Here is a 230686-nt window from a genome sequence, read left to right as displayed (position 1 = left end):
CCACAGAAAATGCAGGAAAAGATCGTGGAAAATGAGCTGGAATTCTACGTGGTAGATGCCACCAAAGTGGCTCATGAAGCTAAACTGGGAAAACGTACCAATACGGTGCTGCAAACCTGTTTCTTTGCCATTTCGGGCGTATTACCAAAAGATGAAGCCATTCAAAAGATCAAAGATGCCATTGTGAAATCGTACTCGCATAAGGGAGAAAAGATCGTGAAGATGAACTTTAACGCAGTTGATAAATCACTGGAATATCTTCAAAAAGTGGAATATCCTAAAAACATTACAAACGATCGTCAGCTCAGGCCTATGATGACCGGAGAAGCCGATCCGTTCGTGAAAGAAGTACTGGGCAAGATCCTTTCCGGCTATGGAGATGAACTTCCGGTAAGCGCATTTCCAATAGACGGAACTTTCCCAACAGGAACCACTCAGTATGAAAAACGCGGTATTGCCGATTTCATCCCGGTTTGGGAGGGAGAAGACCTTTGTACACAGTGTAATAAATGCGTTGCGATCTGCCCACATGCAGCGATCAGAGCGAAAGTGGTTCCGACTGCAGATCTCGTCGATGCTCCAGATTCTTTGAAAGCAGTGGCTGCAAAAGGACGTCCGTTTACCAGTGAAACCGATTCTTACATACTTCAGGTTTCTCCTGAAGACTGTACCGGTTGCGATCTGTGCGTGGCGGTTTGTCCTGCCGAAAGCAAGGAGGTAGAGAACTTCAAGGCCATTAATATGCGCAATAAACTTGAAGTCGCCGAAAAAGAGAATAAGAACTGGGATTATTTTGTGAATCTGCCTTATTACGATCGTACCGAATTACAGATCACCAATGTGAAAGGTTCGCAATTCCTTGAACCCTTATTCGAATTTTCTGGAGCCTGTTCCGGCTGTGGGGAAACACCTTATATCAAGATGCTTACCCAGCTTTATGGCGACAGGATCTTAATTGCGAACGCTACCGGTTGTTCTTCCATCTATGGAGGTAACCTTCCAACCACTCCTTATAAAAAGAATTCTCTCGGACAGGGACCTGCCTGGGCGAACTCTTTATTCGAAGATAACGCAGAATTCGGATTGGGTATGCGACTGGCTCTTACCAAGAAAGAAGAGATCGCCGTAGACCTGCTAAAATCTCTCGAAAATGAGGTTGGAAGTGAACTTGTGGAAGCCATTCTTAACAATCCTGAAGGGGATGAAATTCAGAAAAAAGAAAAGCTTGCACAAATTCAACAACTCAAAGCTATTCTCGCCAATCTCGATAGTGATGAGGCCAGGAAACTTAATGAGCTGAGTGAATATCTGCGTAAAAAAGCAGTATGGATACTCGGTGGTGACGGCTGGGCCTACGATATTGGTTACGGTGGAGTAGATCATGTGCTGGCATCGGGTGAAAATATCAATATCCTGGTGATGGATACCGAAGTTTACTCGAATACCGGCGGACAAATGTCTAAAGCCACTCCGCTGGGAGCAAGCGCGAAATTCGCGGTTTCCGGTAAACGTACATCGAAAAAGAGTCTTGCTTTACAGGCAGTTTCCTATCAAAATGTATATGTAGCCCAGGTAGCCATTGGTGCCAAGGATCTCCAAACGCTCAAGGCTATCGAAGAAGCAATGGCCTATGAGGGACCTTCCATCATCATTGCTTATTCGCATTGCGGGGAACATGGCTATGATCTTAAAGATGGCGCTTTGCATCAGGAAAAAGCGGTAGAATCTGGTTACTGGCCTTTGTTCAGGTTCAATCCTGCGCAGCCCAAAGGAAAACGCTTTAAACTGGATTCAAAACCACCGCAGATCCCGGTTAAGGACTTTATGTATATTGAGACCCGCTTTACCCGGGTGGCTAAAGAAAATGCCGAAGTGGGTGAAGCCTTACTGAAACAAGCCCAGGAAGAGGTTGAAGTGAAATGGGAACGCCTGGAACTTTTCAGAGATATGTAATTACCAATAAATCTTAATCAATTCAAATACGTTTTTAGTTATATGTTCAGAACATCATGATTCAGAGGTATAGCTAAAAACGTATTTTTTTACTCTAAAACTTAAAATTATGGAAACTAAAGTCAGAGGCTTGTTTGAAGAGGCCTTTCAAAAGTTGGAGGCTGCAGGTGAAGAGCTGTGCAGGCCCGAAGAAGATGTGGTTTCTTTTCTTGTTTGCAAGCATTCACAAGCAGCCATAGAAAATTTCTTAAAAGGATATCTTCTCAAGAATAATATCGAACCTAAAGACTACAGCAACATTAGTAGTCTGTATAATAAATGTCTGGAGCTGAACAGTAATTTCAGTGAAATTGATCTTTCTAATTTCACCTGTAAATCTTATAAACCAGACTCCAGGTCCTGCACCAGTATTTCTAAAGTGAGCGGTTGCTTTGATATCGCCGGAAATTTGAATTCATTTCTGAAAAAGGAAAAGGCTTTTATTTAAGCTGTTTTCGAAAACGTTTGCGAGCTGAAATGGTACTCCTTCTTAAGGAATTTCCTGGAAGGAGTTTTTCGCTTTATGGTTCCGAGCCTTTGAAATTTTCCTTCGGATTTGTGGTTTTAGATCTAATTCCGCTGTTTTTAATGCTGCTTCTGAGAATCTTCCTCTCCCGATCATAAATTTTGTTGAAGAAGCATAGTTTTTAACTATAAACAATCAAAATATATAAGGAAAAATTATTATATTTTTAAAGTATTAACCACTAAAATCTTTTCCACAATGGCAGATAATAAACCACACAATCATTCAGATAATCATAAGGTCTGGGAAGTTAATGAATCCAGCAAATGCCCGTTTATCGGGGGAGCCGTAAAATATACTGCAGGTACCGGCACTACTAATGAAGACTGGTGGCCAAATCAGTTAAATCTCAAAATCCTTCGTCAGCATTGTGCAAAATCCAATCCTATGGGAGAAGATTTTGATTATGCCGAAGAATTCAAAAGCCTTGATCTCAAGGGGGTGAAACAGGATCTTTTTGAGCTGATGACCAACTCACAGGACTGGTGGCCGGCAGATTTTGGCCATTACGGTCCATTTTTTATCAGAATGGCCTGGCATAGCGCGGGAACTTATCGTATTGCCGATGGTCGTGGCGGCGGAGCTTCAGGTTCACAACGTTTCGCACCGCTCAACAGTTGGCCTGACAATGCTAATTTAGACAAGGCCCGACTTCTTCTTTGGCCTGTTAAGCAGAAATATGGAAGGAAAATTTCATGGGCCGATCTAATGATCCTTGCCGGAAACTGTGCTCTGGAATCAATGGGGTTAAAAACTTTCGGTTTTGGAGGGGGCCGTGAAGATGTATGGCAGCCTGAAGAAGATATTTACTGGGGTTCTGAAGGTGAATGGCTTGGTAATAAAGAACGTTTTATGGGCGAGGAGCTGGAAAATCCGCTGGGAGCCACTCATATGGGATTAATTTATGTAAATCCGGAAGGGCCAAATGGAAATCCCGATCCTGTTGCGGCAGCGCGACATATCCGCGAGACTTTTGGGCGTATGGCCATGAACGATTACGAGACTGTCGCGTTGATCGCCGGCGGACACACCTTTGGAAAAACCCATGGTGCAGCCGATCCCGAAAAATATGTGGGAGCAGAACCTGCCGGAGCGGCCATAGAAGAGCAGGGACTGGGCTGGAAAAACTCTTTCGGTTCCGGAAATGCCGAAAATACCATTACCAGTGGTATTGAAGGAACCTGGACCAAAACTCCTACCAAATGGAGCAATAACTTTTTCGAAAATCTTTTCGGATTCGAATGGGAATGCGCGAAAGGGCCCGGTGGAGCTTATCAGTGGCACCCTAAAAATGGTGCAGGAGCCGATTTGATTCCAGACGCCCATGATCCTTCTAAAAAACATGCGCCTTTTATGCTAACCACCGATATTTCACTTAGGGAAGATCCCGATTATGAAAAAATATCCAGACATTTTTACGAAAATCCTGATGAGTTCGCCGATGCCTTTGCCCGGGCCTGGTTCAAACTGGTACACCGCGATATGGGGCCAAAAAACAGGTATTTAGGACCTGAAGTACCGGAGGAAGATCTTATCTGGCAGGATCCTATTCCGGCTGTTGATCATGAACTTGTCAATGATGGGGATATTAAAAGTTTGAAATCTAAAATACTCGATTCAGGATTAACAATTTCCCAACTCGTAACAACAGCCTGGGCTTCAGCTTCTACCTATAGAGATTCTGATAAACGCGGAGGAGCCAATGGAGCAAGAATCCGTTTTGCTCCCCAAAGACATTGGGAAGTGAACAATCCGCCACAGCTTCAAAAAGTTCTGGAAACGCTGGAAGGTATTCAGGAGGATTTCAATAAGAGCCAGTCTGGAAATAAAAAGGTTTCCATCGCCGATCTTATCGTTCTTGGTGGAGGTGCAGCTATCGAAAAAGCAGCGAAAAATGCCGGACATGATATTACAGTGCCTTTCACTCCGGGACGAGGTGACGCTTTAGAAGAACAAACCGATGTCGAAGCTTTTGAAGCTCTTGAGCCAACGGGTGATGGATTTAGAAATTATGCGAAAAAACGTAAGAATATTTCGGCCTCTCCGGAGGAAATGCTGGTTGATCGCTCTCAGCTATTATCCTTAACACCTCCCGAAATGACCGTTCTGGTTGGAGGAATGCGGGTTCTGGATACCAATTACGACGGCTCGAAACACGGAATATTTACCAAAAATCCGGGTTCTCTTACCAACGATTTCTTTGTGAATTTACTGGATATGGGGGTGAAATGGTCGGCAAAATCTGATGAGCAGCAGGTTTTTGAAGGAAAAGACCGAAAAACCGGTGATGTGAAATGGACGGGAACCAGAGTGGATCTTATTTTCGGCTCGAATTCTGAATTAAGAGCGCTTGCTGAAGTCTATGCGACCGCCGATTCCAAAGAGAAATTTTTAAAAGATTTCGTGGCAGCCTGGACAAAAGTGATGAATTTAGACCGATTTGATCTTGATTCTAAATAATCAGGCCGCATAAATTTCGAAAAAAGGTGATCTAAGCAGGTCACCTTTTTTATTTTTTTCGGTCATGGATATTCGGCAGATGTAGTAGTAAGAACAGGAATTGATTAGCTTTTGGGTTTCTATTCCAGGATTTTTTAAAAACTTTTTTACCTCATATCTGCAATTACGATGATGAGCGGTTTTTTTTTATTTAGATAACTGGTAATTAGTTACCAATACAGAAGCAGAAATATTTAGAATTCTTTCCAATTCTCTAATCATATCTACAGTCAACCTTTTCTTTTTATTCAAAATTTCTGAAACTCTACTTTTTCCACCAATTACGCCAACTAAATCTTTTTGCTTAAGATTCATTTCTTCCATCCTGATCTTTATAGCTTCAATTGGATCTGGAGCTTCAATTGGATAATGTTCATTTTCGAAATTATCGATTAACATTGATAGGATTTCTGCTTCGTCTCCTTCTTGGGAGTTCGCTGGAGCATCAAATATTACCTCAAGCCGTTCTAAAGCTTTCTCGTAATCTTGTTCGTTTTTTAAAGGTTTAATATTCATAACCCAAGTTTTTAAATGGTATCAGCATCTATTTTATCATATTCTGCATGTGTCCCAACAAATCTTATAAAAGCCCATTGTCTGTTGTAATTAAATTTTACAATTAACCTATATGAGTTTCCTTTAATGTTGAAAACGACTCTACTATCTTTTAAAATGCTGGCATTTATATAAGTTTTCTTAATGTCATTGGGAGAATTCCAATGGGAAGTTTTAGCTGTTTCATACCAGGTCTTTAGATATTGTTCTGAATCAGGATGTTTTTCCCAGAATTCTCTTAATATCTTTTTTGAAACTATTCTTTTCATTCCCGTGCATCTGAAACAAAGATAATTAAAGTTCTCTAATATAGAACTTTTAAACAGAAGTTTTATGAAAAAATATATCGAACATCTGGATAGGTTCAGCTTTCTGAAGCATTATTTTTCTTCATCCAAACGGGAGAAGTTTCAGATTTATGGTCTTTTCCGAGGATATTTTTATAAAGTTCAGGACGGCGTGCATTTTTATATCTGAAGCCGCCGGAAAGTCCTAGTTTATCTTTGGTGATGGTAGAAATAGTAATGTCGTTTTCAAAAGATCTAATCTCAGATAAAACTTCCCCGTAAGGGTCGATGATCATAGAATTCCCATTCTTTAAATGTTCACCGTCGTACCCTATAGGATTGGAAAACGCATAATAAACCCCGTTATCATAAGCCCGCGCCGGAAGCCATCTCATAAGCCATTGGCGGCCTTTGGGTCCGTCGAATTCCTGGCGAAGAGAAACAGGATCGTTTTCACGATTCTGCCAGAATTCATCAGCCACATAACCCCGGCCCGGCATGGCGGAAGGAGTGCAACCGGTGACATGAGGGGCAAAGATCAGGTCGGCGCCTAAAATACAGGTGGCACGTACATTTTCGATGACATTGTTATCGTAGCAGGTTAAAATTCCGCATTTCCAGCCTAAAAGATCAAAGACACAATAGCTATCCCCGGCCGACATGAATTTACTGATAAACGGATGCAGCTTGCGATGTTTGGCCACCAATCCGGTTTTATTTACACAGATATAAGTATTGTAAATTTTATCTTCAGAAATCTCAACCAGCCCGGCCAGGATGATAATATCTAATTCTGAAGAAATCTTTATGAGTTCATTGGTACTTTTTCCTGATGGAACCTCTTCTGCTAATTCGATCATTTCATCCCTGCTGAGGTCTTTCGTGAAAGTGTAAGCTGTAATGCTCATTTCATGGAAACTGATCACATCGGCTCCCTTAGCCTTAGCCCTTTTCGCAAGATCCCTAATAAGCGAAAGATTGTAGTTCTTATCGCCATCTTTAGGTTCAAATTGAGCGACTGCTATTTTCATCGTGTCGTTAGCTTTCATTATTGGCTTAGAACAGTTAAAATATTAATTTATCCTTGTTTCACTCAAAAAAGGTTTTGGCTGCAAATGATCCGGCGAAAGAAGCTGTTAAAGCTGTCAGTGCGGGCTTTAAGATAATTATTTTACTGATAAATAGTTTCTTCTTTTTCAGGATGTATCAAATTTTGTGCTTTTCCCGGAGAAGTAATCTTCAAACAGAAAGGTAAATAAGCCGAAAAAATGATGAAAATTCCGAGCTTTGATGAAGCGTTCTGAAATGATCCTGGCAAAAAAACTTTTCTAAAGTAGTTTACCCGAAAGGAACATGGCCGCAACTGAAAAGTAAATGATAAGCCCTGTTACATCCACCAGGGTAGCTACAAAAGGAGCGGAAGCGGTTGCAGGATCCAGGCCTAACTTCTTTAGGGCAAAAGGTATCAAAGAACCGGAAAGTGTTCCCCAAAGTACAATGAAAAGCAGGGAAACCGAGACAGACAAACCCACCCACAGCCAGAACGGGCCATAATCATAAATGCCGGTCTCCTGCCAAACGAAGATCCGAATAAAACCTATCGTGCCTAAAATAGTTCCCAGTAATAATCCTGAAAGAATTTCTTTGCGCATTACATACCACCAGTCTTTAAGTCTTAATTCCCGCAGGGCCATGGCGCGGATAATAAGTGAAGCTGCCTGCGAACCGGAATTACCACCGCTTGATATGATAAGCGGAACGAAAAGTGCCAAAACAACGGCTTTTTCTATTTCGGCGTCAAAATAACCCATGGCAGAAGCGGTTAGCATTTCACCAATAAAGAGGATGATAAGCCAGCCGGCCCTTTTTCTTACCAGTTCAAGCAGAGGAGTCTTTGTGTATGAAAGTTCCAGACCTTCCACACCACCAAATTTTTGAATGTCCTCGGTATCCCGTTCCTTGATCTTGTCCAGAATATCGTCAAAGGTCACGATCCCCACCAACGTGCCGTTATCGGTTATAATCGGCAGTGCAGACCGATCATATTTGTCGAATGTATTAAAGGCATCTTCAATGTTCAGGTTCGTTCTTATGCCAATAAAATCATAGTCCATAAGGTCAGAAATCTTTGTATCGAGTTCTGCCATTAATAATTCACCAATTCTCAAATCGTCTATAAGCTTGTTGTTTTCATCAACAACATAAATAAAGTTGAGGGTTTCGGCTTTTTTGCCAAATCTTTTGATCTGGTTCAGGACCTTTTCTACGGTCCAGTTTGAACGCGCCTGGATATAGTGCGGGGTCATTAACCTGGCGATGCTGTCTTTCTCGTACCCAATAAGATTGAGGGCGATATTGCGCTCAGATTCATTGAGGAGATTTACCAGGTGCTTGATAAGTTCATCGGGGAAATTTTCAAATAAACCCGTGCGGTCATCGGGGTTCATATTGTTGATCAGTTTGGCAAGTTCATTGTCACCAAGACCTTTTACGACTTCTTCTTTTGTTTGATCATCAAAATAGCTGAAGACTTCCGTTTTTTTGTTTCCCAACAATAAAAAAGAAATATCCCGCTCCTTTTCATCCATTTCAGCCAATTGTTCTGCGATATCAGCCGGATGTTTTTCTTTTAAATCAGTCATTTTGCTTTTTTCATGTTTACCGCCTTTCGGGATACAAAGCTCCTAAATGTTCCTTTGATTTCAGGTTAAATAGTATAATTTTTTGAGGCTTTAAAGACTTTTTTGTTACGAGCTTTTTATTTCAAGGCCCAGTACCAATTTTATAATTAGCTGCTTGGAATAAAAAAGCCTGAAAACCGCGATTTTTTATTCATTTTTGCGGATTTCAATCTTATTGTCCTGGTACATTTTATGTTCAATTACCTGTGAAGGCATGGAGATATTGTTTTTATCTAAAATTTCTTTGATATCAGCAATGGCCTTGCTTCTGATGTTATGGCCCAGGTAGCTGTCTGGTAATTTTTTGTTCGTTAAAATATCAACCCAGAAAAGTATCTGTAGATCTGTGGTGAATTCACCTAGTTCCTGCACTATAACATTCGGGGGAGGGGTTTTTAAAATTTGCCGGTTCTGTTTTAAGTAATCCAGGATCAGATTTCGGGTAAGATTTATTTCACATTCGGGTGCAATGCCAATCATAAAATTCACTCTTAGATAACCGTCTTTGGTATAGTTTATCAGCGTATTTTTTATGATCGAAGAATTGGGAATATAAATATCTTTCCCTTCCACATTTCGCAGGTGCGTTAGTCTTAGATCGATGTGTTTAACGTTTCCTTTATAGCCATCAACCTCAATAATATCACCAATTTCAAAGGGTCTTTTAAGAGCTAAAATAATTCCTGCCAGGAAATTCTCCCCAATATCCTTAAAAGCAAATCCGAAGATAATGGCGCTAATACCGGCACCGGCCATCAAATTGCTCGCGATACCTCCAAAACCGAAAAGATTTAAGGCTATAATTATCCCAACAAGATAAAAAGCCCATTTGCTGGCTTCAGCAATGAAATTAGAGATAATGCTCTGTTTCCATTTTAACTGAATCTGGCCGCCCACATATTTATAAAACAGCTTTCCCAGGATTATGAAAAATAGTAAGACGATAATACCCCCGATAATATTGGGTAACATAGCTCTTACATTTGAATAGAAATCATAAAATATATTGCTGAAATTCACTTCCATTTTAACTGAGTATTACGGCCTGTGGTATTGATCTTTTACTCCGAAACCAAATTTAGAAAAAATTAAAGCTAACAATTTTCTGTAAAATGCAGTTGCTCTTTTTACCGCCATTCTTTTTAGGAGCAATAAAAAGATGATTTAATAAAGTGAATCGATTCGTGAACTAGTCGCAGGGCTGGTTTTTTTACGGAGGTATTCTCAACGGGCCCAGACTTTCTCCTAAGGCTTGTTGTAATTAAAATTACATCATGGAAGTTAAGTTTAGAACTTTTCCAGCAGCCGCTCTTTGCGATGGACCTGCGTTGTGGATCGTAGTTTTAATGTGGTTCCTGATGGAAGAATTCCATGGTATATTCGAAATATTCGGGTTGAGAAATCCCTTCTGCATATTTCAAATTTCCTGGCTGATCATATTTTTTGAGGTAGGCTTCACTAATTTTCTGATTAATGGGGTTACTGGCATTAATTTTCTTCCCCTTTACGCGGATTACCTTATCCCCAAATTTTATTTCTCCGATTCCTGTTTTTTGAAACTCAGTAAACCAACTTCTTTCGCTTTTGTTCCAACTTCTGGCGAAAATTCTTTTATCTACCTCTACCATCCAGATTTTTAAAAAAGAGGGCCTTGTTAATCCTCCTTTTATTTCAACCAGAGTGTTGTTTGCTAAATAGGAATAAAAATCTTTTGGAAACATATCATTAATAAATTTAGTGTAAAAAAGTGTTCTGGTTTCCCAATGCAGCTGAATTATGGAAGCGGATTTATTGGCTTAATGCTTTTGGTCGTTAACAATTTTGAACTCTGCTTTTCTGGTAATAGTTGGTTTGCGCTGGCTTATATGAAATCCTTCTTTCAGGAATTGCCTGTTATTATAGATATTTCTGCAAATGTTTTTTGAAGAATTCAGCGCTATCAGCTATACTTCGCATGGGATTATGGGTGTAATTTCCTCCCTGTTCAATGTAATAGAATTCAAGGCCAGACTCTGCCGGATCAGGAAGTATGGAAGTGTAATCTATGGAACCATTTCCCAGCTCGGTATAATCTCTCGTAATTTTGTCCATATCTTTAATGTGCCACATTACGTAACGACCGGGCTGATCTTTAACCAGTTCCCTGGGACTAGAATTAGAAGAATGCATAACCCAGTACATATCCAGTTGAAGTTTGACAAGTTCTGGATCGGTTTCCCTCAAAATAATATCAAATCCGGTTTCACCATTGTGATCTAAAAATTCAAAACCGTGGTTATGATAGGCAAATCCAAGGCCTGCGGAAGTTACCTGTTCACCAATCACATTTAATTTATCTGCCATTATTTTGAAATTATCCATCGTTCGTTGTTCAGGAGCTATCCAGGGCCAGGTAATATATTTTAGATCCAGATCTTCAGCACCTCTGATACACTGGTCTACAAAGCCTTTTAATTCATCGTTTGATCTATTGAGATACGATGAAAATCCGAAATGTCCACTCGAGGCAGTAATTTGAAGTTCTTCCAGGATCTTTTTGAATTCTGATGATTTATATCCGTAGAAAGTTCCAATATCACCATCGAACCCAAATGTTTCAAAATCTTCATATCCCATACTTTTTGCAGCCTTTAGCGTAGCTACAGCATCTTTATTCATGTTCTCGTTTATGGTATATAACTGAAGCCCCATTTTAAATTTAGGTTTTTCAAACATTGAATATCCTGGCAGGGGCATCAATGCAGACGCACCTAAAATACCCATGGTTTCAATAAAATGTTTTCTATTCATAAGTGAGATTTTTAAGATCTGAAACTTTATAAAACAGGCATTTAGGTTTAGATTTTTATTTTCTGATTTCTAAAAATACACTTTTTCGTAAAAAACCGGGATTTCAAATATTTCCTTGCTCTATTTAGTCGGAAATCACTCCCCTTCGAAAAAATCTATATCTAATTCTTTTACTTCGTAAACAGATTTGATTTGAAGTCCTACATTAAATTCGTGCATCAGGTCCGTCAACTTATTACCATCTATTAATATTATTGTATGATGCGCATCGCTTGCTTTTTTAATAGCTCCTTTATCAAAATTTGAAGTTGTTACAAATACTCCTTTTTGTGTATCTCCGCTCATAGCGCCAATAAAATTTCTAATGTCTTTTTCTCTTACTTTATTGTCGCCATACCTTTTAGCTTGTATATAAATCTTGTCTAGACCCAGCTTATCTTCATTAATAATTCCATCGATCCCACCATCACCTGTTTTTGCCGTTTCAATAAAGTCGCCATATCCCATCTTTTTCAGAAGAATCAAAATGACTTTTTCAAAATAGAAAGGGTCGATAGTTTTTAGTTTAGTCAGAAGTTCATTTTTAACTTCCGTATCAATTTGCGTAAAGCCTTCATCAATTAAATCCTGGGGTGACGCATTGGTTATTTTTTCAGGAGTAGTTTTTTTTGAAGGATTTTCTTCGGTATAAAAATCAAGTAAGCCGGATGAGTTTTCGACATCTTTTAAAGTTAAGTTTCGATTAACCGATTTAAGACCTTTCTCTGTTATTCTGACCATTCCCCGTTTTGGAAATTCTATAAAGCCACCTTTTTTTAGATACGATTTACCCCAGGCTATCCTGTTTAGAATTAGAATATCACCACTTTTGGTTTTTTTCTCTAACTGTTCTTTTGTTAAATTGGAATAAAAAGAATCTATAATTTTTTTACTCATTTCACGATGGTGCATTGTATTTCCATCGGAGAGAGTTTTGAGAATTGGAATAAATGTTTCGTGAAATTTAGGAATTTCCATGTTTTAAAATAATTGGTTTTCCGGTTCTGTTATTTATGTAAATTAATTTAGTTCTTTTTCGTAAAACCAGTTATTTGCGGTGAACCGTTTTTTCTAGCTGGAGTATTCTTGTTCTAAGCAACCTTGAAATCTCCATCAGCCATTTCGATACTGAATTTTATGTTTGCTTTTAGCGCCTTGAAAACTTTGAGGATTGTTTCAATGGTAACATTTTTAGCATTCCTCTCTAATTTTGAAATTTGAGATTTTTGTACTCCAATTAATTCTCCAAGCTGTTCTTGTGTTAAATGTCTTTCTTTTCTGGCAGTTTTAATCATTTCTCCAAGAACATCTAACCGTAAATCGAATTCGTATTTTTCCCTTTCTTCAGAACCAATTTTACCAATATGTTTGTCCTTCATTTGGTCTAAAGTCATTATTCTATTTTTCTTCTTTGTTTCCATAACTTTTACTTTTCATTTAAATAATCAGTTCTGATTTTTTCTGCTTTATGAATTTCTGCCTTTGGAACTTTACTTACTTTTTTAATTATTCCGTGTGTAGAAAAAATAAAGTCTCTTTGTTGCCGCTTTTGTCCCAAAAGGCAAATAATCTATATTGAATACCTTTTTTAATTTTCCGGGAGATAAATCTAAAGTTTGTTTAAATCTACTATTTTTCTTTTACATCATTCACCCTTAGAGCTAAAAAGGAAGAAGAGGAGAACCACCGGAGGGGGAGAAGATAGGGAATAAATAAAACAACGGGCATAAAAAAAGACCACAGAGGTAGGGATGTGGTCTTTGTTGGTTTCCTAATATTTATTAGGGCAAAAAAAGGATTTTTTTGCGAACGCGGGCAATTTAAAAGAGCCACATGATAAATACCAGATTGTCTGGTTAATTAACTAATTTTTAACTCAATGCCCCATTTTTTAACTGAACTGCTCAAACAAACTCACCTCGAAATATGGGTCGGACTGCTTGAATATATTTCGGCGGCCTCCATGATCGTTTCCGATAAAGTTGGGTGTGGGTGGATGCTTAAGGCTATATCTTCGGCTGTTGCTGCCATTTCTATGGCGAGCGAAATTTCCATGATCATGTTCCCGGCATTATACCCGGCTACGGCGCCACCAAGGATCCTTCCGGTTTCCTTTTCGACGATCAGTTTGGTGATGCCGTTTGGTTGCCCAATGGCTACCGCACGGCCCGAGGCGCTCCAGGGAAATTTTAGTATTTCCACCTGCATTTCTTTTTCTTTTGCCTCTCCGCTGGTGAGTCCGCACCAGGCGATCTGCGGATTGGTAAAAACGATCGCGGGAATTGACCTTGGGTCGTAAGCCGCACCGTCATCCATCGCAATGGCTTCTGCAGCGACACGGCCTTCATGGGTAGCCTTATGAGCGAGCAAAGGCTCGCCGGTAAGATCGCCAATGGCGAAAATATTCTTTTTGCCAGTCCTTCTTTTGCTGTCGACTTCTATAAAACCGTCAGAATTGGTCTCCAGTCCGCAATTTTCGAGTTTCAGACTTTTGGTCTGCGGCTGGCGGCCAATGGCTATAAGTACCTTGTCAAATTTCTTTTCTTGGGCTTTGCCATCTTCAGGCTTCAGTTTTACCTGCACTTTTTTATCCTTTAATTCCAATTTTTCCACCTTCGTGCTGAAATACAATTCTTCAAATGGCTGTTCCTTTTCAAAGACCTTTACCAGGTCACGGTCGGCACCGGGAAGAAAGCCTGCGGTCATTTCGGCTACTGAAACCTTTGAGCCCAGGGCGGCATAAACGCTTCCCATTTCCAGGCCTATATATCCGCCGCCTATCACGAGCAGACTTTCGGGAATTTCCTTTAATTCCAGGGCGTCCGTAGAATCGAGAATATATTTATGGTCGATCTCCACACCGGGAAGTGAAATATTTTCAGATCCCGTGGCAAGGATAATATTTTCAAAACCCATTTCGGTCTTTTCGCCATCCCCGGGTTCCACCACCAGTATTTCATCGCTTTTAAAATAAGCATGGCCTTTGATATATTCCACTTTCCTGCTTTTCGAAAGCTGTCCCAGCCCCTGGGTAAGTTTCTTCACCACGCTTTCTTTCCATTTCCTGATCTTTTTCAGGTCGATCTCAGGTTCTTCGAATTTTAATCCCCATTCGGCAGCTTTTTCAGCTTCCTGTTTTACCTGTGAAAGGTGAAGCAGCGCCTTGGAAGGAATGCAACCGCGATAGAGGCATACCCCGCCGGGATTAACCTCGGGATCGATAAGGGTGACCTTTATTCCCAGATCGGCAGCGCGGAAAGCCGCGGCATAGCCTCCCGGGCCCGCCCCAATGATGATAAGTTCTTTTTTCTCTTTTTCAGCCATACCAATAATTAGTTTTGTTGTCTTTGATCACCTCTCCTTTAGAAAGGTCGGAATTCTTTTTAGAATTCCGGGTGAGGCGCAATTAAGCCCCAAGCAATGCCTGGTACGGATCTTCCAGCGCTTTGGAGATCCAGGTAATGAATTCGGCTCCTTCGGCGCCATCGATCAGGCGGTGATCATACGAGAGGCTTAGCGGAAGCATATCCCGTGGTTCCATGTTCCCGTCTATATAAACAGGTTTTTTCTGAGCTCGAGACACACCCAGGATCGCCACCTGCGGATGCGGAATGATGGGCGTGAAATTGGTGCCACCAATCCCGCCGAGGTTAGAAATGGTAAAATTACCGCCCTTCATTTCTTCCGGTTCGAGTTTGCCCGCACGAGCTTTTTCGGCGAGCTTTCCAATTTCGGAAGCGATCTCGATAATCGTCTTCTGATCAGCATTTTTGATCACCGGCACCAGCAGGCCTTTTTCGGTGTCTACGGCAAGGCCGATATTCACGTATTTTTTCAGGATCATTTCCTTATTTTCCAGGTCCAGGCTGGCATTGAACTTCGGAAATTGCCGTAATGCGGTGGCCGCAATTTTAACCAGAATCGAGGTAATCGTGATCTTCGCGCCGGCTTTTTCGGCTTTCTCGCTGAGCTTTTCCATATGCTCTTCGATTGCTGAAATATCAGCCTCGTCAAACTGAAATACATGCGGAATAGTACTCCAGGAAGCCGATACATTTTTCGCGGTCGCGCTTCTAATTCCCGACATGGGTTTGCGTTCGGTAGCGCCCCATTTGCTGAAATCGGGTAATGATAATTCGCTTTTTGAAGCCGCTTTTCCCGACCCCTCTTTGGCGAAATTCTTTACGTCTTCTTTGCTGATTCGACCGTTTTCACCGGTCCCGTCAACTTTTGAAATATCGATTCCCAGTTCGCGGGCAAACCGGCGTACTCCCGGGGAGGCGGGAACTTCTGCCGCGCTGCTTTCTTCAGAATCTTTTTCGTCGGAATCCTTATCTTTTTTCTTTTTGGACTCTTTCTCTTCAGATCCTGAATCATCTTTTTCAGACTCCTTTTTACTTTTATCTTTTTTATTCTTTTCCTCTTTTCCTTTTTCACTTTTTTCCTCGTCCTCAGATTTATCCTCTGAATTATCTTCTTTTTTGTCCTTTTTCTCTTTCCCTTTTTGACTCTTTGACTCCTTCCCTTCCTCTTCAGATTCGTCTTCATCAGAATCATCCTCTTCAGATTCGTCTTTATCAGACTTTTTTTTCTGCTCTTTTTTTTCCTTTTCCTCTTTTCCTTTTTCACTCTTTTCCTCTTCTTCTTCAGAATCTTCTTCATCAGAATCACCGGCCTCGAGTTTCAGGATCACATCGCCTACTTTCACTTCATCGCCTTCACTCACCGAAATAGATTTTACCGTCCCGGCTTCAGGACAGGGAATTTCAACCGAAGCTTTATCAGATTCCACGGTGATGATAGACTGGTCTTTTTCCACGCTGTCGCCCTCGCTTACGAGAATTTCGGTTACGGTAGCCGATTCAACTCCTTCGGCAATCTGCGGGATCTTAATTTCTTTTGCCATTTTTCAATATTTTTTCCGGATCAAGATGTTCTCGGATTTGGTTTTTTAGGTTCGATCTTTAATTTTTTCGCGGCTTTTTTCAGGTCTTTAGAATCGATCTTATCTTCAAGACATAATTCATAAAGCACGGTGTATACAATATTCGCGGCATTCACCTCGAAGAATTTTCGCAGTTCCTCGCGAGTGTCGCTTCGGCCAAAACCATCGGTACCCAGGATGCTCAATCCCTTTGGGAACCATTTTGAAACCGAAGCCGGCACCGCCTTCACATAATCGGTCGCAGCCACGAAAACTCCTTTTTCATTTTTTAAACTTTCCTGGATATAATTAGGTTCCTTATTCAGCTGGGCCTTCAGCCTGTTTTGCCTTTCGGTATCTATTGCATCGTCATACAGCGCTTTGTAGCTGGTCACGCTCCAGATATCGGTGCTTATATCATAGTCCTTTTCCAGGATCTCCTGGGCTTCGATCACCTCTTTCATGATCGCCCCGCTGCCGAAAAGATGCGCTTTGAGTTTTCCTTTTTTGTTCGATTTCAAATAGCGGTACATGCCTTTTAAAACACCTTCTTCAGCATTTTCGGGCATTTTCGGCATCGGGTAAGTGGCGTTGCCCACGGTGATATAATAAAAAATATTCTCTTTGTTAGTGTACATTCTTTTGATACCGTTTTTCACGATAATCGCAATCTCGTAGGCGAAAGCGGGATCGTAAGCCGCAATATTTGGAAAGGCCATCGCGTATAAATGACTTTGCCCGTCCTGATGCTGCAGGCCTTCGCCGGGAAGGCTGGTACGACCGGAAATCCCGCCTACCAGGAATCCCTTGGCTCCGGCATCGGCGGCAACCCAGATAAGATCGGCAGTTCGCTGAAATCCGAACATCGAATAGAAGAAATAGAAAGGGATCATATTCAGTCCCTGGTTGAGATAGGCCGTTCCCGCAGCGATAAACTCGCTGGTGCATCCTGCCTCGGTGATACCTTCTTCGAGGATCACTCCTTTTTCGGTTTCTTTATAATAAAGCAGGCTGTCTTTATCTACAGGCTCGTATTTTTGACCGCCTTCCGCATAGATCCCGGCCTGTTGGAAAAGGGCTTCCATCCCGAAGGTTCTGGATTCATCGGGAATGATAGGAGTTATAAATTTTCCAATATTCTTGTCCTTCAGGAGTTTTCCCAGGATCTGTACCAGCACGCTGGTGGTGGCCGCTTCATCTTCACCGGAACCTTCCATGAATTTTTCGAAAATCGAATTATCAGGAGCTTTAAGTTTGCCGCTTTTGTCTTTTCTAACGGGTATAAATCCGCCGAGATCCTCACGTCTATTTTTTAAATATTTGAATTCCTCACTGTTTTTTTCCGGACGAATGAAAGGGATATCTTCCAGGTCTTCATCTGAGATCGGTACATCAAAATAATCCCTGAAATGCTTCAGCCCCTGAAGATTCATTTTTTTGGTCTGGTGCGCTACATTGCTGGCCTCACCCGATTTTCCCTGTCCGTAACCCTTAATGGTCTGTGCGAGGATGATGGTGGGCATATCTTTGGTTTCCACGGCTTTTTTATAGGCGTTGTAGATCTTAACGGGATCGTGGCCGCCGCGTTTCAGTTTTTTCAGCTCTTCGTCGGAAAGGTTTTTTACCAGATCTTTCAGTTCCTCATCATCCCCAAAAAGGTGTTCCCGCATATAACTTCCTTCTTCAAAGGCGAATTTCTGAAGCATGCCGTCGGGCAGCTCATTCAGCTTTTGAATAAGTTTGTCGCTTTTGTCTTTTTCCAAAATGTGCTCCCAGTCGCTGCCCCATAGAACTTTGATCACATTCCAGCCTGCACCCCTGAAAAGCCTTTCAAGCTCCTGAATGATCTTCTGGTTTCCACGAACAGGACCATCAAGACGTTGCAGGTTACAGTCCACCACAAAAATGAGATTGTCCAGTTTATCCCTGGCAGCGATGCTAATAGCTCCGCGTGATTCCGGTTCATCCATTTCTCCATCACCGAGGAAAGCCCAAACTTTTTGATCATTTTCTTCGATTAGTCCCCGATGCTCCAGGTATTTATTGAATCGCGCCTGGTAGATTGCCTGTATTGGAGCCAGGCCCATAGAAACGGTTGGGTGGCTCCAGTATTCGGGCATGAGCCGTGGGTGAGGGTAGGAGGTAAGCGATTTTTTGCTGTAAACATCCCTTCTGAAATTCTCAAGATATTCCTCGTCAAACCGACCTTCTACAAAAGACCTTGCATAAACCCCGGGTGAAGCATGCCCCTGGAAGTAAATGGTATCGCCGGGCCCTTTGTCATTATTTCTGAAAAAATGATTGAAACCCACTTCCCAGAGATTGGCAATTGAGGCATAGGTGGAAATATGTCCGCCAATGCCGGTATTCTTTTTATTCGCCTTCGCCACCATGGCCATCGCATTCCAGCGTATTAGGGAAAGCAGTTTCTCCTCGATCTCCAGATCGCCGGGATAAGCTTCCTCTTCTTTTTCAGGAATCGTATTGATATAGGGAGTATTCAGCGGATTATGAGGTAGAACGCCCTTTTTGGATGCCTCGTCTTCAAGTAAAGCAAGAATTTCCCTTGCCCTTTCTGGAGATTCATTTTTCAAGATCCAGTGGAAGGAATCGAGCCATTCCTTATTTTCAGTCTCAAAACTGGAAGATTTTTCTTTGCCGGCCATGGGAAAAAATTAGGTAGTGAAAAGTTGAATGAGAGAAAAATAAAAGGAGCTGTCTCAAAAGCTCTGTTTTCGTCAAGCTGAACTTGTCTGCCTGCGGTAGACCGGTTTCACTTTGATTAATATCCTGAAATAAATTCAGGATGACTATTTTTCGATTTTTGACACAGCTTCCTTTAAATTATTCTACTTTAAAAGATATTTTCGCATTTACACCGTAAGAAACAATCTCGTTGTTTACCACTTTGGCGTTCATTTCCTTTACATAAATAGATTCAATATTTTTTACCGATTTAGAAGCTTCTTTCAAAGCGTTCTTTGTGGCTGCTTCAAAACTTTCATCTGAAGTCGCAAGAACTTCAATTACCTTTACAATACTCATAATTCTTTGTTTATTAGTTAAACATTCACATTCCTCTTTAAATTATAAATTAAATAGGCGCCACTCAAATGATTAACAAAAGATTAAAGAGGTCTCGCAAATTGTTGTTAAGTAAAGGCCTGTTTTGTTGAAATTATGGCTATAAAGCCTTCAGTATAAATTTGCAGGTTTTTAACTGAGGTTGCTTTTGAAAAAGCTTATCTTTTTCAAAAGCATAAATCCTTTATGGAAAACAATATTAAGATCATTCTTCCCGTGAAAATTGGCTATCCGGTGCTGGAAAAATATCTGCGGGAAAAGCTGATGGGTGAGATCATTCAGAAGAAAAAAGGCAATGGCGAGATGCGCAATTTTGCCCAAATTCTGGAGCTGTCTTTGTACAAAAGCAGCCTTGCAAATTATGATGTTGCCCTTGAACTGGAACTGCAAACACTTACTTCTCTATGGAAGAACCGCCCCGTAAAGCTTGTTTTTCATGCAAAGCTTGAGTTCGACCGCAATGTGCAGCAAATTTCTATCAGTGATTATAAAATGACGGCGAAAAGCAATAGCAAAATTGCCGATTTCCTGCTTCACGGAATTTTAAACACCTGGTTCTACGAAAAATTGAAAAAGAGAATGAATTTTGATTTTCTTCCGGAAATCGCCAGTCAGCTTGAAAAGCTCAACGAAAAACTTCTTAATCAGATTGAAACTGTGGAAGGAGTACATCTAAGTGGCTCCCTGCAAAGCATTGAAATTGAAGAGATCACAGCCCTCGAAGATCATCTGCACATTTCTTTAGACATTCTGGGTGATACTTCGGTAGAGATCAAAAAGATAAAATTCTGAAAATCTTATAATTGGCTGAAAGCTGATAATTGTCATTTTTCTCCCGTAGCTCTCCCGGTACCTTTGTGAAAGGTATTTAAGGAAAGGTATTTATGAATCTTATCGAGAAATATAATGTTGCGGGGCCTCGCTATACGAGCTACCCAACAGTTCCATTTTGGGAAGATCAGAATTTCACCCTGAACTCCTGGAAGGAGCAGCTGAAAAAGAGTTTTGCAGAAAGCAATAAAACGGAGGGAATAAGTGTATATATTCACCTTCCTTTTTGTGAAAGCCTGTGCACCTTTTGCGGATGTAATAAGAGAATTACCAAAAATCACGATGTGGAAACTCCCTATATAAATGCGGTGATCGCAGAGTGGGAGCTGTATTGTGAAATGCTTGGAGAGAAACCTATTGTAAAAGAACTGCACCTTGGCGGAGGCACGCCCACTTTCTTTTCAGTAAAAAATCTTCAATTGCTGATGAAAGGCATTTTCAAGTTTGCTGAAAGACATCCCGAAGCAGAATTCAGTTTTGAAGGCCATCCCAACAATACTACGGAACAACACTTGAAGATACTGGGAAAACTCGGTTTTACAAGGGTGAGTTTTGGCGTGCAGGATTATAATCCCGCCGTACAAAAAGCCATACATCGCATTCAGCCTTTCGAGAATGTGCGAAAGGTCACCAATTGGGCGCGTGAAGCAGGTTTTACCTCTATTGGTCACGACCTCGTTTTTGGGCTTCCTTTCCAAACTGCTGAAGATATCGTGCAAAGCATCATGCGAACCAAAGAACTTATGCCAGACCGAATTGCCTTTTACAGCTATGCGCATGTGCCATGGATAAAAGGAAATGGCCAGCGTGGTTTTAAGGAAGAAGATCTGCCTGATGCCAGTGAAAAACGACTTATGTACGAGATTGGCAAAAAAATGCTTCAGGAATCGGGATATGTTGAAATAGGCATGGACCATTTTGCCTTAAAAACCGATAGTTTATATAAAGCTTTAGAAGAAAAGAAGATCCATAGAAATTTTATGGGATATACTTCTTCCAAAACAAAGGTTATGATAGGCCTTGGTGTTTCAGCCATTAGCGACTGCTGGTACGGTTTTGCACAGAACGCCAAGGGAGTGGAAGAATATGAATCCCTTGTCTGCAACGGAATTTTACCCGTTTACCGCGGACATATTTTAAATGAAGAAGACCTGATCATCAGGAAACACATCCTCAACCTGATGTGTAAAATGGAAACGAGCTGGGAGCAGCTTCCAGATTATATTCCCGAAATAAGAGATATTAAAAACAGACTTTTGGAAATGTCTTTAGACGGGGTGGTAGAAATGGGAGATCATGGCCTAAAGATCCCACAATCGGGAAGGCCTTTTGTAAGAAACGTATGTATGGCATTCGACCTTAGGCTGCAACGGCAGAAACCAGACACCCAATTATTCTCAATGACGATTTAAATGAATTAAAAAAACAGTATTATGGAACTTACACCAGACAAAACAGTTGCTGAAGTAGTGACTGATAATATAAAAGCCTCCCATGTTTTCAAAAAATATGGTATCGACTTTTGTTGCGGAGGCGGAATAAGCATCGCTAAAGCCTGTGAGAAAAAAGGTATTGATTATGCGAAGCTGGAAGAAGATCTTAAGAATTTGGTAGCGGACAATGACCAGAAGACCAATTTCAAGAATTTTCCATTAGACACTCTCATAGATTATATCGTTGAAGTTCATCATAAATATGTTATGGCTAATATTCCATTACTGCTTCAGTATTCCGGAAAAGTAGCAAAAGTTCATGGCGATAATCATCCCGAGGTAAAAAAGGTTTATGAGCTATTTCAAAAAGTGGCCAGTGAGCTCGCCGTACATATGACAAAAGAAGAACACGTGCTCTTCCCTTTTATTAAAAAGATGGTAAAAAGTGAAAAAGAGGGAAAAGAAATGCATTTTCCTCATTTCACCACCGTGGCGAATCCTATAATTATGATGGAAGACGAGCATGAAGAAGCCGGAAACATTTTAAAGGAGATCGCCAGCCTGACCAATAACTATACTCCGCCAAAAGGAGCCTGTAATACCTTCAGGGCGCTGTATGATAAGCTTGAGGAATTTCAGGAAGATCTGCACCAGCATATTCATCTGGAAAATAATATTCTCCATCCTGAAGCAGTAAAACTGGAGAAAAGATTAAAAAATAGAAATGCTTCCAGGTAAAGATTTTGTTCCTGGAGAAGTATTTGATCATTGAAAATTCCCAAGTTCACTTTTAAGAAAACTCTGTCCTAATTCAATTTTTTCTACAAGATCCTGCACAGTGGTATTCTCCAACATACCTTTAAATTCGTTCCTAATACCTAAGAATTCACTGTGCAGGGGACAGGGGTGATCTTCAGAACACTCTCCAAAACCAAGAGCACAACCCTGATAAATGTTGTCTCCATCTATGGCTTTTACAATTTCTGAAAGTTTTTTATTATGATCGGGATCGGTGAAAAAACCTCCATGAGGACCTTTTTTGGAAAGAATAATATCTTGCTGAACAAGTTTTTGAAGGATTTTCGCCGTGAATGATTCCGGAGAATCAATAGCATCGGCAATGTCTTTTAAAGAAGCACGATTTCCGTGGTTCGATTCCTGGGCAATGAAAAGGGTAGCTTTTATTCCGTATTCACAGGCTTTTGAAAACATAGAATTTTTTTTATAAAAATACAAATACTAAATAAAAAAAGATATTTTTATCCTTTATTTATGCGATTAATTAGAAAGCACATACTCATAGCCCTGATCTATTTTTTCACGATTGCCTGTTTGGGCTTATCCCTGAGGTTGTTCGCGATTTTTGATATTCCTGCCAACTATAAGTTCCTGGTTCATACCCATTCTCATATCGCCCTGCTCGGCTGGGTTTATACCGCCCTTATGAGCCTTCTTATGTTTCTTTACTGCAGGGAAAAGATAAAATCAAGGGGATATAATTTAATTTTCTGGTTCACCCAGATAACGATAGTAGGCATGTTATTCAGTTTTCCGTTTACCGGTTATGCCTTGTTTTCCATTATTTTTTCAAGTCTCTTTTTAATAGCCTCTTATTTCTTTGCCGCCTACTTTTTCAAGAACGTATCTAAAGAAGATAAAAAAAGGGCTTCCTATAAACTTGTAAGGGCTTCTATTTGGTTCCTGATCATTTCGAGCATTGGGCCCTGGAGCCTCGGGTATGTCATGACGGCGCTCGGGAAAACCTCTCCCTGGTACCGCAATGCCATCTATTTTTTTCTGCATTTCCAGTATAATGGCTGGTTTCTTCTTGCACTAACGGGAATTTTTCTTTTTCTGCTGGAACAAAAAGGTTTTAAGCTGAAAAACAGGATTTTCAGGATTGTTTATTATTTACTTAATTCAGGAATAGTCCTTGGCCTTTTTCTTTCCGGACTATGGATGAAACCTGCGGGTATTTTCTATATTCTCGCTGCTTTAGGGGGACTCCTCCAATTAATAGCTTATTATCTCCTATTCAGGAGCGTTTCCGCGGAAAGGATCACCGAATATCTCCCTAAAAGAACATTCAATTTATTTAAGATCGCCGCACTTCTTTTAGCAGTAAAGCTTTTTGCCCAGCTCGCCGGCGCTGTACCGGTAGTCGCTAATATGGTAACTTTTAATCCCGACCTGGTCATCGCTTATCTGCACTGGATCTTTCTGGGGATCATAAGCCTTTCTATCCTGGCTGCACTTGACTACCATCAGCTTCTGACTTTTGGCAAAATAAGTTTTGCCATTTATATCGCCGGTTTTATTCTCACAGAGATACTTATAAGCTACCGCGGAATTGGTTACAGATTAGGCCTTCCGTTACCAGATAATTCGCTTTATATCGTTCTGGCCAGCATCCTTTTATTGATGGCAGTGACCAAAATCCTGGTGAGCCAGTTTTATTTATTAAAGAAAACTCCTAAGTGAGCAAAGCTGAAGAACTGTCTTTTAGCTGGTCTTCAATTTTTATTAGCTCGCGGATGATATTCTGTCCTTTATCTTTATTGTACCAAAGTTGTAGCTGAGCTTTAAAAGCTCCGTCAATTCGGCCATATCTTTTCTTATACTCCAAAACAAGTCTGGTCGCTTCTTTAGATCTTGGTCCCCAAACATCAAGAACCTCAAGATCTTCGTCAAGAATAATAAGTTTTGGAATGGAGCGGGTTCCATTGGTAAGAAACTGGTCAATAATTTCATCATTTTCATCTCTTATGATGATCTTCAGCTCTATTTTATCTGTAGCTTCAGCTATTTTATTCAAAAGGGGAATAGTTTGTGCTCCGTCGCCGCACCAGGATTCCAGGATCACCAGCCAGATTTGTTTTTGCGGAATGTTCATGAAGATCTTCGCCTCTTCTCCGGTGATATTGAGGGTTCTGTCAAGACGATTCATTCGCTGCTGGTTCATTTTTGTGAAATTTATCTTCTCTTCTGTGGGAGCGCCGGTAGTTGAGTTATTATCGGCGAGATGCTGGACGAGCCCCCGGTATTCCTGATAATTATAAGCTGTGGCCACGGCCTTTTTTAGTAGCTCTTTCATGATTTTTCATTTAAGTTTGACTTCTAAAGTTAGGGTTTATAAAGACTTCAGATTATGACGAAAATCAGAATTTGCGAGTTTTTAAAAGTCCTTTTTCCTGGAAATCCTATTGATCCAGGAGATAGGAAAGATCACCCAGCAAAGCAGTATGAAGAAAGAAATAATCATCCCCAAACTGGTTCCGAAGAATTGCTGAAAAACGGCTCCCGTATATCCAAGAAGTGCAGAAATGTCCATTTTCAGAATGACCAGAATGCGGGAGAGATCTATGGGATTGAGCATGGTGGCAACCAGTGAAAACTTGTCCAGGGGATAATCTTCAAAGATCACGAGGCTCATCAGGAAAATGCCGTCATACACCACGGCAAGGAATAACCAAAGCAAAATGGCATATCCGAAACCCTTGATCTTATTGTCATTTTTAAGAGCGATCACAAAAGCCAGCGCAGTAAAGATGAGCGAGAGAAAAGCCCCGGTGACCAACAGCAGTAAAAAATTACCGATGGCGTCACTGTTCAGGACTCCGTAAAATATAAAAGGAATGCCAAGGCCAATAATTAAGCTAAGTGCGAGCGACAATGCCACCCCAAAATATTGCCCCAGGAAGATCGAACTTCTCCTTACCGGTTGCGCAAGCAGCAATTCAGTAAATTCTTTAGAATTGTAATAATACATCACCCCGAAAATGGTGCCGATTAGCGGTACAAGGATAATGATCACATTCATTAGGGTGATGACCGCTTTTGAAAGGTCGTTATTCAAAAAAAGCAATACAAATCCCAGGAGCAGGTAGAATAGAAAATAGACATAACTCCAGCGGCTTCTGATGAGGTCGTAAAAACTGTATTTCAATATTTTAAGCATAACCAGAAGTTAAAATTTTTGCAATGGCGTGTTCAAAATCTTTTTCGTGAGTCTCTTCATTCAGCTGCGAAATACTGCCCTGGAAATAGATCTTTCCTTCCAGTAAAAAGACGATCTCCTCAGCGATCTCTTCCACAAAACTCATTATGTGCGAAGTGATAAGAATGGTTTTTCCTTTTTTTCGTTCTTCCGCGATAAGCTCTTTCAGGATAAGATGGGCGATGGGATCAAGGCCGGTGGTAGGCTCGTCAAGAATGATCAGCGGACTGTCGAACATAAAGGTGAGCACCAAATTCACCTTTTGTTTCGTTCCGCCGGAGAGATTCCCCAGTTTTTTATTCAGAAAAGGCTGTAAATGGAATTTCTGGATGAGCTTTTCGGTATCTGCCGGTTTGGAACGAAGATCAGTGATCATTCCAATAAGTTCGGAAACCTTCAAATTCCCTGGAAAATTTGCCATTTGCGGCAAATAATCGATGTTATTTCTGTAATTCCAGTTGCGTTTTACCGGTTTGCCATCCATCTCTATAGATCCCTGATCTGGGATCACCATACCCAGAATGCTTTTTATCAAAGTTGTCTTTCCCGAACCATTTGGACCCAAAACGGCAATGATACGTCCCTCGCCAATTTCGAGATCAATACCTTTCAGCACCTCATTTTTGCCAAATTTCTTCTTAAGATCTTTTATCAGTATCATGGTTAACTGGTTTAAGCAGGGGATGTTCGTCTTTTAAATTATCGGGAGTAAAAACCGGAGAAACTTTTTCAGAAAAATCAATAATATCAATAAAAAGACTTCTGAGCAGAATGATGGTTTCGGGCGTGCGGTTCACGATATACGAAAAAAGTTTTACCGGCCGATAGGGCACGTCGCCAATTCCGTTTTTGTCGAGGTCATAGCCCGTGTATTCACTCCAGTAATTATGGTCAAATTCGTTATCGTTGAGATTGCTGTTGTAAGAGATCTCAAATGAGTTGTTATAAAAATTGTTATTTCTGAAAATGTTGGTATAACAGGCTCCCCGTACTTTGACTGCCCAACCGTTATTTCTGAAATTGTTATGCAGATAATTGATGCGATTAGAACCTTCAATATTTATCCCGATGGTATTTTCTTCAAAAGTATTATAACTGATCTCTGAATCGTAGATCTCTTTTAGAAGCAGCCCAAAGGAAGCGGTTCCCCAGTTTTGGCTGAAGCGATTGCCTTTCATGGTGATAAATTTGGAAAACATCACCGCCACACCTGCGCCATTATTCTGAAAAAGATTATTTTCGTAAGTATCGTAATTTGAGAACATGAAATGCAGCCCGTAACGAATATTATTCAGGCTTCTATTGTTCTTAATGAGGATATTATCTGAAAATTCAAGATAGATCCCATCGCGTACCTGTTCTGCCGTATTTCCGGTTACCTCCACATCTTTACAGTACCACAGATGGATCCCGTTTCCAGAATTGAACTCCTCAACGGCATCGCCATGAATCTCATTATTGATAACTTTTCCATGTTTAGCTTTTTCCAGGTAAATGCCGAAAAAGAGCTTTTCCAGCTTTAAATTTTCGATAAGGAAGTTTTCACTTTGCACCACCCTGACGGCAGCAAAATCTTTGGTATAACTGGTGCCAACATTGATAATTTTGAGACCTTTCACAGTAACATCATTAGCCTGGATGCTTATGATCTCCCCTTTGTCTTCACCATCGATCACGGGATGATCAACACCAATTAAACTCAGCGGTTTGGTGATCTGGATGTTGTATTCTTTGTAGGTTCCTGCTTTTATAAAGATCGTATCATGAGGCTGGGCTTTTTCCACCGCGTTCGCAATACTTCTATATTCGCAGGTAGCACATACTTCAATAATATTGCCCCGGGAAGCGAAGCTTTCCAAAATCAGGAAAAAGAAAAGGCAGTATGTACTAAAAAGCTTCATAATTAATTAAAAGATCAGGTATTTTATCCCGGCCGAAAAAGTTAAATTTTCATTCATTTGAACGCCATTATAATTTTCATACACCGGCGCGCCTATTTCCATAGCCACCCGCCAGCTTCTCAATGTTGATTCCACCGGAAAGGAAATGTTCATGCCGCCAAAGGCCTTTACTTTTTCTCCCCCATAATTTTGCGGATTTGTAGCAGGAGACATCATGGCATTGAGTTCTTCGTCTTCTCCATCAATACCATTTTGAACCAGGCCGAGCACACGTCCCGAAAAACTGATATTGGTAGAAACTCGATAAGCTCCCCAAAAATTAAGCTGATAAAGAGCTCCCCAGTGATAAGCTTCAGAATTTTCTCCAAGAGGGAGGCTTGCAAGAAACTGACTTCCCCACGATGTGGTATCATACATTTCTTTATAGGTGAAACCTGCAATGGCATTGAAAGTTCCCTGTCCCGGTTGCATGGCGTAAGCTAATTTAGCATTGCTGGTCATGGGAGTGTCATCTCTTTCGTTTATCGATCCAACGGGAACGTTTAAACCTAAATTCAAATGAAGTGATCTTGCATTTTTTGAATAAAGCCCGTACAGGGCGCTGATCTGTAGGTCACCAAAACCCTCAGCCATTGTGGAAAAATCTGTCATCATGGACATTCCGTTATTCATCATTTGCGCGTTCATGGTCATATCGTTCCGAACGATGTTTTGCATAAGCGCAAGGGTCAGACGGCTGGAAGGAGCATACATCACACCAAGCATCAGCATTTGCATTTCCATGCTGGCGGGAGCCATGCTGTAATTTTCAAAAACTTCAGGGGAAGTTATTTTATCGTTGCCTGTTTTCATTCCATCCATTTCCATATACATATAACGGGCAGAAAGCATCCATTCCCCTTTTGGATGCAGGTGGTCGCCCATTACGCCGTTAGGGGCGAATGCATCGGGACGAAAATGGTCGTGAAAATGAACTTTTTCCGATCCGTTATTTTTTGTTTTGAAACTCTGGTAGAGCTCTTCCCAGGAATAAACTTTGTCATTTTCCTTAATTCCGAAAGTTTTAATTTCCTCTTTTGAAGAAAATGCAGCGAGGTGTGCGCCCATAGGACTTTGAATACGATTGCTTTTGATATAAATCGCCTCTTTTGCCGGAATTGGAATTTCGGGATGCAGATAATTTGTAACGCTTAATTTTTGGTAGTTCAGATCTTCGTTTTCTATGAGGTAATTAAGAAGGCATTCTATGGAACCGAAATGGATTTTCTCAGATTTGGAAATAGAGATCTCCGAAAAAAACTCGTTCTGTTTCAAGGGCATCTTACAAAAAGCACAGAATTTTGACCCTTCAGTTTGGGATGTCATCAGGCTTACGGGCAGAATAAGAAATGCCAGTATGAAAATTATTTTTTTCATTTAGGGGAATTTAGAGGTTCAAGCCGGTAAATATAAGGTTATTGGCTTTAGGTGTAGTTTTTGGAGGCTAATTTCGAACCTCCTGGGTGACATCTTCCCATTCATAAATAGTTCCGCCGAAGAGATTTTTAGTTTTTTCTGCTTCCTGTTTTGTAGTGAAAGCAGCGAGGTTTGCACCCATTGGGCTCGAGATCTCATCACTAATCAAATAATTGGCGCCGGACGCGTCTATCAGCTTTCCCGGATTATCATAATCGGATACCAGAAAAAGGCTAAAGTTTTTATCGGGATTTTCCTTTTTGAAATTTATCATGCATTCAATGGCATCAAAATTATAGGCTTTACCGGTGCTTGCAACGAGTTGGGATGCATATTTACTATCTACAATGGTCATTTTGCAATACGAACAGGCCTCATGACCATAGTTTATCTTATGTGGCTCAACCTGGCAGCTAAGCGTCAGTACCATAAGCATTATGCCATAGATATAGGCTTTCATAGCAGTTGTTTTTTATGTGATTTTTTTATTCCGAGGAAAAAAGCGACAAGAGTAAGTAACATTCCGAAGAACATTAAATAAGCTCCGGCAGCCGGATAAGAATCAACATTAAAGTTAAGCATTTTCTGGTGGCCGAATAAAGGTGGCTTATAGGTCATGGGAGTACCATCGGGATAGGTCATTTTCATGATAGCGTGCGGATTTAAATCTGTACCATATTCGGTAAGCCAGTTATTGAAATCCTGCATTCCAAGTATTCCAAGAACAGCCATTACACCAAGCCAGCCTAAAAACCAGTAAGGACTAACTTTTTTGAAAACACCCAAAATACCTATGATCACTCCTAAAGCAACCATGGAACCTATAACTATTGGGAAAACACTAAATTCCCACATCTGGTCCGGTTTTGGGATCTTTTTCATGCCAATATAATGGTTGATACCATCAATATTCTGAATATCAAATTCTTTTACACCCTTTATTCCATCAATAAAAATGTTCATTCCTAATGGATCGGGATATTGGGGAGCTCCAAGCATGATATTCCACAATGGGAATTTAAAAAGGCCAAGTAGCATCAAACAGCCAATAATCATTATTATTCCAGCTTTTTTCATTATCCTGCTTTTTAGGTTAAAACGGGAGCCGGGAAGAACGGCTCCCGTTTTTTGAATCTCTTTACTGAGATTCATTCATCAACTAACTAAATTTATTCGCCCAGCGACCAGCTGATGGGAACATTGGAGTCTTTAGGAGAAACTCTTACATATCCCTGCATTTCCTGATGAAGAGCTGAACAGAAGTCGGTACAGTAGAATGGCCAGACACCTACCTCTTTAGGTTCCCACACGAAAGTTTCAGTTTGACCTGGCATGATAAGCAATTCTGAATTATTCGCACCGATCATTGCGATACCATGAGGCACGTCATAATCCTGTTCGTGATTGGTTACGTGGAAGTAAACTTTGTCGCCTACTTTAACTCCTTCAATATTATCAGGCGTAAAATGGCTTCTGATCATTGTCATGTATATATGAACTTCATTTCCATCTCTTTCAACCCTGGCATCCCCATTAGAGATGGTAGCATATTTATGCTTGTTTTCTGAAAGTTTAAAGATCTTCCTGGAGTTTTCCCTTACAATATCGGCAGGAATACCTGCGGCATAATGAGGTTCTCCAATAGTTGGGAAATCAAGTAATAATTGCATTTTCTCCCCGGTAATATCATATAACTGTGCAGACTGGGTTACTTCAGGGCCGGTAGGCAGGTAACGGTCTTTGGTGATCTTGTTCATCGCAAGTACATATTTTCCGAAAGGATGAGCTGAGTTACCACCAGGGATCATAACGTGCCCTACTGAATAATAACAGGGTTGGCGGTCAATGACTTCCTGGGTTTCTACTTTCCATTTTACCACTTCAGAAGAAATGAAGAAAGAAGTATAAGCATTTCCTTTATCGTCAAATTCGGTATGTAATGGTCCAAGACCAGCTTGTTTTACGGTTCCGGCAAGTACATCTTCAAATCTAAGTATTGGAATTCCGTAAGCTTCTCCATCGAATTTTTTATTCTCAATGGCGTTGATCATTTTTGAGAATGAATGCACGGTAAGATCGGCGGAAAGTTTACCATTTCCTACGATATATTCGCCAGTTGGGTTGACGTCACATCCGTGAGGGGATTTAGGAGTAGGAAGCAAATAAATAGCTCCGGGAACTTCGGTTGGATCTACCACTGTCACTTCATTTTCCATAGTAGAAGTAGCAGTGTGAGTTTCATCATCATAGATATTGTGAGCATATTTTGCTGGTACTTTTTTACCTCCGCCATTATTCACATATTCTTCAATTTTCTTCCAGTTAATTGCCGCGATAAAATCCTTGTCATTTTGAGAAGCGTTTACTTCTAAAAGAGAATTAGCCTCTTCGCTGTTATAGGTTGAAAAGAAGAACCAGCCGTGAGATTTGCCTCTTCCGGGATGGGAAAGGTCATAATCGAAACCTGGCATAATGATCTGGAATTTTAGATCCATTCTTCCTGATTCGGGATCTACACTAAGAAAAGACAGGGCACCTTTGAAATTCCCTTTATAATCTTTGATAGGCATGTCCCTTTGAGGAATAGGAACAGAAAACCGGGTTCCAGCAACTACGTATTCTGTATTTTCGGTCACGAAGGATGAGCTGTGGTTCCCGGCACTGTTGGGGATCTCTATAATTTCGGTAGTTTCAAAGGTTGTAAGATCGATTTTTGCGATTCTCGGGGTGTTATTTCCGTTGATAAAAACCCAGCGGCCATCAAGTTTCCCGTTTGTTTGAGAAATATCAGGATGGTGAGCATCATCCCAGGGAATAAAACCATGGGAAGTTTCAAGCATCGGTTTTGTTTCTTCATTGTAACCCCAGGCTTTTTCAGGGTCCTGAGAAAATACAGGGATCACTTTTAGCAACCTGCCGGATGGCAATCCATAAACAGATAGCTGTCCGCTGAAGCCTCCTGAAATGAAGGCATAAAATTCATCATATTCCCCCGGAGCCACATAGACTCTTTCAGCGGCGTTCGAAGCGAGGGCCCCACTTTGGCCTTCGTTGTTCTTATCCTGTTGCTTATTGCAACTAAAAATACCCACGGTCGAGAAGAGGAGTATTAGGATTTTTATTGAGTTCTTCATAAAATTTCTGATTTGTTTTTAACTTAATTTTCTGGCAGGATTACTTTGTCAACCACGTGTACGATACCATTTCCGGCAGGTACGCTCGCGATGATCTTTGCGCCTCCAACATAAACATCTTCACCTTTGACTTCAACAGGAACATTTTGATCGCTGGCCTGTCCAAGCTTTTTAAAATGCTTCAGGAATTCTTTGTCATAATTCCCCGGAGTAACGTGATGTTTAAGGATCAGGGCGAGTTTGGCTTTATTTTCAGGTTTAAGAAGGTCTTCAACAGTTCCTGCGGGAAGCTGGGCAAAAGCCTCATCGGTGGGTGCGAAAACCATCAAGGGGCCTGCATTCACAAGTGCATTTTCAAGTTCTGCGGCATGAATGGCAGCGGTAAGTGTTTTATGGTCTGGAGAATTAACAGCTATATCAAGGACATTAGGCTTGGAAACATCATCTTTAATAAAGGCCTGGCCCTGTTTTACAGGAGCTTTTTCCTCGACTTTGGTAACAGTGGCTGATTCGTTTTGCTGATTTTCCTTACATCCGGTCAGTGCGGAAATCAGGATCAGCAGACTTAAAAAAGCGAACTTGTTTTTCATGATTGGAAGTATTAGAAGGTTAGATTATTTTAAGGTTCTGAAATACTCTAAAACAGCCCTTGCTTCATCTTCGGTCAGGTTTTGATCAGCCATGGGTGAACCATTGTACTCTACCAGCAACTGTTTTGCGATTGGATCTTTCTGTAACATTTCGGTGGGATTCAGGATCATGTTCATCACCCATTCTGGAGAACGTCTGTCTAAAATTCCAACTGGAGCCGGGCCGATGAATTTTTTAGTAGGCTTGTGACAGGCAGTGCAATTATTGCTATAGATAGTTTCACCTTTTTTGGCAAGGTCCATATCTATTTCATCAGATAATTCTACATTTTCTACCGGTCCGATACCTTTGTCGCTCATGTCTACCTGAGCTGTTGCGGGAGCTGATTTTTCTTCTTTAGGAGCAGAAGAACTCTCGTAATTACCTAACTGGATATCATCGTTATCCTTTTCTTTTTTTTCGTCATGACCTCCGCAGGCAAGAAGTGCTGTAAGGCCAATAATTCCTAAGATTCTATTCAAATAATTCATAAGGGTTAAATTTTTATAAACTCTATCCAAAAGTAGCTGGGAAGCAGAGGATAAAATATGATAATTGTCATTAAAAGGATAAAAAGGATAAAAATGTCCTCTATAATTTGAAATCTTCATCTGCACAGAAAAAGATCTTTAACTGATATGTATCATATTTGACTTAACTTAGTAGTCCTAAATTTGAAATTCCTTTTAAATTAAACCGCCACGAAATATGGATCTAAATACATTTATAGATCATACTCTCCTTACTCCCACAGCTACAGAAAAGGATATTCAGACCTTATGCGAAGAAGCAGTTTCTTTTAAGTTTTATGCCGTTTGCGTGAATACCTGCTATGTAAAATTTGCAAAAGAACAATTAGCCGGTTCTGAAGTAAAGGTCGCAGCTACGGTAGGTTTTCCTTTGGGAGCCTCTTCTTCAAAAGCTAAAATTACCGAAGCAGAGGAGGCTGTAAAGGCCGGAGCCGATGAGATTGATATGGTGATTAATCTCGGGTATGCCAAAGACGGGCATTGGGAAAAGGTGAAAAATGAAATTGCTGCCATTAAGAAGGCTATTGGAGACAGTGTTCTTAAAGTAATTATCGAAACCTGCTACCTGTCTGAACACGAGATCCGGAAAGCCTGTGAAACGGCTATGGAAGCGAATGCCGATTTTGTGAAAACCTCCACCGGGTTTGGAAGCCGCGGCGCGAGCTTTGACGATGTAAAGATCATGAAAGAGGTAGTGGGCGAAAAGTTAAAAATAAAGGCTTCAGGAGGAATACGAGATGCCGGGACCGCAAAAAAATATATAGAACTTGGAGTAAGCCGAATTGGTACTTCTTCAGGAAAAAAAATAGTTTCAGAAGCCTAAATAATAATGAGTATACATATAGAAGCCAAAAAAGGCGAGATCGCTGAAAATGTTTTGTTACCGGGTGATCCGCTCAGGGCAAAATGGATCGCCGAAAACTTTTTTGAAGATCCGAAAATATATAATAATGTGCGCGGAATGCTGGGATATACCGGCACTGTAAATGGCACCAAGATCTCTGTTCAGGGAACGGGAATGGGTGTTCCTTCTACCTTAATTTATTGCACTGAGCTTATCAAAGATTATGGGGTTAAAAATCTGATTCGGGTTGGAAGTGCCGGATCTTTTCAAAAGGAGATCAAACTTTACGATATTGTGATCGCGATGACGGCTTCTACCACTTCGGCTATTAACCGCGCCGTTTTTGCCGATGCCGGTTATTCTCCCACGGTGAGTTATGAGCTTTTTAGAAAGGCGATCACTTTTTCAGAAGAAAATAATATAAAATTCCATGCGGGAAATGTCTTAACTTCTGATCAATTCTATGAAGATGAAGCGGAATTCTATACAAAATGGGCAGAATACGGGGTTCTTTGTGCTGAAATGGAAACAGCAGGGCTTTACACGGTGGCCTCTAAATATGGAGTAAACGCATTGAGTGTTCTCACTATTTCAGATTCCCTTGTAACCAAAGAAAGCACTACCTCGAAAGAAAGGGAAACAAGCTTCAGGAAAATGATCGAAATTGCCCTTGGCGCATTAAAATATTAGATCTTAATGGTTAGCACCGGAATTTTGGCATTATTAGCCACATTTTCGCCAATGCTTCCGTAGAAAAAATGAGCCAGACCTTTCCTGCCGTGGGTAGGAATTACGATGAGGTCGATATCTCTCTCTTCACAGTAATGATAGATCCCGCTTTCCAGGGTATAATCTGAATAAAAATCCACCTCGGTAAAAATATCAGCATCAGCAATTCCCGCATCCATAAGAAAATTTGAAGCCATGGCTTCCATTTCACGATTGCTCAGAAAACGTTCAGGGATATTTACAAAAAGAGGTCTGGGATGTACGTTGAAAGGTTCCAGAAATTTTCGTGTTTTCTGGAAGGAGTTGAGGTAATCGTCCTTGAGATCACAGGCGAAAATGGCATTTTTGATCTTAAAATCCGGAATATGGTTCTTAATTACCAGAACGGGAATTTCAGAAGAACGAACTACTTTTTCAGTATTTGATCCTACAAAAATATCTTTCATTCCGCTTAAGCCATGGGAACCCATAACGATCAAACCTGCATCTCGGGAAGTGGCTATTTCATCAAGTTCGCTGAAATTTTTATCATTATGAACAACATCAATTACCGTAATTCCCTTCAAATAGGGTTTGTCAAGGAATTTTGTGAATCGTTCTTTGGTTATTTGCATGTAGCTTAGCGCGTTGAAAACTTCACGCTCTTCATCCCGGGTTAGTAAAGGTTCGCTTAACCCCATCATGTGAACTACAATTATTTCACACTTCAGATCTCTGGCGATCTGTGCCGCAACTTTGAGAGCATATTCAGAATATTTCGAAAAATCTACCGGGACTAAAATACGTTTCATAACAGCCTATGTTTTATAACAATTAAAAGTAGTTAAATTCTTTTCTAAAAAAAATGACCGGTATCATGTGGTATAATAAAGATTTAAAAAATTCTTATTTAGCTAAACCTTAAGAAAAATCCAGGGAATGTTTTCTTATTTTAAAAGAAAAAAATGAAAAGGACCGGAATAATTTTACTCTCCATATCGACTTTAATACTGGTAAGCCTGGTAGTACTTTCATCGGCTAATGTGGCATTCCCCATTGTCTTTTACCTTACCGTGATAGGACAGGTGATTTTTATGCTTAGTGTGTTTAAAATCCTTACCGATAAGTATCACACTGAAAAAACTTTTGACGACTGGTACGAAGACTCACCTCGCCAATGAAGAATTTTCCAGTTTTCATTCAGACTTAATGTAAAAATATTCTTAAAAATTTTTACCTTAGTTCCCGTTTAAAAAACGAGACAACACCTTAAATAAACAGGTTTGGATAAATCATTTTTGGATAATTCCAATCTTTTCAATGTTCTTTTTCAGGCAGCTTCTGAGGGGATCATAGTGGTAAATTCGAAACAAATTATCGTTACTGCGAATGCCGCAGCCGAAAGCATGTTTGGTTATGAAACAGGCGAGCTTCCCGGTAAACACCTTGATATTTTAATTCCCAAAGAATATCATAAAAATCACCACCATCACTTTAATAATTTTATAGACCATAGCGAAAAAAGGCAAATGGGCCACGGGCGTGATCTGCATGGCGTAACAAAAGACGGAAGACGTTTTCCCGTTGAGGCCGGATTGAATCCCTTCAGGATGGATGGCGAAGATTACGTGATGTCGCTGGTTATTGATATTAGTGTTAGAAAAGAAACTCAGCGGCAGATAAGGGAACTGAATAATGAGCTGGAAGAAAAGATTAAAGTTCGTACTTCAGAACTACGGCAGAGTGTTCGAGATCTTCAGAAGTTAAACCTGGATCTGGAAGAGGAGATAAGCAAAAGAAAGGAAGCCGAAAAACGCATTAAAAATGCCCTGCAAAAAGAAAAGGAACTCAACGAGCTAAAAACGAAATTCCTTTCACTGGTTTCTCATGAATTCAAGACTCCGCTTAGCGGCATTCTTACATCGGCAACCCTTATAGAAAAATACCGAAAAGAAGACCAGCAGGAGAAAAGGGAGAAACACCTGGGAACCATTCGCAATAAAGTGCATTACCTGAACAATATTCTCAACGATTTCTTGTCTATTGAACGCCTGGATAGCGGAAAAGGACAATATAAATACACTTCTTTCAGCCTTAAAAGGCTCATAAATGAAGTGGTATATAACGCGAATATTACCCTTAAAACGGGTCAGGAAATAATTTATCCCAAAGATATCGAAGATGTAATGCTGCACCAGGATGAGAAAATCCTGGAACTTATTCTTTCTAATTTACTGAGCAATGCGGTGAAATATTCACCGGAGGATACCGTAATTAAATTCAATACAGCCTTTACAGGCGATAAAATTCTTTTTGAAGTGGAAGATCAGGGCCGCGGAATACCAGAGAAAGATCAGAAGCATATCTTTGAAAGATATTTCAGGGCAGAAAATGCGCTGTTGGACCAGGGTACTGGTATTGGCCTGAATATCGCCAAAACCCATCTTGAAAATATGGGAGGAAGTATAAGTTTTGAAAGCGAAGAAAATAAAGGCACCAGGTTTAAGGTAGAAGTACCGGTTTATATGGGCTGATAAGAATAAAAAGGATAAAAGATGAAAAAAGTTTTGCTTATAGAAGATGATGTAACGGTAAGAGAAAATACGGCTGAATTACTGGAACTTTCAGATTATGAGGTGGTCACTGCCTCTAATGGTAAGGCTGGTATAGATAAAGCCAGGCAATATAAGCCCGATATCATCATTTGCGACATAATGATGCCTGAAGTTGATGGTTATGGCGTGCTGGAAAATTTAAGCAAAGATCCGGAAACAGCAAATATCCCTTTTATATTTCTATCCGCGAAAACCGAACACAAAGACATTCGTAAAGGAATGGACCTCGGAGCCGATGATTATCTCACCAAACCCTTTGAAGAAGAAGATCTCTTAAGTGCCATAGAGAGTCGCCTTGCAAAAATGGCCATTCTTAATTCCTTTAAAAGGAAGGAAGCACCTAAGAAAACAGAAGGAAACCTAAATAATCTTCAGGAGCTTCGTGATGTTTTCAGCGGTTATAAATTACAGGAATACAAGAAAGGCGAAATGATCTATGAAAGGGGAAAACAGTCAAATTTCTTCTACCTGGTACGAAGAGGAGTTGTGAAAGCCCATAGAATGGACAGGCAGGGAAAAGAATTGATCACGCAACTCTACAAACAGGATGATTTTTTCGGAAATCCGGGCAGTGATCCGCAAAGTTCCTACGAAGATTATGCTACCGCCATGGAAAACACACAGCTTTATGCTGTTTCCCGTGAGGAATTCCAGAAGATATTATCTAACAACCCAAAAGTCACCCTTCAGCTGGTCGAAGTTCTAAATAATAATCTTTCTGAACTTAAACAACAGCTAATGGATATGGCGTATGGTTCCGTGCGAAAAAAAGCGGCAAATACCATTCTTCTTTTTGCCGAAAGAATTGAAAAGCACCCTTTGAAAAGTATTCGTATTTCCCGGGCCGATCTTGCCGGAGTTGCCGGGATGGCTCCTGAAAGTCTCATCAGAACTCTTTCCGAATTTAAAAAAGAGGGACTCATTGAGATTGAAGGAAGGAACATTAAACTTATTGATTCTGAAGCACTTAAGAATGTGCGCTAATATTTTTTTCAGACTATAACTCCAAGAACTGACATTCGTCATTTTTCCCGTTGAGGTGTTCCCTTAATTTCGCTTTATTAAGTGAACACCAATGAATGTATTGCTCCTAACTGATTTCTCGAAAGTATCGGAAAATGCTGGAAAGTATGCTGTAGACTTCCTTCAGGATCTTTCAGTAAACTTTTATCTGCTTAACATTCAGGACTTCAACTTCAAAAAAACCAACAGCGGAAAGCTTGAAAATCAACTGCTGCATACCTGGGAAAAGCTCCAGGATGGCATTGCTTCCCTGGAAGAATATTCTCGTAATGAAAATCATCATTTCAGCTATGTTCTTTCTTCAGAAAATCTTATAACCGCAGTGAGAAAGGCGCTGGATGAAAAAAAGATTGATCTTATTTTCATCGGGATGGCCAGTCATGAAGTGCATCACCACCCTATTCTGGGAGACCATGCTTACGAGGTGATCCGAAAGATTAGATGCAACATCATGGCAGTTCCCGGGGAAAGTAAATATGAGAAAGCCGATAAACTTGTGCTGCCGGTAGATTACAGCGTGCTGTCTGGTAAAAAGGTACATCAGCTTCTTGAAAGTAAAAAATATATCAGCGCTACACAGATCACCCTGATCGAACTCGATGAAAAACATGCCGGGAATAACGCCCTGGCTATAAAGGAAGAAGTGGCGTCTGAAATGAAAAATGCTAATGTCCAGGCCCTGCAGATGGCAGAAAGCGAGATCTTTACCGAAGGTCTTCTTTCTGAAATCCAGGACCGTTTTGACATGATTGTCGTTCTGGGAAAAAATCTTAGCGTATGTGACCGTCTGCTTCATGCCAGGCATGGAGTTTTTGCCACTACCGCGAATTCGCTTCCTATTCTCGTTATCCATCAATAGTTTTCGTATATGGAAAAATGCTATCACTGCGGAGAAGACTGTATAGATATTCTTGAATTTTCAGGAAGGCATTTTTGCTGTAACGGATGCAAAATGGTCTATGAGATCCTGGAAACCAATGACCTTTCTTATTATTATGAACTTCAGGAAAGGCCAGGTATTTCTCAAAAAAGGAAAAAAGTAGATTTTTCTTTTCTTGATAATGAGGAGATCGTGGAAAAGCTGCTGGATTTCGACGAGGCGGGAAAACAAATTGCAAGCCTGCATATTCCAACTATTCATTGCAGTTCCTGTATCTGGATCCTGGAAAACCTGAACAGGCTTCATTCGGGAATTCAGAGCTCAACGGTAGATTTTCCCAGAAAGAAAGTCCGCGTAAGTTTTTCCAAAGAAAAGGTCACTTTAAAAGAGGTCGTCGCGCTGATGGCCGGTATAGGTTATGAACCCTCGATTTCACTTGAGAATTACGAAAAACCTGAAAAACAAATCGATCGTTCCCTGATCTTTAAATTGGGAGTGGCGGGATTTGCTTTCGGTAATATAATGTTCCTTTCTTTTCCCGAATATTTTGAGGTAAAGGAATTCTGGCTGGACCAGTTCAAATACCTTTTTCGCTGGCTCATGTTCGCATTTTCACTACCAGTGGTTTTTTATTCGGCAAACTCTTATTTTATCTCTGCCTATAAAGGACTCCGATCCCGAATTCTAAATATAGATGTGCCTATTGCTCTGGGAATATTTGTGCTCTTTTTTCGTAGTTTTTTTGAAATAATCACCGATACCGGAACGGGATTTTTTGACAGTCTCAGTGGCCTCGTTTTCTTTCTTCTTTTAGGGAAATATTTTCAGCAGAAAACCTATTCTTACCTCTCTTTCGAAAGGGATTATCGCTCTTATTTTCCTATTGCCGTAACAAGAATATCAAAATTTGAAGGTAAAGATATTGAAGAACAAATCCCGGTTTATAAGATCGAAAAAGGCGACAGGATCTTAATAAGGAATGAAGAACTGGTTCCCATGGATGCTGTGCTTCTCAGTGGAGCTGCAACTATAGATTACAGCTTTGTGACCGGAGAGGCAGAACCTATAGATCGCGTGGCGGGAGATAAATTGTTCGCAGGCGGAAGGCAAAAAGGAGGTCTTATAGAGGTCGAAGCCCTTAAACCGGTTAAACAAAGTTACCTCACCGAGTTATGGAGTGATGAAGTTTTCAGGAAAAATAAAAATAAAGGCTACCATTCGATAACCGATAAAATAAGTAAATATTTCACGCTTGCAGTTATTGGTATTGCCTTAATAGCGGGGGTTTTCTGGTTAATTGCAGATCCTTCCAAAGCGGGAAATGCCTTTACGGCGGTTCTCATTATTGCCTGCCCCTGTGCCATCGCGCTGGCTGCTCCCTTTACTCTTGGAAATATCCTGAGGATCTTCGGAAGAAAAGGTTTTTACCTTAAAGAAGCTGAAGTGATCGAGCAGCTGGCTGAAATAGACGCTGTAGTTTTTGATAAAACCGGTACCATCACCAATACTTCAAAACAGGAAGTGAATTATGCCGGTATGGCTTTAAATGAAGAAGAGTTGCAACTTCTTACGGGAAGTCTTCGGGCCTCCGGTCATCCGCTCAGCCGTTCATTGTATAACATCCTGAAAAAAAATGGCATCAAGGTCCCGGAACAATTTGAAGAAGTAGCCGGCCAGGGAATTGCTATAAAAGACGGGGCAAGGTCAATGAAAATCGGTTCTGCCAATTTTGTGGATTATAAAGTTTCTAATTTGGCAGAAGCCGAAAAAACTTCGGTTCATATTAGTAGTGATAGCGATTATAAAGGTTGCTTCACTTTCAGGAATTCTTACCGCGAAGGAACGGGTGAGATCTTCAGGGAACTTTCAAAAGATAAAGAATTGTATATCCTTTCCGGCGATAATGAAGGAGAAAGACAACAGCTGGAACAGCTTTTACCTTCGGGAACTCAAATGTTCTTCGATCAAAGGCCTGGAGATAAGTTGGAATTCATAAAAAATCTTCAGAAAAAGGGGCTGAAGGTAATGATGGTTGGCGATGGGTTGAATGATGCCGGTGCTCTGGCTCAGAGCAATGTTGGAGTAGCCGTTTCAGAAGACATCAATATCTTTTCCCCTGCCTGTGATGCTATTATGGATGTAAGTATTTTTAGAAAACTTCCGGAATTGCTCAAAATCTCAAAAAAAGCTGTGGGTGTTATCTATATCAGTTTTTTACTCTCATTTCTTTACAATTTAATTGGGCTTGGATTTGCGGTTACCGGCAATTTAAAGCCTGTCTATGCAGCGATCCTTATGCCGCTAAGTTCGGTAAGTATCGTGGCCTTTACCACTTTTTGCTCTTACTGGCTCGGTAAGCGCCTCAATTTTAAAAAAACTGAAAGCTGATAATTGTCATTTTTTACCCGCTTTCATAAAAATATTTTTACGCCCAGATTCGAATAATCATGAATATCATTTATCTCTTACTTGCTGTTAGTCTTGTTGTTGCGCTGATCTTTTTTGTGGCCTTCATCTTTTCGGTGAAGAGCGGTCAGTATGACGATGTCTATACACCTTCGGTAAGAATGTTATTTGATGATGAGGTAAAAACCAAAAAAAAGGAAACATCAAAAAAGAGTAATCAATAAATAAACTATGGAAGTACAGCAATTTTACTACGATAATAAGATCGTAAAGAAATTTATCGTGGCGACCCTTTTCTGGGGTGTTATTGGGATGAGCGTGGGTTTGCTGCTCGCCTTCTTATTTTTATTTCCGGAGCTTACCAGTGGAATCTCCTGGCTAAGTTTTGGTCGGTTAAGACCTTTACATACCAATGCGGTCATTTTTGCCTTTGTTGGAAATGCCATTTTCGCCGGAGTTTATTATTCTACCCAGCGTTTGCTTAAAGCGCGAATGTTTAGCGACGCCCTGAGCAACATCAATTTTTGGGGTTGGCAGCTCATTATTGTTGGTGCTGCGATCACCCTGCCGCTTGGTTTTACGTCTTCAAAAGAATATGCCGAGCTTGAATGGCCTTTTGATATCGCTATTGCGCTGGTTTGGGTAGCATTCGGAATTAACCTTATTGGTACCATGATCAAGAGAAGGCAACGACACCTTTATGTGGCGATCTGGTTCTATCTGGCCACCTTCGTTACCGTGGCTGTGCTTCATATTTTTAATAATATAGAATTACCGGTAGATTTTCTAAAAAGTTATTCGGTATACGCAGGAGTTCAGGATGCACTGGTGCAATGGTGGTACGGGCATAACGCGGTAGCCTTTTTCCTTACTACGCCTTTCCTGGGATTGATGTACTATTTTGTTCCGAAAGCGGCAAACAGGCCGGTATATTCTTATCGATTATCTATTGTTCACTTCTGGTCCCTGATCTTTATTTATATCTGGGCAGGACCACACCATCTTCTATATACATCACTCCCTGAATGGGCGCAAAACCTTGGAGTTGCTTTTTCAGTGATGTTGTTATTCCCTTCCTGGGGTGGGATGATCAATGGTTTGCTAACCCTTCGCGGAGCATGGGATAAAGTTAGGGTTGATCCTGTTTTGAAATTCATGGTAGTGGCGATCACGGGTTATGGTATGGCAACTTTTGAAGGCCCTATGCTTTCCCTTAAAAACGTGAATGCCATCGCTCACTTTAGTGACTGGATCATTGCCCACGTGCATGTTGGTGCACTGGCATGGAACGGATTCCTCACCTTTGGAATGGTGTATTGGCTCGTTCCCCGATTATTCAAAACTAAACTTTGGTCAACAAAACTTGCCAACGCGCATTTCTGGATTGGAACTTTGGGGATCATAATGTATACCCTGCCGATGTATGTCGCTGGATTTGTTCAGGCTTCTATGTGGAAACAGTTTAATCCCGATGGAACCCTAACCTATGGAAACTTTCTAGAGACCGTTCAGCAGATCATGCCAATGTACTGGATGCGCGCCATAGGAGGAAGTTTGTACATTTTCGGAACTTTTATCCTTCTTTATAATATTATAAAAACCGTAAAACAGGGCAGCCCGGTAGAAGATGAGCTGGCCGAAGCAGAAGCCCTGCAAAAGGTTACTAAAAAACGTACCAGGGGAGAAGCATGGCATACCTGGCTTGAAAGACGTCCTGTAAAACTTACCATTTACGCCACTATTGCAATTCTTATAGGAGGTATGGTGCAGATCATTCCCTCGTTGATGGTTGATGAATATGTGCCGGTGATTTCGAGTGTTAAACCATATACGCCCCTTGAACTTGAAGGCAGGGATCTTTATATCAGGGAAGGTTGTGTGAGTTGTCATTCACAAATGATCCGTCCTTTCCGGAGTGAAGTTGAACGTTATGGAGAATACTCAAAAGCGGGCGAATACGTATATGACCATCCGTTTTTATGGGGAAGTAAACGTACGGGCCCCGATCTTCACCGGGTAGGTAAGAAATATTCCGATAACTGGCACCTTAACCATATGTATGATCCCCGAAGTACTTCAGCAGGTTCTATCATGCCTTCCTATCAATGGCTTATAAAGAATAAACTGGATAAGTCTAATACTGAAGATAAAATGAGGGCCATGCAAAATCTTGGTGTGCCTTATACCGATGAAGAGATCGCGAAGGCACAGGAAGCGATGGAAGCCCAGGGCGCAAAAATCGAAGAGAGTTTATACTCCGATCCCGATTTTGCATCTACTTATGAAGCCGACAAAAAAATTGCCCGCGAAAATGGAGAGGAATTTACCGAAATGAAAGACCGTGAGATCGTGGCTCTTATTGCTTATCTGCAAAGATTGGGAACCGATATCAAAGCTGAAGATCTTTCAAATGTCACTAACTAAAAAAATACAACATCATGCTTAAATATGTAAAAGGACCTTTGGAAAGTATAGATGGCGTTGCCATTTATCCAATCATTTCCCTGCTCATTTTCTTCATCTTTTTTGCAGCGCTGTTTTTTTGGGTAGTGACAGCAAGAAAAGAATATATAAATGAAGTTAGCCAGCTTCCTCTGGAAAAAGAGGAAGCCGATCAGGAAAACAGCCTTGACCTAACCATTAATTAAATTAACCGATGAAATTATTTTTTTCCATATTAAGAATTACAGGGCTTACCGCACTCGCAGTTGTTCTTATAGACCTTACGCTGGACGTGGGTGACCAATCGCCCTACCAGGCCTATCCTGTTTTATGGCTCATTCTTGCTGTAATAGTGTTTATAGCTATTGCTATTGAAGTTTCTGTAGCATCTTTAAGAAGCCTTCTGTATAGGTCGCTGACCCCTGAAGCCAAGGAAAGCTATGACGCTTTTATGGCTGCCAAAGAAGAGAAGCGCAGCAACTGGCTTAAAAAAACCTATAGAAAGCTCATAGACCGCAAACCGGTTGAAAAGGAAGATGAGATCGTTCTGGATCATAATTATGACGGAATACGCGAACTTGACAATAACCTTCCGCCGTGGTGGTTGTATGGCTTTTATGCCAGTATCATTTTCGCTTTTGTGTATCTGGCGAGATACCACATTTTTAACGGCACTACGCAGATAGAAGAATTTAACCAGGAAATGGCTGAAGCTAAAGCTGCAGTAGAGGAATACAAAAAGAATGCTGATGATCTTATCGACATGAATACTGTGGAACGGCTTACCGGTGAAGCAGATCTTAAAGCCGGACAGTCGATTTTCGAAACAAAATGTTTCGCCTGTCATAAAATGGACGGTGGAGGAGGAATAGGTCCTAACCTTACCGATGACTACTGGATCAATGGTGGCGGAATTAAGAATGTTTTTCATACTATTTCTGAAGGAGGCCGTGCCGGTAAAGGTATGGTAGCCTGGAAAACTGAATTAACACCAAAAGAGCGTGCCCAGGTAGCAAGTTATGTGCTTAGTCTTCATGGCACTGAACCTGCCAGCCCGAAGGAACCTCAGGGAGAGTTATGGGTAGATCCCGATGCACCTAAACAGGAACAGCCAGATAAACAAACAGATTCTATAAAAGCAAATACCGGTATTAAAGCAATACAAACCATAGAATAAAAAAGTAAGTGGACGAAAATTTCAGAAATAGTATCTCAACGGTAGACAGTAAAGGGAAACGTTCATGGGTGTATCCTCGCAAACCATCGGGGAAACTCTATGAATACAGGAAAATTGTGAGTTATTTACTACTGGCATTTCTGTTCATATCTCCTTTTATAAAAGTAAACGGGAAGCAGTTCTTAATGTTTAACGTGCTCGAACGCCGTTTTAATATTTTCGGGGCAAGTTTCTGGCCACAGGATTTTTATCTATTTGTGATAATAATGCTGATAGGTGTGGTTTTCATTCTTCTTTTTACCGTAGCCTTCGGAAGAATATTCTGTGGCTGGATATGCCCTCAAACAATTTTTCTGGAAATGGTCTTTCGTAGAATCGAATTCTGGATCGAAGGAGACCGTGGAAAACAGATCAAGCTGGATAAACAGAACTGGAATGCGGAAAAAATCAGGAAAAAAGGATTGAAATGGACGGTCTTTTTCCTGGTTTCTTTCCTCATAGCCAATGTTTTTTTGGCTTACCTTATTGGGAGTGAGAGGTTGCTGCTTTATATCAAAGAAGGTCCGCAGGCGCATTTCAGTACTTTGTTTTCCCTCCTTATCTTCACCTCTGTTTTTTATTTTGTTTTTGCCTGGTTTCGCGAGCAGGTATGTATTATAGCCTGTCCCTACGGTCGTTTACAGGGAGTTCTTTTAGACACCAAATCTATAGTTGTTGCCTACGACCACAAACGCGGAGAAAAGGAAAAAGGAAGAGCGAAATTTAAGAAAAATGAAGATCGCGCTGCTTCGGGGAAAGGTGATTGTATTGATTGTATGCAATGTGTGCAGGTTTGCCCTACAGGGATCGATATTCGAAATGGGACTCAGCTGGAGTGCGTGAATTGTACCGCCTGTATCGATGCGTGTGACCACATGATGGAAGCTGTAGATCTTCCAAAAGGCCTCATTCGATATGCCAGCGAGGAGAATATTCAGAAAAAAGCACCTTTCCGGTTTACACCAAGAATGAAAGGCTATACTACGGTTCTGGGAATTCTAATTTCAGTTTTTGTTGGCTTACTTTTTCTTAGAAGTGATCTCGAAGCAGATATTCTGCGACTTCCCGGACAATTATACGAGCATAAAGCCGGCAATGTGATCAGCAATGTTTACACTTTTAAGCTTATCAATAAAACCAACCTGGAATATAACGATGTGCATTTCAAGCTTCTTTCACCTAAAGGTGATATAGAGATCGTGAAAAATGACCAAATTCATGTTCCTGCCAATGGGCTTTCAGAAGGAACTCTTTTCATAAATATCAACAGGTCGCTTTTGAAGGATGAAAAAGATGAAGTTAAAATTGGTGTTTATAATAAAAATCAGTTGATCGAAACTACCCGCACCACCTTTATGGGACCGCGGAGTTATAATTAAAAATATCTGAAGATGAAAATAAAAATAAATTGGGGAACCGGCATCGTACTGGGAATGACAGGATTTATAGGATTTATTATGTTCTTCGTGGTGCAGATGCTGGGGAGTAAGGATTTTGATCATGACCTGGTAACTGAAGATTACTATGGAGCAGAACTTCATTATCAGCAGGATATCAATGCGGAAGAAAACGCTTTCGGGCTTTCCGAAAAAGTGAAGGTGGAAAGATCTGATAACGGATGGCTCATTACTTTTCCGAAAGAAGTAAAAGCTGAAGATATTGTTGGGAAGGTTACTTTATATCGTCCTTCTGACAAAAAACTGGATTTTACGGTTTCACTCACGAAAATGCAGGCGAACCAGGTTTTGGTTCAGGCAGATAAATTACTGGCCGGACGCTGGAATATGAACATAGCCTGGACCAGTAATAATAAAGATTACCTGGTACGAAAAGAATTATCCTGGTAATGTATTTTACAGCACTCATATTTGGTCTTCTGGGAAGTTTTCACTGCATGGGAATGTGCGGTCCAATAGCTTTTCTCTTGCCCGTAGACCGGAATAATAATTTTAAAAAAGGTTTACAGATCTTTCTTTACCACGCCGGAAGGATCTTTTCTTACACTCTTATTGGCGCCATTTTCGGATTATTGGGAAAGAGCATTTCCCTTTTCGGACTTCAACAGAAATTATCGATCATCATTGGCCTGGTCATGCTTTCCCTGATCTTTATTCCGGCAGGAAAAAAAGGGCTTGACCGCCTTATGAATCCGGCTTTTAAAGGAATTTCAAAGATTAAATCACAGATAGGAGCTGAGCTGAAAAAAAAGCGTCCGGATACTTTTTTTAGCATTGGTTTTCTAAATGGATTGCTGCCTTGCGGACTGGTATATATGGCCGTTCTGGGAGCGACTGCCGTACAGGGAATGCTGGAAGGAGCAGCCTATATGGCAATTTTTGGTTTAGGAACCATTCCCCTTATGACTGCTGTGGTATGGGCCGGCAATTTTGTATCGGTAAAAATGCGGAACAATATGAAAAAGGCCATTCCTGTAATGATCGCTATAATGGGAGTATTATTTATTATTCGAGGAATGGGATTAGGAATTCCCTATATGTCACCTAAACAGGCCACCAAAATGAAAACTTCTATAGAATGTCACCCGGTAAGTTTTGCTTCTGAAAATAATAAATAGAAGAAATCCCGTAATATTTACCAATTTTCATTTTTACATTGGAATTTAAACTAAGCTGATTTACTTTTATAGATGTAATTGCCTGAAAAGGTAATTCGAAGGCTAACTTATTATGCGTTTGTATAATGGTTAGCCTTTTTTGCATTTTTGACTTGCTAAAAAACCTCCATTTCGCGAGCCTTGCAAAGAAACTGCTCCTCCTAAAGAATTTAAAAATCTCTGAAAACTATAATAAAATAAGCTTGTTCAAGAAATTTCATTCTCCCGATCACTTGTTAATATCATCTTAATAAATCTCCCTCAAAACTTTATGAAACAGGGATTTATCACTTTGATAATTCCTAAATTATCCTTGTTTACATAATTAAAAATTTAGGATTTGGGGCATTTTAAATTGAAGATTCTGTATTCCCTTATGTTCATGTGGGGAATTGCCGGTACGGTTACCGGGCAGGATGTACGGTCGGTTCAGCGGATAAAATCTGTAGAACCTTTTGAAAGGGCAGAAAAAGTTTCCATTCAGCAGGATTTAGATCAAAATCTTTGGATCACCACACCGCTAAAGGTGATCAGGTACAATTCTGCCGAAATGCAGATCTACAATCGTTTTAAGGGAGTTCCCAAAGAACTTGGGCAGGAACTTTTAACTACTTACACCGATTCTTTTGATCATATCTGGCTAGCCGGGGAGAAAGGCCTGGCAGTCTATAATCTGCAGCAGGACGCTTTTGACTTTGTAAGCAATAGTACCGGGAAAATCTATAAAATGTTTGAAGATGATCGTAAGCAGTTGTGGATCGCTGCCGAAAATGGAATTTTTAAGCTGGATATTTCATCTAAAGAAAAAGATTTCTCGCTCTCGCGATTTATCTCTGAAAATACAATGGCTTCCTCGATCGTCAGCTACGGAAATTTAATAGCGGTTGCCGGACCCAACGGAGTGATCACCATTAACCTGGAATCAGGAAAATTTGATAAAAAAGATCTCGGTTATTATCAGAACCTTGAAATAACCACTGTTCTTGCCCTGGATGATAAACTTGTGATCGGGACGAAAGATCATGGCCTTTATACTTCAGATTTCCAGTTCAGCAAAATAAACCGGGTTTATACTCTTCCTTATGCAGCTTCACAGGCAGAAATCACTTCGCTTCAAAAATTTGGTGATCAGGTTATAGTGGCTACCAATGGAGCTGGGATCGTACGTTTGGGTAAGGATATGGATTTGATCTCGGGTCCTTCTCCCGCATATCCTGAAAATATCTATACCACCTATCTTGACATGCAGAATCTTTTATGGATGGTCTCCAATAAAGGACTCTTTCTTCAGAATTTTACCACCTTTGGAGTGAAACGACTGGTACATAATCCTTCGAAATATTCAAGCCTCGCCGATGATTTTGTAACTGCACTGGTAAAAGATTCCAATGGCAACATTTGGGTGGGCAGTGGTGAAGGTCTGAGTATTTGGAACTCAGCCAACGAAAGCTGGAGGCATATTAAAAACCTCAATTTCGAAAAAACTTTTAAAGCGCCAGATAATGTTACCAATCTGGCTTCTGTGAACGAACATGTATGGGTGGCAACTTCAAATGACGGGGTGTATAAAGTGAATATAAACACCTTGTTAAGAGCGCATTATTCCATTGACGCCCTGTATAAAACTCCCATAAAATCTGCCCAGTCATTGTTTGTCGATTCAAAAGAGAATGTCTGGATTGGTGGAGACGACGGTTTTCTTACCGAGATCCTGGCAAATTCACAAATAAAGACTTTTCCTATAAAAAATGTGATGGCCATGGCTGAACTTGGTCCTAAAGACCTTATAGTGGCGACGAAAAGTCGTATTCATTCTTTAAATCCTTATTCTGGTCGCATCACCGATCTTACAAAACTTAATGCAGGAGGAGAACTTACCTATTATGATATCAATGATCTTGAGATTACCAATAAAGGTATTGGCCTTATCGCGACCGATGGCGAAGGTCTGTTGCTATATGATTTTGATTCGGAAACCTATGAAAAACTGAATAAAGACAAAGGACTTCCTTCAAACAACGTGGTTGCCGTGAAATGGACGAACAATGACGAGTATTGGATTTCTACTGATAAGGGACTCGCTTTCTATGATGATGCAACCAAAAACCTCAAGGTTTTTACTGAACTGAACGGATTAACAAGTACAGAGCTTACTACCGGTTTTTCAGAACTTGAGGATGGAAGCTATGTTTTGGGAAGTGTCAAAGGTTTGAATGTTTTCAAACCGCGCAGCATGCTTGCCCAATCTGAATTTAAACCTGATTTGAAACTGCAGAATCTGGAAGTGGCTTCGAAAGATAATAAGAAGAAAGAATTCTCTCTGGCAGGTAAAAATGACATTGAACTTTCAAATCGGGATAACTTCAGGATAAGTTTTAAGGGAATTTCGAATCTTAATCCGCAAGACCTTCAGTATTCATGGAAGCTTCAGGGTTTTGATGATGAATGGAGTGAACCTTCGTCGGTGAAAACGGTAAATTATGCCAGCCTTCCTGCAGGGAGCTATGATTTTATGGTAAAAAGCAGGCTGGGCGATGCAGCCTGGAGTGATCCGAAAACTTTGAAAATTGATGTTCAGGAAGCCGGGGCGACCATCAGTTCAGTTTACCTGTTCATGGGAATTGGAATCATAGCGATGATCCTCATATTCGCTGTGGTTTTTATAAAAAGATCCAGGTCTGCAGAACGTGCGGCAAGAGCGGAACTTAGGAATAAGCTTAAAAAAGAGTTTGGAAAACCCATAGAAAACGCTGTACAGTCACTGAACAAGATTTCTGAAACGGCTTCAGAAGAACAAACCGAAGACCTGCAGCGTTATGCGGCAAGATTTGATGAGCTTTTTCAGCAAATCCTTAATTTTAATTATGAAGAATCTGTCTATGAAATTTCCAGGATCGATATGCATCAGCATATCCCGGCACTTTTAGGCGAAATCGAACCTTTGTTTGAAAATAAATCCCTGGAGATCAGTTTAAATGACCAGTGGGGAGAAAATGTGTTCTATTATAACCGGGAATACCTCGATAAGATCCTTTTCAGTCTGGTTTCAAGCAGTGCCTGTTATTTTCATAAATCAGGAAAGGTCATTGTAAATCTTATCGAAACCAGTGTTGGAGACCTTAAGCTGCAGATTACAGATAACGGACTCGGAATACCGCCTTCGCACCTTAGAATTCTCGAAAAGAAAACTGCTCCTCCTAAAAGCAGGAAATTCAGGAACGATAACGGGCTGAATTTTATCCTTCAGGCAAGAGAGCTTATTCAGCAGAGTGGTGGAAGCTTTAATTTTGAATCTGAAAAGAATGAAGGTTCAACTTTTACCGCTATTCTGAAGAATAGAAAACAGGATTACAGAAAGGTGCCTGAAAGAGCCGCGAAAGTTTTAATGGCTCAAAAACAGAAAACAAATCCGAAAACTGTTTTTCCAGCAGAACTGACAAATTTCAGTGAAAGCAAGATCCTTATTATCGAAAATGACAAGGAAACCAAGGAACTGCTGATGCGGAATATTGGCAAATATTGCCAGATCTACCAGGCATCCACAGCCGAAGAGGGAATAGAGAAGGCTGGAATGATCTTTCCCGATATAATTATTTCGGCTACCGTTTTACCCGATATGAATGCTTTCCAGCTAACCAAAATGTTGAAAAGGAATATCGGCCTTAATCACATCAGTATTTTTATGGTTGCAGATGAAGATGTGACCTTTGCGCAGGAACAGCTGGAAGGTCTTTCTGAAGTCATCAGGAAACCAATAGATATCAACTTGATGCTGACCAGGATCACGGAAATACTGAAATGGCAGCGAAATATCAGAAACAGCTACGTGAGATCGCATATTGAAGATATTCCCGGGGAGTACAGGAGTGAAAGTGATGAGCGTTTTATAGCTAATCTTGCAGATAATATCATTCAGAATATTAAGAACGAAACCTATACCGTTCATGACCTAAGCGCATCAGTGGGCATATCCAGCAATACACTGTTTATGAAGCTTAAGAGCCTTGTGGATCTTTCACCACAGGATTTCATGGAGTTCACCCGCCTTAATTACGCACGGGAACTGATGGAAAAAGGAGAGTTCAATATTATGGAGATTGCTTATAAATCTGGATTCTCCAGTCCTAAACTATTTTACAGTTCCTTTAAAAAATTCTTCGGATATACCCCCGCGGGTACCGTAGAAAAACCAGATTAAATTTACCCCAACAAAAAAGCGGCGGTTTGAAAACATCCAAACCGCCGCTTTTTCTATTTTCCTTCAACAAGATCAGCCTACTAGGTGCAGTTCACTGAATTCTTTTGATATGATAAAGCTTTTATCTTCGTCGTTATACTCCAGATCTGCAGGTTTTACTTCTTCATTGTCAAAAAAGATCTGTTTAACCTCAAAAGGAAGTCCAAATACCTTCAGCTTGAAATTCTTATAGGGTGCTGAATATTTTCCATTTTTATGCTGGCGCAGGATCATTTCATCTTCCTTACCTGTAAATTTAAAGGTACGGTGACTGAACATTCCCTGGCGATATTCGTATCCATCATGGGAATCTTCATAGAATTCTGAATTTTCTTTTCCTATTTTATAGTAGACGTCCAGCTGAACTTCTTCTATTTTCTTCTCATCTACATATTGCTGAACCGGATATTTTGGAATAATAGCTCCTTCCTTGATAAACACGGGAATAGTTTCTAAAGGAGCCTCAACCCACATTTCGCGTCCGCCGGTGACCACATTATTATTCCAGAGGTTATACCATTTTCCTTTCGGGATGTACATTCTTCTTCCCTGTACGTTTGGTTCCTGAACAGGACACACCAAAATCTGGTTTCCGAAAATAAATTCATCGGCTCGATGATGGGTTTGAACATCTTCCTGATCATAATAAACCAATGGTTTAAGAATAGGGATTCCTTCCTGGACATAATGGAAAAAAGCGGTGTAGAGGTAGGGCAGAAGCTGATATCGCAACTCCACATATTTTTTGGTGATTCCCAATACTTCGTCTCCGAAGAACCAGGGTTCCTGTTCGCCGTGATCTCCAGACGAATGAACCCTACAGAAAGGATGGAAAATACCCAATTGGATCCACCGTGCGAAAAGTTCTCCTGAGGGTTGCTCAGCGAATCCGCCAATGTCTGATCCTGCAAAACTCATCCCGCTCATGCAAAGTCTTTGAATCTGCACGTTTGCTAGCCAAAGATGCTCCCAGCTTGCCACATTATCTCCGGTCCAGGTAGAAGTATAACGTTGTCCACCGGCATAATTTGCCCGGGTAATTATAAATGGACGTTTAGGGAAATTGAATTTTTTCACTCCTTCATAAGTTCCCCTTGCCATTTGCATACCATAAACGTTATGCGCTTTACGATGGCTGCACGGATGCCCGTCATAATCATGACGCACGTCAAGAGGGAAGGTTTTTCCGGGAACTTCCATGACTGCGGGTTCGTTCATATCATTCCAGATACCTTTTACACCTATTTCGCCAATGAGCTCACGATAAAGTCCGCTCCACCATTCCCTAACCTCGGGATTAGTAAAATCGGGGAAATAACATTCTCCCGGCCATACTTTTCCACGCATTTTTGGACCATCGGCACGCCGACAGAAATAATCTTTTTCCAGCGCTTCTTTAAATACCGGATAATTAAGATCTATTTTTATTCCCGGGTCGATTATAGCCACGGTTTTAAAACCGTCATTTTCGAGCTCCTTAACCATTCGTTTTGGGTCTGGAAAATAATCTTTATTCCAGGTGAAACACCTGAAACCTTCCATATAATCTATATCTAAATAAAGGGCGTCACAGGGAAAATTCAGTTCCCTGAATTTTGCCGCGATCTCTCTTACTTTACTTTCCGGATAATAACTCCATTTAGATTGATGATATCCCAAAGCCCACATTGGCGGAAGCTCCGGTTTCCCGGTAAGATCGGTGTAGGTGGTGAGTACATCGGCCATCTGCGGACCGTAAATGAAATAATAGTTCATTTCGCCACCATCGGCCCAGAAACTGGTAACATTCCTTCGTTCCTGGCAAAAATCAAAATGAGTTTTAAAGGTGTTGTCAAAGAAGATTCCGTAGCAAATATTGCTGTGCAGTCCCATATAAAACGGCACTGCCTTGTACAATTCCACGGTGTCCTTTCCGTAGGCATACTGGTCAGTATTCCAGAGGCTCAGACGTTTTCCTTTTAAATTAAAATTGGTAGGTTTATCGCCAAGACCAAAATAGTTTTCCTGGTCTTTTGATGATTTGCTCATTTTCACAAAGCTTCCTCCAAATTCGAAAGTCTCTTCCCAGTGAAATCCTAATTCATCTTCAAGTATTTTCCTGCCGTCAAGCTCATACATTCCTACCCGCAGATCGTCTTTTGCGACGCGGCATATAAATTTTTCAGTTATTATTTCTACATGTGATTCATTGTCATCAACAGTAAGTTTATTGAATCCCTGAGGATTGTCTTCATCTATTGCGTAGGAAAAGTCATGCTCGAAAATACCATTGGTAGAATATCGAAAACGAAGCATATTATCGCGAAGAACCGTGACCTGCAATCGTACCCCGTTCTTAGATATAAAATTTATGGTGTCCTGGTCGTGTTCATATGAAATTAATCCTGCGGGGAATAAATTCCCCTTCTGTTCAAGCTCTGTATTGGTAATCATAGGTCTACATTCAAAAATTGTGGATACAAAAGAAACTTATTCAAATGAAAAAAATACAAAAATCGATTATAAAATTTTGAAAACTACCGTACCTAAGGGTGGTATTGTGATACTGGCGGAAAAATCTTTTCCATGAATGGCGGTTTCTTCTATTTTGAGCTGCTTATTGCTAACTCCTGATCCTCCGAATTCTCTTTTATCAGAGCTGAAAATCTCTTTTAGCTTACCTTCACGCGGCATTCCTACGCGATAATTCTCAAGAACGCTTGGAGTAAAGTTGCAGACTATGATTAGGTCATCCTTACGATCTTCTCCTTTTCTGATATAACTTAAGACAGAATTTTCTGAATCATCATAAGCGATCCATTCAAAGCCTTCTGCCACAAACTGTTTTTCATAAAGGGCAGGTTCTTTTCTATATAACTTATTTAATCCGGTTAATAAACTTTTTATTCCTTTATGATAATCATATTGCAGCAAGTGCCAGTCAAGGCTGGTATTGTAATTCCACTCTTCATATTGGCCAATTTCAGCACCCATGAAAAGTAATTTGGCGCCGGGGTGGGTAAACATATAAGAATAGAGAAGCCTTAGATTAGCAAACCGCTGCCATTCGTCGCCGGGCATACGCCCCAAAAGGGAATGTTTGCCGTAAACTACCTCGTCATGACTTAAAGGAAGCACGAAATTCTCGGTGAAGGTATAGGTCATACTAAAAGTGATATCATTCTGATGATATCTGCGGTAAATAGGATCTTTTTTGAAATATTCGAGGGTGTCGTGCATCCAGCCCATCATCCATTTCATTCCGAAGCCAAGGCCACCTAAATCAACAGGTCTAGAGACCATAGGGAAAGAAGTGGATTCTTCGGCGATGGTTTGTACACCTTCAAAACTTTTGTAGACTTCCTGATTCAATTCTCTTACAAAACTTATCGCTTCCAGGTTTTCGCGTCCGCCATGTTCATTTGGTTCCCATTCTCCATCTTCCCGGGAATAATCAAGATAAAGCATAGAGGCCACGGCATCCACACGCAAGCCATCAGCATGATATTTATCGAGCCAGAAAATGGCATTGCTAATTAAAAAAGAACGCACTTCATTTCTTCCGTAGTTAAAGATCAGGCTTTTCCAGTCGGGATGATAACCTCTTCGGGGATCGGGATGTTCATATAAATGAGAGCCGTCGAAAAGCCCCAGACCATGCTTGTCTTCAGGAAAATGCGAAGGGACCCAATCCAGGATCACCCCGATTCCAGCGGCATGAAAAGCGTCCACCAGGTGCATGAATTCCTGCGGATCACCAAATCTGGAAGTGGGGGCAAAATACCCTGTTAACTGATATCCCCAGGAAGGATCATAAGGATATTCCATAATTGGCATAAACTCCACATGGGTAAATCCGCACTCTTTGACGTAATTTACAAGTTCATCGGCCATTTCGGTATAGGTAAGGGAACGGTTTTCATCCATATTTTTTCGCCAGGAACCTAAATGCAGTTCATAGATGGAATAAGGACTTTCCAGGGAATTCTTATCCTTCCTGGAACCTATATGCTTTTTATCTTTCCATTTATAGTCAAGATCCCAGACTATAGAAGCCGTATTAGGCGGACGTTCACATTTTAATGCATAGGGATCGGCCTTTTCCAGGGTCATGTCATTGACATTAGACTGAATTTTATATTTGTATTTGTCCCCTTTTTTAACACCGGGAATAAAACCTTCCCAAATTCCGCTGCCATCCCACCGTACATTAAGAGGATGTTCGCCTTCCAGCCAGTAATTAAAATCTCCAATCACTGAAACATTTTTTGCCGAAGGAGCCCAGACGGCAAAATAAACTCCTTTTTCACCATCTACTTCGGTTATATGGGCACCAAATTTCTCGTAAAGCCTAAAATGTTTTCCAGCCCTGAATAGGGAAATATCAAAATCTGAAAAAAAAGAATGTACCTGTACGTCTTTCTTCATAATATATTTTTATTTTTTCTTGTGTTTTAAAATACTGGCTATTCCTCTTAAAGGGATAATAGTCCAACGTGGGCGTGAATTTAGTTCATATCCCAGTTCATATACTGCTTTTTCCAGCAAACAATAATCCAGTAAAAATTCAATTTCCTGTTTATAACCAATATTGAGGTTGTTTTCCTGAACCGTTTTTACGTAGGTTTCCATAAAAACGGCGATCATATATTTGTATAAAATCTCTCCTGCGGCAAAAAGTTCTTCCTGGCAGGGGGAGAGTTTATCGCTATTATTGAAAATAGTTGAATAAATGGCGTAATGAAAGGAGCGAAACATGCCTGCAACATCTTTAAGAGGAGGTTGTTTCACTTTCCTGTCCTGAATGGTACTCTCGGGCTCCCCCTCAAAATCTAGCAGGTAAAAATCGTCGTGATCGACCAAAACCTGTCCTAGGTGATAATCACCGTGGATTCTCGTACGTTCACTCTTCATTTTTGTCCAGTTGAAATTGAGAAAATGTTCCCTGATCTCTTTTTTGCGATCCAGAAAATCTTTTGCCAGCTCCAGGGCTTCCCCTTCTAATTTGTGCATGTTATTTTCTATGGTGTTCACCCTGTTCTGGAACATATAAATGAGCCTGTTTTTAAGCCAGACAGCGTAATCGCCATTATATTTTGTAGGAGTGAAAGCGGTATCTTGCATGTCACTTCCCAGGGCTATATGCATTTCGGCAGTTCTAAGCGCCAGTTTTGATACTTTAAGAAAAAGATTGAGCCCGGCAAAATCAATAATTTCGGGAGGAATGGAATGAATTGGCTGCCTTTGATAAAGAGAAATATCGGGTAAGCTGGAAGCTTTGATTTTCTTGCTCTCTAAACCTGAAAATACCTTTTTAAGCTCCTGCAGCATATATTTCCATGCGTCACCTTCATTTTCAATAAGCATTTGCATGAGGCCCAGGGTGATGGTTTCACCGTTTTCAAAAGAAAGATTGACGCTTCCAACGTATCCCGGAATATGCCTGAACTTGCTTTTTTCGGTTAAAAAACGAATGATCTCATAATCGGGATTTGTACTGGTGTAAATTCTGCGGAAGAACTTCATTACATACTCATCATTATAAATAATGGAAGTATTGCTTTGCTCGCCGCCCATGAACTTTGAAGATTTATACTTTTGAGGCTGAACAGTTTCAGAGCGGTGAAAAACAGTTTTCTCATCAGGATTGTCGGCAGAATAAGCCATTATTTTATCAAAAACCAGCTTCCTGAAATCTTCAATATGAATGGCGTCAATAAGATAGCCATCCTGCCCGTTAAAGCTCGCCGGAGCTATCGTGGAAGTTTGTTCTTTTATGTCTTTTTGGGCGGTAATGAAGCTCAAAGGGATAAAATAGTTCTGAAAAAAAGCTTCACTAAAATTCACTTCTATGAGCACCCCGTAATAAATATTCTTTGATGAGGCTACCTTGAAAGAATCTACCACTTCAATATATTTCAAAGTGCTTGATTTACCCGCGTACCACCGCTGCTTCAGAATATAATTTTCAAGAATTTCCGTGCTGAAGGTTTTCACAAAATTTTCATCTTCAAATGCGAGTTTCCAATCGCATTTAAATTTATACTCACTCTCTTTCATGTTTGATACGGCCTCTTCTGACATTTCTATGAGTTTTTATGAATTGTAAATAAATGAAACGGCATTGCGGGATGTAATTCTATATAACACCATTCCTTGTCCCAATTATAGGAGTTTCCGGTAATTTGATCTTCCACCCTGATGTTTTCACCGTGATGTAAACCCATTTCGTGACGCGGCACCCTTACGGTTCCCTGCTTTTGATAATAAGGATCTAAACTAACAACCATTAGGGTTTCATTTTCACGCTCCTCGTCCCATTTATAATAGGCCATTAATCCATCGTCATGAATATCACAAAACTGAATGTTATTGGTTTGTTGAAGGGAAGTATTGGTTTTCCTGGCTTTATTGATCTTTGCGATTATCCGCATTAGCTTATTTTCTGCCTTCCAGTCCCAATGGCTTACCTGGTATTTTTCTGAATTTAAATATTCTTCTCTTCCCGGAATAGCATCTGAAACCTGGAATTCATAGACCGGGCCATAGATACCCGTATTGGAACTTAAAGTGGCAGCCAAAAAATACCTGATCATAAACATAGATTCATTAGCTCCCTGCAAATGATACGGGTTGATATCTGGCGTATTTGGCCAGAAATTGGGCCTGAAATATTCTTTTAATTCTGATTTTGTAAGTTCATTCACGTATTCGGTGAGTTCATGCTTGTTCGTGCGCCAGGTGAAATAAGTATAAGACTGGGTAAAGCCCTGTTTGGCAAGCTGACTCATAATTTTTGGCCTGGTAAAAGCTTCTGAAAGAAAAAGAATATCAGGATGTTTCTTTTTGATCTCATTTATCAGCCAGCCCCAGAAATAAAAAGGTTTTGTATGCGGATTATCTACCCGGAAGATTCGTATCCCTGCTTCTTCGATCCAGTATAACATCACATCGAGAAACTCCTGCCACATTTTTTTCCATTCTGAAGATTCAAAATAGATTGGCAAAATGTCCTGGTATTTTTTAGGCGGATTTTCGGCATATTGAATAGTCCCGTCAGGACGCCATTTAAACCATTTTGGATGCTCTTTTACGTAAGGATGGTCTGGAGCCGTTTGCAAGGCATAATCCATCGCAACCTCAATACCCATTTCCTGGGCTTTTTTAACAAGATGCCTGAAATCATCAATATCACCCAACTCGGGATGAATAGATTTATGACCACCTTTTTCTGAACCTATTCCCCAGGGAGAACCCACATCATCTTCTTTGGCGCGGGTCGCATTGTTCTTCCCCTTGCGGTTTTCCTCCCCGATGGGATGTATCGGCGGAAAATATAGAGTGTCAAAACCCATCTCTGAAATTCGTGGCAGCAGCTCTTCGCAATCTTTAAAAGTACCATGTTTTCCTTCTTCGGAAGATGCTGAACGCGGAAAAAACTCATACCAGGTACTAAATCTTGCTTTTTCGCGATCGACATAGACTTGATAATTTTTAGATTCATTGGGCACTGCCTTATGAGGATATTTTACTAAAAGCTGATGCAGCTCTTCATGAAGGCAAATAGATGCAGCTTCTTCATATCGATTTTCATCAGTAAAGGCTTCAATGGCTTTTTTGATAAAGCCGGCTTCTGAGGTCGTGCAAGTTTTTAAGAGTGGTTTCAGCAAATCTGCACCTTCAAGTAATTCAGAATTCACCTTTTGTCCCGCCTCTATTTTTTTAATAATACCATGCCTCCAGGTAAGACCATGATCAACCCAGGCTTCGATATGATAATCGTAATAACCCTGTTTTTCAACCTTGAAATTTCCTTCCCACTGGTCGTTGAAGGTGGGGTGGAGACGACTTTCCTGAAAACTGCGGGAATTTTTCGGTTTAAAATGAATAGATGCCTGAACTATATCATGGCCATCTCCAAAAATATCGGCACTAACCGAAACCTTTTCATTAACGACTCTTTTTATGGGGTATTCCCCACAGTTAACTGCGGGCTTAATATTTTCAATAATTACTCTACTCTTATTCACTCTTACTCTGCTTTTTTAATTGGTATTTTACTGATTTACAATCTGAAATCACCTAAAGTTAAGAAAGAGAACATGAATCAAATAAGGTTTTAGATAATGTTTAGAAATAATTAAAGAAACTTTTCAATTATTGGTTCATAATTAGGCAATACTCACTTTTACTCCGGAATCCTTAAGCCGTTTTAAAGTTTTTGAAGAGATCTTATCATCCGTGATAATTTCATGAACCTGGTCCAAATCACAGATTTTCCCCAGGCTCCTTTTTCCGAATTTGGTAGAATCAGCCAGAATAATCACTTTTTGTGCTGCTTTTATCATTTTTCTATTCAAAATCGCTTCTTCCAGGCTGGTAGTGGTACACCCATTTTCGGTATCTATGGCATCCACCCCAAGGAATAACTGGTGACAGGTGATATTTTTTAGAATTTCTTCAGCATAATAACCGGTAACAGAAGCAGAGGAATGTCGAAGCGGCCCCCCAAGCTGAATGATTTCAATCTCTTCATATTTTGTGAGTTCCAGCGCAACATACAGCGAAGACGTAATGACGCTGAGTTTTTCTTTTGGAACAATTGCTTTTGCCAAATTTTGAACGGTGGTTCCCGAGCCAATTATAATGGTATCGTTGGGCTGGATCAATGATGCTGCTTTAGTGGCTATGCGCGATTTTTCTTCGGTGTAAAGTTTTTCCTTTTCAATCACCGGTTTTTCAGCTATATAAGGATTTTCGAGAGAGGCGCCCCCGTGGGTACGAAACAGAAGGCCTTTCTGTTCTAGAAGCCGTAGATCTTTACGAATGGTAACAGCTGAAACGTCCAGTATCTCGCACAGATCCTGCACTTCTATATACTTATCCTTTTTTAGCTTTTCCAAAATTTGTTGGTGTCGGAGCATATGAAGAATTTAATTTCAAAGATATCAAATATTTTGCTATACGAAATAAAAAGAAATTAAACGAATGATAAAAATTGCGATAAACGAAAATAAAAGAAGAAAAATTTCTACTTTTAGATTATTACGAAATAAAAGGAAATATTTTGAAACATTATCAATTCGCAAGAAAACGACTTATTCGTGAGCTTTCCGAAGAGAATCAATGGGATGTTCTTATTATAGGTGGGGGTGCTACCGGGCTGGGAATTGCGGTAGACGCCGCAACTCGTGGGTATAGAACCTTACTATTGGAACAGGTTGATTTTGCAAAGGGAACCTCAAGCCGCAGTACAAAATTAGTGCATGGAGGCATACGATATCTGGCTCAGGGGAATGTGGAGCTGGTAAGGGAAGCCCTAAACGAACGGGGACTCCTGGCACAAAATGCTCCTCATCTGGTAAAAAAGCAAAAATTCGTTATTCCTAATTATGCGTGGTGGGAAGGATTATATTACAATTTTGGCCTTAAAACCTATGATTTTCTTGCAGGAAAATTGAGTATGGGAAAATCTGCAAGCATCAGCTTAAAAAAAATTATAAATAGGTTTCCAACCCTCATCCAGGAGGACCTTAGAGGAGGAGTGGAATACATGGATGGCCAGTTTGATGATGCCAGGCTGGCTATTAACCTTGCACAAACCTGCATTGAAAACGATGGTTATTGCCTTAATCATTTCAAGGTTATTAATATTCTGAAGGATAAAGAAGATATGGTAAATGGGGTTGAGGCCATAGAAGAGGAAACCGGGAAATCGTATCGCTTTCATTCCCGACTTGTTATAAATGCTACAGGGGTTTTTGTAGATTACATAAGAAATATGGCAAATCCGACAGCTAAAAAAATTATTAGAGCGAGCCAGGGAGTGCATTTGGTGTTTGATAAAGAATTTTTTCCTGGTAAACATGCGCTTATGATTCCTAAAACCGATGATGGGCGTGTTCTTTTTGCTGTTCCGTGGAAGGATAAAGTGCTTGTGGGAACAACCGATACCCTTCTTGAAAAACCAAGTCTGGAGCCGGTTGCCCTTGAAGAAGAGATTGATTTTATTTTGAATAACTTCAATAAATATCTCATCCGGAAGGTGAGCCGAAAAGATGTTAAAAGTATTTTCGCAGGTTTGAGGCCACTGGCGGCTTCTGGAGATGATGAAAGAAAAACCAAGGAGATTTCCCGCGGCCATAAAATCATGCTTTCGGGAAATGGACTTTTGAGCATTACCGGTGGAAAATGGACCACCTATCGAAAAATGGCTGAAGATACCCTCGATTATGCTATTGAACATAAATTCCTGCCCTTTCGTGAGTGCGTGACCGAAAACTTTTTAATTCATGGAGCAACTTCACAGAAAACAAAGGATAGTCACCTTCAACTTTACGGAAGTGATAAAACCTTGATTTTTGATCTTATTAATGAGCGGCCAGAACTGGGAGTAAGACTGGATGAAGAGCTACCGTTTTTAAAGGCCGAGGTTGTTTGGGCGGTTCAATATGAAATGGCCAGGACTCTTGAAGATGTGCTTGCTCGAAGGGTAAGAGCCTTGTTCCTGGATTCCGCAGCGGCAATAAGAATGGCTCCTGAAGTAGCAAAAATAATGGCTTGGGAGTTAGGAAGGGACAAGGATTGGATAGAAAACCAGCTTTTGGAGTTTAAGGAAGTTGCGAAGCACTATATGCTAAAAAAAGAGAAAACCGCTTAAATATGGAAAAATTCATACTTGCCCTGGATCAGGGGACAACCAGCTCGAGAGCTATTCTTTTTAATAAAAAAGGAGCTATAGTTTCGGTGGCTCAAAAGGAATTCAAACAAATATTTCCCCGGCCGGGTTGGGTAGAACATGATCCTATGGAGATCTGGTCTTCGCAGGCGTCGGTTGCCGCACAGGTAGTTACTCAGTCAGGTCTTTCCGGAAATGATGTGGCGGCAATGGGAATTACCAATCAGCGGGAAACCTGTGTGGTATGGAATAAGAACACAGGGAAGCCGGTTTATAATGCCATTGTCTGGCAGGATAAACGAACCCTGGAGTATTGTGAAGCTTTAAAAGAGGAAGGAAAAGAAAAAATTATCCGTGAAAAAACAGGCCTGGTAATAGATTCATACTTTTCGGCTACCAAAGTAAAATGGATCCTTGAAAATGTTGACGGAGCCAGAGAAATGGCAGCAAAGGGAGAACTCGCAATGGGCACAATAGATTCGTGGCTCATATGGAACTTTACCAAAAGGCAACTCCATATCACCGATGTTACCAATGCTTCCCGTACCATGCTTTATAATATCCATACCTTAGGCTGGGACAACGAATTGTTGGAAATTTTTGATATCCCTGAATCCATGCTTCCTGAGGTAAAAGATTCAAGCGAAGTTTACGGCTATTTAGAAACAGCCATGTTTTCGGCTAAAATTCCCATTGCAGGTATTGCTGGTGACCAAATGGCGGCTTTGTTCGGGCAACTTTGCCTGGAGAAAGGGATGGTTAAGAACACCTATGGAACCGGATGTTTTATGCTGATGAACATCGGCGAGAAACCTGTGCTTTCCGAAAATAATCTACTCACTTCTGTAGCCTGGAAAATTGGTGATGAGGTAAAATATGCGCTGGAAGGGAGTATTTTTGTTGGTGGTGCGGTTGTTCAATGGTTGCGAGACGGTCTTGGAGTTATAAAAAGATCGGAAGATGTTGAGAAATTAGCAGAGAGCATCGAAAGCACCGAAGGTGTCTATTTTGTCCCCTCATTTGCAGGATTGGGAGCGCCGCATTGGAACCAGAAAGCTAAAGGAACTATTTTTGGATTAACACGCGGTTCAACCGATGCGCATATTGCCCGGGCCTCTCTGGAAGCCATCGCGTATCAGTCTATGGACATTATGAAATCTATGGAAGCTGACGCGGGGCTGAAAATTTCTGAATTGAGGGTAGATGGTGGAGCAACCGTGAATAATTTGCTTATGCAGTTCCAGAGCGACGTATTAAACACCACGACGGTCAGACCCGAAATTACCGAAACCACAGCCCTTGGTGCCGCTTATCTTGCCGGTCTGGCTGTAGGATTCTGGAAAAATATCGAAGAATTAATCGATATTTGGAAAGAAGAAAGAAAGTTCGAACCACAGGAAAACAGGGAAAAAATTGAAACTGGAATAAAAGGCTGGTATAAAGCAGTAAACGCCGTAGAGTATTGGACTCGAAATTAATAAAGATATGACACCATTCATAGCCGAAATTTTAGGTACAGGTTTACTTATTCTCATTGGGAATTCTAATGTTGCCAATGATATTTTAAAAGACACCAAAGGTTATGGCGGGGGCTGGGTAAGTATTACCACCGCCTGGGGACTTGCGGTTTTTGCCGGAGTAGTAGTGGCCGGACCTTACAGCGGCGCACATTTGAACCCGGCAGTGACCGTTGGCCTTGCTATAGGAGGAGTCTTTCCCTGGGAGCTGGTTCCAGAATATATACTCGCGGAATTTATTGGAGCCATGTTAGGATCATTCCTGGTGTATCATATGTATAAGGATCATTTTGACAGGACGCCCGATCCGGGATTAAAACGAGCCGTGTTCTGCACCGAACCTGCTATTTTCAATATTCCTCGTAACCTTCTTACGGAGGTAACCGGAACTTTTGTATTGTTAACCGCTGTTTTTTATTTCACCGATGCGAGATTGGATGATGCAAATAATACTACGGTTGGCCTGGGTTCCATTGGTGCTATTCCTGTAGCATTTATCGTATGGGGAATAGGTTTGGGACTAGGTGGAACTACCGGCTATGCCATTAATCCTGCCCGGGATTTGGGTCCGAGAATTGTACATTTTTTACTTCCCATTAAAGATAAAACCGATAGTAACTGGAATTATTCCTGGATCCCTGTTGTTGGACCACTTGTTGGAGCTGCAATCGCCGCATTTTTCTTTCTGATCCTTTCAGAATAAGATACAGAGCTTTCTAAAATAAAAAAACCGGTCGTGAAACCGGTTTTATTGCTATGCTTTTGGAAGGTTTTTCAACTGGTCGGGGGTGGTTGGTGGAGGTACTGCATTATTCACTGCAGGAATTGTTTGCAAATACTTAAACATAGACTCCAGGTCTTCATCTGTGAGCTTGGCAAAATTAAACCATGGCATGGGAGGCAACAGATCTCTTCCAGATTTTTGACCTTTGTATTTTCCTTCACGAATAGCCGTGATAAATTGTTCTTTCGTCCAGCTTCCCAATCCCGTATCATCGGGAGTTAGGTTTGCTGCATAAGAAATCCCCCAGGGTCCTACTGTTGCGGTAAAATTGGGAGAAAACATTGACCATCCTTTTTTGATTGCGTCCATGTTCATTTGAGAAATTTTAGCATCCGCGGGATGGCCTGCCAGGAACATATCCGGCATATCTTCTGGACCTCGTTCGCCCATTCGCTTTGGAGTATGGCAATCGGTACAGCCAATAGAAGCAATAAGGTATTCACCTCTTTTAATACTATCTGCCAATGTCATTGCTGCTTTTTCTTCTTTTTTTTCTTTCACTTCTTCATATTTGTGATTGTTGCATGAAGTAATAAGAAGAAGCCCGGAAAATAAAATAAAGATGCAGGCAAGATTTCCAATCACCTTCATCTTTTCAATGTTTAGTTGTAAAATCATTTAATTTGGATTTAGTTAGTTAAAGAGCATCTAATTTATCTTAACTTTTTGAATTGCAGGGAATTATTCGCTGAATTTCAAGAAAACACCTATGAAAAAACTCTTTGAGCCCAATTCATGTCAGAATATTACTTTTGAAATATGAAGATTGATAACCTGGAACAGGGATTTTTTGGAATAGGAATTCAAAATGGCAAGACACCTGAGAATCTGGGTGTACTATGGAGATCGGCTCAAAATATGGGAGCCAGTTTTATTTTTACCATAGGGAATCGTTATGCAAAGCAGGCCAGTGACACCCATAAAGCTGTTGGCGCCATGCCTTATTTCCATTACGATACTTTTGAGGATTTTTACCTTCACCTTCCCAAAGGGGCGATGCTCGTGGGGGTTGAACATGATGAAAAGGCAGAACCTCTGGAAACTTTTGTGCATCCGCGACGCTGCGTCTATCTTTTAGGAGCTGAAGATCATGGGCTCTCTAATGAAGCTATCAAAAAGTCACATTTCCTGGTAAAGTTTAAATCCAGGTTAAGCCTGAATGTTTCAGTGGCCGGAAGTATCGTGATGTATGACAGAAGTTCAAAAAGTGAGTTTTCTACCTGATGCTTTTTTTAATGAGAGGATTTAGCTGATGCCGGCTTTTGGAACATGTTTTTTTCCCTGATCATTTTAGCCGTTAGTTTAGGAACCATTTTCTCCCATTCCGGATTTCCTTCCACAATCAGGTCATAAACTTTACGGGGATGGATCTTTAGGGCTTCTTTGTTGTAATCGGTAATGTCAACAACCCTGTTGTTATCAACAAAGAACTTATACAGTTCCCGCATTCTTGGGTGAACCTTCAAATTCTTACTGGTGGTAATTTCGCCGGTCTCTTCATTTATCATGGGGTAGAGATAAACTTTAAGGCTTTTGAAGAAAAGTTTTCCAAAAGCTTCCAGAATTCCGCCACTGAGTTGCCGGTAATATTTTTCATTGAAAATGTCTTCCAAATTATCTACTCCCATGACGAGGCCTAATTTGGCTTTGGTGTATTGGGAAAAATACTCAACTACTTTATAGTATTCCTGAAAATTCGATATCATCACCGTATGTCCTGAAGCACATAAAAGGTCTGCCCGATCCAGAAAATCTTTTTCATCAATTTCACCTTCAGCTTTAAGATTGTTCAGGGTCATTTCAAAAATGATTACCGTATTTTCCTTATCAACATCTTTTTCCTGGAGAAAAAGCTTCCTGGAAGTCCGGAACATATCCAGGTTTAGATTGGTAACAGGCCTAAAGCTCCCCCGAAGGGTAAGGAGATTCTTTTTATAAAGGACGTTGGCCGGGAGAATATTATTTCCTTTTTCAGAAAACATAACGGCATCAGTAATATTATTTTTAACCAGATGAAGGCTCATTAACCGGTTGTCAACTTCCTTAAAAATAGGACCGGTAAAATTAATTGAATCAATCTCAATCTTCCCCGTGTCCAAATGGTCATATAAATGCTGCATGACCAGTTTTGGATCATCGCTCTGGTAGTAAGCGGCGTAGATGAGGTTTACTCCCATTGCGCCAAGGCTGATTTGCTGGTGGGCGGCGCTGTTCTCGTGTAACTGAACATGCAGGATGATCTCGCTGTATTCCTGTCTGGGTTCTCGCTGAAACCGAATACCCAGCCAGCCATGGCCCTTGTATTTTTTAGCCCAGTCTATGGTTGCCACGGTATTGGCAAAGCTGAAGAACATTTTATTGGGATGCTTGATCCGGGAAATCCTTTTTTCTATAAGCTTGGTCTCATATTGCAGCATGCTTTTTAACCGATACTCGGTTACATACCGGTGTTGGGGATCCAGACCATAAATGGCATCACTAAAATCCTTATCGTAAGCGCTTAAGGTCTTTGCAATGGTTCCTTTGGGATTTTTTGCCCTGAAAAAATGCCTAACGGTTTCCTGCCCGGCCCCAATCTCGGCGAAAGTTCCGTAGATATTTTCGTTTAGATTTAGCCGGGTGCACTTGTTTTCAATGGAAATGACATTTTCAAATGGTTCATCATTTTCGAAAAGTGCAGACATGACCTATGAGTTTTTCGGTTGCTGAAAGTTAGGAATATTAAATAAGCCTGCGGTAAATTTTAAGTAATGTTTAAAATTTAAAAATACCAGCTTCTCCTGGCGGGAAATTTTTTTCCTGGATGATTTTATTCAGGCAAAACTCCCAGAATAAAATCCCGCATTTTTAAAGAAGTTATTTTCTATTTCATGAATTTTTTAGCTACTGATGAAAACCAGGAGAGACGAAAAATAATCTTTATCTTTAGAACGAAAAAATTGACAAAAATGAAGAATTTCTACTTTTCGGTTATCTGTATCTTATTCCTGAGTTTTGTTCATGCTCAAAAAAATCCTTTTGATCTTTACAAAGATCACGATGCTATATTGGTAAAAGATGTTGATGCGTCTGCAAATTTCTACGGAAATATTCTCGGATTAAAAGAAATTCCCAACGGCGGCCTGCCAGATCATATACGCTGGTTTGAACTGGGGGATGGCGTGCAGGTGCATTTGATTGAAAGCGATGAATTGCCGCTAAAGAACAAAGGAGTTCACCTCGCAATGCATACCGCCAAACTTCCCGAACTTATGAAATTCCTGAAATCACATGAAATTCATTTCGAGAACTGGAATGGGGAAGAAGGAATCACCAATATCAGGCCTGATGGCGTCAAACAGATTTACTTTCAGGATCCCGACGGATACTGGATCGAAGTCAACGATAATATGTTTTAAATCCTGTCAGTCGCGACCTTATAAGTTGGATCTTCAAGAATATTCACTTCAATAATCTCTTCGGCATTGTCGAGCAGTCTGCGACAATCCCGGCTAAGGTGTCGCAAATGCAGTTTTTTACCCTGTTTGAGATATCGCTCGGTCAATTTATTTAGGGCTTCGATCCCTGACATATCTACCACGCGGCTTTCGGAAAAATCGATGATCACTTCGTCGGGATCATTAAGTATGTCAAATTTGCTGTTGAAGGTTGAAACCGATCCGAAGAAAAGCGGACCGTAAATTTCGTAATGTTTAATTCCGTTTTCGTCGATGCTTTTTCGGGCCCGAATGCGTTTGGCATTGTCCCAGGCAAATACAAGCGCCGAAATGATCACCCCAATTAATACGGCCAGTGCGAGATTGTGAAGAATTACGGTAACCACGGTAACCAGAACCATCACAATAACATCAGATTTCGGCATTTTATTGAATGTTTTTAAACTCGCCCACTCAAAGGTTCCAATGGCTACCATGACCATTACCCCTGTTAAGGCAGCCATTGGTAGTTTTTCAATGAGATCGGCTCCGAACATGATAAAAACGAGCAGCATGATCGCGGCGGTAATTCCTGAAAGCCTTGCCCGCGCGCCTGATGATATGTTGATCAAACTCTGGCCAAGCATGGCACAGCCGCCCATTCCGGAAAGAAATCCTGAAAACATATTAGCCGTTCCCTGGGCGATACATTCTTTATTTCCGCGACCACGGGTTTCGGTGATCTCATCAATAATATTAAGGGTTAGCAGGCTTTCAATAAGACCCACTCCTGCCATAATAAGCGCGTAAGGAAATATCAGCTTTAAAGTTTCAAAGTTTAAAGGGATTTCCGGAATATGAAAAGGCGGGAATCCTCCTTTTATGGAAGCTATATCCCCAACACTTTTGGTATCGATTCCGAAGAAGACTACAATGCCAAAAATGGTCAAAATGGCCGCAAGAGAAGCCGGAAAAACTTTAGTGATTTTTGGCAATCCCCAGATGATAAACATGGTGATTAGAACCAGGCCAAGGAAGATATACATTGGCGGGCCGGTCATCCATACCACTTCGCCGGCGTCATTTACTGTTTTGAACTGAGCCAGCTGGGACATGAAAATAATGATCGCGAGGCCATTAACGAAACCAAAGATCACCGAATTTGGCACCAGCCTTATAAGTTTTCCAAGGCGAAAAATCCCAGCCAGCATTTGAATGATTCCCGCTAGAACAACGGTCGCAAAAACATATTCGGGTCCATGGGTAATTGAGAGTCCTACAATAACTACAGCTACCGCACCGGTAGCGCCGGATATCATTCCGGGTCTCCCTCCAAGAATCGCGGTCACCAGCCCCATTACGAAAGCCGCATAAAGACCTGTGAGGGGCGATAGTTTGGCGATCATCGCAAACGCGACGGCTTCAGGAATTAAAGCCAGTGCCACGGTAAGGCCGGCAAGAATTTCAGTTTTATAATTTACTTTTTGAGAAAAATCGAAAAGATTGAAAATTTTTGTCATTATTGCTTTTTTTGGGAGTTGAAAAAAACTGATTATGAAACTTTTACTCCATAAAAATTCATAATTCTCCCATAATTTTTGAGCCGGCAAAAATAGTCAATTTTTTTGGTTAGAAAAGTGCACGAGGGAATATCTCCATTCTTTTATGGATCTCTTATTTTTGAGCTTCCAAAATTGAGAATATGAAAACCAATTAATGGGTGACAAGGTCTTTTTATACAAGGTTTTTGGGTCTAACCGAATGATACATATCCGGAAATTCCCTTTTTGTGAGTACCAGCTGCCAGAGGTTTAGTCTTTTAGCACGAAAAGATGCCGCCGAAGAGCATAAATAAAATTCCCACATTTTGAAAAACATTCGGTTATAAGAAGCTTTCAGTTTTGGCCAGGCTTCCCTGAAATTTTCATACCAGGCCATTAAAGTTTTGTCGTAATAGAGTCCGAAATTATGCCAGTCTTCCAAAAGGAGCGTGCCCTCCAGAGCTTTACCAATTTGCATAATAGACGGAATAAGGCCTTCCGGGAAAATATATTTGTTGATCCAGGGATCGGTATTGTATTTGGTTTCATTGCCACCTATGAAATGCAGTAGGCATAAGCCGTCATCTTTCAAATTTTTCTTTACTATTTCCATAAACGGCCGATAATTCTTATGGCCAACATGTTCTAACATTCCAACGGAGACGATTTTATCAAATTTCTCATCGATTTCCCTGTAATCCTGGAGTCTGATTTCAACGGGAAGATCTCTGCATCGCTCCATAGCAAGCTTTTTTTGTTTTTCAGAAATAGTAATTCCTACTACTTCAACTTCATAATTTTTAGCCGCGTAATAGGCAAACCCTCCCCAGCCGCAGCCAATATCTAAAACCCTTTCCCCGGGCTTTAGTTTTAATTTGCGGCAAATCAGTTCCAGTTTATTTTCCTGTGCCTGAGAAAGCCGATTGGTTTTCTGCCAGTACCCGCAGGAGTAGATCATCAATGGGTCGAGCATTTCTTTATAAAGCTCGTTCCCAATATCATAATGATGGGAAATGGATTTTTTGGATTTCTTCAGAGATTGCATATTGAACAACCTCGACTTTAGAATTAGCCCTTTTAGTTTGAAATTTTTTCGGATCTTTTTTTCGAGGTCAGCATTAAAAAGCCTGTAAATAAATTCGTCCAGTTGCTTACAGTCCCACCAGCCTTCCATATACGATTCCCCCAGGCCTACCGAGCCATCCTTTAAGATGCGCTTGTAAAAATTTTCATTTTTAACCCTGATGTCCCAATTTTGGTTTCCGTTGATTTTAATTCCTGCGGGAGCCAGAAGGTCCTGAACAGCTTTCTGATATTTGTTTTTCATAGCTAAAACTGAATTCTGAAATTAAAACAATTAAAGATGAATGGCATTTTAGCCGCGGCTATGCTATTTTAAAATTAATTCATTTTCAGCATAATGTAAAATTTGAAGCGGCTTTTGTGGGCGAGGCGGTTTTAACTTCCTATTTTTGTATTCTTCAATTCAACTAAAAAATTTATGGCACATAAGGCTGGTTTTGTAAACATTGTCGGGAATCCAAATGTGGGAAAATCTACCCTCATGAATGCCTTTGTTGGCGAGCGACTTTCCATAATTACTTCAAAGGCGCAGACTACCAGGCATCGCATCCTTGGGATTGTGAATGGCGAGGATTTTCAGGCTATTCTTAGCGATACACCGGGAATTATTAAGCCGGCTTATGAACTTCAGCAATCCATGATGGATTTTGTTAAATCGGCTTTTGAAGACGCCGATATACTGGTTTATATGGTTGAAGTGGGTGAAAAAGCTTTAAAAGATCAGGATTTTCTTAAACGTATTACTGGTTCTCAGGTTCCCGTTTTATTATTGCTGAACAAAATTGACAAATCAAACCAGGAGCAACTGGAAGAGCAGGTACAATACTGGCAGGAACAGGTCCCAAATGCCGAAATTCATCCTATTTCTGCCCTGGAAGGCTTTAATATTCCGCAGGTTTTTGACAGGATTATTGAGCTGCTTCCTGAATCGCCTCCATTTTATCCGAAAGATTCACTAACCGATAAGCCTGAACGTTTTTTTGTTAACGAGATCATCAGGGAGAAGATATTAATGCATTATAAAAAGGAAATTCCTTATAGCGTCGAGATCGATACCAATGAATTTTATGAAGAAGAGGAGATTATCAGGATGCGAAGTATTATAATGGTAGAACGAGAAACGCAGAAGGGGATCATCATTGGGCATAAGGGAACGGCCCTGAAAAGAGTAGGAGTGGAGGCACGGCAGGATCTCGAGAAATTCTTTGGCAAACAGGTGCACCTGGAACTTTATGTAAAAGTGAATAAGAACTGGCGAAGTGATAAGAATCAATTGCGCCGTTTTGGCTATACCGATAATTAATTAAGTTCTGATAGATTTCAGTATATTTTATTGGCTGAAAACCATTACTTTTGCACACTGAAAAAACAGAAGTATGGGCAATATTGTCGCGATCGTAGGAAGACCGAATGTAGGAAAATCAACTTTTTTTAACCGACTCATTCAGAGGAGGGAAGCTATTGTTGATGCTGTGAGTGGGGTAACCCGTGACCGTCATTATGGAAAATCAGATTGGAATGGGAAGAAATTCTCACTGATCGATACCGGCGGTTATGTGAAGGGCAGCGATGATATTTTTGAGGAAGAGATCGATAAACAGGTAGAACTTGCGATTGATGAAGCCGATGCGATCATTTTTATGGTCGATGTTGAAAGTGGGGTGACTCCCATGGATGAAGAGGTGGCCGTGCTTTTGAGAAAAGTTGATAAACCCGTACTCTTAGCCGTTAATAAAGTTGATAATAACAAGCGTCTTGAAAATGCTGTGGAATTCTATTCCCTGGGGTTAGGAGATTATTTCCCTATTGCCAGTACCAATGGCAGCGGCACAGGAGATCTTCTGGATGCGCTGATAGAGGCCCTGCCTGAAAATCAGGAGGAAGAAGAATCTGAATTGCCAAGATTTGCTGTTGTAGGCCGTCCTAATGCCGGAAAGTCTTCGTTTATAAATGCACTAATTGGCGAGGAACGTTATATTGTCACCGACATCGCGGGAACAACTCGCGATTCTATGGATACGAGGTATAACCGCTTCGGATTTGAATTCAACCTGGTAGATACTGCCGGAATTCGCAGAAAATCGAAGGTCAAGGAAAATCTTGAATTCTATTCGGTGATGCGTTCGGTTCGTGCCATTGAAAATTGCGATGTTTGCCTCGTGGTACTTGACGCGACCCGTGGGTTTGATGGTCAGGTTCAGAACATTTTCTGGCTGGCGCATCGCAATAACAAAGGCATTGTGATTCTTGTAAATAAATGGGATCTTGTAGAGAAAGAAACCAATACCATGAAAGAGTATGAGGCACAAATTCGAAGGGAGATCGAGCCTTTTACAGATGTGCCTATTCTTTTTATTTCGGTGCTTACCAAACAGCGTGTTTTTAAAGCGATCGAAACTGCGGTTAAGGTTTTTGAAAACCGAAGCCGTAAGATCAAAACCAGGGAGTTTAACGATATCATGCTTCCTATAATTGAAGGAAATCCGCCGCCTGCTTACAAAGGGAAATATGTAAAGATCAAATTCTGCACGCAACTGCCAACTCCATATCCGCAATTTGCTTTTTTCTGCAATCTGCCGCAATATGTGCGAGAGCCATACCGCAGGTTTTTAGAGAATAAACTTCGAAGTAAATTCGATTTCACCGGGGTTCCGATCAGCATCTTCTTCAGAAAAAAATAATTATTCCTGTTAAACCATTGAAAGAAAAACGGGTCTTAAGTATAAACCCGTACAATAAATAACTACAATTATAGTTTCAAAACTAAATATATAGTTATATTTGAATTTTTATTTAATTTCTTTTGATGAATTATAAATTACTTTCCCTGTTCTTTTTTATTACCGCTATTGGATTTTCCCAGGATTTCGAAATCACCGGTAAAATTGTAGATTCTTCTAAAATTCCTTTGCAATCGGCTACGGTATATGCTGAAAAAGTAAAAGACAGCAGCCTGGTGACCTACACCATTACCGAAAAGGATGGAAGTTTCCTCTTAAAAGGAACAACTGATGCCGATAAGGTGAATTTTTATGTGAGTTATACCGGTTTTGTTCCTTATAAAAAAGTGATCGAAATTGAGCCGAAAAAAAACCTGGGCAATATTCAGCTTCAGGTGATGGATAATGCACTTGAAGAGGTAAATATCGTTTCCAGCAGGCCACCCATTACCGTAAAAAAAGATACGCTGGAGTTTAATGCCGAATCCTTCAATACCCGGCAGGATGCGAATCTTGAAGACCTCATGAAAAAGCTCCCCGGCGTTGAAGTCGATACCGATGGGAATATTACAGTAAACGGGAAACCTGTGTCCCGAATTCTGGTAAACGGAAAGGAATTTTTTGGGAATGATCCTAAAATTGCCACTAAAAACCTTCCGAAGGAGATCATCAGCAAAGTACAGGTAACCGATACCAAAACCAAAAGCGAAGAATTTACCGGAAAAGCTGGAAATCCAGACGATAAAACAATCAATATCCAACTAAAGGAAGACAAGAACAAAGGTTATTTCGCGCGGGCTACTGCGGGTGGGGGATCCGATGAACGCTATGAGCTAAGCGGGATAGGAAACATCTTTAAAGACAAAATGAGACTGAGTGTACTGGCGAGTTCGAATAACATCAATAGTTCCGGTTTTAGTTTCGATGAGGTCTTCGACATGATGGGGCGCAATGCCCGCTCCATTAATTTTAACAGCAATGGCTCTTTTGGTATTAATGGTGTGTCCTACGGCAATTCTGGAGGTATCACCAAATCTGAAACTGCCGGTATCAACTATACCAACGAGTGGGAAAACGATATTGAGTTTAATGGAGATTATTTCTTCGGAAGGAACGATACGGAAACAAGAACAAAAATAGAGCGGGAGAATATTCTGCCAGATTCCCGTTATTTTGTTAATTCTCTTCGTGAAAGTAATCTCCAGAATGACAGTCATCGCGCCAGTGCCCGGTTCGAAATAGAATTCGATACCCTAACCAGGCTTTCTATTAGTCCGCGTTTTAATGCCAATCTGGGAACTTCTATTCGAAACAGGGAAGAAGAGACACTGGATGCCGGAAAGGAGCTTCAGAATTCTACTGTGACCCGTGAAATGGAAGATCTTGAAAGCCTGAATTTTTCTAATAATATTGATTTTATTCGCCGATTTGGTGCACGGGGCTCCTACCTGCAATTTGAATTCAATACTTCCCTTAACCGGCAGAAAAATGACAATTTTTACTACTCAGAAAGCTTGTTCGTGAATGACGCGGGGCAAAATCAGGAATTCCAGGATCAATACATAAATGAAGACAGGAAAGAAAATACTATCGAGACTGAGATCGCCAAAAGAAGCGTCCTCGCCGATAAGCTGTTCCTGGATGTGAAATATGAGCTGGCAACCTCAAAATCTACAAATACCCGCAATGTATATGAAACTGAAAATGGGGCTTATACCAAATTCAATGAATTCCTTAGCAACAGTTTCCAGGTGCACAGTTATATTCATACGCCTAATGCAGGGCTCAATTATGAGGGAGAAAAATGGCGGGTACATTCTGAAATTGGTCTTTTAAGCACCACCTTGAAAACCGATAATTTCATGGAGGATGTCACTTTTGATAATACCTATAACAATGTGTATGTAGATGCCAGCGTTCGTTATAATCCTGAACGTTCAAGAGGAATTTATTTAGGCTACAGCACATCAGCTGATGTTCCTTCCATAAGACAATTACAGCCGGTTGAAGACCGAACGAATCCGCTAAACATAGTGGTTGGAAATCCTGAATTGGAACCGGCTTTTAACCAGCGTTTCAGATTTAATTACCGCAATTTTGATTTTGCCACCCGAAGTGGGATCTTCAGTTATTTAAATCTTAATTTCACCGATAACCGGGTTGTGGCGGTAAGCCAGGTAAATGAAGATTTTGTTCGCAGGACCACTTATTCCAATGTTGATGGAGTGATCAATGCCAATTTGGGCGGATCTTATTCGAAATCTTCAAAAAAAGATGCTCGTGAATTTCGGTACCGCCTGAGCTTTAATGGCGGCTATAATCGCAATGTCGGGTTTATCAATGCTGTCAAATATAATTCAGATCAGTTTAGTGTAAGTCCCGGGATACAATTTACCTACGCTATTGAAGATGTTTTCGAGATCACCCCGGGTTATCGTTTTGATTATAATGACATCAGTTATGATATAAACAGGGAAAGGGATCAAAGTTATGCCAATCAGACACTCTCTTTGGAAGCAACTTCTTACTGGCCCAAAAATGTGGTTTTCGGGCACGATATCTCTTTCAACAAATACGGAAATGTTTCACCGGGATTTGATAATACCGCCTTTCTTTGGAATGTAAGCCTGGGATATCAGTTTCTAAAAGACAAAGCCACACTTAAGGTGAAGGTTTACGACCTTCTCGACCAGAATGTAGATACGCGCCGTATAGTAGGTGATGACTATATTCAGGACGTCAACAATTTAATTCTAAAAAGGTATGCCATGCTGAGCTTTACCTATAAGATTAGCAGTTTTGGCGGAGGACAGGCACCGCAAAAAAGAGGCGGTGCGAGATTTATAAGAATGTAATCTCGCGGAAACCCTAATTCTTAATTCAATGAAATCACACCACCAGTAAGGCATTTCGCAATAAGTTCGGCTGTATTGCTACAGCCGGTCTTTTTTAGAATATTACGCCTGTGGGTACGAATAGTATGTCCCGAAAGGTTCAGGAAATCTGCTATCTCCCGGGCACTGAAGCCTTCTGCAAGCATAGTGGTGACTTCTTTTTCCCGTTCGGTTAACAAATCCTGAATATTATTACCCCCAAACTCTGATGCATTTGGATTAAAAATACCTTCAGAGGTGTCAATATTGTAGTATGATTTTCCATTTTCAAAATGAATAAATGAGATATCAGTAGTGCTGTTGATCTTTAAATGGGAGACATCGCTGTGAAGACAAAAAACATGTTGAAGCTTACCTTCCTCGGTTGAAGAAAGAATAGTTGCCTGGTGGAGCATGGTTCTCACAAGGCCTTTTAAGTCACGTAATTTGTAAGAATATATGAGTTTATAATCACGAACTTCAGAAGGATTTAGAAACCGGTTGTAAAAATCTTTAATAACCGCTTCTTTTTTAGCTATTCCCGGCATTTCTTCGGCTAGAGCGGTATTCAAAAGGTCACTCATCGAAATTTGTGAAAGTTCTTTATTGACAAATTTTTGTACTGAAGGGGAAATCTCATCCAGTGTAAGATTGTGTAAATTAAGAATGTAATAATAAGAATGCCCTGGGGACAAAAGGCTTGCAATGTGCTTAAATTCGGGGGAGGTTTTATAAGGTTTATAATTTTCCAGATTTTCAGAATACTCTTTTTTCCAGTAGGTTAAGATTTTATCTAAATCTCTATTCATTAAAATTCCAATTTAACTTAAAGATAATGAAAATAATGCGAACTCTTAGTAAAATTAGGCGTTTTGAGGGAATTCAGAAGTGGCGATAAACGTTCAAGTAGAGATAAAATAAAAATACCCCGAAGAAGACCGCTCGAGGTATTTTACTTTTCTGATATAGCTTACGAAAAAATTTTAGTCCCTACACCAAAAATTAATCCGAATCCAAACATCAGTTATCAAATTTAACTGAAGCCCGGCAGATAGCCAATACCGCATTTGCGGTATTTTAGCTATAATTTTGGGAGGTTTTTAACCTCTTTTTTGTCTGCTGCTATGATGCTAATCGCATATCCGCCACCTTCTACCGATGCTTGTGAAAGTTTGGATTTATTAGTTACCCGATATTTTTTAATAGTATAAGCCTGCGGATTTGTTTTATAATCGGCGTCTTTTGCGTCGGCGTAAACAGTCGCTAAATAGACCTTGTCGGGATCGAGAAAATCAAAACTGATCTTGCTGGTTCTGGTCCTTTTTCCATTTACATTCCCAACAAACCAGTCGTCGCTGTTTTTTTCTTTTCGGGCCACGGTAATGTAATCTCCGGGTTCAGCTTCCAGATAGATGCTTTTGTCCCATTCCACCGGCACGTCTTTTATAAATTGAAAAGCATCCGGGAAACGCATATAATTCTCGGGTAGGTCGGCTGCCATTTGCAGCGGACTATACATCGTGACATATAATGCAAGTTGATTCGCGATCGTACTGTTCACATGAGATTCGTTATCGGGATTAAGCTTGCTCAGGTCCATTTCAAAAATTCCCGGAGTGTAATCCATAGGTCCTCCAAGGAGCCGGGTAAAAGGAAGGACCGTCACATGGTTGGGTTTTGAGCCGCCAAAAGATTGGTATTCGGTTCCCCGCGCCGATTCGTTGGCGATCAAATTAGGCCAGGTTCGTGCCAGGCCTGTGGGTCTTACCGCTTCATGCGCATTGACCATAATATGATAATCGGCTGCTTTTTTTAACGCGTACAGGTAATGATTTACCATCCACTGGTTATAATGGTTCTGGCCTTTTGGAAGAATATCTCCCACATAGCCGCTTTTTACGGCATCATAGCCATACTTTTTCATAAACTGATAAGCTGTGTCGAGGTGGCGCTCATAATTTCTGACGGAAGAAGAGGTTTCGTGGTGCATGATCATTTCCACACCTTTGCTTTCAGCATACTTCTGAATTTCCTCCACGTCAAAATCGGGATATGGAGTTACAAAATCGAAAACATATTCCTTGGAATGTCCAAACCAGTCTTCCCAGCCAATGTTCCAGCCTTCCACCAGGACGCCGTCAAAACCATTTTCCGCGGCAAAATCGATGTATTTTTTTACATTTTCAGTAGTGGCACCGTGAGTTCCGTTAGGTTTGGCTGCTTCATAATTGGTTTCCCCAAGCTTCACCGCCTCAAATTCATCGGTATAGGCCCAGGTACTTTTCCCGGTGATCATTTCCCACCAGACTCCCACATATTTCATAGGTTTTATCCAGGAAGTATCTTCAATTTTAGAAGGGTCGTTGAGGTTATAGGTCATTTTTGAAGCAAGAATATCCCGGGCATCGTCGCTTACCATAATGGTTCGCCAGGGAGTGACCGAAGGGGCGATCATAAAAACTTTGTCCCCATTCACATCGGGAGTCAACCAGGCTTCAAAAACCATATTTTTATCATCCAGGTTCAAATGCATGGTCGAGTATTCCTTCAGCGCCGCTTCATGAAGATTGATGTAGATTCCGTCATCGGTTTTCATCATCAGTGAGGTTTGTACTCCAGTTGGCGAAAAAGAGGTCTGTGAAAGGTTTCCGGTGATCGATTTTTCCATTAATCCCCGAATTTCAGAAAGTTTTGATTCGGTATAATCATATTCCTGAGTGTCATAATCGCCCGGGATCCACCAGGCGGTATGATCTCCGGTCATGGCAAATTCCGTTTTTTCGTCTTCGATCACGAAATGTCCCAGGCTATCCTGTTGAGGGAATTCATACCGAAAACCGAGGCCATCATTAAAAAGCCGAAAACGGATAAGCATTTTTCTTCCGGTCTCTTCCTGATTAAGGGTAACGGCAAGTTCATTATAATGATTCCTGATTTCCTTTTCTTCGCCCCAAACCGGTTTCCAGGTATTATCATAACTGGAAGTGGTGGTGTCGATAATGGCAAAGCCGTCAATAAGATCTTCACCTTCCTTTAGATCAAAACCGAGCGCACTTGGTTTTATTACCGGTTCATTTTTATAGGAAAGCTGATAAAAAGGTTTTCCTTTTTCATTCAGCGAAAACTTCATCTCGAAATTACCATCAGGTGATTCCAGACTTTGTGATAGCACCAATTGTGGAGCGCCAAGTATAAGAAAGCAGATAAAAAGTAGTTTCTTCATCATTATAGAATTGAACTTTTTGAAAATAAGAAATGTAAAGATATGGAAGCTTTCCATTTTGTACGAATCCTTTAGAAGGAGTTTCATTTAACTGAGCAAAAAATTAAAATTTTTATACCATAAAAATCTATTGCAACTTGGCCCAGGGAGATATAAAAAAGTTAGGAGAAGTTTCAAAAATTCCTTGAAAACGACGTGGTATGTTTAACTTTGGAAAAACAAATCAAAAGAGATATGAAAAATATTTCTAAGAAACATCTAAAGGAAATCTGTAAAACCTGGATGTGGCTTATTATAGTGAGTCTTAGTCTTTTCTCCTGTAAAAATAAAAGTAAAGAGGAAAAAGTATCCTTCCAGGAAACTTCAAAAATAGAAATCCAGGGGCATCGTGGAGAAAGAGGGCATTTTCCTGAAAATTCCCTGCCTGCCTTTATCAATGCTATAAAAGATAGCGCCGATGTTCTGGAAATGGATGTCGTGATCACCAAAGATCAAAAAGTAGTGGTTTCCCATGAACCATACTTGGCTTCCACCTATGTGCTTCAGCCTAATGGAGATTCAATTTCTCTGAAAGAAGAAAGGAATTTCAATATTCATGAAATGAGTTATGACAGTGTGAAAAAGTTTGATGCAGGTTCTAAAGGGAATTCAAATTTTCCCGATCAGCATAAAATGAAAACCTACAAGCCGCTATTATCAGAAGTTATCGATAGTGTAGAAAGTTTTGTTCGGCATAATGATCTGGAAGCTTTGGATTATAATATTGAAATTAAATCGGTACCTGAAGAATACGGTGTATATCAGCCTAAAACGGTATCTGAATTTGTAGACCTGGTAATGAAGGTAATGAAGGATCATCCAATAAAGGGAGATTTTAATATTCAGTCTTTTGATCCCGCCGTTCTTCAGGATGTTCATGATAGATATCCTAACGTAAAACTTTCCTATCTCGTCTATAAACCAGGAATAGAGAAAAATTTACAGGCGCTCGATTTCGTGCCAGAGATTTATAGTCCGTCTTATACCTTAATTGAAAGTGAGGAATTTATAGACAGCATTAAGAGGTATGATATGGAATTGATCCCATGGACGGTTAATGATACAGCTGATATAAATAAAATGATCAGATTGAAAGTTGATGGTATCATCAGTGATTATCCCGACAGGGTATTCGGACTTCTAAAACAAAAAAAGCTGCCGGAATAGGCAGCTTTTAAAAACGGGGTTTTAAAAATTACTACATTGGCAGGAGTACAGTATCGATCACATGAATAATTCCATTTGAAGCCGAAATATCGGCAGCTATAATTGTTGCCGTGTTTCCAATAGCGGTAATTTTTGCATTTGAATCTACACTAAAACTTTCTCCTAGGAGGGTATCAATATAGCGCATGTTCTTTTTAGGTACTACACTGTTTGAGGCTCTTCTGCCGTCAGTAACATGGTATAAAAGTACGTTAAGAACCAGATCGGCCGGAAGTTCTCGGATGCTTGAAATATTCAATGCCTCATAAAGTTTTGCGAAGGCTTCATCAGTCGGAGCAAAAACAGTGTATTGATCGGTACCATTTAAAAACAGGTCAACCAGGCCGGCATTTAATTCTTCATCAACATACTTAAGTGCATCTACTAGTTGAGTAAATCCGCCATTATCAATAGCGATTTGAGCGATTGGGTCTTCTCCTTTTTTAGGAGCCGGAGCTTTACTATCAGCATCTGTGCTATTCGAATTTTTTGCGGCGAGATCGAGTGTTTTAAAAATAGACATTTCGGTATTCATGTCTTGTTGATCGGCGCTTTCAGTGCTACAGGAAGCTGTAAAAATCAAAATGCTCATAACAGAGAGCGGGAGCAGTGTTTTTTTTAGAAATTTCATAATAAATTAATTTTCAGTTATTTATAGCTAAATGTATTTCTTTTTATTTTTTGTTTATAGTTATTGAGTAAAAATTAAACAAAAAATTATCTTTTGTTGAAGTAAAGAAGAAGAAATAACTTATTCTTTTCTATATCTGTTTCCATTAAGAAATCTATTATTTTTCGCTTTTGAAATTATATAGAATGAAAAGTAATGTTCTTGAAAAGGCGTGGATGGTACCCTAAACAAAAAAACCCGCAACATCGTTACGGGTTTCTTGGGTGGTGCCTCCAGGAATCGAACCAGGGACACAAGGATTTTCAGTCCTTTGCTCTACCAACTGAGCTAAGGCACCAGTTGCTTTTGAAAGCGGTGGCAAATATAATTTCATTTTTAGTAACTGACAAAACTATTTTTAAAAAAATGCTTTTGTAAATTTGGCATCCGAAGCCTTAAAAATATGAACCTGGTTATAGATGTAGGTAATACGGCCGTAAAAATGGCTGTTTTTCAAAATGATAAGCTTTTGAAGAAAGAAGTGTTCCCTGCAGATCAATTTTCGAAAAAATTTTTCCAAATCAAAGATTCTTACCCTCAAATAAAGGAAGCGATCATTTCTTCGGTCTCTCATGAAAATTCAGAGATGCTCCGCATGATAAGGGAATCTTTTCCACTTCTTGAATTTGATCAAAATGTAAGCTTACCTTTTGAAAATAAATATACGACTCCCAATACACTCGGCAAAGATCGTCTTGCCCTTGTCGCTGCAGCGGTGAAATTATATCCTGCTAAAAATGTGCTGATCATTGATTCGGGAACCTGTATTACCTATGACATAAAAACTTCTGAAGAAGTTTACCTTGGCGGAGCAATAGCTCCAGGCCTGACAATGAGATTTAAGAGTTTGCACAAGTTTACGGCTAATTTGCCGTTAATAACACCGAAGCCGGAGAATCCGCTGATTGGTAATTCAACCGCAACCAGCATTTTATCCGGAATTATTAATGGTCTGGAAATGGAATTAAAGGGTATGCTCGATGCTTATCGATCTGAATTTGAAGATTTAACAATAATTTTCACAGGTGGAGATAGTGAATTTTTGTCTTTACCATTAAAAAATAGCATATTTGCCAACTCAAATTTTTTGTTGGAAGGACTCAATTTCATTCTAGAATTTAACAAAACTCAATGATAAAACGATTTATAGTAATCGTAGCCTTTTTTTCCGCTCTATTTGCCGAAGCTCAGGAAAACGTTTCTTCACCATATTCTTACTACGGCATTGGTATTACCAATTTTAAAGGTACGGTCGCCAATCGCTCTATGGGAGGTTTGAATATTTATAATGACAGTATTCACATCAATCTTATGAATCCGGCTGCTTACGGCAGGCTCAGGCTAACCAATTACGCGATCGGTGCCAGCCATGACCGAATCAGCCTAAAATCTGATGTTGCCAGCGATAATGCCAAGATCAGCTCTTTAGATTACCTGGCGCTTGGACTGCCTTTGGGCGATGGTCTTGGAATTGGTGTAGGTCTTATTCCCTATACTTCGGTAGGTTATCGAATTGTAGATTTTCAGGATAATACCGCCAGTCGATTATATGGGAGGGGAGGTATGAATAAGGTATTTCTTTCGGCCGGTTATCAAATAAACAATCATTTTAGCCTGGGCGTGGATGCCAGTTACAACTTTGGGAATTTCCAGAATCGGCGTACTGTTGTCAGGGATGGAATTCAGCTGGGAACCCGTGATATTAATCGATCTGATATAAAAGGTTTTAATTTCAATTTTGGAGCCGAATACCGAACGGATATTAGCGAAGATCTTGAACTCTCTTTTTCCGGAACTTATTCTCCTGCGATCGATCTTAATTCAGACAATTTCAGGGAAGTTTCCACGATCTCTTTCCTGAATGGAAGTGAAATTGTTGTGGATAAACAGGAAATTGACGTAGAGAATAGTAACTTTACTTATCCGTCAAGATTAATAATAGGCGGCGGTATAGGCAAAAGGAATAATTGGTTCATAGGTGCTGAGTATGTCAATGTGGGTGCTTCTTCCTACCAGGATAGTTTCAGCTTTAGGAATGATGGAGGGCAATTTGAAGATGCTTCCCAATTTAAGATTGGTGGCTTCTATATACCCGAATTTGACTCTTATACCAGTTATTTTAAACGGGTTGTATACAGGGCAGGTTTTCGCTATGAAGGTACCGGTTTGATTGTCAATGACACCTCTATTAAAGAGTTTGGCATATCTTTTGGTTTAGGACTACCAGTTGGATTAAGTTCGAGAGATCCTTTCTCCAACATAAACCTTGGATTTGAGCTTGGCCAAAGAGGTACCAAAGATGCGGGCTTAATCGAGGAGAATTATTTAAAGCTGTCTATAGGCTTGTCTTTAAATGATAAATGGTTCACAAAACGTAAATTTAATTAACCACAATAAACAAGAAAATGAAAAAGAGATTTCTAGCACTATTTGCTGTTGCCCTGTTAGGTTCAGGGGCTGTGAGTGCGCAATCTGACGATTGCGTTACTATGGCTGCTCTGGCTTACGACGATGCTAAGGCTAAAAATTATGAAGCGGCTTACCCCGCTTTATTAAAAGTAAAAGAAAAATGTCCAAAGTACAGTCTTGCTACCTATCAATATCTTGAAAGAGCTTTGGAATACAAAATAGATAAGGCTTCAGGTGATCAGAAAAAAGAATTTATTCAGCAATTGATCGATACCTGGAAACAAAGACTTGAACTTTATCCTGATAAAACCGAAAAGGGAAAAGTTTATTCTGACATTGCCCTGCCTAAATTCGATAACAATATCGGCAGTAAAGAAGAGCAATATAAGGCTTTCGACAAGGCTTTTACTGAAGATAAAGAGAATTTCACCAGCCCAAAAGGACTTTATGCCTACTTCGATTTGATGGTAGATATGCAGGATGCGGGGAAAAGAAACCTTCAGGATGTATTCGATATTTACGACCGTGTAATAGATAAGATCGAAGAAGAGGAAAACGACGCGGCTGAAGACCTTGCTCCCCTTTTGAAAAAGCAGGAAAACAACGAAAAACTTACCAGTAAAGAGGAAAAGCAAATCAAATACGCTGAAATTAACCTTTCTAACTATGCGAAAGTAAAAGAAGCGCTTAACGCAAAACTTGGTGCAAGAGCCGATTGCGATAACCTGATCCCTCTTTATAAAAAGGATTTCGAAGAAAAGAAAACAGATATTGCATGGTTAAAAAATGCCAACGCGAGACTATCTGCTAAAGATTGTACTGAAGATCCATTATTCGTCAAGGTTTCTGAAGCATTATACAAACTGGAACCTTCTGCTTCTGCAGCTTATTCACTAGGTCAGACCGCTGAAGCAAATGGTAATTACTCCAAAGCACTTCAGTATTATAATGAAGCAGCGAACCTTGAAACCAATCCTTCAGATAAGGCTAAGATCTACTATAGAATTGCAAATAACTATAAAGACAAAGGAAACTTCTCCCAGGCAAGGAACTTTTACAAAAAAGCTGTAAATGCAAAACCTTCCCTAGGTAGTGCGTGGCTTCAAATCGCCAGCATGTATGCTCAGAGCGCTAACAATTGTGGTGACGACGCTTTCACCAAACGTGCCGTGTACTGGCTGGCTGCCGATTATGCCGCGAGAGCTGCAAGGGTAGACCCTTCAATTTCTGGCAATGCAAATCAGGCTGCTGCTGCCTATAGAGGTAGAGCGCCTCAAAAATCTGATGTATTCCAGTCTTCATACAATCCTGGAGACGCGATTCAGATTGGTTGCTGGATAGGGGAGACTGTCCGCATCCCTAATCAATAAGATGAACATTACATATAGTAATATTATTTCAGGCATTGTCACGCTCATCGGCGTGACAATGCTTTTTTCATGTGAGGGTAATTTAAGGGAAGTGCGCGCTCTCGATCTTGAAGAAGATGCGCCACAGGCAATAGCCGAAGGTATAAATTTGAAATTTACCGATTCAGGCAGGCTGGTGGCTACTTTAAAAAGTCCTAAAATGCTGGATTATACCAATAAGTCTTTTCCTTATCGCGAATTTCCCCAGGGTGTGGAAGTAGAGTTTTTTGATGAACAGGATAAAAGTAATCGGGTTACTGCCGATTATGGTATCGTTTATGAAAAAACCAACCTTATAGATCTGCAGGGTAATGTAAAGATCATAACCGCCGATAGTACCCGTCTTGAGGCGAGCCAGTTATTTTGGGATCAAAACCAGAACTGGGTCTTTACCGATAAGCATAATACCATTCGTTTTCCTAACGGAGCGCTCAACGAGGGGGAAGGTTTTGATTCTAACCAAAATTTCGGTAATTTCCGTTCAAGAACGAATACCGGAGTCCAAATAATTGAAGAAACTAATGATGAGTAAATTTTTCAGGTATTTCGAATACGCCTATCTTTTTTTTGCCGCTTTTTTCATTTTCGAAGCTGTAAGAATTTGGAACACTGAAAGGAACAGAGCTTATTTGTTCCTGTTTTTCGTGTTGATCGCGGTTTTTATGTTCTTTTTTAAGAGGCGTTTTCGGCATAAATTCGAAGACCGTAACAAATAACCCGCATGGAGGTTGAGATACTTATTATTATTGCCTGTCTTCTTCTTTCAGCATTTTTTTCGGGAATGGAGATCGCTTATGTTTCTTCCAACAAGATCTTCATCGAAATTGAAAAACGACAGAATGATTTTCTCGCCAATATCTTAACACGCCTTACCAGGAAACCTTCCAAGTTCATCGCGACCATGCTGGTGGGAAATAATATCGCACTGGTAGTGTATGGTTTTTATATGGGAGACCTCCTAATGGCCTGGGTCGAATCATTACGGCCTTTGCACAGTGATCTGCTCAACTATATTTTTACAGATTTAAGCCTTTTCACCCAAACGCTCATTTCCACCCTTATCATCCTGCTTACTGCGGAATTTCTACCAAAAGTTTTCTTCCAGATCTATGCGAATACCATGCTGAAATTCTTTGCGGTACCCGCTTACCTGTTTTATATCGTTTTTAGTTTTATTTCATCTTTTGTGATCTGGATATCCGATCTTATTCTGAAAAGGTTTTTTAAAACCGAAGGTGATGAAGTGCAGCTTGCTTTCAGCAAAGTGGAGCTGGGAAATTTTATCACCGAACAAATGGAAACGGTAGAAGAAGATGAAGAGGTTGACAGTGAAATTCAGATTTTTCAGAATGCACTGGAATTTTCTGATATCAAAGCACGCGAGGTAATGATCCCAAGAACTGAGATTATCGCTGTAGACCAGAATCAGGATCCCAAAGATCTGATAAAAACTTTTACTGAAACCGGTCTTTCCAAGCTGCTGGTTTATAATGAAACCATCGATGATATTATCGGGTACGTCCATTCTTTTGAACTCTTTAAAAATCCTTCATCGATAAAATCGATCCTGCTTCCCGTAATTTTTGTTCCGGAGACTATGTGGGTGAAAGATGTATTGAACATTCTTATTAAAAAAAGGAAAAGTATTGCGGTGGTGATCGACGAGTACGGTGGAACGAGTGGGATGATGACCGTAGAAGATATCGTGGAAGAATTATTTGGAGAAATTGAAGATGAACATGATTCGGCTGTACTTATCGAAGAGGAACTGGCAAAAAATCATTATAAATTTTCCGCTAGGCTCGAGGTAGATTACCTCAATGAAACCTATAAGCTTGATTTGCCTGAAGGTGAAAACTACGAAACCCTCGGCGGTTTTGTGGTCAATCATACCGAAGAAATTCCGCAGGAAGGAGAGCTGATACATATTGAGGATTTTGAAATAAAAATTCTCGAAACCTCCAATACGAAAATCGAATTGGTAGAGCTGAAAATCAAACCTGAAGATTGAAAATTTAAAGTTAATATTTTGCTAATTTTAAATTTTATTATTAGTCTAAAAGCCTTATTTTCGCCCCCTGTATTTTGATAAATTTTAAATTCAAATGGCTGTATTAAATAAAATCAGACAAAGGTCTGTTTTTCTTATTATCATAATCGCGCTGGCACTTTTTTCTTTTGTACTTGCCGATTTGATCAAGAATGGAGGTTTTAACTCCAAAAGCTCACAAAATGTTATTGCTACCGTAAATGGTACTGATATAGGCAGAGAAGAATTTGCCCGCGAAGTAGAAAACCTCCAACGCAATATGGGAGGACAAATGAGTACCACGCAAGCTGTAAACCGTGTGTGGGATCAGAAACTTCGAGAGGTGATCCTTCAAAATCAAATTGAAGATCTTGGAATTAGAGCTGGAGAAGCGCAGATCATAAATATCTTAAGTGCCCAGATGGCTGGAGATCCACGTTTTACCAATGAAGCCGGAATGGTTGATGAAAACAGGATTAAAGAGTATATGGCTACGCTTAAAAGTACCTCGCCTCAGGCATATGAGCAGTTAACCAAAAATATAGCTAAAAGCGCTCGTATAAACACCTATTATAACATGATAAGTGCAGGGGTTGGTGCAACAGTCCTTGAAGGGGAGCAGGCTTACAGGTTCAGAAATGATAATATCAGCCTCGAATTTGTAAAAATTCCTTACTCCAGTATTCCTGATGAAAAAGTTGAAATTTCTAAATCGGAAATAAAAAATTATATCAAGGAGCATCCTGCCAAATTTAAAACTGAGGCTTCACGAAGTATACAATATGTGGTGTTCAATGAAGAGGCTTCACCTGAAGATAAAGCAGAGGCTAAACAGGAGCTAACTAACCTTCGCAATCAACGGGTAGAATACAATGCAGCTATTGGAGCAAATGATACACTTCCAGGTTTTAACGATACCGATGATTATGCTGAATTCATAGACAATAACTCAGATCTTCCCTTTGATAATTCCTTTAAATTCCGAAATGATCTTAAAGGGAAATATGCCGATTCAATATTCAAATTAAAGGAAGGTGAGACTTTTGGTCCTTACGAAGAGAATGGCTACTGGAAAATCTCCAAAGTTATTGAAGCGAAGAAAATCCCTGATTCTGTAAAAGCAAGTCATATTCTTATAGCCTACCAGGGCTCCGCTCCTCAGGCTACCAGGACCAAAGCCCAGGCAAAAGAGCTGGCTGACAGCATCGCGGGAGTGGTGAAAAAAGACAAATCTAAATTTGCCGATCTTGCTGCAGAATATTCAGCAGATACTTCAAATAAAGACAATGCTGGTGATCTTGGATATTTTACTCCGGGAATGATGATCCCGGCCTTTAATGATTTCGTTTTCCAAAATTCTGAAGGAGACATAGGAGTGGTGGAAACGCAATATGGATATCACGTGATATACATCGAAGATCAAACCGAACCTGCACCCGCGGTAAGAGTTGCTACTCTGGCCCGTGAGATCACTCCGTCAGAAGGTACTATGAACAAGTTGTTCAATGAGGTTACCAAATTTGAAATGTCGGCGAACGAAAATAATTTTAACGAAGTTGCCAAAGAAGGTAATTATGATGTGAAAACCGTTCGCGATATGAAGGCGCTGGATGAAAATATTCCCGGTGTGGGATCTGAAAGACGTATCGTTCAATGGACTTTTAATGAAGATACTGAAGCTGGAGACATAAAGCGCTTTGACACTTCGAACGGATATGTGGTTGCTCAGTTAATTTCTAAAAATGACGCGGGACTAATGAGTGTGGAAGAAGCTTCTTCTATTGTAACTCCTATCCTTCGAAAAGAAAAGAAAGCTGAAATGATCAAAAACAACATCAAAGGCAATACTCTTCAGGAAATTGCTTCCAACCATAACGTACAGGTTGAGCAGGCAGATGCTGTTAACCTGAATACGCCTACACTGCCAGGAGCTGGCAAGGAACCAAAGGTTGTAGGTACTGTTTTTGGCCTGAAAGAAGGAGAAGTTGCCGAGCCTATCGCTGGTGAGAAAGGTGTTTTTGTGGCAAAATTGCTGAGCAGGTTTAAGGCTCCTGAGATGGAAAACTATACTTCCTACGCTCAACAGGAAACAATGGAAAGAAGAGCTCAGGCCACTTCCCGGGTTTTTGATGCCCTTAAAAAGAAAGCCGATATTGAAGATAAAAGAGCGAAGTTCTACTAGAACAGGTCTCTAAAAAAAACATAATGAGCCTCACCTTTTGGTGGGGCTTTTTTTATTTAATCAGTTCCGTATAATCAAAAATGGTAGAATAGCCTTTTCTGCGGAAATATTCCTTTTCTTTTTCGTTGCCGATCGCAAGGATGAAATCACCGCCCCAGCCTCCAAGGCTTTTCAAAGTGCCCGGAAAATCGGGAAACAATTGATTCTTTATTTTAGGAAGCTTGATCGCCTGCGAGATCAGGCTTTCATGTGCTTCTAAAAGCAGCCTGAACTGCTCCAGGTTTTCCGATTCTAAAAGCTGCGTGGTAATTCCTGATATTTTTTTTACCAGTTCGGCATTTTGGTCTTTAGACTGTTTGCGATAATGGGCGATCGCTTCCCGACTGTTCTGTTTTCTATTGAGGTAAACAAAAAAAAGGTGCTCAACGAATTCTGGTGCAAAGTGTGTTTTAAAGCTTTCCGGCCCATGTTCGGTGATTTGGAAAAGTACCGGCTGGTCATTTGATGCCGCCGCAATATCATAACCGCTGCCCCCAAAGGTTCTTTCCAGGAGTAGATAATGATCGATATTTAACCACTGCGCGAGGTTGTTTATGAGCGTTGAAGAGGTCCCGAGACCCCATTTTCGGTTAAAATCCAGCCGATTTGTGATCTTATATCCTTTGCCTGAAAATGCATTCTTATTAAGCTTAAATGCTGCATTCAATATTTGTTCGAGTCTTTCGTCTATGGCTTTTCCTTCCGGATCATCAGGTGAAAATTCATCTTTTTTTACCGATTTAATTCTATCGGCTTCAATGCTGAAATGAGATTCAAACCATAACTTTCCATTTTCATCAAAATTATGCCATGCTATTTTTCCTTCCGCGGCAGATTCTACGATCATAGTTTGTCCTTTCTTAGATGGCAATGCCAAAGCCAGAGCTCCATCTAATACCGCGTACTCACCCGTTAGCAGAATTTTTCCGTTGCTTCTGAAGATCTGCATCAGGAACGAAGTTTTTCGAGTTGTTCCACTACGCTGCTGTGGGTAATAGTATGATGTGTGAAAAATTCTATCATGATCTTCTTTTCTTCATCGGTTGCTTTATACTGGTTGAGAATGTTCATGAGGTGCATTTTCATATGTCCCTGTTGAATTCCGGTAGTGACCAAAGAACGCAGGGCGGCGAAATTTTGTGCCAGACCGGCCACCGCAGTAATCTTCATCAATTCTTGGGCAGAAGGTTTCTGAAGAATATCCAGGGCCAGTTTAACCAGGGGATGAAGGCCTGTGAGGCCGCCCACTGTTCCTAAAGCCAGGGGAAGTTCGGTCCAGAATTTAAAGGTACCGTCAACAATTTCGGCATGAGAGAGGCTTCTGTATTTTCCGGTTCGGGAGGCATAGGCATGTACTCCTGCTTCCACCGCCCTGAAGTCGTTTCCTGTAGCCAGGACCACTGCATCGACGCCGTTCATAAGTCCTTTGTTGTGCGTTACTGCGCGATAAGGTTCTATTTCAGCGATTTTGACCGCCTGTATAAATTTTTCAGCAAATTCTTCTCCGGTCATTTCGGTATTCTCGGTAAGCTCTTCAACCTTGCAGGACACCTCGGCTCTCACCAGGCATTCCGGAACGTAATTCGATAGAATACTCATGATTATTTTCAGGTTCTTTTCTTCCGCAGAAAAAGTATCTTCTTTAGAGGCTTCTTCAGCCAAAACTTCGGCAAATTTTTCAAGACAGGAATTTATGAAATTTGCGCCCATGGAATCGCGGGTGTCAAAGGTCACAAATAGCTGATAATAATGCTCCATTTCAGAAGTCTTGTCCTTCAGCTCGATGTTTAAAATTCCGCCACCGCGCTTTTCCATATTTTGAGTAATATGCTGCACCGCTTCATGAAAAAGAGGTTTGATCCTGCTAAAAAAGGCCTTTAGCTTTTCAATATTTCCGGTAAAAAGAAAATGAACCTGACCTATCTTTTGGGTGCCGAGGATTTCAGCTTTGAATCCGCCACGCTCGCTCCAGAATTTGGCTGCCTTACTCGCTGCTGCCACTACTGAGCTTTCTTCGATCACCATTGGTAGGGTATGGTAAGAACCATTAATAAGAAAATTTGGCGCCAGTCCTAATGGCAAATAAAAATTGGTAACAGTATTCTCTATGAATTCATCATGCAGTTTTTGCAGTTTTTCATCTTCATTCCAGTACTGTTTCAATACTTTCACAGCACCCGCATCATTCTGAAGGTAATTTTCTGCAAGCCAGCTTATTTTTTCATTCTTGCTTAATCTCGAAAAGCCGATAACCGGTTTAGCCATTTTTTAATATTTCAGAAGCCCAAAGATACAATTCCTATTTTTCTGATTCTTTAGCCTCAAATGAATACTTCTTATTTCGGATAAATTATTTTAACAGTTTGTTAGTATTTTAATGCCTACAATGATATTTTTTTGATGAAATTTTAGTAAACTTGGCCTTCATTAATTATTTCTTAAATAAATGAAGTTCGACGAAATACTTATTGTATCTGTACATGCAATATTTTTATTTCTCATCATTTCAGGTCTTCCAATAATCTTTCAAAAGAAACCTGGTTTGGATTACTCAGGATTAAATTTTCATTTTATTTTCAATTCCATTTCCATTACTGCCACTTTTTTGGGAACGGGCAGGATCAACTTCATTTTTAATAGCACAAAAAAACAAAACATTCAATGGCAACAAGCGAGGTTAGGGTAAAACAAAAAGAGCTTTTCGGGCATCCGGTAGGGCTTTATATTCTCTTTTTTACAGAAATGTGGGAGCGGTTTTCTTATTATGGAATGCGTGCTATTCTTGTTCTGTATCTGGTAAGTGAAACAACAAATGATAATGCCGGCCTGGGCTGGTCTCAAGACGACGCGCTGGCGCTATATGGTTGGTACACGATGTTAGTTTATGTGGCTTCCATCCCCGGTGGGATAATCGCAGATAAGCTTTTGGGCCAGAAACGGGCCGTACTGATAGGGGGCATAGTACTGGTAGCCGGGCATGGGATTCTTGCAGTCGAAGAAATGTGGGCTTTTTATACCGGTTTAACGCTCATTATTACTGGCGTAGGATTCCTTAAACCAAATATCAGTACCATGGTTGGGGGATTATATAAAGAAGGAGATATTAGAAGGGATAAAGGATTCACTATTTTCTATATCGGGATTAACCTTGGAGCTTTTCTTTCCAGTCTTATCGTAGGATACGTGGGGGAAAATATTGGATGGCATTATGGATTTGGTCTGGCCGGTATTGCGATGGCACTTGGACTTATCAACTATGTTGCAGGACAAAAACACCTGGCGAATGTGGGGAACCTTCTTTCTAAAGTCGAAATGGATGAAGGCGCTTCACTCGGAAAATTATTTAAAGATCTTTTCCAGTCTCCACCGCAGTTAATCGTTTCTGCAATCCTTCTGGCGGCTTCTTTTTACGGGATGTTCGCAATGGGAATTGCTTACGGGTTACTTTTTATTTTTCTAACAGTAGTGATCGCTATGATGATGATGGTTTATAAAGATTTAACCACCAAAGTGATGAAGGACAGGTATGTGGTCATGTTGCTGTCTTTTATTCTCGTCATCGTTTTCTGGGGTGCTTTTGAACAGGCCGGGGGACTTATGAATATCTACGCCCTCGACAATACAGATAGAACCCTGCCTTTCACACTTCCTTTGATCGGAAATGAAGTTCCTGCCTCCTGGTTCCAGTCTTTAAACGCGATGTTCATTATTATTTTCGGACTCATCGTGGCTAATTACTGGGCTAAAAGAAAACTAAAGAATAAAGAGGCTTCTTCTATCTTTAAAATGGCAATTGGAGTTATTATCATGGGGCTGGGGTTTGTTTTTATGGTGTTTGCAGCGCTTCAATTTCAGGAAAAGGGATCTTCTGCAATGTACTGGCTGGTTCTGGCTTATCTTTTCCATACTATTGGTGAACTTTGTTCTTCTCCTGTTGCACTTTCGTTTATCACCAAACTGGCGCCCGTGCGCTATGCCTCTTTGATGATGGGGGTTTATTTTGCCGCCACAGGTCTTGGAAATAAAGTAGCAGGAATTGTTGGAGAAGCGGCTTCACAAGCCGGAGATATAGCAATTTTTTCAGGAATTACAATTTTCACTGTTTGTTTCGCTACTTTAGTGTTAATAATGCTTAAACCCTTAAAACGTTTGACTCATGGAGCCGAAGATAATGAGAGGGAAATGCTGGAGCAGGAGACCTACGAAATTTCAGATACTGAAAGAGAATAAACTTAAAAACTAGCTGTCATGGATATCACATTATGGATCATGATTATTGGATGGGTTTTTGTGCTCATCTGGGTTCCTTTTATAATTTATACCAATAAAGACACTCATCCAAAGGCCCTTTTTGTACTTTTTTTCGCCGAAATGTGGGAACGGTTCTCCTATTACGGAATGCGGGCGCTGCTCGTTCTTTACATGACCAAGGTTTTATTCATGGATCTGGCCCAAAACGTTGCGGAGACCCAGGCCTATGGGATTTATGGTTCCTATACTGCCATGGTTTATTTGTTCCCCGTGATTGGTGGTCTTGTGGCCGATCAATTACTCGGCTTTAAAAAGACCATTATCTGGGGTGGTATTCTCATGGCCCTTGGGCATTTTACCCTTGCCTTGCAGGGATTTGAGTCACTTGAAGGAAATATGCCGTTTTTCTTTGCGGCACTGGCTTTAATTATCGTGGGGAATGGCTTCTTTAAGCCTAATATCAGCTCTTTCCTTGGAACCTTTTATGATCCTAATGATGCTCGTAAAGATGGTGCTTTTTCTATCTTCTATATGGGTGTGAATATCGGTGCTTTTCTTTCAACGCTTACCTGTGGGTATGTGGGACAGGAAATAAACTGGCATTATGGTTTTGGTCTTGCGGGAATAGGAATGACGCTGGGGCTTATCGTTTTTTATATTTTCACTCGAAAAAGTAAGGATTTCGAAGGGAAGGGATTGCCGCCTGAGGAAGTGCGCAGTGGCGAGAAGAAGTTCATTGGAATGAAACCTGAAATAGGCGTTTATGTGCTTTCAATTATTGCTATTCCTGTTTGTGCTTATATGCTGGACCTCGATGAAGTCATGGCAGGTGCCCTGATTATCATTTCACTGGGAATTGTCGCGTACCTTGTTTATGAGGCACTAACTGCCAAAGATAAAGTTGTGGGGCAACGCCTGCTGGTAGTTGTGGTGCTGTTTTTCTTCCATGCCGTTTTTTGGGCCCTTTTCGAGCAGGCCGGAGGAAGCTTAACCATTTTTACCGATAAGAACGTGGATCGGTTAATAGGTTCCACCGAAATTCCTGCATCTATTTTCCAAAGTCTGAACCCTTTATATATTATGCTCCTGGCGCCTGTATTTTCCTGGTTATGGCTTAAATTGAGCAAAGCTGGAAAAGAGCCCAGTACCCCAATGAAGTTTGTACTTGGTCTAACGCAGCTAGCTTTAGGTTTTGCGGTAATTGTAATAGGTGCTAAATTCTTTGCCTCTGGTGAAGGCCTGGTTCCCGTAATTTTCCTGGCTCTGATGTATTTACTTCATACTACTGGTGAATTATCGCTTTCGCCCATCGGCCTGTCGATGGTAACAAAATTATCCCCGGCGAAAATTGTTGGTTTTGTAATGGGAGCCTGGTTCTTATCTATTGCTCTGGCCAATAAAATGGCCGGAATTATAGGGACTCTTACCACCAATGAAGAGGTAACAGATGATACACCAGTATCAGTCACCTTGTCTTTCTTTTCAAACACCTATTTTATATGGGGGGTTTGTGTCGTGGGTGGTGCCGCCTTGCTGTTATTATTGCTGGTACCCTTGCTCCGCAAATGGATGAACGGAATTCATTAATTTTAGGAATGCTTTTTGTTTAGTTTATTGAAAATTACTGAAAATGAAAAAAATATTTCTCCTTATTTGTCTGCTCTCAATAGGATTTCTGAATGCTCAGAAAGTAGATTGGATGAGTATGAATGAAGCTTTGGAGGCCCAGAAAAAAGAACCTAAAAAGATCCTTGTTGATGCTTATACAAATTGGTGCGGCCCCTGTAAAATGCTTGAAAAAAATACATTTTCTAATGAAAAGGTCGCCAATTACATCAACGAAAATTTTTACGCGGTGAAATTTAATGCGGAAGGGAATGAAACTATAAAATACAAGGATACTATTTTTAAAAATAACAATTTCGATCCAGCCAGGGAGAATTCCCGCAATGGAGTTCATGATTTTGCGAGAGCGATGGGCGTAACTGCCTATCCAACTATTGTTTTCTTTGATGAAGAAGGCAATTTTATAGCTCCAATCAAAGGCTATATGTCACCGGGCCAGATCGAGATATTTTTGAAAGTATTCGCGAGCGATGATTATAAAAAAATGAAAAGTGATGAAGCCTGGAAAAAATATCAGGAAGAATTCAAAGGTACTTTTTCGGGATAGCGATTAAGGATTTTTTAGAATATAGGCTCCCTTTTCACCAGTATAGTGGAAAGGGATTTTTTTATCCCGACAACTGGTTTTCCATTTTTTTAGGAGCCATGGCGCATTTGAAGCATCGGCAATAATTTTCTCAGGATGGACAGTTGAAATTAGTCGGTCGAGGTTAATTTTTGGGGAATCTTTTAAAATTAGGATTTCAGGAGAAAAGCCCGGAATGTTATAAATTCCACTACTATCAAGGCTTAAAACGGTTTTTCCTGAAACTTCAATGATGGAAAAAGGATCTTCAAACTTCAGATTTTTGATCCTCCTTTCTCTCAGATAATCTTTTAGCAGAATTCCTTCAGGCTTTTGAGCGCCAAAAACCACCAAATTTTCATTTTCTTTTTTAGCGATTACGGAGGTCCCGGATTTTTGAAATACGATCAATTCTTCCGAAGGGATCATTTTAATTCCAACAATGCTTATCACCTGGAAAATCAAAATGGCTGTAAGCAGAAAAACGAGGTTTTTGAAAGTTCTTCTGTGCAATAGAAATAAAAATGCTATCAGAACCACAAAATAGACCAGCATTTGAAACAGGGAAAATCTGAGGTCGCTAAAAACAAGATTTTCGTAACCGGCGATGGTTTTTACAAATCTGTTCATTAAAGACAGCAGTTGGCTAAATCCTTCCGCCAGAAAATCCGGCAGAATATTGAAGATTGCAAGTACTATTACGAGTAATCCAACACCAAGAATTATGGCTAATAGAGGTAAAATAAAGAGGTTGGTTAGAAGGAAAAGCCCCGGAAACTGGTGAAAATAAAATAAAGAAAGCGGGAAAATTCCAATTTGTGCCGATAGGCTCACTGCAGTAAGTTTCCAGAAATAATCTACCCATTGATTCCTTATTTCAATAGTTTTATAAATGAACGGATAAAAGATCACGATGGCCGTGACCGCCAAATAGCTAAGTTGAAATCCTACCTGAAAAAGGTAAAAAGGATTGATCAGGAGGAGGAAAAAAAGGGAGACAAAAATACTGTTGAGCGTACTTGTTTTACGGTTTAGCTGCATGCCTACCGCTATAAAACTAAACATACTTACCGCCCTGACAACCGATGGGCTAAGTCCTGTAAGCATGGCAAAAAACCATAGCAGAATAATGAGGACAATGGTTTTAATGATTTTTCCATAGCGGAATTTTTCCATTGGTTTTAGTATAAAATTGAACAGCCAGAGGAGAATACCAATGTGCAAACCTGAAATTGCCAGAATATGGATCGCTCCTGCGGCCGCATAATCTTTGTACATCACATTGCTGATATTCCTGCGTTCGCCCAGGAGCAAAGCTTCAAAAATAGCCAGTTCAGAAGCAGAGAAACTCGATCTTTCAAGACTGCTCATGATAGAATGCCTTATTTTTCCCGCCGGTCTTAAAATGGAAAATGAAGGTTGTGGAAGTATTTTTAGTTGGCTGCCGGAAAGATTTAGCTGCCGTTCAATCCTCATTCGCCTTAAATAATCTTTATAACTGAACTGGAACGGGTTTAAAGGCGGTTTTATCTTTTGTGGTTCAAAAGGCAGCAACAGGTAGGTTCCCGGTTCCAGGGTTCTTGCGGGTAGGGAATCGGTAAGATTCAGAAGGATTCGGCCGGAAACTTTTTTAACTGAATTCTCAAAAACCAGTTCTTCCGATTCCAGGACATAGCGCCTGGAAAATCCGGTGGATTTAAGAATTTCAGTTACCTGGGCTTTTAAAAGGGGAGAATTTCCCTCATCTTCATATCGAAGATAATGATTTTGCTGATTTTCAGGTTTTGAGAAATGCGCACTGCTGAAGCCAATGCTGAAAATTAATAAAAAGGCGGCGATTCCAGGAAGGCTTCCGTAAAAGAGCTGTTTTCGGGTATAAAAATAAACGGCGGCAAAAGAGACTAGTCCGAAACCGGTTAAACAGAAACTGAAAGTATTAGTTGCAGCAGTGTAAAATCCTGCGAGCAGGCCTGAAATAAGGTAAAGGCAGAGCCTGAGAAAAATAAATCGGAAACTCTTCAATTGCAGTGAATTAGCTTCCGAATGTATAAAAAAATCAAATGATCCTGCGGGCCATTACAAAATTATTTTTCCAGTATGCTTCTGATAATAAAGAAATTATCACTCCCGCTGATGTAGTGGAATGGATAAAATATATTTCCCCGTTTTTCACCTTTACCACCAGGCCCACATGATTAATTACATTTCGGTTTTTACTGGTTTGAAAAAACAAAAGATCTCCCGGGCTTACTTCTTTTAGAAACAATCGTTCACCCTGCAAAGACATTGCTCGAGCAGTTCTGGGGATGGATATATCCTCCTGAAGAAAACTCACGTACACCAATCCGGAGCAATCCATTCCCCTTTTAGAGGTGCCGCCATACCTGTAGCGCGTTCCTTCAAATTTCTGGGCATTCTTTACAACTTTTGATGCGATTTCAGTGCTGATATCACCTCTTTTAGGTTCGGTGGAATAACGGCTTTCTTCTTTGGTGGTGATAACGGCATGTTTTGCCCCACAGGAAGTTAAAATTATTGCGGTTAGGAATAAAAATGGGAATAAAAGTATTCTCAGTTTCATCGGTTTTTAGAGGCTAAAACTTTGTTGTAGATAAGATTGGCAGTTTTTTTACTTGCACCCTGCCCGCCAAGTTTCTGTTCCAGTTCATAATAATCCCTGAAGATTCTCTGGCGAACGGTATCGTCTAGAATTTTTTTCAGTTCACTTGTAAGGTTTTTGGTGTTGAGATCGTTCTGGATAAGTTCTTTCACGACTTCCCTTTTCATTATAAGGTTCACCAGGGAAATATAATCGAGATTGATAATTTGTTTGGCGATGTGATAAGAAATAAAATTTCCCTTATAGCAAACTACCTCCGGCACTTTAAAAAGCGCGGTTTCCAGAGTAGCGGTGCCTGAAGTTACAAGAGCAGCGTGAGCTAAAGTCAGGACGTCATAAGTTTTGTTCATGACCAAGTTCACATTCGATTTTTTGATGAACTGATGGTAAAAATTTATATCCTGGCTTGGTGCCCCGGCAATAATGAACTGATATTCCCTGAAATCTTCGGTTATACTGAGCATTATCTTCAACATCTTTTCGATCTCCTGCTTCCTGCTTCCAGGTAACAGGGCGATGATCGGGCGATCATCCAGGTCATGTTCATTTTTGAACTTCTCAATATCGAGTGGCGGCCGGTTTTCAATGGCATCGAGCAAAGGATGGCCTACAAAATGTACCGGAAAATTGTGTTTTTGGCTATAAAATTCTTCTTCAAAAGGAAGGATTACATACATATAATCTACATCCCTGCGTATTTTTTTGATACGGTTTTCTTTCCATGCCCAGATCTGAGGTGAGATATAATAGTGAGTCTGGAAGCCTTCTTTTCGGGCCCATTCCGCGATACGCATATTAAAACCTGGATAATCGATGAAAATTATCGCGTCAGGTTTATAATTTAAAATGTCTTCTTTACAGAAACTTATATTCTTGAGTATGGTAGGCAAATTCATCAATACTTCGGCAAAGCCCATAAAGGCAAGTTCCCTGTAATGTTTAACAGGATTTCCTCCCTGTGCCGTCATAAGATCACCACCCCAAAACCTGAAATCGGCATTTTTATCGGTTTCTTTTAATGCCTTCATCAGGTTGGAAGCATGTAAATCTCCTGAAGCTTCGCCGGCAATGAGGTAATATTTCATTTTATATGAATTTATAGATTGCCACCCCAATAGCAACAGCCACAGTGGCCATTAAAACCCCTCGGGCGTGATAATTCTGTTTTTTCTTCAGAAACACGAAAAAAGGAATAAAATTAAAGACTGCCCCAAGAGCTATTATTTTTCCGAGATATCCGTTAGCGATGGCATCCTGAAGGGTGGCGTCCATTCCTACTTTCGAAAAAATAGAAACATACAGAAGAACACCCGCGATATTTGCAGCAATTCCTGTTAAGAATCCGGTAAATATATTTTGCTTAATCATCAAGAGTCCAATTTTTAAGATCCTTTATAAAATGATGGGCCGTAAGGTCAAATTGGACGGGAACAACGGAAACATAACCATCCCGCAAGGCCCTTTCATCGGTATCTTCACCTTCATCCTTATTGATGAATTTTCCCGTAAGCCAGTAATATTCTCTTCCCTGAGGGCTGGTTCTTTTGTCAAATTCTTCCTCCCAGTGTGCATCGGCCTGCCGGCAAACTTTAATGCCCCTGATCTCCTCTTCCTTTAGTTTAGGGAAATTGACATTCAGGACCACTCCTTTTGGCAAACCGTTTTTCAGCACATTGTTTGTAATGGTTTTTATGTATTTCCTGGTTGGTTCAAAATCGGCATTCATTGAATAATCAAGTAAGGAAAAACCAATGGCCGGAATTCCTTCGATCCCTGCTTCTACTGCAGCGCTCATGGTTCCCGAATAGATCACATTAATAGAAGAATTTGAACCGTGGTTAATGCCGCTGACACAAAGGTCGGGTTTGCGATGAAGGATCTCCTGTGTCGCGATCTTAACACAATCTGCAGGTGTTCCCGAACAGCTGTATTCTTTATGATTGAAATTTTCTTTTATACTTACCTGTTCACAAAAGAGTGTATCACTAACAGTGATCGCATGTCCCATCCCGCTTTGGGGACTGTCAGGTGCAACCACAATAACGTCTCCCAGTTCTTTCATTACTTCAATAAGCGTCCTGATGCCCGGGGCGGTGATACCATCATCATTGGTGACGAGAATAAGCGGTTTTTCCTTTTTCATGCAGACTATTTTTTGATAGGGCTAAAATAACAATTTAAGAAGGAAAGCTTATATTAGTGGCTTAACAAAAAATTGACATCAAAAACTGTCATTCTTGGCATAGTTTTTACTATAATTACGTTAACCACACGATGACGAAATTAAAAAGAGTTATGAAAAAGAATTTAAAAATTTTGGCGGTAATACTCCTTATGGCTGCCGCGGCCTGTAGTTTTACTACCAAAAACTTCGATGATCCTAATAAAGATAAGCTCTTGCTGGATCTTATTACCTATGTGATCAACCAGGGCCATTACGCGCCAAAAGATATTAATGATAATTTTTCGGAAAAAGTTTATAATCATTTCCTCGAATCTTTAGATCCTTCTAAGCGATTCTTTTACGCAAAGGATATTGCGGAATTTGATAAATATAAAGACCAGCTGGACGATGAGATCAAGAACAAAGAGATCAACTTCTTTGATCTTGCCTATAACCTTTTGAACCAGCGAATGGAAGAGAATAAATCCCTTTATAAGGAGATCCTTTCCAGGCCTTTTGATTTTTCAGAAGAAGAAGAAATAAATACCGATTATGATAAGCAGGAATATGTTTCTTCAAAGGAAGAAATGAGGGAAAGATGGAAAAAACAACTAAAGTTTAACACCCTTATTAATTTTTACGATCTTAAGCAGGACGAGAAGGCAAAAAAAGAGAAAGATCCTTCTTATGAAATGAAATCTGATGCCGAACTTGAAAAACAGGCCAGAGAATCTACAATGTCTAATCTCGACAACTTCTATGACTTTACAAATGATCTTGAAAGAGATGATTATTTTTCGGTTTACATCAATTCTATAGTCGAAGAATTTGATCCACATACCTATTATTTCGCACCTCAGGATAAAGACCGTTTTGATATTGCCATGTCTGGTAAATTAGAAGGAATAGGAGCAAGATTGATCAAAGACGGTGACGACATTACCATTACCGATGTTATTTCCGGAGGGCCTGCCTGGAGAAGTGATGAAATTGATCAGGGCGATGTGATCCTTAAAGTAAAGCAGGAAGATGAAAATGAGGCTGTGAGCGTGGTAGGAATGAGACTTGATGATGCCGTAGACCTTATAAAAGGGCCTAAAGGCACTAAAGTGACACTTACACTCCGTAAAAAGCTGATGGGAAACATCGAAGATGTTACCTTAACCCGTGATGTAATCGAAATTGAAGAAACTTACGCCAAATCTTCTATGGTGGAGAAGAATGGAAGAAAATTCGGAGTGATCAATCTTCCCAAGTTCTATTTTGATATGGACGATTATGAAAGCCGAAATGCAGCTTCAGATATTAAAAAAGATATTATACGCCTGAAGCAGGAAGGCATGGAAGGCCTTGTACTCGACCTTAGAAATAACGGTGGAGGATCTTTGAAAACCGTGGTGGATATTGCCGGTTTATTTATTAAAGATGGGCCAGTTGTCCAGGTAAAATCAAACGGACAGAAAAAAGAGGTGCTTAAAGATGAAGACCCTCAGATAGTATGGGATGGACCCCTGGTAATTCTTGTGAATGAATTATCTGCTTCGGCTTCTGAAATTCTTGCGGCAGCCATGCAGGATTATAAAAGAGCCATTATTATAGGAAGCAAACAAACCTATGGAAAAGGAACCGTTCAAAATGTAATCGACCTAAACAGATGGCTGAGAAATAACGATCTCGGCGATATGGGAGCACTTAAGATCACCACGCAGAAGTTCTATCGAGTGAATGGTGGTTCCACACAGCTTGAAGGTGTGAAAAGTGATGTAGTGGTACCAGATAGATACAGTTATGTAGATGTGGGTGAAAAAGATCAGGAGAATCCGCTGCCATGGGATAAAATCGATCCTGCAGATTACAGCGTTTGGAATGGCTATGTAGATTATGAGGAAGCCATAAAAGCAAGTAAAGAACGAATGAGCGAGAATCCGCAGTTGAAACTTATCGATGAGAATGCAAAATGGATCAAAGAGCAGAGCCAGGAAAATGTATATCCTTTAAACTATGACAGATATGCTACCGAAGCTGCAAAAGACAAGGCAGTAGCTAAACAATTTGATGCTCTGAAAAATTACGAGACTAATCTTACTTATACTTCTCTTCCTTATGAAAAAGAACAATTCGCAACCGATACTGTTCTAAAGGAAAAAAGGGAAAGATGGCACGAGAGCCTCAGTAAAGATGTGTATATGGAAGAAGCGATCAATGTGCTTGAAGATATAAAACTCAATAATATCTCCCGAAGCAAAGTTGCCGATGCCAATGGGAAACAAAAGGTTAAAGACTAAAGTTTCAAAATATAATTTAAAGCCTCCGCGATAGTGGGGGCTTTTTTATTCAAGAAGATGAAGAGAAAATATATTTATCCTATTATCATCCTGATCATCGCGGCTATAATTCTGCTGATGGATCAATGTTCTTAAAAGGAAAGCCTTTCAGAATCTAACTTAATAAAGATAAAGAGAAGAACCGTGAATCCCCAGAGTGCAGAGCCCCCGTAGCTGAAAAATGGAAGTGGAATTCCTACCGTGGGGAATATGCCTACCACCATTCCAATATTCACGAGAAAATGAATAAAAAGTATCCCTATCACCGAATAACCGTACACCCGGTTAAATTGTGAGCGTTGCCGCTCTGCAAGTTGCAGCAGGCGAAGCAGTAGGAAAACAAAAAGAATGATCACTGCGGCACTCCCCGCAAAACCCCATTCTTCTCCTACCGTGCTGAAAATATAATCGGTATGTTGTTCGGGAACAAAATGGCCTTTTGTTTGTGTGCCTTCGGTCCAGCCTTTACCCAGCCACCCGCCACTACCAATTGCAATTTCGCTCTGGTTGGTATTATAGCCAATTCCGCGTGAATCTACCTCCTTTCCCAAAACAATATTAAAACGGTCGCGATGCCGCTGTTCAAAGACATTATTGAAAATATAGTTTACCGAAAAACTTAATCCTATAGTGAAAATGGCAAACAGAGTGATAAGGATCCTTCCCGGCCTCTTTTTTCTTTTTCTGAAAAAGATAAGCACAGCGATCCCTAAAACTCCCAGGCTTACCCAAAGCGGACCTACAACAAGCGTAAGTATAAAAACCGCTACTGCCGATAAACCCGTGACCAAATAAAAACCCGAAAGGCCTTCGCGGTAAAGCGGAAAGAAAAAAGCAGCATATACAAGCGCGCTGCCTGGATCTGGTTGCGGAATGATGATCAGGGCCGGCAGCGCGATGATGATAAATGCTTTAACCTGGTGGCTCAAACGCCTTATGTTGGTTTGAATGTCACTCAGATATTTTGCCAGCGCGAGTGAAGTGGCAAATTTGGCAAATTCAGAAGGTTGTATGCTCAAACCTCCAAAAGAATACCAGGAGGTAGCTCCCGAGATCGTTTTTCCGAAGAGAAATAAGCCCGCTAAAGAGAGCAGGGAAATAATATAAATGACGCTGGCAAAGCGCTGGTAAAATTTCGCCTCGATAGAAAGAACGATGACGATTATTAGGAAACTTAGCAGGATCCATAAGGCCTGTTTCCCGTATACCTGGTCAAGGTCGAAATAAGATCCGGTATTATTGCCGAGGGCGGCAGAGTAAATATTGGCCCAGCCAAAACCAACAAGAAGTAAATAAATTAAAATGCTAATCCAGTCAAATCCTGCGCTGCTTTTGGCCATTTACTGATTGATTACGAAAGGTTTTCCGCTTAGCGGTTTTGCATATTCTTCTTCCAGGCTGTGGCTTAAAATCCAGTTTTCCATGTCGGTCCTGCTGATTGTTCCTTTTAGGTATTTTTCTATCATAAGGCTGGCGATTCGCCCGGCATAACGGCTTCCCCAATAACCATTTTCTACAAAAACCGCTATGGCAATTTTAGGATTATCTACCGGGGCAAAAGCCACAAAAATAGAATGGTCTGTAAGCTGGACCCTTTTCCCGCCTATTTTGGTATAATTTTCAGCGGTTCCGGTTTTCCCTGCAATCTCGATGCCCGGTACCTGAAGGCTTGAGGCCGTTCCGGTTTTATATACCTGGTGCATTCCTTCCACAACGGGATCAAAATTCCTGGAATCTATGGTAGTAAAATTTTTAGTGGTGAATTTTTCATTATCAATATCCTTCCCGTTTATTTTTTTCAGAATATGAGGGATTTTGTACCAGCCTTTATTTCCGATAGTTGCTGCCATATTGGCAAGCTGGATAGGAGTCATTAAAACTTCCCCCTGGCCAATGGCGTTTGAGAGGGTAGCAGTTGCATACCATTTATAGGTTGGATAATTATAGATTTGATTGTAATAATCTGCATCGGGGATTTTTCCCGGGCGGCCTGTATTGAGATCAGATCCCAGATAATCACCAAGTCCAAAACTTTTCAAATGTGCATTCCAGGCATCAATTCCCTGTTGAGGGGTGGGATATTTTTCGATGATCCTTCTGTAAACATTCGCAAAATATGAGTTACAGGACATTGAAATTCCGTCGATCATAGCAAGTGGACTACGATGGGAGTGACAGCCAAGTTTTCTTCCCCTTCCGTAACTATATCCGTGGTTACAGCTAAATTTATCAGAGGTATCCACCACTCCTTCCTGCAGGCCGATAAGGGCATTGAGTGTTTTGAACGGCGAGCCGGGAGGATATTCTGCGAGCAAACCACGATCGTAAAGAGGTTTTGCAATAGAATCGTAATAAAGTTTGGTAAAATTCTTCGAGCGCTGTCTTCCCACCAAATCTGCAGGATCATAACTTGGCGCGGTTATAAGAGCCAGTATCTCGCCGCTTTCAGGTTCAATTGCAACAATTCCACCGCGTTTGTGCTCCATTAACTTACTTCCGTATTCCTGCAGTTTTGAATCTATGGTGATGGTGATATCCTTTCCTTTTTCCGGTAAGGTATCGTAGATCCCATCTTTATAAGGCCCCAGATCTCTATTGAAACGATCTTTCTGAATGTATTTCACCCCTTTGACTCCGCGTAAAATATCTTCGTAAGTTTTTTCTACTCCGGCGCGGCCAATAAGGTCTCCCGAAATATAATAGGGATCAGTTTTGATAATATGCTGGTTAACTTCGGCAATATATCCCAGTACATTTGCGCTGTGATGTACCTGATAGTCACGCAAAGAACGCTTTTGAATATAAAAACCTTCATATTTCCTCATTTTCTCCTGAAGGACCGCATATTCACTCTTGGTAAGCTGAGGGATCACCACTGACGGAAGCATAGGTGAATAAATCCTGGCCTTGTCAAGTTTTTTTTCGAGGTTTTCCTTGGTGAGATTCAGAATACTGCAAAATTCGGTAGTGTCAAACGGCTTCAGGTTACGTGGTATAACCATGACATCGTATGAAGGCTGGTTAGAAACCATCAGGTTTCCCTCCCGATCGTAAATATATCCCCGCTGCGGATAATCATATACTACTTTTATCGCATTGTCACGTGAACGAATTGCCAGGGAAGTATCTACAACCTGAAGGTAGAAAAGCCTTCCTATAAATAGTAATCCGGTGGTTAAGATGGTGATGTAGAGCAGTATTTTTCTCATCGATATTTTTTACTGAACAATGTGAGGCTGAGAAACACCAATATGATCGTGAATATACTCGAAAATAACGTCTTTTTCAATATCAATATTATATGTGTTAGACTAAACATTTCCAATGAAAACAACACAAAATGATGTATTAAGACCATAAGGGCCACGTAACTTAATTTAGCTCCGATAGGTGCGTTGGAAAGTCGGATATTCTGATGATCATAACTTATGCCAAAGGAGAATCGAAGCAAATAAGGCCTTATGAAAGCCGCTACAAGGCAGGCAGCCGCATTGATGCCGCCGCTATCTTCAAAAATATCAATGCTTAAACCGAGTAAGAATGCCAGGAAAAGAAACAGGCTTTGATTTCCTGTAAACGGATAAAGAAGGATAAACAAAACGTATAGATATGGGTTTATATATCCTGCAAAATTGATGTTGTTGAGAATTAAAACCTGAAGAAAGATCAGGATAACAAAGCGGCCGATATTTGAAAGCAATGTACTATTCATTATTATCCTTTTCCAAAGCTTTTATTTCGTCCTTATTCAAATTTTCAATCACGTACACATAGCCTATATTCGTCATGTCGTTGAACAATTTCACATCAATAGTGTAATAGCTCTGCGTCTGGTCAAGCTTAAAATCGGTTATTTTACCAATGGGCAGTCCCTGAGGGAAAATTAATGAACGACCTCCCGTTATGATCGTATCGCCTTTTTGCAGTGGAGCCTGCCTTGGTACATCGATAAGCTGTACCACATTGGGATCTTTTCCATTCCAGATAAGGCTTCCAAAATGATCGGTTTTTTTAAGCTGTGCGTTAATCCTGGAACGGCTGTTTAAGATTGAGATCACCCGGGAATAATGATCGTTTACGCGATCAACGATGCCAACTATGCCCTGGCTGGTAATGACGCCATATTCAGGTTCAATGCCCGATTTTTCACCGCGATTCAGGGTGAGGTAATTATCAACTTTTGCAAAATTATTATTGATCACCCTTGCAGTGCGAAACATATAATCTCCCTGGAAAGAAGTGCTGTCAAGTTGTTTTTCTACGGAAATACTGTCGTTGATATTCGAAATAATATTTCGCAATTTGTTATTCTCTTCCAGAAGCCGCTCATTATATTCGTCGAGATGCAAATAGGCGTTGAGATTATTAGCCCAGGAATAAACACCTCCGGTCACAACATTTGCAGAGCTTATAAATCTGCTTTTCTGGAATGAGTGGTTCTGAATGGTAAGAAATAAGGATACAGCAAAGAGGAACAGGAATAGTATGTTATTCTTATTCCTAATAAGAAAATTGAAAATCTGCTGCATAAGTTAAACTTCTCCTACTTGATCAAAATCCCTTTGTAACGGCTGAGGTTTTTTAGGGTAATTCCGGTGCCACGAACCACTGCCCTCAACGGATCTTCGGCTATATAAACCGGAAGATCGGTCTTCTGGGACAAACGTTTATCCAAACCTCTGAGCATAGAACCACCTCCGGCAAGATAGATACCTGTATTATAAATATCGGCTGCAAGTTCCGGTGGAGTTTGAGAAAGTGTTTCCATCACCGCATCTTCGATTCGCAATATAGATTTATCAAGAGCTTTAGCGATTTCACGGTAAGAGATATTCACCTGTTTTGGTTTTCCGGTAAGTAAATCCCTACCCTGAACGCTCATTTCTTCCGGCGGCACCTCAAGATCTTCAGTGGCCGCACCAATCTGGATTTTTATTTTTTCCGCAGTACGCTCCCCAACATAAAGGTTATGCTGTGTACGCATATAATAAACGATGTCGTTGGTAAAAACATCTCCCGCGATTTTAATCGATTTATCGCAAACGATACCTCCAAGGGCGATCACGGCGATTTCGGTAGTGCCGCCACCTATATCCACGATCATATTTCCCTTAGGCTGCATGATATCAACACCAATACCAATTGCTGCAGCCATAGGTTCGTGAATAAGATAGACTTCCTTACCGTTCACCCTCTCTGCGCTTTCTTTTACGGCACGCATCTCTACCTCGGTAATTCCGGAAGGGATACAAATCACCATACGAAGGGCGGGAGTAAAAAGTTTCTTTTTAAGAGCAGGAATTTCTTTAATGAACATAGTGAGCATTTTCTCACTGGCATCAAAATCGGCAATCACACCGTCTTTTAGCGGCCTGATTGTTTTGATATTCTCATGAGTTTTACCCTGCATCATCGCGGCTTCCTTACCCACGGCAGTTATTTTTCCCGAAGTACGGTCCCGGGCTACAATTGAAGGACTGTCTACAACAACCTTGTCATTGTGTATAATAAGTGTGTTCGCGGTTCCTAAGTCTATCGCAATTTCTTCAATGAGAAAATCAAAAAATCCCATAGCGTATTATAAGTGTTGAGGTTTGGTAAATGTAATAAAATTAATGTTTAAAATGGCGTGTTCCTGTCATCACCATGGCGATATTATTTTCGTTGCAATAATCTATGCTTAACTGATCTTTAATCGAACCTCCTGGCTGAATGACCGCAGTAATTCCTTCATTTCCGGCTATTTCTACACAATCGGGGAATGGAAAAAAAGCGTCACTGGCCATCACGGCTCCCTGTAAATCAAATTTAAAGGAACGGGCCTTTTCAATGCTTTGTTTTAATGCGTCTACTCTCGAGGTTTGCCCTGTTCCGCTAGCGCAAAGCTGTTTGTTTTTTGCCAGTACGATCGTGTTGGATTTGGTATGTTTGCAGATCTTTGACGCAAATATCATGTCAGATAACTCATTATCTGAAGGTTTATTTTTGGTCACCTGTTCGAGGTCTTCAAGCGCATCGGTTTTTAGGTCTTTATCCTGAACCAAAACTCCATTGAGACAGGTTCTTACCTGATCTTTAGGTAACTCAATATCTTTTAAAATAAGAATTATCCTGTTCTTTTTTCCTTTTAAAATTTCCAGCGCTTCTGCGGAATAGGAGGGGGCAATCACCACTTCACAAAAAAGTTTGTGGATTTCTTCGGCAGTTGCTGCATCAATTTCCACATTACTGATCAAAATTCCTCCAAAAGCTGAAACCGGATCACCTGCCAGCGCATCTACATAAGCCTGTTTAATAGTGTCGCGCTGAGCGAGTCCGCAGGCATTGTTATGTTTCAGAATAGCGAAAGTTGGCGCCTCTCCTTTGAATTCGTTCATCAAATTCACGGCGGCATCGACATCCAGAAGGTTGTTATATGAAAGTTCTTTTCCGTGAAGCTGGTCGAACATCGCGTCAAAATCACCAAAGAAAGTTCCCTTTTGATGTGGATTTTCGCCATATCGCAATTCCTTTCCTTTTAGTTCACTCTGTTTGAAAACAGGTAATTTGATGTCCTTATTGAAATAATTAAAGATCGCAGTGTCGTAGTGTGACGAAATATTGAATGCTTTCGCGGCAAATTTCTTACGGTCCGCGAGGCTCGTTTTTCCTCCTTTTTCATTCAGAAGATCCAGAAATTCTTCATAGTCATCAACCGAGGAAACGCAGGTCACATCTTTAAAATTCTTGGCTGCGGCACGAATCAGTGAAATCCCCCCGATATCTATCTTCTCGATAATCTCCTGTTCAGAAGCTCCTGAAGCTACTGTTTTTTCAAAAGGGTACAAGTCCACAATCACAATGTCTATTTGCGGAATTTCATACTGCTCCAATTCCTTCACATCACCTTCATTTTCCTGACGGTTAAGAATTCCGCCGAAAACTTTCGGGTGAAGCGTTTTTACCCTTCCGCCAAGTATAGACGGGTAAGAGGTAACATCTTCAACAGGTATCACATCGATACCCAGGTCTTTGATGAATTTTTCGGTTCCGCCGGTTGAGTAAATAGTAATGTTTAGTTCGTCGAGTTTTTTTACAATAGGTTCAAGACCATCTTTACTAAAAACTGAAATTAAAGCAGATTTTGCTTCTTTTAATTGACTCATTGTGTTGTGTTTGTTAAAGGGGCAAAAGTAACCAATTCAGGTAAAAATCTGAAAGTGATTCCGGTGAATTATAAATAAATTTTGTAACATATTTTTAAGCGCTGCGTCCTATCTTTGAACGACTATAAAACCACCTGTTTCAATATGCTTATTTACCTGCGTGTCATAAAGGAGAGCTTTAATTTTGCCATCAGTGCTCTTAGGAATAACAGGTTACGTACGTTTCTTTCCCTGCTTGGTGTTACCATTGGAATTTTTTCAATTATCGCCGTGTTGGCTGCAGTCGATTCTCTTCAGAAAGAAATTAAAGGAAGCATTAGTGCTCTAGATAACAGTACCGTTATTGTGATGCGTTTTTCATTTGGACCTACCGATATTCCACGATGGAAAAGAGAGCAGTTCCCAGATGTTACTTTTGAGGAATACCAGTATTTAAAGAAGACTTTACCTGAGGCAGAAGCGGTAAGCTTTTCTTTGGGAGTGCCCAGCGCTTCTTTAAAATATAACGATGTTCTTACTAATGGTGTTGATATTGGAGCCGTTACTCCTGAATACTATGATATTGAAGCCTTCGAATTTGAAGAAGGACGGTTTTTTACGGAATCGGAAGGCGATACCGGTTCTGCTGTAATCGTGTTGGGGAATGAAGTTGCTAAGAATTTATTTGGTGAAAATACCAATCCGCTTGGGAAGGAAGTGCGACTTTATGGAAGAAGGGTTACCGTGATTGGGGTATTAAAAAAACAAGGACAATCTCTTTTTGGAAATTCCCGTGATGGGCAGGCTTTTGTTCCTGCAAAATTTGCACGACGAATTTATGGAGTGACGAAAGGGATGGTTTTTCCACAAATGATTTTAAAACCTAAAGATGGTGTCGATAACGATGCGTTTATCGCGAAAATCAAACAAAATCTTCGTCGTTTCAGAGGGCTTAAGCCCGATGAGATTGATACTTTCTTCGTCGCCCAGCTTCAGGGGTTTAGTGATTTTATTGATAATATCACCGGAAAACTGAATATAATAGGACTAATAATTAGCGGATTTTCCCTTCTGGTTGGTGGCTTTGGTATTGCCAATATCATGTTTGTGAGTGTGAAAGAGCGAACCAATTTGATAGGTATTCAGAAATCCCTTGGAGCAAAAAACAGATTTATTCTTTCGCAATTCCTATTTGAAGCGATCATACTTTCAGTAATTGGAGGCCTGGTAGGACTTTTTCTCGTCTGGATAGTTTCTATCGTCGCATCTCAGTTTACCGGAGACTTTGAATTTGTTCTTTCTCCTGTTAACATCTTGATAGGTACAATAGTCTCGGCAGTAATTGGGCTTATTTCAGGAATTGTTCCTGCTATTTCGGCTTCCCGTCTCGATCCTGTCGAAGCGATTAGAACCGGAATGTAATTATATCCTGGGAGGATTAACCTTTTTCAGCAGCATTTCTTGTTTTGTTGAATCGGGGGACACGCAACATTACCATAACTGCAAAAAACACAACAATCCCCTTCTTTAGGTTTTAAAACCGTTTTGCAATTCTCACATTCATAAAAAAACTGACAGGCCTCTGTAGGCATTGTTTCTTCTTTTTCATATCCACAAACAGGGCATGTAATCGTAGATTTTAAAATAACCTTCATTTTATGTTGGGTTGTTGATATGGATCGAAAGAACTTTTTATTCTTTTTCCAAATTGGAGCTAAGCATTTTTAAGAAAAAAGCATAAGACTTTCTTAAATTCTTTTCTCAAGATTTAAAGTTAGTTAAATATCTTATTATCAGGCATTGGCTTCGTTATATTTGGAAAAATAATGACGACGCGATGGGTGACAAGATTGAAAAAAATTACCTTAATTCAATACTTCAGTTTGTAGGATTTTTAGTGTTCCTAATCCTGCTGATTCTTCTACAGGTTTAAACTAAACATGATTTATTAGAAGGCTTCCGGGATTTAAAGAATTTCGGCAACTCTTTCATTTACCCATTCAAGAAAAACTTCGTCTTCATGTGAGAAAGGATCTTCGGTATGACTATCGATGTCTATCTGACCTATATTCTCTCCATTTTTAAATAACGGAACAACAATTTCAGCCTTAACGTGTATACTGCAGGCAATGTAATTGTTTTGAGCCTTTACATCGGGAACCACGAAATTTTTATTAGAAACAGCCACTTGTCCGCAGATGCCTTTGCCAAACGGAATGATCTCGTGATCGGTAGGTTCGCCGGCATATTTTCCTAATTTCAATTCTTCCTTATCACCATTTTTGAAATAGAATCCAACCCAGTCATAATAAGGAACCGAGGTTTGAAGAAGGTCGCAAACCTTTTGTATACGTTCATCAGCGGTTAAACTGTCTTTTCCTAAAATTTCTTCTATCTGTGGTCTTAGTTGATGAAAGGTCATAATTAACAATCTTTAGTGCAAAAGTATTTAAAAATTGGCTCTAGAGAGGCTTCTAAATCCATAAATTTGTTAAAAACACGTCTGCAATTTGCTTCAACTTTTCAAGAAATATCAGCTTGTATTACGCTTTATTTTCGTGTTTCTTGGCAGTTATCTTATTCTTTTTAGCATTTATAACGGCTACCTTCTTCTTTTTGAAGGCCCGCACCCGGTTCCCGATCCTTTAACTCGTTTAGTCGCCGAACAAAGTGGGGAGGTGCTTGGCAGTCTTGGTTACAATGAAAACGTGGTTATGCATCCTTCCGGGCTTTCCATGAAACTGATGATCGATGATTATTTTGTAGCCGGAATCGTTGAAGGCTGCAATTCGGCAAGTGTCATTATTCTCTTTGTCTCCTTCGTTCTCGCTTTCTTCGGAAAACCAACTAAAACCCTGCTTTATATTTTTGCGGGTGCCGTCATCATTTACTGCATTAATATTCTTCGGATCGTCATTCTGGCGATCGGTTTGTATGAATATCCGCAGTATTCTGGCTATCTTCATTCCATCTTTTTTCCGCTGGCTATTTACGGAACAGTCTTTATTCTGTGGGTCATCTGGGTTAGAATCTATTCGCGATGGAAAAGAAAGTAAAGAGAAGATACAGGATCGTTCAGATTGGAGCGCTGGTTTTATGTCTTGCGGCTATCCGACTCTTCGAGGACGGGCTTTTTTACGATCCGTTGATCCGTTTTTTTAAATCTGATTACCTCCTTGGCGAAATTCCCGAATACCATCTGGGAAAATTATTGCTTAACCTTTTTATCAGGTTTATGCTGAATACGCTTATTTCCCTTGCGATTATCTATCTGGCCTTTCGCGATATTCAGATCCTTCGATTTTCTGCGCTTTTGTATGCAATTCTTCTGGTAGCTGGTTTTATTGTTTTCACCTTTTTATTGATCAATATTGAGCATGAGCATTACCTCGCATTATTTTACGTAAGGCGTTTTCTTATACATCCGCTTTTTATCCTGATCCTTTTACCCGCTTTTTATTACTACAGGTTGCGTAGCTATAAATGATTACTTCAGTTTTTCCTTGTTTTTCTGAAGCCAATCTTCAAAAGTCATCAGGTCGGGATTGAGTTTTCGAGTGTGCTCGATATCTCGAACTTTTCCGAATTCATGGGCGAAATCGGCATTAAACTTAAACATATTTCCCAGATCATCAGCGCCTGGAAAATCAAACGAACGATAAACCGAAGCCGGTATCGCATTATATTTTACCTTTTTGCCTAGAACCTTCGAAAATTTATCGGCCATTTCCTGTCCGGTTAGTTTTTCACCTGCGATTCCCACGGTTTTTCCCTGATAGGTTTTCCCGGCTTTAAAGATTCCGTAAGCCGCTTTTCCAATATCTTCGGCAGCAATGCCCGGTAACTTTTTATCTCCTAAAGGTAGCGTAATGGCCAATTCGCCATTTTCATCTTTCTGCGGCCCCATTCCGAAGTTGATGAAGTTGTCCCAGTAAAAGGAGGTGAGGAGTAGCGTATAAGGAACACCACTATTCACAAAGAGTTTGTCTGATTCCCCCTTAGCATCAAAATGTGGAACTTTATAATGCTCCATTAAAGTGGGCATCCTGTCGTCATCAAGAGGAATGAATTTACGGGTGTCTTCCAGGGTCGACCAGATAACATGTTTGAGATCTGCCTTTTTAGCAGCTTCTGCCATATTTTTGGCATGTGCTTTTTCCTTTTCAGGGGAAAAATGTTCCCAGAAAAAAGTGACGCAATACGCGCCATAAGCCCCCTGGAAGGCCTCGATTAAACTTTTTTCATCGGCAACATCGGCCTCTACAATTTCGGCGCCGAGCTTTTCCAGTTCCTTTGCTTTGTCTGAAGTCGCGTTCCGGGTAATGGCTCTCACCCTGAATTCACCGTTTTGATCGTTCAGAATAGCATGAACGAGTCCGCTACCCTGGGAGCCTGTTGCTCCCACAACTGCAATGATTTTTTTCTTCTCCATAATAAATATTTTGTAAGTGATTTAAAATTAATCATTTACAGGTTTAATTATGAAGAATTTCCTGGTTATTTTACTGTTTAACTCCCTGAAAATGTAGTTCGTAAGATTGATCCTGGTGATTTATCTCGAAAAGACATTCAAAAGAATGATCAGCCATTCCAAATTTTCCAAAATGTTCGTCGCCTTCTGAGTGCTCATTTTCCAGATGATACCTCCATTCCGTTTCGCCCATCATATTAGAAGGCATATTTTCATGGGACATAGCGTGGCCATACTCATGTTCAAAATCATCTCCGCTAAGGCAGAGCATATAATCTTCATTATTTGCATAATAGTTAAGCCTGACGATGGTATCTAAAGACTCGCTATAGCAGTGTATTTCTACGAGGTGATCTTCAACGATCTGGACATCTGCCTGAGCTTCTACTGGGCTTATTGCCTGTGCGTCTATAGCACTTAAGTAGCCAACATAGCTGCCTTCGATGGACTGGTCAATAGCTTCTTCCTTTGAACATGAAATTAATAGTGGTATGAGAAAGCTCAATAACCAGAATGTTTTGAAATTTTTCATAATGATTTGGTATTTATATAATCCTGCTATTTGAGAAGGTCTTTTTTGGTTGCTTCGTATTCTTCCCTGCTTATTTCTCCATTTGCATATCTCTTCTGAAGAATCTCAAGTGGCGTTTCTCTTTTGGTTTCCGGTTTTTTTCGGGAAATGGCAACAATAAACCAAACCACCACGGCGATCCAGAATAACCACCATATAAAATGCATTCCGTAAAAGTTTCCATCTGAATAGTGCATGATTTTATATTTTAAGATTTGTATTCCGGCTTTAAAGCAGCTGAATGTAGAATAGCTTTAGCTTCTAAACTATGAGCAAAATCATGTTTGTCTTAATCTGCTAAAGTTTTTGAAAAGTATTTTAGAGAAGTGAAATTTTTTCCGAAAAATTTAAAAGTGCCGTTGAGAATCAATGTGTAATTTTGGTTCCAGATACCAGCCAAAATGCTGTTTTCTGAAAATTTCAAAAATATTCTTTATTTTTGCTTGCAATGAAAAAAGCTTTTCTAAATAGAGTTTCTGTCCTGATGGCCTTCCTGGTATTGCTGTCAACCTTCTCCTTTACGGTGCAGAAACACTATTGTGGCGATTTTCTTGTAGACGCTGCTGTTTTCTCAAAAGCTAAATCCTGTGGTATGGATTCTATGCAGGCCGGGAAGTTTTCAGATCACCCTGATATGAAAAAGGATGGCTGCAGCGACAAACAGTTCGCTGTTAAAGGGCAAAAAGACCTGAAACATGGTTTTTCTACACCCGATATGCCGCAACAGGCTTTTATAGCAAGCTTTGTTTTTACTTATTTCAATCTGTTTCTGCCTGAAAAGAAACAGATCGTACCTTTCGACGACTACTCTCCGCCACTCATAGTTAGTGATATACAGCTGGAAGACCAGGTTTTCCTTATTTGATTATTTAAACAATTTGCCGGTTTGATTGCAGGACCTCCTGTAGTCATAGTTCTATGTTGAATTTTCAACAAGTATTGCAATTGTTTAATAATCATTTCCATGCTTAATAAAATTATCAGGTTCTTTTTAGAGAACAAACTTATCACCGTATTAACCCTGTTCATCTTTATTGTCTGGGGAATTGTGACCGCTCCCTTCAATTGGGACACAGGTATCATTCCGCGGGATAGAGTACCGGTTGATGCGATTCCCGACCTCGGTGAAAACCAGCAGATCGTGTTCACCGAATGGATGGGCCGCTCCCCGCAGGATGTGGAAGATCAGATCACCTATCCGCTTACCACGGCTCTTTTAGGAGTGCCCGGCGTGAAAACCATTCGTAGTAATTCAATTTTTGGCCTTTCGGTGATCTATATCATTTTCGAAGAAGATGTTGAATTTTACTGGAGTCGTTCGCGGGTTCTTGAAAAACTCAATTCTTTGCCTCAGGGAACCATTCCCGATGCGGTACAACCAGCATTGGGGCCAGATGCTACTGCTCTTGGTCAGGTTTACTGGTATACTCTTGAAGGAAGGAACCCCAAAACAGGCGAACCTAATGGCGGCTGGGATCCTCAGGAATTGCGATCCATTCAGGATTTCTATGTGGGTTACGGCCTCACGGCTGCCGGAGGGGTATCTGAAGTCTCTCCAATTGGCGGATTCGTAAAGGAATACCAGGTTGATATCGATCCCGATGCCATGAAGGCCAATAATGTGAATGTCGCCCAGATCATGAAGGCGGTAAAACAAAGTAACCTTGATATTGGTGCCCGTACTATCGAGTTTAACAAAGCTGAATATATTGTTAGGAGTCTGGGATATATTAAAGACCTCGATGATCTCCGCGAGTCGGTGGTTGCTGTGAAAGACAACACGCCTATTCGTATCAAGGATGTGGCCCGCGTCTCTTATGGTCCAGCGACCCGTCGTGGCGGTCTGGATAAATCAGGTTCTGAAGCTGTAGGTGGAGTGGTGGTTGCCCGTTATGGCTCCAACCCCATGCAGGTGATCGAAAATGTGAAAAAGAAGATCGAGGAGATCTCACCCGGACTTCCTTCCAAAACTCTTAAAGACGGCACGGTTTCAAAAGTGACCATTGTACCTTTCTACGACCGTTCCGGACTTATCAATGAAACCCTGGGAACACTGGAGTCTGCCTTGAGTCATGAGGTGCTTATCAGTATTTTGGTGGTGCTCATCCTGGTTATGAACTTAAGGGCGTCCATTATCATCTCGAGTTTACTACCGGTGGGAGTGCTCATGACCTTTATCGTGATGCGTTACGCCGGGATTCCTGCAAACGTGGTGGCCCTTTCAGGGATCGCTATCGCTATTGGAGTGATGGTGGATGTGGGGATCATCTTCACGGAAAATATCATACGGCATCTCGAAATGCCAAATAATATAGGCGCCAGGGGTAAACGTCTGCTTGAGTTGGTCTATGAAAGTACGGTGGAAGTAGCTTCCGCGGTGATGACCGCTCTGGCGACCACGGTGATCAGTTTCCTTCCGGTATTTGCCATGCAGGCTGCTGAAGGAAAACTGTTCCGTCCGTTGGCTTTTACTAAGACTTTCGCCCTTCTGGCGGCATTGCTCCTGGGACTTATTATTATCCCTTCCTTCGCTTACTGGATCTTTTCGGTGAAATTCGGAAAGAAAAAGTCACAGAAAATATGGAATATCGCCCTGATCGTGATCGGACTTTATATCATGATCTTCCACGTGGTATGGGCAGGACTGGTGTTCATTGCTATCGCCGCCAATAATTTGGCAAAAGATTATCTAAAACCCGAGCATAAAAAATACTCCGGCTGGATCACGCTGGGAATTGCGGTAGTGACCGTAACTTATTTTCTGGCCATCGAATGGCTGCCATTAGGTGCGGCTCACAGCGGTGTTTTGAACTTCATTTTTGTGGTCTTCGTGCTTGCGCTTATTCTTGGCACGCTTCTGCTGGTAGTGCACTATTATTCGCCAATTTTAAGATGGTGTCTTGCCAATAAGTGGAAATTCCTGGCAATCCCTATCGTGGTCTTCTTTATCGGGATGATGTCCTGGAAAGGCTTTGACGGGATCTTCGGATTTGTCGCTGATGGTGGAAATGCGGTCGGAATTCAGCTTAGGCAAACTTCTTTCTGGCAATCGGCCAGTAAGAGATTCCCGGGTCTGGGAGAAGAATTTATGCCTCCTTTAGATGAAGGTTCTTTCTTATTGATGCCTACCACAATGCCGCACTCCGGAGTGGAAGAAAACAGGGAAGTGATTAGTCTTCTCGACCAGCGGGTAAATTCGATCCCTGAAGTGAAAATGGTAGTAGGTAAATGGGGACGTGCGAAATCAGCCCTTGATCCAGCGCCAATTTCGATGTATGAAAATATCATTCAGTATGTGCCGGAATATGCGCTTGATGAAGACGGTCATCGCCAAAGATTCAAAGTGAACGATGATGAGGAATTTATGCTGAAAGGCGGCGGTACATTTGCTCCCGGCAAGGATAATTTGGCCGGTTTTGACACCGAAAAGCTCATTCCCGATGCTGATGGTGAATACTTCAGGCAATGGCGACCAGAGATCAAAAATACCGATGATATCTGGAATGAAATTGTGCAGACTACCCAGAACATCCCGGGGCTTACCTCGGCACCAAAACTTCAGCCTATACAAACCCGCCTCATCATGCTTCAAACCGGGATGAGAGCGCCTATGGGATTGAAGGTTTTTGGTCCTGATCTTGAAACTATCGAACGGGTTGGGCTTGATCTTGAAAAAGTGCTGCAGGAAGTGCCTTCAGTGAAATCTTCTTCGGTCTTTGCCGACAGGGTGGTAGGAAAACCTTACCTCGAGATCGATATTGACCGCAAGGCGATCGCCCGTTACGGCCTTTCGATCGAAGACATGCAAATGTTTATTGGTAGTGCCGTAGGTGGGAATACACTCACTACAACTGTGGAAGGTCGCGAAAGATATCCGGTGAGGGTTCGTTATGCCCGGGAATACCGCGATAACCCCGAAGATGTCAAGGACATTCTTATTCCAACTCCAGTGGGAACACAGGTGCCTTTGGAAGAACTTGCCGATATTACTTATCGTCAGGGGCCGCAGTCCATTAAGAGTGAGGATACGTTCCTCGACAGTTACGTGATATTCGATAAAAACGATGGCTATTCTGAAGTTAAAGTTGTCGAGCAGGCCAAGCGTTTTATCCAGGCGAAGATCGACAGCGGAGAACTGAACATTCCGCCTTCGGTGAACTTTAAATTTGCCGGAAACTACGAAAACCAGATCAGGGCTACCAAAAGGCTTTCGATCGTGATCCCGATCTCATTAATAATGATTTTGCTCATTCTGTACTTCCAGTTTGGAAATCTTCAGACCACCTTTATGGTCTTTTCTGGAGTATTTGTAGCCTTTTCAGGTGGTTTTATCATGCTGTGGCTTTACGGCCAGGAATGGTTCCTCAACTTCTCGGTTTTCGGGGAGAATATGCGGGATATCTTCCAGATGGGCACGGTGAACCTGAGTGTCGCGGTCTGGGTCGGCTTTATAGCCCTCTTCGGAATTGCTACCGATGACGGGGTGATTATGGGAACGTACCTAAAGCAGGTCTTCGATAAGGAACGCCCTGACAGTATTTCCGAAATACGGACTTCGGTGCTTCATGCGGGACAGCAACGGGTTAGGCCGGCCATGATGACCGCCTCTGTTGCAGTGATCGCGCTTTTACCGGTGCTAACATCAACAGGAAAAGGAGCCGATATCATGATCCCTATGGCGATCCCGAGTTTTGGCGGAATGCTGATACAGGTGATGACGATGTTCATAGTTCCTGTGCTTTACAGCATGTGGCAGGAAAAGAAATGGAAAAAGTCGAACAACAATCCAAGAATCGATGAAACTAAATAATAAAAATATCAGAAACAGCCTTTTAAAGCTTATGCTGCTTGCGGTCGGATTAGTGTCCGGTAATGTGGTCTTTGCCCAGGAGCCCGTGCAGGAATATATGAAACTGGCCGGGGAGAATAACCCTGAACTCAAGGCTACTTTCAACGAATATATGGCGGCCATGGAACAGGTGCCACAGGTAGGTGCTTTACCCGATCCAACCCTGGCTTTCGGGATCTTTCTTCAGCCCGTTGAAACAAGGCTTGGAGCACAACGCTTTAATACCTCGGTTTCTCAGATGTTTCCCTGGTTTGGGACTCTAAGTGCCAAGAAAGATGTCGCTACTCAAATGGCAAAGGCTAAATATGAAGCTTTTGAAGATGTGAAATTGCAACTGTACCGAGATGTGGGAACCACCTACGATGAACTGTATTATCTTGACAAAGCGATCGATATTACCCGCGAAAACCTGGACATTCTTGCTTCTTTTAAGGAACTCGCCCGCGTGAATTTTGAAGGTGGAAGGACCGGGTTTGTAAGTGTTCTCAGGGTAGAAATGGAAGAACAGGAATTAAGGGATAAGCTTAGTTTACTGGAAGATAAAAAGCTTCCGCTTAAAGCAAAATTCGCCAGCCTGTTGAATACCGATCTTCCCGATTCCATTGCCTTTCCCGATACCCTGCAGGTGAAAACTGTCATGTATGAAAAGGAAACCCTGGTAGACTCTGTTCTGGTTAACAGTCCGAGGCTTAAAAAACTGGAGCATGAGGTAGAGGCGATGGCTAACCAGGAAGAAGTAGCTAAAAAAATGGGACTGCCAAGTTTTAACCTGGGAGTGAACTATATCAATATCGCCCCGCGAACAGATATGGACCTTCCCGATAATGGTAAGGATGCGCTGGTATTTCCACAGGTCGGGATCAGTATTCCTCTTTACAGCGGAAAATATAAGGCTATGCGTCGCGAAGCTTCCCTGAAAAAAGAAGCTGCAAGCCTGCGTAAAGAAGATATGACCAATAGTCTTAAGACCACTGTTGAAAGTTTATATCAGCAATATCGGGACGCGATGAGACGGGTTGAGCTTAATGCGAATCTTTCAGATATCTCTACCCGCTCCCGGGATCTTTTGCAAACCCAGTTCACCAATGGGGAAATGGATTTTGAGGAAATTCTTCGAATGGAAAGAAAGGTGCTTAATTATCGTCTTGAAGAAGCCAGGGCTCGCGTAGACCTCAACAATATAGTTTATAGTATTAATTATTTAATGGGTAAATAAAATGAAAAGTATAGAATCAAATAAACGAAATATCATCGCAGGGGTCGCGCTGCTTCTGTTCGGAATGATATTAGGCTCGCTTTTCTTTGGAGGCAGCGATGAGGCACCAAAGGAAGAAACCGCCGTGGCCACTCATGACCACGAAAGCGAAGAAACCCTTTGGACCTGCTCTATGCACCCGCAGATCAGGGAAACCGAACCCGGGAATTGTCCAATTTGCGGAATGGAACTCATTCCCTTAAAAGACTCCAACAGGGGTAGTGGCGCCGTAGGTAATTTCCAGACTGAAATGACCGAGGCTGCCGTGCAGCTTGGAAATATACAGACTTCTGTGGTGACCCGCCAGGCCCCAGAAAAGACCATTTACATGCCTGGTAAAGTAGAGGCAGACGAACGTTTGGTAGAATCGGTTACTTCCCGTTTCCCAGGTCGTGTTGAAAAGCTGTATGTGAATTTCACCGGTCAGGAAGTGGCAAGAGGCCAGAGACTGGCTTCGGTATATTCGCCAGCCCTGGTGACCGCACAGAAAGAATTGTTTGAAGCTGCCAAGTTCAAGGAATCGAACCCAAGTTTTTATTCGGCGGCAGTCAATAAATTAAAGTTATGGGACCTTACCGAAAGCCAGATCAACAACATTCTGGAAAGTCGTGATCCTGTCTACTATTTTGACATCCGTTCCAAACAATCGGGAACCGTGTTGGAGAAAAAAGTGGAAGTTGGTGATTATCTCAAAGAAGGTCAGGCTCTTTTCCAGGTATCTAATCTGAATAAGGTATGGGTACTATTTGATGCCTATGAAAATGACCTTGCCTGGGTAAAAGAAGGCGATAAGATCAAATTCACTGTAAAATCGGTTCCGGGAAGAACCTTTGAAAGCAAGGTAACTTTCATCGATCCTGTGATCAATCCTGGTACCCGTGTAGCTCAAGTTAGAACCGAACTGCAGAATCCCGACGGACTTTTAAAACCTGGAATGTTTACCCAGGGAATCGTGCAGGCAGATATCTCGAATATGAAGAATGCGCTCACCATCCCGAAATCGGCTGTTCTCTGGACCGGCAAAAGAGCCGTGGTCTATGTGAAAAAACCCGAGACCGAAAAACCTGTTTTCGAGTTCAGGGAAATAGAACTTGGTCCTGAAGCCGGAGATTATTACCTGGTGAACAGTGGCCTGGAAGAAGGTGAAGAGGTGGTGACCAACGGGGCCTTCAAAATTGATGCTGCCGCACAGCTTCAGGGTAAGGCCAGCATGATGAGTCCGGAAGGAAATTCAGGAGCAGGCTCCATGCCAGGAATGGATATGGGGGAGAAGAAGGTTCAGAGTACCCAAACTGAGACCAAAGAATTCCTGGATGAAGATGAAACCTATGATTTTAAGAAACAGGCTTCTGCTGATTTCAGGAAACAACTGGATAAAGTTTTATCTGCTTACCTCGATCTTAAGGAAGCTCTCGCCCAGGATAAAGACGTGAAGGACGACAGTTCCAAACTCCTGGCTGCGGTAGAGGCTGCCGATGAAAATTCATTGGAGGGAAAAGCACAGGCATTCTGGCAGGAGAAAAAGAAGTTTCTGATCAAACACGCGAAACTTTCTATGCAGGCGAAAGATCTTGCTGCAGCCCGTGAAAATTTTATCTACATCTCCCAGGCACTGATCAAAACGGCTGAAGCCTATGGTCCCGGAAAGATGAAGCTGTATGTGGATTTTTGCCCAATGGCCAATAGTAACAAAGGGGCCTACTGGATGAGCCTTTCCGAAGAGATCAAAAATCCTTACTACGGGCAGGCTATGTCGACCTGCGGAGAAGTTAAATCTGTAATTAAATAAAAGAATAAGGCGAATATGCCTTTATGTTAAACCTTAAATATTAGAAAAATGAAAAAGATCATCACAGTACTCTCAATAGCTTTATTAAGTACGGGAGCGTTTGCACAACATCATGACCATAATTCTTCCGAAAAGGGAGAAATGCAATCCAAACCTATGTTCAAAGACCAGGCTTTAGGAAATGCGTATTCAAATTATATCGATGTCAAAGAGGCGTTGTTTGCTTCAAATGTTGAAGATGCTTCTAAAGCCTCAGCAGAACTTGACAAATCCCTGGCCGGGGTAGATAACTCTGAAGCTGCCAGGACAGCGGCCTCTAAAGTACAGTCAGCCGGAGATCTAAAGGCTCAACGAAAAGCCTTTGCCGATTTGAGCCTTGAAATGAGCAAACTGATTAAAGGAGGAAAGCTCTCCATGGGCGCAGTATATATGGAGTTCTGCCCAATGGCGAACAACAGCGAAGGAGCCTACTGGCTTTCTAATGAAAAGAACATCCGTAATCCGTTCATGGGCGCTAAAATGCCCGGCTGCGGAATGGTAAAGGAAACTATTGAATAGTAATAAAGTCCTGCATTCTATGGGTGGAATGATCTCCCCCAAGGTCATTCCGCCCATCGGCAGGCACAAAAACTATGAAAGCCAAAATTAAAATTCTCGGAGTGCTTCTGCTAAGTTTTGTAATGTTTACAAGCTGTAATCAAAGCGCTGAAAAAAAGAAACCGATTGCTGAAACCACTGTCTTGCCGGCTGACAAAACTATTAAGGTCGGGGAGCAGGTGTCTTCGGAGCTGGTTTGTATGGTAAATGATGCCTATATGGGCAAACCTCAGATCCCGGTTGAAGTTAATGGTAAGATGTATTACGGATGTTGTAATATGTGCGTGGAAGCCTTGAATAACAAAGAGAGTGCAAGGCAGACTACCGATCTGGCTACAGGAAAAAAAGTAGACAAATCCCAGGCTTTTATAGTGCTGTTGAATCAGCAAGGGAAGGTGGCTTATTTTGAATCGGAAGAGACCTATAAAGGTTTTCTCAAAACAGGAAAATAATCGGTTTGACTGATGGTTTTACTGTTAATGTTGTGTTATGCATGACTTGGTATTTATTTCAGGAAAGTATCTTTTGGTAATATTTCTAAAAAATCTTCTGAAATGAACAACCAGAATTCACATTTTGGATAGTCATGCTGTATTTAAGATAAAAAATAACAGACTTTAATTCAGAAGTCAAATGAGAGAAGTAAAAGCATTTATTCGGGAAGAGAGAACCGTTGAGGTAGTTGAAGGTTTACGAAAGGCTGGTTTCAGAAGCCTCACTGTCTCTCCCGCAGAGGGTACAGGTAAGTTTACAGGAAAAAAAGCTATGCCTTCACTGCAATTCCCGGTTACCCATAGCAAAATGACCAATTTGCAGATCGTATGCCGAAAGGAAGATGTTGAAGAGATTGTGAAGATTATTCATAAACATGGCAGCCGAGATAAGCAGGGGGAAGGATTGATCTATATTTCTGAAGTCCTTGAACTTTATAAAGTCAGGACCGGAAAGAAAAGCAGGGAGGATATATAAAGCCTTCCGGAATATATTGAACTATGCAACCAAAAGAGAAATGAAAGAGATAATGTTTAGAAGAATACTATTACTGGTTATAATATTAAGTGGAGCAGTGGCTTTTGCACAGAGGCCCGCTTCGGTAGAAGGGAACGTGGACAATTTACCCATTCACGAATACAACCTGGTGATCGATAAAGAAACGGTGAACTTCACCGGCAAAGATGTGGAAGCGATGACCATAAATGGCCAGATTCCCGGTCCCACGCTCGAATTTACCGAAGGTGAATACGCAAAAATTCATGTGACCAATAAAATGGATGTGGAAACTTCGGTTCACTGGCACGGGCTGTTGCTTCCAAACTTTTATGATGGAGTGCCGTATTTAAGCACGCCACCCATTGAACCCGGGGAAACCTTTACCTACGAGTTTGCGCTAAAACAGGCTGGAACCTACTGGTATCATTCTCATACTGGTCTTCAGGAACAAAAAGGGGTTTATGGATCGATTCAGATCAATCCTAAGGAAAAAAGTTTTGATTATGATAAAGACCTGGTTTTAGTTTTATCAGACTGGATGGATGAAAATCCCCGACAGCAGCTGCGAAATTTGAAGCGCGGTAATGAGTGGTACCTGATCAAAAAAGGTCAGGTGCAAAGTCTTAACAAAGTTTTGAAGAAGCATGCTCTGGGGGCAAAGCTTAAAATGTCATGGCAGCGAATGCCCGATATGGCCATTTCAGATAACATGTATGATATGTTCCTTATCAACGGAAAAAACAAAAAGGATTATCCCGATTTTAAACCGGGTGAAAAAGTAAGGCTTCGTTTTGTCAACGCTTCTGCCGCTACCTATTTCTGGCTGACTTTTGGTGGGGAAGACCCGATGCTGGTGTCTGCCGATGGGCAGAATGTGGTTCCGGTGAAAAAGAACAAGACCCTTATCGCAGTAGCTGAAACTTATGATTTTATTGTGACCATTCCGGAAAGCGGGAAACTTGAAGTAAGGGCGACTGCTCAGGATGGATCGGGCCATGCTTCGGCGTATATTGGAAACGGAGAAATTCTGGAAGCTCCAAAAGTTCCGAAGCCTGATCTGATAGAAAATATGAAACGCATGATGGCCATGGATATGAAAATGGGTGCCCCGGCTTCCAAATTCAGGCCACATAAGAACGATTCCATAGAAGTGATGAAAAAATACGGTATGGACATGGGCGAAATGAAAATGAGTGGCGATAGGCAGATGGATATGAATGGCAAAGAAGACCATAAAATGGATATGGAGAAAGGGGAGATGAATATGAAAAAGGATTCGTCGCAAATGCACATGGAAAAAGGAAAAATGGCCATGAAAAAAGATTCTTCCGGAATGAAAATGCAAATGGACGGCATGAAAATGAAAATGGGGTATGTAATTCCCGATTCGCTGGTGATTGGGGATAATATGAAGACAGCCGGAAATCCTAAATTCAATTACGATTATCTGAGAGCGCCACATAAAACGACTCTGGACCCCAATAAGCCTACCCGCGAACTGCTCTTTAACCTTACCGGAAATATGAACCGGTATGTGTGGAGTATCAATGGAGTGCCACTTTCTGAAACCGATAAGATCAAGATCAACCAGGGAGAAAAGGTGAGGATCACTTTAAATAACCTTACCATGATGCACCACCCCATGCACCTACACGGGCACTTTTTCAGGGTGTTGAACAAGAACGGAGAATATTCTCCGCTGAAGCACACTGTGGATGTCGCGCCTATGCAGAAAACGGTCATAGAATTTGATGCCAATGAGTATGGAGACTGGTTCTTCCACTGCCATATCCTGTATCACCTGAACAGTGGTATGGCCAGGGTCTTCAGTTATAAAGGTGCCCGGGATGAAAGGTTAAAAGAATATCCTTTAACCAAACTGACAACAGAGACGGACCAGATGTTTACCTGGGGTGAAGCCACTGCAGCCAGTCATATGAGTGAATTTTACCTCACTTCAACCAATATCAGGAACCAGTTTACCCTAAGAGGTGAATACGGATGGAATAAAAACCTCGAAGCCGAAATTAGCTATGAACGTTATCTGAATGATTATTTTAGGGTTTTTGGAGGTGTGAATGTTGAAAATGAGATGGAAGACAGCCTGGACGATATTGAGACCACCGGTGTGGTTGGTATTCGCTATCTATTACCGTTGCTTATTAATTCTGACCTGCGAATCGATAGTAAATTACGGCCCCAAATTGGTCTTGATGCTGAGGTAATGGTATTTCCGAGAATTGCGGTTTTTGGTGAATATGAGTACCAGATGGACTTTGGTTGGGTGAACGATCTTCCTTCCGGAAGCAATTATGAAAGTGAAACAACCTGGCAGGTAGGATTGGAATATGTGCTTGGCAAGAACTTTAAACTGATGGGAAGTTACGACAACCGTTTTGGAGCGGGAGGCGGTCTTTCCGTACTATTCTAGGTCAATGCCGATGATTAAGCTTAGAAAATTGTTTAAATTGTAGAGAATATCGAAGAAATCTAATAAAAGAAGAAACTCTTCTTATTGAATACTAACTTAAAATTATTCTCATTATGAAAAAAAACCTTTTTTTTCTAAGCTTTCTTTTGTTTGGAATTTTTGTTCTGAATGCACAAAAGAATAGTGTGCAATCATCAGCTGAACCCGTAAGCATTCATAAAGTCATACAGGATGACCAACCTGCTTCAGGTTCGGCTGATACTTCAAGTAGTAATCAGGATGTACAGGCCTCTTTTGACCAGTTCCCGAATTTGCACCCGTTGGTAGTACATTTCCCTATCGTGTTGCTGCTTCTGGCGGCTTTGCTTCAGATCATTCAGCTTTTTGTAATGAACAGGAATATGGATTGGGTAATTTTTCTGGCCGTGGGTTGCGCATTCATTGGCGCTTTTGCAGCGGGAGAGCTATTCCATCCTCATGCTCATGAGCTTAGTGAAATGGCTAAAAAAGTTATGGGACAGCATGATAAATTCGCCGAGTGGACTATTTATTCCAGTGCAGCAGCAGCTGTTCTTAAGCTTATAAGCGTCTTTTTTGTCAAACAAAAACGTGGTTTTGAGATTGCCGTTGCGGTTGTTTTATTGTTTTCTGCCTATTCGGTAGCAGAGGCTGGACATTATGGAGCCCAGCTGGTATATATTGAAGGTGTTGGACCTCAAGGGTCTCACGTTGAAGGCGAAGAGCAGGGACATTAAGGATATATAAATTATAAAACTGAAGAGCGAACTTTATGGAAGAATTTTTGGATCAATGGGGCAAAGCCTCCTTTACGGCCATTGGCTTTTTCTGGAAATCTGGATGGGCCTTTGTATTAGGGTACGGCATTAGCGCTATGATTCAGGCTTTTGTTCCAAAGGTTAATCTCACCCGTTATATGGGGAAACTGAATGTGAAAAGTGTATCGGTTTCCACCGCTTTCGGGGCCATAAGTTCTTCCTGCTCTTTCGCGGCACTGGCCACAGCAAGGAGCCTCTTTCTTAAGGGAGCTCACTTTATTACCGCAGTAGCTTTTATGTTTGCCTCCACGAACCTGGTTATTGAACTGGGTATCCTTATATTCATTTTTTTAGGTCCGGAATATGTCGTGGCTGAAATCATAGGTGGACTTATTCTTATTGCTGTAAGCTCCATACTTATTAAACTTACTTATCCTAAAAAATGGATAAATCAGGCACGTGAAAAAGTAGAGCAGGAAGCTGAAGGGGAAGAGGAAGATTTTGACTGGAGAAAGCGGATCAAGTCTAAGAAAGGCTGGTACATGGTGAGTAATAAGTTCGTTATGGAGTGGGGTATGGCCTGGGAAGATATTCTTATAGGTTTTACCATAGCCGGCTTCGTAGCAGTTTTTGTGCCTAATAGTTTCTGGGAAACCATTTTCCTCCAGGACCTTATACAGAATGCTCAAAGCCCGAGCTTTTTGATCCGTCTTGAAAATGCCGCTGTGGCCCCTTTTGTGGCGGCAATGACATTTATAGGCTCTATGGGAAATATACCACTGGCTACGGTGCTGGCTGGTTCGGGCGTGGCTTTTGCCGGAGTGATGGGCTTTATTTATTCAGATTTAATGGTGCCACCACTGGTAGACATGAACCGAAAATATTACGGTATCAAAGTAGCCTTGTACATCGCGGTAATTATGTATGTGAGCATTGTTTTTACCGCCCTGTTACTGAATTATGGTTTTGAACTGGTTGGTTTTATTCCTGAATCGACCAGGAAAATGGCGGCAGGTGATGCCTTTAAGATCGATTATACCTTCTGGTTTAATTTGTTTTTTATTGTTCTAAGTATCATACTGGTATATTTCTATATAAAAAAGAGAAAAAAAGAAGGTGACTGGAATGGGATTCTGTCAAAAAATTTTAGTTTTAAAAGAATTGTGGTATATATATTCAGTCTTATGGTTTTTTCTGGATTGATTATACATTTTATAAAAAATTAGAGGCTTATCGGTGTAAATTTTGAATACAATTTTATTTTTGCGCCGATAAATTGAAAATCTGATGATTGTAAAAAGAAAAACCGCCATGAATCTTCGAAAAATCCACCGCTATCTGGGGATTTTTATCGGGATTCAGTTTGTATTATGGACCGTGGGCGGACTTTATTTCAGCTGGACCGATATCGATGAGATTCACGGTGACCAGTTCAAAAAAATTCCGGCACAACAGGCGGGTTTTAATAACCTGAAGGGAATTTCAGCTTTATTGCCAGATTATAAAGTTAATTCGGTAAGCCTGAAAGAGATATCAGGTGAACCCTACTACTTTGTAAACCATGAATTACTGATCAATGCCGAAACGGGTGAGAAATTAGACGAGATTTCTGAGGCGGACGCGTTGAATATCGCCGGCAGACACATGAAAGATGAACTTCAGGTGAAATCGGTTGAAAAGATCAGCGAAGTGGGCGATCATCATGAATATAGGGGAGGTTCATTACCTGCTTATGTGATCAGTTATGAGCAGCCGGGAAACCTCAAGGCCTATGTAAGTGCCGGTGAAGGTGATTTTCAGGCGGTACGCTATCGTGACTGGCGCTGGTTCGATTTTCTGTGGATGATGCATACCATGGATTATCAGGGCCGTGATGATATTAATAATCTGGTACTAAGATCATTTTCGGTGCTAGGCTTGTTTACGGTACTTAGTGGTTTTGTGCTATGGTTTATTTCATCGCCAACCATGATCAAAGCTTTTAAAAAGAGAAAATAAAGTATAACTTAAATAGTAATTATGAGACGTACATTTAGAAATGCAGCAATGTTTGGTTTGATCTTAGGAATGCTGGGAACGGTATCCTGCAGACAAACCAATGATGAAGATAAAGATGCTTCTGAACCGATGCAGAATGAAATGCATGAAGGAGATATGCATGAAGAGATGAATAACAGCAATATGGATGAAGATGCCCATGTGGAAGATCAGATGTTGAACATGTCTGATGAAGATACTGTTGGAGCAGAATTTAATAATGACCAGGCTTCACAGGCGTATAAAGACTATATCGGGATTATGGAAGCTATGGTAAATAGCGATCCGGAAGCGGCAAAAGAATCGGCGAACGACCTTCAGGACGTTTATGCAGAAGATTCTGAAAATGCGAAAATCAGCCAGCTTGCTTCCAGGCTTGCTTCTACCGATGATATCAATAAGCAACGTGAAATATTTTCAGAAATTAGCGCAGCCATGGAGCCGGTGCTAAAGAACAACATCAAATCAGGAAAGATTTTCAAACAATATTGTCCAATGGCTTTTGAAGGTAAAGGAGATTACTGGTACAGTAACAGGAAAGCGATTCGCAACCCGTTCTTCGGGGAAAAAATGATGAATTGTGGCCGGACTGAAGAAACTATTCAATAATAAACATTTCAGGGCCGTTTTTTGCGGCCCTTTTTTATAGGTATGAAAGTTCAGATTAAAAATATGGTTTGTCAGCGCTGTATCCTCTCGGTAGAAGCGATATTGAGAGGTATGGGAGTTCCTTATAAAGAAGTGAGGCTAGGGGAAGTCATATTGGAACGTGAACTTTCTCAAGATGAAAATGAGGTCCTGGAAAGGGAGCTTTCGGCCATAGGTTTTGAGATGATCGAAGAAAAACAGGACAGGCTGATCAATCGCATCAAATCGATTATTATCGAAGAAGTTTATGCTGATACCCCCTCCAATTTAAAACTTTCAGAGCTGCTTTCCGAAAAGATACATTACGACTACAGCCATATCACTCATCTATTTTCTGAAGCGGAAGGAAAAAGTATTCTGAGCTTTTACAATCTTATTCGTATAGAAAGGGCCAAGGAACTTTTGGAATATGATGAATTTTCAATTGCCGAAATAGCAGATATTCTTGGATTTTCAACTCCCGCATATCTTTCTACTTCCTTCAAAAAACTTACTGGTCATACACCCTCAGAATACAAATCTTTAAAAGCAAAAGGGCGAAACACGCTCGACTCCATTTAAAAACTAAAAACTTATGAATATTGTCTGGTGCATACTGGGATGCCTTCTTTTCTTTAGTATAATAATGGACATTATTCAAACCACACTTTCCATGCAGGGAGGTGGTTGGCTTACTGGCCGAATCTCTCATTATTTCTGGAAAGCTGCGCTAAAGATATCAGGCAATAACGGTAGATCCAGGATTCTGGACCATGTTGGATATTTCCTGCTGGTCATCATCCTTACAACATGGGTGATGGTACTCTGGCTCAGTCTTTTTCTTTTGCTGAATTTTTCGGCTGAAACCGTGTTGAATTCCACCACCAAAATGCCAGCCGATATTTGGGAGAAGATTTATTACGCGGGTTATACAATTTCAACCCTTGGGGTGGGTGATTATATTGCCGGTACAAATCTGTGGCGCATTGTCACTAACATTTATTCGTTCACAGGTATTATATTTCTCACCATGTCGGTCACCTATTTTATCCCGATGATCTCAGCAGTTATCGAACAGCGAAAATTGGGGATTAAACTAAGCTCGCTTGGTGACAGCCCACAGCAAATTATTTTAAATCACTGGAACGGAAAGGATTTTAGCCAGTTTACTTCACAGGTGATGGACATTGCCGATTCGCTAATTCAGTACAGCCAGCATCACAGGGCCTATCCTATTATTCATTATTTTCACAACAGTAAAGAGAAGAATACCATTATTCTTCAGTTAGCGAAACTTTTTGAAACGCTAATTCTGATGAAATATGCCTTAAAGGAAGACGTGAAACCTTCTCTCAGAGATCTTAAACCTCTCGAAATTGCCTTTGAAAATTATACTGAAGTGATTTTTGAAGTCACCTATCTTACCCGGAAAGAAGATCAGGTGGAATTTCCTCAAACCTTAGATTTGAAAGAACAGAATATGATGTTTTCAGAAGGGGATTTTTCTGAACTTACAAAGGAGGATGCAGAAATACGTCGCGTTTTTAAAATGCTGGTTCACCAGGATGGCTGGAAATGGAATGATATTGAAAACCAATAATCTTCAAATTCAAGATTGTTGCCTCTCGTACCCGGCTACAGATTTATAATAATCTTAATAAACTTTCTTATTAACATCTTTAAATTTATTTAGGTAAGTTGAAGATTTTCAGCTTGCAAACACAACCAACCTAAATAGATTATGGGAGATCATAGTGAGAAATCCGCCGAAACGCCCGGGATGGGAAGTAGAGGTGTAACCCGCCCAATGGCCGAAAAAGAAATTAAAGACCACAACAAGGGTCATGGCGAAGGAGGTATGGATAAGGAACAGCGTATGCAGATGCTCAAAATGCATCATAAGCAAACGCTTTGGGTTTACTGGCTTATCATTCTACTTGGTTTCTGGCTCGTCATTGCTCCCCTGACCTTCGATTACGGAAATAGTATCGCTCAACCTTCCGGCGGAAGAAGCCTTTGGTTAAGCGATGCCATGCGGGTAAATATCATGTACTGGAATGATATTATCTGCGGATTTTTACTGATGATCTTTGGCTGGCGTTCACTTACTCCCAACCGCCCAATAAGCATGTGGGTCGCCTGTTTTGTGGGGATTTGGCTGAATTTTGCCCCAGTAATATTCTGGGCACCTAATGCCTTCATTTACAATAATGATACACTCGTAGGAGTGCTGATCATTGCGCTGACGATCCTCATTCCCGGCATGCCAAATATGATCACCTATATGAAAATGGGTTCTTCCGTGCCGCCGGGATGGTCTTACAATCCGTCAAGCTGGCCTCAACGCTGGATCATGATCGTGCTTGGTTTCCTGGGCTGGGTAGTTTCAAGATACCTGGGATCTTTCCAGCTTGGATATAACGGTTTTGCCTGGGATCCGTTTTTTGGAGAAAGCACCATCAAAGTACTGAATTCAAAAATGTCGCATTCCCTGCCTGTTTCTGACGGCGCTTTCGGAGCTTTGGCTTACACTTTCGAGTTCCTGATGGGATGGATGGGAAGTCCTACGCGCTGGCGAACCATGCCCTGGATGGTCACCTTCTTCGGAATTCTGGTGATCCCGCTAGGACTGGTACATATCTTTTTGGTGATCTCGCAGCCAATCGTTGTGGGTGAATGGTGCACCTTTTGTTTACTGGCAGCAGGAATTATGTTGCCTATGATCCCATTGGAATTTGACGAGGTGATCGCCATGGGACAGCATATGGTGCAGGCCAGGAGAAGAGGTGATAATATGTGGCACGTGTTCTGGAAAGGCGGTAAGGCTTTTGAAGAAAATGAAGATACCCGCAGCGCCGATTTAATGGATCTTCCCAACAAGCCCATGGCTGTTTTTAAGTCGTCGGTTTGGGGAGTGAGTGTACCATGGACGCTTCTGATCTCCACAATTTTAGGAATAACCGCGATGTTTATGCCTGCTGCTTTCGGCATCAGTATTGAAAGCATGCCGGCCCATATCTTTCATCTTACTGGTGCTTTGATCACCGTAGTTTCGGTGATAAGCATGGGCGAAATTGTGCGTTTGGGCAGGTACATCAATATTCTTCTGGGCCTCGGTTTAGCGGTCGCTCCCTGGTTTACTTCCGCTTCTGAAATCACGCTGAACATCATCGGGGTTGGAATTGGCCTGGTAGTTATTTTGCTTGCATTTCCACGAGGGGTTATCAAAGAAAAATATGGCCTCTGGGATAAATATGTAAAATAAAAATTGAAAGCTTTTTCAAAGATCCTGTAATTCTTTCGGAATGTCTTCCTGTAACTTTGTTAAGTCAATAAAAGGCATTAAAAATGAAACATACTTATAAAATCACCGGGATGACCTGTAATGGCTGTCGCTCGCATGTGGAAGAAACCCTGAATAAAGTCAAAGGAGTTGAAAAGGCGCATGTTGATCTCAAAAAAGCTGAGGCTGTAATTGAAATGAAGAAACACATCAAAATTTCAGAATTCCAGGATGCCCTTGCCCAGGACGGTGGTAATTATCAAATTCATTTACCTGAAAAAAGTCCGAAAGGAGATAAAATGACCCACACCTACCGGGTGGAAGGAATGACCTGCAATGGCTGTCGGTCTCACGTTGAAAAAGCATTGAGTGGAGTTAAAGGTGTTATCCAAGCTTCTGTAAATCTTGAAAAAGGGGAAGCTGAGATTATAATGGATCATCATATTGAGTTGGAAACCTTCGAAAAAGCGCTTCAGGAAAGTGGTGGTAATTATCATATTATGATGCCGGAAGATCATTCTAAAGAAGAAAAACCCATGACCCATACCTACGAAATTGTGGGGATGACCTGCCTGGGTTGCCAGTCTAATATTGAAAAAGAATTAAACGCCGTTGATGGTGTGATCGAGGCAAGAGTGAATCTTGAAAAGGCCAAAGCTGTAATCAGCATGAAGCGGCATATTAATATTGAGGAGTTTCAGAAAGTGCTGGAAGATATGGATGGCCATTACCAGATCCATCTTCCGGGAAAAGCACACAAACACCATTCTTCAGAAAACAAGAAAAAGAAAGCAAAAGGTCAGGGAACCGGGGTGTGGTATTGCCCTATGCATTGCGAGGGTGATAAAACTTATGATCAGCCAGGCGATTGTCCCGTCTGCGGAATGGATCTTGTGGAAGAAGTGAGTGCTGCACCAAAAGCGACTCAGTACACCTGCCCCATGCATCCCGAAGTTGTTAAGGATGAACCGGGAAGCTGCCCTATTTGTGGAATGGATCTGGTACCCAAAGAACCTGAAGTCTCCTCGGAAAATAAATCCTATAAGAAACTACTGAAAAAGTTCTGGATTGCGGTGGCTTTTACGCTTCCGATCTTCCTGATCGCGATGTCTGATATGCTTCCCAATAATCCAATTTATGAGGTTGCGAGTCTGCAAACCTGGAACTGGATACAATTTGTTTTATCATTGCCCGTCGTTTTTTACGCTACCTGGATGTTCTTTGAACGAGCCTGGCGCTCGGTGAAAACATGGAACCTGAACATGTTTACCCTTATCGGTATCGGTTCGGGAGTGGCCTGGGTTTTTAGTGTTTTCGGACTCCTTTTTCCTGATTTTTTCCCCGCTCAGTTCAAGACCGAAGCAGGAACCGTACATGTTTATTTTGAAGCGGCAACGGTGATTTTAACCCTGGTTTTACTGGGACAGGTGCTGGAGGCGCGTGCCCATTCCAGAACCAGTTCAGCAATTAAGGAGTTGCTAAAATTAGCTCCGAATACTGCCGTAAGGGTGAAGGATGGAAAAGAAGAAACTATTTCTATTGATAAAATAGAGGAGGGGGATATTTTAAGGGTAAAACCCGGTGAAAAGATCCCGGTAGACGGAACTATCAAAACAGGTAAATCGAGCATAGATGAATCTATGATCACGGGAGAACCCATTCCCGTCGATAAAGCCGAAGGAGATAAGGTGAGTTCTGGAACCATCAACGGAAATCAGAGTTTTACCATGACCGCAGAAAAGGTGGGAAATGAAACCCTGCTTTCACAGATCATCAAAATGGTAAATGAGGCCAGTCGTTCCCGGGCTCCCATTCAGAAACTTGCCGACCGGATTTCGGCTTATTTTGTACCTGTCGTGGTCCTCATTTCGGTTATCACCTTTTTTGTCTGGGCGATTTATGGCCCTGAACCCGCCTATGTATATGCGCTGGTGAATGCCATTGCGGTTTTGATTATCGCCTGTCCCTGCGCTCTTGGACTCGCCACTCCAATGTCGGTTATGGTAGGAGTAGGTAAGGGAGCAAAGAATGGTGTTTTGATCAAGAATGCCCGCGCATTGGAACAGATGAATAAAATAGATACGCTCATTATCGATAAAACCGGAACCATCACTGAAGGCAAACCTTCCGTAGAAAAAGTAGTTGCGGTTGGCGATTTTTCAGAAGAAGAACTAACGGCTTTTTTAGCCTCTGTAAATGCGCAAAGTGAGCATCCGCTGGCGGTAGCCACCGTTAATTATGCAAAAGACAAAAATATTAGTTATGAAGAGGCTTCCAATTTTAACTCGATAACCGGAAAAGGCGTGGAAGCCAGTCTTGATGGAAAGAAATTAGCCCTGGGGAATGAGGGTCTTATGGAGAAAGAAAAGGTCGTAATTTCCGAAGACCTGAAAAATAGGGTGATAGAAGAACAGAAAAAAGGAAAAACAGTTTCTTATCTGGCGGTCGACGGGAAAATTGTCGGTTTTTTAACCATTACCGATGCGATCAAAAAAACGAGTCGGGAAGCACTAAAAGAACTTCAGGAAGACGGAGTAAAAGTGATCATGCTTACCGGTGATAATGAGAGGACCGCGGCGGCAGTGGCCAAAGAATTAAATCTATCCGATTTCAAAGCAGGAATGGTGCCCGAAGATAAGATGGAAGAGGTTAAAAAACTTCAAAAGGAAGGAAGAAAGGTAGCGGTCGCCGGTGATGGGATCAATGATGCTCCCGCGCTGGCACAGGCCGATATTGGGATCGCCATGGGAACCGGAACCGATGTAGCCATAGAAAGCGCAGAAATCACGCTTGTAAAAGGCGATTTAAAAGGAGTTCTAAAAGCCAGAAAACTCAGTGAAAAGGTGATGAAAAACATTAAGGAGAACCTTTTCTTTGCGCTGGTATATAACACTATTGGTGTACCCGTAGCTGCGGGGGTGCTTTATCCATTTTTCGGAATCCTGCTTTCACCGATGATCGCGGCACTGGCCATGAGCTTCAGCTCGGTTTCGGTAATAAGTAACGCGCTGAGGTTACGCGGAGCGAAACTGACGAAAAGTGTAAAATGATTTTAAAATTCTGTAGAAAAAACAAAGAGGACTTTAAAAAAAGTCCTCTTGCCAACTACAAACAAACAATCTATCAATTTACCAGTCTTTTCCTTTTTCAGCAGATCTTCTTCCCATCCTTCGTTTTTCCTGTAATGCCTGGAATTTTTGATATTGCTCGGCGGTAAGAATTTGTTTTAATTCTTCCTGAAATTCTTTGTTTTCCTCCATACGGTCTTCACGCATTTCAGAGCGATCCTCTTTCATTTTATCGCGCATTTCCTCTCTCTTCTCCTTGCGCTGCTCTATGCGTTTTAAATACAGCTTTTCAAGATTTGCCTTTTGCTCTTCCTTCAGGTCAAGTTGCAGTGAAATGCGTTGAGCCATTAAAGCGGCCATTTCCTGAGATGATCTTTCCTCCCTCATTTGTTCCCGGTTCTGGGCAAAAAGTCCGATTCCCGAAAATATCATCAACACAATCAACAACTTCTTCATAATTTCTGATTTGTTCCTTTGACTTATTAAAATTAAGAAGGTTTAAACAGATTGCAATTAATTTTGAATAAATTAACGCTTGTTGTATTGAAATTCAGAGGAATAAGCTCCAGGGTAGAAATGATATTAAACAAAAAAAGCTGTCTCAAATTAATGCGACAGCTTCTTCTTTGAATTTAATGCGATTAAGCTTTAGGGTTCAGGATAAGATCAATTCTTTTAAGAATATCCTGAAGATGATATCTTGTAAGAGTATCTCCAGAACTATAAAGAGAGTTTCTTATTTGTCTTTGCAATGAGGTAAGTTCACCGCGAACAACCGGACGAATATCACTTTGCGCAACATTTACATCGGTTTGAGCAACTCCCCATTCCCGATATCTCGGAGGAAGTTCCTTCTGGTCCTCAGTCATCAAATATTCCATACGATCTATATAAGCTCTCTGGAGATTTCTGCGGTAACGGTCTATTTTTTTGCCGCTGTAAACTTCACTCCAAATGCCTTTTCTAAGATCATTCATCATATCCAGGAGGGAATAAGCCTCTTTTCCGTTGATCTCTTCGTTTTCCATAAGACGCTGCATTCTTCCGAAATCCATGATGTTATTCAGCGCACGTTGTTGCATGCTTCTGATCCTTTCGATATTTCCGTCATATTCAACTTTATTGAAAATATCCTGGTTGATAAGCCATTCAGGAGTATCGAATAATTGCTTCTGAAGAAATGCCATGGCACGCTCCTGTTTCTTCTTCGGAACATGAGTGTACACGGCGCCTTCCTGGTCGTAGGTTTTATAATTTTCATAAATTCCGCCGATGTTCGCAGCAACATGGCCCATGTATCGGTTGAACTGAGAAAGAACCTGGCCATAAAGATCATCAAGATCTTCATAATCTTTCCCTTCTTCTGAAGTCCAGTTGATAAGATTAGGAACAATACGCTTCAGGTTTTTAATACCGTATTCACTTGCAAGCATGGCGTCATCACCAAGATCTTCTGTTTGAGAGCTCGGGTCAATAACACCACCAGTTTGTTGTTTTCCGAAGCGGTAAACAGGATCACCAGCATGTTCTAAGATCCATTTGTCAAGAATTGGCTTTTCTTCCTTAGGAGTTTTTCCGGGAATTGGTCGGTAGCCCCAACGAATGGCATATTTATCATATGGGCCGATATTCGGCATTAAAGCCACGTCTCCATCTTCGGGCTGGGCGATGTAATTGAAACGCGCATAATCCATGATAGAAGGTGCGGTTCCATATTTTTTAGTGAATTCAGGATCGCGCAGGTCTTCAACGGCATAAGCCGGGCTGCTTCCCATATTATGCGGAAGTCCCAGGGTATGTCCAACCTCGTGAGAAGAAACAAACCTGATTAAACGTCCCATCACTTCATCCTTAAATTTGACATTTTTCGCATCGTCATTGATAGCCGCAGTTTGCACAAAGAACCAGTTTCTAAGAAGCGTCATCACGTTATGATACCAGTTGATATCAGATTCTAGGATCTCCCCAGAACGCGGGTCGCTCACATGGGGACCGTTGGCATTTGGAATAGGGGAAGCCAGGTAACGAACTACTGAATAACGCACATCTTCAGGGCTCCAGTCCGGATCTTCCTCGGGAGTAGGAGCGTCTTTAGCGATAATCGCATTTTTGAAACCTGCAGCTTCAAAGGCTTTCTGCCAGTCTTCAATTCCCTGCTTGATATAAGGCCTCCATTTTTCCGGAGTGGCTCTGTCTATATAATATACGATTTGTTTTTTTGGCTCTACCAGTTCGCCATTTTTGAATTTCTCCATGTCTTCGGGCTTCACCTCAAGTCTCCAACGATCAAGATAGCGAAGGGTTTCACTTTTTTGAGCATCAAGTCCGTAATCGGTTTGTCCGGTAGTGAACCAGCCAACACGCTGATCGTAGTAGCGGCGGTCCATAGGAACCTTTGGAAGCAGGATCATGGAATTGCTGAATTCCAAAGAAATTGAACCAGTACTGGCGTTTGATGGTGGATCACCAGCATTGTAAGTCTTTACGTGGCGTATTTCTATATTTCGCGGGTAACTTCTAATCGTATCGATGTATGAACGGCTTTCATCCAATCTTGAAATCTTATATCTTTTACGGCTATCATCCTGTAATCCAAGAGCCTGAACGTCTTTGGTGTAAAGATCGGTCACATCGATCACCGTATTTGAATGAATGGAATCTTTTCTTACCGTTTTAACATCGAAAGATTGAATGATAGGTTCAAAATTGGAGTTTACAACTGCCTCATGAATTGGCAGTGAATCGGCTGCATAGATATTATAAGACACGACCCGAAGAAGTACCTTATCGCCTTTTTTCTGCCATCGGTTGACCTGAGTATTCTCTTTACCGCCCCCAAAGCCAATTCCCGATGCGGTTTTGGCGATACGGGTTACGGTGAGCATTTCCCGATTAAACAGGCTGTCGGGAATTTCATAATAGTACTTGTTATCTACTTTGTGTACCGTAAAAAGGCCTTCATCGCTTTTTGCGTCTTTAGTGATGACCTTACTGTAAGGTTTTAGACCATCTTTGTCTTTTTTGGAATCATCACCTGCTGAAGCTGTAGCCGTGGTCTTTTTAGAATCGGGATTAAAAACGGCGCAGCCCGAAACCGATAGGGAAAGGGCCAGCAGCAGAAGCCGAAGGCTCTGTTTTCTGATCATAAATAGTTTTTTTAATTAATATGAATTGTTTTGAGGCGGTACTTATCGAAATGAAAAAGACTACCAAATCTTTGGACGAAAGAAACCGCAAAAGGTTTAAAATTAAGTTAAAAATGCAGAATTTAATAAAGCTTAAACTGTGTTTTTCCGCTTTTCTTCAGAATATGAAGGAAATAAAAAAGTTAAAAGATGGATGAAGTAGTAAAATTAGTTTCAAAAAAAGCAGGAATAACTGAAGATCAGGCAAGAATTGCCGTTCAGGTAGTCGCAAATGTTTTAAAAGACCGGATGCCTGAAGGATTGGCAAGCCAGGTGGATGTTTATCTGAAAGGAAACGGAGGCAAAAATGATTTAGGTGATATTGGTGGAAAACTGGGAGGAATGTTCGGAAAGAAATAAAAAAAAGAGGCTGTCTAAAAAGATCTTTTTTCGTCAAGCTTAAACCTGCCTGCCTGCGGTAGGCAGGTTTAAGCTTCTAATTGATTTTAATTTTTAAACCCTGAAATGAAAATTAGGATGACGTTTTATAGACTTTTCAGACTGCCCTTTTTAATATAGATTGGTTTAAGAAATTTTGATATGCATAGAATCTCCTTCCTTAAAAACCTCAATGATTTTATTATTTCTAAGTGATTTCAAGGCCTTATCCCATTTTTTGTTACTCAAACCAGATTTTTCTTTTATTTCATCGAGGTCATAGATCTCTCCGTTCTTTATCTGATTGAAAACCGCTTTTTCTTCTTCGGTAAGTTCAACGGCTTTTTTCTCGGGTTTCATTTGGGGGAAGAAAAGTACTTCCTGAATAGATTGTTTATTGGTTAGGAACATGATCAAACGGTCCATTCCGATCCCTAATCCGGAAGTGGGAGGCATTCCGTATTCCAGGGCACGAAGAAAATCATTATCTATAAACATCGCCTCGTCATCTCCTTTTTCTGAAAGCTTCAGCTGTTCCTCGAAACGTTCTCTCTGATCGATCGGGTCGTTAAGTTCTGAATACGCGTTGGCTATCTCTTTTCCGCAGACCATCAACTCAAAGCGCTCGGTCAATTCCGGATTTTCTCGATGTTCCTTGCAAAGCGGACTCATTTCTTTTGGATAATCGGTGATGAAGGTAGGTTGAATAAAATTACCTTCACATTTTTCACCGAAGATCTCATCAATCAGCTTACCTTTCCCCATGGTTTCATCGACTTCGATCCCCATTTCCTGAGCGGCTTTATAAAGTTCTTTTTCCGATTTTCCCGTTATATCAAAACCAGTAAATTTTTTGATGGCATCGGTCATGGTAAGCCTTTTATAAGGGGTTTTGAAATCTATGCTATGCTCTCCAAACTGAGATTTTGTAGTTCCGTTTACAGCAATCGCGCAATGTTCCAGAAGATTTTCGGTGAACTCCATCATCCAGTTGTAATCTTTATAGGCCACGTAGATTTCCATGGCAGTGAACTCCGGATTATGGGTGCGGTCCATTCCTTCATTTCTAAAATTCTTAGAAAATTCATAAACGCCATCGAAACCGCCAACAATTAGCCTTTTTAAATAAAGCTCATTGGCGATTCGCAAATATAGAGGAATATCCAGGGCGTTGTGATGTGTTATGAATGGCCTCGCCGCTGCACCCCCGGGAATAGATTGCAGAATAGGCGTTTCTACTTCAAAATACCCTTTTTCATTAAAGAATTCCCGCATCGCATTGAAAAGCTTTGTGCGTTTAACGAAAATCTCTTTCACTTTAGGGTTTACCGCAAGATCGGCATACCGCTGGCGGTAACGCTGTTCGGGATCGTTAAATCCATCATGTACATTTCCTTCTTTATCGGTTTTGGGAAGCGGAAGGGGTCGCAAAGATTTGCTAAGAAGATGAAAATCTTTCACCATTACGGTCATTTCACCCACCTGGGTTTTGAAAAGTTCGCCTTCAATTCCGATGAAATCCCCAATATCCAGCAGTTTTTTATAAACGTCGTTATATTTCCATTTATCGTCACCGGGACAAATTTCATCACGATTGAAGTAAACCTGGATCCTTCCGGTAGAATCCTGTAATTCAGCAAAAGAAGCCTTACCCTGGATTCGGCGCGACATCAGCCTTCCAGCGATAACCACCTTTTTATCTTCTTCAAAATTATTCTTTATATCTTTCGTGGTATGATCAACCGGAAAAAGTGCCGCGGGGTAGGGATCGATCCCTGCTTTGCGAATCGCCGATAACTTTTCACGTCTAATCTGTTCCTGTTCTGATAATTGCTGCATAAATCAAATTTTAGGGCATTCAGTAAAAATGCGGGTGCAAATATAAACACTATCGGCCTGTAAAACAACGGCTGTCAAAGCCCGATTTTTAATTTTATCTTTGCATATAAATAGTACAAAAAATGAGCATCTGGAGGGTAATTTTATCCGTTTTATTTCCACCCCTGGCTGTATTTGACAAAGGTTGCGGGTCGGTTTTGATCGTTCTTATTCTAACTTTGCTGGGATGGGTGCCGGGAGTAATTGCCGCATTAATCATTTTAAACAACCCTAAATCCTGATATGAACAAGAAGGTAGAAGTGAGATATCTTGGAAAAAAAGATTATAAAGAAACCTGGGATTATCAGGAAGAATTATTTAAAAAAACACTTGATCTGAAAATTAAAAATCGCCGGGAAAATTCTGCTATTCCTACTGAAAACTATTTTCTCTTTGTGGAGCATCCGCATGTGTATACCCTGGGAAAAAGTGGTGATATTGAAAATTTGCTGATCTCAGAAAAGGAACTGGAAGAGAAAAATGCCAGTTTTTATAAAATAAACAGGGGTGGTGATATTACCTATCACGGTCCCGGGCAGATCGTAGGTTACCCTATCCTAGATCTGGATAACTTCTTTACGGATATTCACAAGTACCTCCGCCTTCTGGAAGAAACAATTATCCAAACCCTTGCCGAATATGGATTTAAAGCTGAACGTAGTGAAGGTGAAACCGGCGTGTGGCTGGATGTGGGAACACCTTTTGCACGAAAGATCTGTGCGATGGGAGTTCGGGCAAGCAGATGGGTGACCATGCATGGTTTTGCTCTAAATGTGAATACCGATCTCGGGTATTTCGATAATATCATTCCCTGTGGAATAAAGGGAAAGGCGGTGACCTCATTGAACGTTGAATTGGGAAAGGAAGAAATTGATCTGAAAGAGGTTGAAGAAAAAATTCTGAAACATTTTAAAATCCTCTTTAAGGCGGAGATTGAAATAAGTAAAAAGTAGTTATTCGTAATTTTTCCTCAACAATTGCTAAATAAATTACGGAAAATGTTGGTTTATAGCATTTTAGTAAAATTTTGTTTGTTAAAATCAATCTTTCATATCAAAATACCCTCCTGATTTCATAGAATTTTTAGATTTTTGTGAAAAATTTAAAAATTCGAAATATGAAGAAACAATTACAATTGCTCTTTGTTCTCTTATTGTTACTTGGTACCCAGGCAGGTTTTGCCCAAACTAAAGTGGTAACCGGAACAGTAAACGATACCGATGGTTTACCTCTTCCCGGGGTAAATGTTATTGTGCAGAACACCAACAGGGGAACACAAACCGATTTCGACGGGAATTACAGTATTGAAGTTTCTGAAGGTGAAGTGCTTGTATTTAGCTATGTTGGATATAGTAAAGAAACGGTTCCAGTAGGTGCTGATGATACCATCAATATAATTTTACAGGAAGATGCTTCACAGCTGGAAGAGGTTGTGGTTGTAGGATATGGAACGCAGAGTAAAAGAAATCTTACCGATAATGTTGCGAAACTGACTTCGGAAGATATCGATGAAGTGCCGGTTCCCAGTATCCAGAGCACCATTGCCGGGAAGGCAGCCGGTGTGCAAATCTCTCCCACCAACGGTAAAGTTGAAGGTGGTGTAAATATTAGAATACGAGGTATTGCCAGTATTGGAGCGGGCTCTGAGCCATTATATGTTCTTGATGGAGTGCCATTGATCAATAATAATGAATCAAACAATGGAGCGCCAACAAACCCTTTGCTGACTCTAAGTTCAAATGAGATTGCCTCTATTGATATCCTTAAAGATGCTTCGGCCGCTGCGGTTTACGGTTCCAGAGGTGCGAATGGTGTTGTTATTATCACCACCAAGAAAGGAGCCAACAAAAAAGCTTCTTTCTCCATGAATTATTCTTATGGAATGAGTGAACCAACTCATACCAGGGACTGGTTGAATGCCGAACAATATATCGAGCTTTTTACAGAAGCGGCTACAAATAGCGGCTATCTTGATTATGCTGAAGGAAGATTTGACCGCTTATCGGCTGGTACCGATTGGAGAAACGGGGAAATTGATACCGATTGGCAGGATCTGGCATTCCAGGACGGACATGTTCAGGATGCAAATCTTTCTGTTTCTGGGGGAAATGAAAAAACCACTTATTTTTTCTCCGGAGCCTACAACGATACCAAAGGTATTGTGCGCGGGAATAATCTTGAAAGAATTAATGGACGGGTGAATGTAAACCATAATTTCAGCGACAGGTTCAAAATAGGAATGAATATGGCTTTTTCCAGAACCGATATAGACAGGATTGCTGATGATAACGCCTTTACTACTCCTTTGCAGGCAATAGCTCAGGCACCAATTTCTCCGGCCTATTTGGAGAATGGGGAGCCAAACCCCAATACCTTATATGCAAATTTCCTTTTAGAAGATAAATATGCATATTATAAAACCATAATCAGGAGAGTTACTGGTCGTGCTTTTGCCGAATATCAATTTACAGATTTTTTAAGATTTAACACCGATTTCGGATATGATCTTTATTATCAAACAGAAGATAATTTTAGAGGAAAAAAGACTCCTTTTCAGTCTACCAACGGATCAGCTTATGCTTCAAGCGTGGGAACCGAATCTTATGTAAGTAGTAATTATTTTACTTTTTCAAGAGTCTTGAATGATATTCATGACGTTGAAGTTGTTGCAGGTATGGAATATAACCAGTCTAATAGGCGCTTTCAGGATGTTACAGGAGTTCAATTCCCATCTGATGATTTCCAAACAGTAAGCAGTGCTGCCGAGATAACCGGAGGTTCAGGTGCTGAATCTTCAAATCGTTTTCTTTCTTATTTTGCCAGGTTGCAATATTCCCTAATGGATAAATACCTGTTTAAAGCCAGTGTGCGACGTGATGGATCATCAAGATTTGGAAAGGATGTGCGTTATGGAACATTCCCTGCAATTTCTGCTGGATGGATTTTAAGTGAAGAAGATTTCTTAAATGATTCTGATGTACTTTCTTTCCTGAAACTCCGTGCAAGTTATGGTGAAACAGGTAATGCCAATATTGGTAATTATGCTTCTCTCGGACTTTTTGGAGCTATTTCTTATAACCAAAAACCTGGTATAGCTCCCGTTCAGGCACCTAATCCGGAATTAACCTGGGAAAGCGTAAAACAAACCGATATTGGTCTTGAATATGGTTTCCTGGATAGCAGGATTTCAGGAGAACTGGATTATTATATTAAAAGGTCTGATGGCCTGATCTTTAATGAACCTCTTCCTGGAACTTCAGGATATACCAGTGTTACCCGTAATATTGGACTTCTTGAAAACAAGGGATTTGAATTTGTCCTGAATACACGAAATATTCAAACAGATAAACTTACCTGGAACACCAATTTCAATATTTCTAAAAACCATAATGAAATTAAAGAACTACCTGATGGAGAAGATGTAGTTTCAGGGGAGAACATCCTTAGAGAAGGAGAACCTTTATCTGCATTTTATTTAATTGAGTATGCCGGCGTGGATCCTGATAATGGAGATGCACTTTATTACGTTGATGGAAAAGGTAGTGCTACCACAAATGATCCTAATGAAGCTAGTAGGGTAATTGCTGGTAAACCATACGCCGACTGGATTGCTGGTTTGACCAACACTGTCTATTATTCAGGATTGGATTTTACTTTCACTTTTGTAGGAGAGTGGGGAGCCAGTATCTATAATGGAGGTGGAGTATATCAATCTGCCAATGCAGACTGGTTTGATAATCAAACTGTTGACCAGTTAAGAAGATGGCAGGAGCCAGGAGATATTACTGATATTCCGCAAGCAAGATTAGCCGGTGGAAATGGTACTGCTACGTCGACAAGGTATTTGCAGAATTCAGATTTTATTCGCCTAAGGAACCTTACGCTTGGTTATTCCTTACCTGAAGATTTCACCGATCAAATGGGAATCGAAAAATTCCGTGTTTATTTTACCGGAATAAACCTTCTGACTTTTACTAATTATGATGGTTATGATCCTGAATCAACCAGTGATGCCGGATTCGGGCCTGGAGTGACCTTCTATTCTGCTCCAGCTGTAAAAACAATGTCTTTAGGCGTTAATATTAACTTCTAAAAAAGAAATTTTATGAAAAAAATATATAGTTTATTGTGTTTTCTGGCCATCCTTCTCCTGTTAGGGGCATGTTCAGATAGATTAGATGTAGAGCCCCGGCAGCAGATACCTACAGATGTGGCTATCTCAACAGGAGAAAATGTTGAGAATATCCTTACCGGGGTATATGATGAAAGCTCTCAGGAAGAGTCATATGGCGGGTATATGCAAATCATGGCCGACCTGTATGGTTTTACCGATCAGGCAACCTGGTACGGTACTTACCAGGAACCAAAAGAGATTTATAATAAAAGTATTTTTACAGATAATTCATTCGTAAGAGATTTGTGGTTGAATGGTTATGCAGCTATTAACCAGGCAAATCTTGTGCTGGAAAATGCAGATCTCGTAGATGAAGATAGCAGGGACCGCGTTAAGGGAGAAGCCTATTTTCTGCGTGCTTTGAATTATTTCGATCTCAACCGGTTTTTCTCTTCGCCTGATCATACTTTGGGTGTGCCGTTAACTTTGGATGGGATAATTGATATTGATCAGAACCTCGAAATAGCAAGAGCACCTGCAGATCAGGTATATCAGCAGGTAATTTCAGATCTTCAGAAGGCAATTGAACTACTTCCTGAAAGCAATGGAGCTCGCGCCGATAAATATTCGGCTGAAGCCTTACTTGCCAGGGTGCAGCTGCATATTGGACATTATGAAGCAGCCAGGGATGCAGCCGATGATGTAATCGAATATAGCGGGCGCTCGTTAACAAATACTTTTGCCGACGCCTTTAACAATGACACCAATTCAAGTGAAGATTTATTTGCGTTCCAGGTGAACTCCCAGGATGGCGATAATGTACTTGTGGTTCATTACGCGAGTACTGAATTTGGCGGTCGTGGAGGTGATATTGCCGTAAATGACGCTTACTTGAATATGTTTGGAGATTCAGACGACAGAGGGCAGTTCTTCTATATCGGCGATTATGGTGATGTACTGACTTCAAAATATACCAATGAATATGCTAACATTTCTTTGATCAGGCTTGCAGAAATGTATCTGATCAGAGCTGAAGCAAATCAAAGACTGGATACTGAAGAAGGAGCGACTCCTCTTGAGGACATCAACACGCTTCGTGCCCGTGCGAATGCCGATCTTCTAACTGAAGTAACTCTTGACGATATACTTAAAGAAAGACAACTTGAAATGATGTTTGAAGGTTTCCTTATCTGGGATTATACCAGAACAGGGCGTCCTGTGGGTGAAATTCCTGCAGATTCTCCCCGATTGTCATTTCCTATTCCATTGAGGGAAATGGATGCCAATTCGCTGCTGGTTCAAAATCCAGGCTATGGAAGTTAATCTTTCCTGATGAATTTATTTGTAAGAAGGCCGTCGTTTTGACGGTCTTTTTTTTTGCTAAAAATCATAGATGATTATTTCATTTTTATCCCCCTTTACCATGAGCTCAAGATTATCGTCAGTATCGGCATTGGCGATGTCTACAGGAGAAGTGCCAAACACAGGAAAACCTTTCAGCAGTTCTGCATTGGAGTTAAAAAGAAAAACTTTTTGGGTTTGGGTATCGGTGATGGCGATATATGTTTTCCCGTTAACCGAAAATAATTGGGGCCGCGTATAAAGCCCGTAATCAAGTTCGAGGCTTTTCTCATTTATATGCAAAAGATTGTCGGTAAGGTAAACAAGATTGTTATCATTTGCCACCATTTGAAGGTTTTCAGATTGTTCGGCAGCTTGATGATTTACATTGCCTTTTTCATCGATTTTCACAAGATCTCCTGAAGTTACTGAACTAATAAACTGTTGGTTGTGACCGTACCATTCATTTTCTGAAAAATCAAACTTTTCTTTTATGGGAATACGAACATTACCCTGCCTGCTCAAAATTTTTAAAATTCCGAAGCTTTCCAATATCAGAATATAATCCTTAGTGCCAAGACGAATATGTTTTGGAGGAAGGATGATCTCACTTTCCGCTTTTTCAAAATCAAAGCCCCTGATAGCTTTTCCCTTTGGCCCGATCAAATATAAATTTTCACCCTGAACCAGTGCAAACCTGTAGTTTCTGTTCGAATCATAATCAAAAACAGCCAGAGGTTGGGTGAGTTCATTTTTGAATTTTATGGGGAAAGGTTTTACCGTATTTCCATTTCGGTCTAAAATATCAAGTTGAAATGTCGTGGAAAAAGCTAATTGCTGATAGCCGTTCTTAAAAAGGTCGACCTGATGAATAGCTCCATTAATTCTGCTGTCCAGTTGCTTTTTCCAATAGAGATTTCCGTGGTTTGAAAACAGGTATAGCGAATTTTGATCATCCTGTACGGCAATATCCATTTGGTCTGTAAGGTGATTTTTAAAGAAATAAGGACGGATTGCCAGTGGATTATCGGTTTTTATGCTCAGCGTTTGCCGCACTCCCTCTTCAGAATTTTGTGAAGCAGCAGTAGAGAGGATAGCATGAATATGGGAAAAATCCTTTTCGTTGATTAACTGAAGACCCGCCAGTGAATACTTATTAAAGCTGAAATTTGAACCAGTTTCATTCTTTTCTTTGGAAGTATGGAGAGCCGAGAGGTTGTCCAGAAAGAAAAGCGAGCCCTGAGAGGATAGAGACTGGGAAAATTCCTTGAAATATTTCTTTTCACTTAATACTGCAGAATTCTCAAAGGCTGAAATTATATCTTTTAGAACGGTTTCTTTTTCTGAAAACAGTATAAAATGGTTAATGAATGTATAATAATCAACATTTTCTGCCGAAATAAAAGCGGGTAAATCTTCTTTTAAAAAGTCACGGTCTTTTAATTTATACAGTTCCTTATTCCGATATTTTTCTATTAGCTCTCCGAATCCTGCCATCTTTTCTGCAGCGGTTTCAGCTTCTGAAGTATTCAGAATTAAAGCTTTGCCTGAAGGAATGCTTACAACAGAAATAGCGCTGGTAACATTAAAAATATCAAATTTTGGAGCCTTTTTATTATAGGTGCTGGTAAAGAAGCTTGAAAAATCATCAGGGATCAGGCCAATAGATTCCCAATCCCGAACAGGCAGCTCGCGAATTGCGGATGTTGGAGAATTAAGGCTGAGGCCGTTTGCTTTAATTGTTTTCTCATTAATATCAAGATCAGTAAGTGTCCATGCTCCCGGATTTTCGGGAATTTTATAATTAAAATGGGCCAAAAAGCCTTTGGTTGTACTTTCGAGTGCTGAATTTTTAAAAATTAATGAAGTTTTATCGGGATCTGCAGCCTGGACTATTTTGGTAAAATTAGTGTCGGTCAATACTCTTTTTTCTTCCAGCACCTGTTGAAGAATCGCGGGAGAATTGCTTAAAAAGATGAAGTTGTCCTCTTCCTTAGTGTAGAAATTGAGCCCTTCAAGTTCATATTTTAAGTAGGAAAATCCATTTTTTGAAATGCTTTCTATTTGTTTGGATTTTAATTTTTCGATTTTGAAAAGAGAAGAATCCTTTTTGGTTGAAAATAGAAAAGGTTTTTCCTTTTTACCAATATCCCAAAGGCTCAAAATGCTTTCGGAGGAAGGCTTCACAAATTTTAAGAACCAAAACTCCTTCTGAATATCCTGTTTTAACTCAAAGTCATTTGAAGATAAAAATTCATTTTTCCGAAGTTGTTCCTGAAAATGAAGTATATCAGGACTTATAATGATGGATTCTGCTTTTTCAGGGATTCTTTCTTCCAGTCGAAAGGTATCGGTAGATTTCCTGGAGCATGATAAAATAAGCAATGCAACAAGAGGGATGAGCTGCTTTTTCATTGATCGGAAATTTGCCGTAAAAGTACGAAACTTAAAAGTCCATTATCAGCTGTTCAGGTAAAAGCCTGAAACTCTTTCTATGGTAGGGGCAGGGACCATATTCCCGAATAGCCCTGCGATGTTCGGCTGTAGGATATCCTTTGTTTTTCTTCCAGTTGTACATGGGGAATTCGTCATGGATTCTTTGCATGTACTCATCGCGATATGTTTTTGCCAAGATAGAAGCTGCTGCGATTTCCTTGAATTTTCCGTCACCTTTTATGATGCACTCATGCGGGATCTTTCGGAAAGGTTTGAACCTGTTGCCATCAACAATGATACAATCTGGATTTATGCTAATTTGCTCCAGAGCTTTATGCATCGCCAGTATAGAAGCATTGAGAATATTTATCTTATCAATTTCCTCCATGAAAACATGAGCCACCGCAAAGCATACGGCCTCTTTTTCAATAATCTTTTTTAGCAGTTTACGGTTAGCAGAATTTACCTGTTTGGAATCATTAAGTATTTCATTTTTAAAGGAATTAGGTAAAATTATGGCCGCAGCCGTTACAGGCCCGGCGAGACAGCCGCGACCGGCTTCATCGGTTCCGGCGATTGTTAATTTTAAATTGTAAGATTGCAACATTGGGTGCAATTTTAATAAAATTTTTAGACTCGGAAAACCAGAATTGTGTAATACCTTCAATTCTTGTGTCGATATTGCTCATAGAACATAAGTTAAAAAAAGCTTCTGTTTGGATTATTAAGAAATTATTATGATTTTTGGCGCTGGCTAATTCAAATTTAACGAATAATGAAAAAAAGATTAAATGGATTTCTAACACTTTTATTAGTGTTGGTGGTGCAAATTGCGTTTGCACAGGAAAGAACAATCACCGGGACGGTAGTTGGAGAAAATGGTCTCCCATTACTTGGAGTGAATGTTTTAGTTAAAGGTACGGAGGTTGGTACGCAGACGGATTTTGATGGAATGTACAAAATTGAAGCTTCCCAAGGAGATGTTTTGGTTTTTTCTTTTATTGGAATGGAAAGAACTGAAAAAACCGTTGGGGCTGAAAATATCATTAATGTTACCATGGTTCCGGATGCACAATCTCTTCAAGAAGTTATTGTAGTAGGATACGGTGAACAAACAAGAAAATCACTAACTACTGCAGTAGCTAAAGTAGATGGTGAACAAATAAAAAGTATCGCTACTCCAACAATATCCGGTGCTTTGCAGGGTTCAGCAAATGGTTTGCAGGTAAATCAAAACTCTGGAGCACCAGGTGGAGGTTTTTCAGTACGTGTTCGGGGAGCTAGTTCTATAAGTGGATCTAATGAGCCGCTTTATGTTGTAGATGGAGTGCCGATTTTGTCAGGTAGTATTGGAGAAAATGACTTTTTTGGAGGTCAAAACAACGATGTTCTGGCAAACATCAATTTCTCGGATATTGAATCGATCCAGGTTTTAAAAGATGCTTCTTCTGCTGCCATTTATGGTGCTAGAGGTGCTAATGGGGTGGTTCTGATTACCACCAAAAGAGGAAAAGCTGGAAAGACCTCTGTAGAGATTAATTCCTATGCAGGTTTCCAGGAGCCTATCAACAAGTATGAACTTTTCACTGCCGGGCAGTATTACGAGTTTGGAGACAGAGCTTTTGAAAGTGCTTTTGGTGTACCAGGTATGCTTTCTAAAGGTATGATTCTGGGAGAGAATATTCTTGAAAGAGAAGGTGCTGCTAGCTTGGAAGATCTGTATGCTATGGATTTTGGAGATAATTATATTGACGCAGTTTACCGTAATAGTGCAGTTTTGGTGAGACAGACCGATGTTACAATAAGCGGAGGATCTGATAGAGCGCGTTTCTATACCAACTTCACAGATTTTAATCAGGAGGGTGCCATAAAATCGCAATTGTTCAAAAGAAGGTCATTGTCTTTTAATGCTAACTTCAAGGCCAATGAAAAATTAGATTTGGATGCCGGAGTTAGTATTACCCAATCTTTCAATAGAAGGGTGAACGGCGATAATAACATTTATGGAGTTCTTTCTACGGCGGTGCTTGAGAGGCCAGGTGAGGATCTTTTTAATGAAGATGGAACCTATAATACTAGTTCGTTTATATTTTCCAATCCTTTACAAAATGCCTTGGTAGATAAATCAACCTCTGAAAACTTGAGGATCTTCTCTAATTTAGGGTTACGCTATGAAATTTACAAGGATTTAAGTTTCTATTCTAAGGCCTCCTTAGAGCGTCTTGACTATAATGAATTAGTTTTTAATCCTGCTACTACCAGGAGAGGCCAAGGATCTAATGGCTATTCATACAAAGGGGTATATCAAATAAACCGCTGGAATGTCACTAATACTTTGAATTATAGTAAAGATGTTGGGAACTTTGATTTCACCGGGTTATTAGGTTTTTCATTCGAAGGAACTAATACAGAAACTACACAGGTGGATGGGAATCAAATTCCTGCTGGTTTAGAGCTTCCAGGTAATGCCGCTGTGCCTACCACAGCCTATAATGCCATCGATGAAAATAAATTGTTTTCTTACTTTGGACGAGCAGGCGTGTCTTATTTAGACAAAATATTTTTTGAAGGAACCTTAAGAGCAGATGCCTCTTCAGTTTTTGGTGCCGGTCAGCAAATAGGATATTTCCCGGCTGTTTCTGGAGCGTATATCATTTCCGATGAAGATTTCTTCAAGAATAAAACTTTAACAAATTGGAAACTACGTGCTTCTTGGGGACAAACCGGAAACTCTACCGGTTTAGGTAATTATGGATCAAGAGGTTTGGCCTATGTACGATCTTATGAGGGTAATCCTGGGCTTGGTGTTGGACAATTGGCAGCTCCTGATCTTTCATGGGAAACTACTACGCAGGTGAATGTGGGAACAGATATCACCTTATTTGATAGGATAGATCTTACCTACGATTATTATGTAAAGACAACTGATGACCTACTTTTAAGCCGTCCTTTGAGAAACTCCTCTGGATTTACGTCAGTAGCAGCTAATGTTGGTAAAGTGGAAAACAGAGGTCATGAGATATCTTTAAATGCGCGAATTTTTCAAGGTGATTTTAATTGGACCACTCAGTTTCAGGCGGCATATAATAAGAACGAAATTCTTTCTTTAGAGAAAGATGCTGCCGGGGAATTCATTCCAATCGACAGAGGATTTGCTACAAGGCTTGCCGTAGGTCAATCTCTAAGTGCATTTTATGGTTTACAGGCTGATGGTATTTATAGAGAAGGCGATGATATACCAGAAGCTTTGGCTGCAAGAGGTATTGGCCCTGGGGATGTCAAGTATATTGATATCAATGGTGATGGCAACATTAACGCTAACGACAGAACCTTTATTGGTAATGCTCTTCCTAAATGGACTGGAAATTTTAGAAATACATTTAGATGGAACAATTTTGATCTGTCTGCAAACCTTCAGTTTGAGTATGACAAGGATATATATAACAACAGTTTAGGTTTTGCTGGTGCTTCAGGTTCATACCTATTTAATAAATTCGCTTCTCAATTAGATTATTATACTGAAGATAATCAAGATGCGACATTACCCGCACCTCGCTACGGAAGTAGACAATCCTATAATAACCAGGATTCTGATAGGTTCATTGAAGATGCTTCTTACGTGCGTTTGAAAGAAGTTGTTTTGGGTTATACTCTGAATCCTGAAATCAACGGTACTCCTATCTCATTACGAATTTATATAGGAGGAGATAATCTTTGGACGGAGACTGATTATACCGGCCTTGATCCTGAAGTTAATGCCTTTGGTAGTGATAATGCAGCGAGAGGGACTGACTTCTTTACGCAAGGTTTGAACAAAGTGTATAAAGTTGGTGTCAATCTTAAATTTTAAACGAAAAAAGATGAAAAAAATAAAAAATATTATTTTACTCTTTGCAATAGCTATAGGTCTTAGCTCATGTGCAGATAATTTTATAGAAACTGAACCTACTACGGCTGTAAGCCCGGAAGCTCTTATTACTGATATTCCTTCAGCGCGAGGTGCTGTAAATGGCTTGTATGACCGTTTACAGCAAACTTATGTGACCGGTGGTTATAATGCCTTTTTGACAGGGCTTTTCGCAGATGAACTTTCTCATGTCGGATCATTTCCTTCATTAGCAGAATTTGCAAGTAATGATATAGATTTGAATAATATTGAAAATACTAGATATTGGACAGACCATTTTGAAACTATCAATGCAGCAAATATAATTATTGATAAATTGCAAGAAGTCGATATTGACAGTGAGGTTTCGGCAGAATTAACTGCACAGGCAAAAGCTGTGAGAGCTTTTATGTACTATAGACTAGTAAAAGTGTACGGTGGAGTTCCATTAGCTTTGACAGGAAATCTTTCTGCAACAGATATTGACAAAAATCCACTTGCTAGATCCTCAGAATCTGAGGTGTACGACCAAATTATGCAGGACCTTAGTGATGCATTGGCAGATATTCGACCAAGCGGAAGTCTTTACTTTTTCAATGAAAACTCTGTGAGGGTTTTAAAAGCTTTGGTAGAAATGGAGCTGGAAAAATATCCGGAAGCTGAGGCTACTTTAGCGCCGGTGATTGGAGAATACACACTTGCAAATAGTTACGCCGATCTTTTTGGGGGTAATGCAAATACTCAAGAAGGTATCTTTGCTATTAATTTTGCTGACTTTGATGGAAATTCATACGCCTTCTACTACTTGGAATCGGGAGGACGTTATGAGGTAGCTCCAAGTGGAGATCTTTTGGCGGCTTTTGAAGAGGGAGATAATAGGACAAGTCAAATCATCGGGGAAGATCCGCAGATCTTCAAATTCAAAGATCCTGGGAGTGGGAGTGATGATGTTTATATTTTTAGATATTCACATGTTTTGTTAATGCAAGCCGAATTATTAGCACGCAAAGGTGATGCGACAGCATCTGATTATATAAATATGGTAAGAAATCGTGCTGGATTGGGGGATGTAAATTTAGATTCTAGCAATTTTATTGATCTAATAGCACATGAGAGATTTGTTGAATTTTATGGAGAGGATACAGATCGTTTGTTTACCTTAACTAGACTGGGGATTGCAGATGAGGAAATTTCCTCTAAGGATAATAATACTTTTATTCCTGAAAGAAATAATCTTTGGCCGATTCCGCAGCAAGAGATTGAAAGAAATTCGGCAATTTCAATTGAAGACCAAAACCCTGGTTATTAATTATAATAATTCTGAAATAGAAAGCCACCCGTCAACGCGGGTGGCTTTTTGTTTTTTAGAAACTTCCTTTATCTTGAACTAATTATTCTATTTTTGCCGAAGAGCATATTTTGATGAAAAAGATTTTATTTGTTTTCTTCTTTTTAATGACGGCCATGCTTTGGTCTCAACGTACTGGCCAGAAGGAGCGTCCTGAAAGTCTTCGTAAGATGGATACGGCAAAGGAAAAAAAGGCCCCCATCAATCTCTACAAGATCATCACCTCTGAGAATGATACCACTTATGTTGATACGACCTTAACCATCCTTAAGGACTATAAATTTAACTACCTTAGAAAAGACAATTTCGAATTATTACCCTTTTCAAATACTGGACAAACCTATAATAGCCTTAGTTATCAAAAAGATTACGAAGAGACTTTTCCCAAATTTGGCGCCAGGGCCCGGCATTTTAATTTCATGGAGGCTGAAGATATAAATTATTATTATGTCCCTACCCCCTTTACCGAGCTATACTTCAAAACGGTGCCTGAACAGGGACAGCAACTGGATGCTTTTTTTACCGTAAATACCACTCCAAACCTTAATTTCAGTATTGCTTATAAAGGAACTCGTGCTCTCGGGAAATATCAGCATATTCTAACCAGTACAGGGAATTTACGAATGACCATTAATTATAGTTCAGATAGTAACAGGTATTATGCCAAGGCTCATTTTGTTTCTCAGGACCTTCTAAATGAGGAAAATGGAGGGCTCACCGAACAGGCTATTCAGCAATATATTAATAAAGAACCTGAATTTGAAGATCGTTCAGTACTGGCAGTGAATTTTGAAAATGCTGAAAGTACCCTTTTTGGCAAAAGATTTTACATTGACCATGAGTTCGTGCTGAATAATCCTTTAGACTCCATCAACCGGCTTAGCATTGGGCATATTCTGAACTATAATTATGAAAAGTTCGTTTTTACCCAGAGTGCCGCAGAAAAAGGAATTTTTGGCGAGTCTTTTGAATCGAGCAATCTCAATGATAAAACTCGAATGGAAAAGCTGCTGAATGAACTTAGCCTTAATTATTCCAATCGAACACTGGGAAAATTGTCGTTTATGGCGGGGTATACCGGCTATAAATATGGTTATAATTCGGTTTATATCAAGCCGGGAGACACTATAGGAAATAAACTTACAGGAGATATTATACACATTGGCGGTAATTTCAAAAAACAAATTGGCGGTTTTGGTCTTGAAGCGAGTGCACAACTTCATGTAACTGGGGATTTTCCGGGAAATTTTCTGGAAGCTTCGGCTTTTTACGAATATGACCGAAATAATTATTTGAGGTTTGGAATTAATCAAAATAGTCGAAAACCCAATTTTAATTTCCTTCTTTATCAGAGTGATTATATCAACTATAACTGGCAAAATAGTTTTAATAATGAGATCGCTCAGCGCCTTTTTGGGGATTTCCATTCTGAAAAATTCGGAAATCTTTTCGGTAGTTTATCTCAAATTCAGAATTATACCTATTTTACCGAAAATGACCTGGGAAATGTAAAACCTTTTCAGGCTGACGGGCAGGTTCGTTATCTTAAAATAAAAGCTGAAAAAGGCCTCGATTTTGGCGTTTTTGGGATTTATAATACGCTTATGTATCAGAATGTGCTGCAGGGGACTGATGTTTTGAATCTTCCGGAGATCGTTACGCGTAATTCCATTTATTATAAAGATTACTGGTTCAATAAGGCCCTTTATTTACAAACAGGTTTTACATTCAAGTATTTTAGTAAATATCAAATGGATGCTTATAATCCTGTTTTAGCAGAATTTTATGTGCAAAATGAACAGGAGCTTGGAGGTTACCCCGTTGTTGACTTCTTTTTCAATGCAAAAATTGATCAGGCGAGAATATTTTTCAAGCTGCAGCATTTAAATGATCTCATCCAGGGTAATAATAATTTTACCGCTCCAGGTTACCCGTATACCGATTTTCTGATTCGTTTTGGGTTAGTATGGGACTTTTTTCTTTAGAAAATCATCATTTAAATTGCTGAAATTTCTCCTTTTTAGCTTGATATGCTATTAAAGCATTATCCGGACATTCTGTTTTATTGTTTTTCTTCAAAGTTTTACTGAAAAATATAGAATTAAGATAAAAATCTGAAAAAAGATGTTTGCCTATTGTACAATCTAAAATCGGGTGTATATTTGCACCCGCTTTCTCAGGGAAGCTTAGTTCATTGAAGGGGTAGTTTGATTATAGAAGCGGGGAAAGTTAGCGATTTTTCATAAGGTAAAAAGGTGCTAAGATTTTTTTAAAAAATAAAGTTTAAAAAGTTTTGGTTGGAAAAGAAAAGTCGTTGTATATTTGCACCCGCTTTGAAAAACAAGCGACGTTCTAAAAGAGAGATAAAGAAAACAAAAACCACCCGGATGGGGGGAGAAGGGGTTCGAGTCCTCGGGTTTTGGCAAGACAGTGATCAATTAACAATGATCAATAAGCAATGAGAAGTTGTGATAATTGTTAACTGTTAATTGATAATTGGTTCATTGACATATTGAATTGACAGGGATTACATTATAAAGATGTAATCAAGTATATAAGAATTAAGACAAAAAGACGTCAACTGAGCAATTTCTACTAGTAGTTGTTAAGAGATATAAGAATTAACGATGAAGAGTTTGATCCTGGCTCAGGATGAACGCTAGCGGCAGGCCTAACACATGCAAGTCGAACGGTAACAGGGATTAGCCTAGCTAATTTGCTGACGAGTGGCGCACGGGTGCGTAACGCGTATACAATCTACCTTCAAACGGGGGATAGCCCATGGAAACGTGGATTAATACCCCATGGTATTATCGGTTCACCTGGACTGGTAATTAAACATTTATGGTTTGAAGATGAGTATGCGTCCTATTAGCTAGATGGTAAGGTAACGGCTTACCATGGCGACGATAGGTAGGGGTCCTGAGAGGGAGATCCCCCACACTGGTACTGAGACACGGACCAGACTCCTACGGGAGGCAGCAGTGAGGAATATTGGACAATGGAGGCAACTCTGATCCAGCCATGCCGCGTGCAGGAAGACTGCCCTATGGGTTGTAAACTGCTTTTATACGGGAAGAATCACTCTCACGTGTTGAGGGCATGACGGTACCGTATGAATAAGGATCGGCTAACTCCGTGCCAGCAGCCGCGGTAATACGGAGGATCCAAGCGTTATCCGGAATCATTGGGTTTAAAGGGTCCGTAGGCGGGACAATAAGTCAGTGGTGAAAGTCTTCCGCTTAACGGGAGAATTGCCATTGATACTGTTGTTCTTGAGTTGTTATGAAGTGGTTGGAATGTGTAGTGTAGCGGTGAAATGCATAGATATTACACAGAACACCTATTGCGAAGGCAGATCACTAATAACCAACTGACGCTGATGGACGAAAGCGTAGGTAGCGAACAGGATTAGATACCCTGGTAGTCTACGCCGTAAACGATGGTCACTAGCTGTCCGGCCTAATTGAGGGCTGGGTGGCCAAGCGAAAGTGATAAGTGACCCACCTGGGGAGTACGTTCGCAAGAATGAAACTCAAAGGAATTGACGGGGGCCCGCACAAGCGGTGGAGCATGTGGTTTAATTCGATGATACGCGAGGAACCTTACCAGGGCTTAAATGCAGTCTGACAGGTCTGGAAACAGATTTTTCTTCGGACAGATTGCAAGGTGCTGCATGGTTGTCGTCAGCTCGTGCCGTGAGGTGTCAGGTTAAGTCCTATAACGAGCGCAACCCCTTTCGTTAGTTGCCAGCGAGTGAAGTCGGGAACTCTAACGAGACTGCCGGTGCAAACCGAGAGGAAGGTGGGGATGACGTCAAATCATCACGGCCCTTACGTCCTGGGCCACACACGTGCTACAATGGTAGGGACAGAGGGCAGCTACCCCGTGAGGGGATGCGAATCTTGAAACCCTATCACAGTTCGGATCGCAGTCTGCAACTCGACTGCGTGAAGCTGGAATCGCTAGTAATCGCACATCAGCCATGGTGCGGTGAATACGTTCCCGGGCCTTGTACACACCGCCCGTCAAGCCATGGAAGCCGGGGGTACCTGAAGTCGGTCACCGCAAGGAGCCGCCTAGGGTAAGACTGGTAACTGGGGCTAAGTCGTAACAAGGTAGCCGTACCGGAAGGTGCGGCTGGAACACCTCCTTTCTAGAGCAACGCACGCTTATACGTGCTAGCGCAATTACTGGAAACAAAGGAAGTGTAAAGAAGGCCTCTTTGGTCTTGATTCTTATCTGTCAATTTGATTAAAAATAGCGATAAGCCAAAAGCAGTAAGCTATAAGCCAAAAGAGGCTTAGGGCTGAGAGCTTAACGCTTAAAGCTGTTAAGGACAGTCTCATAGCTCAGCTGGTTAGAGCGCTACACTGATAATGTAGAGGTCGGCAGTTCGAGTCTGCCTGAGACTACTCGTAGAGTAGGCGCAGGGAGCGAGAAGTTTACCCTGAGCGAAGTCGAAGGGAGTCTGCCTGAGACTACTCGTAGAGTAGGCGCAGGGAGCGGGAAGTTTACCCTGAGCGAAGTCGAAGGGAGTCTGCCTGAGACTACTAATCGCGCACAGCGCGATAGTTATGAGTTAAAAGTTCTGAGTTCAGAGTTTTTGCTCAAAGGCAACTAAGTTCATAAAAAAGTATTGAAAGGAAATTCTAGAAGCTAAGAATTCTAATTCTAAATTCTGAATTCTAAATTCGGAATTCAAATGGGGGATTAGCTCAGCTGGCTAGAGCGCCTGCCTTGCACGCAGGAGGTCATCGGTTCGACTCCGATATTCTCCACCTACGCTCACCGAAGTGAGCTTCGGTGGACTAAGGTCCACAGAAGGTTACGAAGGCGAGCCTCGCATAGAGCGATCTATCGAGTAAACGTTCATTGACATATTGAAGAAACAAAGAATACGAGAACACAAATAGATAGAACTATTTTAAGTAAGTAATACATTAAAAATTCCGGGCTATAGGCGCGAGCCATTGGTCCGGGACGAGCATTAGAAGCAAAACGCATACAAGCTAGATAAGGGCGTATGGGGGATGCCTAGGCTCTCAGAGGCGAAGAAGGACGTGATAAGCTGCGAAAAGTCGTGGGGATTGGCACATACAAATTGATCCGCGAATATCCGAATGGGGCAACCCACTATACTGAAGGTATAGTACCCGACTTGTCGGGGGCAAACCCGGGGAACTGAAACATCTAAGTACCCGGAGGAAGAGAAAACAACAGTGATTGCGCTAGTAGCGGCGAGCGAACGCGCAAAAGCCCAAACCAATGAGTTTACGGACTTATTGGGGTAGTAGGACTGCGATATGGGTTGTATAAGGAACTAGAATCATCTGGAAAGATGAGCCATAGACGGTGACAGCCCGGTATAGAGAACTTGATACAATCTTAGCAGTATCCTGAGTAGTGCGGGGCACGAGAAACCCTGTATGAATCTGGCGGGACCATCCGCTAAGGCTAAATACTCCTGAGAGACCGATAGTGAACCAGTACCGTGAGGGAAAGGTGAAAAGAACCCTGAACAAGGGAGTGAAAAAGAACCTGAAACCATACGCTTACAAGCGGTCGGAGTCCGCCAATGGCGGATGACGGCGTGCCTTTTGCATAATGAGCCTACGAGTTAACGTTTCCAGCAAGGTTAAGCACTTAAGGTGTGGAGCCGTAGCGAAAGCGAGTCTGAATAGGGCGAGATTCATCCTTAGGGGATGAAAGCGCACTTGTGCGCTTAGTTGGTAGTGTTAGACGCGAAACCGTGTGATCTACCCTTGGGCAGGTTGAAGCTGTGGTAACACATAGTGGAGGACCGAACCCGTTGACGTTGAAAAGTCTTGGGATGACCTGAGGGTAGGGGTGAAAGGCCAATCAAACTCGGAAATAGCTCGTACTCCCCGAAATGCATTTAGGTGCAGCGATATAGTTAGTTTTATAGAGGTAGAGCTACTGATTGGATGCGGGGGCTTCACCGCCTACCAATTCCTGACAAACTCCGAATGCTATAAAATGATGCATATCAGTGAGGGCATGGGTGCTAAGGTCCATGTCCGAGAGGGAAAGAACCCAGACCATCAGCTAAGGTCCCCAAATGTATGTTAAGTTGAAGAAACGCGGTTGAACTGCCCAGACAGCTAGGATGTTGGCTTGGAAGCAGCCATTCATTTAAAGAGTGCGTAACAGCTCACTAGTCGAGCGGTTCGGCATGGATAATAATCGGGCATAAACATACTACCGAAGCTATGGATTTCATACAAAGGTATGGAGTGGTAGGGGAGCATTGTAATGGGGTTGAAGGTGAACTGCGAGGTTTGCTGGACTAATTACAAAAGAAAATGTAGGCATAAGTAACGATAATGCAGGCGAGAAACCTGCACACCGAAAGACCAAGGTTTCCTCAGCTATGCTAATCAGCTGAGGGTTAGTCGGGTCCTAAGGCGAACCCGAAGGGGGTAGTCGATGGACAAGCAGTTAATATTCTGCTACTTGCCCCACGTTAAAAGCGGACGGAGGCGTAAAGTTGGTGCGTACTGACGGAATAGTACGTTGAAGCCAGTGGTAACACGGCGATAGTACACCAAAGCTACGGCGGCGGTGATAATCCAGCGGCGCGACTTCCAAGAAAAGCGAGTGGAGGCAACCCGTACCGTAAACCGACACAGGTAGTTGGGAAGAGAATTCTAAGGTGCTCGAGAGATTCATGGCTAAGGAACTAGGCAAAATTGGCCCGTAACTTCGGGAGAAGGGTCGCCCCGAGCAATCGGGGCCGCAGTGAAAAGATCCAGGCGACTGTTTATCAAAAACACAGGGCTCTGCTAAATCGAAAGATGACGTATAGGGCCTGACACCTGCCCGGTGCTGGAAGGTTAAGGGGAGACGTCATCCGCCATTGGCGGAGAAGCGTTCAACTGAAGCCCCAGTAAACGGCGGCCGTAACTATAACGGTCCTAAGGTAGCGAAATTCCTTGTCGGGTAAGTTCCGACCTGCACGAATGGTGCAACGATCTGGATACTGTCTCAGCCATGAGCTCGGTGAAATTGTAGTATCGGTGAAGATGCCGATTACCCGCTACGGGACGAAAAGACCCCGTGCACCTTTACTATAGCTTAGTATTGACTTTGAACAAGTGATGTGTAGGATAGGTAGGAGACTTTGAAGCAGCCTCGCCAGGGGTTGTGGAGTCGTTGTTGAAATACTACCCTTTACTTGTTTAGAGCCTAACCCCGAGAACTTGGGGGACAGTGCTTGGTGGGTAGTTTGACTGGGGTGGTCGCCTCCAAAAGAGTAACGGAGGCTTCTAAAGGTTCCCTCAGCACGCTTGGTAACCGTGCGTAGAGTGCAATGGCAAAAGGGAGCTTGACTGAGAGACATACAGGTCGATCAGGTACGAAAGTAGAGCATAGTGATCCGGTGGCACCGCATGGAAGGGCCATCGCTCAAAGGATAAAAGGTACGCCGGGGATAACAGGCTGATCTCCCCCAAGAGCTCACATCGACGGGGGGGTTTGGCACCTCGATGTCGGCTCGTCACATCCTGGGGCTGGAGAAGGTCCCAAGGGTTGGGCTGTTCGCCCATTAAAGTGGCACGCGAGCTGGGTTCAGAACGTCGTGAGACAGTTCGGTCTCTATCTGTAGTGGGCGTTAGAAATTTGAGTGGACCTGACTCTAGTACGAGAGGACCGAGTTGGACCAACCTCTGGTGTACCAGTTGTTCCGCCAGGAGCACTGCTGGGTAGCTACGTTGGGAAGGGATAAGCGCTGAAAGCATATAAGCGCGAAACCCACCACAAGATGAGATTTCTTTAAAGGACCGTGGGAGACTACCACGTTGATAGGCCACAGGTGTAAGAGCAGTAATGTTTGTAGCCGAGTGGTACTAATACTCCGTAAAGCTTGATGCGCAAGGCCCCTTCTAAAGGAGGGGCCGGTAATGCTTTTAGCATGTAAAGCTGCTGTGTTTTAAGTGTTTTTTGTTTCTTTAAGTATGTCAAGATATTGGTCCGCAAAGCGGACAGTTAAAAAGTGAAAGAGTGAATAAGTTAAAAGAGCTTTTCTTTACAACTTTAGAACCTTTGAAACTTTCTAACTCAAAATTTAAGGTGGCTATAGCAACGGGGCTCACCTCTTCCCATTCCGAACAGAGAAGTTAAGCCCGTTAGCGCCGATGGTACTGCTTCTTGTGGGAGAGTAGGTCGCCGCCTTGTTCTTGAAACCCTTCATCTTAAACGGTGAAGGGTTTTTTTATGCTTAAAAATTACTTCCAGACCTACAACGCCTTCGCTGATATTGATCGCGCCAGTGTATCCCTGCCTCCCCAGTGGACAGCTCGGGGTCGAAGACTGAAATCTTCAATTAATGATAAAAAAATCATCTATTAAGAATTAGGGTAAAATAAAAAATTGTATCTTGAGCTAATACTTTTTATAAAAAATTACTTAACATACATATTTATGAAAAAAATTATCTTTCTTTTGCTTTTCAGTACGGGATTGTTCGCTCAAAATATTCCAACGCGCTGGGATGAATTAACAGCCAGCGACTGGCCTAAGGCGCTTGAAAAATCAAACCGAACTATTATTCTTCCTATAGGAATATTGGAAAAGCATGGGCCGCATGCCCCAATAGGGTCAGATTTGATAAGGGCCAGGCAATGGGCCAAACGAGCTGCCGAAATTGAATATGCGGTCATTTTCCCAGATTATTTTTACGGCCAGGTTAATGAGGCAAAACATATTCAGGGTACCTTTTCACTACCAAGCGACCTTACTATGGAACTTTTAGAAGCAACCTGTAAGGAAATCGCAAGAAACGGATTTAATAAGATCCTTATAGTTAATACCCATGGTGGAAATCCTTCCATGCTCAGGTATTTTGTACAAAATCAAATGGAAAGTCAGCGGGATTATGCAGTTTATTTTTTCGATCCGGGAGCAGATCCTGAATATGAAAAGAAACTTGCTGAGCTAAGAAAATCTGACGCTTCCCAGGATATGCATGCTGGAGAAAGGGAAACTTCTGAGCTATTGTATCTGAGGCCTGAGCTGGTACAGTTAGACCGCGCAACCAGCGAGTCTGGAGCAGATCAAAAACGTTTAAAAGAGATACCTGATGTCTATAGAGGTATTTGGTGGTACGCTTCTTTTCCGAATCATTATGCGGGAAGGGGCGAGACAGGAACGAAAGAACTGGGTAAATTAGTTACCGATCATGCTGTTAATTCAATAGCCACCGCTTTAAAAGCTATAAAAGAAGATACTACAACCCTGGAGCTTCAAAAGAAGTATTTTGAGGATGTCAAAAAAGCTGCTGATAAATAATTAAATTTCAGACAAATACTTTTCATATTAATCAAGGAAACCCTTCAACGTTGAAGGGTTTTTTTATGCGGTGAAAGAGCGCTTCAGATCAATTTTTGGGCGGTATCATGAATATTTGTGAGTAATTTCTGCATTTTTTAATATTTCTTTAAGAACACCATCCCCCGTTCTTTCGTTATACTTGTACCGAAATCTAAATTCTTTCCAATCCTAACTCCATTATTAATTTAAAATAGTAACTAATTTTTACATTAAAAGTAATTAAGTATGGTAGTAAAGAATCTTTTTAAAATTTGTTTTTTATCGGTGGTGGTCCTGTTATCTTCATGTTCAAAGGAAGATGATTCAGTAGATAATCCCGATAATGCAACAGGAAATTCAACGGCAGTTTATCTTACCGATGCCCCCGTGGACGATGCTAATGTAGAAGCGGTTTTTATTACCGTTTCTGAAGTTAAGGTCAACGGTAAGGCAGTAGATAATTTTGAGAAAACCACTCTTGAAATTAGTAGTTTAACCAATGGTAAAACTGAGCTGTTAGGCCAATTAAACCTGGATGCCGGAATGACAAACGATATCACTCTGGTTCTATCAGGAAGCGATGCTTCCGGAAATTCTCTGGGTAATTATGTGGTCCTTAATGGTGGTTCCAAAGAAGAGATTGCTGGAGACATGGAAATTAATTTAAATGATAATGCTGCAGTTATTCAGGATACCGAAAATGAGATCGTACTGGATTTTGACCTGCGTAAAAGTTTAAAAGCCAATAATGGTGATTATTCTTTAGTGTCTGAAAGCAAGCTCGAGAATAACATTAGCGCGGTAAATACCCTGAACGCCGGAGCTGTTAAAGGGCAGGTAGACAATACCTCTGAAGCCAATGGCGATGTAGTGGTGGCCTATGCTTATAAAAAAGGTGAATTCAATAGTTCTGAAAAAGATGCGAACGGCGACGGCATTCGTTTTTCGAATGCTGCAAGTAGTGCTGTAGTATCTGAATCATCGGGTAATTTCGAAATTCATTTTCTGGAAGAAGGCGATTATGAATTACATTTTGCTTCCTATTCCGATTCAGATTCTGATGGCAATTTAGAATTTAAGGGAATGGTTTCTGCCAGTACGGCAAGCAGCCTTGATCTTTCCGGATTTACGGTTACTGCCGGTTCTGAAGTGAACCTGGAAATTTCTTTTACCGGATTATTAGGATTATAAGTATTAAAATTGGAAATAAAAAAGAGGCTGTTTTTTTTAGACAGCCTCTTTCTTTTTTTATGCACTGGGAAGATCACCCGGTCCTTTTACGGGTAATTTGGAAGATCCCATTAAGAATTTATCCACATGATGAGCAGCTTCCCGCCCTTCAGAAATAGCCCATACAATAAGAGATTGTCCTCTTCTCATATCGCCGGCTACAAATATATTGCGGACATTCGTTTGGTAATTTGAACCTCCTTTGATGTTAGTTCTAGGGTCCAATTCCAAACCCAATTGTTCACTAAGGGTTTTTTCCGGACCTGTAAAACCAAGGGACAACAAAACCAGCTCACAGGGCCATTCTTTTTCAGATCCCTCAATTTCTTTTATTTCCGGTCTCTGGCCTGGCCTTCTAATCCATTCTATCTCGACGGTCTTTAATCCTTTTAAATTGCCATTTTCATCCTTAACAAATTCTTTGGTTTGGATACTCCAGTTACGATTCACCCCTTCCTCGTGAGAAGAAGTTGTTTTTAATGTAAAGGGCCAGTATGGCCAGGGATTTTCAGCAGTTCTGTCTTTAGGTGGAACGGGAAGGATCTCAAAATTGGTAACCGATTTGGCACCTTCTCTATTTGAAGTTCCCACACAATCTGAACCAGTATCACCACCACCTATTACGATCACATTCTTGCCTTTTGCACTTAATCTTTCTTCCCTTTCGTGCAGGCCGTCCACCACTTCATTATTATGCTTTAAAAATTCCATTGCCTGAACCACTCCTTCGGCATCTGAGCCGGGAATTGGCAAATCGCGTCTTTTTGTAGCTCCACCGCAAAGAACAACTGCATCGAATTTTTCCAGTTTTTTCACTGTGTAATTTTTTCCCACTTCCACATTCGTCTCAAATTCAATTCCTTCGGCTTTCATTATTTCCAGCCGGCGGTCAATGACCTTTTTCTCCATTTTAAAATCGGGAATTCCATAGCGAAGCAAACCTCCAATTTTTGCATCCCTTTCAAAAACGGTCACCGAGTGACCAGCACGATTTAATTGCTGGGCTGCGGCTAGTCCTGCGGGACCTGAACCTATTACTGCAACTTTTTTACCGGTTCTATGTTCAGGCGGGTCAGGTTGGATCCAGCCTTCTTTAAAACCTCTTTCCACGATATATTTCTCGATCATTTCAATTGAAACGGGAGGTTCTATAATTCCTAAAACACAGGCCGATTCACATGGAGCGGGGCACAATCTGCCGGTAAACTCCGGAAAATTATTGGTGGCTTGAAGTATTTTAAGTGCCTTTTGCCATTCATTTCGGTAAATGGCATCATTAAAATCGGGAATTAAATTTCCCACGGGGCAGCCGCTATGGCAAAACGGAATTCCGCAATCCATACACCGGCCTCCCTGCCGTTTCAATTCATCGGTATCAAGTTCTTTGGTAAATTCCTTATAATTCTTTACGCGTTCTTCTACCTTTTCTTTGGGTTCTTCCGCGCGTTCGTATGCTAAAAATCCTCTTAATTCACCCATTTTATTATGCTGTTTTTAAATCTACCTGTTCTTTTTTCTTTCTTTCTTCTTCCAGTTTTTGTAAGGCTTTCTTATACTCAACAGGCATTACTTTTATGAAAGCTTTTGTATTCTTTTCCCAATTCTCAAGAATAGACGCTGCCACTTCGCTTTGAGTGTAGCGATAATGGTTTTCGATAAGGCCCAGCAATTCTTCCAGATCTTCGGAAGAAGGCATTTCTAAATCGATCATTTCCATATTGAAATTATTCTTGTCCAGGGTATTTTCCGGATTGTAGATATAAGCTACTCCACCACTCATTCCAGCAGCGAAATTCCTTCCTATTTTTCCCAGGATTACGGCAATTCCACCGGTCATATATTCGCAACCGTGATCGCCAATTCCTTCAATGACAGCTTTCGCCCCCGAATTTCTTACACAAAAACGTTCGCCTCCAATTCCGTTGATGTAGGCTTCACCAGCCGTCGCACCATATAGCGCCACATTTCCTATAATGATATTCTCATTAGATTTGAAGGTGGCGTTTCTTGGTTTTCTTATGGAAAGCACCGCTCCTGAAAGTCCTTTTCCGAAGTAATCGTTAGAATTTCCTTCGATGTTCAGATTCAGTCCAAAAGCCGAAAAAGCTCCGAAACTTTGTCCTGCCGAACCATGGAAATTCAGCGTAAGCGTATTTGGAGGAAGTCCTTTTGCACCGTGGATCTTCGAAATTTCGTTACTGATGATCGCGCCGGTAGTTCGGTTCGTGTTACTGATAGGGAATTCCAGCGTAACGGGCTCTTTCCTGTAGATCGCTGGATGCGCCTGTCTTAAAATTTCAAAATCAAGCACTCCTTCCAGGTTATGCAGCTGTTTCTCGGTATTGATCATTGGAACCCCTTCTTTAATATTAGGTTTATAAAGGATGTTCGAAAGATCAATTCCATTGGCTTTATAATGTTTAATTGCCCGGTTCATGTCAAGTTTCTGGCTTTGTCCCACCATTTCGCTAAGGCTTCGGAAGCCCAGCTGCGCCATGATCTCCCGTAGTTCCTGTGCGATGAAATACATAAAATTGATCACATTTTCAGGTGTTCCTTTGAAATTCTTACGAAGTTCAGGATCCTGAGTTGCGATTCCCACGGGGCAGGTGTTCAGGTGGCAGGCACGCATCATGATACAACCCGAAGCTACAAGCGGAGCTGTGGAAAAACCGAATTCTTCAGCACCAAGGAGTGCAGCAATTGCAACATCCCGTCCGGTTTTTAATTGTCCGTCACACTCCACAACAATTCGGCTTCTAAGATTATTGAGTAAAAGCGTTTGCTGTACTTCGGCAATACCAAGTTCCCAGGGAAGCCCGGCGTGACGTAATGAGGTTAAAGGAGAAGCTCCCGTACCGCCGTCATAACCCGAAATCAGCACCACATCGGCCTTTGCTTTGGCAACTCCCGCGGCAATAGTTCCAACGCCCACTTTAGAAACCAGTTTTACGTTAATGCGGGCCTCGCGATTGGCATTTTTCAAATCGAAAATTAGCTGAGCGAGATCTTCAATAGAATAAATATCATGATGTGGAGGTGGTGAAATCAGTCCCACATAAGGAGTGGAATTTCTTGTTTTGGCAATATCCGGATTTACTTTTGGGCCTGGAAGTTGTCCGCCTTCACCGGGCTTGGCTCCCTGTGCCATTTTTATCTGTATTTCCCGGGCATTAGATAAATAATCAATGCTCACGCCAAAACGTCCTGAAGCGACCTGCTTAATAGCTGAATTTCGCCAGTTCCCGTTAATATCTTTTTGAAAACGTCCCGGATCTTCACCACCTTCACCCGAATTGCTTTTTCCTTTGATTCGGTTCATGGCGATAGCAAGATTTTCATGAGCTTCCTTGCTGATGGACCCAAAAGACATCGCCCCGGTTTTAAACCTTTTTACAATTTCGGTCCATGGTTCAACTTCTTCTATAGGAATTGGATTTAGCTCCTTGAATTTGAACATTCCGCGGAGGGTCATTAGGTTCTCATTCTGCTCATTGATGATTTTTGAATATTCCTGATAAGTGGTATAGCTATTTTGCTTCACCGCCTGCTGAAGTTTGGCCACACTTGCCGGATTGAAGACATGGCGCTCGCCGTTTCTTCTCCAGCGGTAATCTCCTCCCATTTCCAGATCGAGATCGCTATGCGTTTCAGGTGGAAAGAAAGCATGTTTATAACGCTGCTGAATTTCCTTTTCTACTTCATACAGGCCGATTCCTTCAATTCTTGTGGGCGTATTACAGAAATATTTATCGACGAATTTCTTATTAAGACCAAGAATTTCGAAGATTTGCGAACCACGGTAAGAAAGCAGGGTGGAAATACCAATTTTGTTCATGATCTTCACGATACCCTTTCCGATGGCGACATTGAAATTCTCCACGGCCACATCGGCATCTTTCACGGGAATCTGCTTGTCTTTTACCAGCTGACGAATTACTTCATTCACCATATAAGGGTTGATCGCGCTGGCACCATAGCCGAAAAGCGCTGCAAAATGGTGCGGTTCACGAGGTTCGGCTGATTCGATCACTATTCCGAAAGAAGAACGGCGATTATAGTCTTTTACCCTGTGATGTACGAAAGAGCAGGCCAGGAGCGAAGGAATAGGAGCCAGTTTAGGGTTCACATTCCTGTCAGACAAAATGATCACATTACATCCATCATCAACGGCGTCATTTATTTCATGGATCATCTCCTCCAGTCGGTCTTCCAGGCCATTCATTCCTTTTTCAGCTTCATATAGAATGGAAATAGATTTTGCTTTAAACCCGGGCTGATCTATATATTTGATTTTATCCAGGTCTTCATTGGAAATTACCGGATTCTGAATTTTTAATTTTTTCGCCTGTTCGGGAACGATATCAAATAGATTGATGTCTTCACCAACAGGAAGGCTGATGTCGGTCACGATCTCTTCCCTGATACCGTCCAGTGGCGGATTGGTAACCTGTGCGAATAATTGTTTGAAATAGTTAAACAACAATTGCGGTTTATGAGAAAGTACCGCCAGCGGAATATCGGTTCCCATAGATCCAATCGCTTCTTTTCCATTGGAAGCCATAGGAGAAATAATGGTAGAGATATCTTCATAGGTGTAACCGAAGAGTTTCAGGCGGGTTATATAAGGAATGTCTTCTACGGGTGTTTTGTTCCCAGTGTATGGCACATTTGCCAGGGGAAGAAGATTTTTATCAAGCCACTCGCGATAAGGTTTTTCTGAAACGATCTTTTCTTTCACTTCTTCATCTTCGATGATGCGGCCTTCGATCATATCTACCAGGAACATCCTTCCTGGTTCCAGCCTACCGTGCTTCAGAACATTTTCAGGTTCGATGTCCAGAACACCGGTTTCAGAAGACATTACCACATAGCCATCTTTTGTTACAGTATAACGTGAGGGCCTGAGACCGTTTCGGTCCAGTAATGCTCCAATATAATTACCGTCGGTAAAAGGAATCGAAGCCGGGCCGTCCCAGGGTTCCATGATACAGGCATTATACTCATAAAAGGCTCTTTTCTGGTCGTCCATAGACGGATTCTTTTCCCAGGCTTCCGGCACCATCATCATAATCGCTTCGGGCAGCGATCTGCCTGTCTGAAGCAAGAGCTCCAGCGCCATGTCCATAGAAGCAGAATCAGATTTTCCTTCCATGGTAATAGGTACAATTTTTTTAATATCCTCACCAAAGACCTCGCTTTCAAAAAGTTCTTCTCGGGCACGCATTCTGCTAAGGTTTCCTCTCAGGGTATTGATCTCACCGTTATGACACATATAGCGGAAAGGCTGTGCCAGGTCCCAGGTAGGGAAGGTATTGGTCGAAAACCGCTGGTGTACCAGGGCCAGTTTGGTGATCACATCAGGATCATTGAGATCTTTATAATACTCATTGATATCCTGGGGCATCAAGAGTCCTTTATATATTATGGTATTAGTAGAAAGGCTTGAAAAATAGAAATATTCGCTTTCTGAAAGCCCTGAATTTTCAATTTTATGCTCTGCGATCTTGCGGGCGGTATAGAGCTTTGCGTTAAAATGTTTGTCGTCAAGTTTTTCAGGCCGGCCTACAAATACCTGCTGAATGGCAGGTTCGATACGGCTCGCCATCTTCCCGAGGCAGGAGTGGTTAACGGGTACTTTTCTCCAGCCTAAAATTTCAAGCTGCTGATTTTTAATTTCTTCTTCAAAAGCCGATTTACAAATTTCGGCCTGGTTTTTATTTTTTGGAAGAAATACCATTCCTACCGCGTAGGAACGGAATTCCGGCAGTTCGAAATTACAGACTTTTTTAAAGAAATCATGCGGTACTTCAATTAAAATTCCCGCGCCGTCCCCGGTTTTTCCATCGGCACTTACCGCGCCACGGTGTTCCAGTCTTACCAGAATATCGATGGCTTTATGGATAATCTGGTTTGTTCTTTTCCCGTTTAAATTACAAATAAAGCCTGCACCACAGTTATCATGCTCAAATTGAGGGGAGTAGAGTCCCTGTTCTTTCATTCTCATAATTATACCTTCTAAATTATTCTCATAAAAGTAATTAAAAGAGAAAGAACATAAAAAAGATAAAATAGCTTTAAATCAATATTTTAGGCATTAGTAATTTATAAGTCTTTTTATGCGAAAATGCTAAAATAAAGCAGCTATTTTGAAAAATGCATAATGTTAAAACAGGCCGCAGAATTAACTACGGGTTTTCCCGTAATTTTGGTCTGGACCAATAATTTTCTCGATATTTACGAAATAATGTGTTAATTTTAGTCTGCTGATTAATAGTAAATTATAACCAATCAAAGAAAAATTTCACACTGATTTCTATTACGGCTGAGTTTTACCCCCAACCACACTTTACTTCTGGCTATTGATTTAGGCTTTAATCGGCCAATTTTATTTTTTTATTCCCCCTGGAACACCGTTTTGCCCTTTAGGCTCTTTACTGGCATTTAGTAGTCCAGCTTTTTACCCTACATAATTTTATTGTTTTACCAGGTTTCGGCCTGAACGCCCAATTCTATCATAATTCATTTTCCTCCTTAGGGTTTTTGGTTGAACCTTAAAACTTTGAATTATGAAAAAAATTACGATTTTGAAAAAACCTGAAGTAATACAGGGTATTATTGCCTTCTTTACTTTTCTTCTTGTTTTTAATTTACAGGCTCAAACGAGCACCACTTTTGATCTGCCAACTAATTGTGTTGCCGATGATTTGGAACCGGTGGGGGCTTATTTGAGTGATTTACCCGTCTGTATAGATTGCCAAACACAGCAAGTGTGGCCAGCATCTTTAACACTTAAATTAAATAATAAAACCGGTTCTACTAGGACAGCCTTTGCATTTTGGGCAATCTTAGAAATTACAGGTGAAGAAGGAGTTGAAAACTTTTATATCTCAGGTTGTACAGGACCTGTCGAAGGAAAAGGAATATCTGAAATCACAGTAGACGACTTAACTTTTTATAATTCTAGTGGTGTTCTCCTACCCGATAAAAGTCTGGAGTATCAATGTGGAACATCATTAAAAATAAAAGATATGATCATGGCATGGACTCCCGCTTCGGATGTTCCAGATAATCAGTGTCCTATAACTCCAGAGTCCATTGAGTCAAAATGTAGAGGAGTAGCCGAACTAAAAGTTGATACCCCTCTAGGAGGAGTGGTAGATAGCGTTACACCTGTTACTTGTAATGGAGATGGTGATGGAAGTATTTCTATTACCGCAAGCGGAGGAAAAGCCCCTTATACATTTGCCTGGACAATGGAAGAAGATGCTCTTTTCTCTTCCTCATCAGAAGATCTTTCCAATCTTTCCGGTGGTACTTATAATTGTATAATTACAGACGCCAACAATTGTACCTTTCAATTACAAGATATTTTGGTCGGAGAACCTTTAGCTGTAAGTGTAACTACCAGCAGTACAAACGTGAGCTGTAATGGAGAAAATGATGGTGCCATTACTGTAACTGGCGGCACTTATGATAATTTGGAATTATGGAAATTAACCACAGAGCCAGATACTTATACCAAGGTTTCTTCCCCCACTTTTAGTAGTGGTGTATATAGTGGTTTAATGCCCGGTAAATATAAAGTAAAAGGACTCGCTGCTGATGGTAATGGCACTGCTGATGCCTGTAGTGCATTTAGTACTCCTGAGACTATTAGTGAGCCTGCTGCTGTAAGTGTAACTACCAGCAGTACAAACGTGAGCTGTAATGGAGAAAATGATGGTACCATTACTGTAACTGGCGGCACTTATGATAATTTGGAATTATGGAAATTAACCACAGAGCCAGATACTTATACCAAGGTTTCTTCCCCCACTTTTAGTAGTGGTGTATATAGTGGTTTAATGCCCGGTAAATATAAAGTAAAAGGACTCGCTGCTGATGGTAATGGCACTGCTGATGCCTGTAGTGCATTTAGTACTCCTGAGACTATTAGTGAGCCTGCTGCTGTAAGTGTAACTACCAGCAGTACAAACGTGAGCTGTAATGGAGAAAATGATGGTACCATTACTGTAACTGGCGGCACTTATGATAATTTGGAATTATGGAAATTAACCACAGAGCCAGATACTTATACCAAGGTTTCTTCCCCCACTTTTAGTAGTGGTGTATATAGTGGTTTAATGCCCGGTAAATATAAAGTAAAAGGACTCGCTGCTGATGGTAATGGCACTGCTGATGCCTGTAGTGCATTTAGTACTCCTGAGACTATTAGTGAGCCTGCTGCTGTAAGTGTAACTACCAGCAGTACAAACGTGAGCTGTAATGGAGAAAATGATGGTACCATTACTGTAACTGGCGGCACTTATGATAATTTGGAATTATGGAAATTAACCACAGAGCCAGATACTTATACCAAGGTTTCTTCCCCCACTTTTAGTAGTGGTGTATATAGTGGTTTAATGCCCGGTAAATATAAAGTAAAAGGACTCGCTGCTGATGGTAATGGCACTACTGATGCCTGTAGTGCATTTAGTACTCCTGAGACTATTAGTGAGCCTGCTGCTGTAAGTGTAACTACCAGCAGTACAAACGTGAGCTGTAATGGAGAAAATGATGGTACCATTACTGTAACTGGCGGCACTTATGATAATTTGGAATTATGGAAATTAACCACAGAGCCAGATACTTATACCAAGGTTTCTTCCCCCACTTTTAGTAGTGGTGTATATAGTGGTTTAATGCCCGGTAAATATAAAGTAAAAGGACTCGCTGCTGATGGTAATGGCACTGCTGATGCCTGTAGTGCATTTAGTACTCCTGAGACTATTAGTGAGCCTGCTGCTGTAAGTGTAACTACCAGCAGTACAAACGTGAGCTGTAATGGAGAAAATGATGGTACCATTACTGTAACTGGCGGCACTTATGATAATTTGGAATTATGGAAATTAACCACAGAGCCAGATACTTATACCAAGGTTTCTTCCCCCACTTTTAGTAGTGGTGTATATAGTGGTTTAATGCCCGGTAAATATAAAGTAAAAGGACTCGCTGCTGATGGTAATGGCACTGCTGATGCCTGTAGTGCATTTAGTACTCCTGAGACTATTAGTGAGCCTGCTGCTGTAAGTGTAACTACCAGCAGTACAAACGTGAGCTGTAATGGAGAAAATGATGGTACCATTACTGTAACTGGCGGCACTTATGATAATTTGGAATTATGGAAATTAACCACAGAGCCAGATACTTATACCAAGGTTTCTTCCCCCACTTTTAGTAGTGGTGTATATAGTGGTTTAATGCCCGGTAAATATAAAGTAAAAGGACTCGCTGCTGATGGTAATGGCACTACTGATGCCTGTAGTGCATTTAGTACTCCTGAGACTATTACTGAACCAGCCAAAGTCAAAATACCAAATATTAATACCCAACAATCTGATTGTATAGGAGGTATTGCAACTACAAAACTGTCTTATGATGATACCAGCATTACTGAGTTCTATTATAGATATAAAGATGCTACAGATGAGAACGCAGAGTGGACAAGTTGGTTACAGTACACCACAACTTCTGATCCTATTTCTTTAGGTGTTGGGTCATATACCTTCCAGGTTAAATATACTGTTGATGGATGTTTAAGTGATGAGTTTCCTGTAAATATCGGTATCCCTCAAGATGCTGAGCTTACTGTAACTACTCACGGGACAACAGTAGACTGTTCTACAGGCACTGGAAGTATTATAGTTGATAATATAAGTGATTTAACAGGGGTTAAATTCACCCTTTATAGAATAATTGATACTGAAAATAGTGAAATCGTTCAACCTTATCAAGATGTAGATTATCCTACAAATGGATTCACAGGATTAACACCTGGAAATTATTTTGTGAGTGCTGTGAGCACCTTTGGATGTCCGGGTAATGATCTTGTTACTCTCGAAGTTCCTCAGTGTCTAACCTGTGAAACCGCATTCGCAAAAGATGAATATTTATCTAACTGCTTTTTAGATGATCCAGTATTAAATAGCGAAAGATGGGGTTGGACCAATCTTTATGAAAAAGGTCAAAGTTATACCTTGAATCTTTATGAAGGTGCAGATCATTGTGATGCAACAACAGATAGGAAGGTTGGACAGGTTGAAGTAATTCCAAATGGAGATCTTATTGATGTAACTTTTACCGTTAACGATAACCATATTATGAGTTCAGTTCATTTATATGTGGGTTGTGATCCTTATCCAAGTAAGAAACAGAAAGGACAATATGAATACACGGTAGCACCAGGCCAATATAATTTTAATGCTAAGGGTGATATTGGTTATAGAAAAACTTATTCTATAAAGGGAATTGAAATCACTCAAGATACATATTATTTGATTGCTCATATTGATGTATGTACCAGCGAGACTCAAGGTTATATTGAGGAGTTAAGAGCCGCTGATGATGGAACTGGAAGTACCACTTATAATGGCAGACAAGCTGAAATGGCTAGTTGCGATGTTACAGGAACAAATGGAAGAAATTCTAAAACTTCTGCTCAGCTAACTCTAAGCTCAACTAGTACTCAATCATTAACCGAAACTTCAGAGCCAATATTCAAAGTTGCACCGGTACCATTTAGTGACCAGTTGAATATCGGATACATTTTCGATTATACTTCTGATGTTACTATTGAGGTATTTGATATGAATGGTAGGCTATTGAAAACTTATCGCGATAAAGCGGTGAATTCAGATAGTATGTCCACTTTCAATGTTACCTTTAGAACATTCACTGGTCAGCAGTTCATTTTACGAATGACCACAGACCGTGAAGTTTATTCGGCACAGGTCATAGCGAAATAGTTATTAACCAACCAAAAATGAGAAGAGCAGCCAAATTTGGCTGCTCTTTTTTTATAATTTTCTCTGAAATATTAATCTTTAAGAATACTTCTGGAAATCACGATCTTTTGTATTTCAGAAGTTCCTTCGTAGATCTGCGTGATCTTGGCATCTCTCATTAACCTTTCCACATGGTATTCTTTTACGTAACCATTTCCGCCGTGAACCTGGACTGCTTCTACAGTCACATCCATCGCGGTTTGTGAAGCGTGTAGTTTTGCCATCGCGCCTGAAAGGTCATAGCTGTTGCCCTGGTCTTTATCCCAGGCGGCTTTCATTACCAGGTGCCGTGCGGCTTCGATTTGAGTATGCATGTCGGCAAGTTTAAAGGCGATGGCCTGGTGGTTACAAATTTCTGTCCCGAAAGCTTTTCGCTGTTTTGAATATTCTTTGGCAAGTTCATAAGCCCCGGAAGCGATTCCAAGCGCCTGAGCGGCGATCCCTATTCTTCCGCCGGAAAGTGTTTTCATCGCGAATTTAAATCCGAAACCATCTTCACCAATCCTGTTTTCTTTTGGCACTTTTACATCATTGAAATTGAGGGAATGCGTATCGCTTCCTCGAATGCCGAGCTTCTGTTCTTTTGGTCCTATTTCAAATCCGTCCCATTCTTTTTCAACAATAAAGGCATTGATCCCTTTGTGTTTTTTTTCTTTATGTGTTTGTGCGATAACCAGGTAGAAATCGGCAGAATTCCCATTGGTTATCCAGTTTTTTGTTCCGTTTAATAGATAGTGGTCACCTTTATCGATTGCGGTGGTTTTTTGGGAAGTAGCGTCACTTCCGGCTTCAGGTTCCGAAAGACAAAAAGCACCCAGTTTCTCACCCGTAGTTAGCTTGGAGAGATATTTTTTCTTTTGTTCTTCAGTTCCAAAAGTATCCAGACCCCAACATACCAGGGAGTTATTGACCGACATGATCACTGAGGCCGAAGCATCAATTTTTGAAATTTCTTCCATGGCCAGAACGTAAGAGATCGTATCCATTCCGCCACCGCCGTACTCAGGAGAAGCCATCATTCCTAAAAAGCCCAGTTCTCCCATTTTCTTCACCTGTTCGGCAGGAAACTTTTGCTTTTCATCTCGTTCGATGACGCCGGGAAGCAACTCTGTCTTTGCAAAATCACGGGCTGCGTCTCTTATCATTATATGTTCTTCGGTAAGTGTAAAATCCATGCGAAAGAAATTTATAAAAAAATGATTTTTGGACGCCAAAGATAGCCTTTTGATACCTATTTTTCAATTGATATTGATTAATTTTACGAATATGAAAAAAACTACCTATAGATTAATAGGCGTCATGTCGGGTACTTCCCTTGACGGTGTGGATATGGTTTTTACCGAGATAAGTTTTTTAGATAGCGTAGACTATGAAATAAAATTAGCGCAGACTTTTCCATATCCGGAAGAATGGGTTTCCAGGCTCAATGATGCCATTCATCTTGACCAGGCGGCGCTTAATGAACTTGATAATGAATACACTGCTTACCTGGCAGAAATCATTAAAAAATTTATTGATCAAAATCAGCTTGATCTTATCGATGCTGTTTGTAGCCACGGGCATACGGTAAAACATTTGCCAAAAAAGGGAATTACCTTTCAAATTGGAAATTTGCCGAAACTTGCCAGACTAACCGGGATCCCGGTGGTATGTGATTTTCGGGTTCAGGATGTGGAGCTTGGCGGCCAGGGCGCTCCTTTGGTGCCTATGGGGGATCGGCTTTTATTTGGCGAATACAAATACTGTATCAATCTTGGCGGATTTGCGAATGTTTCACAAGAAGATGAGGAAAATCGAAAAGCTTATGATATCTGCCCGGTAAATACCGTTCTCAATTATTTTAGCAGAAAAGAGGGTAAGCAATTCGATAAAAACGGGCAGATGGCGAGAATGGGAAAACTGGATGCTGATCTACTCGAAAAACTGAATGCGCTTAAATTTTACAGTCTTCAACCTCCCAAATCCCTGGGAATAGAATGGGTGAATGCCGAAATTCTTCCCATGCTGGAAAATTCAGGGCTCGATAATTTTTCAATTTTAAAAACCTACACCGTTCATGTGGCTATACAAATAGCCAATGTACTCGATGATAACAGCGAATCTGCTGTACTTCTAACCGGGGGAGGAGTTTACAATTCATATTTAATTGAGGAGCTACGTAAATTTTCTGCCTGTGATTTTGTGGTTCCCGGAAACCAGCTGGTTGAATTTAAAGAAGCACTGATTTTTGCACTTTTGGGTGCTTTGAAATTGAGGGGCGAAATAAATATTCTGAGATCGGTCACCGGAGCCCGTATTGACCATTCATCCGGTCGCATTTTTAAGCCCTGAAAATATTGAGAATTTAGAATTTTACCCCTGACCGATTTTTTATCTTTGCACCAAAATTAATTTACATGAAAGACTTACTTACGATATATGAAAATAAAGAACCTGAAATCGTATTTAACTGGAAAGATTCTGAAACCGAAGCCGAAGGCTGGACGGTAATAAATTCCCTTCGCGGCGGTGCTGCCGGCGGTGGTACCCGTATGCGAAAAGGCCTTGATATGAACGAAGTTCTTTCTTTGGCCAAAACCATGGAAGTGAAATTTACCGTTTCCGGTCCGCCTATTGGTGGTGCCAAATCGGGAATTAATTTTGATCCTTCCGATCCTCGAAAAAAAGGCGTTCTGGAACGCTGGTATAAAGCTGTTTCTCCACTTTTGAAAAGCTATTACGGAACCGGCGGCGATCTTAATATTGATGAAATAAATGAAGTGATCCCAATTACTGAAGATTGTGGTGTTTGGCATCCTCAGGAAGGGGTTTTTACGGGACATTTTAAACCAACTGAAGCTGATAAGATCAATAGAATTGGACAATTGCGCCAGGGAGTGATCAAAGTTCTTGAAAACACGAACTATTCCCCAGATATCAGGAGAAAATATACCGTGGCTGATATGATCACCGGCTATGGAGTTGCTGAAGCGGCACATCATTATTATTCCATTTATGGAGGTGATATAAAAGGAAAGAGAGCGATTGTTCAGGGCTTTGGAAATGTTGGTTCTGCCGCGGCCTATTACCTGGCTCAGCTTGGAGTAAAAGTAATTGGAATAATAGACAGGGTTGGAGGCCTTATCAAAGAAGAGGGCTTCAGTTTTGAGGAAATCAGGGAATTGTTTCTGAATAAAAAAGGAAATACCCTCAATCATGATAATTTAATTCCTTTTGAAGAGATCAACGAAAAGATATGGAAGCTGGATGCAGAAATATTTGCTCCCTGCGCGGCTTCAAGGCTGATTTCCAAAGACCAGATTTCCAGCCTTATTGAAAGAAAACTGGAGGTGATCTCCTGTGGTGCCAATGTTCCTTTTGCCGATAAAGAGATCTTCTTCGGCCCGATAATGGAATATACCGATGAAAAAGTTAGCCTGATCCCAGATTTTATTTCCAACTGTGGGATGGCCCGTGTATTTGCCTACTTTATGGAAAGAAGAGTGCAAATGACCGATGAAGCTATCTTTAATGATACTTCTTCTATTATCAAAGAAGCCATTCAAAATACCTATAATAACAACCCTTCAAGAACAGACATAAGCCGTACTGCTTTTGAAATAGCCTTAAAACAGCTGATATAAATGATAAGCAATGATAAGCTTTATAATAATTCTTTTTGTTCTTGGATATTTGTTGATTACCCTGGAACATCCGTTAAGGCTGGACAAATCTGTTTCAGCCTTACTTATGGCCACCCTTATGTGGGCCATGCTCTCTTATGGTTTTAACCAGGGATGGTTTTCCATTATCGATACTCACGGAGAAATTTTTAATATCGCCAAGGGGAATTTAGAGGTGCAGCAGGAAGGTTTCAATAGGAACCTGATGCATCATTTTAGCAAGATCAGTGAGATTTTGTTTTTTTTAATAGGGGCAATGACAATTGTTGAAATTATTGACCTTCATCGTGGATTCGCCATCATTAAAAAAAGAATTACTACCACAAATAAAGTCAGACTGCTTTGGATTTTAGGCATCCTGGCTTTTCTTTTATCAGCCATTATTGATAATCTTACCACCACCATAATTCTGATAACTTTGCTTAGGAAGCTCGTTCCTAAAAGTAAATTCAGGGTATGGTTTGCTGCCCTTATTGTGATCGCAGCGAATGCCGGAGGGGCCTGGTCCCCAATTGGAGATGTCACCACCACTATGTTATGGATCAATAATAAGGTAACTACGGCAGGACTTTCAGAATATGTTATCCTTCCTTCCATCATCTGTTTTGCGTTGCCTTTTGCTTTTGCCAGCAAGCTAAAAGCTTTTAAAGGAGAAACAGTTTTAAAGAAAAAAATTGATGATCCGGGTTCAGAAAGGATTTTAAGTAGTAAAACGATGTTGTTAACAGGGCTCGGCGGCATTTTATTTGTTCCTGTCTTTAAATGGATCACAGGGCTTCCTCCATATATTGGGATGCTTTTCAGCCTGGGTGTGGTTTGGCTGGTATCAGAATATGTGAAACCGGTCAAGAATATTACAAAAGTTGAAAAACACCAGTATTCTACTCATAAAGCACTTTCAAAGATCGAGTTTTCCAGTATTTTGTTTTTCCTCGGAATTTTACTAGCGGTTGCAGGCCTGGAAAGCCTTGTTTTTGGTTCTATTGATGGGCAGTCAGTAGGAACTTTATTGTATGCCGCGCATCGTTTATCAGCGGCCATCCCAAGTATGAATGCCGTGATCATACTTATTGGCGGACTTTCTTCTGTTATCGATAATGTTCCGTTAGTTGCGGCCTCTATGGCGATGTACGATCTTCCTTTAGATAGTTATATCTGGCATTTCATCGCATACTGTTCCGGTACGGGAGGAAGTTTATTGATCATTGGTTCTGCTGCCGGGGTAGCGGCAATGGGAATGGAAAAAATAGATTTTATGTGGTATCTTAAAAATATTGCACCGCTTGCATTGATAGGTTTTATTTCAGGTGCGATAGGTTTTATTTTATTGGAATATATCTAACTTAATATCCCGTTAATAATTTAATTTTTATTCCTGCTTCTAAGGTTGTGAGAAAATAAAGGCTCGTCTATATTTACAATTAAAATCGAATTCTCACGTTACAATTAAAAACCTAGAGATACCTATGCTATATTTTATTCAGCAGGACGGCCTTGCTGATGCTGCACAAGCTGCAGAGCCGGTCGTAGAGGAAAAAACACTTTCGTTGTTTGACCTGATGTTTAGTGGAAGCCTTGGAGGCCAGATCATTATTGTAATTCTTTTTATTTTGTTATTTGCGGCGGTCTATATTTATTTTGAAAGGCTCTTCGCCATCAAAGCTGCAAGTAAAATAGATAAGAATTTCATGCTTCAGATTAAAGATAGTGTATTAAGTGGAAATATTGAATCTGCGAAGATACGTTGCCAGCAAAGCGATTCACCGGTTGGAAGACTTACAGAAAAAGGAATTTCCCGTATCGGGAGTCCGCTGGAAGATATCAATACAGCCATAGAAAATGCCGGAAGGCTTGAGGTCTATAAGCTGGAAAAAAATGTGAGTATCCTGGCGACCATTGCCGGTGCCGCGCCTATGATCGGGTTTCTCGGTACTGTAATTGGTATGGTGCTTGCTTTTCATGAATTGGCAACAAGTAGCGGCCAGGCGCAAATGGGAGCACTTGCTGAAGGAATTTACACCGCCATGACTACCACGGTTGCCGGTTTGATAGTAGGTATTATCGCGTATATTGGGTATAATCACCTGGTGGTTAAAACCGATAAAGTGGTGCATCAAATGGAAGCAACAGCAGTTGATTTCCTTGATCTTTTAAACGAGCCGGCTTAATATGAATCTAAGAGGAAGAAATAAAATAAGTCCGGAATTCAGTATGAGTTCGATGACCGATGTGGTTTTTCTGCTTCTCATCTTCTTTATGCTGACTTCCCCGGTAATTACCCCGGAGGCGCTGGATCTTATCCTTCCGAAGGCAAAGGGTAAAACCACCAATAAGCAAACGCTTTCGGTGAGCATTACCAAAGACCTGCAGGTGTATATAAACAGCGACCGGGTGAGTAATAGTTCACTGGAAGGAGAATTGAAGCAAAGGCTGGCCGGAAAAGAAAACCCCACCATTATCCTGAGGGTTGAAGAAGGAGTGCCTATAGAAAAGGCCGTGCGCGTTATGGATATCGCGAATAGAAATAGTTATAAAATCGTACTCGCAGTAAAACCTGAATAAATGGCAATGCTGGAAACTAAACATGAGAAGAAATCATTCACGATCACCGTTATCCTGCACGTGATCCTGATCCTTCTTTTGATTTTTTTCGGCCTTACTTATCTCGACCCGCCACCCGAAAGTGGGATCGCGGTGAATTTTGGAACTTCTGAAGTGGGCTCGGGAACAGAGCAGCCAAAAGAGCCGGTAAAATCTGCTCCAAAACAAAATGCCGCACAGCCGGTAAAATCTGAACCGGTGATCGAAAAGGAAGTGGTTACTCAGGATAAAGAGGAAGCTCCAGTGATCGAAAAAAAGAAAAAGGAACAACCTGTTGAAACCAAACAACCCGAAAAACCTAAAGAAGAACCTAAACCCGTTAAAAAACCGGAACCCACACCCGATAAATCTACCAACGACGCTCTTAGCAGTATTTTAAACGGTCCGGAAAAAGACGGTAAAGCAACAGGAGGTGAAGGAAATGATAACCAGGCGGGAGATAAAGGAAGTCCTGATGGTGATCCCAATGCCAGCTCCTATTACGGTCAGGGAGCCGGTCTTGATGGTGACGGCAATTACAGGCTTGGAGGAAGAAAAGCGCTGAATAAAGAAAAATTTGTGCAGGATTGTAATGAATCGGGAATTGTGGTGGTGCGTATAGAAGTGAACCGCCAGGGACAGGTTATTTCGGCCATTCCCGGAGTAAAAGGAACCACAAATAATGCCCCCTGTTTAACCGATCCTGCGAAAAGAGCTGCACTTGTCACTCGCTTCAATAGTGACGCGAATGCTCCATCCAGGCAGGTAGGAACTATTATCTACAATTTTAAACTCACCGAATAAGTGAAAACTTATAAAGAAACTGTTGAATGGATGTTTCAGCAGTTACCCATGTTCCAGCGCGTGGGAAAACAGGCTTTTAAAAAAGACCTTTCCAATACTTTAAAACTTGCCGATTTTCTGGAGCATCCGGAAACCGGGTTTAAAAGCATTCATGTGGCTGGAACCAACGGTAAAGGTTCGGTAAGTCATATGCTGGCTTCGATCTTTCAGGCTGCAGGCTATAAAACCGGACTTTATACCTCTCCGCATTTGAAGGATTTCCGCGAACGAATAAAGATCAACGGGATGGTGGTACCGCAGAAAGAAGTGATCCAATTTATTGACGAAAACCAAAATTTCCTCGCCTTTAACCGCCTGAGTTTTTTCGAAATGACAGTAGGGATGGCATTTCAGTACTTTTCCAAAGAAAAAGTAGATATGGCTATTATTGAAGTAGGAATGGGAGGCAGGCTGGATTCCACAAATATAATTCATCCCGAACTATCAGTCATTACGAATATTGGCCTGGATCATACGGCCTACCTGGGCGAAACGCTGGCTGAAATTGCTTCGGAAAAAGCCGGGATAATAAAAAAGAATGTTCCGGTGATCATAGGGGAAGAACAGGAGGAAACCACGCCGGTTTTCAGAAAAAAGGCGGAAGATATGGAATCAGAAATCATTTTTGCTTCTAAAACAAAAACTCCAACCTATCATACCGATCTGAAAGGAGGCTACCAGCGAATGAATCTGAAAACTGTAATGGCAGCTATAAAACTTATGAGAGAAAAAGGATGGGATCTTCCGGAAGAAGCGGTAATAAATGGCCTTAATAATGTAAAACTTCATACCGGGTTCCAGGGAAGGTGGGACATCATCAGGGAAAAACCAAAAGTCATTTGTGATACTGCACATAACGCTGAAGGCTTAAAACTTGTCATGAAACAGCTCCGAAAGGAAGAATTTCAACATCTGCATATAGTTTTGGGGGTAGTTAATGATAAGGATCTTTCCAAAGTCTTACCTCTTTTTCCTAAAGATGCAAATTATTACTTTTGTAAACCTGAGGTGCCGCGGGGATTGGATGCCGATATTCTCAAAAAGGAAGCTGAAAAATATGAATTGTCGGGAAAAATTTATAAATCTGTTCAATTGGCTTTCTTTGCAGCTGAAGAAGAGGCACTGGATGAGGATATAATTTTTGTTGGCGGAAGTAATTTTACTGTAGCTGAAGTGGTGTAAATTCAAAAAATAAATTTAAATTTAACAGGAATACGCGCCAATTTCCCCTTATCTATTTCTTTCCTACTCTTGCCAGGCTTCCCAAAACTTCATGAGTTGACTTTTTAGCTATGTATTATTAACTAAAAATATCAACTAAAAATGAAAACAATTGAAAAACTTTTGATTGCCCTGGCGCTCACGCTGTGGATAAATGTAAACACCTTTGCCCAGGACCAGGCTGCAACCGATGACGGACCTGTATTTGTTACCATGACTACCATGCACTGGAATCCCGATCCTGAAACTGATTTTTCAGACTGGTTGAAAACCGAGAAGGAGTATTTTGAGAAGGTTACCAGTAAGAATGATCTTATTTTAGATTCTGGACTTTATACCCATTATTTTACGCCAGATAACTCGGAGCTGATGCGGGTAAATGTTTATCGTAGTTGGGATGATATTGAAAAGGCTCAGGAAGAAAATAACCGACTATTAAAAGAGGCGTGGCCAGATGAGAAGGCAAGACAGGCATTTTTAAAGAAACAAGGTAGCTATTATAGCCCACAGCATAGTGATGAAATTTATGTTTCGCTTCCCTATTATATGCCTGCTTCAAAATCGGATAAGCCTATGATTTATTATATGAAGAAAAGCGATCTATCAATGAATCCTGAAGGAAATCCAGAGAATTTTAAGGAGTACTACGATAAAGTTACCAGCAAAAATTCAAAGTTGAAAGGATATTATACCATGCGTCATCGCTGGGGATCCAATAGCCGTGATCTGGTTGAGGTTTTTGTATTTGATAAATTGGGTGATATTGAAGATGCATTTGCTGAAGAAGGAGAACTTATGGCGCAGGCCTGGCCAGATGAAGCAAAAAGAGAGGCTTTTGACAAGGAATTGGGAAAACTTTTTACCGGTAAACATGCCGATTATATCTATCGAAGTATTCCGGAACTACAGAAAAACTGATCCCAGTTTAGTGTCTTTGAACCAGTTGAAAAAACTTTCATGAGAAGTATTATTTTTTCCAAATTACGCCAGGCAAAAAGCAAAAAAATTAATGAATATTTTTCTCAGATTTGTTTTGCGTAATTGAAAATCTAATCTATATTTGCATCCGCAATCATGAAAGGGCGCGTAGCTCAGTTGGTTCAGAGCACTTGGTTTACACCCAAGGGGTCAGGGGTTCGAATCCCTTCGCGCCCACTTTTTAGAGATTGAATTAATACAAAACCTTGCCTATCTTATTGATTTGCAAGGTTTTGTGGTTTTTTGACCTTCATTTAATTTGATATGATTTGAATTAAAATGGTCTGTTATTCGGTCAACAAAATTTTTTTCAAAAAAGTGTTGACCGATATAGCTGTAACATTCTGTAGATCAAATAGTTGAAATTTGACTTTCGTCTAATTTTTTTGTTTCATTTAAAGACGACAACTATGAAATCTAGGTCAACATTTTCTGTCCTGTTCTGGATAAACACTTCCAGAACCTCATTGGAGCAGTCAAAGCTCTATGCCCGTATTACCTTAAATGGTAAAAGAGTCAATTTAAGTTTAAAGCACGAAATCCCCGCAAACGACTGGGATAAAAAGAGGTCGAAGGTCAAAGGCCGAACCCCGGAAGCTCAGGAGATAAATGAGTATATCCAACATGTTCGTGCAGAGCTTTACTCTAGTTATAGAGAATTAATGAAGGCAGATGCTGAGGTAACTGCAGAAGCGGTTAAAGCTCATTTTTTAGGTGAAGAGGAAGATCAAAAATCTCTTCAGGATCTTTTTGACTATCATAACCTGCATCACAATCATAATTTGAGTGCTGCAACAATGAGTCACTATAGAACAACTCAAAACTATTTGTTGGAGTACATATATAAAATCAACGGTAAGGAGGATATTCATCTAAATAAACTCGATTTCAATTTTGTCACCGGGTTTGAAACTTTTTTGCGTACCTACCACCCAAAGCATTATCACGGAACCATGAGTAACAACGGTGCGATGAAACACCTTCAAAGGTTCCGAAAAATGATCAGGATTGCTCTAAACCTGGGGTGGATCTCCAATAATCCCCTTAAAGGGTATAAAATAAAAATGGAAAAAAAAGAACGCGAATTTTTAACTGCACCTGAATTGGCATCCATTGAAAATTATGCAACATCTGTGGAACGGCTTGAAATAGTAAAAGACCTTTTTGTTTTTAGCTGTTATACAGGCCTTTCTTATTGTGATTTAATAGTATTAAATAATTCACATCTTGCAACTATTGATGATAAAAAATGGATCCTCACAAAACGAGCTAAAACTGATACTGCCGTTCGGCTTCCTTTATTAAAAGCCCCTGTTGACATCCTGGAAAAATATCGGGACCATCCCAGAAGAGGTGAGGATAATTTGCTGCCTCGCTTATCAAATCAGAAGCTGAATAGTTATTTAAAAGAACTTGCAGATAAATGTAAGATTAATAAGCACCTGACATTTCATATGGCGAGACATACCTTCGCTACTACAGTTACTCTTACAAATGGAGTCCCAATAGAAACCGTGTCGAAAATTTTAGGACATACCAGGTTGGCGACCACTCAAATATATGCGCGTGTACTGGATCAAAAGATCAGCCAGGATATGGAATTGCTTCAGCGCAAATTGGATATAGAACACTAATTTTTTTGTAAAAGAGATTTAAAAAGAGTTTTATCTTCGGATAAATTGGAATTGCAGAATGTTGTTTACAAGCAGTTGATTGATAAGGAAGTTAATGATCAGGGAATATCCTCTTAAAGAAAAACTTATAGCGCGGGGGGTGTTTATAGCTCATGAATAGTTATAAATCCAAGAAGAATAATTAAACTGATTAAAGAAAGGTATAATACACTATTTTTTAAATTCCATAGAAAGTAATTCCTTTTTAAAAATTTCTTTTCCAGGAGTTCTAATTCGATGAATTTCTCGAATCCGAATTGTCTTGCGATTTTACCTTTATCGGTTAAAAAAACCCGGTTGATGTTATCGATGTAAATTAGATTGTGTTTAACTAGTTTTTGAACCATATAAAGGTCATACTTTTGGAATAGTTCTTCCAGGGAAATACCATTTTTAAAGTGTTTTGCATCTGAAGACGAAAATAAACACATTTTTTGTAGGGTTATACATACAGATTAATAGTCAAATATACGTTTAAAAACATTTTTAATGCCTTAAAAATAAATAAACATTTGTTAAATACGTGTTTTTGGTGCAAATGGCCTTTAATTTTTAACAACTTGTTTAAAGGTTTTTGATTAGCGGGATTTTCTCCTCTGCTAGCAAACATCTTCTATTTTTTTAATTATTTGACATTGATTTTAATTTGAAGGACCACTCTAATGTGACATCTATTTTCGCAACTTACAGCCATATACTACTCCATAAGAAAACCAAAGCCATTTTAAAAAAGAAGACGGTATTTAGGGAAGTTGGGATAATCTTTGTACTTCCAAAAAAGTGTTCTTTAATGGCTTTTAATTACTAGCGGTATTACGCTATAGTAAACTAAAGAAAGTAAATGGACATTTGGGAGGACTTCTTGACCTGAACGATTCTCTGTATTAATTATGTGGATATTTTAATTACTTTGAAGTTATAGATTATGAGAAATTCATGGACTACTTCAAATGGATGAAAAGAGAATTTTTCAGGTAATAAGGACAAAATTCTGGTAAAGTAAATTGAGTATAAAGGTATCTGGCATTTTTTAAATCTTTCGTTTTAAATTCCCTAAGTTCTCTATTTACAGTATTTATTAAGGAGTTTTTTTTCTTCGCCGTTGGCTTTTGCTTTGATGGCTATACGCTTTAAAACAGGAAAAATAAGCGATAAAAAGCCGGGTATATTCATATCGCTCATACATACAACAATAGCTGTATGTTTTATACTTTTAGGAATTCCCTTTTTGTTGGTATGTCCGTCTTCCGCTAATCCATATAGTATTCTTAGTGAATTCTCAAAGCCTGTATGGCCGGGTTTAATTTTTACGTTGAATTTAATTTCTTGTCCATTAGGATTAAAGAAACTATGGAGGGATTTGGGTTGAACGGTATGAGTCTCTCCTGGTTTTAAAATTTTAGTTTCGTTTTTCCCTAATTTTAACCCAAGATCCCCATCAATGGCAGTAAAGGTTTCAGCATAGCTCTTGTGGTAGTGAAGTGGAGTTCCTCCACCCGGCATCAAAGTGAATTCCATGTCACTAACTTTCCCCTCTGATTCTTCAGATGTCTGCAAAAATGTGGCTGTGTCTTTTATTACGGGATTTATAATTTTTCGTTTCATTTTATTCAGTTGTAGCTTGCCTTTAGACGTAGTAATATTTTAATTGGTACAATGTAAGAAAATATTTTTTTGAGATGAGCAGTTTAACTGACTTTGCATTCAAAATCAGAAAGGTACAGGGATTGAATTGATTAATAATGTAAGATACCGATGAGTGAATTTCATTATATCCAGTACATTCTTAGCCGCATTCCATAAGGAGGACAAATGCTTTCAGGCCCCTATTGGAAACTGAGGTCACCCGAATCTCCAACCACTCCGAATATTTACCAATAGATGGGTAACCAAATGACCCGCAGGATTTCCTGGATTCTATTTCTCTATGCACCTGGCGAGAGATGAATATCTTGATAGAGCCTTATTATTCAAACTTAGAATAAATTATTAGGGATAAAAATATATCGCATAATCTTCGCCAGTAGGCATCAGACATTATAAATGCCTGGGATACATTAAAAGAGGAATCTTATTCTTAAAGGGTAATTTGTTTAAAATTATTCATCAAGAGAGGTTTAAGATTAAGATAAAAATTTTATAGGTCGCTCAGTTACTTCCACTATTCTTTTCCTAATCACAAAATCTCCAAAGTGCTCTTTTTGATTCCGCTCCCTTGCGTATGCTGCAATGATAGGTTCCAGTTCTTGCAATATGTCCTCTTCAGAAAGCATTTCTTTGTACAAAGTATTTAAACGATCACCGTTATGGCTTGCTCCCAAGTACATGTTATATCTACCAACTGCACGACCTATAAAGGCTATTTCTCCCAAAGAGGATCTGGCACAATTATTAGGGCAGCCGGTCATTCGAATATTGATTTCATTCTCTTCCAGACCATTTTTCCTCATAATTTCATCCAGCTTATCAATTAAGGAAGGCAAATAACGTTCAGCTTCGGCGAAAGCTAATCCACAGGTATTTAAGGCGACACAGGCCATGGAATTTTTGCGCAGCCCGGTTAGCTTTGGATTATTGAAAACCCCTCGTTCAACTAGAATGGCTTCAATGGATTTTTTATCTTTATCTTCTACATTAGCTATAATCAGGTTCTGGTTTCCGGTAAGTCGAAAATCTCCTTTCAGTATTTGGGCTATTTCTCTCAATGCTTTTTTGAGCTGGTAACCTTCCTCATCTTTGATCCTGCCATGTTCTACAAATAAGGTGTAAAACCATTTGCCATTTGTTCCTTTAACCCATCCGTATTTATCCCCATTGGTGATAAATTTAAAGCTCCGTGGGCTTTCAATTTCCCAACCTAGGCGGCTATGCAATTCGTTTACCAACCAGTTCAACCCCCTTTTATCGATAGTATATTTGAACCTGGCATTTTTCCTGTCCTCCCGGTTACCAAAATCTCTCTGGATGGTAATGATTGTTTCGGCAACTTCAATAATTTTATCTTTTTGGACAAAACCTATTACATCTGCCAGCCGCGGATATGTAGTTTTTTCACCAAAAGTGCTTCCAAGTCCACCGCCTACACAAACATTAAATCCCTTTAGCTCGTTATTTTCTTCAATGGCAATAAATCCTAAATCATTGGCAAATACATCAATATCATTATTGGGCGGAATAGCTATGGCAATTTTAAACTTCCGGGGTAGGTAATGTTTATGATATAAAGGCTCCCTATCAGGTCTTCCAGCCACTTTTTCCTTATCCAGCCAGATTTCATGATAAGCGGAAGTTTTAGGCAGAAAGGCTTCGCTAATTTGACCAGCCATTTCATAAACTTCCTCATGGATGGGCGATTGATAGGGATTAGGGTTACACATAACGTTCCTGTTAACATCACCGCAGGTCGCAATAGTGGTTAACAAGGCTTCGTTTATAACCTTAATTGTTGGTTTAAGACTGCGTTTTAAGATTCCATGGAACTGAAACGACTGTCTTGTGGTAAGTTTCATGGTGCCATTACCATACTTTTCTGAAAGTTCATCCAAAGCAAGCCATTGTTCGGAAGTGGTAATTCCTCCCGCAGCCCTCACTCTAACCATAAATTGATATAGAGGTTCCAATTTCTGGTGTTTACGCTCACTTTCAAGATCCCGGTCATATTGCTGATAGGATCCATGGTATTTAATTAGCTTTATATCATCGGGCTCGAGGGCTCCCGTCAGGGGATTTTGTAAGCTTTCCCTGATGGTACCCCTTAAGAAATCACTTTTATCTTTTATGAATTCATCTTCTGATAAATCCGGATTATTCAATCGCTCTTCCATAATTACTCAATTCTTTTCTGTTAAATAAGTTTTCTTCTGTAAGTGCAAATCAGGTTTGATTATTATTAACCGAATTCAACCCTGTGGGAATTATCAACCGGAAAAAACTTCTGTTGTAAATAGCAGTGCAGACTTTCTGGTTAGGCTAAATGAAAGCTGTCTAATAAACATCTGACTGATAGCGTTTTGATATTTGAAGATACTTTATATATTCTTCCGCTTTTTCAGGTGTTACTCCTCCCTGTTGCTGGATAATTTGCTTTAAAGCTATATCCACGTCCTTGGCCATTTTTTTAGCATCGCCACAAACGTAAAAATGAGCTCCATTTTCCAGCCACTCATAAAGCTCTTTCCCCTTTTCCATCATCCTGTGCTGCACATAATATCTTTGCTCCTGATCCCGGGAAAAAGCCACATCTGCTTTTGTTAGCACACCTTCTTTAAGATATTGCTGCCATTCGGTTTGATAAAGAAAATCGGTAGTGAAATTGCGATCTCCGAAAAACAGCCAGGACGGACCTTTTTTCTCTGAGACCTCGCGATGTTGCATAAAAGCACGAAAAGGGGCAACTCCTGTGCCAGGACCGACCATAATAACCGGGGCCTCAGGATCGGTAGGGAGTTTAAACCGACTGTTTTTATCTACAAAAACTTTTACTTTATCATCCACCTGAAGCCTGTCCGCAAGGGTCGCAGAACAATGTCCTTCTTTTTCCCTGCCAAAGGCAGAATAACGCACGACCGATACAAGCAGGTGCACTTCATCTTCCACAGCATCCTGCGAGGAGGCTATGGAATACATACGAGGCGTGTTTTTTCTTAAAACAGAAAGCAGTTCGTTAGGCTCAAATTTATGCGGCTCCTCTTCCAGTAAATCCAGAAAATCACGTCCCGCCAGATATTCAAGAATTTTCATATTATCTGAAAGAACCTCCTTTAGCTTTCTACTTCCCGTTAATTCCTCATATTTCGATAAGTTTATCCTCGAAAGTGGGGTAAGCTCATAATCATAAGTGAGAGCTTCCATCAGGCTTTTTTCACCCTTATGGCTTTTCACCATTTCATTACCGGAAAGATTTGTAACACTCAAAACCTTTTCTATAAGCGAAGGCGGATTGGCTCCAAAAACTCCCAAAGCATCACCCGGTTCATATTGCAAGCCGGAACCCTCGAGATCCAGCTCCAAGTGTATGGTTTCTTTAGATGATCCTCGCCCATTCAGTCTTACCTTTTCCAGAATGGTTGCCTCAAATGGATTTTTTCTGGAGTATTTTTGTTCCTTTACCCCGGCAGCAGTATTATTCTTTACTTTAACACTAGATCCTGAATCGGAAAACTTTATAAGCGCCTGGAGAAAAGACTGTTGCCATGCTTCGGCCTCTTCTTCATAATCTACATCACAATCCTGTCGGGAGCTAATACGTTGAGCACCAAGTTTTTCTAATGCAATATCAAAATCCTTCCCTGTCTGGCAAAAATCAACATAGCTGGTGTCGCCCAAGGCCAGAACCGAAAATCGCACATGGGAAAGATCAGGTGCTTTTTTGCTGTGCAGAAAATTATAAAGATCTTCAGCCTGTATGGGAGGTTCTCCCAAACCGTGAGTGCTTACAATAACCGCAAGATTGGTGATTTTCTTTAGGTTTCGAGGTTTAAACGATGCCATATCAGAAACTTCCGTTTCTATGCCCTTCTCTTTCGCTATTGAAGCCAGGTTAAATGCTAAAGCCTCACTATTTCCCGTGTGACTACCAAATAAAATGTTCAACTTTTCAGGCTCGCTTACAAAGGCAGTATTTCTAGACGCAGCCGGTTCTTGTTGATCAGCCGTTGCTATTGTTGCAGGAGAAACCTGACCAATACCTGAAAAATATCCACTTAGCCACTGAAGCTGTCCTGAATCTAACCCCGACAGCGCTTCATTTAATTTTTCCGCCTGCTTATCGTTGAAGGGTCCTCTTTCCAATCCGTTTTTTATATCCATGGCCACAAATTTTTCTTTTCTATGTATGAGTAGGGGGCTACACAGGGTTTAATAATCATCAACACTAACAGCAAGTACTTTTATCTCTCTCAGTAAAATCTCAATTTAAGGGAGCTGTATGGCCAAATTCAGCTGTACACCTGCGGTATAATCAGCAGGATTAAAATAAATCATGCCCCAACTGTTAACTAGCTATTGATGAAAATCTATTTACCCTTTCGTAGTTTGCGCTTTAAAATTCGATGCATCATCTCCAAATTTTAAGCTCATCTTCTTTAGTTCCTCAGTGTAAAATTAATATCGATTCCTGACTAAAAGTAAATTACAATTTTTGCTTTCGTTATTAAGTCCAAAAATAACTTTGATGAAACTAAAATACCAATTGCAATTATTAATATTGGATAACCAGAAGTTATGAGGGAGTGGAGGCCTTGAATGACTGAAAAAAGCTCGTGAGCGTATAACTAACTTAAATACAAAGGGAAATAATCTTAATTCGAATTCTTCTAGAAAAGTGATAGGCTGTTAATCCTGTTTTTATTTATGAATCTTTATTATCAAAAATTATGGTTCCTGATCAAAAATTCGATTATTAACGAAGGGAGACCACCTTCTGGTCCCTGCGGGGTAATGAAGTAGAAATCCCGATGAATCGGTAACTTTTTAATCTCAATTATTTTCAGAAGCCCACTTTTAAGCTCTTTTAGGATGGCATGTAAAGACACAAAGGCCATGCAATCAGAATGCTGCAGGTAAGATTTAATAGCTTCAGTGCTTCCCAGTTGCATTTCGACCTGAAGTTCTCCCAGGCTTATTCCTTTTTGTTTCAAGGCATCAGCAGTTACTTCTAAAGTTCCCGAGCCTGGTTCTCTCAACAGCAGGGGAATCTTTTTAAGATCTTCAGGCATTATTTCATCTTTTTTAGCCAGAGGGTTTTTACTACTACACACCATTACAATTTCGTCTTTCAGAAATGGTGTATAATGAATTTCCCGGCGTTTGGATTTACCTTCAATAACCCCAACTTCAATTTTTTTATCAAGCAGGGCCTGCTCAATTTGCTCAGAATTTCCACTGAGAAGTTCTACTTTTACCTCCTGGTGAACCTTGTGAAAACGGGCAAGAAGAGGGGGTAAAATATATTGTGTAATAGATGTACTGGATCCTATATGAAGAATACCTTTAAAGGTTTGATTGAGCTGATTTAGGTCAAATTCTATCTGTCTGTAAATTTCTTTTATCTCTTCGGTATGTTTCAGTAGTACCTCTCCTGCAGGAGAAAGCTGTACTTTATTTCCTCTCCTGTCGAAAAGTGCAAGATCAAACTGGTTTTCCAGCTCTTTGATATGTTTGGTCACTGCAGGCTGCGTAATATGTAACTCTTCGGCAGCTTTCGTGAAACTTAATCTTCTGGCAACAGTATTGAATACTTTTAGGCGAAAATCGAACATATACAATAATACTCATAAATGCCATTACCGGCTAATTGTAAAAGGTTTTTATGAAGGTTATTCGGCCTTCTGAACATACTAATTTCCGGATATTAATTTGAAAGAGACTCTTTTTGGTCTTCCGATTTGTAAAGTGTTTTTGCTTAATGAGCGAGATCATATCCTATGGGACGGTATGGGGAAAATTTTCCGATTTTAATAATATCTTGCCATTACCTTGTAGTTAAGAAATGGCTTTCTTTGATTTATGGAATCAAAATCATTTTCTCACAAATATTATGTTAAACAGTAAACAGTGATGACACTGGCAAAAAATTCGTTCCGGTATCACCTAAATTACTTCAGGAACTAAAAATATGAGCTTATTATCGATTTCCCATTAGCCACAAAGGAGTTCACTCTTGGAATTTTCCAGATTTAAAACCTTAACTTTTCAAAAAATCAACAAGATTTATCTAATTTCTGAACAAGTACCTGGCCCAACTGATCCATTTTAAAAAATTACCAAATTAGGCATCTGTTTCGTTCCCTCCCTTTAACAAAAGAAAGAGAGAGAAAGCTCCTATAGACATGACAAGATCTCTTACTGCGATATCAAAATATTCTCCAGAAATAAGAAGGTTTAAGATAATTCCAAGAAGCCAAAGACTTACAACAAGCGATCCGATTTTTGGTTTTAATAGTACCAGAATTCCGGCGATTATCTCGATGATACCCACCCCATACATAAAAGAGTATTCTGAGAATGGTAATATCTGTTTTATAGCTGGAGCCAGATACTTGTGCCATTCGGTGAGAAGGTTAGCAAATTTATCCAGACCTGCGATAATTGGAACCAGTCCATAGGTCCATTTAAGAAGTGTAACTACGTGGTTTACTTTATTGTTGAGTTCCATTTAAATGAGTTTAAAAATGCCGCTTTAAAGAATAGAGTTCATGAACCTTCAAAAGGTTACAAATTCAAAAGGGGAAATGGAGAAGATTCAAAAATTGAGCCTTGAGCGCACTTATTTTTTACCCTTTCCCGAAGGAGCTAGCTTTAAGAAATTCCATTTCTAAACCTGGGAAGTTTTCAGGTGTCGATATTTTTTCAATAAACTATTTTTAGGTTAACTTTTTATCTTTAAGACTAAGAAAGTATTGAAATTTAATGTGCTATCAAAAATCCCTCAATCAGTCGGAAGGCAATTTAACCCGGTATATGGACCGCCCGCCTTATACTTCAGGTGAGTTAAACCGTATTTTCTGACCGACCGCTTTTCTAATAGCAATATCAAAATTATTGCCCCGTATGAACCAACAAATTGGTTTTCTGCAGACCCTGATCTTAAGGAGGTTTTTAAGGGTTGAGTGAAACTTTAACAATATAATAATTAATTATAGCACAGAGTCAAAGTGATTTGGTATATATTTAATTTAGGTATGGAGGATAAAAGTACACTTAAGGCATAGTATCGCCCAACGATAATGCAAAGGCCGAACTGTACCCCTAAACACTCAATTAAACTTCAGAAAAAATCCGTTCCCCCCAGGAATGGGTTAAATGAGGGAAATTCAGGTAACAGCGAATTTCCCTTTTTTGTTTATAATTATAAATGGGAAGAATCACTATTTTGAAAATTTTCGGACTAAAAAATAAGTTAGGGATTTTCAACACGCCTTAAAGGTTAAGATTTGGATGAGTTTTAAACTGGACCTATTGGGCTCTTAGAAAAGTATAAAACCTGCGAAAATTATAGAAGACATAATTAATTCTATAAATAGATATTCAAAAAGATATTTGGTCACTTACAATGGCTTTCATATATCAGTTAAAAGTTAGGAAACTATAATAAATGATTTTAGGATGATACATGCCGTTAAAATTGCAAATCTCTTTAAGATTAAGACATATGCAACATGGGCATATTAGATAATGAGCCGAATAAAGAGCCTATTCGGTTCATTTTTTTATTATATTTGAGCCGATTATTTATTCTATTCGGCTCATGCAATATAATTGGCAGCAAAAAGACTGGCCCAATTTTAAATATTCTACCAATGAAGTAGAGAAGAACCTATATGCTTTTTCCGAAAGAGCCGGTAGGTTGAGTGGAGCCATGGAAGTTCTGCCAGAAGAGCTCCAATTTGAATCTATCGTTGATTTATTAGTGGCAGAGGCTTTGAAGACCTCAGAGATAGAAGGAGAATACTTAAGTAGAAAAGATATAATGTCTTCCATTCGGAATAATCTTGGACTTAATATTAAGCGAGTACAGGTGAAAGATCAGCGGGTCCAGGGGATTTCCCAGATGATGGTAGATGCACAAAAAAATTTTCAAAAGCCGTTATCAAAAAGGGTTTTGTTCAATTGGCATACCATGTTAATGAAAGGTAGTTCAGGTTTGAACGCGGGAGCCTGGAGAGAACACTCTGAACCAATGCAGGTTATTTCAGGTGCTATGGGAAGAGAAATTGTTCATTATGAGGCTCCACCTTCTTCCAAGGTGCCGAATGCGATGGCACAATTTATTGATTGGTTTAATAATACTTCCCCGGGTTCGAATGAAGAAATAAAGCAACCTGTAATTCGTGCTGCGCTGGCACATCTCTATTTTGAAAGTATACACCCCTTCGAAGATGGTAATGGAAGGATAGGGCGCGCAATCTCAGAGAAAGCATTATCTCAATATCTTTATCGTCCGGTATTACTTAGTTTATCTCAGGCAATAGAAGCAAAAAAGAAAGATTATTATCAGGCTTTGAAAACTGCCCAAAGATCTAATGAGATCACGCCCTGGATAAATTATTTTGTAAAAACAACTCTTGAGGCTCAACTGGATGCTGAACAGCTTATCAACTTTTCAGTGAAGAAAGCTAAATTTTTCGATAGGTTCGAGGGTAAGTTTAATGAGCGGCAGCTTAAAACCATAAAAAGAATGCTGGAAGAAGGACACCAGGGTTTTGAAGGGGGGATGAATGCCAGAAAATATATTTCCCTTAATAAAACCTCCAAATCTACTGCTACCCGTGATCTTCAGGACCTCTTGGATATGGGTGCATTCATAAAAAAAGGAGGAGGAAGGAGCACTAGCTATGAGCTTAATCTATAAATAGACAGGTAGAAATTATGGTCTTAAATGCAGTTTCATTCATTGCCAGTTTTTATTTTGATATTTAAACTGGAATGATGTTCTTTAAAAGTTCAGCCTTATTCTTTTAAAACCGGCTCCTCTTCCAAATCCAGGATCATAGAATGGATTTCGATGCTTTTCAATATTATATAGTGTTGGGATTTTTTACCTTTTATTTTAAGAGTTGATGAACTCAACCTTTGCTATGATAACTATTACTTTTCTATTCAGTATATTGTTTATTCTTTTTGGAGTACAAGAAATTCTTTTTTTCAAAAAAGTAAGAAGTGTGAATACGAACCATAACCGTTGCCAAAGTTACTGGAATATCCAATTAATTATTGAAAATAGGAAATTATGAAAATTAGACTTATAGCAATTTCTTTATCGTTTTTAATTTTGGCCTGTAGCGAAGGTGAGAATTGTACAAACAGAGAATTGAATATAACCAGTTTAGAAAATGAATATGGTTGTACAAATACTAAAAATTCAGACATAGAAATTTCAGAAGGTTATAAGATTATTAGAAACCAGACGGAATTTGAAGCACTTAATTTTGGGAATTGTGATCCTGAAATTGATTTTTCTAAATATGATCTCATAATTGGTAAATATCAACTCACAACTGGCAATAATTCTATTGATTATGATCTCGTTGAAAATTGTCAAACAAAAAATCTGATATTAAAAATCGCGTTTAATCAAAATGAAACTGCAGAAGCTCCCAATGTTACCTATCATGCTCTAATTCCCAAATTAGAAATTGGTCAAAGTATTTCTATTGAATATGCAGTACAGTAAAATTTGCAACAAGAATGCTATCTCAAATGCCAGGTTTTTCAAAAAAGAATTAGATTGGGCCACAAAGAACAAAACCGTTAAGCAACAAATCTGCGTCTCTGCTCCCGCAATTGCGATGCCCATTATGTAGTGAATAATTTTTTATTATGAGTGAACAATCTACCTACCCGGGATGGTTAAGAATCCTGTTTTTAATTTTTCCATATATTTTTATAGTTGGAATTTTCCAAATGGTTGGAGGAACTTTAGTTGGTTTCTCATATACTGATTTAGAAATTGATAAAACACCCTTTCAAAGATTAATTATACAACTTTTTTCATTTTTGGGAACAAGTTCGATTGTATGGATATTCTTAAAATTTATAGATAAAGAAAAGTTTATCGACATTGGATTTAGAGTTAAAAATAACTTCAAAAGGTTCTGGGCAGGTTTTTTAATTGGAGCTATAATTATGCTTTTTGGATTCGGATTGTTAGAAGTTTTAGGTGAAATAAAAATTCAAAATATCAATTTCGATTTTAATCAAATTTTGATTTCATTTTTTGTATTTATTCTGGTATCCCTTACAGAAGAAATATTATTTCGAGGTTATATATTAAGAAATCTTATGTACTCATTTAACAAGTATGTTGCACTAATTATATCAGCAATTTTATTCTCATTAATGCACGCATTAAATCCGAATATTGATTTCATGGGGTTTTCAAATATATTTCTAGCAGGCATATTATTAGGAATTACCTATATACATACAAAAACCTATGGTTTCCAATTGCGCTTCATTTAAGCTGGAATTTTTTTCAGACAATTTTAGGTTTCAATGTAAGCGGCCAGAATACTTATTCTGTAATAAAACTTAGTATTGATAATGAAAGTCTCTTAAATGGAGGAGCTTTTGGATTTGAAGGTTCCATATTATCTATCATTTCAATGATAATTACCATTATTGCCATTACTATATATTATCGTAGAAAACTACTCACCCCAGCGGTTCATCGCAAATAATGGGGTATTGAATAAAAATTGTAATTTTAAAAAACCCATTAGAAAACAGTCAAGCCTACAAATTTGGCCCCTACTCCGTGAAATTTGTCTGTTATACGCAGCCGTTAGCACCATTTATACGCAACCTTTTGCAAAAAACTACATCTTATAGGAAATAGGAAAATTCTAAAAAAATGAAAAAACTAATATTTCTTTTCCTGCTATATTTTGTGTTTTACAATAATTATGCTCAAGAATCGAATACAAAAACAAGATTAGGATTAGATCTTTTTTTGGAAAATACTATCAGCTCCGAAAGAATTCAAACTGGAGAAAATGTGGGATATTTTGCAGATTATGATAAAACCAACTTTCAAATTGGCCTACAGGTTGAAAGATATTTAAATAATAAGATAACATTGAATTCCGGTCTCAATTATTCTAACCGAGATTTCACCGGAACATATTTTTGTCAGGTTTGTGATTTTAGCTTACCTCCTGAACCTGAAGAAATAAAATTTCAATTTTTAGAAATTCCGTTAAGTCTTAAATACTATTTTTTCCGAAATAATTTTCGTCCCTTTATAGATTTGGGACTAATAAACCAGTTTGCCATCAAAAATGAAATTACAGAAAAAAAATATGTGATCCTGGGAAAAACAGGTGTAGGATTAGATTATAATTTTAATTCTAATGCATCAATTCAGGTCCTCTTTAACTATAATAGAGCTATAACTAAAATGTTTGAAGAATCTGATTTCAAACCGGAAGTTTTATCAATAGGTATAGGATTTAGGAGACGTTTATAATTTTTAGGGTTTAAATATAGCGTTGTAGCAATTCCTCTTCCAGAACTTGCCAGCTTTTATATTGAAATCTAAACTTGAATGATGTTGTTCCTTAAAAGTTCAGCCTTATTCTTTTAAAACCGGCTCCTCTTCCAAATCCAGGATCATAGAATGGATTTCGATGTTGAACCATTCTTTAAATAATTTATAAGTCCTTTGTGCGGGCCATTCATCTTCGTTTGTACACCAGTCATTTAATTCATTGGTGAAAATAGATTCGAAATTTTTGGAGACCCATTTTTCCACATCTTCATTACTGGCCATTTCCCGTACCAGGTAGAGATTATTTTCTTCCATCGAAGTAACAGGGGCCTCGTCTTTAAAAACTTCATTAAGCCACTTAAAGAAAGGTTTTCTGGGCTTTACAAGAATTGCATTGCGGTTGATCGATTCGTAATAATAGGGGATAGGTTCCATAAGTTGTCTAAAATTTGCGAACGGTAAATGATAGCTATAATAAACATATGCAATTAAACACTTAAAAAATTTCTCAAGAATTAATTATTGCTATTTTTCTTAAAATTTTCTGCCGGTTTAGAGTTGCTAAATGGATATTTGATAGGAAGAATGATTTTTTTTTATTATCTATGTATATACCTCTGCAGCCCTACACTCCGGGGAAAATTTAAATTGCCGAAAAGATGATGATGAAAAAAGCGACCCGTTAAGGCCGCTTTGAATGTTTTCACAACGGAATAATCCTTATTGTGAATTGCTTCAGAATTGTAAAACGAATATAACAAAATTTTTTAAATGAAAAGAATTTTAGGTTTGGACCTTGGAACCACCTCCATAGGATGGGCGTTAATCAATGAGGCTGAAAACGATCAAGAGAAATCTTCAATTATTAAAACTGGCGTTCGTGTCGTTCCACTTTCTACAGATGAACAACAAAGCTTCGAAAAAGGACAAAGCATTACCATTAATGCCGATCGTACCTTAAAAAGAGGAATGCGCAGAAACCTTCACCGGTATAAAATGCGTCGAGCAGCCGTTATCGAAATATTAAAGAGGATCAATTTCATCACAGAAGATACGCCCCTTGCCGAAACAGAAAATAATTCTACTTTTTCGACCTACGAAGCCAGGGCAAAAGCTCCGAAAGAAAAAATTTCTAAAGAAGACTTTGCCCGTGTCCTATTAATGATAAACAAAAAAAGAGGATACAAAAGCAGTAGAAAAGCTAACAATGAAGAAGAAGGGCAGTTAATTGATGGAATGGCGGTTGCCAAAACACTTTATCATCAAAACTTAACTCCAGGACAATATTCTTTTCTGCTTTTAAAAGAAGGCAAAAAGATTTTACCTGATTATTATCGTTCAGACCTACAGGATGAGTTTGACAAAATCTGGAAATTTCAAAAACAGTTTTATAATGAAATTTTAACAGATAAACACAAGGAAGAAATAAAAGGAAAAAATAAAAATGCTACTTCAAATTATTTTGAAAAGGTCCTGGGAATTGCAAGAGCTGAAAATAACGGATCTGATAAAAAGCTTCAGCATTACGAATGGCGAACTAAAGCCGTTTCAGAACAAATCGACATTACAGAAATAGCATTTATTCTCACTGAAATTAATAACCAAATCAATCAGTCCAGCGGCTACCTTGGTGCGATAAGTGACCGCAGTAAGGAACTCTTCTTTAATGATCTTACCGTTGGACAATATTTATATCATCAACTTAAAGAAAACCCGCACGCTTCTTTAAAAAATCTGGTATTCTATCGCCAGGATTATATGGATGAATTTGATGCTATCTGGAAAGAACAGGCCAAGCATAATCCCGAATTAACTGAAAAAGTACGTCAAGAATTACGGGACATAACCATTTTTTTCCAACGCCGTTTAAAATCTCAAAAAGGTCTAATTAATATTTGCGAATTTGAAGGAGTGGAACGTATAGTCAAAATTGATGGAGAAATGAAGAAAAAACTGGTCGGGCCGCGTGTGGCTCCCAAATCTTCTCCTGTATTTCAAAGATTTAAGATTTGGCAAAACATCAACGCCATTCGAGTGACCAGAAAAAATAATGACTTGCAGGTTTATGAATTGGATGAAGATACAAAGCATTTACTTTTTGAAGAACTGACCTGGGTCGATAAAATGACCGATAAGCAATTTTTAAAATGGCTTTTTAAAGATTCTGAAAATAATCCAAAAGACTGGAAACTTAACTTTAAACATCTTGAAGGCAACCGAACCAATGCAGCCTTATTGGAAGTTTATAAAAAGATCGTAAAAATTGAAGGTTATGAACTTAATTTTAAAAAGCCTTCTTCAGAAATTATTCAAAATATAAAAGCCTGTTTTAAAACTATCGGAATTGATGAGCATCTTTTGGATTTTAATAGTGAACTGAGCGGAAACGATTTTGTTAAACAGACATCTTATGAACTTTGGCATTTGCTCTATTCTTATGAAGATGATAAATCTCTAACCGGTACAGATTCTTTATTAAAAAAGCTTCAGGAAAAATTTGGATTTCAGGAAGCCCAGGCTCGTTTACTGGCTTCAATAACTTTTCAAAAAGATTACGGAAGCCTTAGTGTCCGGGCAATGAGGAAAATACTTCCTCATTTAAGGGACGGAGCTTTGTATGATGAAGCCTGCTCAAAAGCCGGATATAATCATTCCAATTCCATTACAAAAGCTGAGAATGCTGATCGGGAATTAAAATCGGAGTTAGAAATACTTAAAAAGAATAGCCTACGCAATCCGGTAGTTGAGAAGATTTTAAACCAGATGATCAATGTGGTAAATGCAATCTTAAATGATTCAAATCTTGGACGACCTGATGAAATTCGTATTGAACTGGCGCGTGAGTTAAAAAAGACAGCTCAGCAGCGCAGCGAAATGACCAAACAAATAAGTAAAGTCACTAAGGAATATGAAGCAATAAGAACTTTACTTAAAAAAGAATTTGGACTCCCTTATGTAAGCCGTAAAGATTTAATTAAATACAGGTTGTATAAAGAATTAAAAGCAACCGGTTATAAAACGCTGTATTCAGGTACATATGTAAAACCTGAAGAACTTTTCACCAATAAATTTGATGTGGAACATATCATTCCACAGGCACTATTATTTGATGATTCCTTTTCAAATAAGACTCTTGAACTACGGGATGTTAATCTGGAAAAAGGTAACGAAACCGCCTACGACTATTGCGAACGCAAAGGTTGGCTGGAAGGTTTTAAGCAGCGAGTAGAAGAGGTTTATGCTGCCGGTGATATTAAATATATGAATCGGAAAAAGCTTCTGATGACCAGGAAAGAAATACCTGAAGGGTTTTTAAATCGCGACTTGGGAAATGCAGCTTATATCGCCCGAAAATCTGCACAAATCCTATTGGAAATCACAAGAAATGTGGCGTTAACCTCAGGAACCATTACCTCAAAACTTCGGGAAGACTGGGAATTGATTGATGTTCTTAAAGAACTGAACTTTGAGAAATATAAAGCATTAGGGCTTACCTATACCATACAAAATCGTCACGGGAAAGAACTGACACGTATTGCAGAATGGACAAAAAGGAATGACCATCGCCATCACGCTATGGATGCAATTACTGTTGCATTTACCCGCCCGGCATTTATTCAATATCTAAACAATATGAATTCGGAGAGTATAAAAAATGGTTCCTTTTATGGCATTAAAGAAAAGTATACTTATCGGAGCAAAGAAGGAGGAAGACGTTTTGTAAAGCCTTTTGAAACTATTCGAGAAGAGGCTAAGAGACATTTAGAATCTATACTGATTTCTCATAAGGCAAAAAATAAAGTCGTTACTAAAAACAAGAATAAGATCAGGGTTAAAGGAAAAGGCCATTTTAGGACCAAAACAGAACTTACTCCAAGGGGACAATTACATAAAGAAACTATTTACGGGAGTGCCAAAAAATATGACACAAAATTTGAAAAAATAGGAGGAAGTTTTGATCTGGATAAAATTTCTACGGTTGCTAAGAAAAAATATCGGGAAGCATTACAACAACGTTTGGCAGAATTTGAGAATGATCCTAAGAAAGCCTTTACGGGAAAAAATAGTTTAGCAAAAAATCCTATATCACTTAACGGTAACGGAGCTGTATTACCTGAAAAAGTAAAAACAGTTCGACTGGAGAATCAATATACCATTCGAAAAGAATTAACTCCTGATATAAAAATTGATAAAGTGATGGATATAGGAGTACAAAGGATTCTTCAAAAGCGACTAGATGACTTTGAAGGAAAGGCTAAAGAGGCCTTCTCAAACCTTGATGAAAATCCAGTCTGGTTAAATGAAGGCAAGAAAATTCCTTTAAAAAGGGTTACCATTTCAGGAATAAATAACGCGGAGGCATTACACAATGCAAAAGATCATTTAGGCAATGAAATTAAAGATGATAGAGGGAATACTATTCCGGTTGATTATGTAAGTACTGGAAATAATCATCATGTGGCCATTTATCAGGATGAAAAGGGAAATCTGCAGGAAGAAGTTGTGTCATTCTATGAAGCGGTAATTCGCAAAAACCAGAGCCTTCCTATTATCCAAAAGGAACATCCAAAAGGATGGAAATTTTTGTTTACGATGAAGCAGAATGAAATGTTTGTTTTTCCTTCAGAAGACTTCAATCCTGATGAAATTGATCTAATGGATCCCAATAATAAAACTGAAATAAGCAGGCATTTATTCAGGGTACAGAAATTTACTATCCGGGATTATTTCTTTAGACATCACCTTGAGACAAATGTGGAGCTAAAAAAAGAATTAAAAGATGTGACTTGGATAAGAACAGGATTATCTGGTATAGAAGGAATTATCAAAGTAAGATTAAATCATTTAGGCGATATTGTTCAGGTAAGAGAATACTAAAGTTTAAAATTATGATCAAGCGCACCCTCTTTTTCGGCAATCCGGCTTACCTCAGCACTAAAAATGAGCAACTGGTTATCTCCTTTCCGGAGGAGGAAAAAGAGGATAAGACCGTGCCGATAGAAGATGTGGGAATGCTTGTGTTGGAAAATCCGCAGATCACTCTTACCAATGGTTTGCTCACAAAGCTTATTCAGAACAAAGCGGCAGTCGTGAATTGCGATAAGCAACACCTCCCCTCCTCTTTGCTGCAACCGCTGAATGGGCATACGGAGCAAACCGAAAGAATAAGACACCAATTAAGTGCTAGCCTTCCACTCAAAAAAAATTTATGGCAACAAACTGTTAGTGCTAAAATTGAAAACCAGGCAAGACATTTGTACCGCAGAGGAAAGAATCACCGGAAATTGGAGCGCTGGAGCCGGGAAGTAAAAAGCGGAGATACGGAAAACCATGAAGCTGTAGCTGCCGCTCATTACTGGCAGAACCTGTTTGAGATAGAAGATTTCAACAGGTATCAGAAAGGAATTCCGCCCAACAACCTGCTAAACTATGGCTATGCGATCTTAAGAGCAGTGACGGCACGCGCCCTTATCAGTAGTGGAATGCTGCCAGGAGTGGGCATCTTTCACCGAAATAAATACAATGCTTTTTGTCTGGCCGACGATATTATGGAACCCTACCGGCCGTTCGTAGATGACCTGGTTTATGAAATAGTGGCTACAGGCGAAGATATTAAAACCCTGAATATGTTTTTAAAGACACAGCTTCTACAGATCCCGGTTTTAGATGTAATGATAGATGGAAAACTGAGCCCCCTGATGGTTGCGATGAGCCGGACTACCAATTCGTTGTATGAATGTTTTTCAGGATTAAGTAGAAAAATACTGTATCCGGTGTATGAATAGGACTCGACTCATTTCGATCTGACAAAGTTACTATGGATTACCGATTTTCAAGATTAAATCAATACAGAAGCATGTGGGTACTCGTATTTTTTGACCTTCCTACTGAAACCAGGAAAGAACGAAAGGCGGCAAACAGGTTTAGAAAAGATCTTCTGGATGATGGTTTTGGAATGTTTCAATTCTCTATCTACCTTCGATTTTGTGCCAGTAGGGAAAATGCTGAAGTTCATATTAAAAGGACAAAGAGAGCCTTACCTAAAAAAGGGAAAGTTGGCATTATGCAGATAACTGATAAACAATTTGGGATGATCGAACTTTTTCAGGGACAAGAAGAAGCTGAAACTGAACAACCTACCCAACAGCTTGAACTATTTTAGAATCATAAAAGACGGCTCGGGCCAAATCAAAACCTACTTTTACCATTTCATTTTAAAATCCTAACATACAGGTTAAAAATCAGGATACCAGACGTTTACGCCGGGTACCCTGTGAATCCTGATTAAAAATACAATTCTGAAAGCAATTCACAACTTAATTACATTAATAGCATCTTCGGGAATTCCTGTGAATCCTGATTAAAAATACAATTCTGAAAGCAATTCACAACATTTCTCTATTCATCTTTAATTCTTTTTTACCTGTGAATCCTGATTAAAAATACAATTCTGAAAGCAATTCACAACTAATTATGGGTGTAGTCGCTTCCATAGTAACCTGTGAATCCTGATTAAAAATACAATTCTGAAAGCAATTCACAACTTTCTGGAAGTCATTTATTTCCAGTTTCCGCCTGTGAATCCTGATTAAAAATACAATTCTGAAAGCAATTCACAACTATAATCTGGGCCGGGGGCGGGAATCATACCTGTGAATCCTGATTAAAAATACAATTCTGAAAGCAATTCACAACTTTCCGGCGTTCATAGTTCGCGCCCGTTCTCCTGTGAATCCTGATTAAAAATACAATTCTGAAAGCAATTCACAACTCCTTTTCTGGGATAAGCTCAAACCTGTTACCTGTGAATCCTGATTAAAAATACAATTCTGAAAGCAATTCACAACGGAAAGGCCTTCCAGCACCATCTTTTTCTCCCTGTGAATCCTGATTAAAAATACAATTCTGAAAGCAATTCACAACTGAGGCTTTTGAACCCTATACTTTACTTTTCCTGTGAATCCTGATTAAAAATACAATTCTGAAAGCAATTCACAACTAGGTTTGAACAAGATCATCATGTATGAAGCCTGTGAATCCTGATTAAAAATACAATTCTGAAAGCAATTCACAACTGGAATATACCGAGTATAAGGCTTCCCGTGCCTGTGAATCCTGATTAAAAATACAATTCTGAAAGCAATTCACAACAGGTTTCTACTTCGGCCAAAAATTTACTAACCTGTGAATCCTGATTAAAAATACAATTCTGAAAGCAATTCACAACTCAAAAACGGTTGTCCCGTCTTTTTCTAAACCTGTGAATCCTGATTAAAAATACAATTCTGAAAGCAATTCACAACGGCAGCAGCTCGAAATAGTATTGAAAAAATCCTGTGAATCCTGATTAAAAATACAATTCTGAAAGCAATTCACAACACAACAACTAGCATTACTGCAAACTCTTTTCCTGTGAATCCTGATTAAAAATACAATTCTGAAAGCAATTCACAACATAAATCTTTTCCTCAATGCCATTTTCAGACCTGTGAATCCTGATTAAAAATACAATTCTGAAAGCAATTCACAACACCAAAACAGATAGCCTTATGAATAGACACCTGTGAATCCTGATTAAAAATACAATTCTGAAAGCAATTCACAACTTAGGCAGGTTGTTTGTTTTCTTTTATAAGCCTGTGAATCCTGATTAAAAATACAATTCTGAAAGCAATTCACAACGGGTCGGCGGCTGGTAATTCCCTAACATTCCTGTGAATCCTGATTAAAAATACAATTCTGAAAGCAATTCACAACAGGCCATAAGAGGCGATATGTCGCAGGATGCCTGTGAATCCTGATTAAAAATACAATTCTGAAAGCAATTCACAACCGCCATCCTGTATGGCTTTGAATACGGTATCCTGTGAATCCTGATTAAAAATACAATTCTGAAAGCAATTCACAACAGTTCTAATTATGATTGATGCCGGGTTAAGCCTGTGAATCCTGATTAAAAATACAATTCTGAAAGCAATTCACAACCTTTTTTCCTGCCTTTCTGTTACCTGGTGACCTGTGAATCCTGATTAAAAATACAATTCTGAAAGCAATTCACAACATGAAATGAATAATATATGTTGGGACTTACCTGTGAATCCTGATTAAAAATACAATTCTGAAAGCAATTCACAACTGAAAAGGCATCTATCCTATAGGTACCACACCTGTGAATCCTGATTAAAAATACAATTCTGAAAGCAATTCACAACCGTCAATGTTTGAAAGCTTCGATATTTCAACCTGTGAATCCTGATTAAAAATACAATTCTGAAAGCAATTCACAACTTAACAGGCTGACTAAGTAAATCCCTTTGACCTGTGAATCCTGATTAAAAATACAATTCTGAAAGCAATTCACAACTTAGGTGACAGCAGATTCCACCGTTGCTTTCCTGTGAATCCTGATTAAAAATACAATTCTGAAAGCAATTCACAACTGGATAGGTGATGGCAAGCAGCAGGAAAAACCTGTGAATCCTGATTAAAAATACAATTCTGAAAGCAATTCACAACTCGGTGAGGGTCGCACCGTCAAAATGCTCTCCTGTGAATCCTGATTAAAAATACAATTCTGAAAGCAATTCACAACTTACATACTTTGCACCGGCCATAGAAGTGTCCTGTGAATCCTGATTAAAAATACAATTCTGAAAGCAATTCACAACCTGGCTGAAGCGAGGAATTTTTTAAGTGATCCTGTGAATCCTGATTAAAAATACAATTCTGAAAGCAATTCACAACTTCCAATACACCCGTTTGTCCAAGTCCGTACCTGTGAATCCTGATTAAAAATACAATTCTGAAAGCAATTCACAACTAGTTAATAGATGTTATTTGATCTTGGATTCCTGTGAATCCTGATTAAAAATACAATTCTGAAAGCAATTCACAACTTTACCGTTCGGCTACCGTTAATATGAAGGCCTGTGAATCCTGATTAAAAATACAATTCTGAAAGCAATTCACAACTTCGATATTATCGATGGTAAAGTTCACACCCTGTGAATCCTGATTAAAAATACAATTCTGAAAGCAATTCACAACCTGAAAGTTTGGTACCTACAAATTTGAAACCTGTGAATCCTGATTAAAAATACAATTCTGAAAGCAATTCACAACTAATGACTTAGACACTATGTATGCAGATCACCTGTGAATCCTGATTAAAAATACAATTCTGAAAGCAATTCACAACTATTGAAAGAGCAGAACGTTTTTTATCTGCCTGTGAATCCTGATTAAAAATACAATTCTGAAAGCAATTCACAACCCAATTAGCCATAGAACAATTAAGCCTTGCCCTGTGAATCCTGATTAAAAATACAATTCTGAAAGCAATTCACAACTAGTAGGTAAGAGAAGAATTGAAACCAAAACCTGTGAATCCTGATTAAAAATACAATTCTGAAAGCAATTCACAACAGCCCTGGAACTGATGGCCGAAAATTTCTCCTGTGAATCCTGATTAAAAATACAATTCTGAAAGCAATTCACAACGGATTGCCGATAATATGAATGTGGAGAGCCCTGTGAATCCTGATTAAAAATACAATTCTGAAAGCAATTCACAACGGTATTTTCATTAGGGTAAAACCACGCTGACCTGTGAATCCTGATTAAAAATACAATTCTGAAAGCAATTCACAACAATCGTCTGTAGGGTTAACAGGAGTAGGGGCCTGTGAATCCTGATTAAAAATACAATTCTGAAAGCAATTCACAACGACCTTTCGGCATTGTCTTTTAAAAATTGCCCTGTGAATCCTGATTAAAAATACAATTCTGAAAGCAATTCACAACTAAGCTTTACGTTACCATTCTTTTTGGCTTCCTGTGAATCCTGATTAAAAATACAATTCTGAAAGCAATTCACAACACATCAACAGCTACCCCTATTAAAGCAAAACCTGTGAATCCTGATTAAAAATACAATTCTGAAAGCAATTCACAACTATCGGCCTGTATTTCTTCCTGGGTTCTGTCCTGTGAATCCTGATTAAAAATACAATTCTGAAAGCAATTCACAACGGCTTTTGACTGCGGGAGCGCGAACTGATCCCTGTGAATCCTGATTAAAAATACAATTCTGAAAGCAATTCACAACATGTTTCGAGCAGGTCTTTATTGTACTTCACCTGTGAATCCTGATTAAAAATACAATTCTGAAAGCAATTCACAACTGTAGTTGTCAGTTCTTTCAAAAACATTTCCCTGTGAATCCTGATTAAAAATACAATTCTGAAAGCAATTCACAACAAACTGAACATAACGCCACCGTTACGCTTCCCTGTGAATCCTGATTAAAAATACAATTCTGAAAGCAATTCACAACTATCGGTTGCCTTTTCTCTTTTAATACCTCCCTGTGAATCCTGATTAAAAATACAATTCTGAAAGCAATTCACAACAAGAGCAACGATTAGCATTAAGACAGGTAGCCTGTGAATCCTGATTAAAAATACAATTCTGAAAGCAATTCACAACCAGGAAGAAGGGAATAATATCTCATTCTTTCCTGTGAATCCTGATTAAAAATACAATTCTGAAAGCAATTCACAACAAAGCTTGTCATATACTTCGTTATTCTTCTCCTGTGAATCCTGATTAAAAATACAATTCTGAAAGCAATTCACAACTTTTCGGCTTGTGGTGTTGTAGTTTCCATACCTGTGAATCCTGATTAAAAATACAATTCTGAAAGCAATTCACAACCCAAACCTTACGACTTTATGACAAGCAGTACCTGAAGATCCTGATCCATTACAATTTGTGACATTTGAAAAATGAAAATCCCAACAGATCAGGATTGAATTAATTAAAAAACAGCTATCCATATTAAATAAATTCGGATTTATTAAAAGAAATAATCCAGCTAACCATACTTGTGCCAACGGCTCATCTCATATTTCGGGTGATTGTAGAAAAAGCGTAATTTTAGAAACCAGGAAAAAATGGTCAAGTCGACAAGTCCGCGTCCCACTCCCGCAACTTGCGAACCGCCAACGGTTGAGAATTACAAAGAACCTAGATAATTTTTTTGGAATATTGGTAACTCAATGATAAAATCCTGATTTTGAAACACAAATAAGGTTATCCCAAAATTCTTTAAAAAATTAAAATAAAAGAATAGAGTTTAAATTGACGCAACTTTTGGGACTTATTCGCATCTTTTAAAAAAGAGAGTATGGAACTAAAAAAATTAATTTTCATCGGAATTTTAATAATTGCTGCTTCGTGTAGCAAGGAAGAAGACAATAATAACGAACGTTTATTGGGAATTTATACTGAGACTTTACCATTTTCCGAAACTCATACTTTAAATTTTATTGATAATAACAGGTTAATTTTAAATGCTAGAAATTCGACAGAAGAAGAATTTATCTACGTATTGAGAGATAATATTATAGAACTTACTCCAACTCGTGATTTATCTCAACAATGGGATTTACAAATTAATATTATAAGCAGTAAGAAATTTGAGATACAAAATATCTTTTATGCAAGCATACCTGAAGATCCTGATCCATTAAAATTTGTGACCTTTGAAAAATGAAAATCCTAACAGATCAGGATTGATTTAATTAAATAATAGCTATCCAATTTAAATAAATTCAGATTTATTAAAAGTAATAATACAACTAACCATATTTCTGCCAACAGCTCATCTCAAATTACGGGTAATTGTAGAAAAAGTGTAATTTTAGATACCAGGAAAGAAAATGGGTAAGCCGACTAATCTTGGCTCCTACTCCGCAACTTGTAACCGCGAACCATTATAAGCAAGTGCTCCTGAACTGATATCTTTACAAATTTTAATTAAATGGCTAAAATTTCAAAATCCCAAAAACAAATTACCACGCTTACAAATAATTAAATTCCTCGAATTTTAATTTATATGAAGAAAATTATCTCATTATTACTTTTGGTAACATCCTTAAGTTTAAATGCGCAAATAACTAAAAATAACTGGCTTGTAGGAGGTGGTATTTCTTTTTCTTATTCAAAAAGTAAACCAGAAGGTGCAGTTGATTCGGAGGCATTTAATATTAACTTATCACCTGATATAGGTTATTTCATTTGGGATAAATTCGCATTTGGTAGTAGGTTGGATTTCGACCTTAATCATTACAAATCAGATAATGGAAATTCAAATTTTAAAAGGCTCTTGGTATCACCTTTTTTAAGGTTTTATTTTTTAGATGAAGAAAAAATGGTAAACCCTTTTATAGAGGGTTCTTATCGTTTTAGTTTAATTAATGAAAATAATTCACAAGAATTTTCGGCTAAAGGTGGGATTGCTATATTTCTAAATAATAGTGTAGCTTATGAAATATTCCTTAACTACTTAAATTCTACGACTCAAAATCAATATATTGGAAGCCATACCCTTTTATTAGGAATTGGAATCCAGGTCCATCTAAAGAAGAACTAAAAACTTATAGTAAGAAATTTTATTGTAACTCGAATTTTGTATTCTTAAAAACTAAGGTTGACATAGATGTCGCACCAGCTTATAACATCGTTTACCGCAAATGGCGGGTTTTAGAGAAAAGAACTAAATTATTTCCATGACAAATAAAATCGGTTAGCCGACAAATCCGCGTCCCATTACTCTGCCAACTGGCGAGGCGGTTCCAACCAATAACTCCCAATGAAATTATTTAAACTAAATCTAAAATATATTTTGAATAACTTAATCCCGGAATTTCTTTAACAAAATCATTATGAAATTTAAAAAAAAACTAACCTGGTTTTTTTCTGCTGCCGCAATTTCATTGGCAGTGCTGGGACTTTATGCTTTCAAAGCTGCTCATAATCCCGACAAAGGATACGTTGTAACTCAAAGTCGGTGGAAAAACCTTAAAGTTCTTCCGCAGGATATTACAAAAGACAGCCTCATGGGGCTTATGAAGAATTATGAAACCTCCCTTAGTGTACACTGCAATTATTGTCATACACCAAGTAAAGAAGATCCCACCAAATTAGATTTTCCCAGTGATGAAAAACTCGAGAAGGTAATTGCACGTGGAATGATTAAAATGACCAATGAGGTAAACGCCAATTATTTTCAACCCTACTTTCCCGATCCAAAACCCAAACAGGTGCAGGTGGTAAACTGTGTATTGTGCCATCGCGGCGCACCTAATCCTGAAAAATATTTGTCGCAAATGGGAAAAATGTATAAGACCTATGATCCTGATAGGGACAATAGAAAAGAGAAAGAACAGGAAAAGGAGAGAAAAAAAAGCGAATAAATCCTTAAAGTGGCACCATCACTCCGAAATAGCCAAACTCAATATGCTCTGGTTTTCACCATTGGAGATTTTGGAACAACCGGCAGGAGGTAGGCCGTCGTTTTGCTTTTTATGCCTTTTATAGATTTTTTGTAGAAATAGAATAAGATGTGGAGAGCAACAAGATTGTATGAAAAAGAAGTTTTATTACTGGTGATATTTTAGATAAATACAGTGATCCAAATTCTGATTTAATCTAAATTAACCTCAAAATTAAATAATTCTTTCGGATGAATTTCTAATCCTTTCGCCAGCTCAAAGACGGTAGGTAATTGTATTTTTACTTGCCCTTTTTCAATTTTAGCTATTTTGCTATGTTCCACATCACACCTTTTTGCCAATCCCCTTAAACTGAGTTTTTTTTCCTTAGTTCTATAATATTTAACCTTTTTCCCAAAGGCCACTAAATTTCTATCTAAATTGTTCCCTACCATTGTAATAACATGAAAGGGAAAGTTTGATAAAATTTGAAAAAATAATGTAGCCTAAATGAACTACAATTAAAATCTTTTCTTATATTTGATTTTAGAATATTAAATTTGCGATTCTTCTTTAGATAATATTAGAAGCATTCGCTTAGAGTCTCGCCAATTAAAACTGGTAATTTTAGCAACGAGATGATAGGTGAAATGCTCACGACCCGGGCGTGGGCTTACTTATTGTTGCACGGTATACCAGTACCTTATTGGCATAAGTATAGTTTCGCGCCCATTTTTTATGCGCTTACTTTTCTTCTCAAAGCTTATGTTTCTTCACCAAAGATTTCGCATTAGCATTATTCCCTACATAATAGGCCAGGGTGGCCGGCACTTTTTTAAGTGTAGTTTCTAATTCCTGTTTGCGGGAACAGGTCAAATCACAACAATCCCGTGGGTTGCCAATGCAAATCCCTACTGTATTGGTAGTTTGGGTGGGAAGCTTTTCATCGCAATAAGGGAAGATGAAGGCTGGGATTTTTGTAGGAACCAGGATGCTTTTTTTGCTCCAAATAGTTTGAATTAGTCAGTTAAAAAAATGCTTATGAAGCCCATAAGGGGCATTTAAAAAAGAAAGATGAACACTCGTTTGTGCGGGTAAAAGCAAAAAGCCTTCCCTCGAGATTGGCGTCGTACAGGGAAGGCCTAAGCTTAAATAAAACTAATGTTTCATTTTAACCAGTGTAAAATTATGAAAAATTTTTACAGGAGGGCCATGTTAATCATCATGTTCCTACTTGCCATGGGATTTTTGGTGTTTTTAGCCATGATCCAGGCAAAGGCGGCAACGCCTAAATTTTATAAATCTGCATTTCAGCAAGAGGTAACCGGGCAGGTTACCGGCCCAACAGGAGAACCACTCCTGGGAGTTACCGTACTCGTAAAGAATAAACAATACGGTACTACCACCAATAAAGAAGGTATCTATAAACTACAGGCAGCGGCCAGCGATACCCTCGTTTTTTCATCTATTGGTTTTAAAAAACTTGAAGTCCCCTTACAGGGAAGGACCAGTGTAGATGTACAATTACAGGAAGATATCGCCTCTCTTGGTGAGGTAGAGATTAATGCAGGATACTATAACACCACTAAAAGAGAAAGTACTGGAAGTATTTCACGAGTTACTGCAGAGGAAATTGAGAATCAGCCGGTGGTGAGTCCGCTACAGGCTTTGCAGGGAAGGATGCCGGGCGTAGAAGTCACTTCTGGTGGATTTCAACCCGGTGCCGCCTCCACTATACGAATAAGGGGTATTAATAGTCTCCGGGAGGAGGGTAATTATCCCCTATATATCATTGATGGGGTCCCCTTTAACTCCACGCCCGTAGAGACTAATTCAAGCCTTTCTTACGTAGGAATAGACCCTCTAAATAACCTTGACATTAACAATATTCAAAGTATTGAAATCCTAAAAGATGCAGATGCTACCGCCATTTACGGTTCTCGGGGGGCTAATGGAGTAGTGCTTATTACTACGAAAAAAGGTACGCTTGGCACAGGTTTGCAGGCAAAGGTTTATTATGGTGCAGCTACTGTTCCAGGTAGATTGGATTTACTAAACACTCCAGAATATATTCAGGTAAGGCAGAGAGCTTTTGAAAATGATTCTATTCAACCAACAGCTTCCAATGCTCCTGACCTTATTTTATGGGATCAGGAAAATTACACAGATTGGCAGGATTTCCTTTACGGCAGTACTGCTGAGACTTCTAATACCAGTCTTAGTTTTACCGGTGGGGATGAAAGAACTTCATTCCGCTTTGGCGGCTCTTATTTTACCCAGGGCTCAATCTATCCGGCCGATTATGATTATAAAAAAATAACGGGCAATATCCATATGAACCATAGTTCCAGTGAGAATAAGTTCCAATTGGGTGTTACTTTGAATTACGGGGTTGATAGTAATGATTTGGTGGGAAGCTTGGGATACGATAATTCAACACTTTTTCTCCCTCCTAATGCTCCCGAAGTTTTTAATGAAGATGGTAGCTTGAATTGGGAAGACTGGGGAGCTGCAGGATTAAAAAATCCTCTGGAAGGTAATTTCAATACTAATAATAAAGAAACAAAAAATTTGATTTCAAATGTTTCTCTTTCCTACGAAGTTTTTCCCGGTTTGGAGCTAAAAAGCAGTTTAGGATATACGATATATACATCAGACGAATTAAGAAAACAACCTAAGCGCTCATACAATCCTGCGGATGCCATAACCCATAAATCGTTTCATTTACGCTCCGATCGTAAATCATGGATAATCGAACCTCAGATAAATTATGAGAATTCCTTTAATAAATTCCATTTGAAAACACTTTTGGGAGCTACATTCCAGGAAAATACTAGCTTTCACGAGAGTTTCCTGGCAGAAGGCTATGCTTCGGAAGCACTCATTGGGAATATTGGAGCGGCAGAAAAAATTACTAATGGAAATCGCTCTAACACCGAATATCATTATGATGCTGTTTTTTCAAGAGTAGGGGTTGACTGGGACCAGAAATACTTTTTAAACCTTACCGGAAGGCGTGATGGATCATCTCGTTTTGGGCCCAATAATCGTTTTGCCAATTTTGGTGCTGTCGGTGCAGCCTGGATCTTTGGTGATGAAGGATTTATGCAAAAGACATTTCCCTTTCTAAGTTTTGGAAAATTGCGAGGAAGCTATGGTTCCACGGGTAATGACCAAATTGGGGATTATGGATATTTAGATGCATATGAGGCAACAAGAGGGCCTGGTGGCTTATACCCTTCAGGTTTAGCCAATCCGAATTATTCTTGGGAAGTAAACAAGAAATTGGAATTTGCCCTGGAAATGGGATTTTGGAATGAAAGGGTAAGTTTCAGTCTTAGCCGTTACAAAAATAGATCTTCAAACCAGCTGGTAGGTTACCCACTTCCATATCTAACCGGTTTTACCTCAGTTCAGGCTAATTTGCCTGCAACGGTTGAGAATACCGGTTGGGAACTTTCATTACATGCAATTCCTATGGAACAACAAAAATTTAGGTGGGAAACCTCTTTAAATTTAAGTTTTCCGAAAAACAAATTGGTCAGTTATCCTGGAATAGAGGAATCTAGTTATGCGAACACTTACCGCGTGGGGGAACCTTTAAATATTGAGTTACTATATGAGTATACAGGTCTGGACCCTCAAACCGGATTTTACACAGTCAGGGATGTTAATGATGATGGGAGGTATGATTATAAAGATCGTATTGTCATCAAAGACCGGAACCGCCAATTTTATGGCGGGATAATTAATAATTTCCGGTTAGGGGGCTTTTCATTCAATTTCCTCTGGGAATTTGTTAAGCAGGAAGGAATAATTCCCAAATTTTCATATGGAAACAGAGGGAATGCCCTGGGTTATGCACTGTCGGCTTTAAAAGAGGAAGGGCCATTCCAACGAATATCACAAACCTATGCATCCCAGCAAGCCCATACTTATGCTTATAATTCTACATTTCCTTATAGAAATTCCTCTTATTGGAGGTTGAAAACACTCACTCTGGCGTATAATTTTCCACAAAATTTTACTTCGAAAATAGGGATGAAAAATTGCAGTCTATTTCTTCATGGTCAAAACCTATGGACGATAACTTCTTATGAAGGGATGGATGCAGAAAATCCCTATTCAGTAGGAATCGGAAATCTCAGAAGTGTTACAGCGGGTATAGAAGTTAATTTTTAAAAAATGAAGATTATGAAATCAATTAAATATCACCTTATCTTATTAGTAATTCCATTATTCCTTATCTCATGTGAAGATTTTTTGGAAGTAAAACCGCCTGATAGTAAACTGGTAGGGAAAGAAGTTTTCAGTAGTGATGCTACAGCAATTAGTGCTATGGAGGGAATTTATAATGAATTGTTTCAATCCGCCTTTTCCAACGGTTATAGCAGTAGTGTTACTGTACTTTCTGGCCTCTCTGCTGACCGTATCCACAATATTAATACTGGAAATGACAGTAGGATGCAATTCGAACAAAATGAAATATTGCCTGATAATACCAATAATCTTTATATCTGGGCCAGTGCTTATAACATCATTTATATGACAAACGCTCTTTTGGAGGGCCTAGAAAATTCTAATGAAATAACTCCCGATCTGAGTCTTCAATTAGAAGGGGAAGCAAGATTTATTCGGGCCTTCACCTATTTCTATCTGGTAAATTTATATGGTGATGTTCCCTTAATTCTTACTACCGATTATAATGTCAACCGTTTGGCTTCACGTATACCTATATCAGAAGTGCAGGATAATATTATAGAGGATCTTGGATTTTCAGTTGATGTATTAAATCCGGAATACCGGGATGGGGAGCGAACCCATGTGAATAAATTCGCAGCCATAGCTTTATTAGCAAGGGTTTATCTCTATTTGGAGGATTGGGAAAAGGCAGAAATGATGAGCACTAAAGTAATAGAGGAAGCCTCCATGTATGGTTTAACTGATTTAAATGAAGTTTTTCTGGCGAATAGTAAAGAAGCTATATGGCAAATTTCTCCAATTGGAGGCGGGGGGTATGCCTCTAATACCTACGAAGGAAATTTCTTTATCATCCATCCTATTTTTTCCTTTCTTGCCGCGGTAAAATTAGACGAAAATTTTGTGGAAAATTTTCATGCAAATGACGGGAGGCTTTTAAATTGGATCGGCTATAATGAGGCAAAACAGGCTCATTTTGCCTATAAGTATAAAATTTGGAGCAGTACTGAATTTCCGATTGAGGAATATTCTATGGTTCTTCGTTTGGCGGAGCTGTATTTAATTCGGGCAGAAGCCAGGGCCGAAAAAGGTGATATTGCTGGATCTATGCAGGATTTGGATACCATTAGAGATAGAGCAGGAATAGATCTTATAGCCGATACACAACCAGAAATTACACAAGATGACTTGTTGATGGAAATTCTGGCGGAACGGAGTAAAGAATTATTTGCTGAATGGGGGCATAGGTGGTTAGACTTGAAACGAACCGGGAAAGCCCAAGAAGTGTTGGGTTCAAATAACCCATATTGGGAATCTACTGATGTGTTATACCCCATTCCTGAAGAAGAAAGGAAAAAGAATCCGAACCTAAGTCAAAATCCTGGCTATTGATGAATCCCTTGCAAAGACATTACGTGTACCTTTTAAGCTTACTATGTTTAATAAGCTTTGGTTCCAGAGGTCAGAGTAAGAATGAAAAGCAAGAATGTTTTTCTTTTGCTTCAGACTCAATCTTTCGGCATGGAACATTGAAAAATGGATTTACCTATTATCTATTAAAAAACGATGATCCCAAGCAGGAGATACAAATGGAATTGGTAGTTAAGGCAGGTCGCACTCATGAAAATGAAGATCAGCTAGAGTATGCCCATCTTATAGAGCATTTATCAGCAGGAAAAACAAGGAATTTTCCGGATGTTCATAAATTTATCAAGGAAGTAGGGGGGTATAGTAATGCGGTGACATCCGCTCGCTTTACCAATTATTATGCAAGAATACCAGCCGGAACCAAAAAGGCGATAGATAGAAGTTTGCTTCTTCTTAAAGATTGGGCACAGGGGAATGAGTGGAGCCCAAAAGATATAGAAAAACAAAGTGCTGCAATCATGGGAGAAGGTAGGACTTTTGATTTCTATCAAAAATGGATAGGTGAAAAAATGAAAGAAAAAGTGCTGGAGGGCACCGGTTACAAATTCTATCCCAATTCTAAACGATTCAAAAATCTTGAAGAATTTAAACTAAACGCGTTTAACCAATATTATAAAACATGGTACCGCCCGGATTTGGAGGCTGCAATTATTGTTGGAAATATTGAGTTGGACAGCACGCAAAAGAAAATTGAACAATTATTTTCCAATTTGCGAACTCCTGAAAAACGGGTAAATGCTGACTATTATTTAGTGAAAAATAAGATTCGTTTAGACGGTAAAAACCATTTTTATACTGTAATTGATAGTACTGACCGGAAATCAATGGTTAAGATCATTCATTCTTGGCGAAATTTTGATAAGCCGGAATCTATTGAAGATTATCGAATGATGTTATTGCAATCTCTTTACACAATGATGATAAATTCCAGAGGAATACAGTTAATGCAACAATTTACACCTCCCTTTTCGGGTTTTGCTGCTAAATATGGAGTAAACCTATTACCTGACCGGCAGCTCGCTGCTTTTTCAATGGAAATTTCATTAGGGGCAGAGGATTCCAAGAGTCAAAAGACCCAGTTTCAAGAAGGAGTAATCGCATGGAAGCAGATGAACATGGAATTTACTGATGAGGAATTAGCTATGGCGAAAAAGAGGGTTCTGAGTATTTACAAAAATGATGAGCTCAGGGATAATGCCTCTAAAGCCACTAGATTAAAAGAATATTTTGTTTACAACAAGTGTTTTCCCAATACAGAGGAAGAGGTAAGTGTGGTATTATCCGTATTGCAAAAGATACAACTCTCAGACTTGGCTGATTTTGCTAAAACAAAAGGGAATATTGCAAAAAACACCAATTTCATCTTTTTTAAATCAGGGAAGGAAGAGGTGCCGAACCATGAGACCATCCAACAATGGATAGATGAAGTTGATACGATGTCGATAAATCCTTGGGAAAGAAAGATGTCAATCAAGACCCTTAAAAATCAGACTAAAGTATTTCAGTCTGAGGTAGCTGATTTACCAAACATAGAGGAAAATATGATTGGGGTATCATCTTTCCATCTTCCAAATGGAGTTAAAATATTACTTAAACCAACTAAACCTCGTCAAACCTTTTTTAAAAATAAAGTGTATATAAGTGCCTTTCGCTCCAATCAGGTTCCCCTGGAAAACAGGAAAGAGTATCTAACCGCGATTGTAGCACCAGAAGTTTTGGAATATTTAGGTGTAGGAGGATATAATAAATTTCAGATTGACCGTTTTAAGCGGGAAAAAGAAATAAAACTCCGCTTTGAAATGGACTATAAAAGTCAACAGATTTACGCTGAATCAAGTGTTCATGATTTACCTGACCTATTGGATTTATTTTATCTCTATTTGAAGAAACCGGGGAAGGATCAAAAAGGTTTTGAATTATGGAAGGTCAAAAAGAAAGAACAACTGAAAGGTAAAGACATAAGGGGGTCGAAGGAATTCTTAATGGAAAAGTTTAAGCATGTTTGGTATCCACAGTTGCCGGAGTTGGAAATAGAAGATTTGGATGATTTAAAATTAGATCAAATTTTAAGTAATTTGGATAAATGGTATTCAGGAATAGATAATTTCACTTTTATAGTTACTGGTGACTTCGATAAAGAAAAAGTTTCCGCATTACTGGCAAATACTTTATCTACTTTCCCTACTGACGAAAATCATTCTATCAGTATAAAAGATCCTTTTAAATTCCCTTTGCAAAAAATCGAAAAAAATCTTGAGTATAAGAATATTAATCAAGTTTTTACAAGCTTATATTTTCCGATTAAAGTGTCTCACAATCTAAAAACACAATTAGAGCTTCGAATTCTATCATACGCGTTACATAAGAAAATTTATGATCGTCTTCGTGATGGTTGTTATTCACCTTATGCTCGTGGAGCCTGGATGGATTACAAGAATAATATTTATGCATTTCAAATACATTTTGATAGTAATTTAGGAAATGAAAAAAGGATGAGGACCGCCGCTCTTGAAGAGTTCCGAAAGTTAAGAGATCAAGGTGTGGATGAGCAATGGTTTAAAACTACGGTTTCAAATGAGCTTTTATTCTATGAAGGACGCTTTGAAAGTTTTGGATATTTTAATTTTTGGCCTGAATATTTACAAAATAAAGAGGAAAATAAAGAGAATTCAATCCCGGAAGTTTTGGAATATGGAACCTTATTGGAATATTTTATAAATCTCGAAGATATTAATGAAGCGGCCAAAAAATATTTAAAAGATGACTGTTTTCAACAATTTACAGGATATCCTGAAGGTTATTGCAACTAAAATAAAAAACATCACTTCAGGCGTAAACCTGGAGTGATGTTCTTTACTAACCAATAACTTTGGAGAAGAAAAATTAAATCTCTTTTTTAATGGGCTATGGGTTAATAAGGGTCGCATCCTCTGAACCGCTTTGTTTCGGTTGTGTATCGTTCATTTCGTCATATACCGGATACTCTGTACCGCCTTCTTCGAATTTTACTTTACACGTAAATCCCTCGCCTTGACATTCCTGTTCGGCAATAGGTTGCCGAACACCTCCTACCTCAATGAAATCCTTAGGTTGTTGGATAGGAGAAACTTTTGAATTTCCTGTGTTAAAAGCCATTGCTATAGTGCCAAGAAGGACTAAAACAGGTAAAAAAATCTTTTTAGTTTTCATAATTAAAAATTTAAATTAAACAATTGCCTATTATTTATCCAGTCAGGCTTTTACTGGATCATTGCAATAATATTTTTATGAGTTGTGAATTTTAAGATGAACTTATGAGGTAAAGGTCTTAAAAGAATTTTGCTTTTGGCGGTTAACCTGTTGATCAAGAGGGCATTATTTAGGATTTCTATGTACGTCTGAAGGCGAGTAACCAAACCTCTTTTTAAATGACCTGGAGAAATGTGATGGGCTAACAAAACCACATTCCTGGGCTATGGCGCTTATAGGTCTTTCTGTTTCGGTTAATAATAAATGTGCTTTTTCCAATCGTTTTTCCTGAAGGAATTTATAGATACTCGTGCCATAATAGTGTTTGAAGCCTTTTTTTATTTTGCTTTCACTCACTCTGAAGATTGTGGCTAGTCCCTCCATGCCGGGAAATTTTTGATCGATGTTTTCTAGAAGGTATGTATGAATTTTCTCAATCAGTTCCCTGTTAGCCTGGAGTAAAATGGACCTGTTTCTTGTAGGATATTTAATTTTCTTCGAATGAACCCTTTTACGGTACTTTTCTAGTCTATCGTTTTGATAAACGATCTTATAGGCATTGATTAAAATCTCATTTTCTCCTACTCTATCGTTTTTGAGGTGGAGTTCAGCCTGGGTTTTAAAAAGTAAACCTTTTCCGTTTAGAAAATCCAATTTAAGTTTTTTTTTAGCAAAGTTTTTATTTAAAGTTTTGAATAGTTTTTCAAGCTTCAAAAAAGACTTCTCGGAAATAATGGCCTTTAAATTTTTAGGTTCGTGTTCCAATTCCAGATATTTTAGGGATTGGCTCGAAATATACTTAATGTCAAGATTCAGGTTAATAAATAGGGTGATGAGGTTTACCTGAGGATAACTTTTTTCTGAATGTGTATGATGAAAAAGAGTGTTAAGCTCTTCGTTCATTATATTGAGAAGTTTTATCAATGGTTCTAGAAATCCTGAATTAGCAGGATTTAATTGGAGGGTGAAATTGCCTTTAATAACTTCGATAATGAAGTCGCATAGCTCCTCAAGTTTGTTATGATTCCATTGCCCGTTCATAACATCTTTTTATTAAAATTAATCTTATTATTTCGTCAGCTTTATTTGAATTGCTTTAGAAATGCAATCGCTTCGGCCTCCGAAACAAACCTGCGGGTAGGGACGCTGGGCTTACTTGTTTGTAGAAAGATATCACTTAATTTTTCTGAGAATAGCTCTTTAACCAATAGGGCCACGGCGATAGCAAGATAAGACCCTTCTTCAGCCAAATAATCCCGAGCAGGTTTCTCTACGCTTTGTAACCGCCGCATATCACATAAAATGGGAAATTATTTTTCATTTTGAAACCTGATTCGATCCCTGACAATTATTTCTGCGGCTTTAAGATCTATATGGATATTGGGCTTATAGGTAAAGAAAAGAATTCCGTCCCTGCTCCAAAATTCTGCATATTTATTAATCAGTCCCATACCAGCACCTATTTTGAACTAATTTAATAAAAAAATAACGTCAAGGGATGTCAAAAACAGTCAAGTGATATTCAACGCGGGTAAAAATTGATCAATAGGTCTGGTTTTCTTTTCAAATTTGACTCTGAGGGTTAAGTAGTTGCCCAATAGGTTTTAAAAATCCTCAATAATAGGATTGAAAAAAATTGTTTTATAGCTTTTACTATAATTTTTAAAAATAGTGAGTTATGGCTAAATTAAAGCACAATAATTTTCTTGACACTGTTGTAGAAGTTATGACCAATGCCAAGGAAGAAGGAGCCCTGCATCTTTATGCAGAGGGAAAAAAGTTTAACGGCCGTTATATTGAAACAAAGGGTAAAAAACTTTTCCATTTCGGAACCACGGGATATCTTGGATTGGAGCAGGATGCGAGGCTAAAAGCTGCGGCTATAGAGGCTATAGAAAGGTATGGAACTCAGTTCCCTCTTTCCAAATCTTATATTTCTCACCCTTTGTACGCTGAGCTGGAAGAAAAGGTTGCAATGATTTACGGAAGGCCGGTTATAATCACTAAAAACAGTACTCTGGGACATATGGCGGTAATACCCTCAGTAGTTAAAGATGGGGATGGAGTAGTTCTTGACCACCAGGTGCATTGGAGCGTTCAAAACGCTGTTCAACCATTGAAGTTGAGGTCCGTACCCGTAGAGATGATCAGGCATAGCCGGTTGGATATGCTGGAGGATAAAATTAAGAAGTTACGGGATAAATGTCGCCGAATATGGTATATGGCTGATGGTATATATTCGATGTACGGGGATTACGCACCTTTGGAGGAGCTAACAGCTCTAACTCAAAAATATGAGCAGCTTCGATTATATTTTGATGATGTGCATGGGATGAGCTGGAAGGGTAAAAATGGAAGCGGCTATGTTATGAGTGTGCTTAAGGATCTACCAGAACAGGTGATTTTATTCGGTACCTTAAGTAAAACTTTTGGTGCAAGCGGAGCTGTTATGGTAACCTCCAATGAAAAGATTTTTAATAAGGTGAAAAATTTTGGAGGTCCTCTCACCTTTTCTGCTCAATTGGAGCCTGCTTCTGTGGGGGCTGCTATTGCCTCTGCTAATATTCACCTTTCCGATGAAATATATGATTTACAGGAAGAGCTGGCCGATAAAACTTCCTATTTTAATGAATGTCTTAATAAAACTGAACTACCGCTAATAGCAGAAAATGACTCCCCTGTCTTTTATATAGGTACGGGTATGCCAATTACCGGTTTTAACCTGGTGAACCGTTTGATCAACCGGGGCTATTACGTGAACACAGGAATATTTCCTGCAGTTCCGGTAAAAAACACAGGACTACGAATTACTATTTCACGTCATAATCGGGAAGAAGAGATTCGAGGTTTAACAGAAGTCTTAAATGAGGAATTCTACCTGGCTCTTAAAGACACCAACACAGATCTGGACCGGGTGAATTTTGCCTTCGGTAGAAACTTGAATTTGACCAAAAAAGATAGTACAACGAAAAAAGAATTTCAATGCGAGGTCTACTCTGGTATTCATGAAATGGAAGAGAGGACCTGGAATTGTACCATCGGCCAAAACGGTTTAATAGATTGGCAAGGTATGAAGTTTCTGGAGGCAGTATTCAGTGGGAATAAACTTCCCGAACATAACTATGAGTTTTATTATTTTCAGGTGAAAGATAAAGAAGGAAAACTGGTACTGCTGAGTTTCGCTACTTATGGTCTATGGAAAGAAGACATGCTCGCACCGGTTTCTGTCTCAAAGGAGTTGGAGGAGAAACGGAAAGAAGATCCTTATTATCACACCAGTTACACCTTAAGCCTTGGATCATTTTTAACCGAAGGGGATCATTTGTTTCTAGACCGAAACCATCCTAAATGGAAAAAAGCTTTAGAAGAATTCCTAAAGGAAATGGAACTTCTGGAGAAAAAGCTACAACCGGAAACCGTCCTGCTGAGAGATTTTGATCCCGCAGATAAAGACATTAGTGACATTTTCCATAATCGTGGATTCGTGAAAGTAGATATGCCGGATTCCTGCAGGTACGATAATTTCGATTGGACCACGATTGAAGATTATGCGATGAGCCTGAGTAGTCGATCGCGACGCCACTTAAAAAAGGAAATTCTGGAATTTCAGGATTTTTTCGAAATTCAAATCAATGCTAGGGTCACAAGTGCCCAATTGAAAAAATATTTCGACCTGTACAAGGAAGTAAAGGACAATAACCCGGCTCTTAACACTTTCGAGTATCCTTTTAAACTGTTTGAAACAATGAACCAGGATCCAAACTGGGAATTTATTCAAGTCGTATTAAAAGAAAACCAGGAGGTCATCGGGGTTATGTTCTGTTATAAAAACAGCACGGGAAGCTATGTTCCAGATTTGATTGGAATGGACTATCGTTATAGCAGGGACTTTAATGTATATCGCCAATTACTATTTCAAACTATTTTACGAGCAAAAGAGTTGAGAGTTCAGAAAATTGATTTTGGATTAACAGCGGCTTTTGAAAAGCGTAAAGTAGGCGCTACCGTTATGGCAAAATGTGCGTATCTGCAGGCGCGAGATAATTTTGCCCTTGAATCTTTAGACTGGCTTCGAAAGGATTAAAATATAATGCCCCAAGCTCCATAACACCTATCATTGAAAAAGGCCCAACAACGTTATTACCTGTTTTCCTTAAATGCAAAAGGGATGTGTGAGGAATTGCTTGATAATTTTACAACGAAACTCGAGCTCATTAACAAATCGGGACAATCCATATTAGAGAGAGCAGAGAAGGGGATATTGTTGTGTAATACAACTTTGACAAAGCTTCAGAACTTTGTAGAAAAGGAGGATTTTGAGGATAAGGCTGTCGAAATTGAATTTTTTAAAAATATCAAGCCTTACCCCATGAGCTACCTCATTTATTTTACCGAGGTAAGAAGTTGCGAGCTTGATATTCCTAAAGTCGGGGTAAAACCTAAAGTTCGCTATCTGGAAAAGGAAATCAAAAAGATCAATAAATTTTTTACCCGTAATAATGATTTTGTGCATTATATGGAGCAGGATCATACCTATCTGGATCACCAGTTCTTTACCAGGAATTATAGAAATAATTTTCCCTTTACCCCAACCATCAATTATTATCAATACCCGGAGTTTTCGACCTCCCACGATATGTTATGGGCAAAGGTACAGGCCATGTACCGGTTTATTCATTATATCAGGGAGCGCTTACAAGAGATCCAGCCCGGCCATGAAACCCTTCAACTACAAAAATCCCATAAGCTGCTCATGTGGTCGGGTTCCAAAACCGCTCTTGTAGAACTAATTTATGCGCTCTATGCCAGTGGAGACATCAACCATGGTACTGTAGACTTAAGCAACATTATCTCTTCTTTTGAAGACTTCTTTAATATTCGTCTTCAAAATTCTTATAAGACCTGGTCTGAGATAAAAGCCAGGAAAGGCGAGCGAATAAAATACCTTCCACAACTCATGCTTTACCTTGAGCAAAAAATGCAACGGGATGATGAATGAAATATTTAACTTACCGTAGGTTTTATAAGGTCTATTATTATATCTATCGAGCTTTTATTAATAGGTTTTTCAAAAATAGCCTTTACTTGCGAATATTTTTTTGCCTTTACCTTTTCACTATCAATTGTGGAGGAACTAACAACAATAATTTTCAGAGCACTGAATGCCGGAGACTTTTCGATTTCTTTTAAGAAGGTCCATCCATCCATAACAGGCATATTTAAATCTAGTAGGATAAGAAAATTTGCGGTTTCCTTAAATCGAATATAATTTAGAACTTCCTTTCCATTATTAAAGGTTCTTTCTACTGAGACATTATTTTTTTCCAGTAATTTTCCATGGATAAACTGAATTATTTTATCATCGTCTACAATGAGGACTCTATATATATTTGGCATAATTATCCTCCTTCAATTTCAACTAACCGAAAATTTAAAGTGTCGATAATATCTCCCTCCACAGAGTTTTCGATTAAAAAAGGGATTTTATCATTGCAATAAAAACCTATTTTTTTTAATTGTGAGGGTAGTGGTTGGACGCTGTAATGTCCTGAAGGCAGACCCAGAAAATTGAAATATCCATCGGGTGCAGACAGGAGGGTCTTAATGATTTCCCCCTTCCTGTTATAAATGGCGATTTTTATTCCGCCAATACCTTTTGCTGTGTTATCCATAACATATCCAGAAATTTCACCCACAACTTTAATAGGTATTTGCACATTCTTGACCTGGTTTGGGTTTAAAACAATTTCCAAGGAATGGATTTCACTTATCCAGGCAATATTTTCTAACTGTGCTGTTTCCACTTTGAAATTATAAGTTTTATAAGGTTCCAGGTGGGAATAAATGATTTCTTTGTTCTTTTTATCTTTTGGGGTACCATCTAACGAAATAATCTCTAAACCGTCGAGGATCGGTTCAAGAGGATCTTTCATGGAATTATTATTAATATCCAAAAAGGCGGAAAACTTTACCGATCCCTGACCAAGCGATGATCTTGAAGAAATTTTATAATAATCATTCATAACATCAATCTGGGCGCTTCCGGAAATGGATTCTGAAAAAGAAATATTCCTGTTTTCAAAAGAGCTATTTATGCCTATTCGTGAAAAATTGGTGTTCAGTGAAAATCCCAGATTTAAGGAAAACTGGTTATATTTAAAATTTTGGTTATAGGAAGCAATAATAAAGGCTTCATTGAATAATTTTTTTCTTAATTCACCTCTTAAAAAATTTACTTCACCATCCCTTAAATCAACCTGAATTTGAGGTGAGAATAAAAAATTCGCTGGAAAATGTATAAAGGTTTGTAATTTACTGTAAAATTGGCTATTGCCAAATGAGCTAATGAAGGCTTCGGTAGAGAGGCTATAGTTCATACCCAAACTTCTTCCGGTTAGTTGCCATAAAGCATTGATAAAGTTATTTTCTCTTAAAAAATTTTGGCGGAAAGAAAGCCTTGAAATACCCGAAAAAAGTGCACCCTTAACCGGCATAAAAATTTCGGCAACTCTTTCCTCGAGATATCCAAAGGGTATCGCCTGCTGTCCTGGCCTGTACTTTTTATATTTTAGATCAATCCTGAAATCGGAAGCTGATCTGTAATTAAGATTTCCGAAAAATCCCACCTTGTGCATGTATTCTGTTGAAAGAATGATATTATTTGGCAGTCTCACCGAAGCATTAACAAAAGGAATAAACGGATCTTCTTTTAAGGAAGAGAGATATTCGATCCCCGAACCTATGGTGATATCTCTGGACAAACCATATTGGGTGCGAAGATTGGCGATAATATTTTTTTGTCCATCTTCAATCATACCTGAAGAGAGGGAATATTGAAAATCACCGGCAGGCATAAAATTATAAGGGATTGTCAATATTTTTGATGCGGTATCTTCTTCTCCGAAGGGACCAAAATACTTTAAGGTAATTTCGGTACTTCCATAAAAAACAGGTACCTTAAAAGAAAAGAATCCCGATTCATCGGCACGAGTATAATCAACCATGGTGTTATTGATATATAGCTCAACAATCCAGTTGGGTTGGGTATAATCACTTATTGTATAGGTTCCAAGGCTCTTTTTTCGCGTGGCAGGGATATTGGAAATTTGAAATCCCACCACCGGGTTAAACAGTGAAGCTGTAGAATTGGGGACTATTTTACCTAAC

At 40.0% G+C, this 230686-nt stretch carries 171 protein-coding genes, 4 tRNA genes, 3 rRNA genes, 1 pseudogene and 1 CRISPR repeat array (2 of these 180 only partly in view); of the genes and pseudogenes, 102 read left to right on the top strand and 77 right to left on the bottom strand.

The window, feature by feature from the left end; all coding sequences use genetic code 11:
- The 3 genes from nifJ to katG all read left to right on the top strand — a co-directional run.
- Nucleotides 1–1953, top strand: the 3' portion of a protein-coding gene (gene nifJ, locus C7S20_RS03460; RefSeq protein ID WP_107011165.1) for a pyruvate:ferredoxin (flavodoxin) oxidoreductase. The gene continues 1578 nt to the left of window position 1, outside the view; 1953 of the gene's 3531 nt are visible here — the last part of the coding sequence; its start codon lies off the left edge, out of view; the stop codon is at nt 1951–1953.
- Between the two features lie 109 nt (nt 1954–2062).
- On the top strand, nt 2063–2440 hold the full coding sequence (locus C7S20_RS03455) for a HEPN domain-containing protein (protein ID WP_107011164.1): 378 nt from the start codon (nt 2063–2065) through the stop codon (nt 2438–2440).
- A gap of 276 nt (nt 2441–2716) precedes the next feature.
- Nucleotides 2717–4978: a catalase/peroxidase HPI gene (gene katG / locus C7S20_RS03450; RefSeq protein ID WP_107011163.1), complete on the top strand. Its 2262-nt coding sequence runs from the start codon at nt 2717–2719 to the stop codon at nt 4976–4978.
- Between the two features lie 186 nt (nt 4979–5164).
- On the opposite strand, the gene C7S20_RS03445 is transcribed toward katG, so the two are convergent.
- The 13 genes from C7S20_RS03445 to C7S20_RS03380 form a co-directional block, all read right to left on the bottom strand.
- Nucleotides 5165–5533 (bottom strand): helix-turn-helix domain-containing protein, encoded by a 369-nt coding sequence (locus C7S20_RS03445; protein ID WP_107011162.1) that lies wholly within the window; start codon nt 5531–5533, stop codon nt 5165–5167.
- 11 nt (nt 5534–5544) lie between these two features.
- A complete protein-coding gene (locus C7S20_RS03440) occupies nt 5545–5841 on the bottom strand; it encodes a type II toxin-antitoxin system HigB family toxin (protein WP_107011161.1) in 297 nt (98 codons plus the stop codon).
- A 95-nt stretch (nt 5842–5936) separates the two neighbouring features.
- Nucleotides 5937–6908: a nitrilase family protein gene (locus C7S20_RS03435; RefSeq protein WP_341476516.1), complete on the bottom strand. Its 972-nt coding sequence runs from the start codon at nt 6906–6908 to the stop codon at nt 5937–5939.
- Between the two features lie 279 nt (nt 6909–7187).
- Nucleotides 7188–8501, bottom strand: a complete 1314-nt coding sequence (mgtE, locus tag C7S20_RS03430; protein WP_107011160.1) for a magnesium transporter — start codon at nt 8499–8501, stop codon at nt 7188–7190.
- A 186-nt stretch (nt 8502–8687) separates the two neighbouring features.
- Nucleotides 8688–9512 (bottom strand): mechanosensitive ion channel family protein, encoded by an 825-nt coding sequence (locus C7S20_RS03425; protein WP_159039862.1) that lies wholly within the window; start codon nt 9510–9512, stop codon nt 8688–8690.
- Nucleotides 9513–9883: 371 nt separating this feature from the next.
- Nucleotides 9884–10261 carry a DUF2255 family protein gene (locus C7S20_RS03420; protein WP_107011158.1) on the bottom strand — a complete coding sequence of 126 codons (378 nt, stop codon included), beginning with the start codon at nt 10259–10261 and terminating at the stop codon, nt 9884–9886.
- A 175-nt stretch (nt 10262–10436) separates the two neighbouring features.
- Nucleotides 10437–11330 carry a sugar phosphate isomerase/epimerase family protein gene (locus C7S20_RS03415; RefSeq protein ID WP_227009091.1) on the bottom strand — a complete coding sequence of 298 codons (894 nt, stop codon included), beginning with the start codon at nt 11328–11330 and terminating at the stop codon, nt 10437–10439.
- Nucleotides 11331–11465: 135 nt separating this feature from the next.
- Nucleotides 11466–12347 carry a restriction endonuclease gene (locus tag C7S20_RS03410; RefSeq protein ID WP_107011157.1) on the bottom strand — a complete coding sequence of 294 codons (882 nt, stop codon included), beginning with the start codon at nt 12345–12347 and terminating at the stop codon, nt 11466–11468.
- Nucleotides 12348–12460: 113 nt separating this feature from the next.
- Complete coding sequence (locus C7S20_RS03405) at nt 12461–12790, bottom strand: helix-turn-helix domain-containing protein (RefSeq protein WP_107011156.1); 330 nt, start codon at nt 12788–12790, stop codon at nt 12461–12463.
- A 493-nt stretch (nt 12791–13283) separates the two neighbouring features.
- The gene (gene lpdA, locus C7S20_RS03395; protein ID WP_107011155.1) at nt 13284–14693 is read right to left on the bottom strand and encodes a dihydrolipoyl dehydrogenase; all 1410 of its coding nucleotides are present in this window, start codon (nt 14691–14693) and stop codon (nt 13284–13286) included.
- An 82-nt stretch (nt 14694–14775) separates the two neighbouring features.
- Nucleotides 14776–16275: a 2-oxo acid dehydrogenase subunit E2 gene (locus C7S20_RS03390; RefSeq protein ID WP_107011154.1), complete on the bottom strand. Its 1500-nt coding sequence runs from the start codon at nt 16273–16275 to the stop codon at nt 14776–14778.
- 20 nt (nt 16276–16295) lie between these two features.
- Entirely contained in the window at nt 16296–18959 is a 2664-nt protein-coding gene (aceE, locus tag C7S20_RS03385; protein ID WP_107011153.1) for a pyruvate dehydrogenase (acetyl-transferring), homodimeric type, read from the bottom strand.
- A gap of 178 nt (nt 18960–19137) precedes the next feature.
- The gene (locus tag C7S20_RS03380; protein WP_107011152.1) at nt 19138–19338 is read right to left on the bottom strand and encodes a dodecin family protein; all 201 of its coding nucleotides are present in this window, start codon (nt 19336–19338) and stop codon (nt 19138–19140) included.
- Between the two features lie 225 nt (nt 19339–19563).
- Here C7S20_RS03380 and C7S20_RS03375 point away from each other — a divergent pair, with 225 nt between their 5' ends.
- The 3 genes from C7S20_RS03375 (at nt 19564) to ric (ending at nt 22379) form a co-directional block, all read left to right on the top strand.
- On the top strand, nt 19564–20169 hold the full coding sequence (locus C7S20_RS03375) for a DUF4403 family protein (RefSeq protein WP_107011151.1): 606 nt from the start codon (nt 19564–19566) through the stop codon (nt 20167–20169).
- Nucleotides 20170–20261: 92 nt separating this feature from the next.
- Nucleotides 20262–21620: an oxygen-independent coproporphyrinogen III oxidase gene (hemN, locus tag C7S20_RS03370; RefSeq protein ID WP_107011150.1), complete on the top strand. Its 1359-nt coding sequence runs from the start codon at nt 20262–20264 to the stop codon at nt 21618–21620.
- 21 nt (nt 21621–21641) lie between these two features.
- Complete coding sequence (ric, locus tag C7S20_RS03365) at nt 21642–22379, top strand: iron-sulfur cluster repair di-iron protein (protein ID WP_107011149.1); 738 nt, start codon at nt 21642–21644, stop codon at nt 22377–22379.
- A gap of 27 nt (nt 22380–22406) precedes the next feature.
- Here the strand turns inward: ric and C7S20_RS03360 are convergent, their stop codons facing one another.
- Entirely contained in the window at nt 22407–22853 is a 447-nt protein-coding gene (locus C7S20_RS03360; RefSeq protein ID WP_107014080.1) for an RrF2 family transcriptional regulator, read from the bottom strand.
- A 60-nt stretch (nt 22854–22913) separates the two neighbouring features.
- Between C7S20_RS03360 and C7S20_RS03355 the strand changes: the two genes are divergently transcribed.
- On the top strand, nt 22914–24122 hold the full coding sequence (locus tag C7S20_RS03355) for a hypothetical protein (RefSeq protein ID WP_159039861.1): 1209 nt from the start codon (nt 22914–22916) through the stop codon (nt 24120–24122).
- Here the strand turns inward: C7S20_RS03355 and C7S20_RS03350 are convergent.
- The 10 genes from C7S20_RS03350 to C7S20_RS03305 all read right to left on the bottom strand — a co-directional run bounded on the left by C7S20_RS03350 (nt 24115) and on the right by C7S20_RS03305 (nt 33249).
- Nucleotides 24115–24735: a thioredoxin family protein gene (locus C7S20_RS03350; RefSeq protein WP_107011147.1), complete on the bottom strand. Its 621-nt coding sequence runs from the start codon at nt 24733–24735 to the stop codon at nt 24115–24117. The two genes, C7S20_RS03355 and C7S20_RS03350, sit on opposite strands and share 8 nt — an antisense overlap.
- Nucleotides 24736–24816: 81 nt before the next feature.
- Nucleotides 24817–25599, bottom strand: coding sequence for an ABC transporter permease (locus C7S20_RS03345; protein WP_107011146.1), 783 nt, complete (start codon nt 25597–25599; stop codon nt 24817–24819).
- Nucleotides 25592–26299, bottom strand: coding sequence for an ABC transporter ATP-binding protein (locus C7S20_RS03340; protein WP_107011145.1), 708 nt, complete (start codon nt 26297–26299; stop codon nt 25592–25594). Before C7S20_RS03340 ends, C7S20_RS03345 begins: the two co-directional genes overlap by 8 nt.
- A complete protein-coding gene (locus C7S20_RS03335) occupies nt 26277–27539 on the bottom strand; it encodes a nitrous oxide reductase family maturation protein NosD (RefSeq protein WP_107011144.1) in 1263 nt (420 codons plus the stop codon). The genes C7S20_RS03340 and C7S20_RS03335 overlap by 23 nt, the downstream gene beginning before the upstream one ends.
- Before the next feature lie 6 nt (nt 27540–27545).
- Nucleotides 27546–28955 carry a nitrous oxide reductase accessory protein NosL gene (locus C7S20_RS03330; protein ID WP_107011143.1) on the bottom strand — a complete coding sequence of 470 codons (1410 nt, stop codon included), beginning with the start codon at nt 28953–28955 and terminating at the stop codon, nt 27546–27548.
- 67 nt (nt 28956–29022) lie between these two features.
- The gene (locus C7S20_RS03325) at nt 29023–29454 is read right to left on the bottom strand and encodes a nitrous oxide reductase accessory protein NosL (protein WP_107011142.1); all 432 of its coding nucleotides are present in this window, start codon (nt 29452–29454) and stop codon (nt 29023–29025) included.
- A complete protein-coding gene (locus C7S20_RS03320) occupies nt 29451–30071 on the bottom strand; it encodes a hypothetical protein (RefSeq protein ID WP_107014079.1) in 621 nt (206 codons plus the stop codon). The genes C7S20_RS03325 and C7S20_RS03320 overlap by 4 nt, the downstream gene beginning before the upstream one ends.
- Before the next feature lie 92 nt (nt 30072–30163).
- Entirely contained in the window at nt 30164–32128 is a 1965-nt protein-coding gene (gene nosZ / locus C7S20_RS03315) for a Sec-dependent nitrous-oxide reductase (protein WP_107011141.1), read from the bottom strand.
- 23 nt (nt 32129–32151) lie between these two features.
- Nucleotides 32152–32718, bottom strand: coding sequence for a fasciclin domain-containing protein (locus C7S20_RS03310; protein WP_107011140.1), 567 nt, complete (start codon nt 32716–32718; stop codon nt 32152–32154).
- 24 nt (nt 32719–32742) lie between these two features.
- Entirely contained in the window at nt 32743–33249 is a 507-nt protein-coding gene (locus tag C7S20_RS03305; protein WP_107014078.1) for a c-type cytochrome, read from the bottom strand.
- 217 nt (nt 33250–33466) lie between these two features.
- Here C7S20_RS03305 and deoC point away from each other — a divergent pair, with 217 nt between their 5' ends.
- Nucleotides 33467–34111 (top strand): deoxyribose-phosphate aldolase, encoded by a 645-nt coding sequence (deoC, locus tag C7S20_RS03300; RefSeq protein WP_107011139.1) that lies wholly within the window; start codon nt 33467–33469, stop codon nt 34109–34111.
- A 6-nt stretch (nt 34112–34117) separates the two neighbouring features.
- A complete protein-coding gene (gene deoD / locus C7S20_RS03295; RefSeq protein WP_107011138.1) occupies nt 34118–34822 on the top strand; it encodes a purine-nucleoside phosphorylase in 705 nt (234 codons plus the stop codon).
- Here the strand turns inward: deoD and C7S20_RS03290 are convergent.
- Complete coding sequence (locus C7S20_RS03290; protein ID WP_107011137.1) at nt 34819–35652, bottom strand: universal stress protein; 834 nt, start codon at nt 35650–35652, stop codon at nt 34819–34821. The two genes, deoD and C7S20_RS03290, sit on opposite strands and share 4 nt — an antisense overlap.
- A 153-nt stretch (nt 35653–35805) precedes the next feature.
- Here C7S20_RS03290 and C7S20_RS03285 point away from each other — a divergent pair, with 153 nt between their 5' ends.
- The 13 genes from C7S20_RS03285 (at nt 35806) to C7S20_RS03225 (ending at nt 52234) form a co-directional block, all read left to right on the top strand.
- Complete coding sequence (locus C7S20_RS03285) at nt 35806–36021, top strand: hypothetical protein (protein WP_107011136.1); 216 nt, start codon at nt 35806–35808, stop codon at nt 36019–36021.
- Between the two features lie 102 nt (nt 36022–36123).
- Complete coding sequence (locus C7S20_RS03280) at nt 36124–37374, top strand: PAS domain-containing sensor histidine kinase (protein ID WP_107011135.1); 1251 nt, start codon at nt 36124–36126, stop codon at nt 37372–37374.
- Nucleotides 37375–37395: 21 nt separating this feature from the next.
- Nucleotides 37396–38439 carry a response regulator gene (locus C7S20_RS03275; protein ID WP_107011134.1) on the top strand — a complete coding sequence of 348 codons (1044 nt, stop codon included), beginning with the start codon at nt 37396–37398 and terminating at the stop codon, nt 38437–38439.
- 91 nt (nt 38440–38530) lie between these two features.
- Complete coding sequence (locus tag C7S20_RS03270; RefSeq protein WP_107011133.1) at nt 38531–39337, top strand: universal stress protein; 807 nt, start codon at nt 38531–38533, stop codon at nt 39335–39337.
- Nucleotides 39338–39346: 9 nt separating this feature from the next.
- Entirely contained in the window at nt 39347–41746 is a 2400-nt protein-coding gene (locus tag C7S20_RS03265; RefSeq protein WP_107011132.1) for a heavy metal translocating P-type ATPase, read from the top strand.
- A 59-nt stretch (nt 41747–41805) separates the two neighbouring features.
- Nucleotides 41806–41988 (top strand): cbb3-type cytochrome oxidase assembly protein CcoS, encoded by a 183-nt coding sequence (ccoS, locus tag C7S20_RS03260; RefSeq protein ID WP_107011131.1) that lies wholly within the window; start codon nt 41806–41808, stop codon nt 41986–41988.
- Nucleotides 41989–41995: 7 nt separating this feature from the next.
- On the top strand, nt 41996–44188 hold the full coding sequence (ccoN, locus tag C7S20_RS03255; RefSeq protein WP_107011130.1) for a cytochrome-c oxidase, cbb3-type subunit I: 2193 nt from the start codon (nt 41996–41998) through the stop codon (nt 44186–44188).
- A 14-nt stretch (nt 44189–44202) separates the two neighbouring features.
- Entirely contained in the window at nt 44203–44412 is a 210-nt protein-coding gene (locus tag C7S20_RS03250; RefSeq protein ID WP_107011129.1) for a CcoQ/FixQ family Cbb3-type cytochrome c oxidase assembly chaperone, read from the top strand.
- Nucleotides 44413–44420: 8 nt separating this feature from the next.
- Nucleotides 44421–45383 carry a cbb3-type cytochrome c oxidase N-terminal domain-containing protein gene (locus tag C7S20_RS03245; protein ID WP_107011128.1) on the top strand — a complete coding sequence of 321 codons (963 nt, stop codon included), beginning with the start codon at nt 44421–44423 and terminating at the stop codon, nt 45381–45383.
- An 8-nt stretch (nt 45384–45391) separates the two neighbouring features.
- Nucleotides 45392–46801: a cytochrome c oxidase accessory protein CcoG gene (ccoG, locus tag C7S20_RS03240; RefSeq protein ID WP_107011127.1), complete on the top strand. Its 1410-nt coding sequence runs from the start codon at nt 45392–45394 to the stop codon at nt 46799–46801.
- A 12-nt stretch (nt 46802–46813) separates the two neighbouring features.
- Entirely contained in the window at nt 46814–47269 is a 456-nt protein-coding gene (locus tag C7S20_RS03235; RefSeq protein ID WP_227009090.1) for a FixH family protein, read from the top strand.
- Complete coding sequence (locus C7S20_RS03230; RefSeq protein ID WP_107011126.1) at nt 47269–47997, top strand: sulfite exporter TauE/SafE family protein; 729 nt, start codon at nt 47269–47271, stop codon at nt 47995–47997. The genes C7S20_RS03235 and C7S20_RS03230 overlap by 1 nt, the downstream gene beginning before the upstream one ends.
- A 379-nt stretch (nt 47998–48376) precedes the next feature.
- Nucleotides 48377–52234 carry a hybrid sensor histidine kinase/response regulator transcription factor gene (locus tag C7S20_RS03225; RefSeq protein ID WP_159039860.1) on the top strand — a complete coding sequence of 1286 codons (3858 nt, stop codon included), beginning with the start codon at nt 48377–48379 and terminating at the stop codon, nt 52232–52234.
- Nucleotides 52235–52306: 72 nt separating this feature from the next.
- On the opposite strand, the gene C7S20_RS03220 is transcribed toward C7S20_RS03225, so the two are convergent.
- The 5 genes from C7S20_RS03220 to C7S20_RS03200 form a co-directional block, all read right to left on the bottom strand.
- Nucleotides 52307–54706 (bottom strand): glycoside hydrolase family 31 protein, encoded by a 2400-nt coding sequence (locus tag C7S20_RS03220; protein ID WP_107011124.1) that lies wholly within the window; start codon nt 54704–54706, stop codon nt 52307–52309.
- 66 nt (nt 54707–54772) lie between these two features.
- Nucleotides 54773–56680, bottom strand: coding sequence for a 1,4-alpha-glucan branching protein GlgB (gene glgB / locus C7S20_RS03215; protein ID WP_107011123.1), 1908 nt, complete (start codon nt 56678–56680; stop codon nt 54773–54775).
- A 9-nt stretch (nt 56681–56689) separates the two neighbouring features.
- Nucleotides 56690–58336, bottom strand: a complete 1647-nt coding sequence (locus C7S20_RS03210) for a maltokinase N-terminal cap-like domain-containing protein (protein ID WP_107011122.1) — start codon at nt 58334–58336, stop codon at nt 56690–56692.
- 2 nt (nt 58337–58338) lie between these two features.
- Entirely contained in the window at nt 58339–60282 is a 1944-nt protein-coding gene (locus C7S20_RS03205; protein ID WP_107011121.1) for an alpha-1,4-glucan--maltose-1-phosphate maltosyltransferase, read from the bottom strand.
- A 141-nt stretch (nt 60283–60423) separates the two neighbouring features.
- Nucleotides 60424–61176 (bottom strand): DeoR/GlpR family DNA-binding transcription regulator, encoded by a 753-nt coding sequence (locus C7S20_RS03200; RefSeq protein ID WP_107011120.1) that lies wholly within the window; start codon nt 61174–61176, stop codon nt 60424–60426.
- 143 nt (nt 61177–61319) lie between these two features.
- On the opposite strand from C7S20_RS03200, the gene C7S20_RS03195 reads away from it, so the two are divergent.
- Genes C7S20_RS03195 through C7S20_RS03185 form a run of 3 tightly spaced genes read left to right on the top strand, consistent with a single transcriptional unit; the run spans nt 61320 to nt 65150 of the window.
- Entirely contained in the window at nt 61320–62912 is a 1593-nt protein-coding gene (locus tag C7S20_RS03195; protein ID WP_341476515.1) for a glycerol-3-phosphate dehydrogenase/oxidase, read from the top strand.
- A gap of 2 nt (nt 62913–62914) precedes the next feature.
- Nucleotides 62915–64408 (top strand): glycerol kinase GlpK, encoded by a 1494-nt coding sequence (glpK, locus tag C7S20_RS03190; protein WP_107011118.1) that lies wholly within the window; start codon nt 62915–62917, stop codon nt 64406–64408.
- Between the two features lie 7 nt (nt 64409–64415).
- Entirely contained in the window at nt 64416–65150 is a 735-nt protein-coding gene (locus tag C7S20_RS03185) for an MIP/aquaporin family protein (protein ID WP_107011117.1), read from the top strand.
- Nucleotides 65151–65201: 51 nt separating this feature from the next.
- Here C7S20_RS03185 and C7S20_RS03180 read toward each other — a convergent pair whose 3' ends face one another.
- Nucleotides 65202–65849 carry a c-type cytochrome gene (locus tag C7S20_RS03180; protein ID WP_159039859.1) on the bottom strand — a complete coding sequence of 216 codons (648 nt, stop codon included), beginning with the start codon at nt 65847–65849 and terminating at the stop codon, nt 65202–65204.
- Nucleotides 65850–65990: 141 nt separating this feature from the next.
- Between C7S20_RS03180 and C7S20_RS03175 the strand changes: the two genes are divergently transcribed.
- On the top strand, nt 65991–66455 hold the full coding sequence (locus C7S20_RS03175; RefSeq protein ID WP_107011115.1) for an RNA methyltransferase: 465 nt from the start codon (nt 65991–65993) through the stop codon (nt 66453–66455).
- A gap of 8 nt (nt 66456–66463) precedes the next feature.
- Here the strand turns inward: C7S20_RS03175 and C7S20_RS03170 are convergent, their stop codons facing one another.
- Nucleotides 66464–67915, bottom strand: coding sequence for a nicotinate-nucleotide adenylyltransferase (locus tag C7S20_RS03170; protein ID WP_107011114.1), 1452 nt, complete (start codon nt 67913–67915; stop codon nt 66464–66466).
- Nucleotides 67916–68179: 264 nt separating this feature from the next.
- On the opposite strand from C7S20_RS03170, the gene C7S20_RS03165 reads away from it, so the two are divergent.
- Nucleotides 68180–68629: a VOC family protein gene (locus tag C7S20_RS03165; protein ID WP_107014076.1), complete on the top strand. Its 450-nt coding sequence runs from the start codon at nt 68180–68182 to the stop codon at nt 68627–68629.
- On the opposite strand, the gene C7S20_RS03160 is transcribed toward C7S20_RS03165, so the two are convergent.
- On the bottom strand, nt 68626–70167 hold the full coding sequence (locus tag C7S20_RS03160) for a SulP family inorganic anion transporter (RefSeq protein WP_107014075.1): 1542 nt from the start codon (nt 70165–70167) through the stop codon (nt 68626–68628). The two genes, C7S20_RS03165 and C7S20_RS03160, sit on opposite strands and share 4 nt — an antisense overlap.
- Nucleotides 70168–70381: 214 nt before the next feature.
- Nucleotides 70382–71515, bottom strand: a complete 1134-nt coding sequence (cfa, locus tag C7S20_RS03155) for a cyclopropane fatty acyl phospholipid synthase (protein ID WP_107011113.1) — start codon at nt 71513–71515, stop codon at nt 70382–70384.
- A gap of 174 nt (nt 71516–71689) precedes the next feature.
- Here cfa and era point away from each other — a divergent pair, with 174 nt between their 5' ends.
- From era to C7S20_RS03140, 3 genes are all read left to right on the top strand, one after another.
- Complete coding sequence (gene era, locus C7S20_RS03150) at nt 71690–72574, top strand: GTPase Era (protein WP_107011112.1); 885 nt, start codon at nt 71690–71692, stop codon at nt 72572–72574.
- 73 nt (nt 72575–72647) lie between these two features.
- On the top strand, nt 72648–73952 hold the full coding sequence (der, locus tag C7S20_RS03145) for a ribosome biogenesis GTPase Der (RefSeq protein WP_107011111.1): 1305 nt from the start codon (nt 72648–72650) through the stop codon (nt 73950–73952).
- Between the two features lie 125 nt (nt 73953–74077).
- Nucleotides 74078–76846, top strand: a complete 2769-nt coding sequence (locus tag C7S20_RS03140; protein WP_107011110.1) for an outer membrane beta-barrel protein — start codon at nt 74078–74080, stop codon at nt 76844–76846.
- A 20-nt stretch (nt 76847–76866) separates the two neighbouring features.
- On the opposite strand, the gene C7S20_RS03135 is transcribed toward C7S20_RS03140, so the two are convergent.
- Both C7S20_RS03135 and C7S20_RS03130 read right to left on the bottom strand, forming a co-directional pair.
- Nucleotides 76867–77673, bottom strand: coding sequence for a helix-turn-helix transcriptional regulator (locus C7S20_RS03135; protein WP_107011109.1), 807 nt, complete (start codon nt 77671–77673; stop codon nt 76867–76869).
- Between the two features lie 272 nt (nt 77674–77945).
- Entirely contained in the window at nt 77946–80087 is a 2142-nt protein-coding gene (locus tag C7S20_RS03130) for a glycoside hydrolase family 97 protein (RefSeq protein WP_107014074.1), read from the bottom strand.
- Between the two features lie 234 nt (nt 80088–80321).
- Between C7S20_RS03130 and C7S20_RS03125 the strand changes: the two genes are divergently transcribed.
- Complete coding sequence (locus C7S20_RS03125) at nt 80322–81293, top strand: glycerophosphodiester phosphodiesterase family protein (RefSeq protein ID WP_107011108.1); 972 nt, start codon at nt 80322–80324, stop codon at nt 81291–81293.
- Between the two features lie 31 nt (nt 81294–81324).
- Here C7S20_RS03125 and C7S20_RS03120 read toward each other — a convergent pair whose 3' ends face one another.
- Nucleotides 81325–81963: a fasciclin domain-containing protein gene (locus C7S20_RS03120; RefSeq protein WP_107011107.1), complete on the bottom strand. Its 639-nt coding sequence runs from the start codon at nt 81961–81963 to the stop codon at nt 81325–81327.
- A 264-nt stretch (nt 81964–82227) separates the two neighbouring features.
- Nucleotides 82228–82300: transfer RNA gene (locus C7S20_RS03115), tRNA-Phe, on the bottom strand.
- A 105-nt stretch (nt 82301–82405) separates the two neighbouring features.
- Between C7S20_RS03115 and C7S20_RS03110 the strand changes: the two genes are divergently transcribed.
- From C7S20_RS03110 to C7S20_RS03080, 7 genes are all read left to right on the top strand, one after another.
- Nucleotides 82406–83137 carry a type III pantothenate kinase gene (locus C7S20_RS03110; protein WP_107011106.1) on the top strand — a complete coding sequence of 244 codons (732 nt, stop codon included), beginning with the start codon at nt 82406–82408 and terminating at the stop codon, nt 83135–83137.
- Entirely contained in the window at nt 83134–84390 is a 1257-nt protein-coding gene (gene bamG, locus C7S20_RS03105) for a BamG family beta-barrel-assembly machinery protein (protein WP_107011105.1), read from the top strand. The genes C7S20_RS03110 and bamG overlap by 4 nt, the downstream gene beginning before the upstream one ends.
- Nucleotides 84391–84407: 17 nt before the next feature.
- A complete protein-coding gene (locus C7S20_RS03100; RefSeq protein ID WP_107011104.1) occupies nt 84408–85781 on the top strand; it encodes a tetratricopeptide repeat protein in 1374 nt (457 codons plus the stop codon).
- Between the two features lies 1 nt (nt 85782).
- The gene (gene lptC / locus C7S20_RS03095; protein ID WP_107011103.1) at nt 85783–86352 is read left to right on the top strand and encodes an LPS export ABC transporter periplasmic protein LptC; all 570 of its coding nucleotides are present in this window, start codon (nt 85783–85785) and stop codon (nt 86350–86352) included.
- Entirely contained in the window at nt 86345–86536 is a 192-nt protein-coding gene (locus tag C7S20_RS19715; protein WP_107011102.1) for a hypothetical protein, read from the top strand. Before lptC ends, C7S20_RS19715 begins: the two co-directional genes overlap by 8 nt.
- A gap of 5 nt (nt 86537–86541) precedes the next feature.
- Nucleotides 86542–87831, top strand: coding sequence for a hemolysin family protein (locus C7S20_RS03085; RefSeq protein WP_107011101.1), 1290 nt, complete (start codon nt 86542–86544; stop codon nt 87829–87831).
- Nucleotides 87832–87925: 94 nt separating this feature from the next.
- On the top strand, nt 87926–90031 hold the full coding sequence (locus tag C7S20_RS03080) for a peptidylprolyl isomerase (RefSeq protein WP_107011100.1): 2106 nt from the start codon (nt 87926–87928) through the stop codon (nt 90029–90031).
- 52 nt (nt 90032–90083) lie between these two features.
- On the opposite strand, the gene C7S20_RS03075 is transcribed toward C7S20_RS03080, so the two are convergent.
- Nucleotides 90084–91019, bottom strand: coding sequence for a GYDIA family GHMP kinase (locus C7S20_RS03075; protein WP_107011099.1), 936 nt, complete (start codon nt 91017–91019; stop codon nt 90084–90086).
- The gene (locus C7S20_RS03070) at nt 91019–92335 is read right to left on the bottom strand and encodes a hydroxymethylglutaryl-CoA reductase, degradative (RefSeq protein ID WP_107011098.1); all 1317 of its coding nucleotides are present in this window, start codon (nt 92333–92335) and stop codon (nt 91019–91021) included. Before C7S20_RS03070 ends, C7S20_RS03075 begins: the two co-directional genes overlap by 1 nt.
- 396 nt (nt 92336–92731) lie before the next feature.
- Here C7S20_RS03070 and C7S20_RS03065 point away from each other — a divergent pair, with 396 nt between their 5' ends.
- Genes C7S20_RS03065 through C7S20_RS03055 form a run of 3 tightly spaced genes read left to right on the top strand, consistent with a single transcriptional unit; the run spans nt 92732 to nt 96494 of the window.
- Nucleotides 92732–94300 carry a peptide MFS transporter gene (locus tag C7S20_RS03065; RefSeq protein WP_107011097.1) on the top strand — a complete coding sequence of 523 codons (1569 nt, stop codon included), beginning with the start codon at nt 92732–92734 and terminating at the stop codon, nt 94298–94300.
- A gap of 18 nt (nt 94301–94318) precedes the next feature.
- The gene (locus tag C7S20_RS03060; RefSeq protein ID WP_107011096.1) at nt 94319–95908 is read left to right on the top strand and encodes a peptide MFS transporter; all 1590 of its coding nucleotides are present in this window, start codon (nt 94319–94321) and stop codon (nt 95906–95908) included.
- 43 nt (nt 95909–95951) lie between these two features.
- The gene (locus C7S20_RS03055; RefSeq protein ID WP_107011095.1) at nt 95952–96494 is read left to right on the top strand and encodes a thioredoxin family protein; all 543 of its coding nucleotides are present in this window, start codon (nt 95952–95954) and stop codon (nt 96492–96494) included.
- Between the two features lie 3 nt (nt 96495–96497).
- Here the strand turns inward: C7S20_RS03055 and C7S20_RS03050 are convergent, their stop codons facing one another.
- From C7S20_RS03050 to surE, 5 genes are read right to left on the bottom strand one after another with little or no spacing between them, the layout of a single operon-like run.
- Entirely contained in the window at nt 96498–98534 is a 2037-nt protein-coding gene (locus C7S20_RS03050; protein WP_107011094.1) for a ComEC/Rec2 family competence protein, read from the bottom strand.
- 34 nt (nt 98535–98568) lie between these two features.
- The gene (locus C7S20_RS03045; RefSeq protein ID WP_107011093.1) at nt 98569–99093 is read right to left on the bottom strand and encodes a C40 family peptidase; all 525 of its coding nucleotides are present in this window, start codon (nt 99091–99093) and stop codon (nt 98569–98571) included.
- The gene (gene lpxB / locus C7S20_RS03040) at nt 99090–100217 is read right to left on the bottom strand and encodes a lipid-A-disaccharide synthase (protein WP_107011092.1); all 1128 of its coding nucleotides are present in this window, start codon (nt 100215–100217) and stop codon (nt 99090–99092) included. The genes C7S20_RS03045 and lpxB overlap by 4 nt, the downstream gene beginning before the upstream one ends.
- A gap of 1 nt (nt 100218) precedes the next feature.
- Complete coding sequence (locus tag C7S20_RS03035) at nt 100219–100500, bottom strand: hypothetical protein (protein ID WP_107011091.1); 282 nt, start codon at nt 100498–100500, stop codon at nt 100219–100221.
- Nucleotides 100493–101275, bottom strand: a complete 783-nt coding sequence (gene surE, locus C7S20_RS03030; RefSeq protein WP_107011090.1) for a 5'/3'-nucleotidase SurE — start codon at nt 101273–101275, stop codon at nt 100493–100495. The genes C7S20_RS03035 and surE overlap by 8 nt, the downstream gene beginning before the upstream one ends.
- A gap of 152 nt (nt 101276–101427) precedes the next feature.
- On the opposite strand from surE, the gene C7S20_RS03025 reads away from it, so the two are divergent.
- Nucleotides 101428–103581: a carboxy terminal-processing peptidase gene (locus tag C7S20_RS03025; RefSeq protein WP_193510789.1), complete on the top strand. Its 2154-nt coding sequence runs from the start codon at nt 101428–101430 to the stop codon at nt 103579–103581.
- Nucleotides 103582–103712: 131 nt separating this feature from the next.
- Here C7S20_RS03025 and rodA read toward each other — a convergent pair whose 3' ends face one another.
- Genes rodA through purH form a run of 6 tightly spaced genes read right to left on the bottom strand, consistent with a single transcriptional unit; the run spans nt 103713 to nt 110765 of the window.
- Nucleotides 103713–104960, bottom strand: coding sequence for a rod shape-determining protein RodA (gene rodA, locus C7S20_RS03020; protein ID WP_107011088.1), 1248 nt, complete (start codon nt 104958–104960; stop codon nt 103713–103715).
- Nucleotides 104961–106829, bottom strand: a complete 1869-nt coding sequence (locus C7S20_RS03015) for a peptidoglycan D,D-transpeptidase FtsI family protein (RefSeq protein ID WP_107011087.1) — start codon at nt 106827–106829, stop codon at nt 104961–104963.
- Nucleotides 106826–107332, bottom strand: coding sequence for a rod shape-determining protein MreD (locus tag C7S20_RS03010; RefSeq protein WP_107011086.1), 507 nt, complete (start codon nt 107330–107332; stop codon nt 106826–106828). The genes C7S20_RS03015 and C7S20_RS03010 overlap by 4 nt, the downstream gene beginning before the upstream one ends.
- Complete coding sequence (gene mreC, locus C7S20_RS03005) at nt 107325–108149, bottom strand: rod shape-determining protein MreC (RefSeq protein WP_107011085.1); 825 nt, start codon at nt 108147–108149, stop codon at nt 107325–107327. Before mreC ends, C7S20_RS03010 begins: the two co-directional genes overlap by 8 nt.
- Nucleotides 108150–108163: 14 nt before the next feature.
- On the bottom strand, nt 108164–109192 hold the full coding sequence (locus C7S20_RS03000) for a rod shape-determining protein (protein WP_107011084.1): 1029 nt from the start codon (nt 109190–109192) through the stop codon (nt 108164–108166).
- Between the two features lie 40 nt (nt 109193–109232).
- Complete coding sequence (purH, locus tag C7S20_RS02995; RefSeq protein ID WP_107011083.1) at nt 109233–110765, bottom strand: bifunctional phosphoribosylaminoimidazolecarboxamide formyltransferase/IMP cyclohydrolase; 1533 nt, start codon at nt 110763–110765, stop codon at nt 109233–109235.
- 144 nt (nt 110766–110909) lie between these two features.
- Here purH and C7S20_RS02990 point away from each other — a divergent pair, with 144 nt between their 5' ends.
- Nucleotides 110910–112166: an ABC transporter permease gene (locus C7S20_RS02990; RefSeq protein ID WP_107014073.1), complete on the top strand. Its 1257-nt coding sequence runs from the start codon at nt 110910–110912 to the stop codon at nt 112164–112166.
- Between the two features lie 26 nt (nt 112167–112192).
- Here C7S20_RS02990 and C7S20_RS19710 read toward each other — a convergent pair whose 3' ends face one another.
- Both C7S20_RS19710 and C7S20_RS02980 read right to left on the bottom strand, forming a co-directional pair.
- Nucleotides 112193–112399 carry a GDCCVxC domain-containing (seleno)protein gene (locus C7S20_RS19710; RefSeq protein ID WP_107011082.1) on the bottom strand — a complete coding sequence of 69 codons (207 nt, stop codon included), beginning with the start codon at nt 112397–112399 and terminating at the stop codon, nt 112193–112195.
- A 311-nt stretch (nt 112400–112710) separates the two neighbouring features.
- A complete protein-coding gene (locus C7S20_RS02980) occupies nt 112711–113166 on the bottom strand; it encodes a GAF domain-containing protein (protein ID WP_107011081.1) in 456 nt (151 codons plus the stop codon).
- An 88-nt stretch (nt 113167–113254) separates the two neighbouring features.
- On the opposite strand from C7S20_RS02980, the gene xrtF reads away from it, so the two are divergent.
- Nucleotides 113255–113800 carry an exosortase family protein XrtF gene (gene xrtF / locus C7S20_RS02975; protein WP_107011080.1) on the top strand — a complete coding sequence of 182 codons (546 nt, stop codon included), beginning with the start codon at nt 113255–113257 and terminating at the stop codon, nt 113798–113800.
- Nucleotides 113785–114231, top strand: coding sequence for an exosortase F system-associated membrane protein (locus C7S20_RS02970; protein ID WP_107011079.1), 447 nt, complete (start codon nt 113785–113787; stop codon nt 114229–114231). The genes xrtF and C7S20_RS02970 overlap by 16 nt, the downstream gene beginning before the upstream one ends.
- Here the strand turns inward: C7S20_RS02970 and C7S20_RS02965 are convergent, their stop codons facing one another.
- The 3 genes from C7S20_RS02965 to C7S20_RS02955 all read right to left on the bottom strand — a co-directional run bounded on the left by C7S20_RS02965 (nt 114232) and on the right by C7S20_RS02955 (nt 115983).
- Entirely contained in the window at nt 114232–115176 is a 945-nt protein-coding gene (locus tag C7S20_RS02965; RefSeq protein ID WP_107011078.1) for an NmrA/HSCARG family protein, read from the bottom strand. It lies immediately after the preceding gene.
- A 70-nt stretch (nt 115177–115246) separates the two neighbouring features.
- On the bottom strand, nt 115247–115747 hold the full coding sequence (locus C7S20_RS02960) for a hypothetical protein (protein WP_107011077.1): 501 nt from the start codon (nt 115745–115747) through the stop codon (nt 115247–115249).
- Between the two features lie 26 nt (nt 115748–115773).
- Entirely contained in the window at nt 115774–115983 is a 210-nt protein-coding gene (locus tag C7S20_RS02955) for an SHOCT domain-containing protein (protein WP_107011076.1), read from the bottom strand.
- Nucleotides 115984–116234: 251 nt separating this feature from the next.
- On the opposite strand from C7S20_RS02955, the gene C7S20_RS02950 reads away from it, so the two are divergent.
- From C7S20_RS02950 to C7S20_RS02875, 16 genes are all read left to right on the top strand, one after another.
- Entirely contained in the window at nt 116235–116651 is a 417-nt protein-coding gene (locus C7S20_RS02950; RefSeq protein ID WP_107011075.1) for an HYC_CC_PP family protein, read from the top strand.
- 99 nt (nt 116652–116750) lie between these two features.
- The gene (locus tag C7S20_RS02945) at nt 116751–120596 is read left to right on the top strand and encodes an efflux RND transporter permease subunit (protein WP_107011074.1); all 3846 of its coding nucleotides are present in this window, start codon (nt 116751–116753) and stop codon (nt 120594–120596) included.
- Nucleotides 120583–121851, top strand: coding sequence for a TolC family protein (locus C7S20_RS02940; protein ID WP_107011073.1), 1269 nt, complete (start codon nt 120583–120585; stop codon nt 121849–121851). The genes C7S20_RS02945 and C7S20_RS02940 overlap by 14 nt, the downstream gene beginning before the upstream one ends.
- Nucleotide 121852: 1 nt before the next feature.
- A complete protein-coding gene (locus C7S20_RS02935; protein ID WP_107011072.1) occupies nt 121853–123679 on the top strand; it encodes an efflux RND transporter periplasmic adaptor subunit in 1827 nt (608 codons plus the stop codon).
- Between the two features lie 48 nt (nt 123680–123727).
- The gene (locus C7S20_RS02930; protein WP_227009089.1) at nt 123728–124237 is read left to right on the top strand and encodes a DUF3347 domain-containing protein; all 510 of its coding nucleotides are present in this window, start codon (nt 123728–123730) and stop codon (nt 124235–124237) included.
- Nucleotides 124238–124311: 74 nt separating this feature from the next.
- Nucleotides 124312–124728: a hypothetical protein gene (locus tag C7S20_RS02925; RefSeq protein ID WP_107011071.1), complete on the top strand. Its 417-nt coding sequence runs from the start codon at nt 124312–124314 to the stop codon at nt 124726–124728.
- Between the two features lie 181 nt (nt 124729–124909).
- Nucleotides 124910–125245 carry a P-II family nitrogen regulator gene (locus C7S20_RS02920; protein WP_107011070.1) on the top strand — a complete coding sequence of 112 codons (336 nt, stop codon included), beginning with the start codon at nt 124910–124912 and terminating at the stop codon, nt 125243–125245.
- A 40-nt stretch (nt 125246–125285) separates the two neighbouring features.
- Complete coding sequence (locus C7S20_RS02915; RefSeq protein ID WP_227009088.1) at nt 125286–127697, top strand: multicopper oxidase domain-containing protein; 2412 nt, start codon at nt 125286–125288, stop codon at nt 127695–127697.
- Nucleotides 127698–127810: 113 nt separating this feature from the next.
- Nucleotides 127811–128452 (top strand): DUF2231 domain-containing protein, encoded by a 642-nt coding sequence (locus C7S20_RS02910; RefSeq protein ID WP_107011069.1) that lies wholly within the window; start codon nt 127811–127813, stop codon nt 128450–128452.
- A gap of 35 nt (nt 128453–128487) precedes the next feature.
- Complete coding sequence (locus tag C7S20_RS02905; protein WP_107011068.1) at nt 128488–129699, top strand: permease; 1212 nt, start codon at nt 128488–128490, stop codon at nt 129697–129699.
- A 64-nt stretch (nt 129700–129763) separates the two neighbouring features.
- Nucleotides 129764–130471, top strand: a complete 708-nt coding sequence (locus C7S20_RS02900; RefSeq protein WP_107014070.1) for a PepSY domain-containing protein — start codon at nt 129764–129766, stop codon at nt 130469–130471.
- Between the two features lie 21 nt (nt 130472–130492).
- Entirely contained in the window at nt 130493–131119 is a 627-nt protein-coding gene (locus tag C7S20_RS02895; protein WP_107011067.1) for a DUF3347 domain-containing protein, read from the top strand.
- A gap of 42 nt (nt 131120–131161) precedes the next feature.
- The gene (locus C7S20_RS02890; protein ID WP_107011066.1) at nt 131162–131719 is read left to right on the top strand and encodes a helix-turn-helix transcriptional regulator; all 558 of its coding nucleotides are present in this window, start codon (nt 131162–131164) and stop codon (nt 131717–131719) included.
- 13 nt (nt 131720–131732) lie between these two features.
- A complete protein-coding gene (locus C7S20_RS02885) occupies nt 131733–132737 on the top strand; it encodes a potassium channel family protein (RefSeq protein WP_107011065.1) in 1005 nt (334 codons plus the stop codon).
- Between the two features lie 141 nt (nt 132738–132878).
- Complete coding sequence (locus tag C7S20_RS02880; protein WP_107011064.1) at nt 132879–134402, top strand: vitamin K epoxide reductase family protein; 1524 nt, start codon at nt 132879–132881, stop codon at nt 134400–134402.
- Nucleotides 134403–134485: 83 nt separating this feature from the next.
- Complete coding sequence (locus C7S20_RS02875) at nt 134486–137470, top strand: heavy metal translocating P-type ATPase (RefSeq protein ID WP_107011063.1); 2985 nt, start codon at nt 134486–134488, stop codon at nt 137468–137470.
- Between the two features lie 78 nt (nt 137471–137548).
- Here the strand turns inward: C7S20_RS02875 and C7S20_RS02870 are convergent, their stop codons facing one another.
- Entirely contained in the window at nt 137549–137944 is a 396-nt protein-coding gene (locus C7S20_RS02870; RefSeq protein ID WP_107011062.1) for a hypothetical protein, read from the bottom strand.
- Nucleotides 137945–138129: 185 nt separating this feature from the next.
- Nucleotides 138130–140634, bottom strand: coding sequence for a zinc-dependent metalloprotease (locus tag C7S20_RS02865; protein ID WP_107011061.1), 2505 nt, complete (start codon nt 140632–140634; stop codon nt 138130–138132).
- 189 nt (nt 140635–140823) lie between these two features.
- Between C7S20_RS02865 and C7S20_RS02860 the strand changes: the two genes are divergently transcribed.
- Nucleotides 140824–141033: a DUF2267 domain-containing protein gene (locus C7S20_RS02860; RefSeq protein ID WP_107011060.1), complete on the top strand. Its 210-nt coding sequence runs from the start codon at nt 140824–140826 to the stop codon at nt 141031–141033.
- Between the two features lie 165 nt (nt 141034–141198).
- Here C7S20_RS02860 and lysS read toward each other — a convergent pair whose 3' ends face one another.
- Nucleotides 141199–142890, bottom strand: coding sequence for a lysine--tRNA ligase (gene lysS, locus C7S20_RS02855; RefSeq protein WP_107011059.1), 1692 nt, complete (start codon nt 142888–142890; stop codon nt 141199–141201).
- A 122-nt stretch (nt 142891–143012) separates the two neighbouring features.
- On the opposite strand from lysS, the gene C7S20_RS02850 reads away from it, so the two are divergent.
- From C7S20_RS02850 to C7S20_RS02835, 4 genes are all read left to right on the top strand, one after another.
- A complete protein-coding gene (locus tag C7S20_RS02850) occupies nt 143013–143171 on the top strand; it encodes a YqaE/Pmp3 family membrane protein (protein ID WP_107011058.1) in 159 nt (52 codons plus the stop codon).
- A gap of 1 nt (nt 143172) precedes the next feature.
- Nucleotides 143173–143883 carry a lipoyl(octanoyl) transferase LipB gene (gene lipB / locus C7S20_RS02845; protein WP_107011057.1) on the top strand — a complete coding sequence of 237 codons (711 nt, stop codon included), beginning with the start codon at nt 143173–143175 and terminating at the stop codon, nt 143881–143883.
- 164 nt (nt 143884–144047) lie between these two features.
- Entirely contained in the window at nt 144048–147023 is a 2976-nt protein-coding gene (locus tag C7S20_RS02840; protein ID WP_107011056.1) for a SusC/RagA family TonB-linked outer membrane protein, read from the top strand.
- Between the two features lie 12 nt (nt 147024–147035).
- Complete coding sequence (locus C7S20_RS02835) at nt 147036–148367, top strand: RagB/SusD family nutrient uptake outer membrane protein (RefSeq protein ID WP_107011055.1); 1332 nt, start codon at nt 147036–147038, stop codon at nt 148365–148367.
- Between the two features lie 57 nt (nt 148368–148424).
- Here the strand turns inward: C7S20_RS02835 and C7S20_RS02830 are convergent, their stop codons facing one another.
- Both C7S20_RS02830 and C7S20_RS02825 read right to left on the bottom strand, forming a co-directional pair.
- Entirely contained in the window at nt 148425–150800 is a 2376-nt protein-coding gene (locus tag C7S20_RS02830) for a hypothetical protein (protein ID WP_107011054.1), read from the bottom strand.
- Between the two features lie 31 nt (nt 150801–150831).
- Nucleotides 150832–151428 (bottom strand): ribonuclease HII, encoded by a 597-nt coding sequence (locus tag C7S20_RS02825; protein ID WP_107011053.1) that lies wholly within the window; start codon nt 151426–151428, stop codon nt 150832–150834.
- A gap of 168 nt (nt 151429–151596) precedes the next feature.
- Here C7S20_RS02825 and C7S20_RS02820 point away from each other — a divergent pair, with 168 nt between their 5' ends.
- From C7S20_RS02820 to C7S20_RS02775, 10 genes are all read left to right on the top strand, one after another.
- On the top strand, nt 151597–154671 hold the full coding sequence (locus C7S20_RS02820) for a SusC/RagA family TonB-linked outer membrane protein (RefSeq protein WP_107011052.1): 3075 nt from the start codon (nt 151597–151599) through the stop codon (nt 154669–154671).
- Between the two features lie 10 nt (nt 154672–154681).
- Nucleotides 154682–156016, top strand: coding sequence for a RagB/SusD family nutrient uptake outer membrane protein (locus C7S20_RS02815; RefSeq protein ID WP_159039858.1), 1335 nt, complete (start codon nt 154682–154684; stop codon nt 156014–156016).
- A gap of 113 nt (nt 156017–156129) precedes the next feature.
- On the top strand, nt 156130–158040 hold the full coding sequence (locus C7S20_RS02810; protein WP_107011050.1) for a putative porin: 1911 nt from the start codon (nt 156130–156132) through the stop codon (nt 158038–158040).
- A 639-nt stretch (nt 158041–158679) separates the two neighbouring features.
- Nucleotides 158680–160211 (top strand): 16S ribosomal RNA (locus C7S20_RS02805).
- 185 nt (nt 160212–160396) lie between these two features.
- Nucleotides 160397–160470, top strand: a tRNA-Ile gene (locus C7S20_RS02800).
- Nucleotides 160471–160762: 292 nt separating this feature from the next.
- Nucleotides 160763–160836: transfer RNA gene (locus tag C7S20_RS02795), tRNA-Ala, on the top strand.
- Between the two features lie 223 nt (nt 160837–161059).
- Nucleotides 161060–163948, top strand: a 23S ribosomal RNA gene (locus C7S20_RS02790).
- 194 nt (nt 163949–164142) lie between these two features.
- Nucleotides 164143–164251, top strand: a 5S ribosomal RNA gene (gene rrf, locus C7S20_RS02785).
- The 16S, 23S and 5S rRNA genes sit together here with 2 tRNA genes alongside, the layout of an rRNA operon.
- A gap of 246 nt (nt 164252–164497) precedes the next feature.
- Nucleotides 164498–165364, top strand: a complete 867-nt coding sequence (locus C7S20_RS02780) for a creatininase family protein (protein WP_107011049.1) — start codon at nt 164498–164500, stop codon at nt 165362–165364.
- 267 nt (nt 165365–165631) lie between these two features.
- On the top strand, nt 165632–166576 hold the full coding sequence (locus tag C7S20_RS02775) for a DUF4382 domain-containing protein (RefSeq protein WP_107011048.1): 945 nt from the start codon (nt 165632–165634) through the stop codon (nt 166574–166576).
- A gap of 57 nt (nt 166577–166633) precedes the next feature.
- Here C7S20_RS02775 and C7S20_RS02770 read toward each other — a convergent pair whose 3' ends face one another.
- Both C7S20_RS02770 and gltB read right to left on the bottom strand, forming a co-directional pair.
- Nucleotides 166634–168094 (bottom strand): glutamate synthase subunit beta, encoded by a 1461-nt coding sequence (locus C7S20_RS02770; protein WP_107011047.1) that lies wholly within the window; start codon nt 168092–168094, stop codon nt 166634–166636.
- A 4-nt stretch (nt 168095–168098) separates the two neighbouring features.
- Complete coding sequence (gene gltB / locus C7S20_RS02765) at nt 168099–172622, bottom strand: glutamate synthase large subunit (RefSeq protein ID WP_107011046.1); 4524 nt, start codon at nt 172620–172622, stop codon at nt 168099–168101.
- A gap of 1024 nt (nt 172623–173646) precedes the next feature.
- On the opposite strand from gltB, the gene C7S20_RS02760 reads away from it, so the two are divergent.
- Nucleotides 173647–177402, top strand: coding sequence for a SprB repeat-containing protein (locus tag C7S20_RS02760; protein ID WP_159039857.1), 3756 nt, complete (start codon nt 173647–173649; stop codon nt 177400–177402).
- Nucleotides 177403–177473: 71 nt separating this feature from the next.
- Here the strand turns inward: C7S20_RS02760 and C7S20_RS02755 are convergent, their stop codons facing one another.
- The gene (locus C7S20_RS02755; RefSeq protein WP_107011044.1) at nt 177474–178616 is read right to left on the bottom strand and encodes an acyl-CoA dehydrogenase; all 1143 of its coding nucleotides are present in this window, start codon (nt 178614–178616) and stop codon (nt 177474–177476) included.
- 91 nt (nt 178617–178707) lie between these two features.
- Here C7S20_RS02755 and C7S20_RS02750 point away from each other — a divergent pair, with 91 nt between their 5' ends.
- The 10 genes from C7S20_RS02750 to C7S20_RS02705 all read left to right on the top strand — a co-directional run bounded on the left by C7S20_RS02750 (nt 178708) and on the right by C7S20_RS02705 (nt 188359).
- The gene (locus C7S20_RS02750) at nt 178708–179772 is read left to right on the top strand and encodes an anhydro-N-acetylmuramic acid kinase (protein ID WP_107011043.1); all 1065 of its coding nucleotides are present in this window, start codon (nt 178708–178710) and stop codon (nt 179770–179772) included.
- A 65-nt stretch (nt 179773–179837) separates the two neighbouring features.
- On the top strand, nt 179838–181064 hold the full coding sequence (locus C7S20_RS02745) for a Glu/Leu/Phe/Val dehydrogenase dimerization domain-containing protein (RefSeq protein WP_107011042.1): 1227 nt from the start codon (nt 179838–179840) through the stop codon (nt 181062–181064).
- Between the two features lie 10 nt (nt 181065–181074).
- On the top strand, nt 181075–182445 hold the full coding sequence (gene nhaD / locus C7S20_RS02740) for a sodium:proton antiporter NhaD (RefSeq protein ID WP_107011041.1): 1371 nt from the start codon (nt 181075–181077) through the stop codon (nt 182443–182445).
- Nucleotides 182446–182569: 124 nt separating this feature from the next.
- Nucleotides 182570–183271 carry a MotA/TolQ/ExbB proton channel family protein gene (locus tag C7S20_RS02735; RefSeq protein ID WP_107011040.1) on the top strand — a complete coding sequence of 234 codons (702 nt, stop codon included), beginning with the start codon at nt 182570–182572 and terminating at the stop codon, nt 183269–183271.
- Between the two features lies 1 nt (nt 183272).
- Entirely contained in the window at nt 183273–183665 is a 393-nt protein-coding gene (locus tag C7S20_RS02730; RefSeq protein WP_107011039.1) for an ExbD/TolR family protein, read from the top strand.
- Nucleotides 183666–184487: an energy transducer TonB gene (locus tag C7S20_RS02725; RefSeq protein ID WP_107011038.1), complete on the top strand. Its 822-nt coding sequence runs from the start codon at nt 183666–183668 to the stop codon at nt 184485–184487. It abuts the gene before it with no gap.
- Nucleotides 184488–185708: a bifunctional folylpolyglutamate synthase/dihydrofolate synthase gene (locus tag C7S20_RS02720; protein ID WP_227009087.1), complete on the top strand. Its 1221-nt coding sequence runs from the start codon at nt 184488–184490 to the stop codon at nt 185706–185708.
- Between the two features lie 141 nt (nt 185709–185849).
- Complete coding sequence (locus C7S20_RS02715) at nt 185850–186665, top strand: hypothetical protein (RefSeq protein WP_107011037.1); 816 nt, start codon at nt 185850–185852, stop codon at nt 186663–186665.
- Nucleotides 186666–186827: 162 nt separating this feature from the next.
- A tRNA-Val gene (locus C7S20_RS02710) sits at nt 186828–186902 on the top strand.
- A 233-nt stretch (nt 186903–187135) separates the two neighbouring features.
- On the top strand, nt 187136–188359 hold the full coding sequence (locus C7S20_RS02705) for a site-specific integrase (protein WP_107011036.1): 1224 nt from the start codon (nt 187136–187138) through the stop codon (nt 188357–188359).
- A 143-nt stretch (nt 188360–188502) separates the two neighbouring features.
- Here the strand turns inward: C7S20_RS02705 and C7S20_RS02700 are convergent, their stop codons facing one another.
- The 6 genes from C7S20_RS02700 to C7S20_RS02675 form a co-directional block, all read right to left on the bottom strand.
- The gene (locus C7S20_RS02700; RefSeq protein ID WP_107011035.1) at nt 188503–188829 is read right to left on the bottom strand and encodes a hypothetical protein; all 327 of its coding nucleotides are present in this window, start codon (nt 188827–188829) and stop codon (nt 188503–188505) included.
- A 631-nt stretch (nt 188830–189460) separates the two neighbouring features.
- Entirely contained in the window at nt 189461–190003 is a 543-nt protein-coding gene (locus C7S20_RS02695; protein ID WP_107011034.1) for a cupin domain-containing protein, read from the bottom strand.
- Between the two features lie 518 nt (nt 190004–190521).
- Entirely contained in the window at nt 190522–192222 is a 1701-nt protein-coding gene (gene cysI, locus C7S20_RS02690; protein ID WP_107011033.1) for an assimilatory sulfite reductase (NADPH) hemoprotein subunit, read from the bottom strand.
- Nucleotides 192223–192382: 160 nt separating this feature from the next.
- Nucleotides 192383–194206, bottom strand: a complete 1824-nt coding sequence (locus C7S20_RS02685) for an assimilatory sulfite reductase (NADPH) flavoprotein subunit (protein WP_107011032.1) — start codon at nt 194204–194206, stop codon at nt 192383–192385.
- A gap of 557 nt (nt 194207–194763) precedes the next feature.
- Entirely contained in the window at nt 194764–195657 is an 894-nt protein-coding gene (locus C7S20_RS02680) for a LysR family transcriptional regulator (protein ID WP_107011031.1), read from the bottom strand.
- A gap of 509 nt (nt 195658–196166) precedes the next feature.
- Nucleotides 196167–196553: a tRNA (5-methylaminomethyl-2-thiouridylate)-methyltransferase gene (locus C7S20_RS02675; RefSeq protein ID WP_107011030.1), complete on the bottom strand. Its 387-nt coding sequence runs from the start codon at nt 196551–196553 to the stop codon at nt 196167–196169.
- Nucleotides 196554–197645: 1092 nt separating this feature from the next.
- Between C7S20_RS02675 and C7S20_RS02670 the strand changes: the two genes are divergently transcribed.
- The 4 genes from C7S20_RS02670 (at nt 197646) to C7S20_RS02655 (ending at nt 201365) form a co-directional block, all read left to right on the top strand.
- On the top strand, nt 197646–198749 hold the full coding sequence (locus tag C7S20_RS02670) for a Fic family protein (protein WP_107011029.1): 1104 nt from the start codon (nt 197646–197648) through the stop codon (nt 198747–198749).
- Nucleotides 198750–199127: 378 nt separating this feature from the next.
- The gene (locus C7S20_RS02665; RefSeq protein ID WP_107011028.1) at nt 199128–199571 is read left to right on the top strand and encodes a hypothetical protein; all 444 of its coding nucleotides are present in this window, start codon (nt 199128–199130) and stop codon (nt 199569–199571) included.
- Nucleotides 199572–199717: 146 nt separating this feature from the next.
- Nucleotides 199718–200359, top strand: a complete 642-nt coding sequence (locus tag C7S20_RS02660) for a CPBP family intramembrane glutamic endopeptidase (RefSeq protein WP_227009086.1) — start codon at nt 199718–199720, stop codon at nt 200357–200359.
- A 391-nt stretch (nt 200360–200750) separates the two neighbouring features.
- Nucleotides 200751–201365, top strand: a complete 615-nt coding sequence (locus C7S20_RS02655) for an outer membrane beta-barrel protein (protein WP_107011027.1) — start codon at nt 200751–200753, stop codon at nt 201363–201365.
- Between the two features lie 105 nt (nt 201366–201470).
- On the opposite strand, the gene C7S20_RS02650 is transcribed toward C7S20_RS02655, so the two are convergent.
- Nucleotides 201471–201821, bottom strand: coding sequence for a hypothetical protein (locus C7S20_RS02650; protein WP_107011026.1), 351 nt, complete (start codon nt 201819–201821; stop codon nt 201471–201473).
- A 336-nt stretch (nt 201822–202157) separates the two neighbouring features.
- Here C7S20_RS02650 and cas9 point away from each other — a divergent pair, with 336 nt between their 5' ends.
- The 6 genes from cas9 (at nt 202158) to C7S20_RS02620 (ending at nt 214645) form a co-directional block, all read left to right on the top strand.
- On the top strand, nt 202158–206264 hold the full coding sequence (cas9, locus tag C7S20_RS02645) for a type II CRISPR RNA-guided endonuclease Cas9 (RefSeq protein ID WP_107011025.1): 4107 nt from the start codon (nt 202158–202160) through the stop codon (nt 206262–206264).
- An 11-nt stretch (nt 206265–206275) separates the two neighbouring features.
- Nucleotides 206276–207172: a type II CRISPR-associated endonuclease Cas1 gene (gene cas1, locus C7S20_RS02640; protein WP_107011024.1), complete on the top strand. Its 897-nt coding sequence runs from the start codon at nt 206276–206278 to the stop codon at nt 207170–207172.
- Between the two features lie 32 nt (nt 207173–207204).
- Nucleotides 207205–207549, top strand: a complete 345-nt coding sequence (gene cas2 / locus C7S20_RS02635) for a CRISPR-associated endonuclease Cas2 (RefSeq protein WP_107011023.1) — start codon at nt 207205–207207, stop codon at nt 207547–207549.
- 108 nt (nt 207550–207657) lie between these two features.
- A CRISPR array of direct repeats spans nt 207658–212102; the repeat unit is 46 nt; unit sequence CCTGTGAATCCTGATTAAAAATACAATTCTGAAAGCAATTCACAAC.
- A gap of 472 nt (nt 212103–212574) precedes the next feature.
- Nucleotides 212575–212943 carry a hypothetical protein gene (locus C7S20_RS02630; protein ID WP_107011022.1) on the top strand — a complete coding sequence of 123 codons (369 nt, stop codon included), beginning with the start codon at nt 212575–212577 and terminating at the stop codon, nt 212941–212943.
- Between the two features lie 342 nt (nt 212944–213285).
- Nucleotides 213286–213822, top strand: coding sequence for a hypothetical protein (locus C7S20_RS02625; protein WP_107011021.1), 537 nt, complete (start codon nt 213286–213288; stop codon nt 213820–213822).
- A 292-nt stretch (nt 213823–214114) separates the two neighbouring features.
- Nucleotides 214115–214645: a c-type cytochrome gene (locus C7S20_RS02620; protein ID WP_107011020.1), complete on the top strand. Its 531-nt coding sequence runs from the start codon at nt 214115–214117 to the stop codon at nt 214643–214645.
- Between the two features lie 230 nt (nt 214646–214875).
- On the opposite strand, the gene C7S20_RS02615 is transcribed toward C7S20_RS02620, so the two are convergent.
- Complete coding sequence (locus C7S20_RS02615; RefSeq protein ID WP_107011019.1) at nt 214876–215118, bottom strand: helix-turn-helix domain-containing protein; 243 nt, start codon at nt 215116–215118, stop codon at nt 214876–214878.
- Between the two features lie 733 nt (nt 215119–215851).
- Between C7S20_RS02615 and C7S20_RS02610 the strand changes: the two genes are divergently transcribed.
- Genes C7S20_RS02610 through C7S20_RS02600 form a run of 3 tightly spaced genes read left to right on the top strand, consistent with a single transcriptional unit; the run spans nt 215852 to nt 223101 of the window.
- On the top strand, nt 215852–218845 hold the full coding sequence (locus C7S20_RS02610; RefSeq protein WP_107011018.1) for a SusC/RagA family TonB-linked outer membrane protein: 2994 nt from the start codon (nt 215852–215854) through the stop codon (nt 218843–218845).
- 12 nt (nt 218846–218857) lie between these two features.
- Nucleotides 218858–220255, top strand: a complete 1398-nt coding sequence (locus C7S20_RS02605; protein WP_107014068.1) for a RagB/SusD family nutrient uptake outer membrane protein — start codon at nt 218858–218860, stop codon at nt 220253–220255.
- Entirely contained in the window at nt 220255–223101 is a 2847-nt protein-coding gene (locus C7S20_RS02600) for a M16 family metallopeptidase (RefSeq protein ID WP_107011017.1), read from the top strand. Before C7S20_RS02605 ends, C7S20_RS02600 begins: the two co-directional genes overlap by 1 nt.
- A gap of 94 nt (nt 223102–223195) precedes the next feature.
- On the opposite strand, the gene C7S20_RS02595 is transcribed toward C7S20_RS02600, so the two are convergent.
- The 3 genes and pseudogenes from C7S20_RS02595 to C7S20_RS19985 form a co-directional block, all read right to left on the bottom strand.
- Nucleotides 223196–223480 (bottom strand): DUF6520 family protein, encoded by a 285-nt coding sequence (locus tag C7S20_RS02595; RefSeq protein ID WP_107011016.1) that lies wholly within the window; start codon nt 223478–223480, stop codon nt 223196–223198.
- Nucleotides 223481–223645: 165 nt separating this feature from the next.
- Nucleotides 223646–224560, bottom strand: a complete 915-nt coding sequence (locus C7S20_RS02590) for a helix-turn-helix domain-containing protein (RefSeq protein ID WP_107011015.1) — start codon at nt 224558–224560, stop codon at nt 223646–223648.
- A 41-nt stretch (nt 224561–224601) separates the two neighbouring features.
- Nucleotides 224602–224970: pseudogene (locus C7S20_RS19985) on the bottom strand (DUF7793 family protein).
- A gap of 227 nt (nt 224971–225197) precedes the next feature.
- Here C7S20_RS19985 and C7S20_RS02580 point away from each other — a divergent pair.
- Nucleotides 225198–227603: an aminotransferase class I/II-fold pyridoxal phosphate-dependent enzyme gene (locus tag C7S20_RS02580; RefSeq protein WP_107011014.1), complete on the top strand. Its 2406-nt coding sequence runs from the start codon at nt 225198–225200 to the stop codon at nt 227601–227603.
- Between the two features lie 33 nt (nt 227604–227636).
- Entirely contained in the window at nt 227637–228518 is an 882-nt protein-coding gene (locus C7S20_RS02575; protein WP_341476513.1) for an RteC domain-containing protein, read from the top strand.
- A gap of 5 nt (nt 228519–228523) precedes the next feature.
- Here C7S20_RS02575 and C7S20_RS02570 read toward each other — a convergent pair whose 3' ends face one another.
- Nucleotides 228524–228916 (bottom strand): response regulator, encoded by a 393-nt coding sequence (locus C7S20_RS02570; RefSeq protein ID WP_107011012.1) that lies wholly within the window; start codon nt 228914–228916, stop codon nt 228524–228526.
- A gap of 2 nt (nt 228917–228918) precedes the next feature.
- Nucleotides 228919–230686, bottom strand: partial view of a carboxypeptidase-like regulatory domain-containing protein gene (locus tag C7S20_RS02565; RefSeq protein ID WP_159039856.1) — the 3' portion only. 653 nt of this gene lie beyond the right edge of the window; the window shows 1768 of its 2421 coding nt (coding positions 654–2421); its start codon lies off the right edge, out of view — the gene reads right to left on this strand; it ends in the stop codon at nt 228919–228921.

Source organism: Christiangramia fulva (assembly GCF_003024155.1).
GTDB lineage: Bacteria > Bacteroidota > Bacteroidia > Flavobacteriales > Flavobacteriaceae > Christiangramia > Christiangramia fulva.
The sequence above is the reverse complement of the archived record's forward strand: the minus strand, read 5'-3'. Positions and strand labels throughout refer to the sequence as shown.

What these genes read in the sequence shown, in the direction of transcription:
- C7S20_RS03455 (WP_107011164.1), top strand. Translation starts at nt 2,063, where the DNA reads ATGGAAACTAAAGTCAGAGGCTTGTTTGAAGAGGCCTTTCAAAAGTTG.
- katG (WP_107011163.1), top strand. Translation starts at nt 2,717, where the DNA reads ATGGCAGATAATAAACCACACAATCATTCAGATAATCATAAGGTCTGG.
- C7S20_RS03445 (WP_107011162.1), bottom strand. Translation starts at nt 5,533, where the DNA reads ATGAATATTAAACCTTTAAAAAACGAACAAGATTACGAGAAAGCTTTA.
- C7S20_RS03440 (WP_107011161.1), bottom strand. Translation starts at nt 5,841, where the DNA reads ATGAAAAGAATAGTTTCAAAAAAGATATTAAGAGAATTCTGGGAAAAA.
- C7S20_RS03435 (WP_341476516.1), bottom strand. Translation starts at nt 6,908, where the DNA reads ATGAAAGCTAACGACACGATGAAAATAGCAGTCGCTCAATTTGAACCT.
- mgtE (WP_107011160.1), bottom strand. Translation starts at nt 8,501, where the DNA reads ATGACTGATTTAAAAGAAAAACATCCGGCTGATATCGCAGAACAATTG.
- C7S20_RS03425 (WP_159039862.1), bottom strand. Translation starts at nt 9,512, where the DNA reads ATGTTACCCAATATTATCGGGGGTATTATCGTCTTACTATTTTTCATA.
- C7S20_RS03420 (WP_107011158.1), bottom strand. Translation starts at nt 10,261, where the DNA reads ATGTTTCCAAAAGATTTTTATTCCTATTTAGCAAACAACACTCTGGTT.
- C7S20_RS03415 (WP_227009091.1), bottom strand. Translation starts at nt 11,330, where the DNA reads ATGAATAGAAAACATTTTATTGAAACCATGGGTATTTTAGGTGCGTCT.
- C7S20_RS03410 (WP_107011157.1), bottom strand. Translation starts at nt 12,347, where the DNA reads ATGGAAATTCCTAAATTTCACGAAACATTTATTCCAATTCTCAAAACT.
- C7S20_RS03405 (WP_107011156.1), bottom strand. Translation starts at nt 12,790, where the DNA reads ATGGAAACAAAGAAGAAAAATAGAATAATGACTTTAGACCAAATGAAG.
- lpdA (WP_107011155.1), bottom strand. Translation starts at nt 14,693, where the DNA reads ATGGCTGAAAAAGAGAAAAAAGAACTTATCATCATTGGGGCGGGCCCG.
- C7S20_RS03390 (WP_107011154.1), bottom strand. Translation starts at nt 16,275, where the DNA reads ATGGCAAAAGAAATTAAGATCCCGCAGATTGCCGAAGGAGTTGAATCG.
- aceE (WP_107011153.1), bottom strand. Translation starts at nt 18,959, where the DNA reads ATGGCCGGCAAAGAAAAATCTTCCAGTTTTGAGACTGAAAATAAGGAA.
- C7S20_RS03380 (WP_107011152.1), bottom strand. Translation starts at nt 19,338, where the DNA reads ATGAGTATTGTAAAGGTAATTGAAGTTCTTGCGACTTCAGATGAAAGT.
- C7S20_RS03375 (WP_107011151.1), top strand. Translation starts at nt 19,564, where the DNA reads ATGGAAAACAATATTAAGATCATTCTTCCCGTGAAAATTGGCTATCCG.
- hemN (WP_107011150.1), top strand. Translation starts at nt 20,262, where the DNA reads ATGAATCTTATCGAGAAATATAATGTTGCGGGGCCTCGCTATACGAGC.
- ric (WP_107011149.1), top strand. Translation starts at nt 21,642, where the DNA reads ATGGAACTTACACCAGACAAAACAGTTGCTGAAGTAGTGACTGATAAT.
- C7S20_RS03360 (WP_107014080.1), bottom strand. Translation starts at nt 22,853, where the DNA reads ATGTTTTCAAAAGCCTGTGAATACGGAATAAAAGCTACCCTTTTCATT.
- C7S20_RS03355 (WP_159039861.1), top strand. Translation starts at nt 22,914, where the DNA reads ATGCGATTAATTAGAAAGCACATACTCATAGCCCTGATCTATTTTTTC.
- C7S20_RS03350 (WP_107011147.1), bottom strand. Translation starts at nt 24,735, where the DNA reads ATGAAAGAGCTACTAAAAAAGGCCGTGGCCACAGCTTATAATTATCAG.
- C7S20_RS03345 (WP_107011146.1), bottom strand. Translation starts at nt 25,599, where the DNA reads ATGCTTAAAATATTGAAATACAGTTTTTACGACCTCATCAGAAGCCGC.
- C7S20_RS03340 (WP_107011145.1), bottom strand. Translation starts at nt 26,299, where the DNA reads ATGATACTGATAAAAGATCTTAAGAAGAAATTTGGCAAAAATGAGGTG.
- C7S20_RS03335 (WP_107011144.1), bottom strand. Translation starts at nt 27,539, where the DNA reads ATGAAGCTTTTTAGTACATACTGCCTTTTCTTTTTCCTGATTTTGGAA.
- C7S20_RS03330 (WP_107011143.1), bottom strand. Translation starts at nt 28,955, where the DNA reads ATGAAAAAAATAATTTTCATACTGGCATTTCTTATTCTGCCCGTAAGC.
- C7S20_RS03325 (WP_107011142.1), bottom strand. Translation starts at nt 29,454, where the DNA reads ATGAAAGCCTATATCTATGGCATAATGCTTATGGTACTGACGCTTAGC.
- C7S20_RS03320 (WP_107014079.1), bottom strand. Translation starts at nt 30,071, where the DNA reads ATGAAAAAAGCTGGAATAATAATGATTATTGGCTGTTTGATGCTACTT.
- nosZ (WP_107011141.1), bottom strand. Translation starts at nt 32,128, where the DNA reads ATGAAGAACTCAATAAAAATCCTAATACTCCTCTTCTCGACCGTGGGT.
- C7S20_RS03310 (WP_107011140.1), bottom strand. Translation starts at nt 32,718, where the DNA reads ATGAAAAACAAGTTCGCTTTTTTAAGTCTGCTGATCCTGATTTCCGCA.
- C7S20_RS03305 (WP_107014078.1), bottom strand. Translation starts at nt 33,249, where the DNA reads ATGAATTATTTGAATAGAATCTTAGGAATTATTGGCCTTACAGCACTT.
- deoC (WP_107011139.1), top strand. Translation starts at nt 33,467, where the DNA reads ATGGATCTAAATACATTTATAGATCATACTCTCCTTACTCCCACAGCT.
- deoD (WP_107011138.1), top strand. Translation starts at nt 34,118, where the DNA reads ATGAGTATACATATAGAAGCCAAAAAAGGCGAGATCGCTGAAAATGTT.
- C7S20_RS03290 (WP_107011137.1), bottom strand. Translation starts at nt 35,652, where the DNA reads ATGAAACGTATTTTAGTCCCGGTAGATTTTTCGAAATATTCTGAATAT.
- C7S20_RS03285 (WP_107011136.1), top strand. Translation starts at nt 35,806, where the DNA reads ATGAAAAGGACCGGAATAATTTTACTCTCCATATCGACTTTAATACTG.
- C7S20_RS03275 (WP_107011134.1), top strand. Translation starts at nt 37,396, where the DNA reads ATGAAAAAAGTTTTGCTTATAGAAGATGATGTAACGGTAAGAGAAAAT.
- C7S20_RS03270 (WP_107011133.1), top strand. Translation starts at nt 38,531, where the DNA reads ATGAATGTATTGCTCCTAACTGATTTCTCGAAAGTATCGGAAAATGCT.
- C7S20_RS03265 (WP_107011132.1), top strand. Translation starts at nt 39,347, where the DNA reads ATGGAAAAATGCTATCACTGCGGAGAAGACTGTATAGATATTCTTGAA.
- ccoS (WP_107011131.1), top strand. Translation starts at nt 41,806, where the DNA reads ATGAATATCATTTATCTCTTACTTGCTGTTAGTCTTGTTGTTGCGCTG.
- ccoN (WP_107011130.1), top strand. Translation starts at nt 41,996, where the DNA reads ATGGAAGTACAGCAATTTTACTACGATAATAAGATCGTAAAGAAATTT.
- C7S20_RS03250 (WP_107011129.1), top strand. Translation starts at nt 44,203, where the DNA reads ATGCTTAAATATGTAAAAGGACCTTTGGAAAGTATAGATGGCGTTGCC.
- C7S20_RS03245 (WP_107011128.1), top strand. Translation starts at nt 44,421, where the DNA reads ATGAAATTATTTTTTTCCATATTAAGAATTACAGGGCTTACCGCACTC.
- C7S20_RS03235 (WP_227009090.1), top strand. Translation starts at nt 46,814, where the DNA reads ATGAAAATAAAAATAAATTGGGGAACCGGCATCGTACTGGGAATGACA.
- C7S20_RS03230 (WP_107011126.1), top strand. Translation starts at nt 47,269, where the DNA reads ATGTATTTTACAGCACTCATATTTGGTCTTCTGGGAAGTTTTCACTGC.
- C7S20_RS03220 (WP_107011124.1), bottom strand. Translation starts at nt 54,706, where the DNA reads ATGATTACCAATACAGAGCTTGAACAGAAGGGGAATTTATTCCCCGCA.
- glgB (WP_107011123.1), bottom strand. Translation starts at nt 56,680, where the DNA reads ATGAAGAAAGACGTACAGGTACATTCTTTTTTTTCAGATTTTGATATT.
- C7S20_RS03210 (WP_107011122.1), bottom strand. Translation starts at nt 58,336, where the DNA reads ATGTCAGAAGAGGCCGTATCAAACATGAAAGAGAGTGAGTATAAATTT.
- C7S20_RS03200 (WP_107011120.1), bottom strand. Translation starts at nt 61,176, where the DNA reads ATGCTCCGACACCAACAAATTTTGGAAAAGCTAAAAAAGGATAAGTAT.
- glpK (WP_107011118.1), top strand. Translation starts at nt 62,915, where the DNA reads ATGGAAAAATTCATACTTGCCCTGGATCAGGGGACAACCAGCTCGAGA.
- C7S20_RS03185 (WP_107011117.1), top strand. Translation starts at nt 64,416, where the DNA reads ATGACACCATTCATAGCCGAAATTTTAGGTACAGGTTTACTTATTCTC.
- C7S20_RS03180 (WP_159039859.1), bottom strand. Translation starts at nt 65,849, where the DNA reads ATGATTTTACAACTAAACATTGAAAAGATGAAGGTGATTGGAAATCTT.
- C7S20_RS03175 (WP_107011115.1), top strand. Translation starts at nt 65,991, where the DNA reads ATGAAGATTGATAACCTGGAACAGGGATTTTTTGGAATAGGAATTCAA.
- C7S20_RS03170 (WP_107011114.1), bottom strand. Translation starts at nt 67,915, where the DNA reads ATGTCTGCACTTTTCGAAAATGATGAACCATTTGAAAATGTCATTTCC.
- C7S20_RS03165 (WP_107014076.1), top strand. Translation starts at nt 68,180, where the DNA reads ATGAAGAATTTCTACTTTTCGGTTATCTGTATCTTATTCCTGAGTTTT.
- C7S20_RS03160 (WP_107014075.1), bottom strand. Translation starts at nt 70,167, where the DNA reads ATGACAAAAATTTTCAATCTTTTCGATTTTTCTCAAAAAGTAAATTAT.
- cfa (WP_107011113.1), bottom strand. Translation starts at nt 71,515, where the DNA reads ATGAAAAACAAATATCAGAAAGCTGTTCAGGACCTTCTGGCTCCCGCA.
- era (WP_107011112.1), top strand. Translation starts at nt 71,690, where the DNA reads ATGGCACATAAGGCTGGTTTTGTAAACATTGTCGGGAATCCAAATGTG.
- der (WP_107011111.1), top strand. Translation starts at nt 72,648, where the DNA reads ATGGGCAATATTGTCGCGATCGTAGGAAGACCGAATGTAGGAAAATCA.
- C7S20_RS03140 (WP_107011110.1), top strand. Translation starts at nt 74,078, where the DNA reads ATGAATTATAAATTACTTTCCCTGTTCTTTTTTATTACCGCTATTGGA.
- C7S20_RS03135 (WP_107011109.1), bottom strand. Translation starts at nt 77,673, where the DNA reads ATGAATAGAGATTTAGATAAAATCTTAACCTACTGGAAAAAAGAGTAT.
- C7S20_RS03130 (WP_107014074.1), bottom strand. Translation starts at nt 80,087, where the DNA reads ATGAAGAAACTACTTTTTATCTGCTTTCTTATACTTGGCGCTCCACAA.
- C7S20_RS03125 (WP_107011108.1), top strand. Translation starts at nt 80,322, where the DNA reads ATGAAAAATATTTCTAAGAAACATCTAAAGGAAATCTGTAAAACCTGG.
- C7S20_RS03120 (WP_107011107.1), bottom strand. Translation starts at nt 81,963, where the DNA reads ATGAAATTTCTAAAAAAAACACTGCTCCCGCTCTCTGTTATGAGCATT.
- C7S20_RS03110 (WP_107011106.1), top strand. Translation starts at nt 82,406, where the DNA reads ATGAACCTGGTTATAGATGTAGGTAATACGGCCGTAAAAATGGCTGTT.
- bamG (WP_107011105.1), top strand. Translation starts at nt 83,134, where the DNA reads ATGATAAAACGATTTATAGTAATCGTAGCCTTTTTTTCCGCTCTATTT.
- C7S20_RS03100 (WP_107011104.1), top strand. Translation starts at nt 84,408, where the DNA reads ATGAAAAAGAGATTTCTAGCACTATTTGCTGTTGCCCTGTTAGGTTCA.
- lptC (WP_107011103.1), top strand. Translation starts at nt 85,783, where the DNA reads ATGAACATTACATATAGTAATATTATTTCAGGCATTGTCACGCTCATC.
- C7S20_RS19715 (WP_107011102.1), top strand. Translation starts at nt 86,345, where the DNA reads ATGAGTAAATTTTTCAGGTATTTCGAATACGCCTATCTTTTTTTTGCC.
- C7S20_RS03085 (WP_107011101.1), top strand. Translation starts at nt 86,542, where the DNA reads ATGGAGGTTGAGATACTTATTATTATTGCCTGTCTTCTTCTTTCAGCA.
- C7S20_RS03080 (WP_107011100.1), top strand. Translation starts at nt 87,926, where the DNA reads ATGGCTGTATTAAATAAAATCAGACAAAGGTCTGTTTTTCTTATTATC.
- C7S20_RS03075 (WP_107011099.1), bottom strand. Translation starts at nt 91,019, where the DNA reads ATGCAGATCTTCAGAAGCAACGGAAAAATTCTGCTAACGGGTGAGTAC.
- C7S20_RS03070 (WP_107011098.1), bottom strand. Translation starts at nt 92,335, where the DNA reads ATGGCTAAACCGGTTATCGGCTTTTCGAGATTAAGCAAGAATGAAAAA.
- C7S20_RS03065 (WP_107011097.1), top strand. Translation starts at nt 92,732, where the DNA reads ATGGCAACAAGCGAGGTTAGGGTAAAACAAAAAGAGCTTTTCGGGCAT.
- C7S20_RS03060 (WP_107011096.1), top strand. Translation starts at nt 94,319, where the DNA reads ATGGATATCACATTATGGATCATGATTATTGGATGGGTTTTTGTGCTC.
- C7S20_RS03055 (WP_107011095.1), top strand. Translation starts at nt 95,952, where the DNA reads ATGAAAAAAATATTTCTCCTTATTTGTCTGCTCTCAATAGGATTTCTG.
- C7S20_RS03045 (WP_107011093.1), bottom strand. Translation starts at nt 99,093, where the DNA reads ATGAAACTGAGAATACTTTTATTCCCATTTTTATTCCTAACCGCAATA.
- lpxB (WP_107011092.1), bottom strand. Translation starts at nt 100,217, where the DNA reads ATGAAATATTACCTCATTGCCGGCGAAGCTTCAGGAGATTTACATGCT.
- C7S20_RS03035 (WP_107011091.1), bottom strand. Translation starts at nt 100,500, where the DNA reads ATGATTAAGCAAAATATATTTACCGGATTCTTAACAGGAATTGCTGCA.
- surE (WP_107011090.1), bottom strand. Translation starts at nt 101,275, where the DNA reads ATGAAAAAGGAAAAACCGCTTATTCTCGTCACCAATGATGATGGTATC.
- C7S20_RS03025 (WP_193510789.1), top strand. Translation starts at nt 101,428, where the DNA reads ATGAAAAAGAATTTAAAAATTTTGGCGGTAATACTCCTTATGGCTGCC.
- rodA (WP_107011088.1), bottom strand. Translation starts at nt 104,960, where the DNA reads ATGGCCAAAAGCAGCGCAGGATTTGACTGGATTAGCATTTTAATTTAT.
- C7S20_RS03015 (WP_107011087.1), bottom strand. Translation starts at nt 106,829, where the DNA reads ATGAGAAAAATACTGCTCTACATCACCATCTTAACCACCGGATTACTA.
- C7S20_RS03010 (WP_107011086.1), bottom strand. Translation starts at nt 107,332, where the DNA reads ATGAATAGTACATTGCTTTCAAATATCGGCCGCTTTGTTATCCTGATC.
- mreC (WP_107011085.1), bottom strand. Translation starts at nt 108,149, where the DNA reads ATGCAGCAGATTTTCAATTTTCTTATTAGGAATAAGAATAACATACTA.
- C7S20_RS03000 (WP_107011084.1), bottom strand. Translation starts at nt 109,192, where the DNA reads ATGGGATTTTTTGATTTTCTCATTGAAGAAATTGCGATAGACTTAGGA.
- purH (WP_107011083.1), bottom strand. Translation starts at nt 110,765, where the DNA reads ATGAGTCAATTAAAAGAAGCAAAATCTGCTTTAATTTCAGTTTTTAGT.
- C7S20_RS02990 (WP_107014073.1), top strand. Translation starts at nt 110,910, where the DNA reads ATGCTTATTTACCTGCGTGTCATAAAGGAGAGCTTTAATTTTGCCATC.
- C7S20_RS19710 (WP_107011082.1), bottom strand. Translation starts at nt 112,399, where the DNA reads ATGAAGGTTATTTTAAAATCTACGATTACATGCCCTGTTTGTGGATAT.
- C7S20_RS02980 (WP_107011081.1), bottom strand. Translation starts at nt 113,166, where the DNA reads ATGACCTTTCATCAACTAAGACCACAGATAGAAGAAATTTTAGGAAAA.
- C7S20_RS02970 (WP_107011079.1), top strand. Translation starts at nt 113,785, where the DNA reads ATGGAAAAGAAAGTAAAGAGAAGATACAGGATCGTTCAGATTGGAGCG.
- C7S20_RS02965 (WP_107011078.1), bottom strand. Translation starts at nt 115,176, where the DNA reads ATGGAGAAGAAAAAAATCATTGCAGTTGTGGGAGCAACAGGCTCCCAG.
- C7S20_RS02960 (WP_107011077.1), bottom strand. Translation starts at nt 115,747, where the DNA reads ATGAAAAATTTCAAAACATTCTGGTTATTGAGCTTTCTCATACCACTA.
- C7S20_RS02955 (WP_107011076.1), bottom strand. Translation starts at nt 115,983, where the DNA reads ATGCACTATTCAGATGGAAACTTTTACGGAATGCATTTTATATGGTGG.
- C7S20_RS02950 (WP_107011075.1), top strand. Translation starts at nt 116,235, where the DNA reads ATGAAAAAAGCTTTTCTAAATAGAGTTTCTGTCCTGATGGCCTTCCTG.
- C7S20_RS02945 (WP_107011074.1), top strand. Translation starts at nt 116,751, where the DNA reads ATGCTTAATAAAATTATCAGGTTCTTTTTAGAGAACAAACTTATCACC.
- C7S20_RS02940 (WP_107011073.1), top strand. Translation starts at nt 120,583, where the DNA reads ATGAAACTAAATAATAAAAATATCAGAAACAGCCTTTTAAAGCTTATG.
- C7S20_RS02935 (WP_107011072.1), top strand. Translation starts at nt 121,853, where the DNA reads ATGAAAAGTATAGAATCAAATAAACGAAATATCATCGCAGGGGTCGCG.
- C7S20_RS02930 (WP_227009089.1), top strand. Translation starts at nt 123,728, where the DNA reads ATGAAAAAGATCATCACAGTACTCTCAATAGCTTTATTAAGTACGGGA.
- C7S20_RS02925 (WP_107011071.1), top strand. Translation starts at nt 124,312, where the DNA reads ATGAAAGCCAAAATTAAAATTCTCGGAGTGCTTCTGCTAAGTTTTGTA.
- C7S20_RS02920 (WP_107011070.1), top strand. Translation starts at nt 124,910, where the DNA reads ATGAGAGAAGTAAAAGCATTTATTCGGGAAGAGAGAACCGTTGAGGTA.
- C7S20_RS02915 (WP_227009088.1), top strand. Translation starts at nt 125,286, where the DNA reads ATGAAAGAGATAATGTTTAGAAGAATACTATTACTGGTTATAATATTA.
- C7S20_RS02910 (WP_107011069.1), top strand. Translation starts at nt 127,811, where the DNA reads ATGAAAAAAAACCTTTTTTTTCTAAGCTTTCTTTTGTTTGGAATTTTT.
- C7S20_RS02905 (WP_107011068.1), top strand. Translation starts at nt 128,488, where the DNA reads ATGGAAGAATTTTTGGATCAATGGGGCAAAGCCTCCTTTACGGCCATT.
- C7S20_RS02895 (WP_107011067.1), top strand. Translation starts at nt 130,493, where the DNA reads ATGAGACGTACATTTAGAAATGCAGCAATGTTTGGTTTGATCTTAGGA.
- C7S20_RS02890 (WP_107011066.1), top strand. Translation starts at nt 131,162, where the DNA reads ATGAAAGTTCAGATTAAAAATATGGTTTGTCAGCGCTGTATCCTCTCG.
- C7S20_RS02885 (WP_107011065.1), top strand. Translation starts at nt 131,733, where the DNA reads ATGAATATTGTCTGGTGCATACTGGGATGCCTTCTTTTCTTTAGTATA.
- C7S20_RS02880 (WP_107011064.1), top strand. Translation starts at nt 132,879, where the DNA reads ATGGGAGATCATAGTGAGAAATCCGCCGAAACGCCCGGGATGGGAAGT.
- C7S20_RS02875 (WP_107011063.1), top strand. Translation starts at nt 134,486, where the DNA reads ATGAAACATACTTATAAAATCACCGGGATGACCTGTAATGGCTGTCGC.
- C7S20_RS02870 (WP_107011062.1), bottom strand. Translation starts at nt 137,944, where the DNA reads ATGAAGAAGTTGTTGATTGTGTTGATGATATTTTCGGGAATCGGACTT.
- C7S20_RS02865 (WP_107011061.1), bottom strand. Translation starts at nt 140,634, where the DNA reads ATGATCAGAAAACAGAGCCTTCGGCTTCTGCTGCTGGCCCTTTCCCTA.
- C7S20_RS02860 (WP_107011060.1), top strand. Translation starts at nt 140,824, where the DNA reads ATGGATGAAGTAGTAAAATTAGTTTCAAAAAAAGCAGGAATAACTGAA.
- lysS (WP_107011059.1), bottom strand. Translation starts at nt 142,890, where the DNA reads ATGCAGCAATTATCAGAACAGGAACAGATTAGACGTGAAAAGTTATCG.
- C7S20_RS02850 (WP_107011058.1), top strand. Translation starts at nt 143,013, where the DNA reads ATGAGCATCTGGAGGGTAATTTTATCCGTTTTATTTCCACCCCTGGCT.
- lipB (WP_107011057.1), top strand. Translation starts at nt 143,173, where the DNA reads ATGAACAAGAAGGTAGAAGTGAGATATCTTGGAAAAAAAGATTATAAA.
- C7S20_RS02840 (WP_107011056.1), top strand. Translation starts at nt 144,048, where the DNA reads ATGAAGAAACAATTACAATTGCTCTTTGTTCTCTTATTGTTACTTGGT.
- C7S20_RS02835 (WP_107011055.1), top strand. Translation starts at nt 147,036, where the DNA reads ATGAAAAAAATATATAGTTTATTGTGTTTTCTGGCCATCCTTCTCCTG.
- C7S20_RS02830 (WP_107011054.1), bottom strand. Translation starts at nt 150,800, where the DNA reads ATGAAAAAGCAGCTCATCCCTCTTGTTGCATTGCTTATTTTATCATGC.
- C7S20_RS02825 (WP_107011053.1), bottom strand. Translation starts at nt 151,428, where the DNA reads ATGTTGCAATCTTACAATTTAAAATTAACAATCGCCGGAACCGATGAA.
- C7S20_RS02820 (WP_107011052.1), top strand. Translation starts at nt 151,597, where the DNA reads ATGAAAAAAAGATTAAATGGATTTCTAACACTTTTATTAGTGTTGGTG.
- C7S20_RS02815 (WP_159039858.1), top strand. Translation starts at nt 154,682, where the DNA reads ATGAAAAAAATAAAAAATATTATTTTACTCTTTGCAATAGCTATAGGT.
- C7S20_RS02810 (WP_107011050.1), top strand. Translation starts at nt 156,130, where the DNA reads ATGAAAAAGATTTTATTTGTTTTCTTCTTTTTAATGACGGCCATGCTT.
- C7S20_RS02780 (WP_107011049.1), top strand. Translation starts at nt 164,498, where the DNA reads ATGAAAAAAATTATCTTTCTTTTGCTTTTCAGTACGGGATTGTTCGCT.
- C7S20_RS02775 (WP_107011048.1), top strand. Translation starts at nt 165,632, where the DNA reads ATGGTAGTAAAGAATCTTTTTAAAATTTGTTTTTTATCGGTGGTGGTC.
- C7S20_RS02770 (WP_107011047.1), bottom strand. Translation starts at nt 168,094, where the DNA reads ATGGGTGAATTAAGAGGATTTTTAGCATACGAACGCGCGGAAGAACCC.
- gltB (WP_107011046.1), bottom strand. Translation starts at nt 172,622, where the DNA reads ATGAGAATGAAAGAACAGGGACTCTACTCCCCTCAATTTGAGCATGAT.
- C7S20_RS02760 (WP_159039857.1), top strand. Translation starts at nt 173,647, where the DNA reads ATGATCATGGCATGGACTCCCGCTTCGGATGTTCCAGATAATCAGTGT.
- C7S20_RS02755 (WP_107011044.1), bottom strand. Translation starts at nt 178,616, where the DNA reads ATGGATTTTACACTTACCGAAGAACATATAATGATAAGAGACGCAGCC.
- C7S20_RS02750 (WP_107011043.1), top strand. Translation starts at nt 178,708, where the DNA reads ATGAAAAAAACTACCTATAGATTAATAGGCGTCATGTCGGGTACTTCC.
- C7S20_RS02745 (WP_107011042.1), top strand. Translation starts at nt 179,838, where the DNA reads ATGAAAGACTTACTTACGATATATGAAAATAAAGAACCTGAAATCGTA.
- nhaD (WP_107011041.1), top strand. Translation starts at nt 181,075, where the DNA reads ATGATAAGCTTTATAATAATTCTTTTTGTTCTTGGATATTTGTTGATT.
- C7S20_RS02735 (WP_107011040.1), top strand. Translation starts at nt 182,570, where the DNA reads ATGCTATATTTTATTCAGCAGGACGGCCTTGCTGATGCTGCACAAGCT.
- C7S20_RS02730 (WP_107011039.1), top strand. Translation starts at nt 183,273, where the DNA reads ATGAATCTAAGAGGAAGAAATAAAATAAGTCCGGAATTCAGTATGAGT.
- C7S20_RS02725 (WP_107011038.1), top strand. Translation starts at nt 183,666, where the DNA reads ATGGCAATGCTGGAAACTAAACATGAGAAGAAATCATTCACGATCACC.
- C7S20_RS02715 (WP_107011037.1), top strand. Translation starts at nt 185,850, where the DNA reads ATGAAAACAATTGAAAAACTTTTGATTGCCCTGGCGCTCACGCTGTGG.
- C7S20_RS02705 (WP_107011036.1), top strand. Translation starts at nt 187,136, where the DNA reads ATGAAATCTAGGTCAACATTTTCTGTCCTGTTCTGGATAAACACTTCC.
- C7S20_RS02700 (WP_107011035.1), bottom strand. Translation starts at nt 188,829, where the DNA reads ATGTGTTTATTTTCGTCTTCAGATGCAAAACACTTTAAAAATGGTATT.
- C7S20_RS02695 (WP_107011034.1), bottom strand. Translation starts at nt 190,003, where the DNA reads ATGAAACGAAAAATTATAAATCCCGTAATAAAAGACACAGCCACATTT.
- cysI (WP_107011033.1), bottom strand. Translation starts at nt 192,222, where the DNA reads ATGGAAGAGCGATTGAATAATCCGGATTTATCAGAAGATGAATTCATA.
- C7S20_RS02685 (WP_107011032.1), bottom strand. Translation starts at nt 194,206, where the DNA reads ATGGATATAAAAAACGGATTGGAAAGAGGACCCTTCAACGATAAGCAG.
- C7S20_RS02680 (WP_107011031.1), bottom strand. Translation starts at nt 195,657, where the DNA reads ATGTTCGATTTTCGCCTAAAAGTATTCAATACTGTTGCCAGAAGATTA.
- C7S20_RS02675 (WP_107011030.1), bottom strand. Translation starts at nt 196,553, where the DNA reads ATGGAACTCAACAATAAAGTAAACCACGTAGTTACACTTCTTAAATGG.
- C7S20_RS02670 (WP_107011029.1), top strand. Translation starts at nt 197,646, where the DNA reads ATGCAATATAATTGGCAGCAAAAAGACTGGCCCAATTTTAAATATTCT.
- C7S20_RS02665 (WP_107011028.1), top strand. Translation starts at nt 199,128, where the DNA reads ATGAAAATTAGACTTATAGCAATTTCTTTATCGTTTTTAATTTTGGCC.
- C7S20_RS02660 (WP_227009086.1), top strand. Translation starts at nt 199,718, where the DNA reads ATGAGTGAACAATCTACCTACCCGGGATGGTTAAGAATCCTGTTTTTA.
- C7S20_RS02655 (WP_107011027.1), top strand. Translation starts at nt 200,751, where the DNA reads ATGAAAAAACTAATATTTCTTTTCCTGCTATATTTTGTGTTTTACAAT.
- C7S20_RS02650 (WP_107011026.1), bottom strand. Translation starts at nt 201,821, where the DNA reads ATGGAACCTATCCCCTATTATTACGAATCGATCAACCGCAATGCAATT.
- cas9 (WP_107011025.1), top strand. Translation starts at nt 202,158, where the DNA reads ATGAAAAGAATTTTAGGTTTGGACCTTGGAACCACCTCCATAGGATGG.
- cas1 (WP_107011024.1), top strand. Translation starts at nt 206,276, where the DNA reads ATGATCAAGCGCACCCTCTTTTTCGGCAATCCGGCTTACCTCAGCACT.
- cas2 (WP_107011023.1), top strand. Translation starts at nt 207,205, where the DNA reads ATGGATTACCGATTTTCAAGATTAAATCAATACAGAAGCATGTGGGTA.
- C7S20_RS02630 (WP_107011022.1), top strand. Translation starts at nt 212,575, where the DNA reads ATGGAACTAAAAAAATTAATTTTCATCGGAATTTTAATAATTGCTGCT.
- C7S20_RS02625 (WP_107011021.1), top strand. Translation starts at nt 213,286, where the DNA reads ATGAAGAAAATTATCTCATTATTACTTTTGGTAACATCCTTAAGTTTA.
- C7S20_RS02620 (WP_107011020.1), top strand. Translation starts at nt 214,115, where the DNA reads ATGAAATTTAAAAAAAAACTAACCTGGTTTTTTTCTGCTGCCGCAATT.
- C7S20_RS02615 (WP_107011019.1), bottom strand. Translation starts at nt 215,118, where the DNA reads ATGGTAGGGAACAATTTAGATAGAAATTTAGTGGCCTTTGGGAAAAAG.
- C7S20_RS02610 (WP_107011018.1), top strand. Translation starts at nt 215,852, where the DNA reads ATGAAAAATTTTTACAGGAGGGCCATGTTAATCATCATGTTCCTACTT.
- C7S20_RS02605 (WP_107014068.1), top strand. Translation starts at nt 218,858, where the DNA reads ATGAAATCAATTAAATATCACCTTATCTTATTAGTAATTCCATTATTC.
- C7S20_RS02600 (WP_107011017.1), top strand. Translation starts at nt 220,255, where the DNA reads ATGAATCCCTTGCAAAGACATTACGTGTACCTTTTAAGCTTACTATGT.
- C7S20_RS02595 (WP_107011016.1), bottom strand. Translation starts at nt 223,480, where the DNA reads ATGAAAACTAAAAAGATTTTTTTACCTGTTTTAGTCCTTCTTGGCACT.
- C7S20_RS02590 (WP_107011015.1), bottom strand. Translation starts at nt 224,560, where the DNA reads ATGAACGGGCAATGGAATCATAACAAACTTGAGGAGCTATGCGACTTC.
- C7S20_RS02580 (WP_107011014.1), top strand. Translation starts at nt 225,198, where the DNA reads ATGGCTAAATTAAAGCACAATAATTTTCTTGACACTGTTGTAGAAGTT.
- C7S20_RS02570 (WP_107011012.1), bottom strand. Translation starts at nt 228,916, where the DNA reads ATGCCAAATATATATAGAGTCCTCATTGTAGACGATGATAAAATAATT.